At 37.7% G+C, this 230,686-nt stretch carries 215 protein-coding genes, 2 riboswitches and 1 other annotated feature (1 of these 218 only partly in view); of the genes, 148 read left to right on the top strand and 67 right to left on the bottom strand.

Annotated features, from left to right (window positions below; genetic code table 11):
• From MKZ17_RS18020 to MKZ17_RS18000, 5 genes are all read left to right on the top strand, one after another.
• Positions 1-827 carry the 3' portion of an anti sigma factor C-terminal domain-containing protein gene (locus MKZ17_RS18020; protein ID WP_340725119.1) on the top strand. 184 nt of this gene lie to the left of the window's left edge, so the window shows 827 of its 1,011 coding nt (coding positions 185-1,011); its start codon lies off the left edge, out of view; it ends in the stop codon at positions 825-827.
• A gap of 354 nt (positions 828-1,181) precedes the next feature.
• The gene (locus MKZ17_RS18015; protein WP_340725118.1) at positions 1,182-2,663 is read left to right on the top strand and encodes an aldehyde dehydrogenase family protein; all 1,482 of its coding nucleotides are present in this window, start codon (positions 1,182-1,184) and stop codon (positions 2,661-2,663) included.
• Positions 2,664-2,727: 64 nt separating this feature from the next.
• On the top strand, positions 2,728-3,900 hold the full coding sequence (locus MKZ17_RS18010) for a saccharopine dehydrogenase family protein (protein ID WP_340725117.1): 1,173 nt from the start codon (positions 2,728-2,730) through the stop codon (positions 3,898-3,900).
• Positions 3,901-3,911: 11 nt separating this feature from the next.
• Positions 3,912-5,105, top strand: coding sequence for an acyl-CoA dehydrogenase family protein (locus MKZ17_RS18005; protein WP_340725116.1), 1,194 nt, complete (start codon positions 3,912-3,914; stop codon positions 5,103-5,105).
• Positions 5,106-5,241: 136 nt separating this feature from the next.
• The gene (locus MKZ17_RS18000; RefSeq protein WP_340725115.1) at positions 5,242-7,398 is read left to right on the top strand and encodes a beta-propeller domain-containing protein; all 2,157 of its coding nucleotides are present in this window, start codon (positions 5,242-5,244) and stop codon (positions 7,396-7,398) included.
• 61 nt (positions 7,399-7,459) lie between these two features.
• On the opposite strand, the gene MKZ17_RS17995 is transcribed toward MKZ17_RS18000, so the two are convergent.
• Together MKZ17_RS17995 and pxpB are read right to left on the bottom strand one after the other, a co-directional pair.
• Positions 7,460-8,386 carry a 5-oxoprolinase subunit C family protein gene (locus MKZ17_RS17995; protein WP_340725114.1) on the bottom strand — a complete coding sequence of 309 codons (927 nt, stop codon included), beginning with the start codon at positions 8,384-8,386 and terminating at the stop codon, positions 7,460-7,462.
• Entirely contained in the window at positions 8,383-9,081 is a 699-nt protein-coding gene (gene pxpB / locus MKZ17_RS17990; RefSeq protein ID WP_340725113.1) for a 5-oxoprolinase subunit PxpB, read from the bottom strand. Before pxpB ends, MKZ17_RS17995 begins: the two co-directional genes overlap by 4 nt.
• Before the next feature lie 97 nt (positions 9,082-9,178).
• On the opposite strand from pxpB, the gene MKZ17_RS17985 reads away from it, so the two are divergent.
• A complete protein-coding gene (locus MKZ17_RS17985) occupies positions 9,179-9,937 on the top strand; it encodes a LamB/YcsF family protein (protein WP_340725112.1) in 759 nt (252 codons plus the stop codon).
• A gap of 56 nt (positions 9,938-9,993) precedes the next feature.
• Here the strand turns inward: MKZ17_RS17985 and MKZ17_RS17980 are convergent, their stop codons facing one another.
• A complete protein-coding gene (locus tag MKZ17_RS17980) occupies positions 9,994-11,394 on the bottom strand; it encodes a polysaccharide deacetylase family protein (RefSeq protein ID WP_340725111.1) in 1,401 nt (466 codons plus the stop codon).
• 206 nt (positions 11,395-11,600) lie between these two features.
• On the opposite strand from MKZ17_RS17980, the gene MKZ17_RS17975 reads away from it, so the two are divergent.
• Both MKZ17_RS17975 and MKZ17_RS17970 read left to right on the top strand, forming a co-directional pair.
• Positions 11,601-12,347, top strand: coding sequence for a threonine/serine exporter family protein (locus tag MKZ17_RS17975; RefSeq protein ID WP_340725110.1), 747 nt, complete (start codon positions 11,601-11,603; stop codon positions 12,345-12,347).
• A gap of 15 nt (positions 12,348-12,362) precedes the next feature.
• Positions 12,363-12,854, top strand: coding sequence for a threonine/serine exporter family protein (locus tag MKZ17_RS17970; protein WP_340725109.1), 492 nt, complete (start codon positions 12,363-12,365; stop codon positions 12,852-12,854).
• A 38-nt stretch (positions 12,855-12,892) separates the two neighbouring features.
• Here MKZ17_RS17970 and MKZ17_RS17965 read toward each other — a convergent pair whose 3' ends face one another.
• Positions 12,893-14,896, bottom strand: coding sequence for a sensor domain-containing protein (locus tag MKZ17_RS17965; RefSeq protein ID WP_340725108.1), 2,004 nt, complete (start codon positions 14,894-14,896; stop codon positions 12,893-12,895).
• A gap of 492 nt (positions 14,897-15,388) precedes the next feature.
• Between MKZ17_RS17965 and MKZ17_RS17960 the strand changes: the two genes are divergently transcribed.
• A complete protein-coding gene (locus MKZ17_RS17960) occupies positions 15,389-16,258 on the top strand; it encodes a GNAT family N-acetyltransferase (RefSeq protein WP_340725107.1) in 870 nt (289 codons plus the stop codon).
• A gap of 302 nt (positions 16,259-16,560) precedes the next feature.
• Here the strand turns inward: MKZ17_RS17960 and helD are convergent, their stop codons facing one another.
• Positions 16,561-18,789, bottom strand: coding sequence for an RNA polymerase recycling motor HelD (helD, locus tag MKZ17_RS17955; protein ID WP_340725106.1), 2,229 nt, complete (start codon positions 18,787-18,789; stop codon positions 16,561-16,563).
• A gap of 408 nt (positions 18,790-19,197) precedes the next feature.
• Here helD and MKZ17_RS17950 point away from each other — a divergent pair, with 408 nt between their 5' ends.
• Positions 19,198-20,295: an acyltransferase gene (locus MKZ17_RS17950; protein ID WP_340725105.1), complete on the top strand. Its 1,098-nt coding sequence runs from the start codon at positions 19,198-19,200 to the stop codon at positions 20,293-20,295.
• A gap of 93 nt (positions 20,296-20,388) precedes the next feature.
• Here the strand turns inward: MKZ17_RS17950 and MKZ17_RS17945 are convergent, their stop codons facing one another.
• Positions 20,389-21,411 carry a DUF2804 domain-containing protein gene (locus tag MKZ17_RS17945; RefSeq protein ID WP_340725104.1) on the bottom strand — a complete coding sequence of 341 codons (1,023 nt, stop codon included), beginning with the start codon at positions 21,409-21,411 and terminating at the stop codon, positions 20,389-20,391.
• Positions 21,412-21,578: 167 nt separating this feature from the next.
• Between MKZ17_RS17945 and MKZ17_RS17940 the strand changes: the two genes are divergently transcribed.
• From MKZ17_RS17940 to MKZ17_RS17930, 3 genes are all read left to right on the top strand, one after another.
• The gene (locus MKZ17_RS17940) at positions 21,579-22,076 is read left to right on the top strand and encodes an amidase domain-containing protein (protein WP_340725103.1); all 498 of its coding nucleotides are present in this window, start codon (positions 21,579-21,581) and stop codon (positions 22,074-22,076) included.
• A gap of 80 nt (positions 22,077-22,156) precedes the next feature.
• Positions 22,157-22,720: a nitroreductase family protein gene (locus MKZ17_RS17935; RefSeq protein WP_340725102.1), complete on the top strand. Its 564-nt coding sequence runs from the start codon at positions 22,157-22,159 to the stop codon at positions 22,718-22,720.
• A 329-nt stretch (positions 22,721-23,049) separates the two neighbouring features.
• Positions 23,050-25,023, top strand: a complete 1,974-nt coding sequence (locus MKZ17_RS17930; RefSeq protein WP_340725101.1) for a methyl-accepting chemotaxis protein — start codon at positions 23,050-23,052, stop codon at positions 25,021-25,023.
• A gap of 97 nt (positions 25,024-25,120) precedes the next feature.
• Here MKZ17_RS17930 and MKZ17_RS17925 read toward each other — a convergent pair whose 3' ends face one another.
• Positions 25,121-25,513, bottom strand: a complete 393-nt coding sequence (locus MKZ17_RS17925; RefSeq protein ID WP_340725100.1) for an MFS transporter permease — start codon at positions 25,511-25,513, stop codon at positions 25,121-25,123.
• Positions 25,514-25,630: 117 nt separating this feature from the next.
• On the opposite strand from MKZ17_RS17925, the gene MKZ17_RS17920 reads away from it, so the two are divergent.
• The 9 genes from MKZ17_RS17920 to MKZ17_RS17880 all read left to right on the top strand — a co-directional run bounded on the left by MKZ17_RS17920 (position 25,631) and on the right by MKZ17_RS17880 (position 34,755).
• Entirely contained in the window at positions 25,631-26,218 is a 588-nt protein-coding gene (locus MKZ17_RS17920) for a TetR/AcrR family transcriptional regulator (protein ID WP_340725099.1), read from the top strand.
• A gap of 75 nt (positions 26,219-26,293) precedes the next feature.
• The gene (locus MKZ17_RS17915; RefSeq protein ID WP_340725098.1) at positions 26,294-26,911 is read left to right on the top strand and encodes a serine/threonine protein kinase; all 618 of its coding nucleotides are present in this window, start codon (positions 26,294-26,296) and stop codon (positions 26,909-26,911) included.
• Between the two features lie 370 nt (positions 26,912-27,281).
• Positions 27,282-27,980, top strand: coding sequence for a CoA transferase subunit A (locus tag MKZ17_RS17910; protein ID WP_340725097.1), 699 nt, complete (start codon positions 27,282-27,284; stop codon positions 27,978-27,980).
• Positions 27,981-28,613 carry a 3-oxoacid CoA-transferase subunit B gene (locus tag MKZ17_RS17905; RefSeq protein WP_340725096.1) on the top strand — a complete coding sequence of 211 codons (633 nt, stop codon included), beginning with the start codon at positions 27,981-27,983 and terminating at the stop codon, positions 28,611-28,613.
• 637 nt (positions 28,614-29,250) lie between these two features.
• The gene (locus MKZ17_RS17900; protein ID WP_340725095.1) at positions 29,251-30,552 is read left to right on the top strand and encodes an aspartate aminotransferase family protein; all 1,302 of its coding nucleotides are present in this window, start codon (positions 29,251-29,253) and stop codon (positions 30,550-30,552) included.
• A gap of 15 nt (positions 30,553-30,567) precedes the next feature.
• On the top strand, positions 30,568-31,362 hold the full coding sequence (locus MKZ17_RS17895) for a transporter substrate-binding domain-containing protein (protein ID WP_340725094.1): 795 nt from the start codon (positions 30,568-30,570) through the stop codon (positions 31,360-31,362).
• A 161-nt stretch (positions 31,363-31,523) separates the two neighbouring features.
• Entirely contained in the window at positions 31,524-32,180 is a 657-nt protein-coding gene (locus MKZ17_RS17890) for an amino acid ABC transporter permease (protein ID WP_340725093.1), read from the top strand.
• Positions 32,173-32,889, top strand: a complete 717-nt coding sequence (locus MKZ17_RS17885) for an amino acid ABC transporter ATP-binding protein (RefSeq protein ID WP_340725092.1) — start codon at positions 32,173-32,175, stop codon at positions 32,887-32,889. Before MKZ17_RS17890 ends, MKZ17_RS17885 begins: the two co-directional genes overlap by 8 nt.
• A gap of 303 nt (positions 32,890-33,192) precedes the next feature.
• Positions 33,193-34,755 (top strand): phytoene desaturase family protein, encoded by a 1,563-nt coding sequence (locus MKZ17_RS17880; RefSeq protein WP_340725091.1) that lies wholly within the window; start codon positions 33,193-33,195, stop codon positions 34,753-34,755.
• 168 nt (positions 34,756-34,923) lie between these two features.
• Here the strand turns inward: MKZ17_RS17880 and MKZ17_RS17875 are convergent, their stop codons facing one another.
• The 12 genes from MKZ17_RS17875 to MKZ17_RS17820 all read right to left on the bottom strand — a co-directional run bounded on the left by MKZ17_RS17875 (position 34,924) and on the right by MKZ17_RS17820 (position 48,646).
• Positions 34,924-35,922 carry a D-2-hydroxyacid dehydrogenase gene (locus MKZ17_RS17875; RefSeq protein WP_340725090.1) on the bottom strand — a complete coding sequence of 333 codons (999 nt, stop codon included), beginning with the start codon at positions 35,920-35,922 and terminating at the stop codon, positions 34,924-34,926.
• 12 nt (positions 35,923-35,934) lie between these two features.
• The gene (locus MKZ17_RS17870) at positions 35,935-37,143 is read right to left on the bottom strand and encodes an aminotransferase-like domain-containing protein (protein WP_340725089.1); all 1,209 of its coding nucleotides are present in this window, start codon (positions 37,141-37,143) and stop codon (positions 35,935-35,937) included.
• Positions 37,144-37,220: 77 nt separating this feature from the next.
• On the bottom strand, positions 37,221-38,066 hold the full coding sequence (dat, locus tag MKZ17_RS17865; protein ID WP_340725088.1) for a D-amino-acid transaminase: 846 nt from the start codon (positions 38,064-38,066) through the stop codon (positions 37,221-37,223).
• Positions 38,067-39,245: an MFS transporter gene (locus MKZ17_RS17860; RefSeq protein WP_340725087.1), complete on the bottom strand. Its 1,179-nt coding sequence runs from the start codon at positions 39,243-39,245 to the stop codon at positions 38,067-38,069.
• A 32-nt stretch (positions 39,246-39,277) separates the two neighbouring features.
• Entirely contained in the window at positions 39,278-40,288 is a 1,011-nt protein-coding gene (locus MKZ17_RS17855) for an ABC transporter ATP-binding protein (RefSeq protein ID WP_340725086.1), read from the bottom strand.
• On the bottom strand, positions 40,272-41,276 hold the full coding sequence (locus MKZ17_RS17850; RefSeq protein WP_340725085.1) for an ABC transporter ATP-binding protein: 1,005 nt from the start codon (positions 41,274-41,276) through the stop codon (positions 40,272-40,274). Before MKZ17_RS17850 ends, MKZ17_RS17855 begins: the two co-directional genes overlap by 17 nt.
• Before the next feature lie 30 nt (positions 41,277-41,306).
• Positions 41,307-42,188, bottom strand: coding sequence for an ABC transporter permease (locus MKZ17_RS17845; protein WP_340725084.1), 882 nt, complete (start codon positions 42,186-42,188; stop codon positions 41,307-41,309).
• A gap of 28 nt (positions 42,189-42,216) precedes the next feature.
• The gene (locus MKZ17_RS17840) at positions 42,217-43,155 is read right to left on the bottom strand and encodes an ABC transporter permease (protein WP_340725083.1); all 939 of its coding nucleotides are present in this window, start codon (positions 43,153-43,155) and stop codon (positions 42,217-42,219) included.
• Positions 43,156-43,244: 89 nt separating this feature from the next.
• A complete protein-coding gene (locus tag MKZ17_RS17835; RefSeq protein WP_340725082.1) occupies positions 43,245-44,891 on the bottom strand; it encodes an ABC transporter substrate-binding protein in 1,647 nt (548 codons plus the stop codon).
• Positions 44,892-45,652: 761 nt separating this feature from the next.
• Complete coding sequence (locus tag MKZ17_RS17830; RefSeq protein WP_340725081.1) at positions 45,653-45,850, bottom strand: YwbE family protein; 198 nt, start codon at positions 45,848-45,850, stop codon at positions 45,653-45,655.
• 86 nt (positions 45,851-45,936) lie between these two features.
• The gene (locus MKZ17_RS17825; RefSeq protein WP_340725080.1) at positions 45,937-46,863 is read right to left on the bottom strand and encodes a dipeptidase; all 927 of its coding nucleotides are present in this window, start codon (positions 46,861-46,863) and stop codon (positions 45,937-45,939) included.
• Between the two features lie 79 nt (positions 46,864-46,942).
• Positions 46,943-48,646: an ABC transporter ATP-binding protein gene (locus MKZ17_RS17820; protein WP_340725079.1), complete on the bottom strand. Its 1,704-nt coding sequence runs from the start codon at positions 48,644-48,646 to the stop codon at positions 46,943-46,945.
• Positions 48,647-49,433: 787 nt separating this feature from the next.
• On the opposite strand from MKZ17_RS17820, the gene MKZ17_RS20645 reads away from it, so the two are divergent.
• A complete protein-coding gene (locus MKZ17_RS20645; protein WP_445326955.1) occupies positions 49,434-49,823 on the top strand; it encodes an HNH endonuclease in 390 nt (129 codons plus the stop codon).
• Between the two features lie 52 nt (positions 49,824-49,875).
• On the opposite strand, the gene MKZ17_RS17810 is transcribed toward MKZ17_RS20645, so the two are convergent.
• Together MKZ17_RS17810 and MKZ17_RS17805 are read right to left on the bottom strand one after the other, a co-directional pair.
• Entirely contained in the window at positions 49,876-52,752 is a 2,877-nt protein-coding gene (locus tag MKZ17_RS17810) for a DEAD/DEAH box helicase (RefSeq protein ID WP_340725077.1), read from the bottom strand.
• A 24-nt stretch (positions 52,753-52,776) separates the two neighbouring features.
• On the bottom strand, positions 52,777-53,163 hold the full coding sequence (locus MKZ17_RS17805; protein ID WP_340725075.1) for a (deoxy)nucleoside triphosphate pyrophosphohydrolase: 387 nt from the start codon (positions 53,161-53,163) through the stop codon (positions 52,777-52,779).
• A 345-nt stretch (positions 53,164-53,508) separates the two neighbouring features.
• Here MKZ17_RS17805 and MKZ17_RS17800 point away from each other — a divergent pair, with 345 nt between their 5' ends.
• The 5 genes from MKZ17_RS17800 (at position 53,509) to cyoE (ending at position 57,613) form a co-directional block, all read left to right on the top strand.
• Positions 53,509-53,799: a 3-isopropylmalate dehydrogenase gene (locus MKZ17_RS17800; protein WP_340725074.1), complete on the top strand. Its 291-nt coding sequence runs from the start codon at positions 53,509-53,511 to the stop codon at positions 53,797-53,799.
• A gap of 124 nt (positions 53,800-53,923) precedes the next feature.
• A complete protein-coding gene (locus tag MKZ17_RS17795; RefSeq protein WP_340725073.1) occupies positions 53,924-54,694 on the top strand; it encodes a cyclase family protein in 771 nt (256 codons plus the stop codon).
• A gap of 4 nt (positions 54,695-54,698) precedes the next feature.
• The gene (locus MKZ17_RS17790) at positions 54,699-55,289 is read left to right on the top strand and encodes a peroxidase-related enzyme (protein ID WP_340725072.1); all 591 of its coding nucleotides are present in this window, start codon (positions 54,699-54,701) and stop codon (positions 55,287-55,289) included.
• A gap of 236 nt (positions 55,290-55,525) precedes the next feature.
• Complete coding sequence (locus MKZ17_RS17785; protein ID WP_340725071.1) at positions 55,526-56,542, top strand: AbrB family transcriptional regulator; 1,017 nt, start codon at positions 55,526-55,528, stop codon at positions 56,540-56,542.
• A gap of 174 nt (positions 56,543-56,716) precedes the next feature.
• Positions 56,717-57,613: a heme o synthase gene (gene cyoE, locus MKZ17_RS17780; protein WP_340725070.1), complete on the top strand. Its 897-nt coding sequence runs from the start codon at positions 56,717-56,719 to the stop codon at positions 57,611-57,613.
• Between the two features lie 393 nt (positions 57,614-58,006).
• On the opposite strand, the gene MKZ17_RS17775 is transcribed toward cyoE, so the two are convergent.
• From MKZ17_RS17775 to MKZ17_RS17765, 3 genes are all read right to left on the bottom strand, one after another.
• The gene (locus MKZ17_RS17775) at positions 58,007-59,392 is read right to left on the bottom strand and encodes a dipeptidase (protein ID WP_340725069.1); all 1,386 of its coding nucleotides are present in this window, start codon (positions 59,390-59,392) and stop codon (positions 58,007-58,009) included.
• Between the two features lie 190 nt (positions 59,393-59,582).
• Entirely contained in the window at positions 59,583-60,338 is a 756-nt protein-coding gene (locus tag MKZ17_RS17770; RefSeq protein ID WP_340725068.1) for an aminoglycoside phosphotransferase family protein, read from the bottom strand.
• A 121-nt stretch (positions 60,339-60,459) separates the two neighbouring features.
• Positions 60,460-61,020, bottom strand: coding sequence for a TVP38/TMEM64 family protein (locus MKZ17_RS17765; protein ID WP_340725067.1), 561 nt, complete (start codon positions 61,018-61,020; stop codon positions 60,460-60,462).
• A gap of 198 nt (positions 61,021-61,218) precedes the next feature.
• Between MKZ17_RS17765 and MKZ17_RS17760 the strand changes: the two genes are divergently transcribed.
• The 3 genes from MKZ17_RS17760 to MKZ17_RS17750 all read left to right on the top strand — a co-directional run bounded on the left by MKZ17_RS17760 (position 61,219) and on the right by MKZ17_RS17750 (position 64,093).
• A complete protein-coding gene (locus MKZ17_RS17760; protein WP_340725066.1) occupies positions 61,219-61,773 on the top strand; it encodes a glycerol-3-phosphate acyltransferase in 555 nt (184 codons plus the stop codon).
• Positions 61,760-63,286, top strand: coding sequence for an aminotransferase class V-fold PLP-dependent enzyme (locus MKZ17_RS17755; protein WP_340725065.1), 1,527 nt, complete (start codon positions 61,760-61,762; stop codon positions 63,284-63,286). Before MKZ17_RS17760 ends, MKZ17_RS17755 begins: the two co-directional genes overlap by 14 nt.
• A 258-nt stretch (positions 63,287-63,544) precedes the next feature.
• Positions 63,545-64,093 (top strand): RNA polymerase sigma factor, encoded by a 549-nt coding sequence (locus MKZ17_RS17750; RefSeq protein ID WP_340725064.1) that lies wholly within the window; start codon positions 63,545-63,547, stop codon positions 64,091-64,093.
• A 389-nt stretch (positions 64,094-64,482) separates the two neighbouring features.
• Here the strand turns inward: MKZ17_RS17750 and MKZ17_RS17745 are convergent, their stop codons facing one another.
• The 5 genes from MKZ17_RS17745 to MKZ17_RS17725 form a co-directional block, all read right to left on the bottom strand.
• Positions 64,483-64,908: a MarR family winged helix-turn-helix transcriptional regulator gene (locus MKZ17_RS17745; protein ID WP_340725063.1), complete on the bottom strand. Its 426-nt coding sequence runs from the start codon at positions 64,906-64,908 to the stop codon at positions 64,483-64,485.
• A gap of 25 nt (positions 64,909-64,933) precedes the next feature.
• The gene (spx, locus tag MKZ17_RS17740; RefSeq protein WP_340725062.1) at positions 64,934-65,335 is read right to left on the bottom strand and encodes a transcriptional regulator Spx; all 402 of its coding nucleotides are present in this window, start codon (positions 65,333-65,335) and stop codon (positions 64,934-64,936) included.
• 296 nt (positions 65,336-65,631) lie between these two features.
• Entirely contained in the window at positions 65,632-67,212 is a 1,581-nt protein-coding gene (locus MKZ17_RS17735; protein ID WP_340725061.1) for an ABC-F family ATP-binding cassette domain-containing protein, read from the bottom strand.
• A gap of 55 nt (positions 67,213-67,267) precedes the next feature.
• A complete protein-coding gene (locus MKZ17_RS17730; protein WP_241367447.1) occupies positions 67,268-67,453 on the bottom strand; it encodes an SE1832 family protein in 186 nt (61 codons plus the stop codon).
• A gap of 68 nt (positions 67,454-67,521) precedes the next feature.
• Positions 67,522-68,556: a PseG/SpsG family protein gene (locus tag MKZ17_RS17725; protein WP_340725060.1), complete on the bottom strand. Its 1,035-nt coding sequence runs from the start codon at positions 68,554-68,556 to the stop codon at positions 67,522-67,524.
• Positions 68,557-68,711: 155 nt separating this feature from the next.
• On the opposite strand from MKZ17_RS17725, the gene MKZ17_RS17720 reads away from it, so the two are divergent.
• Together MKZ17_RS17720 and MKZ17_RS17715 are read left to right on the top strand one after the other, a co-directional pair.
• A complete protein-coding gene (locus MKZ17_RS17720) occupies positions 68,712-69,521 on the top strand; it encodes an NAD(P)H-binding protein (RefSeq protein ID WP_340725059.1) in 810 nt (269 codons plus the stop codon).
• Positions 69,522-69,745: 224 nt separating this feature from the next.
• On the top strand, positions 69,746-70,300 hold the full coding sequence (locus tag MKZ17_RS17715; RefSeq protein WP_340725058.1) for an NADPH-dependent FMN reductase: 555 nt from the start codon (positions 69,746-69,748) through the stop codon (positions 70,298-70,300).
• Between the two features lie 46 nt (positions 70,301-70,346).
• Here MKZ17_RS17715 and MKZ17_RS17710 read toward each other — a convergent pair whose 3' ends face one another.
• Positions 70,347-71,432, bottom strand: a complete 1,086-nt coding sequence (locus MKZ17_RS17710) for a Cj0069 family protein (RefSeq protein WP_340725057.1) — start codon at positions 71,430-71,432, stop codon at positions 70,347-70,349.
• Positions 71,433-72,011: 579 nt separating this feature from the next.
• Here MKZ17_RS17710 and MKZ17_RS17705 point away from each other — a divergent pair.
• The 3 genes from MKZ17_RS17705 (at position 72,012) to MKZ17_RS17695 (ending at position 76,430) form a co-directional block, all read left to right on the top strand.
• Positions 72,012-74,204, top strand: coding sequence for a HelD family protein (locus MKZ17_RS17705; protein ID WP_340725056.1), 2,193 nt, complete (start codon positions 72,012-72,014; stop codon positions 74,202-74,204).
• A gap of 49 nt (positions 74,205-74,253) precedes the next feature.
• Complete coding sequence (locus tag MKZ17_RS17700) at positions 74,254-75,069, top strand: undecaprenyl-diphosphate phosphatase (protein WP_340725055.1); 816 nt, start codon at positions 74,254-74,256, stop codon at positions 75,067-75,069.
• A 194-nt stretch (positions 75,070-75,263) separates the two neighbouring features.
• Complete coding sequence (locus tag MKZ17_RS17695; protein ID WP_340725054.1) at positions 75,264-76,430, top strand: aminotransferase-like domain-containing protein; 1,167 nt, start codon at positions 75,264-75,266, stop codon at positions 76,428-76,430.
• 326 nt (positions 76,431-76,756) lie between these two features.
• On the opposite strand, the gene MKZ17_RS17690 is transcribed toward MKZ17_RS17695, so the two are convergent.
• Positions 76,757-76,957, bottom strand: coding sequence for a cold-shock protein (locus MKZ17_RS17690; RefSeq protein ID WP_340725053.1), 201 nt, complete (start codon positions 76,955-76,957; stop codon positions 76,757-76,759).
• Between the two features lie 515 nt (positions 76,958-77,472).
• Here MKZ17_RS17690 and MKZ17_RS17685 point away from each other — a divergent pair.
• Both MKZ17_RS17685 and MKZ17_RS17680 read left to right on the top strand, forming a co-directional pair.
• Entirely contained in the window at positions 77,473-79,155 is a 1,683-nt protein-coding gene (locus tag MKZ17_RS17685) for a methyl-accepting chemotaxis protein (RefSeq protein WP_340725052.1), read from the top strand.
• 198 nt (positions 79,156-79,353) lie between these two features.
• Positions 79,354-81,543 carry a DNA topoisomerase III gene (locus MKZ17_RS17680; protein ID WP_340725051.1) on the top strand — a complete coding sequence of 730 codons (2,190 nt, stop codon included), beginning with the start codon at positions 79,354-79,356 and terminating at the stop codon, positions 81,541-81,543.
• A gap of 245 nt (positions 81,544-81,788) precedes the next feature.
• On the opposite strand, the gene MKZ17_RS17675 is transcribed toward MKZ17_RS17680, so the two are convergent.
• From MKZ17_RS17675 to MKZ17_RS17655, 5 genes are all read right to left on the bottom strand, one after another.
• Complete coding sequence (locus MKZ17_RS17675) at positions 81,789-82,235, bottom strand: Hsp20/alpha crystallin family protein (RefSeq protein ID WP_340725050.1); 447 nt, start codon at positions 82,233-82,235, stop codon at positions 81,789-81,791.
• Between the two features lie 493 nt (positions 82,236-82,728).
• Positions 82,729-83,823, bottom strand: coding sequence for a Ger(x)C family spore germination protein (locus tag MKZ17_RS17670; protein WP_340725049.1), 1,095 nt, complete (start codon positions 83,821-83,823; stop codon positions 82,729-82,731).
• Positions 83,810-84,940 (bottom strand): GerAB/ArcD/ProY family transporter, encoded by a 1,131-nt coding sequence (locus MKZ17_RS17665; RefSeq protein ID WP_340725048.1) that lies wholly within the window; start codon positions 84,938-84,940, stop codon positions 83,810-83,812. Before MKZ17_RS17665 ends, MKZ17_RS17670 begins: the two co-directional genes overlap by 14 nt.
• Before the next feature lie 4 nt (positions 84,941-84,944).
• The gene (locus MKZ17_RS17660) at positions 84,945-86,432 is read right to left on the bottom strand and encodes a spore germination protein (RefSeq protein ID WP_340725047.1); all 1,488 of its coding nucleotides are present in this window, start codon (positions 86,430-86,432) and stop codon (positions 84,945-84,947) included.
• 693 nt (positions 86,433-87,125) lie between these two features.
• On the bottom strand, positions 87,126-88,340 hold the full coding sequence (locus MKZ17_RS17655; protein WP_340725046.1) for a GGDEF domain-containing protein: 1,215 nt from the start codon (positions 88,338-88,340) through the stop codon (positions 87,126-87,128).
• Between the two features lie 347 nt (positions 88,341-88,687).
• On the opposite strand from MKZ17_RS17655, the gene MKZ17_RS17650 reads away from it, so the two are divergent.
• The 6 genes from MKZ17_RS17650 (at position 88,688) to MKZ17_RS17625 (ending at position 95,669) form a co-directional block, all read left to right on the top strand.
• Entirely contained in the window at positions 88,688-90,127 is a 1,440-nt protein-coding gene (locus MKZ17_RS17650; protein ID WP_340725045.1) for a hypothetical protein, read from the top strand.
• A gap of 300 nt (positions 90,128-90,427) precedes the next feature.
• Positions 90,428-91,141, top strand: coding sequence for a putative metalloprotease CJM1_0395 family protein (locus MKZ17_RS17645; RefSeq protein ID WP_340725044.1), 714 nt, complete (start codon positions 90,428-90,430; stop codon positions 91,139-91,141).
• A gap of 253 nt (positions 91,142-91,394) precedes the next feature.
• Positions 91,395-93,101 (top strand): methyl-accepting chemotaxis protein, encoded by a 1,707-nt coding sequence (locus MKZ17_RS17640; RefSeq protein WP_340725043.1) that lies wholly within the window; start codon positions 91,395-91,397, stop codon positions 93,099-93,101.
• 180 nt (positions 93,102-93,281) lie between these two features.
• Positions 93,282-93,764, top strand: coding sequence for a Cys-tRNA(Pro) deacylase (gene ybaK / locus MKZ17_RS17635; RefSeq protein WP_340725042.1), 483 nt, complete (start codon positions 93,282-93,284; stop codon positions 93,762-93,764).
• A gap of 19 nt (positions 93,765-93,783) precedes the next feature.
• Entirely contained in the window at positions 93,784-94,401 is a 618-nt protein-coding gene (locus tag MKZ17_RS17630; RefSeq protein ID WP_340725041.1) for a YczE/YyaS/YitT family protein, read from the top strand.
• A 77-nt stretch (positions 94,402-94,478) separates the two neighbouring features.
• On the top strand, positions 94,479-95,669 hold the full coding sequence (locus MKZ17_RS17625; RefSeq protein WP_340725040.1) for a glycine C-acetyltransferase: 1,191 nt from the start codon (positions 94,479-94,481) through the stop codon (positions 95,667-95,669).
• A 95-nt stretch (positions 95,670-95,764) separates the two neighbouring features.
• On the opposite strand, the gene MKZ17_RS17620 is transcribed toward MKZ17_RS17625, so the two are convergent.
• On the bottom strand, positions 95,765-96,955 hold the full coding sequence (locus MKZ17_RS17620; protein WP_340725039.1) for a pyridoxal phosphate-dependent aminotransferase: 1,191 nt from the start codon (positions 96,953-96,955) through the stop codon (positions 95,765-95,767).
• A gap of 202 nt (positions 96,956-97,157) precedes the next feature.
• On the opposite strand from MKZ17_RS17620, the gene MKZ17_RS17615 reads away from it, so the two are divergent.
• A complete protein-coding gene (locus tag MKZ17_RS17615; protein ID WP_340725038.1) occupies positions 97,158-97,949 on the top strand; it encodes a carbon-nitrogen family hydrolase in 792 nt (263 codons plus the stop codon).
• Between the two features lie 65 nt (positions 97,950-98,014).
• Here the strand turns inward: MKZ17_RS17615 and MKZ17_RS17610 are convergent, their stop codons facing one another.
• The gene (locus MKZ17_RS17610) at positions 98,015-98,566 is read right to left on the bottom strand and encodes a hypothetical protein (RefSeq protein WP_340725037.1); all 552 of its coding nucleotides are present in this window, start codon (positions 98,564-98,566) and stop codon (positions 98,015-98,017) included.
• 168 nt (positions 98,567-98,734) lie between these two features.
• Here MKZ17_RS17610 and MKZ17_RS17605 point away from each other — a divergent pair, with 168 nt between their 5' ends.
• The 11 genes from MKZ17_RS17605 (at position 98,735) to MKZ17_RS17555 (ending at position 109,757) form a co-directional block, all read left to right on the top strand.
• A complete protein-coding gene (locus MKZ17_RS17605; protein ID WP_340725036.1) occupies positions 98,735-99,988 on the top strand; it encodes a Y-family DNA polymerase in 1,254 nt (417 codons plus the stop codon).
• Between the two features lie 12 nt (positions 99,989-100,000).
• Positions 100,001-100,324 (top strand): YolD-like family protein, encoded by a 324-nt coding sequence (locus MKZ17_RS17600; protein ID WP_340725035.1) that lies wholly within the window; start codon positions 100,001-100,003, stop codon positions 100,322-100,324.
• 307 nt (positions 100,325-100,631) lie between these two features.
• The gene (locus MKZ17_RS17595; RefSeq protein WP_340725034.1) at positions 100,632-101,582 is read left to right on the top strand and encodes an L-threonine 3-dehydrogenase; all 951 of its coding nucleotides are present in this window, start codon (positions 100,632-100,634) and stop codon (positions 101,580-101,582) included.
• A 255-nt stretch (positions 101,583-101,837) separates the two neighbouring features.
• Positions 101,838-103,451: a long-chain fatty acid--CoA ligase gene (locus MKZ17_RS17590; RefSeq protein ID WP_340725580.1), complete on the top strand. Its 1,614-nt coding sequence runs from the start codon at positions 101,838-101,840 to the stop codon at positions 103,449-103,451.
• Between the two features lie 108 nt (positions 103,452-103,559).
• Positions 103,560-104,231 (top strand): response regulator transcription factor, encoded by a 672-nt coding sequence (locus MKZ17_RS17585; protein ID WP_340725033.1) that lies wholly within the window; start codon positions 103,560-103,562, stop codon positions 104,229-104,231.
• Positions 104,231-105,472 carry a sensor histidine kinase gene (locus MKZ17_RS17580; protein ID WP_340725032.1) on the top strand — a complete coding sequence of 414 codons (1,242 nt, stop codon included), beginning with the start codon at positions 104,231-104,233 and terminating at the stop codon, positions 105,470-105,472. The genes MKZ17_RS17585 and MKZ17_RS17580 overlap by 1 nt, the downstream gene beginning before the upstream one ends.
• A 94-nt stretch (positions 105,473-105,566) precedes the next feature.
• The gene (locus tag MKZ17_RS17575) at positions 105,567-107,489 is read left to right on the top strand and encodes a CotH kinase family protein (RefSeq protein WP_340725031.1); all 1,923 of its coding nucleotides are present in this window, start codon (positions 105,567-105,569) and stop codon (positions 107,487-107,489) included.
• 5 nt (positions 107,490-107,494) lie between these two features.
• A complete protein-coding gene (locus MKZ17_RS17570; RefSeq protein WP_340725030.1) occupies positions 107,495-108,196 on the top strand; it encodes a polyphosphate polymerase domain-containing protein in 702 nt (233 codons plus the stop codon).
• A 26-nt stretch (positions 108,197-108,222) separates the two neighbouring features.
• Positions 108,223-108,927, top strand: coding sequence for a DUF4956 domain-containing protein (locus MKZ17_RS17565; protein ID WP_340725029.1), 705 nt, complete (start codon positions 108,223-108,225; stop codon positions 108,925-108,927).
• Positions 108,928-108,943: 16 nt separating this feature from the next.
• Positions 108,944-109,543: a peptidylprolyl isomerase gene (locus MKZ17_RS17560; protein ID WP_340725028.1), complete on the top strand. Its 600-nt coding sequence runs from the start codon at positions 108,944-108,946 to the stop codon at positions 109,541-109,543.
• Positions 109,533-109,757, top strand: coding sequence for a hypothetical protein (locus tag MKZ17_RS17555; protein ID WP_340725027.1), 225 nt, complete (start codon positions 109,533-109,535; stop codon positions 109,755-109,757). The genes MKZ17_RS17560 and MKZ17_RS17555 overlap by 11 nt, the downstream gene beginning before the upstream one ends.
• 42 nt (positions 109,758-109,799) lie before the next feature.
• On the opposite strand, the gene MKZ17_RS17550 is transcribed toward MKZ17_RS17555, so the two are convergent.
• The 8 genes from MKZ17_RS17550 to MKZ17_RS17515 form a co-directional block, all read right to left on the bottom strand.
• Complete coding sequence (locus MKZ17_RS17550) at positions 109,800-110,015, bottom strand: sulfate permease (RefSeq protein ID WP_340725026.1); 216 nt, start codon at positions 110,013-110,015, stop codon at positions 109,800-109,802.
• Positions 110,016-110,077: 62 nt separating this feature from the next.
• Positions 110,078-110,857, bottom strand: a complete 780-nt coding sequence (trpA, locus tag MKZ17_RS17545; RefSeq protein WP_340725025.1) for a tryptophan synthase subunit alpha — start codon at positions 110,855-110,857, stop codon at positions 110,078-110,080.
• Entirely contained in the window at positions 110,854-112,041 is a 1,188-nt protein-coding gene (gene trpB / locus MKZ17_RS17540) for a tryptophan synthase subunit beta (RefSeq protein ID WP_340725024.1), read from the bottom strand. Before trpB ends, trpA begins: the two co-directional genes overlap by 4 nt.
• Complete coding sequence (locus tag MKZ17_RS17535) at positions 112,038-112,655, bottom strand: phosphoribosylanthranilate isomerase (RefSeq protein ID WP_340725023.1); 618 nt, start codon at positions 112,653-112,655, stop codon at positions 112,038-112,040. The genes trpB and MKZ17_RS17535 overlap by 4 nt, the downstream gene beginning before the upstream one ends.
• Positions 112,652-113,446, bottom strand: coding sequence for an indole-3-glycerol phosphate synthase TrpC (gene trpC / locus MKZ17_RS17530; protein ID WP_340725022.1), 795 nt, complete (start codon positions 113,444-113,446; stop codon positions 112,652-112,654). The genes MKZ17_RS17535 and trpC overlap by 4 nt, the downstream gene beginning before the upstream one ends.
• Positions 113,443-114,480, bottom strand: coding sequence for an anthranilate phosphoribosyltransferase (trpD, locus tag MKZ17_RS17525; protein ID WP_340725579.1), 1,038 nt, complete (start codon positions 114,478-114,480; stop codon positions 113,443-113,445). The genes trpC and trpD overlap by 4 nt, the downstream gene beginning before the upstream one ends.
• Before the next feature lie 6 nt (positions 114,481-114,486).
• Positions 114,487-115,473: a metal ABC transporter ATP-binding protein gene (locus MKZ17_RS17520; RefSeq protein ID WP_340725021.1), complete on the bottom strand. Its 987-nt coding sequence runs from the start codon at positions 115,471-115,473 to the stop codon at positions 114,487-114,489.
• 65 nt (positions 115,474-115,538) lie between these two features.
• Positions 115,539-115,746 (bottom strand) — a binding site (T-box leader).
• A 192-nt stretch (positions 115,747-115,938) separates the two neighbouring features.
• Complete coding sequence (locus MKZ17_RS17515) at positions 115,939-116,424, bottom strand: QueT transporter family protein (protein ID WP_340725020.1); 486 nt, start codon at positions 116,422-116,424, stop codon at positions 115,939-115,941.
• A gap of 6 nt (positions 116,425-116,430) precedes the next feature.
• Positions 116,431-116,475, bottom strand: a riboswitch (PreQ1 riboswitch).
• A 412-nt stretch (positions 116,476-116,887) separates the two neighbouring features.
• Here MKZ17_RS17515 and MKZ17_RS17510 point away from each other — a divergent pair.
• The 3 genes from MKZ17_RS17510 (at position 116,888) to MKZ17_RS17500 (ending at position 119,806) form a co-directional block, all read left to right on the top strand.
• Positions 116,888-117,901: an ABC transporter substrate-binding protein gene (locus tag MKZ17_RS17510; protein WP_340725019.1), complete on the top strand. Its 1,014-nt coding sequence runs from the start codon at positions 116,888-116,890 to the stop codon at positions 117,899-117,901.
• A gap of 74 nt (positions 117,902-117,975) precedes the next feature.
• Complete coding sequence (locus tag MKZ17_RS17505) at positions 117,976-119,019, top strand: ABC transporter permease (protein WP_340725018.1); 1,044 nt, start codon at positions 117,976-117,978, stop codon at positions 119,017-119,019.
• Positions 119,012-119,806, top strand: a complete 795-nt coding sequence (locus MKZ17_RS17500; RefSeq protein WP_340725017.1) for an ABC transporter ATP-binding protein — start codon at positions 119,012-119,014, stop codon at positions 119,804-119,806. Before MKZ17_RS17505 ends, MKZ17_RS17500 begins: the two co-directional genes overlap by 8 nt.
• A 213-nt stretch (positions 119,807-120,019) precedes the next feature.
• Here the strand turns inward: MKZ17_RS17500 and ilvA are convergent, their stop codons facing one another.
• From ilvA to thiD, 5 genes are all read right to left on the bottom strand, one after another.
• Entirely contained in the window at positions 120,020-121,282 is a 1,263-nt protein-coding gene (gene ilvA / locus MKZ17_RS17495) for a threonine ammonia-lyase IlvA (protein WP_340725016.1), read from the bottom strand.
• Between the two features lie 191 nt (positions 121,283-121,473).
• Positions 121,474-122,826: a YjiH family protein gene (locus MKZ17_RS17490; RefSeq protein ID WP_340725015.1), complete on the bottom strand. Its 1,353-nt coding sequence runs from the start codon at positions 122,824-122,826 to the stop codon at positions 121,474-121,476.
• Between the two features lie 284 nt (positions 122,827-123,110).
• Positions 123,111-123,788, bottom strand: coding sequence for a bacillithiol biosynthesis deacetylase BshB2 (gene bshB2, locus MKZ17_RS17485; RefSeq protein WP_340725014.1), 678 nt, complete (start codon positions 123,786-123,788; stop codon positions 123,111-123,113).
• Positions 123,789-123,801: 13 nt separating this feature from the next.
• Positions 123,802-124,152 carry a YojF family protein gene (locus tag MKZ17_RS17480; RefSeq protein ID WP_340725013.1) on the bottom strand — a complete coding sequence of 117 codons (351 nt, stop codon included), beginning with the start codon at positions 124,150-124,152 and terminating at the stop codon, positions 123,802-123,804.
• 110 nt (positions 124,153-124,262) lie between these two features.
• Complete coding sequence (thiD, locus tag MKZ17_RS17475; protein ID WP_340725012.1) at positions 124,263-125,111, bottom strand: bifunctional hydroxymethylpyrimidine kinase/phosphomethylpyrimidine kinase; 849 nt, start codon at positions 125,109-125,111, stop codon at positions 124,263-124,265.
• Positions 125,112-125,299: 188 nt separating this feature from the next.
• Here thiD and MKZ17_RS17470 point away from each other — a divergent pair, with 188 nt between their 5' ends.
• The 6 genes from MKZ17_RS17470 (at position 125,300) to MKZ17_RS17445 (ending at position 130,045) form a co-directional block, all read left to right on the top strand.
• Positions 125,300-126,004, top strand: a complete 705-nt coding sequence (locus MKZ17_RS17470) for a uracil-DNA glycosylase (RefSeq protein WP_340725011.1) — start codon at positions 125,300-125,302, stop codon at positions 126,002-126,004.
• A 113-nt stretch (positions 126,005-126,117) separates the two neighbouring features.
• A complete protein-coding gene (locus MKZ17_RS17465; protein ID WP_340725010.1) occupies positions 126,118-126,294 on the top strand; it encodes a uracil-DNA glycosylase in 177 nt (58 codons plus the stop codon).
• Positions 126,291-126,581, top strand: coding sequence for a YwdI family protein (locus MKZ17_RS17460; protein ID WP_340725009.1), 291 nt, complete (start codon positions 126,291-126,293; stop codon positions 126,579-126,581). The genes MKZ17_RS17465 and MKZ17_RS17460 overlap by 4 nt, the downstream gene beginning before the upstream one ends.
• A 21-nt stretch (positions 126,582-126,602) precedes the next feature.
• The gene (locus MKZ17_RS17455; RefSeq protein WP_340725008.1) at positions 126,603-126,980 is read left to right on the top strand and encodes a DUF423 domain-containing protein; all 378 of its coding nucleotides are present in this window, start codon (positions 126,603-126,605) and stop codon (positions 126,978-126,980) included.
• A 144-nt stretch (positions 126,981-127,124) separates the two neighbouring features.
• A complete protein-coding gene (locus MKZ17_RS17450) occupies positions 127,125-128,324 on the top strand; it encodes a M20 family metallopeptidase (RefSeq protein ID WP_340725007.1) in 1,200 nt (399 codons plus the stop codon).
• 29 nt (positions 128,325-128,353) lie between these two features.
• The gene (locus tag MKZ17_RS17445; RefSeq protein ID WP_340725006.1) at positions 128,354-130,045 is read left to right on the top strand and encodes a methyl-accepting chemotaxis protein; all 1,692 of its coding nucleotides are present in this window, start codon (positions 128,354-128,356) and stop codon (positions 130,043-130,045) included.
• 227 nt (positions 130,046-130,272) lie between these two features.
• On the opposite strand, the gene gerQ is transcribed toward MKZ17_RS17445, so the two are convergent.
• Positions 130,273-130,584, bottom strand: a complete 312-nt coding sequence (gerQ, locus tag MKZ17_RS17440) for a spore coat protein GerQ (RefSeq protein ID WP_340725005.1) — start codon at positions 130,582-130,584, stop codon at positions 130,273-130,275.
• Between the two features lie 653 nt (positions 130,585-131,237).
• On the opposite strand from gerQ, the gene MKZ17_RS17435 reads away from it, so the two are divergent.
• Positions 131,238-131,411, top strand: coding sequence for a hypothetical protein (locus MKZ17_RS17435; protein ID WP_340725004.1), 174 nt, complete (start codon positions 131,238-131,240; stop codon positions 131,409-131,411).
• Positions 131,412-131,516: 105 nt separating this feature from the next.
• On the opposite strand, the gene hemQ is transcribed toward MKZ17_RS17435, so the two are convergent.
• Positions 131,517-132,254 carry a hydrogen peroxide-dependent heme synthase gene (gene hemQ / locus MKZ17_RS17430; protein WP_340725003.1) on the bottom strand — a complete coding sequence of 246 codons (738 nt, stop codon included), beginning with the start codon at positions 132,252-132,254 and terminating at the stop codon, positions 131,517-131,519.
• Positions 132,255-132,415: 161 nt separating this feature from the next.
• Here hemQ and MKZ17_RS17425 point away from each other — a divergent pair, with 161 nt between their 5' ends.
• Complete coding sequence (locus MKZ17_RS17425) at positions 132,416-133,240, top strand: lipoate--protein ligase family protein (RefSeq protein ID WP_340725002.1); 825 nt, start codon at positions 132,416-132,418, stop codon at positions 133,238-133,240.
• A 29-nt stretch (positions 133,241-133,269) separates the two neighbouring features.
• Here MKZ17_RS17425 and MKZ17_RS17420 read toward each other — a convergent pair whose 3' ends face one another.
• Positions 133,270-133,914 carry an RsfA family transcriptional regulator gene (locus tag MKZ17_RS17420; protein ID WP_340725001.1) on the bottom strand — a complete coding sequence of 215 codons (645 nt, stop codon included), beginning with the start codon at positions 133,912-133,914 and terminating at the stop codon, positions 133,270-133,272.
• Positions 133,915-134,148: 234 nt separating this feature from the next.
• On the opposite strand from MKZ17_RS17420, the gene MKZ17_RS17415 reads away from it, so the two are divergent.
• Both MKZ17_RS17415 and MKZ17_RS17410 read left to right on the top strand, forming a co-directional pair.
• Positions 134,149-134,373, top strand: coding sequence for a DUF1450 domain-containing protein (locus MKZ17_RS17415; protein ID WP_008404549.1), 225 nt, complete (start codon positions 134,149-134,151; stop codon positions 134,371-134,373).
• A gap of 329 nt (positions 134,374-134,702) precedes the next feature.
• Positions 134,703-135,989, top strand: a complete 1,287-nt coding sequence (locus MKZ17_RS17410) for an HD domain-containing protein (protein WP_340725578.1) — start codon at positions 134,703-134,705, stop codon at positions 135,987-135,989.
• A 94-nt stretch (positions 135,990-136,083) separates the two neighbouring features.
• On the opposite strand, the gene MKZ17_RS17405 is transcribed toward MKZ17_RS17410, so the two are convergent.
• Positions 136,084-136,269 carry a 2-hydroxymuconate tautomerase gene (locus MKZ17_RS17405; protein WP_340725000.1) on the bottom strand — a complete coding sequence of 62 codons (186 nt, stop codon included), beginning with the start codon at positions 136,267-136,269 and terminating at the stop codon, positions 136,084-136,086.
• A gap of 65 nt (positions 136,270-136,334) precedes the next feature.
• Between MKZ17_RS17405 and MKZ17_RS17400 the strand changes: the two genes are divergently transcribed.
• A complete protein-coding gene (locus MKZ17_RS17400; RefSeq protein WP_340724999.1) occupies positions 136,335-136,847 on the top strand; it encodes a YwhD family protein in 513 nt (170 codons plus the stop codon).
• Positions 136,848-137,268: 421 nt separating this feature from the next.
• Here MKZ17_RS17400 and MKZ17_RS17395 read toward each other — a convergent pair whose 3' ends face one another.
• A complete protein-coding gene (locus MKZ17_RS17395; RefSeq protein WP_340724998.1) occupies positions 137,269-139,326 on the bottom strand; it encodes a transglycosylase domain-containing protein in 2,058 nt (685 codons plus the stop codon).
• A 310-nt stretch (positions 139,327-139,636) separates the two neighbouring features.
• On the opposite strand from MKZ17_RS17395, the gene speB reads away from it, so the two are divergent.
• On the top strand, positions 139,637-140,509 hold the full coding sequence (gene speB / locus MKZ17_RS17390) for an agmatinase (protein ID WP_340724997.1): 873 nt from the start codon (positions 139,637-139,639) through the stop codon (positions 140,507-140,509).
• Between the two features lie 47 nt (positions 140,510-140,556).
• Here the strand turns inward: speB and MKZ17_RS17385 are convergent, their stop codons facing one another.
• Positions 140,557-141,741: a site-specific integrase gene (locus MKZ17_RS17385; RefSeq protein ID WP_340724996.1), complete on the bottom strand. Its 1,185-nt coding sequence runs from the start codon at positions 141,739-141,741 to the stop codon at positions 140,557-140,559.
• A 54-nt stretch (positions 141,742-141,795) separates the two neighbouring features.
• Entirely contained in the window at positions 141,796-142,467 is a 672-nt protein-coding gene (locus MKZ17_RS17380; protein WP_340724995.1) for a helix-turn-helix domain-containing protein, read from the bottom strand.
• A 161-nt stretch (positions 142,468-142,628) separates the two neighbouring features.
• On the opposite strand from MKZ17_RS17380, the gene MKZ17_RS17375 reads away from it, so the two are divergent.
• The 12 genes from MKZ17_RS17375 to MKZ17_RS17325 all read left to right on the top strand — a co-directional run bounded on the left by MKZ17_RS17375 (position 142,629) and on the right by MKZ17_RS17325 (position 152,530).
• Positions 142,629-142,856: a helix-turn-helix domain-containing protein gene (locus tag MKZ17_RS17375; protein ID WP_340724994.1), complete on the top strand. Its 228-nt coding sequence runs from the start codon at positions 142,629-142,631 to the stop codon at positions 142,854-142,856.
• Positions 142,853-143,125, top strand: a complete 273-nt coding sequence (locus MKZ17_RS17370) for a hypothetical protein (protein ID WP_340724993.1) — start codon at positions 142,853-142,855, stop codon at positions 143,123-143,125. The genes MKZ17_RS17375 and MKZ17_RS17370 overlap by 4 nt, the downstream gene beginning before the upstream one ends.
• A 74-nt stretch (positions 143,126-143,199) precedes the next feature.
• A complete protein-coding gene (locus tag MKZ17_RS17365; protein ID WP_340724992.1) occupies positions 143,200-145,599 on the top strand; it encodes a phage/plasmid primase, P4 family in 2,400 nt (799 codons plus the stop codon).
• A gap of 373 nt (positions 145,600-145,972) precedes the next feature.
• Positions 145,973-146,191: a YozE family protein gene (locus MKZ17_RS17360; RefSeq protein WP_340724991.1), complete on the top strand. Its 219-nt coding sequence runs from the start codon at positions 145,973-145,975 to the stop codon at positions 146,189-146,191.
• Positions 146,188-146,403 (top strand): hypothetical protein, encoded by a 216-nt coding sequence (locus tag MKZ17_RS17355; protein WP_340724990.1) that lies wholly within the window; start codon positions 146,188-146,190, stop codon positions 146,401-146,403. The genes MKZ17_RS17360 and MKZ17_RS17355 overlap by 4 nt, the downstream gene beginning before the upstream one ends.
• 121 nt (positions 146,404-146,524) lie before the next feature.
• Positions 146,525-146,785: an HNH endonuclease gene (locus tag MKZ17_RS20640; RefSeq protein ID WP_445326954.1), complete on the top strand. Its 261-nt coding sequence runs from the start codon at positions 146,525-146,527 to the stop codon at positions 146,783-146,785.
• A gap of 149 nt (positions 146,786-146,934) precedes the next feature.
• A complete protein-coding gene (locus MKZ17_RS17350; protein ID WP_340724989.1) occupies positions 146,935-147,396 on the top strand; it encodes a phage terminase small subunit P27 family in 462 nt (153 codons plus the stop codon).
• Positions 147,389-149,101 carry a terminase large subunit gene (locus tag MKZ17_RS17345; protein WP_340724988.1) on the top strand — a complete coding sequence of 571 codons (1,713 nt, stop codon included), beginning with the start codon at positions 147,389-147,391 and terminating at the stop codon, positions 149,099-149,101. The genes MKZ17_RS17350 and MKZ17_RS17345 overlap by 8 nt, the downstream gene beginning before the upstream one ends.
• 147 nt (positions 149,102-149,248) lie before the next feature.
• Positions 149,249-150,361: a phage portal protein gene (locus MKZ17_RS17340; protein WP_340724987.1), complete on the top strand. Its 1,113-nt coding sequence runs from the start codon at positions 149,249-149,251 to the stop codon at positions 150,359-150,361.
• The gene (locus MKZ17_RS17335; RefSeq protein WP_340724986.1) at positions 150,358-151,860 is read left to right on the top strand and encodes a phage major capsid protein; all 1,503 of its coding nucleotides are present in this window, start codon (positions 150,358-150,360) and stop codon (positions 151,858-151,860) included. The genes MKZ17_RS17340 and MKZ17_RS17335 overlap by 4 nt, the downstream gene beginning before the upstream one ends.
• Positions 151,861-151,923: 63 nt before the next feature.
• Entirely contained in the window at positions 151,924-152,220 is a 297-nt protein-coding gene (locus tag MKZ17_RS17330) for a head-tail connector protein (RefSeq protein ID WP_340724985.1), read from the top strand.
• A complete protein-coding gene (locus tag MKZ17_RS17325) occupies positions 152,207-152,530 on the top strand; it encodes a phage head closure protein (RefSeq protein ID WP_340724984.1) in 324 nt (107 codons plus the stop codon). Before MKZ17_RS17330 ends, MKZ17_RS17325 begins: the two co-directional genes overlap by 14 nt.
• Before the next feature lie 37 nt (positions 152,531-152,567).
• Here the strand turns inward: MKZ17_RS17325 and MKZ17_RS17320 are convergent, their stop codons facing one another.
• Positions 152,568-152,771 carry a helix-turn-helix domain-containing protein gene (locus tag MKZ17_RS17320; RefSeq protein WP_340724983.1) on the bottom strand — a complete coding sequence of 68 codons (204 nt, stop codon included), beginning with the start codon at positions 152,769-152,771 and terminating at the stop codon, positions 152,568-152,570.
• A gap of 289 nt (positions 152,772-153,060) precedes the next feature.
• Between MKZ17_RS17320 and MKZ17_RS17315 the strand changes: the two genes are divergently transcribed.
• From MKZ17_RS17315 to MKZ17_RS17300, 4 genes are all read left to right on the top strand, one after another.
• A complete protein-coding gene (locus tag MKZ17_RS17315; protein WP_340724982.1) occupies positions 153,061-153,411 on the top strand; it encodes a hypothetical protein in 351 nt (116 codons plus the stop codon).
• A gap of 281 nt (positions 153,412-153,692) precedes the next feature.
• Complete coding sequence (locus tag MKZ17_RS17310; protein WP_340724981.1) at positions 153,693-154,238, top strand: hypothetical protein; 546 nt, start codon at positions 153,693-153,695, stop codon at positions 154,236-154,238.
• Positions 154,239-154,260: 22 nt separating this feature from the next.
• A complete protein-coding gene (locus MKZ17_RS17305) occupies positions 154,261-154,551 on the top strand; it encodes a hypothetical protein (protein WP_340724980.1) in 291 nt (96 codons plus the stop codon).
• A gap of 3 nt (positions 154,552-154,554) precedes the next feature.
• The gene (locus tag MKZ17_RS17300; RefSeq protein WP_340724979.1) at positions 154,555-155,019 is read left to right on the top strand and encodes a protein-export chaperone SecB; all 465 of its coding nucleotides are present in this window, start codon (positions 154,555-154,557) and stop codon (positions 155,017-155,019) included.
• Between the two features lie 409 nt (positions 155,020-155,428).
• Here the strand turns inward: MKZ17_RS17300 and MKZ17_RS17295 are convergent, their stop codons facing one another.
• A complete protein-coding gene (locus MKZ17_RS17295) occupies positions 155,429-156,514 on the bottom strand; it encodes a GGDEF domain-containing protein (protein WP_340724978.1) in 1,086 nt (361 codons plus the stop codon).
• A 196-nt stretch (positions 156,515-156,710) separates the two neighbouring features.
• Between MKZ17_RS17295 and MKZ17_RS17290 the strand changes: the two genes are divergently transcribed.
• The 17 genes from MKZ17_RS17290 (at position 156,711) to MKZ17_RS17210 (ending at position 179,000) form a co-directional block, all read left to right on the top strand.
• Positions 156,711-157,148 (top strand): DUF1934 domain-containing protein, encoded by a 438-nt coding sequence (locus MKZ17_RS17290; protein ID WP_340724977.1) that lies wholly within the window; start codon positions 156,711-156,713, stop codon positions 157,146-157,148.
• Positions 157,148-158,815, top strand: a complete 1,668-nt coding sequence (argS, locus tag MKZ17_RS17285) for an arginine--tRNA ligase (protein WP_340724976.1) — start codon at positions 157,148-157,150, stop codon at positions 158,813-158,815. Before MKZ17_RS17290 ends, argS begins: the two co-directional genes overlap by 1 nt.
• Before the next feature lie 367 nt (positions 158,816-159,182).
• A complete protein-coding gene (locus MKZ17_RS17280; RefSeq protein ID WP_340724975.1) occupies positions 159,183-160,331 on the top strand; it encodes an acyl-CoA dehydrogenase family protein in 1,149 nt (382 codons plus the stop codon).
• Between the two features lie 82 nt (positions 160,332-160,413).
• Positions 160,414-160,605, top strand: a riboswitch (cobalamin riboswitch).
• Positions 160,606-160,706: 101 nt separating this feature from the next.
• A complete protein-coding gene (locus MKZ17_RS17275) occupies positions 160,707-161,666 on the top strand; it encodes an ABC transporter substrate-binding protein (RefSeq protein ID WP_340724974.1) in 960 nt (319 codons plus the stop codon).
• Positions 161,659-162,657: a FecCD family ABC transporter permease gene (locus MKZ17_RS17270; RefSeq protein WP_340724973.1), complete on the top strand. Its 999-nt coding sequence runs from the start codon at positions 161,659-161,661 to the stop codon at positions 162,655-162,657. Before MKZ17_RS17275 ends, MKZ17_RS17270 begins: the two co-directional genes overlap by 8 nt.
• Positions 162,657-164,132, top strand: a complete 1,476-nt coding sequence (locus MKZ17_RS17265; RefSeq protein ID WP_340724972.1) for an adenosylcobinamide amidohydrolase — start codon at positions 162,657-162,659, stop codon at positions 164,130-164,132. The genes MKZ17_RS17270 and MKZ17_RS17265 overlap by 1 nt, the downstream gene beginning before the upstream one ends.
• 42 nt (positions 164,133-164,174) lie before the next feature.
• Positions 164,175-164,735, top strand: coding sequence for a cob(I)yrinic acid a,c-diamide adenosyltransferase (locus MKZ17_RS17260; protein ID WP_340724971.1), 561 nt, complete (start codon positions 164,175-164,177; stop codon positions 164,733-164,735).
• A 249-nt stretch (positions 164,736-164,984) separates the two neighbouring features.
• Positions 164,985-167,450 (top strand): (Fe-S)-binding protein, encoded by a 2,466-nt coding sequence (locus MKZ17_RS17255; protein ID WP_340724970.1) that lies wholly within the window; start codon positions 164,985-164,987, stop codon positions 167,448-167,450.
• A 227-nt stretch (positions 167,451-167,677) separates the two neighbouring features.
• On the top strand, positions 167,678-168,868 hold the full coding sequence (locus MKZ17_RS17250; RefSeq protein ID WP_340724969.1) for an acetyl-CoA C-acetyltransferase: 1,191 nt from the start codon (positions 167,678-167,680) through the stop codon (positions 168,866-168,868).
• Positions 168,869-168,883: 15 nt separating this feature from the next.
• Entirely contained in the window at positions 168,884-169,738 is an 855-nt protein-coding gene (locus tag MKZ17_RS17245) for a 3-hydroxybutyryl-CoA dehydrogenase (protein ID WP_340724968.1), read from the top strand.
• A 9-nt stretch (positions 169,739-169,747) separates the two neighbouring features.
• On the top strand, positions 169,748-170,884 hold the full coding sequence (locus MKZ17_RS17240) for an acyl-CoA dehydrogenase (RefSeq protein ID WP_340724967.1): 1,137 nt from the start codon (positions 169,748-169,750) through the stop codon (positions 170,882-170,884).
• 36 nt (positions 170,885-170,920) lie between these two features.
• Positions 170,921-172,057: an acyl-CoA dehydrogenase gene (locus MKZ17_RS17235; RefSeq protein WP_340724966.1), complete on the top strand. Its 1,137-nt coding sequence runs from the start codon at positions 170,921-170,923 to the stop codon at positions 172,055-172,057.
• Between the two features lie 3 nt (positions 172,058-172,060).
• The gene (locus MKZ17_RS17230) at positions 172,061-172,696 is read left to right on the top strand and encodes a TetR/AcrR family transcriptional regulator (protein WP_340724965.1); all 636 of its coding nucleotides are present in this window, start codon (positions 172,061-172,063) and stop codon (positions 172,694-172,696) included.
• Positions 172,697-172,768: 72 nt separating this feature from the next.
• Complete coding sequence (icmF, locus tag MKZ17_RS17225) at positions 172,769-176,011, top strand: fused isobutyryl-CoA mutase/GTPase IcmF (protein ID WP_340724964.1); 3,243 nt, start codon at positions 172,769-172,771, stop codon at positions 176,009-176,011.
• 194 nt (positions 176,012-176,205) lie between these two features.
• Positions 176,206-176,364, top strand: a complete 159-nt coding sequence (locus tag MKZ17_RS17220; protein WP_340724963.1) for a hypothetical protein — start codon at positions 176,206-176,208, stop codon at positions 176,362-176,364.
• A gap of 75 nt (positions 176,365-176,439) precedes the next feature.
• Positions 176,440-177,015 (top strand): DNA-directed RNA polymerase subunit delta, encoded by a 576-nt coding sequence (rpoE, locus tag MKZ17_RS17215; RefSeq protein ID WP_340724962.1) that lies wholly within the window; start codon positions 176,440-176,442, stop codon positions 177,013-177,015.
• A 380-nt stretch (positions 177,016-177,395) separates the two neighbouring features.
• A complete protein-coding gene (locus MKZ17_RS17210; RefSeq protein WP_340724961.1) occupies positions 177,396-179,000 on the top strand; it encodes a CTP synthase in 1,605 nt (534 codons plus the stop codon).
• Positions 179,001-179,083: 83 nt separating this feature from the next.
• Here the strand turns inward: MKZ17_RS17210 and MKZ17_RS17205 are convergent, their stop codons facing one another.
• On the bottom strand, positions 179,084-179,620 hold the full coding sequence (locus MKZ17_RS17205; protein ID WP_340724960.1) for a DUF2529 family protein: 537 nt from the start codon (positions 179,618-179,620) through the stop codon (positions 179,084-179,086).
• 130 nt (positions 179,621-179,750) lie between these two features.
• On the opposite strand from MKZ17_RS17205, the gene MKZ17_RS17200 reads away from it, so the two are divergent.
• From MKZ17_RS17200 to MKZ17_RS16995, 42 genes are all read left to right on the top strand, one after another.
• Positions 179,751-180,128, top strand: a complete 378-nt coding sequence (locus MKZ17_RS17200; protein ID WP_340724959.1) for a response regulator — start codon at positions 179,751-179,753, stop codon at positions 180,126-180,128.
• Between the two features lie 190 nt (positions 180,129-180,318).
• Positions 180,319-181,173, top strand: a complete 855-nt coding sequence (locus tag MKZ17_RS17195; RefSeq protein WP_340724958.1) for a class II fructose-bisphosphate aldolase — start codon at positions 180,319-180,321, stop codon at positions 181,171-181,173.
• A 120-nt stretch (positions 181,174-181,293) separates the two neighbouring features.
• Positions 181,294-181,944, top strand: a complete 651-nt coding sequence (gene fsa, locus MKZ17_RS17190) for a fructose-6-phosphate aldolase (protein WP_340724957.1) — start codon at positions 181,294-181,296, stop codon at positions 181,942-181,944.
• 53 nt (positions 181,945-181,997) lie between these two features.
• On the top strand, positions 181,998-183,275 hold the full coding sequence (locus tag MKZ17_RS17185; protein ID WP_340724956.1) for a UDP-N-acetylglucosamine 1-carboxyvinyltransferase: 1,278 nt from the start codon (positions 181,998-182,000) through the stop codon (positions 183,273-183,275).
• A 157-nt stretch (positions 183,276-183,432) separates the two neighbouring features.
• Entirely contained in the window at positions 183,433-184,398 is a 966-nt protein-coding gene (glpX, locus tag MKZ17_RS17180; RefSeq protein WP_340724955.1) for a class II fructose-bisphosphatase, read from the top strand.
• A gap of 302 nt (positions 184,399-184,700) precedes the next feature.
• Entirely contained in the window at positions 184,701-185,984 is a 1,284-nt protein-coding gene (gene rho / locus MKZ17_RS17175) for a transcription termination factor Rho (RefSeq protein WP_340724954.1), read from the top strand.
• 198 nt (positions 185,985-186,182) lie between these two features.
• Positions 186,183-186,383: a 50S ribosomal protein L31 gene (rpmE, locus tag MKZ17_RS17170; protein WP_340724953.1), complete on the top strand. Its 201-nt coding sequence runs from the start codon at positions 186,183-186,185 to the stop codon at positions 186,381-186,383.
• Between the two features lie 343 nt (positions 186,384-186,726).
• On the top strand, positions 186,727-187,299 hold the full coding sequence (locus MKZ17_RS17165; RefSeq protein WP_340724952.1) for a thymidine kinase: 573 nt from the start codon (positions 186,727-186,729) through the stop codon (positions 187,297-187,299).
• 151 nt (positions 187,300-187,450) lie between these two features.
• Entirely contained in the window at positions 187,451-188,527 is a 1,077-nt protein-coding gene (gene prfA, locus MKZ17_RS17160; RefSeq protein WP_340724951.1) for a peptide chain release factor 1, read from the top strand.
• Positions 188,514-189,377 carry a peptide chain release factor N(5)-glutamine methyltransferase gene (gene prmC, locus MKZ17_RS17155; RefSeq protein WP_340724950.1) on the top strand — a complete coding sequence of 288 codons (864 nt, stop codon included), beginning with the start codon at positions 188,514-188,516 and terminating at the stop codon, positions 189,375-189,377. Before prfA ends, prmC begins: the two co-directional genes overlap by 14 nt.
• A 44-nt stretch (positions 189,378-189,421) precedes the next feature.
• Positions 189,422-189,985: a stage II sporulation protein R gene (locus tag MKZ17_RS17150; RefSeq protein WP_340724949.1), complete on the top strand. Its 564-nt coding sequence runs from the start codon at positions 189,422-189,424 to the stop codon at positions 189,983-189,985.
• A gap of 84 nt (positions 189,986-190,069) precedes the next feature.
• Entirely contained in the window at positions 190,070-191,101 is a 1,032-nt protein-coding gene (locus tag MKZ17_RS17145) for an L-threonylcarbamoyladenylate synthase (RefSeq protein ID WP_340724948.1), read from the top strand.
• A 194-nt stretch (positions 191,102-191,295) separates the two neighbouring features.
• Entirely contained in the window at positions 191,296-191,793 is a 498-nt protein-coding gene (locus MKZ17_RS17140; protein WP_340724947.1) for a manganese efflux pump, read from the top strand.
• 32 nt (positions 191,794-191,825) lie between these two features.
• Positions 191,826-192,275, top strand: a complete 450-nt coding sequence (locus tag MKZ17_RS17135) for a low molecular weight protein arginine phosphatase (protein WP_340724946.1) — start codon at positions 191,826-191,828, stop codon at positions 192,273-192,275.
• Entirely contained in the window at positions 192,276-193,568 is a 1,293-nt protein-coding gene (locus tag MKZ17_RS17130; protein WP_340724945.1) for a methyl-accepting chemotaxis protein, read from the top strand.
• A 262-nt stretch (positions 193,569-193,830) separates the two neighbouring features.
• Positions 193,831-194,268, top strand: a complete 438-nt coding sequence (rpiB, locus tag MKZ17_RS17125; RefSeq protein ID WP_340724944.1) for a ribose 5-phosphate isomerase B — start codon at positions 193,831-193,833, stop codon at positions 194,266-194,268.
• A gap of 6 nt (positions 194,269-194,274) precedes the next feature.
• Entirely contained in the window at positions 194,275-194,820 is a 546-nt protein-coding gene (locus MKZ17_RS17120; RefSeq protein WP_445326928.1) for a TIGR01440 family protein, read from the top strand.
• A gap of 59 nt (positions 194,821-194,879) precedes the next feature.
• Positions 194,880-196,124, top strand: coding sequence for a serine hydroxymethyltransferase (gene glyA, locus MKZ17_RS17115; protein ID WP_340724943.1), 1,245 nt, complete (start codon positions 194,880-194,882; stop codon positions 196,122-196,124).
• Positions 196,125-196,315: 191 nt separating this feature from the next.
• Positions 196,316-198,457, top strand: coding sequence for a putative bifunctional diguanylate cyclase/phosphodiesterase (locus MKZ17_RS17110; RefSeq protein ID WP_340724942.1), 2,142 nt, complete (start codon positions 196,316-196,318; stop codon positions 198,455-198,457).
• A 130-nt stretch (positions 198,458-198,587) separates the two neighbouring features.
• Positions 198,588-199,217, top strand: coding sequence for a uracil phosphoribosyltransferase (gene upp / locus MKZ17_RS17105; protein ID WP_340724941.1), 630 nt, complete (start codon positions 198,588-198,590; stop codon positions 199,215-199,217).
• 79 nt (positions 199,218-199,296) lie between these two features.
• Complete coding sequence (gene wecB, locus MKZ17_RS17100) at positions 199,297-200,415, top strand: non-hydrolyzing UDP-N-acetylglucosamine 2-epimerase (RefSeq protein ID WP_340724940.1); 1,119 nt, start codon at positions 199,297-199,299, stop codon at positions 200,413-200,415.
• A gap of 614 nt (positions 200,416-201,029) precedes the next feature.
• Positions 201,030-201,401: an ATP synthase subunit I gene (locus tag MKZ17_RS17095; RefSeq protein WP_340724939.1), complete on the top strand. Its 372-nt coding sequence runs from the start codon at positions 201,030-201,032 to the stop codon at positions 201,399-201,401.
• A gap of 31 nt (positions 201,402-201,432) precedes the next feature.
• Positions 201,433-202,158, top strand: a complete 726-nt coding sequence (gene atpB, locus MKZ17_RS17090) for a F0F1 ATP synthase subunit A (RefSeq protein ID WP_340724938.1) — start codon at positions 201,433-201,435, stop codon at positions 202,156-202,158.
• Between the two features lie 74 nt (positions 202,159-202,232).
• Complete coding sequence (gene atpE, locus MKZ17_RS17085) at positions 202,233-202,457, top strand: F0F1 ATP synthase subunit C (RefSeq protein WP_340724937.1); 225 nt, start codon at positions 202,233-202,235, stop codon at positions 202,455-202,457.
• 172 nt (positions 202,458-202,629) lie between these two features.
• Positions 202,630-203,151, top strand: coding sequence for a F0F1 ATP synthase subunit B (gene atpF / locus MKZ17_RS17080; protein WP_340725576.1), 522 nt, complete (start codon positions 202,630-202,632; stop codon positions 203,149-203,151).
• Positions 203,148-203,684 (top strand): F0F1 ATP synthase subunit delta, encoded by a 537-nt coding sequence (locus MKZ17_RS17075; protein ID WP_340724936.1) that lies wholly within the window; start codon positions 203,148-203,150, stop codon positions 203,682-203,684. Before atpF ends, MKZ17_RS17075 begins: the two co-directional genes overlap by 4 nt.
• Before the next feature lie 29 nt (positions 203,685-203,713).
• The gene (atpA, locus tag MKZ17_RS17070; RefSeq protein ID WP_340724935.1) at positions 203,714-205,222 is read left to right on the top strand and encodes a F0F1 ATP synthase subunit alpha; all 1,509 of its coding nucleotides are present in this window, start codon (positions 203,714-203,716) and stop codon (positions 205,220-205,222) included.
• Positions 205,223-205,326: 104 nt separating this feature from the next.
• The gene (gene atpG, locus MKZ17_RS17065; protein WP_340724934.1) at positions 205,327-206,184 is read left to right on the top strand and encodes an ATP synthase F1 subunit gamma; all 858 of its coding nucleotides are present in this window, start codon (positions 205,327-205,329) and stop codon (positions 206,182-206,184) included.
• 51 nt (positions 206,185-206,235) lie between these two features.
• Positions 206,236-207,651, top strand: coding sequence for a F0F1 ATP synthase subunit beta (gene atpD, locus MKZ17_RS17060; protein ID WP_340724933.1), 1,416 nt, complete (start codon positions 206,236-206,238; stop codon positions 207,649-207,651).
• A gap of 23 nt (positions 207,652-207,674) precedes the next feature.
• Positions 207,675-208,082 carry a F0F1 ATP synthase subunit epsilon gene (locus tag MKZ17_RS17055; RefSeq protein WP_340724932.1) on the top strand — a complete coding sequence of 136 codons (408 nt, stop codon included), beginning with the start codon at positions 207,675-207,677 and terminating at the stop codon, positions 208,080-208,082.
• A 57-nt stretch (positions 208,083-208,139) separates the two neighbouring features.
• Complete coding sequence (locus MKZ17_RS17050) at positions 208,140-208,391, top strand: DUF1146 family protein (protein WP_340724931.1); 252 nt, start codon at positions 208,140-208,142, stop codon at positions 208,389-208,391.
• A gap of 364 nt (positions 208,392-208,755) precedes the next feature.
• Positions 208,756-210,057 carry a UDP-N-acetylglucosamine 1-carboxyvinyltransferase gene (murA, locus tag MKZ17_RS17045; RefSeq protein WP_340724930.1) on the top strand — a complete coding sequence of 434 codons (1,302 nt, stop codon included), beginning with the start codon at positions 208,756-208,758 and terminating at the stop codon, positions 210,055-210,057.
• 198 nt (positions 210,058-210,255) lie between these two features.
• Positions 210,256-211,098, top strand: a complete 843-nt coding sequence (gene spoIID / locus MKZ17_RS17040; protein WP_340724929.1) for a stage II sporulation protein D — start codon at positions 210,256-210,258, stop codon at positions 211,096-211,098.
• A 68-nt stretch (positions 211,099-211,166) separates the two neighbouring features.
• On the top strand, positions 211,167-211,814 hold the full coding sequence (locus MKZ17_RS17035; RefSeq protein WP_340724928.1) for a M23 family metallopeptidase: 648 nt from the start codon (positions 211,167-211,169) through the stop codon (positions 211,812-211,814).
• A gap of 164 nt (positions 211,815-211,978) precedes the next feature.
• Positions 211,979-212,245, top strand: a complete 267-nt coding sequence (locus MKZ17_RS17030; protein WP_340724927.1) for a sporulation transcriptional regulator SpoIIID — start codon at positions 211,979-211,981, stop codon at positions 212,243-212,245.
• 277 nt (positions 212,246-212,522) lie between these two features.
• A complete protein-coding gene (locus tag MKZ17_RS17025; protein ID WP_340724925.1) occupies positions 212,523-213,518 on the top strand; it encodes a rod shape-determining protein in 996 nt (331 codons plus the stop codon).
• A gap of 77 nt (positions 213,519-213,595) precedes the next feature.
• Positions 213,596-214,435: a flagellar hook-basal body protein gene (locus MKZ17_RS17020; RefSeq protein ID WP_340724924.1), complete on the top strand. Its 840-nt coding sequence runs from the start codon at positions 213,596-213,598 to the stop codon at positions 214,433-214,435.
• Between the two features lie 92 nt (positions 214,436-214,527).
• Entirely contained in the window at positions 214,528-215,367 is an 840-nt protein-coding gene (locus tag MKZ17_RS17015; protein WP_340724923.1) for a flagellar hook-basal body protein, read from the top strand.
• Between the two features lie 29 nt (positions 215,368-215,396).
• The gene (locus MKZ17_RS17010; RefSeq protein WP_340724922.1) at positions 215,397-215,678 is read left to right on the top strand and encodes a DNA-directed RNA polymerase subunit beta; all 282 of its coding nucleotides are present in this window, start codon (positions 215,397-215,399) and stop codon (positions 215,676-215,678) included.
• Positions 215,679-215,858: 180 nt separating this feature from the next.
• The gene (gene fabZ / locus MKZ17_RS17005) at positions 215,859-216,293 is read left to right on the top strand and encodes a 3-hydroxyacyl-ACP dehydratase FabZ (RefSeq protein ID WP_340724921.1); all 435 of its coding nucleotides are present in this window, start codon (positions 215,859-215,861) and stop codon (positions 216,291-216,293) included.
• A gap of 110 nt (positions 216,294-216,403) precedes the next feature.
• Entirely contained in the window at positions 216,404-216,787 is a 384-nt protein-coding gene (locus MKZ17_RS17000) for a hypothetical protein (protein ID WP_340724920.1), read from the top strand.
• A gap of 102 nt (positions 216,788-216,889) precedes the next feature.
• Positions 216,890-217,258 (top strand): hypothetical protein, encoded by a 369-nt coding sequence (locus MKZ17_RS16995; RefSeq protein WP_340724919.1) that lies wholly within the window; start codon positions 216,890-216,892, stop codon positions 217,256-217,258.
• Between the two features lie 106 nt (positions 217,259-217,364).
• Here MKZ17_RS16995 and MKZ17_RS16990 read toward each other — a convergent pair whose 3' ends face one another.
• The gene (locus MKZ17_RS16990) at positions 217,365-217,832 is read right to left on the bottom strand and encodes a YwpF family protein (RefSeq protein WP_340724918.1); all 468 of its coding nucleotides are present in this window, start codon (positions 217,830-217,832) and stop codon (positions 217,365-217,367) included.
• Between the two features lie 257 nt (positions 217,833-218,089).
• Here MKZ17_RS16990 and MKZ17_RS16985 point away from each other — a divergent pair, with 257 nt between their 5' ends.
• Complete coding sequence (locus MKZ17_RS16985) at positions 218,090-218,503, top strand: single-stranded DNA-binding protein (protein ID WP_340724917.1); 414 nt, start codon at positions 218,090-218,092, stop codon at positions 218,501-218,503.
• 235 nt (positions 218,504-218,738) lie between these two features.
• On the opposite strand, the gene MKZ17_RS16980 is transcribed toward MKZ17_RS16985, so the two are convergent.
• Both MKZ17_RS16980 and MKZ17_RS16975 read right to left on the bottom strand, forming a co-directional pair.
• Positions 218,739-221,492 (bottom strand): DEAD/DEAH box helicase, encoded by a 2,754-nt coding sequence (locus MKZ17_RS16980; protein WP_340724916.1) that lies wholly within the window; start codon positions 221,490-221,492, stop codon positions 218,739-218,741.
• 59 nt (positions 221,493-221,551) lie between these two features.
• Positions 221,552-223,126: an SWIM zinc finger family protein gene (locus MKZ17_RS16975; RefSeq protein WP_340724915.1), complete on the bottom strand. Its 1,575-nt coding sequence runs from the start codon at positions 223,124-223,126 to the stop codon at positions 221,552-221,554.
• Between the two features lie 420 nt (positions 223,127-223,546).
• Here MKZ17_RS16975 and MKZ17_RS16970 point away from each other — a divergent pair, with 420 nt between their 5' ends.
• Entirely contained in the window at positions 223,547-224,026 is a 480-nt protein-coding gene (locus MKZ17_RS16970; RefSeq protein WP_340724914.1) for a transcriptional regulator, read from the top strand.
• 651 nt (positions 224,027-224,677) lie between these two features.
• Here the strand turns inward: MKZ17_RS16970 and csaB are convergent.
• The 3 genes from csaB to MKZ17_RS16955 are packed head-to-tail and all read right to left on the bottom strand — an operon-like array spanning position 224,678 to position 229,986.
• Entirely contained in the window at positions 224,678-225,751 is a 1,074-nt protein-coding gene (gene csaB, locus MKZ17_RS16965; RefSeq protein ID WP_340724913.1) for a polysaccharide pyruvyl transferase CsaB, read from the bottom strand.
• Positions 225,751-229,251, bottom strand: a complete 3,501-nt coding sequence (locus MKZ17_RS16960; protein ID WP_340724912.1) for a DUF5693 family protein — start codon at positions 229,249-229,251, stop codon at positions 225,751-225,753. Before MKZ17_RS16960 ends, csaB begins: the two co-directional genes overlap by 1 nt.
• 3 nt (positions 229,252-229,254) lie before the next feature.
• Positions 229,255-229,986: a WecB/TagA/CpsF family glycosyltransferase gene (locus MKZ17_RS16955; RefSeq protein WP_340724911.1), complete on the bottom strand. Its 732-nt coding sequence runs from the start codon at positions 229,984-229,986 to the stop codon at positions 229,255-229,257.
• Positions 229,987-230,686 lie beyond the last annotated feature (700 nt).

Below are 230,686 nucleotides of genomic sequence, written 5' to 3'. Positions count from 1 at the left end.
TGGATGATATTCGAGTATATAAAGAAATTAGCTCCCCAAATGTTCAAATTAGCAATCAAACGTATGATTATAATTTGTTCGGTGGAAAAATAAATACAACAACATACAAAGTACTTGGAGAAAATCATAGACCGTATATTTGGGAACCTGTTGAGAATGATTACAATTTATTTGGAACGCTTTTTAATTATAGCTCAGGATCCATCCAAATAGAAGGTTCAGACTCATTAGCAAAGCACAATCAAATCGAACGCTTTAATTTACAAACTGGTGATCGAGAAATGTTTTTTTATCATCCAGAAATATCATACGATGTTTATAAAGATAATATGAATGAACTCAATCAATTTGAAAAAAATACTTTAGTGGAATTAGGGCTATCTTTTGACAAAGCCTATCATTTTGAAGAAATCAAAAGTAAGCTACCTTCGGATGTACAAGTAGACTGGTGGTGGGTAGATGCCTATACAGAAGAACGAATGGATTTTCTAAAGCAAGGACAGAATACGATTCCAGCGAATTATCCGTTAATTTTTGGATTTCAGTCCGAGCAGTCAAAACCAAAAGCACAACAATCCGAACTTCTCGAACACAACGAGATTACATCCTTTATTAATAACATTGAAAGTCTCAGAGAAAGTAAGAACTTTAAGTGGGAAACAGACGAAGTGTATAAAGCTTTAGTAGGGAAAGATGGAGTCTTAGATCAAAGTGATGTGAAAATTATTGGGGTCGTAGTAACTGGCACACCGGATCAATTGAAGTCATTACAAGGACAACCATACATTATGGCATCTACGTTTGGGGTAATCTCTAATCGAAAATAAAGATTAATGCAGTTACCGTAATCATTTTGAAGGTAACATACTTATGTAAATTATTTATACTTTGATTGCAAAATTAAATATTCATAAAAGGAACTCCTAATTTCATATGAATTTAGCATATGAAGTTAGGAGTTTTTTTATCCTATAGTAACGGACAGTTATAAAACTTCACGTTATTGCTCGATTTGTGAAGTCTAACAATTTGGGAAGGGGAGAACATCATTGATTGAGTTGATTTATTACGAAAGAATGAATTTATTATAAAAATAATAATATTTATTTTAAGGAAAAAAGGGGATAAAACAGAAAATGTCGAATATTAAAAGATAAATTGAGCATTAGTGAGGTGTTAGGATGGAACTGTTGAATTTTATCGGCGGTGAATGGACGAAGGATACATCACTGCAAGAAATGCCCGTTATCAATCCTGCTAATGGTGAGCAAATCGGAACACTTCCGCTATCGAAGAAGGAGCAAGTCGATTTAGCGGTAGAAAAGGCAAAAGCAGCACAAAAAGCGTGGGCGCTCGTTCCTGCGCCAAAACGTGCAGATTATTTATATGAAATCGCTTTCAAATTAAAAGAAAAAAAGGAACATTTAGCCCAAACATTGACTCGTGAAATGGGCAAGGTTATTGAAGAGGCTCGTGGTGAAGTACAAGAGGGTATCGATATGGCCCTATATATGGCTGCAGAAGGAAGAAGACTGTTTGGGGAAACGGTCCCATCTGAGCTACCAAATAAATTTGCGATGAGTGTGCGAGCGCCAATTGGAGTAGTTGGACTTATTACACCGTGGAATTTTCCAATTGCGATTGCAACTTGGAAGGCATTCCCTGCCCTTGTCGCGGGAAATACAGTGATTTGGAAGCCATCCAACGAGACACCGTTTATGGCCTATGAATTGGCAAAAATATTTGAAGAAGTTGGCTTACCTAATGGGGTAGTGAACGTCGTATTTGGTTCAGGTCCAACGGTTGGAACAGCAATGGTTGAGCATCCTGCGATTCGTGTTATTTCATTTACAGGCTCGACTGTGACAGGTAGTAAAGTTGCTGAGCTTGGTGGGAAGCATTTAAAGAAGGTGTCCCTTGAAATGGGTGGCAAAAATGCCGTAATTGTAATGGATGATGCGAATTTAGAGTTAGCCATTGATGCGATTTTGTGGAGTGCATTTGGTACTGCCGGTCAGCGTTGTACTGCATGTAGTCGTGTCATTGTGCATAAAAATGTAAAACAACAACTCGAAGAAAGCCTTGTCGAAAGGACAAAGCAGCTCACGATTGGTGATGGGCTTGATCCGACAGTGAAGGTAGGACCAGTTATTAATAAAGCCGCATTAGAAAAGATTAATCACTATGTCCAAATTGGCAAGCAAGAAGGAGCGAAGCTTTTAACTGGCGGTGAAATTTTAGTTGAGGGCGACTTAGCACAAGGTTTTTACTATGCACCGACTATTTTTACGGACGTTAAGGCAGATAGTATTTTAGCACAGGAGGAAATTTTTGGTCCTGTCGTTAGCATCATTGAAGTGGAGAGCTTAGAAGAGGCGATAGATGTGAACAATGGGGTGAAGTTTGGTCTATCAAGCTCTATTTTCTCGCAAGATGTAAATACTATTTTCAAAGCACAGCAGATGCTTGATACAGGCATTGTGTACATTAACGCTGGGACGACAGGAGCTGAAATCCACTTACCATTTGGTGGAACGAAGGGTACGGGCAATGGACACCGAGATTCTGGGCAGGCAGCACTTGATGTGTATACAGAATGGAAAAGTATTTATGTAGATTACAGCGGCAAGTTGCAACGAGCTCAAATCGATAACAATGCATGATTTCGTCTTTAGACGATGAATCATAAATTACTTTACTTCACTATAAAACAAAGGGGATGTTTTCATGAAAGTAGTAGTGTTAGGTGCAGGGTTAATGGGGAAAGAAATTGCACGCGATTTAGTAGCAAGTGAGCAAGTCGAAAAGGTGTTTTTAGTGGATGTTGCAGAAGCGCAGGCGAAGGAGTTTGTAGCAACGTTAAATTCAGATAAGATCGAAGCGGTCCGTCATGATGCCCAGTGTGATGTGGATTTACGTGAAGCAATCGTGCGAGGGGACGTTGTAATCAATGCACTATTTTATACATTTAATGAGCGTGTTGCAAAGGCTGCCATTGATGTAGGCGTACATGTTGTTGACTTAGGCGGACATATTGGAGGCATTACGGAAGCTGTTTTTCAATTAAATGAAGAGGCAGAGAAAAAAGGGGTAACGGTTGTTCCAGATTTAGGCGTAGCTCCTGGCATGATTAATATTTTAACAGGCTATGGGGCATCCAAGCTTGATTCAGTTGAAGCAGTTAAATTATTTGTTGGAGGAATTCCAACAGAGCCGAAGCCACCCCTACATTACACACAAGTATTTTCATTAGATGGGATGTTTGATCACTATACAGAGCCATCAAAAATGATTACAAAGGGTACTTTAACCGAAGTGGAATCTTTAACGGGCATTGAACCAATTTATTTTGATGAATTTGGTGTATTAGAGGCGTTTTATACGTCAGGTGGAATTTCAACTTTGCATAAAACATTCCCAGATGTAAAGACGCTGGAATATAAAACAATTCGTTATAAAGGGCATGCAGAAAAGTTCAAGCTATTAGCAGACTTAGGCTTTTTAGATAAGGCAAACACGGTTGAGGCAGGTGGCCACGAAGTCAATGTTCGAGAAGTAACACGTGAAGTGCTGAAAAAAAAGCTAGATTTAGGGAACAAGGTCGATGCTGTTTTATTACGTGCCATTATTTCGGGCGAAAAATCAGAAGAACAAATAACATATGAATATGAAATGGTTGTACGTAAAGATGTCGAGAAAAATGTAACAGCAATGGCTCGAGCAACAGCGAATACAATTTCAGTCGTTGCTCAAATGATTGGTACAGGAATGATTACAGCGCGTGGCGTTCATCCACCAGAATCTGTTGTGCCAGGTCGTGAGTTTATCCAGGAGATGGCCAAACGCGGTGTAGTTATTAGGGAAACCTCTCACCGCTCAGCGATGATTGTTAAGTGGTAGGGGTGATTTAAATGAATTTTGATTTTACAGAGGAGCAAGTGCTTTTACGCAAAACAGTTCGTCAGTTTGTTGACACAGAAATTATGCCTAACATTGCGGAATGGGATGCTCAAGGTGGCTTTGATCAAAGTATTTGGAAACGTCTAGCAGAACTCGGATTTATGGGCGTCTGTGTACCTGAAAAATACGGTGGAGCTGGTATGGATTACAATGCATTAGCGATTGTTTGTGAGGAGCTTGAGCGCGGAGATACTGCCTTTCGTACGGCAGTGTCCGTGCATACTGGGTTAAATAGCATGACACTTATGCAGTGGGGAACAGAAGGACAAAAAGAAAAGTATTTAACTCCGCAAGCAAAGGGTGAAAAAATTGGTGCATTCGGCTTAACAGAGCCTGGTGCAGGATCTGATGTAGCTGCTATGAGCTCGTTTGCTAGACGTGAAGGTGACTATTATATTCTAAACGGGCAAAAAACATGGATTTCCCTCTGTGATGTGGCAGATCACTTTATTGTCTTCGCCTATACGGATAAGGAAAAGCTCCATCATGGAATTTCAGCATTTATTGTGGAGCGCACATGGGAAGGCTTTAGCTCGAAGGCGATTAAGGGCAAGTATGGTATCCGTGCAGGTAATACCGGCGAGCTCTTTTTTGAAGATGTCAAAATTCCTGCTGAAAACTTGCTTGGTGAAGAAGGTGAGGGTTTTAAAATTGCGATGTCTGCCCTTGATAATGGGCGTTTTACAGTGGCAGCGGGTGCAGTCGGTCTCATGCAAGCCTGTATTGAAGCAAGCGTAAAGTACTGTCAGGAACGCGAAACCTTTGGAAAGCCTATTGGGGAGCATCAACTAGTCGGCCAAATGCTTGCGAAGATGGAGGCAGGCTATGAAATGAGTCGCCTACTTGTGTATCGAGTCGGCGAGCTGAAAAATAAGGGTGTCCGCAATACACGTGAGACATCCTTAGCAAAGTGGCAGGCGTGTGATTTTGCGAATAAGGCTGCGGATGATGCGCTACAAATTCATGGGGCATATGGATATTCTGATGACTATCCAGTAGCACGTTATTTACGTAATTCGAAAGCGCCAGTTATTTATGAAGGGACACGAGAAATTCATACAATGATGCAGGCAGATTATGTATTAGGAAAGCGTGCGGACAAGAAACTACGTCGAATGCTACCTAGCTGGCCGTTCGAAGTATAGCTTTAAGTACGAGGGGCAATATTTGCCTCTCGTTTTTTCGCTTGAAAAATATTTACAAAAAATACAAAATACATTGTAACTATTTTCTGAATTGCAAGTCTAATTTGATACATATAACAAAATGGGAGGGATTTTTATGTCTAAAAGCAAATGGTATGGAATTGGCATTATTGCATCATTAATAGCGATATTAATAAGTAGTTATTTTATGTTGGGAGGTCAAGTAGAAGCGGCAACAAAGGCGGTAATTAAAGAAGGGGATGCCTATGTGATTTCCTTTAAGCAAGCTTTGAAAAAGGACAGCCTGACAAATGGCATGATTGTTGTGAAAGATGCTAGCGGAAAAGAGCTAAAACAACAAGCGCTTGTTTTAGATGAAACAAGAAAAACGTTGACTGTAAGTGGGCTACCAGTAGGTACGTATACAATTACAGTGAAGAAAGATGCTTACGAAAAGACTTCAAAGCTACTGGGTAATGAGGAATTTACAGTGCAACTTGTAGGGAAGATAGATAAAATTTCATCGGAAAAGGATTTAAAGACATATTTTGAAAACTATTTAGCAACAGAGCAAGCCGCTTCTAGCATTGAGCGAGAAGGTATGGCAACAACAGAAGATTCTAAATCAGAATCTATGGCAGATAATAGTGCAATGGGCTCTGGAGGTGGGGAATTTTCTTCAACGAATAACCAAGTAGAAGGAATTGAAGAAGGTGATATTACAGTTACAGATGGTCAATACATTTATACTCTTGTTGATAATCGAATTATTATTGTAGATGCGAAAGATTTGAAAGTTGTGAAGCGACTCGTCGTGAAAAAGGACGTTTATCCAACGCAATTGATGTTACATGATCAAACATTAATTGTGGCATACGCAGAATATGTGCAAACACAAAAAGAGCCTTATTATGACGGAAAGTCTGTTACAAAGGTCGCTTTTTATGATGTAAGTGATGCGAAAAATCCTGCACTCATTCGTGAGGTAGGCCATGATGGAGATATTGTAAACATTCGTAAATCAGGGAATTATTTATATGTTGTATCTAGTCGTACACCAAGCTACTGGATTTTACCTGAAAATCCGAATGTAGAGCTTCGTCCATCTACTTATGATGGGGATGGTGAGCAGCTACTACCATTTGATAAAATTCGAGTACTTCCAGAAAATCCTGCACCAAATTATTTAATCGTGTCGGCTATTGATGTGAGCAAGGCAAAAACAGCAAAGTGGAATACACAAAGCTTTTTAGGAAATCGTGGTCAACTCTATATGTCACCAAAAGCAATTTATATTGCGTCGATGAATTATAATTGGTTGCCATTTACATCTGGCGCTATTGAGGAAAGATCATTAGTGGATAGTACGACAAATATTGTATTGCCAAAACAGGAAAATGAAACGACGATTTACAAAATTACGATTGATAAAACATCAATTTCAATGGATGCACAAGGAAAAGTAAAGGGTTCGGTATTAAATCAATTTTCAATGGATGAGCATAATGGTTACTTACGTATTGCAACAACAGAGGGGAGTGCGTGGGGAACAGAGGCAAATTCGAAAAATCACTTAATTATTTTAGACAGCAAGCTTAAGCAGGTCGGTGCTGTGAATGATTTAGCAAAGGGTGAACGTATTTATTCGGCTCGTTTTATGGGCGATAAAGCGTACTTAGTAACATTTAAAGAAACAGATCCATTATTCGTCATTGATACGAAAAATCCAAAAGCACCAAAAGTATTAGGGGAATTAAAAATACCAGGATTCAGTAATTATTTACATCCAATTGGTGAAAATCATCTTTTAGGCATTGGATATGATACGGAATTGCGGATGGATGAAAATTCAAAAGAGCCATTTGTTGTGACAAAAGGCATGAAACTGAGCTTGTTTAATGTAACAAACTTAAATAAACCAGTGGAGCAACAGGCGGTTATAATTGGTGGATTGGGGACGTATTCAAGTGTCAACTATGATCATAAAGCGTTGTTTAGAGATTCACGTAATGACCTATTCGGATTCCCGATAACAGTATATAAAGAAACGGATGAGGAAGGTCGCCTGAAATATGAAGGTACAGGGGCACATATTTATAAAGTTACTTCTTCAGGTATTACACTTACAGGAGAATTAATGGAGCTAGCAAGACCAGGTGAGCAATATGAGGATTCATACAATACAGTTCAGCGACTTTTATATATCGATAACGAGCTGTACACTGTATCTCGCTCGAAGATTACGAGCTATGACGGCAAAACATTTAAAAAACAGCAAATGGTTGGATTTTAACTAGACTTAAAAGGAACCACAAGCACGCATTATGAGGGCATGCTTGTGGTTTTATTTGGTGTCAGCAGCGTATTAGTTCAAGTAACTGTAAGTGTTTTTCCAATCGCGCATATGCTGCCTCTGCTTGTTCGAGTGTGACAACTTGAAATTGTATCGTCTGTGTTGGTGGAAGCTGTGCAAGGCGGGGGAGATCAGCTGTAATCACTTGACCAATTTTCGGATACCCTCCTGTTGTTTGACAGTCTGCCATTAAAATGATGGGCTGTCCGCTTGGCGGTAGTTGAATGGTCCCAAACGTTACTGCTTCTGATAACAACTCAATGGGTTTTTCAAAAAAAGTGGGTCTGGGTGTATGTAAACGATAGCCCATACGATCAGCTTCTAAAGAAATTGTGTACGTTTGCTCGAGAAAAAGTCTTTGATCGGTCACACTTAGTTCGTTCCATTCAGTGCCTGTTAATATACGAATAGGCTGTTTTTGATAAAGTACATTTGGTGTGTAGTATTGCTTGGTAAAGTGCGTTGTTGAATCATTGTATGGAACTTCATCTGTTACTTTTAATGCACGGCCTTCTAAACCCCCGAGTTTTGCCTTTAAATAAGTACTCTTACTTCCCAATACAGTAGCTACATTAAATCCACCTACAATACATAAATAGCTACGTGCCCCATTACGTATGGCACCACAAGTTAACAAATCACCCGCATGAATGGTAATCGGTTTATACATTGGAATGCTTTTGTTATTAAGTGTTGCATAGATAGTTCCCCCAGTTAGAACGATTGTCGTTTGCTTTGTAAACTGAAAAGTTCCTCCAATTAGTGTCATTTCTATTGCAGCTTTATTTGTTTGGTTTAATAAGGCATTGCCAATTCGAAAGGCGACTTGGTCCATAACTCCACTAACAATAATTCCATATTGCTGATAGCCGGTGCGCCCAGCATCTTGAATAGTAGAAGAAAAACCGGGTTTAAGTACTTTTATCAAGAGGATACCTCCTTTACTGCTATAAATTTGATGCGGTCTCCAGCACGTAGTAATGTCGGTGGTGTTTCATTTGGTAAAAATAGTGGCAACGTAGTACGTCCAATAATTTGCCAGCCCCCTGGTGTGGCAAGGGGATAAATCCCGGTTTGTTCACCTGCAATGCCGACAGAACCTGCTACAATTTCAAGACGTGGCGATGTACGTCTAGGGGTAGTGATGCGCTTGTCGAGTCCTCCTAAAAATGGGAAGCCTGGTGCGAAGCCAAGCATGTATACGATATATTCTTTCGATGTATGTATAGCAATGACTTCTTCCGGTGTTAGACCATTTACTTCGGCAACATATTGTAAATCAGGGCCTTCTACTCCACCATAATGAACGGGAATTTCTATGACACGAGTGTTGTGATCTGTTGTAATGTCGACCGTTGTTAGCAACTCCTCAATATATTGTTTCACTTTTTCTGCACTTGTTTTTGTAAAGGGGGTTTTTAATGACTTTGTTACTAAAATGGGATCATAGTAGACGCAGAAATTTGTATAACTCGGCACAATTTCAAGTAAACCAGGAAAAGGCTTTTGCTTCAGTTGCACTATGTAATGTTGAATTAGTTGCTGTGCTTGTTCGTTTATCGTATCACTGACCACAACGAATACGGCACCCTCACTTAGTTGTTTAAACTGTAATTTTATCATTGGCTTACCTCGAAAATTGGATAGGTGAACTTTCATAAATATGGCATAATAGTAGCATAATGAATCGGAAAATTCCAAAAATAGGAGAGTGTGAAACATGCGTGTGGATTTGAATTGTGATTTAGGGGAAAGCTTTGGTCGGTATAACTTAGGCGAGCAAGAGGAAATATTAAAATATGTGACATCGGCTAATATTGCGTGTGGGTTTCATGCAGGAGATCCCACAGTTATGCGTGAAACCGTAGAGCTTGCCATCAAGAACAATGTACAAATCGGTGCACATCCAGGACTTCCAGATTTAAATGGCTTTGGTCGTCGTGAAATGAATATTACTTCACAAGAGGCATATGATATGGTCGTCTACCAAATTGGTGCATTGCAAGGGTTTTTAACGGCAAAGGGCATCAAAATGCAGCATGTGAAGCCACATGGTGCGCTCTATAATATGGCGTCGGTAAATCGTGAGCTTGCACAGGCCATTGCAAGCGCAGTATATGATTGTTCCCCACACTTACTATTATATGGCTTAGCATCGAGTGAATTAACAAAGGCTGGTGAACGAATTGGCTTATCAACCGTTCATGAAGTATTTGCGGATCGTACCTATCAGCAAGACGGGAAATTAACATCCCGTAAACAACCAAATGCGCTTATTACAGATGAACAGCAAGCCATTGCACAAATCATTCAAATGGTGAAGGAAGGACAAGTTACAACGGTTCAAAAAAACATTGTCCCATTAAGGGCAGACAGCATTTGCATACATGGAGATAGCAAACATGCCGTAGCTTTTGCAAAGCGTACAAAAGAAAGCTTGCTAATGCAGGGGGTTGAAGTGATGGCATTTATAAAATAAGGGGCTGGATAAAAAAAGGGTTTTGTAATGAAATCATTACAAAACACCTCTTTAAGTTACTTCTCATGTAGTTGTAAAATCTCCGATACGGTCACAAATTCATAACCTTCGCTTTGTAAATATTTTAGCACCGGTTCAAGTCCGTCTGCTGTTGATTGATGAATGTCATGCATTAACACAATTGCGTTGTTATGTAGCGATTTTTGTATCATCGGTAATAAACTAGATGGATCACGGTGCTTCCAATCGAGCGTATCAATTGTCCAGTTAATGGATTGGCGCGGAATAATGGCGCGTACTGAGTCATCGATGGCGCCATACGGTGGACGGAACAGAGTTGAATTTTCGCCAATGGCATTTACAATTGCTTGCTCTGTTGATTCAAATTCCTTTTTAATGTCCGCAGCCGACATTTTTGTTAAGACGGGATGCGTCCAAGAATGGTTGCCAATTTCATGACCTGATTGGCGTATTTCAACTACTAAATGAGGGTAGTATTGGACGCGGCTCCCAAGCATGAAGAAAGTCGCTTTTGCGTCGTATTTTGCAAGCAATGATAAAATTTGTTTCGTAACTTGTGGATGTGGACCGTCATCAAATGTTAGCGCGATATGCTTTTTTGTTGGATCCAATTCCTTTGGTGGCTGAATTGTTTCACCAGCTTGCATGCCAATTTGGAAATCAGCAGAAAGTAATGGATTGATAAAAGATAACGATATTTCAACCGTTGGTAGCCCAGCTTGTGACTTAGTAATTTCACCTTCATCGAAATAAATGACAAGCGACTCCTCTTGTAATGAAAAACGTTGGAATAACTCCCACTTTGGCTCAGTAGCTTTCTTTAATTGTTGCTCTAAAATTTGCCCCTCAAACTTCGGGTTTTTCTCAATGTCGGATTGAATATGCGTTGCTAATGTTTCTAAGCTTTTTAAGTCATCATTTAACAATGTTTGCATATTAAAGAGCTCACCCGTTTCGTGATCGATTAAAAAAGTTTGAACTGTCGTTTGGTGTTCCTCGTTATTTAAAACAGTTTTATTTGTTAATACGAATGAATAGTAGTGATCATGCTCATATGTTTCAAAACTGATGTTGAGCTCGCCGGTGTGCTCTTTCACATCTTGTAATCGCATCGTACTTATGTAATAGTCTTTAGAAGCTTCAATGTAAGCTAAAATTACTTCATTGAATGATTCAAACTTAGTAAGTGGATATTGAATAGCAAATGGCATTTTTTCGTCATTAGAAATATCTGTTACGATGCGTACTCCTGGAAAGCTTGATTCTTCTTCAGAAATATTTGAGGTGGCCTCCGTAAAAGTATCTTCTTTCATTGAGAAGATAGGTTCTTCACTTAACACGGTTAAGTAAACGATGGCAGTCCCAAGAATAAAAATAGTACTAATGAGTAGTAAATCAATCCAAGGTCCGCGTCTTTTCCGAGGTGTTTTGTTCATGCTGTATGCGCCCCTTTCTTTGAAAAAAGTATTATAACACCATAAAGGTGTTTGGTAAAATATGTGATTTTTACTTTTATATAGTACGTAAGGAAAATCAAGAAAATGAACGTATCCACGTAGCACAAAACGTCTGAAAAAAGGCTGTCTTTTTCATGGAACATCAAGTAATATGGGCTAATAAGTGGAAGGAGGTCCGAAGTGTAATGAATTCTGAGCATAATGAATTGGCGATTGACTGCTTTTTACTGGCGGGTCGCATCATGATGGAAAGTGGTGCGGAGACATATCGTGTAGAAGATACAATGTTACGAATGGCCCGCTCACAAAATATGATGGACGCACAAAGCTATGTCACACCGACGGGAATTATTTTTTCACTCGGTCGGACTCAGCCTACAAGAATTACATCGATTTCGACGAGAATTACTGATTTACATCGAATTGTCCTCGTTAATAATGTTTCGCGTAAGCTTACATCTCAAATAATAACACTAGAGCAGGCGTATGACGAGCTAAAGAAGATAGAAAAGACAAATTATTTTTTACCAATTATTTTACAAGTTTTGGCAGCTAGTATAGCGAGTAGTAGCTTCCTTTTAATGTTTAAAGGGATGTTAAGTGACATTCCGGCGGCATTTATTGCAGGAGGCCTTGGACTTTACATTGTTACGATTATTCATAATGTTACTCGGGTAAAATTTTTCTCGGAATTTTTAGCAGCGGTTGGTGTTGGTGTAGTCGCTTCGATTGCTGTACATTTCGGATTTGGAACGGAAGTTGACAAAATTATTATTGGCTCCGTTATGCCGCTTGTACCGGGATTGCTCATTACAAATGCTGTGCGGGACCTCATGGCTGGGCATTTTACATCAGGTATGGGAAAGGGAGCGGAAGCTTTTTTAACAGCATTTGCTATTGGCTCAGGTATTGCACTTGTGCTGTCATTTTAAAGGAGGGCAATGAGAATGGTAATCGACAATGTCTACTTGCAAGTACTAATTAGTTTTGTAGCAACCGCTTGCTTCGGTGTCGTTTTTAATGCCCCGACGAAAGCGATACCTGCCTGCGGATTTGTAGGGGCTGTTGGCTGGGCTATTTATTATTTATTAGTGGAGTATGGACTCGACGAAGTACGAGCTTCCTTTATCGGAGCTTTTGTCGTGTCACTTGTAGCACATATTTTTGCTCGTAGGTTCCGAATGCCGATGATCATTTTTAGTGTTTCAGGTATTATTCCGTTAGTACCAGGTGGAATTGCGTACAATACGATGCGCAATGTCATGGAATATGATTATATTATGGGTTTACAAAACGGTATGCGCGCGTTTATGATTTCAGGTGCAATTGCGATGGGACTTGTATTTGCAGAAGTAATAATGCAAGTACTATTGAAATCAAAAAATAAAGGAAAAACGTCGATTCAATCATTTATGAAAGCCAAAAAAAGAAGCTCGTAAACTACACTTAAAAGTAGTTTTACGAGCTTTTTTATATGCTAGAAAAGATGAGTTACTTCAGAACTCGAAATCGGCTTACTAATATGATAGCCTTGCAATGCATTGCACCCATACTCTGTTAGAAGTTGTTGTTGTTCTTCGGTTTCAACACCTTCTGCAATGACTGTTAAATTCATTGATTTTCCTAATTGAACCATACCGTTAACAAGCTGTTGGGCCTTGTCAGATTTGAGTAGGGCATCAATGAAAGTTTTATCAATTTTTAAAGAAGAAATTGGTAGAAGCTGCAAGTAACGGAATGACCCGTATCCTGTTCCGAAATCGTCTAAAACAAAGTCAATACCTGCGTTCTCAAGGGTACGCATTTGATGAATAATACTTGTTTCTGATTCTGCTTCTAGGGCAAATTTTTCAGTAATTTCAATTTGAATTAATTCCGCTGCACAACCTGTACGATCAAGCGTTTCTAATATGGAGTTGGCCATGTTTTTATCGCGGAATTCACGTACAGAGACATTAATGCTTACTTTCATATTGTGACCAGCTTGCTTCCAAGCAATTGCTTGCTCACATGCTTTTTCAAGCATAAACGAACCAATGTTATTAATTAATCCTGTTTCCTCGGCGATTGGAATTAATTCGTCTGGAGAAACAACGCCAATCTCCTCATCTTCCCAACGTACAAGTGCTTCTACTGCCGAAATTTTGCCCGTTTTTATGTCGAGTTGAGGTTGATAAAGCGCATGTAAATTTTTTTGGTCAAGCGCTAATAATAAACGCTTTTCAACGATTGACTTACGATTTAACGCAGCATGGGATGATTTAGATAATGAAACGATACTATTACCACCAGCTTCACGTACAGAGGCAATCGTAGCTAACGAAGCTTTCATTAATTGAGAAAACGACGATTGATCTTCCGGATAACGTGTAATACCACCACTAATTGAAAGAGGCACAGCAGCACTGCCATTATAAATTGGGTGTTGCTGTAAATAAGTTAAAAAGCCTTGTGTAAACCATTCTGGAAGTGGTGTAATAACAACAAATTCATTTTCGTTAATGCGTGCCATCGTGCTATCTTGGAAGTACATTTTCATACGCTTTGTAAATTCAATAATGAGCGAATTCCCTGCCACATCATCGTGGATGTCTTTAATCGTATAAAACTTATCGATGCTTAAATAAACAAATGAGAAATGTCGATTTTCTTCAATCATTTTCGACGTAATTTGAGCAAGGCGATGGACATTCATCATGTTTGTTTCAGGATCTATATAGGCAATTTTCTCTAGCTGGAACTGAACCGTTTTGTCCTTCGTAATATCATGTTCGACTAACACATATTGATTCGTTTGAGGTGTTTTACCGAACAACGGAATAGCTGTTAAGTGTACCCAGTAGGGCTGCTCGTCCTTTGTTATTTTTTGAACTTCACCTTGCCAAACTTGTCCATTTTGGATAGTTTTCCAAATTGCTTGCGCTTCCTTTGATGCTTCTGAGGTATTTGGGAAAAGTTGCCAAAATGTTTTTCCAATAACACGCTTCGGTGTCCAATGGCTTGTTTTTAAAAAGGCTTGATTCGTTTGAATAATAAAACCATCGTAATCAAGTGTAATCGTCATAAAGGATTGATGAATACCCTTTTTGAGGTCCTTTAATTGTTGCTGTTCTTCATCAAGAGAACGTATATTATCTGTAGGAACACAGAGCACATAAACCGCTTCTTTATTTTCAAAATCAGTTGGCTTTGTATACAATGTCACGTTCACCGTGCCTTGATTTTTTGTCGTAATAGGCACGTCATTTAGTCGAAGAGGCTGGGTGCACGACAAAATTGATTCAATGATGTCTTCGCTAATCGCTGCGAATAGTGTTGTATGCACCGTCTCTGTCTGTAAATCCTCTATCTCTTTACCAGTATAGTCAAAATGTGTAAGATGCGCACTTACTACTTTTCCTGTAGGAAGAAGAAGAAAAGATGGGAAAGGAGTAACATGCAACGTTTCGTTATCCAGGGAATAAGTTTGTTCATTTGTCATGAGCTAGGTCTCCTTCATTCGTAAATTTATACTATAATTATAATAAAATAACAGCCATTAGTCACTCTCTAATAGAAAATCATTATAAGATAAAGTGGAATTATAGGATTTATGTCTTATTATTAGAATGAATGACTCGTTAATACAAATTTCTTACATTGTTATTTTTTGATTATGGAAGTTATTTCATTTATTCTAGTTCCTTATAAATAATTGCATAAGTAGTATAATAAACAAATAGTATTAAAGTCTATTGTACTATATTTTACCAAATGAGTATTTAAACATACAAATGAATTATACTTATACATCTAGTACCCAATTATTGAAAAAATAATAGAGATAATTACATAATTTAAGCGAAATTAGGTTTTATGTAATTGTAAATTCATAATAATGAATGGAGTTCGGAAAATTTTCGGCTTTCTAATTGCTAATCTGAGCGAGCTTTACTAAAATAAGAGCATTATAGTTTGAATTGGAGTAGAAGCAATGAATTTATCGGCAATTACGGTGTCGTTTCCTTTAGATAATGAAACTTATGAAGAGCTTCAAGGGCTATGTAAAGTAGCTTCGGCTTGTGATGGACAGGTTTATCATAATGTGATGAATTTGCCGATTGCAAAAAGCGAAGCGTCGCGAGGATTTTATGTACTCGTGTACAATGATGATAATAATGAGCTAGTTAGCGCTGGTACAGCTGTGGATTTAATGGGCTTAAATACGTACGAATGGTCAATAGTAGTAGCGCCAATGTATCGTCAGCTCGGCATTGGTACAGCAATACTAAATGTATTGCGTGATGGGATGGAAATGCGCAGTAGTGAAGGTGAGCTTGCAATAATGATGGAGGGCTCACATTTTGGAAAGGATTTTTTGCAGCGTAATGGTTACTTGTATAGCTTTTCAGAGGCCACATTAGAAGCACGTGCAGAGGTATTCATTGGGAATATGGATGTGTCTCTACGTGAGTTTATGCAAAAGGATACAGAAGCATTAGTAGCGATTTTTAGTGAAGCTTTTGGTGATACGCGTAGTGAATCATTAGAGCTTATTGAATTTAATACGACAACAGAAGGCTTGAAAATCTGGACAGCAGAGTTAAATGGGGATGTCGTAGGCACTGTGACGACACGAAAAGAGGGCGAAGTGCAGTGGGTTACGGCCTTTGCAGTTGCACCTAGTATGCAGGGACGCGGTATCGGAACGCAAATCCTAAGATGGGTAAAGGATTATGCGGTACGTAATGGAGAGAAGACGATTATACTTGATGTAGAAATCGAAAATAGTTGCGCACTACATGTTTATGAAAAGGCTGGATTTATGAAATCTTCACAGTTGGATTATTTTGTTCGACTGTAAAATTAATAGAACTTAGTCAGTAGCTCACTATTACTTTATAAAGTGTTAAAGGGAATAGTTCAAATGGATAAATAATTCTCTAATAAATTGCATATATTATTGTACGAAAGTGAGGAGGGGATCGATCATGCGCTTACCGGCCTTACCGAAAAGTTCAAATCAAGAAAAACCATCTCGCCTCAAACGATTAAGGCAATTTTTTTTAGAAAAAATGAAATGGCAAAGGCCATATATCAAAGTGCCAAAGCGAAAGTGATGAAAGGGAGCTCCTTCTAATAATTGAGGGAGCTCCCTTTTATTTACTATGCTAACAAAAACGTTTCCTTCGATGGTCCGATTAAATAAAGCTCATGCATTGCCCGCGTTAAGGCAACGTATAATAGCTTCCTGTCAATGGCATGGTCATAGTACGGTGTGTCAAAGGCAACAATCATCACCGCGTCAAACTCGAGTCCCTTTGCTAAGTGGCTCGGCACAACAAGTAGTCTATTCTGATCAATCGATGAATTTTCATCAAGCAGCTGTGCAGGGAAGTTTACCTGCTCGAGTTCTTTCACAATATACTTTGCTTCTTCAACAGTTTTGCAAATAAGAGCGATAGATCGATGGTTGCTCGCCTTAATATTTTCAAAGGTTTGTTTAATAATTTGTGTGTTGAATACCTCTTGCTGAATAAATGAGGGTGCCTTGCCATGACGTACTACTGGCTCAACAAGCGGTAAGTCCTCTTCCATCTGCATTAAAATTTCGTTTGCCACTTCCATTATTTCAATCGTTGTTCGGTAGCTTTTTTGCAATGTCGCATAAGTTGCACGAGGAAATAGCTCCAGCACTGGTGACCATTCGTTTAATGCACGATAGCTATGAATTCCTTGGGCTAAATCGCCAACCATCGTGAACATATCGGTTTCTAACCCTGTCTTTAATGCGGCTAGTTGGAAATAGCTATAATCTTGCACTTCATCGATAAAGACTACACGCATTTTCCACTGCTCGTCGATGCCCTTTATTTTCGCTTGTAAATAATAAAGGGCAGCGAGATCTTCTAGTACCCACTTTTCTTTTTTATGCGCCTGGATAAATTGCTCGACCTCAGCAAGTGTCCATTCTGGTGCAATGTCATTTAATAATTCGCGATTTGTCACAATGTCTCGATAAGCTTGTTTAATTTTTGCTTTTTGGAATTTTTTCATATAAACAGAGGCAGTTGTTTTCGCTTCCTGTTTAATTTTTGGAATACGTTCATCTCGTTCATCAATAAATTTAGTGACCACACGGCGACGCTTCACATCATCACGTATGCCATTGAGTGAGCGACCAATTGCTTCCTCGTAGCGTGCATTTAATGTCGAAAGCACTGTTGTCGATTTACGTTTTACTTCCGTTTGAATGACCTTTTTAATGCGTTCCAATCGTTTTTCAATCGGCATATAATGAAATTCGATTAAAAACAGCTTACGTAAATGCTCACCTTTCATAATGCGATATTTTTCTATATAGACATCGTCAAATAGTACAGCAAGCTGCTCTTCGTAGTGTTCTAAATACCGATCCATCATGAGCTGATAAAAGGGACTACCTTTAATTTTTGAAATCATAAAGTTTTCTTCTACTTCACATTTTTTTGCAATAAGTTGCTCTAGCTGCTCATTTGGATTTTGTAATTTCAGTTTAATTTTCGTAGCATTTTGTACATAATCCGCATAGGTCGTTTGGCAAATTTTATCGACACCAAGCTCTGGTAAAACATCGCCAATATAGTCGATGAATAATTGGTTCGGCGCTAAAATCATGAGCTGTTCAGGTTTAAAATGTTCTCCCATCGTGTAAAGGAAATAAGAAATACGGTGTAGCGCAATCGTTGTTTTACCTGAGCCAGCAGCCCCTTGTACGAGAATAGGCTGGCGTAAATGAGCGCGAATGATTTCATTTTGCTCTTTTTGAATAGTCGAAACGATTTCAGTTAAGCGTACGTCCGCTTTTCCTTCGAGTGCTTCTTGGAGGAGCTCATCATTGGTTGTTAAATCAACATCACGGTAATCAAGCAACTCAGCATTATCTATTTTATATTGACGTTTCGCAAAGAGGTGTCCATTTAATTCTTCACCGCGTACGTTGTATGTTAAATCACCAAGACGTCCGTCATAATAGACGTTTGCAACAGGAGAACGCCAATCGACGATGATAGGTTCATGTGTTTCACTATGGAAAAGTGAGGTTTTTCCAATATAAAGTAGCTCCTCAGCTTCGCCCTCACGTTGAAAGTGAATGCGTGCAAAATAAGGCTTTTGGCGAATCGCTTCAAGCCCTTCCTTTTGATTGCGGGCCATTTCGAAAAACCGTGTGTTCGTTAGGATATTTAAAAAACTGTCACTCGAATCGATGTATTCTAGATTGGCCATGGCGCTTCGAATATTGTCCTGTGCTGCTTGAATGTTTTGTTTCGAGCTTTGCAAAATTTGGTCCATATAATGCACTGTGTCAGTTAGGCGTTTATGCTCGATTTCGAATTCTTTTTGTTCCATCGTCATTGTCATTCCCCCAATCGTTTTCTAAAGTCAGATACTAATCTTATCAAACTATTTGTAACGGTTTCAAGATGACGAGGAAAAAATTGACTGTCAGTTTTCACTAATAAATGTAAAGTATGAAACAGAGCCTTACATGAATGTAATGTAAAGAACGATATCCTAAAAAGCAGAAAAATATCTTTTTATAGGTAAATTAAACTGTTGTTTCGAGCATTTGAAACGTTGTTATTATAAGGGAATTGTAATAATCATATGTTAAAGTTAAAAATTTCTTGTTAAAAATATGATTCTCTCTTATACTGCATGCATGAGGTCGGCTTTGGAAGAAGGTATTAACTATAGTAACGATAGATTCTGATATAAAAAGTAACTTCTATTATTTTTTTATTAAAAAGAGGCGAGAACAACATGAATAAACGGCTAAACGAAATCCAATTTGCCAGGGCTTTTGCGATGTTTGCAGTGCTATTTGTGCACTTTAGTTCGACTGGTTTAGGCACAGTATTGCCTGAATCAGGGACGTTTTATGTCTATTCGACATTTAATACTCTTGGTAAAATTGGTGTTCCAGTTTTCTTTTTCTTAAGTGGACTTGTATTGTTTTATAGCTATAATAAACGTCCATTTACAAAAGATACGATTATTAGTTTTTACAAAAAACGATTGAAATATATAATTGTTCCATACATTTTTATTTCAATTTTATATTTTGCCTGTAAGGTATATCTTTACTACGATTTCACATCGCTATCAGTAATGTTACAGCGGTTCTTCGATGAACTATTGCATGGTAAGGCTTATACTCATTTATACTTTTTATTTGTATTAATCCAATTTTATTTAGTTTTCCCACTGCTTTTATATATGTTCAAAAAGGTAAAGGTGCATGTACTTACGGTATTAGTTATTTCGTTGCTACTACAATTTGCATGGTTTTATGTGAATAAAAACTATGTTCAATTAGAGGCAAGAGGCTCCATTTTCCTTTCGTATTTGTCATTTTTCTTATTTGGGGCAGCTGTAGGGGTCAACTACTTAAAGCTTGACGAATGGTGGAGTGCAAATAAAAAGAAATGTGGATTCTTTGCGGTAGTACTGTTTTCAATTGCGGCAGGTAGCCTAATTTTTGTTGATATATCGATTCGTATCGGTACGATTGCGGAGTGGCTCCCTTCAACCCCATATCGTTCTTATATTTTTGACGGACTTTGGGTACTTCTAGGGTTAGCGGGCTGTATGATGACTTTGTGGTTAGGGAAAATGGTCATTGCGCTAGATAATGAGCCATTGAGTCGCTTTTTAAATCGCTTAGCGAGTCTGTCATTCGGCATCTACTTGCTACACCCATTTTTCTTAATCTTTTTCCGAGACGCATTACCAGCAAATACGCCGCTTGTCTTTCATAGTTGGCAGCTTTTCACTGCGATTGCGATTACCGCGATTTGTTGGGTACTGACCCATTATATTAGTAAAATGAAATACGGCTGGTTATTAATCGGCAAGTAAAAAGAGCGCCATAAATGATAGATGAAATACCTATCATTTATGGCGTTTAAATTGTATAAAAAGAAGATTAGAAACAGACAATTAAGAGTGAAATCACCATTTTGCGACATGCTCCTCAATGCAACCGAGCATTTGCTGAATGTTTAACGTTTCGCCGCTTTCAAGCTGGATGATCCCGTCGTAATAACCGACCATTTGATGCACTGATGAAGAGATGACCTTTACATTCGTTTCGGCGACGCGTTGGAAAAAGGGAACAAAGGTTAAATTCACCTGGTTACTAAATTTTGATTTAACACGCCAAGGCTTCATAAAATCAGTAGGGTCGTATTCAAAAATGACGTCTTCTGAAATTTTCGTCATAGCTCCATCTATGAAAATCGCATTTTCCGTCATACCGGTACCATCCGTCCATTGTCCGCCAAAGTTTAAGCCAATACGTTTGTCACGAACCCGTTGTGACGCCATGCCCCAGTTCCATGTTGCTTCACGAGGCCAAACACCACGTCCATAATCGAGCACTGCAAAGCTTTCATCTGGAGAAAATGTAAAACGACGATTCCCGATTTTTACGATCCCTGATGTTGGCAATGTATGATGCTTCGCTGTAAATTGGAACGTTTGGCGATTCCATGGTATGACAACGTTTAAGGATTCATCTTCCTTTGGATGTTCAATCGTTAGTTCTGCATGTAAGTGCTCTCCATCAAAATCAGGTGAAATGACCGTCAAATGGGTATCACCATTGAAATACATTAGTTGAATCGACATTTCATTGTTTGCAAATTTTACGGTTTCAAGTACTTGTGTAGGCATTTTAACTCGTGCGCCGAGTGGTATCGTAATGGTTTTTTCAAAATAACGCTGTGTTTCATATTCGAGGAAATAAACGAAGCACACAGCAGCATAATCTAAATGGCTAATTGTCGCAGAAAATAAAATTTCCTCGCCGTAAACGCACCAATAGTTCCATTTTTTCTTACGCATAAAATGACCTGACAAATTGCAATCAATAATCGGTTTACGCGCAAAACCGATTGCCTCAGGGTTTAAATTCCCTTTTTTATCGCAAAGTGAAGTCGGTTGTGTAATTTCTCTTTCTGCGTGTTGCCTCATTTTAAATCCCCCTAAACTGTATCGAAGTATTATTAAAAATATTGTATCAGACATTTCAAAAAACAGGTTGTTTTCGCGCTCTTTTTCATATAAATATTCCCTCTAACTACATAAAACATAAATTTTCGACATACGATGAGGAAAGCTTGTGAAATGGAGGAAATGTTTTGGCTGCTGTATATAATCGCGCCGAGGCTGTTGCTTATGCGAATCGTTGGTGGGATGGTTATAATCCGCAATTTCCAGTGTTTCAGGATGACTGTACAAATTTTATTTCGCAATGTTTATATGCAGGGGGAGCACCGATGCGGGGTATGCCCAACCGGGAGCAAGGATGGTGGATGATCGGTTTAAATGAACGTTGGAGCTATAGCTGGACGGTCGCGCATTCACTTCGCTGGTATTTAGAAACATCTAAGTATGGATTAAGAGCAACACGCGTGTATTCCCCTTCTGAGCTGCAGCTTGGGGACGTTATATTTTATGATTTTGAAGGCAACGGAAGAATTGATCATAGTACGATTGTGACACGAATAGAGGATGGTATTCCTTATGTAAATGCGCATACGATGAATAGTGCAAATCGCCTGTATAACTATGAAAATTCGACCGCGTACACACCACAAATGCGCTATTACTATTACCATATTGCTGATGAATTTTAACCGTGAAATGAATCTCGGAAGATGTTAACTTAACACAATTTATGATAAGGTGATAGTAGTGAATGAAGGAGGTTTTATCGATGACTTTAACAGTAAAAGATGCAATTAAACAACGTCGTTCGATTAAGAAATTTAACGGGCAAATTGTTGAAAAAGAGTCTGTCCTAGAAATTTTAGATGATGCCAAATGGGCCCCAAATCATGGTAACCGTCAACCTTGGCGTGTCGTAGTAGGGGCTGGTGAGCAATTAGCCAATGTCCATGAACTATTACGTGATTTAGCGATTCCAAAATGGCAGGAGCTTTCCGAGGATACACTTGCAACGCAAATGCAGAAATTTACGCTAGCGGGAGCATATGCCTTCGTATTAGTAACAGAAGATATGCGTCAAAAAGAACGTTTAGAAGACTATGCTGCAACGTCTTGCTACTTACAAAACGCTCAGCTGCTTGCATGGGAAAAAGGGATTGGTACGTGCTGGAAAACACCAGGCTTCTTAGATCACCCAAAATTCCGTGAAGCATTAAACGCGCAGTCCAATGAGCGTGTCATTGCCATGCTTCAATTTGGTCATTACGACGAAGCGCCAAATGCAAAAGAACGTAAGGAAGTTGCGGACTTTGTGACAGAATTCGGTAAATAATCAAAAATGAAAAAACGAAGGTCCTAAAATGAACTGCCTACTAATTGTTAGACGCGGGAAAGTTCAAAAGGGGTCTTCGTTTTTAATTTTAAATGGAAAAAAGGTAAATGAAGGATAAAGAATTTGTTATTTTATAATAATTTTTAAAAATAGCGAACTGAGTATAGGTATAAGAGAATAGATAATAGGGTGCAATTAAATACTAAATATTTGAAAATGTATTCAAATTACATCTTTGTTGTGAAATAATAATATTTGTTAGTTAAATATTATTTTCTTCTTTGGATGAATTAATAGAACTAAATAAAAAGTGGATTAAAGGAGTAGTTATGCGTTACAAAAGTTTAAAGACACGTTTGATTGTCATCTTACTATTAGTTGGTATTCTTCCAGTAGCAACGACTATAACTTATAATTTTTTCGCAACATCGAATAGCTTTAATGAAGTGCAGCAGGAGGAGCAACAGCATCTTGAGCAGGCGGTATCAACCCATTTTGCAAAAACGGCAGCCGATTTACAGTACATAGCAGAAATTTATGCAAAAGATGAACGTGTACAACAATTATTAAACGGATCAAGTAACGAAATACAAATTCAAGAAGGGGTAGCACTTTTCAAACAATTAGAAAAAGAGCATGGTCTAACAGTTTTTGAAGTTGGTGATGCAAATGGCGTTGTAGCATTGCGCGGTCATAATCCTGAAAAATCAGGAGATGATAAGTCTGATATCGAAGCCATTCAACAAGCTTTAAGTGGGAAATCGTTAAGTGGCTTTGAATATGGGGCAAGTGGACTTTCGGTTCGTGCCTTTGCTCCAATTGAACAAAATGGTCGTGTTCTAGGAACGTTACAAATAGGACTAGGGAATGAATTTATTAATGAAATCCAAGCGCTTTTCCCAAGTACGATCATACATATTTTAAATGAATCAGGCGAGGTTGTTCGTTCCTCTGATGAGACGTTTGTTGGACAGAAATTTGCTAATACTGGCGTAACAAAGGCGATTGGTGGGAAACAAACGCGAATAAAAGGTGAAGAAAACAATGCTATTGAAAGTTTCTTACCGATTTTAGAGCCAACTGCTACGACAGCTGTTGGGGTATTAATGCTTGTACAAGACATTGAAGCGACAGAAGCAACAATGAATAGCATTATTAATATGGGAGCGTTTATTTTAATAACGACAATTCTTGTAGCGGTAGTTGTAGCCATTTTTTATGGGCAAACATTAACAAAACCAATTGTAAAAACAGCGGCTATGATGAATGTGTTAAGTGCTGGAGACTTAACAAAACGTATAGAAAAAGCAGAGCGTCGAGATGAAATCGGGCAGTTAATGAATGATATGAAGGTAATGCAGGAGCATTTACATACAACCATTTCGGAGGTAGCCGAAGCATCTCATACCGTTTCGCTGGAAAGTACATTGCTTGCTCAATCTACGAGTGACGTATCCAGTGGTTCAGAGGCAATTGCCGAAACGATGGAAAGCTTATCGCGCGGTGTAGAAAAGCAAACCCATGAAATTGCTGAAGTATCTGAAATCATGACAGAGTTCTCTCAAAATCTACAGGAAACTTCTCAGCAAGGCAGTCATCTTGAAGTGCTCTCTAAAAATGTGCTGACGCTGTCAATGGATGGTTCGGAACGAATTCATCGTTCAAATGGTCAAATGCAGGAAATCCATCAAATGATGGAGCAATCGATTGGGAAAATGGAAGATTTGGACAATCAAGTTGGACAAATTACTTCATTTGTTTCCATTATTGAAGATGTGGCAAACCAAACGAATTTACTCGCACTCAATGCCTCGATTGAAGCGGCACGCGCTGGAGAGCATGGAAAAGGCTTTGCAGTAGTGGCAGAAGAAGTTCGCGCATTAGCAGAGCAAGTGAGAGGTTCTGTTTCGGAAATTACGAACATTGTAACAACAATCCAAGGTGGTTCACGTGAAGTGAGTCAGTCATTGAAAAATGGCTTTAGTCAGGTAGAGAATGGTACGAATCAACTTGCAATAACAGCAGGGACATTTACGGAAATTGAGCAATCGGTTTCACAAATGGCGATGTTTATTCAACAAGTTATAGCACATTTAGGGGAAATGAGTCGCGAAGGGCAAGTAATCAACCAATCGCTACAGGAAATTTCAGCTATTACAGAGGAAACTGCCGCCAGTGTGGAAGAAACGACCGCGACGATTGTGCAAACTAGCGTTACAATGGCAGATGTGGCAAGCGCTACAGGGGAATTATCGAAGTTAGCAGAACAGTTAAACCAGGTCGTGAAAACTTACAAAATTTAAATGACAAAAGCTACGCAGGGAGAAAAAATCTCTCATGCGTAGCTTTTTTTAAAAGAGTTCATCAGCAAGAACCTAGTTTATAAATCACCATTTCCCGTTACTTCTGCTCTAAATATGGAACACGCTTACGCTCGTAAATGACACCATATATTACCGTCATCATTATGACACTCGCAACGGTCATAATAATACACGGCATTAAATAATCACGGCTCATCGCCAATAAAATGTCTGTTCTGAACCAGTTTTGGAACGGAATCCCGAAGCTAAGCAAGGCCGTGAAAAATAGGAGCTTTACCCCAATATGCTTCCCTTTCATCTTCTTCATCATGCCGTTGACAAATAATCGGAGCATCGCAAGTCCGAGCCCAACAAAAAAGAAAATAATTAAATACAGTTTAACTGTTTCATCTAATATAAACGCTTTACCAATTAAAAAAGCAACGATGGCAAGCGAAATAGCTAACATAATTTTTGCTTTATTCTTCATAATATAATGCCTCCTAAAAGTATTGAACACTTTGTTGATTACAGTTATTAGTTTAAAATTATAGCTAAATGAAAGCAATCGACACTATTTTTTGAACTGTTGAGTGGAGGGGTTATGATGTCGGTATATGACCAAATGAACGAACAAACGAAACAACGCATTGAAGAAACTTTTTTAGCATTGATGTCGAAAAGCGCGTTTAGCAAAATTTCTGTTCGAGATATTACAACAACTGCAGCTATTAATCGCGGTACATTTTACTTACATTTTACAGACAAGTATGAGCTACTTGAAAAAATTGAGTGCAAGCTACTTAAAGGTCTTGCTAAAGCATGCGCTGACATACAGCCAGAGAAAGTATTACAGGAGGCAAGAAGTGGTACACTGTCACAATTCTCAATGCAGGTGTTTCATTATATTGATCGGCATGCCTTAAAATTTCGAGTTTTACTATCAAGTCACAATCAATCTGGCTTTGTAAAGCGATTACAGCGTTTTTTTATCGAGCAGTTTTCACAAAAATATTCAAACCATCGTCTAACAGTAAGTGATCCACAGCTCCCGGTTCATTATTTAGCGGCTTTTGCGGCATCGGCTTTTTTAGGGGTCATCGAAGAATGGTTAATGACGGAGGCACATGAATCACCAGAACAAATCGCAGAATATTTTGTCCGCATTATTTTAACGATTCAAAATTATAATTAGTCATGTTAATTTGAAAAGTGTTTTCATATAGTTTAAAAGGGAAAGAGGGTTATAGAAAATTTTGGAGGGATGCAAATGTTGAGTAATGAGGAAAAACGTACAATTGATGTCGCGTATACAAAACATGAAATGCTAGAAAAACTCCAGGAACTACGAAAGTCACCCGAAATTGTCGATCAAAATAAAATTTATATTTTAACAAAACATGTAAATGAATTTCATGCGCTAAGCCGTGATCATCAAATCGAACTTGTCACAACACATGGTATTCGAAGTTTTATGAAATCGCTTATTTTTAAGGAGACACCGATTGAAAGAGCACTACGTCGCATGAATTTATCACCAACTGAACGGAGTGAATATGAAGCAGTCATAAAGGCTGGTGGTATATTGCTTATATCTGGGCGTGACCCTTTTAATGAACAGGAATGGACAGGTCATACGTTAAACAAATGGATAACGAATCAATTTAATACTTCCAATTTAATTAATCGTAATGTAAAGGAAATTCGTCAAGTGCCATATCAAAGGGAGTCACAAATATATGTTACAACAGTCACTGGGGTATCGGGAGATTACGGACTTAACAATGCACCTATAGATGATGATGTCATCCCGTTAAAGGATAATCAGCGCTATGTCCGTCATCCGAAAACAAAGGTACTTAGCATTTATCAAGGACCACACGAATAAATCAGGGCGAGGCTGGGACAAAACCAAAACATCATTTTTCTCGAGTGAGAAAAATGATGTTTTTTTTTATTGGTTTCCGTTGCGGGGACGCTTTCCGGGGACGTGGCCTGAGCCTGTAGTCTCAGGCATCACGCTATTCCCCAGGAGTCGCCCCTCCACTACAACCAATTTTTAATACTGTATTTTACCGTAAATAGAGAAATTTTTACTTCTGTCCCAGACTCGTTTCTTTTTATTCTTATTACATTCGACAATGTGTAATGAGAAAAAGGTTTTCTTCTCATAATTGAAGAAATTAAACAGTAGCTTCATCCAATAAGCTAACAAAGGGGATAGAACATCAAGTAAACGAAGGGGGCGTATATTAGGGATGGATAAGGTAGTTACAACAATCGAGCAAGCGATCGCACATATACAGAACGGTGCGACTGTACTCGTCGGGGGCTTTGGACTGTGTGGAATCCCGGAAAACTTAATCAAGGCTGTACGAGATAAGGGAATAAAAGAGCTCACCGTTGTAAGTAATAACTGTGGGGTTGATGATTTTGGTCTTGGACTATTATTACAACATAATCAAATTAAAAAGATGATTGCATCCTATGTAGGAGAAAATAAAACCTTTGAGCAGCAATTTTTGCGAGGGGAGCTAGAGGTCGAGCTAACACCTCAAGGAACACTTGCAGAGCGTATTCGCGCAGGTGGAGCCGGTATTCCTGCGTTTTATACAGCTACAGGTGTTGGTACACCCATAGCTGAAGGGAAGGAAGAAAAGATCTTTGACGGCAAAACCTATATTTTGGAGCAAGCGATTACCGGAGATTTTGCACTTGTCAAAGCATGGAAAGCGGATCGTTCTGGAAACTTGGTGTTCCGCAAAACATCTCGCAACTTCAATCCACTTGTCGCAACAGCAGGAAAAATAACGATTGTCGAAGTAGAGGAACTTGTCGAAGTCGGTGAGTTAGATCCGGACGGCATACATTTACCAGGCATTTATGTGCAACATATCGTCCATGATTTGTCTTATGAAAAACGGATCGAACGCCGTACAGTAAGGGAGGACGACTAAATGGAGACACGTATGAAAATTATTCGTCGGGCCGTTAAGGAAATTAAGGATGGGATGTATGTCAATTTAGGAATCGGTATGCCGACACTTATCGCTAATGAATTTCCATCTGACTACAATGTTTTTTTACAGTCGGAAAATGGCATGCTTGGCATTGGTCCGTATCCAACGGAAAGTGAAGTGGATGCCGACTTAATTAATGCTGGAAAGGAAACAGTGACAGCGAAAGCAGGTGCCGCCTATTTTGATAGCGCGGAAAGCTTTGCGATGATCCGTGGAGGCCATATTGATGTAGCAATTTTAGGTGGAATGGAAGTGTCTAAAGCTGGCGACCTTGCCAATTGGATGATTCCAGGGAAGGTCGTGAAGGGGATGGGCGGTGCAATGGATTTAGTCGTTGGTGCAAAAAAAGTTATTGTTATTATGGAGCATACGAATAAGCATGGGGAATCCAAAGTTAAGAATACATGTACGTTGCCGCTTACTGGGAAGGGTGTTGTTCATCGACTCATCACAGAACTTGCAGTATTTGATTTCGTAGATGGGCAGATGTATTTGACAGAGCTTCAAGATGGCGTGACGCTTGAGGAAGTGAAGGAGAATACAGAAGCCACATTTGAAGTAAGGATTTAAAAAAGGGTGTCACGGAAGGATAGCATATCGACCTTTCGTGACACCTTTTTTAGTTGGAATAACGTTATGAGTTTAAACATAATAAAAATGTTTAATTTTTTATTTATATTCAATTAGTTGGGAATCTGTTTTATCAAGTGGAAACTGTAATATAGGCAAACGGAATGAATGAAAAACTGTATGGTAGTCCGTACATATGTAGGTGCATTTTTGAGCTGAAAAAGTGTATTCAGCAGCTTATATCGTTTGATAGTGAGTGGAGTAGGAAAAATCTGAAATGTATCGAATAAAAAATAATGTAAAAAATATTAATGAACAAAAAAATCATTTGTATTAATATACAACTTTATAAAAGTCAGAAAATTGTTTTGTTTAAGTTGTTTATTATGACAATGTATTTAATTGCAATGCAGTGGATAATTGTAGTTTAATATGCAAAAATAATGAATAAAACGACCAAAATCTACCTATTTAACTGTCTGATAATTTTAACATATAAAATTAATGCAAATTGTTGTTGCATATTTATACACACCAGAGTAGAATGAAGTAGCACTTATTTGAGGTGCATTTTATTGTAAATAACATCGTAAAGATTATGAAATCCAGATAAATTATTATTGTGAGGTCCTAAATTATGTCGGATTGGTTAGATTTATATAAAGAAATGGGCGATTATTTAGCGCCAAGTATGGCAAAGGATCACCCAAATCTTCCAGTAGTAAAAGAAGAAGGTTGTTATTATTATGGCGCGGATGGTAAGAAATATTTAGATTTTACATCTGGCATCGCTGTAACAAATACAGGTCACCGTCATCCAAAAATTGTGCAAAGCATTAAGGATGCAGCCGACCAATTAGTACATGGTCCATCAGGTGTTATTATGTACGAATCCATTTTAAAGCTTTCTGAGAAGTTAGGTGAGGTGTTACCTGGTGATTTAGGTTGTTTCTTTTTCGCAAATAGCGGGACTGAAGCAATTGAAGGCTCACTGAAATTAGCGAAGTTCGTGACAGAGCGTCCTTATGTTATTTCATTTACAGGTTGCTTCCACGGTCGTTCAATGGGTGCTCTAGGTGTTACGACGTCAAAAAGCAAATACCGTAAATTTTTACAGCCTTCGCATCTTTCATACCAAATACCGTATGCAGATGTAAAAGCTGTACCAGCTGGCGAAGACCCAGAAGTGTACTGCGTTGAACAGCTTGAAAAAGATTTCAAAAAGCTATTCAAACACCAAGTAACACCTGAAGAAGTTGCCGCAGTGATTTTAGAGCCAGTGCTAGGTGAGGGTGGCTACATCATTCCTCCGAAAGCTTGGGTAAAGAAAATTCGTGAAATTTGTGACGAGCATGGTATTTTATTAATTTTCGATGAAGTACAAACAGGCTTTGGCCGTACAGGTGAATGGTTCGCAGCCCAATACTTCGACGTAACGCCGGACATTATGGCAATTGCAAAAGGGATTGCATCAGGCTTACCACTAAGCGCGACAGTTGCTTCAAAGGAATTAATGAAAAAATGGCCAATTGGCTCACATGGTACAACATTCGGTGGAAACCCAATCGCCTGTTCAGTAGCGTTAACAACGCTAGAAATTTTACATGAAGAAAATTTAATCGAAAATTCTCGCCTTGTCGGTGCATATGCTCGTGACCAACTACTTAAAATGAAAGAGAAATACCCAATTATTAGCGATGTGCGTTCTGCTGGGTTAATGATCGGTATTGAGCTATCAAACCCTGAAACAGGTGAAGTGGATGGACAAGCAGTAGGTGAAGTACTAGATTACGCTCTTGAAGAAGGTGTACTCTTCTACTTATGTGGCAATGAAGGTGAAGTTATCCGAATGATTCCACCACTTACGGTGACAAAAGAACAAATTGACGAGGGCTTACACATGTTAGAAAAAGCTATTCAAACATATTTATCAAAATAATAGGAGATGAAACAAATGAACAAAAAGTGGTTACTAGCAGTTTTAACAACACTTGTCATCGCTGTACTAGCAGCATGTGGCACATCAGAAGAAAAAGATTCTACTTCAGGCTCAGAAACTAAAGGTGAAGAGAAAAAAGTTTTAGTAATGGGTACTTCAGCAGACTATGCACCATTCGAATATGTCGACACTGCAAAAAGTGATGAAATTATTGGTTTTGATATCGACCTTGCAAAAATGATCGGTGAAAAATTAGGCTATGAAATCAAAGTAGAAAACATGGACTTCAACAGCTTAATCCCAGCTTTACAGGCAAATAAATTCGACATCGTTTTAGCTGGTATGACACCAACTCCAGAACGTGAAGAAGTTGTAGATTTCTCAATTCCTTACTATGAAACAGAGCAATACTTAGTTTTCAAAAAGGAAAAATCATACAAAGAAATGGCTGATGTAGCTGGCGGTGTAGTAGGAGCACAAATTTCTTCAATCCAAGAAGAATTAGCGAAGGAGTTCGGTGAAGAACACGGATTCAAAGTAGAAAGCCGTAACTTAATTCCAGAGTTAATCCAAGAATTAAAAACAGGTCGTTTTGATGCAACGGTTATTGAAAACATCGTTTCTGAAAACTACTTAGCTTCTAATGACGATTTAGCAGCATTCCCAATCGTTGTTGAAGAACCAGACTTCAAAGCTGCAGTATTCCAAAAGGGTAGCGATTTAAAAGTAGGATTTGATAAAGCGATTGAAGAATTAATCGCAGACGGTACAATCGAAGAACTTAAGAAAAAATGGTTCGTAGTAGAATAATCAAGGGTTAAAACCAACGTCATCCAGCATTATTTAGGCTGGGTGACGTTTCTGCCGTTATATTGAACGATAAAAAATTGTGATGTGCAAGTTAGATAGCGTCAGCAAATAATAATTAAAAGATTCAACAATTAAAACTTACGAAAGAAAGGAGGGCTACGATGTTCAACTTTGAAAAGGTCGTGCCCTCTATTCCTTACATTTTAGAAGGAATAGGCGTTACATTACAAATCGTTGTCGGGGCGACAATAATTGGATTAATTTTGGGGATATTATTAGCGCTATGTAAAATCGGCACTATTAAACCACTGCGTTGGTTTGCAGCTTTTTATACATCGATTTTCCGTGGTACACCACTTGTTCTACAATTAATGATAATCTACTATGCCGTACCACAAGTATTAGATATTCAAATTGATCCAATCCCGGCTGCTATCATTGCATTCGGTTTAAATTCAGGGGCATATATTTCTGAGATTATCCGTGCTGGAATTAATGCGGTAGACAAGGGGCAAATGGAAGCGGCCAAAGCATTAGGAATTCCATATGCAAAAATGATGAAGGACATCATTTTACCGCAAGCAATGAAAAACATTTTACCATCATTAATGAATGAATTTATTACATTAAATAAAGAATCAGCAATCGTAACAGTTATTGGTGCCCTTGATATTATGCGCCGTGCATACGTTGTTGGTGGTGCGACATTCACATATTTAGAGCCGCTGTTAATTGCAGGGTTAATCTACTATGTAATGACGCTTGTTTTATCATTCCTTGGCCAAATGTTAGAAAAGAGGATGAGACGCAGTGATTAAAATTGACAATCTAAAAAAATCATATGGTAAAAATGAAGTATTAAAGGGTATTTCAACAGAGATTAAGGAAAAAGAGGTCATCGCGATTATTGGCCCTTCAGGCTCTGGTAAATCAACATTTTTGCGATGTATTAACCGTTTAGAGGAACCATCAGCGGGTATCATATCAGTTGGTGGGGAGACAATTACAGAGAAAAATGTGATGAAGGTGCGTGAAAATTTAGGAATGGTGTTCCAGCATTTCTACCTATTTCCGCACAAAACCGTTTTAGAAAATTTAACGTATGCACCAATTAATGTAAAAGGTGTAGCAAAGGGTGAAGCTGTAAAGTTAGCAGAAGAGTTACTAAGAAAAGTAGGGCTTTACGACAAACGCAATGACTATCCAAACCGTTTATCAGGAGGTCAAAAGCAACGAGTTGCCATTGCTCGTGCTCTAGCAATGAATCCGACAGCGATTTTATTTGACGAACCAACATCAGCTCTTGATCCGGAAATGGTAAAAGAAGTTTTAGAAGTAATGAAATCTCTTGCCGAATCAGGAATGACGATGTTGATTGTAACCCATGAAATGGGGTTTGCACGTGAAGTAGCAGACCGTATTTTGTTCTTAGATGGTGGACTTTTAGTAGAGGATTCTTCTCCAGAGGAATTCTTCACAGCCCCAAAATCAGCTCGTGCGAAAGAGTTTTTAGATAAGGTTTTATAGTAGGCCAATGTGAAGTAGAAAGTGAAAGTGCATCCGATAGTGGATGCGCTTTTTTTGTTTATCTTTAATTCTTTTCATTAAATCCTCTTTTTTAACATTCTACAAAAATAATGTACTTGTCAAACATTGTACAACTTATGTATAATCTTTTGTACAACATATAATATGTGTATAACATTTTTACGGTTATTTAGGCTTTTTATTAACTATTTTACAGGATTAAACTTATTTATTATACAAAAACAATTAACGTTATACATTGATTGTACAATTTTTAACTACTTAATGGAGGAGGAGCAAGAGATGAAGAAGATTGTTATTGTTGGAGCTGGACCAGGAGGATTAGCTGCAGCTATGCTACTCGCAAATAAAGGTTACAAGGTAGAAGTGTATGAGAAGCAACCTTATATTGGAGGGCGTACAAGTGAAATTCGTTTAGGTGATTACAAATTTGATATGGGCCCAACTTTCTTAAATATGCTATATATAGCAGAAGAAATTTTTGAATTAACAGGACGACGGTTACAAGATTATGTCGAGCTTTATGATTTAGACCCTATGTATGAACTTATTTTTCATGATAAAAAAATTAAAATGACACGGAATGAAAAAGAGATGGTACGTCAGATTAATGAGGTATTTGTAGGAAATGAAGGTGGCTATGAGAAATATATTCAGCAAACACAAAAGAAACTTGAACGATTAGCGCCAGTATTACAATCCCCAATGAATCGTTTTACAGATATGCTAAAGCCGAATGTGATAAAGGCAGTCGGTGAGCTGGAAATCGGCAAATCACTTGTTGACACCTTATCCCAATTCTTTAAAGATGAAGAATTGCAGTTAGCCTTCACATTTCAATCAAAATACTTAGGTATGTCACCATGGGAGAGCCCAGGTGCATTTTCGATACTTTCTTATATTGAGCATGCATACGGTGTATATCATATAAAAGGTGGGCTTAATCGCTTAACGCAGGCAATGGGTAAAGTAGCCGAGGAAATGGGGGTAACCATTCATACAAACTGTGGTATTAAAAAGCTTGTTACATCTGGTCGCCAAGTAACGGGTGTAGCGCTGGAAAATGGCGATTATGTGCAGGCAGATGAAGTGATTGTGAATGGGGACTTTGGTCATGTCATGACCAAAATGGTAGAGCCAGGAATCTTAAAAAAATACACACCAGAAAAATTAGAAAAGAAGCAATTATCATGTTCTACATTTATGTTATATTTCGGTGTAAATAAGCGATTTGATCAACTATCCCACCATACGATTTGGTTTGCAAAGGATTACCGAAAAAATGTAGAAGAAATTACGAAAACAAAAATGATATCTGATGATCCATCAATTTATATTCAAAATGCTGTTGTAACGGATCCCGCTGTAGCACCAGCAGGGAAATCAACACTCTATATTTTAGTGCCAGTACCAAATAATACGAGCGGCATTGATTGGGAGCGTGTAAAAAAACCTTTCCGCAAAATGGTATTAGAAATGGTAGCAGAGAAATTAGGTGAACCGAATCTGGAAGAGTTTATTGAGGAAGAACGTATGATTACACCTGCTGATTGGGAAAATGATATTAGTGTATATAAAGGAGCAACGTTTAATCTTGGACACCAATTGACACAAATGTTAGCATTCCGTCCCCGTAATAAATTTGAAGAACTAGATAGATGCTGGTTAGTCGGAGGTGGAACACATCCTGGAAGTGGTTTGCCAATTATTTTGGAATCAGCACGTATAACAGTAAATAGTATTTTAGCACAAGATAAAAAGGTACTACACCCGGTAAAACCTTTACCAAAAGTTAATGTCCATTCAAAAGTAAAAAATATGTCAAAACCTATTGTACAAATTTAATTAATACAAAAAAGCGGCGGAACTATAGTAACATAGAATCAATTAAAAATAGAAGACATAATTAAGGCCATTATTTCTCATTATGGAAATAATGGCTTTTGTGATGTAATGTTCGTTGAATTTATTTGTTTTATAATTGATGGTGATTTCTTGAGACAATTGGAGCTGTTAATAGCCGAGTTGCTTATCGACAATATTTTTTAATGGCATGTTTTTTACATACAGTTCAAAGTTATCGATAAATAACTGCATATTATGCTTCATATGATCAGGTGAATAATAGGCGTTGTGTGGGGAAACGATGACATTGTCCATTTCCCAAAAATCATGTTCTTCTGGCAGTGGCTCTACTTCAAAAACGTCTAAAGATGCGCCGGCGAGATGTTTGTTTTCTAATACGGTAATTAAGTCAGATTCAACAATTGTATTCCCGCGTCCTACATTGATTAAGTAGCTACCTTGCTTCATTTTCTCCATTCGTACCTTATCAAAAAAGTATTTTGTTTCATTTGTAGAGGGGAGGGCTAAAACAGTAAAATCAGCATTGGCCAATACTTCATCGATTTGATTCATACCAACAATTTGATCTACATAACATTCGTCGCCAGTTAATTTATTAGGGTCACGTTTGCAGCCGATGACCTTCATTCCAAGTGCTTTTGCTCGTTTGGCAATGGCGATACCGATTTCTCCGTATCCTATAATGGCTAATGTAGAAGAGCTTAGTTCAATTGTTGGAATTAACCCCCACGTGCGACTTGGCTTATTATAAATCATTGAAGGAATCCCTCGGGCGAAAGTTAAAATCATGGCAATCGTGTGTTCTGCAATTGGTATCGCTGTACAACCTTTTGAATTTGTTACAATGACATTGCTCTTTTGAAATTTGCTCTTTAGCATTGCTTCAATTCCTACACTAAAGGAATGAACCCATTTAACGTGGGGAGCATGGGATAAAATCGATAAATCGTCGCGAATTCCGAGCGTTAAAATAATATCGCAGTCGGTTAAATCAACTTGTGGCTTCGGCTCAAGCTGATTCCATTCCCAATGTTCTACAACGACTTTTGCCCCTAGTGCTCGAAGTTTTTCTACGTATTCAGCTGGAATATCTCTCCGGATATAAATGAACGGTGCTTTCACAGCGCTCTCTAGTGCATAAACCATTATAAAACCTCCCTATACAATACTTTTTATTGGATACTTTTCGAAATATGCGCTTGCAATGCGTTTGATTGCTTCTCGACACTGTACTTCATCGCAATAGGAAAAGCAAAGGCGTATATGATTTTGTTGACTATGATCAGCGAAGCAGTGTTCACCAACAATGTAGCTCACACCATATTCTAAAGCGAGCTCCTCAAAATCAGCAGTATTAACTGTTTCCTTGAACGAGATCCAGATGAAAAAGCCACCCTCTGGTATAATATAAGAAATTTCATTTCCTAAATATTCATCCAGAGCCTCCACCATCACGTCTCGTCGTGATTGATAAATCGCTGAAATATCCGCTACGTGCTGATCAAAATCAATAAAGTTTAAGTAAGTCGCAACGATTTCTTGCACCATGACACTTGTTGAGCCGTCTGATTTGAGCATGCGTAATTTAGGTGCAAGCTCTGGACTGACAATAACCCAACCTAGACGAATAGCAGGGGCGATTGTTTTAGAAAAAGTACTCATATAAATGACACGCTCAGGTGCGAAACTGTAAATTGCTGGTAGAATTGTGTCGGTAAAGTTTAATTCCGCATAGGCATCATCTTCTATAATGTAAAAGTTGTAAGTTAATGCAAGCTGCGCTAGCTTAATTCGACGCTCAAGAGAAAGGGTAATACCGCCAGGGTTATGAAAATTCGGAATAACATAAAGGAATTTTGGCATCGGTTTACCGAGTTCGGCAGCTTCCATTAATGCCGCCTCAACTAAATCAACCTTTAGCCCACTTTCATCCATTTCAAACCCACGAATCGTAAGGCCGGCTAAAGAAAAGGAGCGTAACGCACCGAAAAATGTAGGTGCTTCTACCCAAATTTCATCTTCTTCATTGGTAAGTGTACGTGCAACAATATCCATTGCCTGACCAGAGCCGGTTGTAACAAATATATTTTTTTCGTTTACGTGAATTTCTCGAATAGTGGAACGCTCTTTAATCCAAGTAGCAATTTTGGATGGGCCTTCACCGCCACTGTACTCTAAGCATTTATATCCGCCGTCTTCAATACCTTTTGCTGCACATTGCGCCATTAATGATACATTATATGCCTCCTTTGCAGGAAAGCCGTAAGATAAGGGGATTAAATCGGTTGGAATTTTTGCAGCTGCAGCACTAAGTAATTTAATACCGTCAAATTTACTCGCCATTTTAAATGGTTGTAACGTTTTCATGGATATCTCCTCCTGTTAGTTAAATCGAAATAAAGTATTTAAAGGGGGGATGGGAAGCCTCTGTTTGAAAACAGCTATTACACCTTTATTTTAGGTGAAAGTAGCTCGCTAAAGGCTTTCATTAAGCTAGCGGTAATTACGCCACAGCTCCCATTGCCAATTTGAGTGGCATCGATTTCTGTAACAGGACAAACATTCACGCCTGTATTTGTAATAAATACTTCATCCATCAAGTACAGCGCTTCCTTTGTGAATGCTTCTTCAATTACAGGTAAATTAAGCTGAGATGCAAGTCGAAGAACTACCTGTCGTGTAATTCCGTTCAAAATTAAATGATTTAATGGATGGGTATATAATTTCCCGTTTTTAACACCGAATAAATTGGAGCTACTAGCTTCAGTTACAACTTGATCTCGGATAAAAATCGCCTCATGCACACCAGCCTCTATCGCCTTTTGTTTTGCCATACAATTTGGTAACAAATTTAAGCTTTTAATATCGACACGCAACCACCGAATATCCTCTGTCGTGATGGCCTTCATCGATGAAGGCGGAGGGTTCGTTGTATCTTTCTTTTTAACTAAACCAGTTAACACAGGAGGAACTGCTTCAGCGGGATAAGCATGAAATCGTGGCGCAGTGCCTCTTGTTAATTGAAAATAGACGTAGCCATCTTCTACACTGTTTTCTTCTATTAATGTATGAATATTTGATTTAAGTTTTTCAATAATATGTTGGGTAGAGATAGAAAGCGCTGCAGCACTACGTAAAAATCGCTCATAATGTGCCTCCCATTCAAAAAGTTCACCATTGTAAATTGCTACAACTTCATATATACCATCTCCAAATTGATATCCACGGTCTTCAGGATCGATTATGATAGATTCTTTCGCAACGATTTGATCATTCCATAAAATATTCACTCACGACACCTCTTTACTTGTAATTGTGACACGATAAGTTTTTCGTTGTTCAAAGGAAACAAACATGAATAATAATCCACAAATGATAAATGACATAATGAAAGGGGCTACAGGATCGAATAAAAACAACGAGCCGGCTAGTAAAGGACCGATACTGCGACCTAAACTATCGTAAGCACCGTGTAAACTCATCACCATTCCGTGTCCTAGCTCATTTTTCTTCGATAGTAGGGCAAGTAGTGTAGGTTTAATAAGTGCTTGCCCTGCACCAATTAATAACACGCCAATAAAGACAAAACTAATATGATAGGTGATTATAAAGCACGCAAAGCCAATGGTCGTAATTAATATGCCGTATTTTGTAATCGTATCCTCACTGAAGTACTTATAAAGTAAAGACAATACTGTTAATTGAATGATCACTGCAGCAGCAGACTGAATCGTAAATGCCCATCCAGTTTCTGTTGCCCCTGCCTGGAATTGCTCAATTAAAAAATAACCAAGAATGCCAAGAATGCTAGAGGTAGCGAGCGCTAGCGCGAATGTGATTAAAAATAATAACAAGTAGCCGGGTTTAATTGAATGTCCAATTGATTGGAAAAGAGGGGAGGTATGTTTGATCTCTCCTCTTTCTGCTGGCTCTTTTACGAATAGAAGGGCAAAAGGGACAGTAATTAAGCTAAGGAACCCAGCAAAGATAAATGGAATTGATAAGCCGAACGGAACGAAAGCACTTCCTAATACAGGACCTAATAAAAATCCAAGTCCATTCGCTGCTGCCAAATGGGCCATCGCCTTTCCTCGTTCCCGTGGCTCACTCGTATCCGCAATAATCGCAAAAACAGCAGGCTGTGTTCCACTAGAAAGGATGGCACCAATAATTCGAATGAACAGTAATTGAATGTAATTTTGGGCAATGTTCATGAGTAAAAATGCAAACCCGAAACCTACGAGCCCGAAAACAAGTACTGGCTTCCGTCCAAATTTATCAATGCACTTGCCCCAAAATGGGAGCACCAAAAATTGAGTAAAGGCCCACCCAGTAATTAGACTCGACATTTGAAATGAGCTTAATCCAAGCTCGTCAGCAAAAAAGGGGAGAACCGGTAAGACAATTCCGTAGCCAGTCATCGATAAAAACATAATGAAAACTAACAGTATGAACGTTTTCTTAGGCACCGTGCAGCACGTCCTTTTATTGTTGTTAAAAGCTAAGAATGATTAGTTAAAAAACAAGCTACATTATGATTACTTTCAATCGATTTCAAACTTGGCTCCTCCATCATGCATCGTTCCATTTTGTATGGGCATCTCGTATTAAACCGACAACCTTTTGGTGGATTAAGTGGAGTTGGTATTTCTCCTTCAAGAACAATTCGCTCGCCTTGTTGCTTGGCATCAATGACAGGGCGAGCTGATAATAATGCCTGTGTATAAGGATGTCTTGGATTTGTGAATAAAGTTTCTGTATCGGCAATTTCAACCAGTTTGCCTAAGTACATAACCCCTACACGATTGGAGATGTTTTTAACGACCCCTAAATCATGAGAGATGAACAAGTAAGTTAGGTTGAATTCTTGCTGTAAATCTTTTAACAGATTAATAATATTTGCTTGAACGGATACATCGAGTGCAGATACAGCTTCGTCACATACAATAATTTTAGGCTGCAGTGCGAGCGCTTTAGCAATTCCGATACGTTGACGTTGCCCACCAGAAAATTCATGAGGGTAGCGATTTTTCATTTTTGTAGAAAGTCCTACCACTTCCATTAAGTAATCGACGCGTTTTTCGCGTATGTCTGGTGTACCATATTTATGGATAAGGAAAGGTTCCATAATAATTTCCTTTACCGTCATGCGTGGATGTAACGATGCGTATGGGTCCTGAAAGACTATTTGTAAGTCGCGTCGTAATCGTTTTACTTCGACTGGTGGTAGTGAAAGGATATTTTCTCCTTTGTAAATGACTTGACCGTCCGTTGGTTCGATTAATCGAAGAATGGATCTTCCTGTTGTACTTTTACCACAACCCGATTCACCTACTAGCGCCAATGTTTCACCTTGATAAATGCTAAAAGAAACATCATCTACTGCCTTAACTGCTAATGGGGTTTTATCCTTTAGTTTTTCGAAAAAGCCTTTCTTAATAGGGAAGTGCTTCTTCAAGCCCTGGATCTCTAATAAAGGCTGGATGTCGTTTGCTTCAAATAACTGATTCATAATTCGCTACCCCCTCCGGAATATCTTTGTAGTTCCAGCAACTTACTTTCCGTAGATTATCTGTAACGACAAGCGGTGGCTCTTGCTGACTGCAAATATCAGAAGCATACGGACATCGTTCTGTAAATACGCAGCCTTTAATTATTTCCCCTGGAAGAGGCACCATACCTGGAATAGATGAAATACGGTCACTATTTTCTTCGATGGAATTAACTGCTTGAATTAATCCGCGCGTATAAGGGTGAAGTGGTTTTTCGAATAAATCATTAGTTAAAGATTCCTCCATGACTTTTCCTGAATACATGACAAGCACACGTTGGCAGTAATTCGCGATTACCCCTAAATCGTGAGTAATTAAAATCATCGAACGGTTCGATTCACTTACTAATCGGGCAAGTAAATCTAAAATTTGGGCTTGAATTGTAACATCCAGTGCAGTAGTGGGCTCGTCTGCTATGAGTAGCTCCGGTTCGCAACAAATCGCCATTGCGATCATGACGCGTTGCCTCATACCACCTGACATCTCATGTGGGTATACTTTCATACGTGAAGTAGGTGAGGGGATGCCCACTTTTTCTAGCATTTGAATGGCGAGTGCTTCCGCCTCTTTCTTAGAAATCTTTTTATGTGCCCGAATTTGCTCTACGATTTGTGTACCAATCGTTAACATTGGATTTAGTGCAGTCATTGGCTCTTGGAAAATCATCGCGATCTCATTGCCAAGCATGTTTTTCCAACTTTTTTCTGACAGTGTTAATAAATTATCGCCATTCCAACGAATCTCACCATTCGAAATTGCTAATCCTTTATGCTTTAATAAGCCCATTATGGCAAGGGAGGTCATACTTTTACCGCAACCTGATTCACCAACAATGCCTAAATTTTCCCCCTTCTTAATCGAAAAATTAATCCCTTTAATGACCTGGACAAATTCATTGTTTTTTTCAAAGCCAACTTTTAAATCACAAACCTCTAATAATGCACCCATCCTGTCGCCTCCTTTTTGCACTTGAACCAACTACATTTTCGGATCGAAGTAATCGCGAATCTTGTCGCCTATTAAATTAATACCTAAAATGGTCATAAACATTGCAGCACCAGGTGCGAATAAATACCAAGGTGCTTGATACAAGTAGTCCTTTCCTGAATTCACCATAGAACCCCAACTTGCGTTTGGTGGTTGAATACCTAAACCAAGAAAACTTAAGCTTGCTTCAGCTAAAATCGTTGAAGCAATTCCTAATGTAGCAATTACGACAATATTCCCGTAACAATTCGGTAAAATATATTTGAATAAAATACGGAAGTTGCTTGCACCGAGAGCGTGCCCGCCTTCGACGAATTCACGCTCTTTTAGGGCGAGAGCTTGTGAGCGTACAAGACGACACATTTCCGGCCAGCTTACTAAACTTAAAGCGAGAATTAAATTGAAAAAGCTTGTGCCGAGTGCAGCCATTATCGCAATAGCGAATAGAATTCCTGGGAAGCTGAAAATAATGTTCGTTATCGCCATAATGAACTTATCTGTTTTTCCACCAACATAACCAGCGAGCAATCCTAACAGTACTCCGATGAAAATTGAAATAGATTGTACGACAAATGCAATGATTAGAGATTTTTGTCCGCCATATAAAATTCGTGTGAAAATATCTCGACCAAGATGGTCTGTTCCTAAAAAATGATTAACTGATGGCGCTTGTAAAACGGCTGTTAAATCATTCGTATTGGGTTCGTATTTTGTGACAAAGGGAGCAAGAATGATTAATACAAAAATGATTAAAGTTAATCCTATGAAGAGATTAGAAAGTGAAATTGCTGTTTTAAATTTCCTTTTGATTTTCTTCGCTTGTTGCGTACTGTCCATTGGGATATTTCCGCTTGATGTTTCTAGCTTCACCATTTAGAAAACTCCTTTCGCGGTTTAGTCATTACGTATTACTTCGAATGCGCGGGTCAATTAATCGGCAACTAATATCCGTTAATAAATTAACAAGTAAAAATACAGTCGCAATAAAAATTACACATCCTTGAACAATTGGTAAATCGCGCTGTAAAATACTATCGATTAATAATCGTCCAACACCAGGTAATCCAAAAATTGTTTCGGTAATGACCGCTCCAGAAAGAAGTAATCCGAGTTGAACACCGATAATTGTCAAAATAGGAGGGAGGGCATTTTTCATTGCATGCACAGAAATGATGCGATATTTTGAAAGGCCCTTTGCATAGGACGTAATCATATAATCCATTTTTAATACATCAATCATAGATGAACGAGTAATTCGAGCAATAACACCGCTAACTGAAAGACCTAGGGTGATAGCTGGTAAAATTAAAAACTTAAGCTCTCCTGGCTTGTAACCAGATGCAGGTAACCAGTTAAGTTTTACTGCGAAAATATACATTAACATTAAGCCTAAGAAGAAGGCGGGGATAGATACACCGGCAATGGAAGCGGAACTAACGGCAGTATCTAACCAGCTACCTCGTCGCATTGCACTAATGATTCCTGCTGTAATTCCAACAACTATCGCAATGGCTAAACCGAGCATTGTAATTTGTACCGTTATAGGTATTCGTTCGGCGAGGATAGTCGTTACCTCCATTCGTGATTGATAGGAAGTACCTAAATCACCTTGCACGACATTTTGCAGGAATCCTAAATACTGCATATGCAATGGTTCGTTTAGTCCCCATTCTTCGCGAATTTGCTCAATAATTGCTTCATCCATTGCGCCGGAACGTGCATCCATTAGCTGCATAACAGGATCACCTGGGATGAAATTCATTAATAAAAAGACAATTAGAGTAATGGCTATCCAGATCGGGATGGCTTCAGCTAATCGTTTAATGGAATATTGAAACATTGAATCACGCTCCATTCAAAAGTTGTAGAGAAAATGCGCTAGCGAATTGAAGCTACTCGCGCATTTTCTGCTATTAAGGGATGGGAGAATTATTTTGCAGATTCATCAATCCATACTTTCGTTAAGTCTTGGAAGTCGATATCAGTCGGGACAGCTTGTAAACCCTTGACCCATGGTTGGTGCACAATAACGGCTTTGTTGTAGTTGAAGAACCACATTGGTGCCTCATCGACAATGATTTCCTCTGCTTGCTGGGCTAAATCAATCATTTCTTTCTCATCTGTCGTAATTAATGCAGCATCTAGTAGACGATCTACTTCATCGTTTTTGTAGTAACCCGTATTACCAGTAGAGCCGAAGTTATCGCTATGGTAGTATTTTGATAAAAATTCAACTGGGTTTGTCATTCCGCCATTTGAGAACATCGCGGTTTTAAATTTGCCGGAGCCTACACGATCAGAAAGTGTTGCCATATCTACTTGTTCGATGTTAACTTGTATGCCAACTTCCTCTAAGTAGCCGTTCATTGCCTCAACCGCTGTCACACCGAATGCCGAATGCGAAGTAGCTAAAATTGGTAATGTAAAGCCATCTGCATAGCCTGCTTCAGTCAATAATGATTTTGCCTTTTCGGGATCATAAGGATAACTAAAGACATCTTCGTTATAGCCTTGGATACTTGTTGGCAATGGACCGTTCGCTGAGTAAGCTTTGCCACCTAAAACGGATGCGATAATTGTTTCGCGATCGATAGCGTAGTTAATTGCCTGTCGTACGCGAACATCTTGCCAAGGTCCTTTTTCTTGTAGGTTGAACCGTAAGTTACGAATGAATAATTCTGGTACTTCTACGATGTAGTCTTTAAAGTTAGGGTTGCTATTGTATTGTGCGTATTGTGCGTCACCAATTGTCATTACATCAATTTGCTCAGATGTAAAGGACGTATCGCGTGCAGCTTGGTCAATTAATATTTTATAAACAACAGAATCTAAGTACGGGGCACCAGCATGGTAGTCCTCGAATTTATCAAGCACAATTTCACTGTCTCGAATCCAGCTCGCAAATTTGAATGGACCAGCACCGACTGGCTGTGCACCGAATTTGTCGCCTAATTCCTCAACAGCTTCCTTTGGTACAGCTGATGTAAAGGGTAAAGACATAATAGAAAGGAATGTATTGTTTGGATTAGAAAGAGTAATTTCTAACGTGTATTCATCGATTACTTTGACACCTGAAAGCTCTGATGTAGAACCTTCTGTGAATTCTTTGTAGCCTACAACCATTTGTAAGTTGCCGGCATTAGGAGAAGCTGTTTTTGGATTGACTAATCGTTCTAAAGAATATTTGAAATCCTGTGCTTTTACTTCGCGACCATTATGGAATTTGACATCTTCTTTTAATTTGAATGTATAAACAGTACCTTCTGGATTGATCTCCCAAGATTCTGCGTTTGCTGGAAGGAATTCGCCTTTAGTAGCCTCGTAGCGGACAAGTGGTTCAAAAATATTCCATGTTACCATCGATGTTGCTGTACCGTGAGAACGAATAACTGGATCCAAGTTTTGTGGATCTCCATAAATTAATGCTCTAGTTAATATCCCGCCTGATACAGGTTCACCAGTGGAGCCTCCAGGACCTGAGGCAGTTGAAGAGTCATTGTCTCCTCCTCCACATGCTACTAATACGAGTGAAATCAATATGAAACAAAAATACAAAGATAATTTACTAAGTCTCATTTTTAATTGCCTCCTTTTGTATGTGTCAATAAGTAAATCGAATAATACAAAACCACCTTTCAAAAATGAATAAATATATAGTAGAGACATTGCTCTTACTAACGAATAAGTTATTTTAATAAACTATTAAGTTGACGTTAAAGGATGAAATATTATATCTTATAAAGTTTATAGGGGTTTATTATATGTTAGGAATTATTACATGTTATCCGAGATATTAAATTTAATGTTAAGAAAAATAACGTGAAACTTAATTTGAAAACAGTATATATTACGGAATTGGACATGTAAACAACTATTTTTTGTATTTTTTGAATTTTCAGTAAATGAAAACGTTTCAAATGTTGATGTGTTTGGATTTTACCAAAAAATTAAATGTTATATTTCTTAACATAAAGAAATGTTGTGATTGATTCATATTAATATAATTATTTATTGAATATTTTAAATAAAATATTGCATAAAAATCGGATTTATATGTATTTTTCAGGGAATTATAGCTAGAAAAGGTTTTCACAATGTTAACTAATGCTTTTTATTATTTATTGTCCGAGAAGAATGGGCGGTTGGGGTGAAGCAATGCGGGGTCAGTAATTTAGTTAGTATAAAGCATGTTTTTAAGACTAAGTTGTTTCTATTAATAGAAGAAACTCCAGTTAAATGAGTTAACATTACTATGGTGGATAGGGAAATCAAAAAGAGCAACTTCTGTCTCGAATCATTAAATGAATCGATAAAAGAAAGTTACTCTACTGTCAAGATTATTTCGGATACGTCTGACAGACACGTCCAACTTGACCATCCGTCAATCGAACTTTTATGCCGTGTGGATGAAAGCTGCTATTTGTCAGTAAATCCTTTACAATACCACGAGTGGTTGTGCCTGTTCGTTGATCTTTCTTTAACACGATGTCGACTTCTAGTCCTGGATATACATCGCTCCTATTTTTTCCGTTCATGCTGAAAACTCCTTTAACATAACATTATTAAAGTATAGCATGGCAAATCAGGAAACTCCTCTATAGTGTGTAAAGCTGGGCAGAAATTAACGTGGTCTGTTTTTTAAGAAATTTTCATAAGCAAAGCCGCGAACATCCGCCACACTATAATGTTTCAATAATTCATTGATCAATTGTTGGTGTTGTCCTGCATGTTCCAAGCCGGTAATTTTATGGCTGATACCGTCAAAATCAGAGCCAACTCCAATTAAATGTTTTCCACCAAGCGCACAAATATGATCAACATGCTTTATTAAATCGCACAACTTCGCTTCATTTGTTCCAGTCGTAAACTCGGGAAAGTAGACAATGTGAATCGGTGCATTTTTCGTAATCATTGCTCGAATCTGCGCATCAGATAAATTTCGCTTATGGTTGCAAACTGCCTTTGCATTTGAATGGGTTGCAATGACATAATCGGCATACTCCATACAGTGCCAAAAACTATGTTCGCTCAAATGGGTAACATCGGTTAAAATTTTATGTGCATTATTGAGTGTAATAATTTCCCGACCAAATGCTGTTACTCCTCGTCGAAGCATACTATCTAAGCCATCCGCTGCTTCATTCGGGAAATTCCAAGCAAGACCGATGGCAAGCACTCCAAAGGACTTGAAAAGATGCCACATCTTAATATCCCCTTCAAAAAAATCGACGCCCTCAATCGTTAAAAATACACCAATTTCGTTTGGTTGCAGGTAGTCAAAATCTGACCATTCCTTTATATGTACAACATTTTCTAATTTATTCACAACATGATTTTGGAAATAATACACTTGATGTAATGCAGATTTTAATTTCTTTTCTGCTGACCAATTGGGCATAACAAAAATAGCAAACGCTTGCGCGCGCACATGCCCTGTCCTAAGTCTAGGTAAATTGACATCAAGTTCATCGGCATGACGAAAATCATAGCCGTGCTCATACATCCGTAGTAATGCATCACAATGTAAATCAATAATTGGAAGTGCCATTTAAAAACCTCCCTCTATAAAATTTTAAAAAAGGATGAATGAAAAAATCATCCATCCTACAATGTATTCCATCCGAACCTTACGCATGATGCAAGCCAGCAAAAATGCCGTTCTTTTTAAGAAGCTCTTCATACGTACCTTGCTCTTCGATTCCGTTTGGAGTGACTACGAAAATATAATCCGCATCCCGAATCGTTGCTAAGCGGTGCGCGATAATAAGCGTAGTGCGATTTTTTGCTAAATCATTTAATGACTGCTGAATAATGCGTTCTGTTGCCGTATCAAGTGCCGATGTTGCTTCGTCTAAAATTAAAATTGGCGGATTTTTTAGGAACATACGTGCGATCGCAAGACGCTGCTTTTGACCACCCGATAATTTTAGTCCTCGTTCCCCGATTTCTGTTTCAAAGCCATTCGGTAATTGTTCAATAAACTCCAGTAAATTTGCCTGTTTTGCTGCCTCAACAATTTCCTCGAAGGTCGCATCAAGCCTACCGTATGCAATGTTTTCACGAACTGTACCTGTAAATAGGAACACATCCTGCTGCACGGTACCAATTTGCTTGCGCAATGATTCTTGGGTAATATTTCGAATGTCATTGCCATCGATTGTAATTGTACCATCCGTTACATCATAGAAACGGGGTATCAATGAACTAATAGTTGTCTTTCCTGAACCAGATGGTCCAACGAAAGCGACTGTTTTCCCAGCAGGGACGTGGAACGAAATATTGTTCAACACTCGTTTACTATCCGAATAGTTAAAGCTTACATTATGGAAGGCAATGTCTCCGTTTAATTGATCTACTGCTTTTGCATTTGAGCGATCGACAATCGTTGGCTCCTGATCGAGTAAATCGCAGAATCGCTTAAAACCTGCCATTCCCTTTGGATACAATTCAAGTAACGCACTAATCTTATCAATTGGCTTAATGAGTACGTTTGTAAATAAAATAAAGCTCGCAAATTCTCCGTAGCTAAGCTGGCCATTGAAAGAAAGCCAAGCACCGACAACAAGTACAAGAAGTGTTAATAGGCGAGTTAAAATATAAATACTTGAATGTGTCCCCGCCATTACTTTGTAGGCATAAATTTTTGCCTTACGGAACAGTGCGTTTTGCTTCTTAAAAAGCTTCTTTTCATGTTCCTCATTTGTAAAAGATTTCACAACGCGTATCCCAGAAAAGCTATCTTCAACGCGACCATTTACATTAGCGATCTCTGTATACATCACGCTCCAACCCTTTTTCATGCGTTTATTACTCCAATACATAACCGCAATTAAAAACGGTACAAAGACTAAAATAATCGTGGCTAATGTCGCATTAATATTGAACATAATCGTAAATGCCCCGATAAAGGTCATCATCGCAATAAATAAATCCTCAGGCCCATGGTGTGCAAACTCGCCAATATCAAATAAATCGTTCGTAATCCGACTCATTAAATGCCCAGTTTTCATATTATCGAAAAACGTATATGGCTGACGCTGTACATGGTTGAATAATTGCTGACGCATATCGGTTTCAATATTGACCCCGAGCTTATGCCCTAAATAGTTGACGATAAAGTTCATCGCAGTACTTAAAATGTACGTTAATAATAGAAGGGCACTGATTTTCGTAATCATTTCCCAGTCATTTGTCGGCAGCAGGTCGTCAATAAACCATTGTACAGCCAGCGGGAATAAAAGCTCTAAAACAGCCACAAATACCGCACTCGAAAAGTCGATAATGAAGAGCCTCTTATGCGGCTTATAGTACGTAAAAAATCTAGCTAGCATAATTTGTCCTTTCTGTTAGAGCGAATTTCATATAGCAAGATGCTGCTCTAACATTCGTAATTTCTCCAGTACAAACTCCGACGCTAATATACGTCAGAATTTTACAAATGTCATCTTTTGTATTATAGCATTCAAAGAGGGGGTTTTTCGAGAGGCGAAATTTAATGCGGAAATAGAATCCAATCTGTACAACCCCTTGCAAGAAAAATGATAAAATAACTAAAACAACGAAAATAAGGGTGTACTTATGAATTTTTTTATTGTAATGCAAGGAAAAACCTATGAAGAAGCGAAGTTGGCGAATATTGTTTGGTGTTCGATTTATGATAATAGTGGGCAAACACCACATTCTTGGGAACGTATGAATGAAGTAAGGAAAGGGGATGTCCTATTTCATTATGTAAAAGGGGACATTATTGCAATTAGTGTTGCACAGGAGGATGCCTATGAAGGTGAAAATCCAGCAATTAGTTCTGAAGAAATCGGCCATATGTTTCAGTCAGCGTATGAAGAGCTATCAGTACCTTTAAATATTAAGAATCACTTTGAAAGCATCCAGCCATTACTGCCAATTAAATATTCTGCGTTTCAGCAAAATGGAGACGGTAACCAAGGCTATTTATACCCTTGTAATGAAATGCTCGCATTAAAATTATTAGAACTTATTGGTGATGACAATATTTACGAAGAAAATGAAGAGCAGCTAGAGTTCGCAATTGGAATGATTGCTCAAAAGGAGCGTAACACGTTAGCACCTGTTCTCATCGAAACAGAAGCCGAAGCAAAAGTGAAAATTCGTAAAGGACAACAAAAGTTTAAAAAACAACTTGCTCCATTATGGAACAATCAATGTGCATTATGTGGTATTGAATTACCAGCTTTGCTAAGAGCTAGCCATGCTAAGCCATGGAAGGATGCAACAGATGAAGAACGATTAGATCCATATAACGGAATCTTGCTATGTAGCAATCATGATGTATTATACGACCAAGGTTATATTACATTTGATGGAACAGGAAAAATTCATATTTCATCTGAAATTGAATCAATAGATTATGTGAAATTTAGTATTCATGATAAGATGCGCGTTAGTCGTGTAGAAGAAAATAAAAAGTATTTTAAATGGCATAAGCGAAATATTTTTAAAGATAATAAAAATAAACGAGAGCAGGACTAATTAGAGAGAGCCACAGTGAAAGTGAGTTTACTTTTTAATGTGGCTCATTTGATTATTCTTCTACTAAATAATGATAGATATCGGATTGAATTGGTTGTTCTAATACCATTTCCATCGTGACAACAGGATAGTATTTACCTTTATCTAAAAGCTTATCTGGTTTGGCACTAGTGGGATTTACTGCACTTGATCCAAGATAATAAAAATCTTTTCCTTCTCCATTATCTTTTTTTACAAATAATAAAACATTAGTACCTTCTTCTACAGAGTTAATGAGAATTTGCATCTCTTTTGAATGCATATACCGGTTTTTTGTAGAACACCATTTGAATGTATCTGAAGATAAAAATTCATCCATATATTTTGTTTCTGAGGTACCGTCAACATCTTTATGATAGTTTACAAATATCGGAAAGTCCCCGTTTTTTGGTCTTCCACCATTCAACGTACCTTCCTCATTCTTGTCCCAATTTAGGATACGGCACACTTCTCGTCGAGAATACTTTTCATATAGCTTGAAAGGATCCGCATTATTGTACTTTTTATTTTTTATAAAGGCACATTCTAAGAGATCTACGAAATATTGTTTAAAATTTTCATCTCGTAGTGATATTTGAAGTTCATCATTGAAAGTATAGCTATTATTAGATTTTATAATTAGAGGCTTTCCACCAAACTTTTTGCGGTCGACCTCTACGAAAAAGTTTAAAGAAAAAACATTTTCAATTCCACGAAGCGTCTCGTCATCGACATAAGCGTTTAGTTCTCGTAATTGATTTACGAAATCTTGTTCAAAAATGGAATCATTTTTTAAAATTAACTCCAATAGTAATAGCTCATGAATTCGTTTTCCTGATAAAAAATCTTTTCCGATGAGAGAAAGTATTGCTTTTTCATAGTCAGTTAATGGGGCAATGTCTTCTCCAACTTTTATTAAAAAGTGATAATAAGTAGGAGTATCTTTATAGCTGATTATTACTTCTGGATCAAGAGAATGTTGCTGAATAAAATCTTTTAAAAAGGGGATTCTCCCGATTCGATTCTTTACTTCAAAATAGCTTTCTTTTAATGTTTTAAAAGTAGATAACTTTGTATTTTTAATTGCCTCAAAAATTTGCTTTTTGGCAACCTCTTCAAAGTTAATTGTTGAAACGCCTTGAATATAATTGGTGTTTACCGTATTACGTCGAACATTATCTTTATTCATTGTTTTATCACCAGAAAGAGCGATTGGGATCAAATAGTTATTTTTGTAGTTTCCGATGAAATCAATGATTGTAACATATTCTTTATCATCATGTTTCCGTAAACCACGGCCAAGCTGCTGAATAAATATAATGCTTGATTGGGTTTGACGTAACATGACAATTTGATTTAAAAATGGAATATCTATACCCTCGTTAAAAATATCAACAGTTAAAATATAATCCAATTCTCCGGTACGGAGCTTTTCAATAGCTGATTCACGTAGATCCTGTGGATCTTCACCAGTTAAAGCGCATGTTTTAAAACCTCGAGTATTTAAAATGTTGGATAGTTCCCGTGCCTCAGTCTTAGAGCTACAGAACATTAACCCTTTAACTAGTTTTCCAGAAAAGCCATAGTATGAAATTTTATCAATGATATGATCTATCCGTTCTTTAACAATTAGTTTCTGTAAGTCTGAAGTTTCATTGATGAGCTCTCCATCTAACACATAATCGGTTACACCGAAATAATGAAAGGGACAAAGCATATCTTCTGCTAGTGCTTCCTGCAAACGAATTTCATAGGCAATATTATAATCAAATAGCTCGTAAATATTGAAATTATCAGTACGTTCAGGTGTGGCTGTCATACCTAATAAAAAATGCGGTTCAAAATAATTAATGATCTTTAAATAGGACTCGGCACCTGCTCTATGAACCTCATCAATTAGTACATAATCAAAATGGTCCTTATTAAAGTACGTTAAGTATTTATCACTCGAGATCGTTTGTATAGTAGCAAATAAATAGCGTGCTTCCATATTCTTTGAAGTGCCAGATAAAATTCCATAATCTTTTTCGTTACCTAATAAAATTTTTCGATAATCAGCCATCGCTTTTTTTAAGATTTGCTCACGATGTACAATGAATAACATACGTTTTGGTGCGGCATTTCGTACATCAAAGGCAGATAAATAAGTCTTTCCTGTTCCTGTTGCCGAAACAATTAGCCCTTTTTTGGCACCAGATTGTCGTAATAATGCAATCTGTTCCAACGCAGTCGATTGCATTTTATTAGGCTGAATCAGTAAGCTCTCCTTTAGGGGATTTGTCATATATAAAGGAGGAGCAGCAACTTTTGATGGTTGCTGTATACTTGCTTCATATTGGATTTTATATTGCCTAATCCAGTCCGGATTTAATAAGGTCGCAGTATCCCAAGCTTGATCGAATTGGTTTTTAAAGTGTTGTATCACTTCACCGTTTTCAAGGGAATTTAAATAAACATTCCATTCGAAATTTGCTTTTAATGCACTATCCGTTAAATTTGAGCTTCCCACAATTAATGAATAATAATCTTCGTGTTCAAAAATATAACCCTTTGAATGGAACCCTTTAATATCAGTAATTCGAACTTCTACATTCGTTATTTTAAGTAGTTCTTTAAACATTTTCGGCTGATTAAAATTCAAGAAAGTCGAAGTCAAAATTCGTCCGCTTATTCCTTTTTTCTGAAGATCATAAAGCATTGTTTTTAAGGTAGCGAGGCCACCCTCAGTTATAAAAGCGACAGAGAAGGTGAATGTTTTACATGTTTTTAGCTCTTGAAGTAATGTTGTTAAGACATTCTCGTGAGCTTTATTTGATAATAATTTGGGCTTGAAATGAGAGGAAACGGCTTTATGTTGATCGATAAATCCCTTATGTAAGGAGTTTTCTAGTTTCTGAATTAACTGCTCCATTAATTTCCCACCTTAAATAAATTGTTACATTATTTTTTTTACTGCTGGAATATCTGCAGGTGCAAAATTTAACGTATGTAATAATTCACGTTTTACCCATTTTGCTTCGGCATGTTCTAAAGCAATAGGTGCCCCGCTTTTAATAATAGACATGTAAGTTTCTAGACGAACAATAAAATTCCCGTAATCATAAGTCGTATCTTCTACTTTTTCACCAACTAATATTTCACAAGCAAATTCCTCTAATATTTCTCTATATAATGCCTGCTGTGGAGTTTCACCATGCTCGATCTTCCCACCTGGAAATTCCCAATAGTTAGGCAAAGACATTTGCGGACTACGAAGTGCACAATAAATGTCGCCTACCTCGTTTTCAATGATTGCGCCAACTACGTGTACTTGCTTCTTCAATTTTCATCATTCCAATCTAAAATATTGTATTAATTATAGCTGTAAATGGGAGTAATGATAAAAACTAATAAATTACATTTCAGAAATTTGGTAAGAAATACTTAAAATAATTATACTAAAAATTTCTTATATGGTTTCACCTAATTTCTATGAAACTATATATTGAAGGATAATTGCAGCTGCTATTTGCACAAACACAACATAGCAATTTTAAATTTCATCCAAACAGTCGTGTAAGTAATTGTTTCAGCATATAAATTATTAGAGAGAGCTATGGGCAGTAATTTGGATTTTAAAACTATTATTAAGATAAAAACTTTAATAAGTTTGAAAAGAGGAAGTAAAATGACTGATTTATTCTTAATACTTACCGGCTTGTTTATCCTTATGGCCAATATTATTGGGTTCATAATCTATAAGAAAAACAAAAATTTATATTATGCGGCTCTTTCAATATTTTTACTAGCAATAGTATTTTGTGCAATTGGTGGCGCATTAGCCGTATTTATTGTTCGGGATCCTTTTGCCATGTTTTATGGCACGCAACTAGGGAAGTATTTAATAGTAAATAGTGCAATTGTTTTGATTATAGCGATGTTGACGACTATAGTGATACGATTCCGTACTAACAATTGATTGTTTTATTTTTTTACAAGTTTAATTATTCGCGCTGGTAGCAATAAAACCAACCAAATAGATTTGTATAATAAGGTAAAATAATTTATAATTTCTGTTAATTCAGAAATTAAGGGGTGGAGATATGGAGAATTCAACAATTGATTTATCGTTATGGCATCAATTAGAAGAACTGAAGTCACCAAAGTATAAGTGGGTGGATTTAACGCATAGCTTTGGGGAGGACACGCCACGCTGGCCAGGATTTGAGTCGTTAAAAAATACGGTCCTTTTCGATTTTGATCAAGCGCCAATGAAGGTCAATCATTATGAGTTTCCAGGTCAATATGGCACGCATGTTGATGCACCAGGGCATTTTGTGCCGCACGGACGTCTAGTAGAGGATATTGCGGTAAAAGAGTTTGCCTATCCATTAGTGGTGATTGATGTGCATGAAAAAGTAGTAGAAAATCATGATTATGCCCTAAAAGTGGAGGACATAGAATTATTCGAAGCAACATATGGGCAAATTCCAGAGGGTGCTTTTGTTGCGATGCGTAGTGATTGGTCAAAACGTTGGCCAAATCAAGAGGCAATGCTGAATAAAGATGAAAATGGTATTTCCCGTTATCCAGGATGGTCTATTGATGCACTTGTATTTTTATTTGAAGTACGTAATGTGGGGGCTGTTGGCCACGAGCCATTTGATACGGACCCACCAATATTGCAGCAGGAAATTGGCTTCGCAGGGGAAGACTATGTGTTACAACAAGATAAGTTCCAAATAGAAGTCATGGCAAACCTTGACCAAGTACCACCAGTAGGTGCAATTCTTTTTGCAACTTTCCCAAAAGCAAAAAATGCATCAGGTTTTCCAGCGCGCTGCTTTGCAATTGTTCCGGTAGGGGGGAGATAGGCAAATGACACGTTACACGGAACAGCTGTCGCATTTACAAACGCCACGGGAAGAAGATATTCCAGCAGAGATTCAGGAAGAATTTGATCAATATACCGATGCTCAGCAACAGGCAAATGGTTTCATTAATAATTTATTCAAAGTTTTACCACTGAACGCCAAACAATTTAAAGGCTTTTTAGATTTCAAGCATTCGCTGTTCAATGAGGAAACAAATTATTTAAGCTTGGCGGATAAAGAGATGATAGGACTTGTCGTTTCGTCGACGAATAACTGTAGCTATTGCTTAACGACCCATAGTGATGTACTACGTGGCATTTCAAAAGATCCAAGCTGGGTGGATCAGCTGACGTACAATTATCGCTCGGCTAAACTGACAGAAAAACAACGTGCCTTATGTGATTACGCTTACCGTGCAACACGCTATCCAAACGAATTGACGACAAAGGAAGTTGATTTATTACGTGAGGCAGGCTTTAACGATCATGAAGTGCTAGAGGCTGCTTTTATAGTCGGATTCTTCAACTATACAAATCGCTGGGTAAGTACAATCGGTGCTATAGCTAATAAAGGGCATTACGATCATAATCGATAATAGAAAGGAAGGGGCGTACTTACTTGAAGTTCGCTCTTTTTGTATGGAAAAATGAAAAATATCTTATAGCCTAATAAAGCTTGAGCCAATACTTATGATGAAAAATGAAATCAATAAAGTAAAATTACCACCCACGTGCAATTAATAAGTGCTTGAAGCTTAAAACTCTTCGCATTCCTAAATAAATTTCGCTACAATAAATTTAAACATAAAAAATCGAGGGGATTGGGATTCACATGTTACTCGTATTTATTATTGCACTTATTGGGGCACTTATTTTTTCCGCGCTATCCTTACCAATACCGTGGCTCATTGGTCCGATTTTTTCCGTGCTTATTGCGCAATTTTTCATTAAAGACCGTGCGCACCTACGCTGGCCAGCGATTTTACGCAACATTGGGCTTGTAATCGTCGGTGTCGCCATCGGACAGCAGTTTGATTTAGGGCTGTTTCAAAATTTTCAATCGCTCTTATTGTTCATGGTCATTGTCAATCTCGTGCTTTTTGGTTTTTGCTTAGGTATCGCATGGGGTGTATCACGCATGACAGGTCTGACTTTCAAAACATCAGTCGCTGCAAATGTACCAGGAGGGTTATCCCAGCTCGTATTATTTGCTGAGGAAGAGGGGGATGTCAATTTAACGGCAGTTACATATTTTCATATTGTGCGTGTGCTTGGAGTTGTGTTACTCATTCCATTTCTCGTATCAGGGCATGTCGTAAGTGGGAGTTCAATCCCTATTACAGCTGAATCGTGGCAAGTGGTCGCACTAATTTTACTCGCTGCAGCACTTGTACCGATTGGAAGGAAAATAAAGCTTCCTGTCGCACACTTTTTAACACCAATCATTGTCGTCATTTTGTTAAAGCTCTTTTCTATTGAAACACCGGAAATGCCAAGTGACGTGCTCCATGTTGCGCAAATATTAATTGGTGCCTACATTGGACTTTTATTGAAGCCTGAAACACTACGCTTACCACTTAAAGTGTTAGGCGCTGGTCTACTTAGTACGATTACGATGATTGCGCTTACTTATGGCACGAGTCTATTAATCGCTCATTATCTTGACTTAAGCTTTGCGACGAGCTTTTTAAGTACTGCACCAGGTGGTCTAGATCAGATGGGCTTATTAGCGGCAGCTGTGAAGGCAGATATTTCGGTCGTAACCGTTTTTCAGTTATTTCGTTTGCTCTTTATTTTCCTTTGTATACTTCCACTTATTAAGTGGTATTACCAAAAGAAAATAGTTTAATTGTGTCAAAATTTTGACCTGTAGAACAATGTAGAAATATCCACATTTTCATTCGAGTATTGAACGGGGAACGACATGAAAATATTAGAAAAAAAGCTTGTATACTAACCCAATCGCAGTAGTTTAGGTTATACTAGAGAAAGTGACTAATTGAGGAAGTAGGATAGAGGGAACATGCAAACGCAATCAAATAGACAGTTGTGGGCGCAGGCTGTGAAAACCGGCATTATTAAGTCAAACTTAATTCCAATGATCGCAGCACTTATGCTCGCACTTTACACATATGAACTAAATTTTGTTGAATATATTCCAGCCATCATTTATTCGATTCTTGGTTCTGCGGCTGTCATAGCTGCAGCGGGTGCTTACAATAACGTTTACGACCGCGATATCGATCAAATTATGCCACGTACGAAATCTCGTCCGACAGTAACTGGGGAATTGTCGGCGAAGCAAGTGTTGGTAGTAGCTACGTTATTATTAGTTCTGGGCTGTATACTGTTATACTTAGCATCACCACTTGCTGCTTTACTTGGCTTTTTAGGCGTATTTTTCTATGTTGTTCCTTACACAATGTGGACGAAGCGCCGCACCATTTGGAACACAGAGGTTGGGAGTATTTCTGGCGCGATGCCACCGTTAATTGGCTGGGCAGCTGTTGCACCAGATATTTGGCATCCAGCCGCATGGGCACTGTTTTTAATCATGGTTATTTGGCAAATGCCGCATTTTTATGCGATTGCCATTCGTAAAAAAGAGGATTATGCTGCAGCAAATATCCCGATGCTTCCAGTAGCAAAAGGGGAAAAGCGTACGTACATCCAATCGAATATTTATTTAGTATTATTAATTTTATCGAGCTTCTTATTTTTACCGTTAAGCTTAGGATTAACAATTGTGTCGCTGATTTTAGGCATTATTTGGCTATGCATGAGTATTATGGCTTCGAAGCAAAAGGAAGAGAAAAAATGGGCTAACAAAATGTTTGCTTACTCACTTTTCCATATGATGGCAATATTTGGGACGGTCATCATTTATGCATCAGTCGGTATGATTTTAAATGCGCTTTAAAGAATAGCTGTACAGCATGAATAGTTGTTCATTTTCTGTACAGCTTTTTGTATGCAGTAATTTAGTACTTCTAAAAGATATTCTAATAAAATAGAAATATTCTGTCTTTTCGAGAAAAAGTTGTGAAATTGTGAACGAAAGTTGTGAGCATCCTATGACAATTGGGGATGTTCTATTTTTTTGTATAGGGCACGGTGCTAATATAAAGTTATCAAGCGTAGCATCTTGCTCGCATGAATAATTTCACACTTTTTTGATATGTAGATGTTACTCAAAACATTTCGTATGTGACTCGACAACATATAAAACCCCCTATTTTTATATGGTCCAATACGAAGAACGTAAAAAACTCCGATGCATTAGTGGGCATCGGAGTTTTTTGTTATTTGGAAATTATACTAATTTAATTTGTGCTACTTCAAACATGTAATCACCAAGTACGCGAAGGCCTTGGTCGAAGTTTTCTAGGTGGAAGTGCTCGTTTGGTGCATGGAAGTTTTCACTTGAAAGACCGAAGCCCATTAGCACGACCGGTAAGCCTAAAATTTCGTCAAAGGCTGCTACTATTGGAATCGAGCCACCACCACGCGTATATGCAGTTGGCACTTTATACACCTTTTCATACGAGCGACCTGCCGCTTGAATAACCGGATGATCGAATGGAGTTAAATAAGGCTTCCCTTTGTCGAACTCGGAAATGGACACTTCAACGCCAATAGGCTTATGCTTTTCAATATGTGCTTTTAATAAGGCTACGATCTCTTCAGGATCTTGATCTGGTACGAGACGGCATGTAATTTTTGCACCTGCTTCGGCAGGTAGTACTGTTTTAATGCCTTCACCAGAGAAGCCACCAAATACGCCATTGATTTCTAATGTAGGGCGTGCCCATGTTTGCTCTAAGTAAGAGTAACCAGCTTCACCAAATAGCTCTTTCACGCCAACCTCTTCCTTCAATGCTTCTTCATCAAAGTTTAAGTCACGATATGCTTGACGCTCTTCTTCCGATAATGGACGAACATTATCATAGAAGCCCTCTACTTGAATTGTCCCGTGTTCATCACGGAATGACGCTAAAATGTTTGTTAATGCATGAATCGCATTTTGAACTCCACCGCCATATAAACCAGAGTGAAGGTCACCCTTTGCACCACGCACATCAATTTGTACGCCTGTTAAACCGCGTAAGCCGTAGCATACTGCTGGTTTCCCTTTTGCATATAGACCTGTATCTGAAATAACGATTAAGTCCGCTGCTAATTTTTCTTTGTTGTCCTCTGTATATTGAGGAAGAGAAGGGCTACCGATTTCCTCTTCACCTTCATAAATGAATTTTACATTTACAGGTAAAGTACCCTCTGTTGCAAATAACGCCTCAATCATTTTTAAGTGCATGAACACTTGTCCTTTATCGTCTGACGAACCACGTGCAAATAATTTATTGTCACGGATCGCAGGCTCAAAAGGAGGTGTTTCCCATAAGTTTAGAGGATCTACAGGTTGTACATCGTAGTGCCCGTAGAAAAGAATTGTCGGTTTACCCTCAGCATGTAGCCATTCACCATACACAACTGGATGACCAGCCGTAGTTTCTACCGCAACATTTTCAATGTTTAATGATCTTAAATGATCTGCTAACCAGTTCGCAGCTGTTTGCATATCCGCCTTATGCTCAGATAAAGCAGAAATACTTGGAATACGTAAAAATTCGTTTAACTCTGCTAAATGACGCTCACGATGTTCCGTAAAATAAGCATCTATTTTTTCTAAATGACTCATAAAAAAGAGCCTCCTTTTATCCCGTATAATCCGATGGTGAAGTGTAACATCCAATAAATAAAAATTCATTGAGGATGGTTCACTTTATTTCGGTATTGGAAATAGTATAGCATATTCTTACTTGTCTTTTTCATTTCAACACTAACAATTCCTTGCAATTTCAAATGATGTGGGAAGTATACTTTTAACCTCATTCGTTAATAGATTTATTTACAATTTCTAATAAGAGATCTTTGTTTTCTGAAGGTACATTTTCTGCTAGTCTTGCTCCAGCAATAATAGGTGCCCACTGAAGCACTTCCTCTCGTGAAAGCTTAGCAATTTGGCAATAGATGTTTAAATACAACTCAGCAAAATCAAGGGATAACTGGGAAATCAACAAATAGGATCGATAGACATCTGCACGAATATCGCCTGCACTCGCATCAACCCAATCAATAATTGTCACTTTATCTTTATTCATTAATAAGTTGAAAGGATGAAAATCACCGTGACATAGCCGTGGCTCAAATGTGATTGTATTTAATCTTTTTAATAATACATGCTTTTGCTGTTCACTTAAAATTTCAACCAAGTTAATTTGGCGCTTTAATTTTTGGGTCATTAGCTCAAGGGAACCCGACTCAACAATAGTATTATGCATATTTATTTGGGCATTAACACAAATAGTAAAATAATGCTCTACTAATTGTGGATCATTTAATAGTAGTTCACCTATTGGCTGCCCCTCTATATACTCCATGACGATTGCCTGTCTACCATTAACCTCTGTAATGTCATGTATTTTCGGAACATCTAGCCCGTTGGAATAAGCAAAATGTTGTTTCTTTGCTTCGTATAAAGATTCTGTACGGGGTAAATATTCCTTAAATAGTTTTACAATTTTAGCATCAACTATGTATATCTCTGCTGTATTACCCTTTGAAAATGGATTACTTAAGTTCAAGTTGTTCCTCCATAAAATTTAATCAGTTTAATCTTTTATAAATTCGTTGAAAGTATAATATTACCCTTTTTTAACAGAAATAATGCTGAAAAAAATAGTAGACCGTGCATTAAAAAGACCATTATACATTGGAAGTCCATTTATTTTTCACCTTTCTCGCGATGAGCATGAGTACGAGAAAATATAGGGTAACAAGAATGAGTGTATTTAAGTTGCCGGATGTAAATCCAGTCCCTGCAAATGAAAAGGCTAAAATGGTTGGGAATTTTCCAAGTAATGTAGCTAATAAGAACGAGCTTAGCTTTACCCCTGAAACCCCTGAAATGAGGCTAACCCCGGCGGAAGGGAGGACCGGAACAAGTCGCCCGATTAAAACAGCCAAAAAGCCATTAGATTGAATTAAATCCAAAAATGCATGAAAACCTTTATAACGCGTTACCATTTTTTGCGCCATCCTCTTTAATAAATTTTTACTTAGCAAATATAAAAGGAACGAGCCTACTAACGTACCGCCCATATTAATAATAAATCCAACGATAAGGCCTTGTGTTGACGCAATAAAAAGGGCGATTACTGGAATCGGCGCAAGTGGGATCATCGATACAATCACCATTACTAAAAGCTGAATCATTCCAACCAAAATTGACTCTTCATTCATCCATTGAAGAAAAAATTGCTCCATTATATACCTCAAAATTTCTATTTGATTCTTCGAGCATAACGGATTGCATCCACATACGTAAAATATTTGCTACATAAGCTTCAAACAGGAAGCTCAAGTAATCTAACAAACTATTGAAATTTTTCAATTTTAAATGATTTCTACTAAAAAATACGCTACGATTATGTTATAAAAAGCGAAAGCAAAGGAGCGGAAGCAATGCTCTTTATTTTTTTAAGTTATTTACTGGGTACGCTGTTGGCTGCCGCAATGGTTTCAAAAATAAAGGGAGTAAATTTGCAAAACACAAATAGCGGCAATCTCGGTGCACGCAATGCAGGGCGTACTCTTGGTAAATGGGCGTTTGTGCTTGTTGCCGTTTTAGATGGCTTAAAGGGTTTACTCATAGTCATTTTAGGCCGAATGTTTGAGTTACCTGAGCAGACGATAGCGCTTGCGGTCGTTGCCGTAATTTTAGGGCATGTCTATCCGTTTTGGAACAAAGGAATCGGTGGTAAAGGAGTAGCGACAATGGTAGGAGCAATGGTTGCCTCTTCACCGCTTTACTTCCTATTATTTTTAGCTATTTTTTTACTAAGCATGCTTCTAACGAAAAGTGCGACATTAAGCATGGTTGTTGGATTTATTCTTTATGGAATCATCATTAGCGTGAAGCTTGAAGCAGGGCTTATTGTAAACATTGCGCTTGCTATCGTTTTATGGAAACAACGAAAAAGTATAGTAGAAAGAGTGAAGCCAAATGTACTGGAGTAAAATCGCTACGACAGAAAAAGAGTTTGATCAAATTGCCCAGCTAAATTATGAAACATTCGTTGAGGAAATTCCACAGCATGGAGAAAATACGACTAGACGATTAATTGATAAATTTCACGCAGAAAATGTATATCTCGTTGTTTATAAAAATACAGAACTTGTTGGGATGGTTGCATTTCGTGACCACCGCCCATTTTCCATTGATCAAAAAATAGGGGAGGTGGAGCAGCATCTTGATGCAAGGCTATGTGAATCTTTATGTGAGCTTCGTCTCCTCGCAGTGAAAAAGGAGCATCGTAACGGTCGAGTTTTTTCTAAATTGGCGACCGCAATTTACCGCCATTTTTATGACAAGGGGTATACTGCCTGCGTTATTTCAGGTACTGTACGAGAAGAAAAAATGTATACCCAAATGGGCTTTAAACAATTTGCACCACCAGTTGGCACGAAAGAGGCACTTTATTTACCAATGGTGCTAACGCGTGAGGCAAGTCACGTATTTCGTGAAAGATTACGTGAGCAAAATAATATTTTCTATCCAGGACCAGTGTCTATCGAAACGCCGTTCCTGCACTCGACGCTATCCCACCGCTCAGAAAAATTTCAGCAGGATCTTACATGGATGAAAGATCAGCTATGTCAGCTCGCTGGTGCGAATGGAATCACTCCACTTGTTGGTACAGGTACGCTTGCTAATGATGCAATGCTCGGTCAGCTGAAAAGTGAATTTAAGACAGAGCCGGGATTACTATTATGCAATGGCGAATTTGGTGCTCGTTTAATTAAGCAAGCACAGCAATGGGGACTTCAATTTGATACGTTAAATTTTGGCTTCGGGCATGTATTCCGAGCGGACGAAATTGAGCAAAAGTTAAAGGAAGGCAATTATCACTACATCGTATTCGTACATGGTGAAACATCAAACAGTACGTTGAATCCATTAGAGGCAATCGTTTTATTAGGAGAGAAATATAACGTAAAAGTATGCGCGGATTGCATTAGCTCATTTGGGGCGCTACCATTTTCAATGGCGGGTTTACACTATGCAACGGCTGTTAGTGGCAAAGCACTTGGCACTGTAGCTGGCCTTTCCTTTGTTTTTTGGCAGGAAGCACCAACTGAGAGTCAGGCACCGATGTATATGAATTTGTCGCATTACTATGACAAACAAATCCCTTATACATTGCCGCATACATTTGTTCAAGCGGTAAATAATGCACTCACTGCATATCCAGAGCGATTTACTTTATTACAAAAAAGAATGGAGCTTGTAAGGCATTCCGCATTAAAAGAAATGTTAGTAGGGGAGACATATCCTATGATTGCGACAATCCAGCATAAAAAAATCGCAGAAATAGTAGAAGCATGTGAATTAAACGGCTATTTATTGCACGGAGCAAGTGGCTATTTAAAAGAACGAAGCCTTGCACAAATTAGCACAATCCAGCCGAACTTTGAAAAAGACTTCCAAAAGGTGAATAGGTTGATTGGCTATTTACTGGAAGTGGTGTAAGGTGGGAATTGATGGAAAAATGCGCGCTATATAGAGTAGCGACGCCTTTTAAAATACAAACAATTACTCCCAAACTTACAGCATTGTAAGGTAATTGAAAGCCAATCCGATAGAGTGTAAGCATTGAATTTGGCAAAATAGAGTCAAGAAGTACAAAACTTCATGAATTTAAACATACATTGACTTTATATAAAAGCGAAATGTTTGGCGGCAACCATTCTTTCGCAATTCAAATTCAACGTTATCGGAGGAAGTATAATGAACGAGTTATTAACAACTATTTATGATGAATACAATCGCTACATTTATCACTTATGCTTAAAATTAACACGCAACCAAGGTGAAGCAGAAGATTTAATGCAAGAAGTTTGGGTAAAGGTCGTGCGCTATGAAGCAAACGTCGCTGAAGTAGACCACGTGAAAGCATGGCTAACAACAATTACGATGAACACATTCCGCGACCGCTATCGCAAAAATGTGCGCCGTAGCAAATATATGATGAATCAACCTGAACAATTAGACGTACCGATTTTAGATTTGGTTCCCAACAATGATATTTCACCAGAAGAAATGATTGAAAAAACGGAAATCACAAAAATTGTCCAAGAAAAAATGAGCCAACTAGAGGGCATTTATCAAAAAACACTATGGTACTTCTACGTGGATCAATTTTCATTGGCAGAAATTTCAGAGCTAATGAAAGTATCCATCGGAACAGTTAAATCCCGTCTATTCCGCGCCAAAGCACGCTTAAAAGAAATTCTATTATCTGATGCCGGCGTAGCAGATACACTATTACCAGCATAAAAAATGACCATTGAAACAATAATGGAGTTTAAGAAACGTCATTCGATGAGAATGGCGTTTTTCGTTTGAGGAATTTGATTTTGAGGGGGGTGATTAAAGAGGGATAGTTAGAAGATGGTACAGTAGTAAAAGGGCTTATTGGCTCTGCTCCCAGAGCAACTCGTTGCTAGCATCTATCCACAGTACCTGACATGCCCCTTACGCCGGGCCATCAGCTCACATTCTCTATACAACACTATCTTCTCCCTAAAACGCCACCAAAGGCTCCCACAGCGCACAGCCTGCACATACACATGTCTTATCCTCCATAACACAATACTACCTTCCACGCTGTAAAATGGGGATTCAACTCAAAAAAAAATCGCTAGCCTTATTAGCTAGCGAGGGTTTTACAATTTCATGCATTTATCAAAAATGTATTGTAACGTTTGAATTTCATCTTCAGTTAACATCCCGAACAGATGGTCGAATAAGTTTTCAACCTGCTGGCGTGAACGATCTAATAACTCGATACCTGCTTCAGTAATATGAATTTGTGAAGCGCGGCGATCGGTTTCGTTTTGAGTTTTTTCAATTAAGCCGGCCTTCGCAAGCTTTGTAGTTAAAACGGTAACGCCACCTGTTGTAACTTTCAACTTTTCAGCGATAGCAGAAGGTCTTTTTGGTCCTTCTGAATAAAGATAGGCTAAAATTAAAATATGTGATTTTGAAAAGCCTAGCTCATTGTGACTATTCCATTCATTGGCCATTTTGCGTTCTAAAGAAGCAAAGGTTTCAAAAAGTGCTGTTAGTTGCTCGCGTTTAAGCTCGTTCATAAATTGTCAACTCCAAAAGTATTCACTATTCAACGGCAAGCCTTTGTAAAGCATTCAATTCAAATGCACGTACTTTACGTGGAATGAAGCGTCGAATGTCCATTTCGTTGTAGCCAATTTGGATACGCTTTTCATCAAGCAAAATCGGGCTACGTAACATACGAGGATGCTGCTGAATTAAGTTGTATAGTTCCTGGATTGATAACTGATCGATATCAACCTGTAAATTTTTAAAGTCATTTGAGTTTGTTGCGATGATCTCGTCTGTACCATCTTCCGTCATACTTAAAATATGTTTAAATTCTGCTAATGTTAAAGGTTGAGAAGTTGTTCTTTTTTCCGTATAAGCAATGTTGTTTTCGTTTAACCATCTTAATGCTTTTCGTGATGAGGAACAGCTTGATTGTGTATAAATTGTTACTGTCATATTATTTTTCCTCGCTTTCCCATAATCATTTGGTGATAGCTTAGTTGTAAGACAATTGTTTATAAATATATCTTACAACTAAGCTACTTATAATGCAATATCTTTTTGTAATTTGTTTTCCACTATTTTGTATACCCACTATTCTAATAAATTATACGTATTTCAAATAAAAAAGTTTCGATTATTAATATTACAATTTTGTAAATTACGAGTCAGAAAGCAGATTTTGTCTAGTTTTCACTATTAAATTCATATAAAAAAGCCACGCAAAAAAAATTGCGTAGCTTTACTATAACTTACTTAAATTCTTCTAATTCCTTCGTTTCACGTGTCGTAAACCAGTCTTGTACGTTCCAAACTTTCGTCACTAATCCGTCATAAAATTCAGGCTCGTGGGATACTAGAACGATTGTACCCTTGAAATCCTTCATTGCGCGTTTTAATTCTTCTTTTGCATCGATATCTAAATGGTTTGTCGGCTCGTCAAAGATTAACCAGTTTGTCTGGTCCATCATTAATTTACATAGGCGTACTTTTGCCTGCTCACCTCCGGAAAGGGAGTTAAGAGGGCGGGTAATATGATCTGTTTTTAAACCAGCACGTGCTAATGCTGCACGAACTTGCGCTTGCTCCATAGAAGGGAAGGCATTCCACACATCATCAATCGGTGTAATTTTATCTGCCTTTACTTCCTGCTCGAAGTATGAAGGTTCTAAATAGTCACCTAAAATTACTTTTCCATCAAGTGGTTGGATTTTACCTAGCATTGTTTTCAGAAGCGTTGATTTACCGACACCGTTCATTCCGACAAGTGCGATTTTTTCACCGCGCTCAATTTGGAAAGTTAGTGGGGGTAATAACGGTTTTTCTTTGTCATAACCAATGACTAAGTTTTCTGCCTCTACTACGTAGCGACCTGGTGTACGTGCTTCTTTAAAACTAAACTCTGGTTTCACGGCAGTTTCCGGGCGATCAATACGCTCTAAACGGTCAAGCTGTTTCGCACGTGATTTCGCACGCCCAGTTGTTGAATAACGCGCTTTGTTTTTGGCAATGAAATCTTCTTGCTTCTTAATGAATTCCTGCTGCTTTTCGTATGCTTCAATATGTTGGCGCTTATTAATTTCCGCTAGCTCGATGAATTTCTCATAAGTTGCTGTGTAGCGTGTCATTTTCGTGAATTCTAAATGTAAAATAACATCAACTACGTCATTCATAAATTCCGTATCATGAGAAATTAATAGGAATGCGTGTGGATAGTTTTTTAAATAGCTTTTAAGCCAAGTTACATGCTCTTCGTCTAAATAGTTCGTCGGCTCATCTAGTAATAATACTTTTGGTTTTTCTAATAAAAGCTTAGCTAGTAATACTTTCGTACGTTGACCACCAGAAAGGGCAGCTACATCACGCTCAAGACCGATTGCATCTAGACCTAGACCACGTGCTATCTCATCAATTTTCATATCTAAACTATAGAAATCACCCGCATCAAGAGCGTCTTGAATTTCAGACATTTCTTCTAAAAGGGTATCGTAATCTGCATCTGGCTCCCCTAGCTGTACCGAAATTTCATTTAAGCGCTCTTCTTTTTTATATAGTGGTAAAAACGCATCACGCAGAGCATCACGCATTGTACGCCCAGCTGTTAATACGGTGTGCTGGTCTAGATAGCCGTAGTGCGTGCCAGGAAGCCATTCAACTTTACCTTGATCATGAATTACTTGTCCTGTTAAAATTCCCATCAGTGTTGATTTACCAACGCCATTTGCGCCAACTAAACCGATGTGATCGCCTTCTACTAAGCGAAATGATACGTCTTTAAATAACGTACGGTCACCAAATGAATGACCTAAATTTTCAACTGTTAAAATTGCCATATATATTCCTCCGAAAATTTATGTTTGTTTTATCTCATAAAAAAACTCGCGAGCGTTATAGTGCTGCGAGCTGTTTGTTTAGTTCTGCAAGCCTTGCTTCCATATTTTCAAGACGTGTAAGTGCTTGTTTTACTGAGTCTGCATGGCCTAGTGATTCTAGCTTTTCCATATCACCTTGTAGATTAATGTAGTCCATCTTTAATTCGGCGATTTGTTGTTGAAGCTGGTCCTTTGTTAGCATGATGATAGCTCCTTTGATTACGAAAATTAATCTTTTCATATTGTATCACATCGCACGAATTTTTTTCACTATATGTGTGCAATATTATGACGAGAATAAGCTAAATCTAAAAGTAATGTTTGTAAAATTTCATTGTTCGTAATAATTTCGAGCGAGCGCTGCTTTCTAACTGCACGTTCACGGCGTTGCTCGTGTAGTAATAGCTCCATCACAGCATTTTGAAGAATTGACTGCTTCATTTTGCGGCCGAGACCGATATTGATAAAACCATTATCCTCCCGTGAGAAGGCATAATTTAATTCATTTTCATGTTGAGCTGTTGTAATGCAAGGAATGCCAGCTGCAGCAATTTTATAAGGTGTATAGTTTCCATTGCAAATGATTAAATCAGCTTGCGGCATAAGGTGTAGTAGGGCTTCTGGACGGCGAACAATTTCAGTATTGCGTCTACTTAATGCCATCAGTTGTAAACTATCTACATCGTGCTGATAGTCATCATCAATTGCAACCGAGATTTTAAGTGGAATTTGCAACTGTGTTAAATGGCGCAGTGTCCTGTATGTTAAATTATTGGCATCCCCATCTTCAAAGGCAACAACGATATGAGGTAGTGTGTCTTTTATTGAACAATCTGGTGTTTCGAGGATTTGTTTTGCGACTTTTTCTAGGTTTGGTGGTACGGCAAATGCATAGCTTCCAGCAAGCTCTTGGACAAATGGTTGTTCGTATGACTCTGCAAATAATGAAATAAGATGACAATCGACAAGCTTAGCGCCCATTCCAAAGTCGTCAAAATGAACAATGGTTGGGCAGAATGGACGAATAAGTTCTATATGTTCAAGCAATGTATCTTTACCATCATGGACGATTAAATCTGGCTGCATTTCCCGAACTTTCTTTTTAACCTCTTCAAATTTATCGAAAAGAATTATATTTAAACCCGTTTTGGCTAATTCGCTTATAATGCGTGCATTATCTGTTCGCACAAAGATAAACACGCTTTCCTCCTGCAAAAGCTTGGCCAAAGTTACGGCTCGCTCAAAAATGTAACTCCCTTTAATATCACAATGCTCGACGATCCATATAATTTTCTTTTTTTGCAATACAATCCCTTCCTTTCCACTATCCCTATAAAATATGGTAAAAAGACCGAAAGTATGTATAGATAGTAAGTATTGATATGGGAAGCTAATTCCGGAAGTAGGTTAGCTGAAGCGTAATAAATATAGAAGATACCTAAGATGAAAGAGTGATGTGTATGACAGGAATGCGTTCTGCATTAGTTGTTGGCGCAACAGGATTAGTTGGCTCGGCGCTCGTTAAATTATTGTGCGAAAGTGAACAATACGTGGCGGTGAATGTAATTTCACGTAGACCACTTGATTTTACCCACAAAAAATTAGTCGTGACATTGCGTGAATTTGATGAAATTGCTGAACAAGATATTGAATTTGCCCATGAAGTGTATTGCTGCTTAGGCACGACAATAAAAAAAGCTGGCTCTCGACCAACATTTGAAAAAGTCGATTTTGAGTATCCGATGACAATTGCAGCACTTGCCAAAAATCGAGGAATTGGACACTTTATCGTCATTTCTGCAATGGGAGCCGACGAAAAGGCATTTGCATATTATAGTCGTGTAAAGGGAAAACTTGAATCAGAGCTCATTAAAATCGATTTTCCACAACTATCGATTGTGCGACCTTCACTTATTGTAGGTGAGCGTAAGGAATTTCGTTTAGGGGAAACAGTAGGGGCGAAAGTTTTAGCAATAATGAATCCATTACTAGTTGGACCAATGAAAAAAATTCGTTCGATTCCAGCGGAGCAAATTGCTATAGCGATGATGAGCATTGCGTTATACGGTAAAAAGGAAAAGGTTGCGATTTATCAATCGGATGAACTTTTAGCAATGCAATTACCTGTAATGGCAACTGGCGAAGTAGCGACGAATGAAGAGCTGTCCTTTAATTGGGGAAAATTAGAAAAAGACGAGCTTCCACCCGTGGATGAAGAGGTAGTATTTGATCGAAGCAAAATTAAAACGGTTGATCGTGTAGAAAAATAAGATGATAAAAAGAAGTGCAATGGTCAACGTGAAACCTTACATGGACTACGATGCATTAGCTTTTCTTGTACAGAGTAACTCCTACTGATTACAATTTTACTTTATTCCACCATAATAATTTCCGTCGAAAGACTGAACTTTACGAATTTGAAGTAACTACCTGTCACTGACTCCGAAGCATCTGCTACAATAGGATAAGAAATTCGTTTTTTGGAGGAACATACATGAAAATCTTACTTGTCGATGGTACTATTTTTGGTCGCAAAACCGGCGTCGTATTAGAGCAGGTTCAAAAATATATTGAAGCGTTCAATCCTGAACTAGAACTAGAAATTTTGTATTTCTCAAAGCTACAGCATCAAATTTTAGACGGTAGCCCGTTAAATGATGATATGAAAATGATGATTCAAAAATTTGAGGAAGCAGATGGCTACATTTTTGCTTCACCAATTTTCCAAGCATCGATTCCAGGCGTATTAAAAAACGCCTTTGATATGCTACCACCAAAGGCACTGCGCTACAAGCCAGCTGCAATTGTTGGTAACGGTGGTACGTACCAGCATCATTTAGTATTAGAAAATCAATTACGTCCGATTTTAGACTACTTCCGATGCCTAGTAACACCAAACTATGTCTACACACATGCTGATCATTTTGATAAAGAAAATCGTCTGATTGACGAAGATGTACACAACCGCCTACGCGAGTTAGCTCGTGTATTCGTGCATTATTGTGAAATGACAAAAACATTATCGAAGCAAGCTGTTGATATCCAGTAATGAATGGGTGCTATGTAAGAGTTTAACTTACATAGCACCTATTTTTTTACCCTAAAACAGTAGCTTTTTCATGTAAACAATCAATAATTTCTTGTGCTACATTATGCGCTAACTCAAGCTCTGAAGTAAAGCCTACACAAGAGCAATTTATTTCGCCTAATATATACGTATCATTGCCAAAGTCATCTGTATCTAAAATGAAGTCGGCTGTCCAAATTAGCGGTAAATCATAGCCCCCAAGTAGTGTTGTTATTTCATGTAGCTGCCCTAAGAAGCTCTGGACCAGTGCCCCCCATTCCTCAGGCTTGTCATACCGATACTGTGCACCAGAAAATAATGTCGCGCTAAATGCATCCGCACCTTCTGCAGGCTTTTTATGAACTACATTAATCGCTTTATCACGCAACATGAATAAACGAATTTCACCTTCTTTGATGCGCGGTAGGAAGGTCATATCAACGAGCATTCCATTTGTCCCAACGATGTATTGCTCGCAAAATGTCATAAAGCTATCTAAACGATGGTACTCGACGTGATTATCTTTTGCTTCCGTACACTTAATTTGTGCATCTAGCGGTACTTCTGTTACCCCATCAGCAAGCTTTTCGACTAATTGTACGCGCCAAATGCCTTCCCCAGTTGAACCTCTATTTTGCTTTAATACTCGTTCCCCCTTAGCTAATGACTTAGGGAACGTCGATTTGAATTGATTAATTGTATAGTAAGCATACGTATCTTCTGGAACAAGTGACGTATGACGTAATTTGACTAATGCATCCTTTGCGCCGTAACTAATCATCGCGTCTGGATGAGGCATCCCAATAATCCCTTCTACACATAACTCTCGTAACATATCAAAATATTCCGCCTCGTGTTTTAAGTTCCCAGGATTAATACGAGAAACATACGCTACGGCATGGTCTTTTACATAATTAAAAATTTGTTCACGCTTTTCGATTTCAAAGAAAATAACCTCGGCATCTTGTGCGCACTCCTTTAATGCCTCGACCATTGGCATTGTGTCGGGGCGATATCCATCTGGCCCTTTATCGCTTCCCCCTTGTACTTCAAAAAAGATAACTTTTTTTATAATAACCGACTCCTTTTGACTAATATATTTCCTCCACATCATAACTTGTGAATGTAGAGTTTGTGTTAATAAAATGTAGCGAAATTGTTACAAAATACTATGTTAAAATAAAATAATGCTCGTTTGAACCATATTGTTCCAATGGGGGTTTTTACGAAATATAAGATAATTACATATTTATAGCTTGTTCGAACTGTATATGTTTTTAAGGAAGATTGTAGCTTTTTGCATAAATCGGGTATTAGAATGGTAGCTCAAAATTAAGACAAAATGTGACGAAACTCAGGTAATTTCTCGCTTAATATTTTGGGAAGTAGGGAATACATTATTTTATGTGCAAAAACGCAATCCCTTAAATTTATTTGCATAAAAAAGTCTGAAGAGAGAACAAATATTGAATCCTATATCATTTTGATGTAGCATTAATTTTTACGTGAAATTTGATAATAGGTAATAAATGAGTTTTTATGTAAAAAAAGGATATCCCTTTTGTGATTGAGGTGAGTGATGTCCTTATAAATCTTATGACTAGCTTACCTAAAAAATAAAAGTAGGGACATGAACATATATTTTTTCACGCAAAGAAAGATGTCTATGCATAGTTGGAGGCGGACTCAGAAGATGGAACAAACGATTTGGCAACAGGAGCAAGCTCATTTAAAGGAAATTAACGGGTTATTAAATAGGCAGGTTGAAGCACTTACTATTCAATTAAAGAAACAAAAAGGGGAAATTGTTGAAGAGCGAACGCAAGTATCTTCAGAATTTAATGATGTGTCAGGAGAGAATGCGATTCAGTTTTCCCAAATGCTTCAAACGATGCAGCTACGTGAGCGTGAATATTTAAATGTCAGTGAACAATTAGCAAAAACAAAAATTTTGTATAAAAGTCCATACTTCGGTCGCATTTCAATACAAAATGAGCAAGGGGAGTCTGAACACTTATATATTGGACTTTCTACATTTCGCGAGCCAACAACTGATGATGTATTAATTTTTGACTGGCGGGCACCTATTTCGAGTCTATTTTATGAAAATAAAGTCGGTCCATCTCATTATCAAATACCAGATGGCGAATTTATCGATGTGATGATTGAAGGTAGGCGTCAATATAAAGTGAAATACGACGAGCTATTGCAGTTGTTTGATGCGGATATTTATGTTGGTGATGAGGTGCTCCAGGGGCTTCTCGCTGATACGGCTAAAGAGAAAATGAAGTCTATTGTTGCGACGATTCAAAGCGATCAAAACATCGTCATTCGTTCATCGAATAAGGATAATTTAATCGTCCTTGGTCCCCCAGGTAGTGGGAAAACATCCGTGGCGATGCAGCGAATTGCGTTTCTACTATATGAATATCGTCAAACAATGAATGCACGTAGTATTTTACTTATTTCACCGTCGGATTTATTTAATGACTATATTTCAAATGTCTTACCAGAGCTTGGTGAAGAGAATGTACAACATACGACGTATTATCGACTACTTAAGGATTTAAAATTAACACGCTACCAATGTGAGACGAATTATGAGAATATTGAACGTTTGCAAAATGCAGATAACGAAGCACGTGAGCATTATGCTTATAAGGGTTCGCATAGTTACGTTAAACAATTAATAAATTATATTGAAGACACAAAAACAGCTGGCATGCCGTTTTATAATTTAAAAATGGGCGATGAGCTTATCGTTTCAGCGAAAAAACTATCCCAGCTCTTTTATGAAAAATTTGGTGGCCTCGATATCGATTTTCGTTTGAAAAAAATGCGCACTTTACTACTCTCGAATATACAAACACGTAAAAGTAAAGAGCTTACAAAGCGCATGAAGGAACTGCGCGCAGTAAATGCCTATATTGGAACCGACAAAGAGCTCGAGCAGCAAGCCCATATGGAATTACAAAAGAAGTACGGCAAAATGGAGACAACAATTGAACAACTTGGCTTCGTGAATTTAAATAAAATGTATGTGCATTCCTTAACGTATGGAAATGACAATTTATTTACCCAACAACTTCAAGCTAAAACTGCGGAAAGCTTGAAGAAACGCATATTATTTTACGAAGACTTAGCACCGATGATGTATTTACAAGCTGTTGTGAAGGGGTTATATACAAACAATACAATTAAACATATAGTCATTGATGAAATTCAAGATTACTCGTATTTACAGCTATTAACGATTAAAGCAATGCACCCAAAAGCGCACTACACATTGCTTGGGGATCGCAATCAAATGGTGCATCCACAAATGAAGGATTCTCTTGCCGGCCCTTTATCAAAGCACTTTAAAGTAGTGGAATTAAATAAATCCTACCGTTCTACAAATGAAATTACTGATTTTATGAGTGCGATTTTGCATAACACAACGACCTTATCCCTTGGCGTAGCAGGGGAGAAACCGCAAGTTATTCAAACAAATAAGCTACTAACAACAATCGAACAGCTTGTAACCCAACACTTCGAGCCACAAGATAGCTTTGTGATTTTATGTAAAAATAAACAGGCATGTAAGCAGCTTTATCAAGAATTAAAGCCACACATTCCGGAAATTCAGCTCGTAACAGAAGAACAAAAGGTGTATATGAAAGGGATTTTAATCATGCCGGGTTATATGGCGAAAGGCTTCGAGTTTACGACGGTTGTATTAGCGGATGCAGATGCCCATGTTTATCATGAAGAAATGGATGCGTATCTTCTGTATACAATTGCTTCTCGTGCGACGCGAAAATTATTTCTACTATCAGGTGGAGCCCTTCCAAAAGCTCTTGCGCACATTGAAGAACAGTATTATCGTAAAGAAGTGAACATTTAATGGCGTTATGACGTCATATAAAACATAATTTAAATTGTAGGAGATAGTAATGGAAAACTTTGATTTGATTTTAATTTTAAAGCATCTCATCATTGGCCTTGTGCAAGGCTTTACGGAACCAATCCCTGTTTCGTCTAGTGGGCACGTTATGATCGCCAGCGAAATTTTAGGGATGGGCGAGCAAGGTTTTACGTTCGCTATTTTAACAAATACTGCGTCATTAATCGCAATTATGTTTATTTATCGTGAGGACATTATTCGTTTAATTACAGGTTTTTTAATGTTTATTAAAACCCGAAACAGACGTTATCGTGCGGATTTTAACTTTGCACTATATGTTATTATCGGTTCGATTCCAGCAGGGATTTTAGGGGTTTTATTAAGTGATGTGATTGCAGAGAGTGTAAGTATGACGACAATTGCGCTCATGTTATTTGTAACGGGTATTGCTTTATGGTTAATTCGTAATATGCGAGGAACGAAGCGAGACGGTGATTTAACAGCGAAAGATGCTTTTTTAGTAGGTCTTGGGCAAGCGGTTGCGTTAACACCAGGAATTAGCCGTTCAGGTGCTACAATTATTTCGGCGATCGCTGTTGGCATGAATCAGGAAACGGCATTACGTTTCTCATTCATGCTATATATTCCGGTTAGCCTTGGTGGTGTCGTATTAGGAATTACTGATTTCTTAGACGAACCAAACAAAATGGACTTAGCCTTACCATATGCGGTGACATTCTTTGCAACGTTATTTATGACATACTTTGCTATGCGATGGTTCATGGGAATTATGAAAAATGGGAAGTTACACTACTTCACATACTATTGTTTCTTAGTCGGAATTTTACTTTTAATTTTCTTCTAAGTGGTAAAGAATCACTCTTTTGATGCTAATCAGGAGAGTGATTTTTAATGGAGAGAAAAAAATTACCTCACGCATTCATGTCATAAATCTACTTGCAATTCGCATATATCTACTTAAATGTAACATCGCTATTGTATAGTAGACTAAAAAGTGATAAAATTTTGAAAATTAAAAATAAGGGAAGAGAATTAACTATGCAATACTCTGATAGCATTTTAAACACACCGTCATCATTTATCCGCAATATTTTAAAAGTAACGGATGCAGAGGACGTCATTTCATTCGCTGGGGGCTTACCAAACCCAATTTCATTTCCAATTGACGCATTAAAAGCATCTGTCACTCATGCAATTGATGAAAGTGGTGCAAAATTATTTCAATATTCAACGACGCAAGGCTATTTACCATTACGTCAATATATTGCAGAAAAATATAATACAAAACAACCAGGTCTTGATTTCAAGCCAGAAGATGTATTTATTACAACTGGTTCTCAACAAGCATTAGAACTAATTTCAAAAGTACTTATTAATAAAGGGGACGGCATTGTAATTGAAGAGCCGGGTTATCTTGGAGCGATTCAAGCGTTCACATTACGTGAACCAACTTTCCACGGAGTTACACTTGAAACAGAGGGAATAAACGTTGACGAATTAAAGCAAGCGGTAAAGCAGCCAAATGTAAAAATGGTTTATACTGTGCCGAACTTTCAAAATCCAACGGGATTAACTTATACAAAAGAACGCCGTGAAGAGGTGTATGAAGCCATTAAGGATGAGGATATCATTTTCATCGAGGATGATCCTTATGGCGAATTACGCTTTACAGGTGAGCACTTACCATATATTGCTGCAGGTAAAATGAAAAACAGCGTAGTGCTTGGTTCGTTCTCAAAAACGGTAACACCAGGTATGCGTTTAGGCTATATTTTAACGAAAAATCATGAATTACTTGGTCATATTGAAACAGCGAAGCAAGCATCAGATTTACACACAAATATTTTTGCTCAGTATGTTTTATATGATTATTTAGCGAATAATGATTACGATAAGCACGTTGAAAAAATTATTGCATTATATAAAGAACAATCCAATGCGATGTTAGCTGCAATGGAAAAATACTTCCCACCACATGTAAAGTATACAAAGCCTGAAGGCGGGATGTTTATTTGGGTGACAATGGAGGACGGCGCAAATGCTCTTGAAAAATTCCATGAAGCGATGGAACAAAAAGTTGCATTTGTTCCAGGTAATCCATTTTACACAAATAAAACCGAAGTTAACACAATGCGCTTAAATTACACGAATGCGACACCAGAAGTTATTGAAGAAGGTATTAAGCGTTTAGGAGAAATTTTATAACAACTTTGGTGAATGTTTAATTTTATTTAAATTGTCACCCACAAAAATAGACAAAGTCGAAAGAAGACTTTGTCTATTTTTTATATGTAGTGAATTAATGTCTATAGAAGGTGCTGTACCGGTTTTGTTGGAATAATAATCGAGCTAAGCAGCCTCATTTACTGAAGCATGTTTAATTAGCTTATTAACATTAGTTCATTCTTGTATTTTCTTATTATTAATACAGTAAGTTGTTCAAATCCATAACTGTTACACCATATAAAAGAACCACTCTCTATTTGAGAGTGGTTCTTTTGCGACTAACTATATGACTTAATTCGTTAAAATTAAAGTTTTACTACGTTAGTAGCTTGTGGTCCACGGTTGCCTTCTTCTACGTCGAATTCAACTTTTTGACCTTCGTCTAAAGATTTGAAACCTTCACCTTGGATAGCTGAGAAGTGTACGAATACATCGTTACCGCCTTCAACTTCGATGAAACCGAAACCTTTTTCTGAGTTAAACCATTTTACTGTACCTTGTTGCATGAGAGAAAACCTCCAAAAAATTATAATTAATTGAATTGCTAAATGTATAAAAAAAATTCACACATTAAAAAAGCGAGCGTACACGTTCACTTTTTTAATATGTGAATTGATCGTCAACCTGCTTAAGCAATTTAATTATTCTTATTGTATAACAACTTTATCCAACTGTCTAGTAAAATTTGTGGGAAATACGAGAAAATTTTTGATTTTTCGTACAAATGAAGGAACGTTACTAAAAATAACAATCCAAATAAAGTGTCATATTGTTAGTATACCACTATTCTTAATGTTTAAACCTGTAACACTTTTTTTTGAAAATTTTAAGCAACTTTCAAAACTAAAAAGCGCGTAATTATCATCATGTATTATCAATTATCTGAAAATTATTTTCTTTTTCGTAATAATGAATAAAAAGATTTAAAATATTTAATAAAATTGTGATGACTTATTGCCCAAAAAATGTATATAATTTATATTGGATTAGTATTTTAATATTAAATTGAGGAGGAATATAGTTGAAATTTTCCATTTCAAAGAAATTATGGCTTGCTTTTTCGGTGACAATTGTACTTATTATGGTTGTTAATACTGTTGCTTCAGTAGCATTAGAAAAAGTTAAAGACCAATATAATGAAATAATTGAGCGTGATGTTCAGCGTATTAGCTATGCACGTGATTTAGAGGTAGCTCAAAAAGATTTAGCCACACGATTATTAGAGTTTGTCGCCTTTAATAAAAGTACTTCGAAACAGGGAATCCAAGAAGAGATTGAAAATGGAACTGTTGCAGCAAAAGGTTTAATTGAACTAAGTAAAGATGAAGCATCACTTCAGTTATTAGATCAGTTAAAAGAGAAATCGTTATTATTATTCGAATCAAATAACCTTATTATCGAATTAAAAGAAAGCAACCGTGATTTATCGACTGCACAATTAACGTCGATGAAATTAAATAGTGAAATTTTAGATATCCTTTCTAAGCTTATAGAAGTTCAAGAACAAAACATTGCAAATACACGTAATGATATTGATGCATACCAGCTAACTATGGTTACTTTAATGATAATTATTACAATCGTTTCAATTTTATTAGCAATTGTGATTTCATATGTATTAAGCCGCAATATTTCAAAGCCAGTTGGTCAAATGACGGATGCACTTGAAGAAATTGCACAAGGGAACTTATCAATGGAGCCACTTAACATTAAAAATAGAGATGAAATTGGTAAGATGGCAAATAGCTTCAATACAATGCTCGAAGATTTACGTGGTATTGTATCAAGTGTAAGTGATTCTTCAATGCAGGTTGCAGCAAATGCACAAGAGCTTTCTGCAAGCTCAGAGCAAAGCTTAGCATCATCACAAATGGTTGCAAAGTCTGCAGAAAACCAATTACATACGAGTACGGAGCAGTCTCATTTCATGAATACATCCATTGATTCAATGAATGAATTGCGCACAAGTATTGATCAAATATCTGGTGACAATGAGCAAATGCTACATGCAACAAACGACGTAAAAGTACTAATTGATCAAGGGGCAACATCAATTAAAAATGTTGTAAATCAAATGGAGACAATCCATGAAACGTTTAAAGATACGACTGCAATGATGCATACAATGGAGCAGCATTCAAATAGCATCCAAAATATTACGTCATTAATTACAGATATCGCTGATCAAACGAACTTACTTGCCTTAAATGCAGCGATAGAAGCAGCACGTGCTGGAGAGCACGGAAAAGGCTTCGCCGTGGTAGCGGAGGAAGTACGTAAATTAGCGGAGCAATCGAAAAACTCAGCTACTGAAATTGGCAGCATGGTTGAACAAATTCAACAAACTTCTAGTGATGCAACAAAAACGATTGTCGCTGGTGGTACAAAGGTAGATGAAGGGATGGAGAAAACATCCGAATCTTTACATGTCTTCCGAAATATCGAATCAGGTATTGGAGAGGTTGTTTACCGCGTAGAGTCTGTTTCTGCAGCAGTTGAAGAAATTCAAGCGATGACTGGCTCTGTCATCGAAAGTGTTCAGCACGTGCAACAGTTAGCAGCACAAACAGCTGACACAGCAAGTGATACGAGTGCAGCTACAGAAGAGCAATTAGCGGCAACAGAAGAAATCTCAAGCAATGCCCAATCGCTTTCTGATCTTGCTGAAAAATTACAATATGAAGTAAACCATTTCAAACTATAAAAAATTCCCCCAGTAGTATGTGCTGGGGGGATTTTCTTTTGCTTCTTACAAAAAAATCGAGTTACGATACGTGAAAAGATATTGTAAGTGATTAGCATGATGGATGAAGTTTCGTTTTTATATGCGCAGATACAGAAATTTTTAAAAGTTATACTCTATGCTATATTTAACACAAGGAAGTACGAAAGGATGTTTAATATGGCTAAAAGTTTAGTACTAGCAGAAAAACCTTCAGTAGCACGCGATATCGCGAATGTGCTGAAGTGTCATAAAAAAGGAAATGGTTTTTTAGAAGGCGACAAATATATCGTTACGTGGGCACTAGGACATTTAGTAACATTGGCTGATCCTGAAAGCTATGATGAAAAATATAAAAAATGGAATTTGGAAGATTTACCGATGCTACCAGAGCGTCTGAAATTAACAACAATCAAGCAAACAAGCAAGCAATATAATGCAGTCAAATCTCAGCTTACACGTAATGATGTAAATGAGATTATTATTGCAACGGATGCTGGGCGTGAAGGGGAGTTAGTGGCGCGTTGGATTATTGACCGTGCAAAAGTTAGTAAACCAATGAAACGCTTATGGATTTCATCTGTTACAGATAAAGCAATTAAAGATGGTTTTGCAAACTTAAAACCTGGCAAAAATTATGATAACTTGTATCATGCAGCAGTTGCTCGTAGTGAAGCAGATTGGTATTTAGGATTAAATTCGAGTCGAGCGTTATCAACAAAGCATAATGCCCAATTAAACACAGGACGAGTTCAGACGCCTGTTGTAGCAATGGTAGCGGCTCGTGAAGATGAGATTAAAAACTTCAAAGCTCAAACATATTATGGGATTGAAGCACAAACAAAAGATTTAAAATTAACATGGCAAGATGCAAATGGCAATTCACGCAGTTTTAATAAAGAAAAAATTGATGCTGTAGTTCATTTGTTAGATAAGCAAGATGCAAAAGTGATTGATATCGAACGCAAGCCGAAAAAATCGTTCTCCCCAGGATTATATGATTTAACGGAATTGCAACGGGATGCAAACAAAATGTTTGGATATTCAGCGAAAGAAACGTTAAATATTATGCAAAAACTGTATGAGTCACATAAAGTACTTACGTATCCTCGTACAGATTCTCGATTTATATCTTCAGACATCGTTAGCACACTTCCGGAACGTATTAAGGCATGCGGTGTAGGAGAGTATCGTTCTTTAGCAAACAAAGTTCTTGCAAAACCAATTAAAGCGAATAAATCGTTTGTAGATGACAGTAAAGTATCAGATCACCACGCAATTATTCCAACTGAGGAATACGTGAACTTTGCAAATTTTACCGATAAGGAACGTAAAGTTTATGATTTAGTTGTAAAACGATTTTTAGCAGTGCTTTTCCCAGCTTATGAATATGAGCAGTTAACAGTGCAAGCACAAATTGGCGATGAAAAATTTATTGCACGTGGAAAAACAGTACTTTCAGCTGGATGGAAAGAAGTGTATTCAAACCGTTTTGATGAAGAAGAATCGACGGAGGATGTAAAGGAACAATTATTACCTCGTCTTGAGAAAGGTCAAGTACTAAAAGTAAATTTAATTGCTCAAACTTCCGGACAAACGAAGCCACCAGCACGTTTTACAGAGGCTACGCTTTTATCAGCTATGGAAAATCCGACAAAGTACATGAATAGCCAAAATAAGCAGCTTGCGGATACACTGAAATCGACAGGTGGATTAGGGACCGTTGCAACACGTGCTGATATTATTGATAAGTTATTCAATTCATTCCTAATTGAAAAACGTGGGAAGGATATTCATATTACATCTAAGGGTCGCCAATTACTTGATTTAGTTCCAAAAGAATTAAAATCACCTGAAACAACCGCACAATGGGAACAAAAGCTAGAGCTAATTGCTAAAGGGAAATTGAAAAAAGATACATTTATTAACGAAATGAAACAACATACGAAAGATATTGTTGCGGATATTAAAAATAGCGATAAAAAATTCAAGCACGATAATATTTCCACGAAAACATGCCCTGATTGTGGTAAACCAATGTTAGAAGTGAACGGTAAAAAAGGAAAGATGCTTGTTTGCCAAGATCGTGAATGTGGTCACCGTAAAAATGTATCACGTGTCACAAATGCACGCTGCCCACAATGTAAGAAAAAATTAGAATTACATGGCCAGGGCGATGGTCAAATTTTCGTATGCAAATGTGGTTACCGTGAAAAGCTATCAGCGTTTGAAGCCCGCCGTAAAAAAGAAGGCGGCGGTAAAGTGGATAAGCGTAGTGTCCAAAAATACATGAAGCAACAGGAAAAAGAAGCTGAACCAATTAATAATGCGTTTGCGGATTTATTAAAGGGTTTAAAATTAGAAGATTAAGTTTACTGTTTACAATTTAATCCACGGGTTTTCTAAATGAATTTGGTGAGAAGCGAAAAAATTCTTGCCAAGTTCTTTTTGTTGCTCTATTTTGTAAAACATTAGGGGAGAGGTATAGGGATCTTGATCAGATTAGACCACAGTAGGAGCATATTCATATGTATTAAAAAGCTGCCCAGAAAGCGAACACTTTCTAGACAGCCCTCTTTATTGAGCTGCAATATATAATTATGCTAGTTATGGGGTTAGTAAAAATCTATGTCAATATTTTGTACGTTATTTTGTGCCGTTTTTTGCATTCTTACTTTAAGGACACCATTACTATAAGTTGCCTTCACTTCGTCTCGTGAAACAGGACTTGGTAAGGAGATAGAACGTTGGAAGCTACTCGCATATTGTTCTTGTCTAACCCTATTTTCTTCTTTTATTTCTGTTGCTGTATTGATGGTACCCCGAATACTTAACATATTCTGTTCAACATAAATCTGAATATCGTCTTCTTTTTTTAAACCAGGTATATCGCAAGTTGCAATAACTTCTGTTGCTGTTTCATACACATTTATATTCCCGCCATCAAAGTTACCAAGCATATTATCGAAAAAGCTTAAATCAAAAGGAAAAGCTGAAAACATCTGCTCAAAGATATTTGTTTTTGATAATTGTTTAAATGAATCATCAGGTAGTAACGACATCCTATAAGCCTCCTATTTACTTTTGCTTATTGTTATATATTATGTGTATGTATTCTTATATTGGTTGGGCGGATTTTAATCCATTTAGTGCAATTACGATTCAAATGGTTAATATCCGAGACCGTATTTAAATTTGTTATGGTGAACAATTTCATAAGTAAGTGGGGCTACTCTAAAAACAATACAGCACCAGTCCTTTATTGGATTGGTGCTGTATTGAATATAATTAACCTAAAACTTTTAAAATCCCTTGGCTCATTTGATTTATTTGCGCCATCATCGATTGAGTTGATTTAAAAGAATTTGATCTTTTTTCAATTTAGGTATTTCCTTTGTCAAATTCGTTTTTGTGACGACGCATTGAAGTCATTTGTAGGTTCGCTACAAGTGGATTCATTCAATAGTCTGTATGGCCATAATCAGTAAGTTAATTTTCCTTCACTTCTACTCATGTTAGTAAGTTTTGTTTACGTCATGGGTTATTTGAAAGGTTTTAACTTTTTGAATTTGCATCCGTCAAAGGATCGATATTAATATTGTATTTTATTTTAATGTCCATCTTTTCGAACAATTCAAACCATTTTTTTTCTTCCATTGGTTTTGAGAATGGTCTTTTTGTTTGTACACCAAGCTGGAATGGATCAACTTTCAATTCTTGTATCTTTTTAAATAGTTCATGTGTTTGTTTTTCAAGGTAGGTTTCGATATCTTTTTTCATATATTCTAACTCCTTTGGATCAAATAATTGCTTCTCTCCTCGGTATTCCTCAATCCTAGTATCTATATTCACTGTATAGATTATTGTAGAATAGCTGCTATCGATATCTACTATTACCTTAGATCTAACATGACCAAGTACAACTTCAAATTCTGGGATAGGTAATATGTCTAAGTAGTGATCGTTATTTACTAGTTGGAAGATACGATCATCTAAAGATGAAATAACTTCAACTAGCTTGTCATCTTGAAACAAGGCTGTACCTTCATAGTTGACCCCGTCCTCATGTATTTTGAATACAGGCAAGAAGGGGTCTGAATAAGGAGAATAGAGCAACTGCTTAAATTGATGAAGATTAACGACAGTTAATTCTCCTTGGTTTTTTTCTTCATAATGCTTCAGCATACGGTAAAACGAGTAATCGAAGTTTTCATCTTTTTCTAATTGACTTTCCAAGTATTCTTCAAAATTTCCTTTTACGATAACTAAATAAATTCTCAAAGAGATATCTGGATCAGTCAATATTACATTTATAATGGACATAATCCCTTCTTTTGCAAGTTCATCACTAATTATTAACATCCGCATTTGTCCGGTTTTAATTTCTTGGTAGAAGTTAAAGTTGTACTTCTGTACTCCCTCCTTTAATAAGCTGACTTCTTGCGACATAACATTTTTATTTTCTTTACTTAAAGGAGGCATAATAGTACTAACTTTTAATTTCCCTTTATCCCCCTTACTAATTGACAAAAAGGTAATGGGAGAAATTTCTTCAATAAGGTTATTTTCGGTAAAAGGGGAACAACCAGATAACCAAAAAGTCATTAAAAGGAGTATCAATCTTTTACATATCTTTTTATGTAGAATCATGTTTTTTAACCCCCTTTTTTTTCATTACTAAAACAATAACAAGTGGAACAAGAAAATAGGTTATGCTTCCAGCTATAATTTGAAGATTAAGTAAAAAGTTCTGCTTCTCCCAAGACTTCCAAAGTAATTGATTCAAAAGAACCATTCCGATAAAAATAAGGAATACACTGAATAATAATCCTTTTCCGCTGGACGACTTGCTCGTTTTAGCAAATGAAATTTTAAATGCTCCATAAAATAATAGTAGAAATAGAGAAACTGCAAAAACTAGGTTAATTAATTCAAAGGAAAGCATGATCATATCAATTCGTTCAAACACAGGATTTTGAAAATAACGGGCCATATTAATAATTGGATATTGACTTTTACTTAAATAATTGGAACCGAAATAAAGTAGAGATGCTATAAATAGGAATACATACTCTGCAACGGTGAGAGCGTTACCGTAAGACAAATAGCGAAAGGTTTTATTGTTGGTTTTAAGCCATGGTCCTAAAAATACCAGAAATTCCGGACCAGAATAGGAAGACAAAATTAAAAAAAAAGCTTTCCAATTTTCTACTTTCCACTCTATTGGAATAAGGGGATACAAATCACTGAGTTGAGCTATTGGAGGAAAGAAGAAAAAAATGAAAAATGTGATCATCCAAAATGTACAGAAAAAAGAAATCAACACAAACCGAATGGTATGTTCAACGCCCTTACTTGCCACATAAAAACAGAACAACAAAATAAAAAAGACAAGAAAATTTGTATCTGTTGATGGAAGAATAAATGTTTGAACAATTTCGCTGAAACCTAACGTTATGACGGAAAGTTTAAGTAGAATAAAGAACAACCCGATAAAAGATAGAAATCGTACTAATTTTTTTCCAAACAATTGGACAAATCCATTATATCCATTGCTAGATAAATGTGTTAAAAGCCACTTCGATAAAAGAAGAAGGTTTAGTTGGGATAATATTCCGACAGCTATAAGCACCCAAATCATATATGGATAGATCAAGATATTTGGCATAATCAGAAAAAAATATAGCATTTGGAGGCGATTTACCAACAACACGGTATAGAGCCCATTATAGGTTTCATTCTTTTTAAATAATTGATGAATTTCCATTAAGTCATCTCCTACTTTTATATCTCTTCTGTTTTAGAGGTTTAAGATGCTCTGGTCGCTCCAACATTTTGACTAATGGCCCTCGAATGAATAAATCAATCCAATCTTTTCTAAAGAAAGGAGAAACGGGTGAAAAATAAGGTTGTTTGATTGAAGATAAGCTATTAAGATGGGCTAAAATAGCAGTTATTCCTAGTGCAATCCCGATTATCCCAAGTAAAGAAGAAAAAACAAGAAGCATCAATTGCATTAATGAATTTGCTTTTGTCATAAGGTAGTTGGGAATAAGAAAGGAAGCTATCGTCGAGATCCCAACCATGACAATTAATACTTTGCTAGCGAATCCAGCATCAACAGCTGCTTGACCAATCACAATGCCACCAATAACCCCAAGTGTTTGACCTGTTTTTGTAGGCATCCTTAAACTTGCTTCTTTTATAATTTCAATAAATATTAACATGATAAGTGCTTCCCAAAAAGGAGTGAAAGGAAGCTTGCTCCTTGAGTCGACTAAGACCAGAAGTGTTTGTGTAGGAATCATTTGATAGTGATGAGTTGTCAATGCTACATAGAAAGGAATCAATGTAACCGACAGTATAAAACTGACATATCGAAGGATGCGCAAAAAACTGGCAACTACCCATCGGTTAATATAGTCCTCCGGCGATTGGAACAAATGGAAAAAAGTAATGGGTGCAACAAGAGCAAAGGGTGTATTGTCTACCAGAAGGGTGATCTTTCCTAATCCCAGAGAATAAGCAACTACATCTGGCCGGTCAGTTTGCTGAAACTGAGGGAAAATACTGTTTTGATGCTCCTCCAGGAATGCCGCAACTTGGGAGGAGTCAAAGAAGAGATCAAAATTAATTTCAGAAATCTTCTCTTTGACTATTGAAACAAAATCTGGATTAGTCAGCCCCTCTATGTACATTAGAACAATATTTGTTTCACTCATTGAACCGACAGTAAACTTCTCTGCTTTCAGTTCATGTATGGGGAGTCGTCTTCGAATAAGCGTAATATTTTGTTCTACTTGTTCACTAAAGCTGTCTTTTGCTCCGAACAGGATGGTTTCTGTTTCGGAAGTTTCGATTGCACGTCCAATAGAATTTTTTAATGGAACAGCTAACCAAAGATTTGTCGAAGAATCAAATAACAAAATGGACCCTGAAAACAACTGTTTTTTAGCCTCTATAAAAATAGTAATGGGAATAATTGAGGAATTCACAATGCAATCTTGAATAGACGTAGACGGGTTGGAGCAATTAGTTAAAGGCTTTATAATACTTTCATTTAATTTTTCTTGATCGATGAGAGTTCGAATGTAAACAAGATGAATTTTTCGAATATCGGAAATATTAATTTCCACAAATTCTGCATCATCCATTTGAACGAGACTTTTTTTCAGAGATTCTATTGATAATTCTGATTCAGCTATTGATTGAGCAACAGGCTTATTTCCGAGTTGTTTTTTTTTCCAAAACAAGTACATCCCACCTTTTTATTGAGAAAAACATTAGTCGTACTTAAAATTCCATTTTCATACACATTATTAGCAATTTAAAATTAAAATATACAAAACACTTAGAGGTGCATAACGATCCAAGAGGAGATGAATAACAAAGGTATAGCAGAGATTCGAAAACAATTTAAGTCGGATAGGGTTTACTTAAATCGCTGAAGATAGAAAACTAAAATGTGAAGTAGTTTGAGGTGAAGAGTGTCGGACAGAGGAGCAAACGGGCAAAACTCAACTACTTTTATATGAGGGACATCATACATACGATGTAGGTGAATGGAAAGCGGATATGCATCATATTGCCTTAAAGATGGCTAAAGACATTCAATATGAAAAGGTTATGGTTGAATCATGAATTTTTGGATGGAAACGTTCACTGGTCTATGAGTTTGTAAGGAGAGAATTTAAATGGAATTTGCAGGTCAATCCCGTCAGTAATCCGGTTAAATTTAAGATAGAATAAACGTGTTGTATATTCTTTTATGATGTTAACTTATCGAATGTTATTTACTTATTAAAGTATAAAGAGGGCCTACGGGATTTAGGTATTGACCTATTGAAAGATGATGAAATTATTAAGCACCCATGCTTTGTATGAAGTCACTAGCGGGTGGCTTCTGCTAATTGCAGAAGCCTTTTTTGAGAAAAACAAACGTTAATCAGCTATTATTTACTTACACAGTTTCGCCCTTTTTTCTTAGCTCTGTACAGGGCCTTGTCAGCTCCTTTTATTACCTCGTTATGATCTTTATATTTACTGGTTTTTTCACATACGCCAATGCTTATCGTAACAAATAATTGGCTTGGATTTTCGGGCTTTGATTTCGATTTCGAGTTATGTGTTTTCGATGGTTTTCTAGTGTATCCGGTCTTAGATACTTGTTCACGTAAGTTTTCCAAATGTGGTATTACGTCATTTATAGATTTACCTGGAAACAGAATTGTGAATTCTTCCCCACCATAGCGAAAGGCTTTCCCACCACCTGTGACCTGAACTAGATTAGAGGCTACCAATTTTAAAACATCATCTCCAACATCATGCCCGTATTTGTCATTGAACTTTTTGAAAAAATCAATATCAATCATTGCAATGACATATTTATTTCCTAATTTCATCAAGTTCTCCCTAAGGGCGCGGCGTGAAGGGATTCCTGTAAGTTCATCAAGATATGCCATAGAATAGGAGTCTTCAATAATACTGATAATTAATATTAAACCAGCGGCACTTAGAAATATAGAAAATGATAATTTATCATTAATGAAAAAGAGAGCTGTGAAAACAGAAATAATAACACCAACTAAACGAATTTCAAAGACACTTTTTTTCATATAGGCTTTTATTATAAAAAAGAGCAGTGTTAAAAAAAATAGTAACAAAGCTGTTTGATTCATAACCGTTTTATCTAAAGGCAGATTCATGAATGTATAATTCACTACCTTTTGTATGGACGTATTATTAGATTTTGCAATTATGTATAGAACAAAAAGTTCGATCAGTATAAGAGAGATACGTATTTTTCCCCATAAAGAGAATAAGCCTCTTTCCTTTAAGTGCGAGATAATAACGATATTAATAGGGATAAGAAAGCACATTAGAGGATAAAGGAATTGAGAATAAGTTGTACGATCTATTGATAATTGTGAATGATAATTTAAGAACAATTGAGACAGGGTAAGCAGTAAAAGTATTAGGAAAACCCGTCCTTGGTTAAATCGAATACTTAATATCATTCCTAACCCAAAAATAACATATGAAGAATACATAATGACAAGTATAACTGGCGGTGAGAATGATGGGTTTTTCGTAATTAAAAAATAGCATCCAAAAAGGATAAAAATATAAGTAATAGTTGAAAAGACTGTTTTAAAAGTAATTTTCACTTAAGCTGTACTCCTTTAATTATGTGCATATATTATACTATTTGTAGTTTAGAAAACTTATTTGACGATAAAGGCTATACATTAAATTTCGGTTATTCAATTCGAATCTTTAACTTAGGGGAATTGTAGAAGTTAATGTTACATGATTTGGAGGCTATATCTTTTCTCGAAGATGATATAAAATTAACATTTGGTAATAAAAAACTCTTTTTATAAGAATAAGAAATGTTGTATAAACGTAGAAAAATTAAGATTGTTAAATATATAAATTCGACATAAATATAGTGTTGCCAATGAATATGGCTACAGTAGAACGTTCGAAAAGGTGAAGGAGACGTGAAATAGAAATGGGTTTCAAAGAAGAATTAAAACGAGAAATGCGTAACGCAACGAATGATGTAGCAAAAGAAGTGGAGAAGCAATGGTTGCTTGATTTTGAAGGGCATACAATTGAAATTTCAAATAAAATGATGGAAGAAACGGTGAAAGTAGACGGTGAAATCATCGCGCAAAATACGCGGAAATCCATTTGGTCGCATATTGTACCTTATTCTACGTTATCAGGAACGTTTACGGGTAAAAACGGTAAGAAACATAAAGTACATGTGAAAATTGGTGGCTTTGTAAAGTTAAACTTAACGGTCAAAGTGGACGGACAAAAATTATTATCAGACGTGCAAAGTTTTCAATTTTTCCCGTGGAAAAATAAAGATTTTATTGTGCCCTACTTAGAGAACCAATTTGCTGAGCATGGCAAGCTCTTGAACAAAGAATTACCAGATGATGCGTTTTTATATGATGAAAATCATCCGAGACTTGCACCAGGGTTGGCAGATCAACTTGTAAATGAATCTGTGTTGCCAATGTATACAAAAAAGCTAATTAAAAATTTTTTACAGCAAGTTGAAAACCCAACAGACGAAAACCGTAAAGTAACGTATGAAAAAATTAATGACGAAAAAGTTATTAGCTATTTCCATGAATTTTTAGTGTTATTTTCAGAAGCAGAGAAAGATGAAGCGCGTGTGCAAAAGGAAGCACTTTGGTTACTTGAACATGCTGCACACCGAGAAGTCGTGAAATTTGCCCTCCTTGTGCTTGGAACGACGGACTGTGAAAATATAAAAGAGCGGCTGAAAATAATCGCATTACATGAGGAATTTACTGGGGTTGCATTATTTGCCTTATCAAATGGTAGCCGTAATGCCAATAATGCTATTTGGTCGATTGCTAAAAGAGTAACTGATTGGGGTAAGGTAGAGGCTCTTAACTTTTTAGAAGCTGACACAGAAGAGATTCGTTTATGGTTTTTAACGGACGGTGTGGAAGACATGGTTCCAGGAAGCCATGCACCATTAATGTGTGCGGAAAAAGGGAAGTTAGACATTGAACTACATGAAGATACAATTACTGATTCAATATTTGATGGGGTAAGTAAGCTACTTATGGCTCTATTATACGAAGGGGAATACCGTCAAATGGATGATTATGAATATGCTGGTCAAGTGTTAATGCGTTATACGAAGCATGCAAAAACGCACTGTCAAACAATCCATCATTTTTACGTGTTAACTCAAATTTTTGAATACGTTAATGAATCGGACGATATTTGGGAAGAACGCTTCGATGAAAATTGGAAGCCTCATGAAAAGCAAGCTGTAGAGACAAACATTCAGGAAATTAGTCAACAGACACAATGGTTTGAGGAAGCGAAGCGAATCTTTGAAGAAAATCCGGAGAATATCGGAGCGCAGGCGATTATGAACTTTTATGAAAGGAATGCATAGAATTTTAGATCAGGTAATGAACTTTTACTAAAACACACACCCTTGTTAATTTAGAAGTCTGACAGGGGTGTATTTTTTTATACCTACCTACTTGCTCATCTAGTGCATCCCTTTATAATTCGATAGATAATATTTACTAGCTTAAATGAAGTGTGAGATTAATTTTGACTATTTACCCCTAGGGATTAATCGGGTAAAAGGAATTGAATGTGTACAAAAAGTGAAAACAAGGAGGAATTCACCGATAATATATTAAATATAAAGGTATACGTTATATTACTATATTGTGAGGTGAGAAGAATGAAAATTTCTAGCTTATTACATCGTGCTAATCCAGAATTTGAATATAAGAAACGTGCGTTGCAGCGTAAGGAGGTTGGGGAAGCCTACAAGAAAAATGCGAAATATGCAGACCCTACTAAAAATCCAATGCTTCAAGCACTTGAAAATTTACTTTCTGGTAAGATGGAAAAGGATTTACATGAGGCAGATACAGCTGCCCGTAAAGAGTCACAGCAATTTTTAGTTGAGGTAAATGAGCAACAGTTAGAGCGACCCGAAAATAAAAGTGAAAACAATATGAACAGTAATGAACTGTCCATGCAAATACGAAAGATTAGTGATGAGCCAGAACAGACGATAGAGCTATTAGAAAAATTACGCCAAGCAGCATTAGCGCCCGCGCAACCTTCCACGCAGGATTTACGTGTAGCTGCTAGTGCTTCAGCGCAAATTCAGCAAGTTCGTTCGGAACTTACTGGTGACCAGATTGAAGAAAATAATGAAGAAATTGCGCCTTTTGCAGAAGCCAATTTCATGTTTGAGGTGCCAGAGCGCTTCCAAAAAGATTTCGTTCGTAACCCAGAGGAGCAAACTATATTTGGTCAAGAGCTTGAGAAACGTTTATCCCAGCGTACGTTTAATATGGCAACAGAAAAATACAGTTCCCATATTTCAATGGTTAACAATGGCTACCGCTCAATTTTTGAACCAACATTATCTATTAGTGCGTAAAAAAAATGTCTAAGTAAGGCCAGTTACCTTAATCGGTAATTGGTCTTTTTCTCTATAAATTAAATTAGGTAAAAAGTATTAGAAAAAAGATGGAATTAAAGGTATAAATGAACCTTAATGTCTGAAAAATGACAATACTTTATAACCTATTAATTACAAATAATGAGATAATTTATTGTTTTGTTGGAAAATATAGTGTATTTTTAGTAGGTAATTATGAATCCCTTTATTTAGGGAAAAGGTAGGAGTTAAAATGGGTTTTGTTAAAAGTAAAAGTGTAGGAACAAGAATTGGCATTACGCTCTTGTTAATAGTTTTTATTTTGTGTGCATTTATCATTAGTACATTTCTAAGTTTTAGAGATATTGATAAACGGGTAGACGATGCGCTAAACAGTAAAGTTGAACAGGTGAAAATTATTGATCAAATTGGGCTTGGTGTCGCTATGCAAGGCATGTATGCTCGTAGTTTATTAATGACTAATAATCCAGAAAATGAAGACAAGTATATGTATTACCAAAATCATATTGTCGAGAAGATAAGTGAATTGGAAAATCACTCCAAAGATAAAGAATTAAAAGCAATTGTGACAGAGCTAAAGCAACAGAATGAAAATTACAGTGTGATTGCAGGGCAAATGTTACAAAGCTATCGACAAGGTAATACAGATCAAGCTGTTGCAATGGTGAATAACGAATTGGATGAGGCGAACACAGCATTTTTCAATTTAACAAATGAAGTAATGAATTACTTGAATGAGCGTCTAGAGAAAACTGATCGCGAAATTTCGATTATTCTTCTCATAGCGAGAACTGTAGCAATTGTTGTTCTTCTCATTAGCATTATTATTTCTATTACTTCATTATTGTTTATGCGAAAAACAGTGTCAAAACCATTAGTACAATTAACGGACGCAGTTAATTTAATCGCAGACGGTGATTTAACGGGGGAAGATTTAAACTACAAATCTAAAGATGAAATTGAAAAATTATCGACTTCAATTAATATTATGAAGCACAATTTGAAGGATTTAGTTTTTAAGGTGAAGGAAAATTCCAAACAGCTTAATGAGTCCGCAGAGCAGTTATCTGCAAGTACAGAAGAATTAACGGCTACAAGTGAAGAAGTATCAGATCGTGCTTCTACGACTGCTCAACATTCTAAAAACTCTGTTCAATCCTCACTAGAAAGTGCTCAAGCAATGGAAGAAACTGCAATAGGTGTACAACGGATTGCAGAAGCATCCCAAGTATTGCATTCCAGTGCAATTGATACAAGTAACTCGGCTAAACATGGAGGGGATATTATTGATCAAGCGCGCAGCCAAATGCAATTTATTAACGAATCAACAAAGTCATTAAACGAACTTGTGGTAAAACTATCGAAGCAATCGGAAGAAATTGAAAGTATTACGAAGGTCATCACAGAGATCACGGATCAAACAAACTTACTATCGTTAAATGCAGCTATTGAAGCAGCAAGAGCTGGAGAGCACGGCAAAGGCTTTGCGGTTGTAGCAGATGAAGTAAGTAAATTAGCTCAGCAATCGAAAATGTCAGCAAATTCTATCGTTGAATTAACAATGGAAATCAAACAGGATACAGTGAATGTTGAGCGAGCAGTTGCAGATTCATTAATTTCTGTAACAGATGGGGTAAAAATCATTGGTGAAGCAGGGGATTCCTTCTACTCAATTACTCAGGCAGTGGAGCATATGTCAACACAAATTCAAGAAATATCTGCAACTTCAGAACAACTTTCAGCAAGTACTCAAGAAGTCTCTGCTATTGTAATAGATCATTCAAAATCATCAGCTAATGCAGCTGAAAGTACAGAGCTTATCGCTTCTTCAATGAAGGAGCAAACTGCCACAATGGAACAAATTAATGCAGTTGCACTTAGTTTGACTGACAATGCTAATGAACTTCAATTAGAATTACAAAAGTTCAAGGTCGAATAGGCTTGTTCGCATAACCAATATTTAAAGAGAAACACTAAAAGTTGTTAAATTGTTTAAATGCAATTTAACAACTTTTTATATGGAGTTAATTTATTGTTCGATAGGGAGTAAACGACACTTTTCAGAAATGACATTTTTGCTATACTGATTACAAAGCTGATAGAAATGGGAGTGAACGTTTTGGCGAAGAAGCAAGCGAAAACAAATGCCATCCGCTTTATTGAACAACAAAAAATTGCCCACGATGTATTTGAATATACAACGGAGGAAGGTGCTGCAGTAGATGGGGTTACCGTCGCCAACAAAATTGGTCAGCCTGTCGAGTATGTGTATAAAACGTTAGTTGCAACAGCTGGCAAAGGGAAGTTTTTTGTATTTGTTATTCCTGTTGCAGCGGAGCTTAACTTGAAGGCAGCAGCAAAGGCTGTTGGTGAAAAAAAGGTTGAAATGATTCCGGTAAAAGAATTACTAGGATTGACGGGTTATGTGCGCGGTGGTTGTTCGCCTATTGGCATTAAAAAGCCGTTTCCAACATTGATTGAAGCAGCAGCCGAAGCGCTCGATTATATGATTGTGAGCGCAGGCAAAATCGGTTTGCAAATGAAGCTCTCACCGAAAGATTTAGCAAAAGCAGCAAATGCACAATTTGTATCGATTGTGTAATGAAGAAAGAAGGATTGTCGTGTCAAAAAAATTTAAATGGCAATGGGGAAGTTTTTTTGCCGGGCTCATCGTAATGTCTCTTGGGGTTACAATGACGATTAAAGGGAATATCGTTGGGACGAGCCCTTGGGATGTACTTCATATAGGCTTATTTAAGCAATTTGGATTAACGATTGGTACATGGTCGATTTTAATGGGCCTCTTTATTATTTGTGTCACATCGATTTATTTGAAGCGTTGGCCGAAGCTTGCAACGTGGCTAAATATGCTATTAATTGGAACATTTATTGATATTTTCAACTGGCTATTACCAAATGCAACAATCTTTTTCTGGGAGATTGCTTATTTCATCGCTGGATTTTTTGTGATGAGTATTGGTTGTGGACTTTATATTGCAGCAAGTTTGGGCGCTGGTCCCCGGGATACGGTAATGATGATTATTGCCAGCAAAGGTTATTCTGTAAAAACAGGTCGTATGGTGATGGAAGTGGTTGCCGGTATCACTGGGTGGATACTTGGAGGCCCTGTTGGCTTAGGAACAATCCTTTTAGCACTTGGAACAGGCTATGTGATCCAGCCGTCTCTATTTTATTTTAAAGGGAAATTGGAACAAATTATTGGTGAACCTCTTACATAAGCGTTTGGAAAATTTTTTTGCCTACGAAATTGTATGCTACAATGGGGCTAACCTTGAAATTGAAAGGATGAACGAGCATGTCAAACGTATTAAATACCTTTTTAAATGAAAACTTAGATGCATTACGCGCGCAAGGTTTGTACAACGAAATTGATCCAGTAGAAGGCGCAAATGGTCCAATCATTCAAGTTGGAGGCAAGCAACTTGTGAATTTGTCTTCAAACAACTATTTAGGCTTAGCAACGAATGAGGAGCTAAAGCAAATAGCACAAAAAACAATCGAAACTTACGGAGTCGGTGCAGGTGCTGTTCGTACGATTAACGGAACACTAGATTTACACGTAAAATTAGAGCAAACATTAGCGAAATTTAAAGGTACAGAAGCTGCAATCAGCTATCAATCTGGCTTCAATTGTAATATGGCGGCAATTTCAGCCGTGATGGATAAAAATGACGCGATTTTATCGGATGCATTAAATCATGCATCTATCATTGACGGATGCCGTTTATCAAAGGCAAAAATTATTCCTTTCGCGCATGCGGATATGGAGGATTTACGTGCAAAAGCAAAGGAAGCAAAGGAATCTGGACTATATAATAAAGTGATGGTCATAACAGATGGTGTTTTCTCGATGGATGGGGATATCGCAAAGCTCCCTGAAATTGTAGAAATCGCAAAGGAATTCGATTTAATTACGTATGTAGATGATGCCCACGGTTCTGGTGTAACAGGTAAAGGTGCAGGGACAGTGAAGCACTTTGGCCTACAAAACGAAATTGACTTCCAAATTGGTACATTATCAAAAGCCATTGGTGTTGTCGGTGGTTATGTAGCGGGTAAGAAGAATTTAATCGATTGGTTAAAGGTTCGATCTCGTCCATTCCTATTCTCGACAGCGTTACCACCAGGTGATGTTGCTGCGATTACACGCGCGGTTGAAATAATTATGGAATCAACAGAATTACATGATCAATTATGGGAAAACGGCCGTTACTTAAAAGAAGGTCTAGCGAAACTTGGCTTTAATATTGGTGAGTCCGAAACACCAATTACGCCATGTATTATTGGTGATGAGAAGCTGACGCAAACTTTCTCTAAACGTTTAATCGAAGAGGGGGTCTATGCAAAAGCAATTGTCTTCCCAACTGTACCAAAGGGAACAGGTCGTGTGCGCAATATGCCAACAGCGGCACATACAAAGGAAATGCTTGATGACGCATTGGCGATTTATGAAAAAGTTGGGCGCGAATTAGGCGTAATTCAATAATGATAAAAGGCACATCGAATCTTTAGATTGCGATGTGCCTATTTTTATCTACTTTAACGTAAATTTGAAATTCCCACAAAAAGAGAAAATTGCCTTTATTTTATTGATGGCGCAGAGGTCGTTACAAATATGCTTAAATTTTTCACGCGCTGCATCGCCTCGCGTAAGCGTTCTTCTTCCACTAATAAGCCGACGCGAATATAGCCTTCCCCATATTCACCAAAGCCATTTCCTGCTGCTACGGCAATATCGGCTTTCTCTAGTAAAAGATCCGCAAACTGCTCGCTCGTATAGCCGTCGGGAACTCTTAACCACGCAAAAAACGAGCCCTTTGGTGCTTCAATATTCCAGCCAATTTTATGAGCCTCTGTGACGAGTACATTGCGACGACGTTCATAGCGTGCTCGCAATTCCTCCACACAAGTTTGTTCTTCATTTAATGCAGCGGCAGCGGCATGTTGAACAGCAGGGAACTGACTACAAAATAGGTGATCTTGGATGAGATTAATCGCTTCAACCATCTTTGCATTACCTACCGCAAAGCCGATGCGCCAGCCTGCCATGTTGTAAGATTTGGACAGTGTATAAAATTCGATCCCAATATCCTTTGCCCCCGTTGCCTGTAAGAAGCTCACTGGACGCTTACCATCAAAGCCGATTGCACCATAAGCGAAATCATGGGCAACTGCGATATTATTGTCTTTAGCAAATTGAACCGTTTGCTCAAAAAATTCCAACGTTGCAGTACCACCAGTCGGGTTATTTGGGTAGTTTAAATACATCAGTTTCGCACGCTCAATTACTTCTGGAGCGAGTGCATTATAGTCCGGTAAAAATCCTTTTTCTGCAACAAGCGGCATCGTATCAAACTTTACATCGGCCAATGCAGCACCTGATAAATAATCTGGATAACCCGGATCAGGTAATAGCATATAGTCACCTGGATTCAGTACGGCAAGAGGAAGCTCCACTAAGCCAACCTTTGTCCCACCAAGGATAGCCACTTCTGTGTTTGGATCAATATCGACATCGTATTCCCGCTTATAAAAATCCGCTGCTGCTTGACGGAGCTCTGTGATGCCACGAAAAGGCGAATATTTATGTGTTTGGGGATTGATAGCGGCTTGCTGTAGTGCTTCGACAATATGATTGGGAGTGGGCTGGTCCGGGTTACCTTGTCCTAAATTAATGACATCACGTCCTTGCGCAAGTGCTGCGTTCACTTTATTCACAAGTGCTGCAAAAAATTGTGGCGGTAGCTGCTGTAGTTTTTTTGAAAATTCCATGTTGTTCACCTTCTTTATAATATGAAATTAATCTTATTCCTTTTGTAGGTTTAAGTAAAGTGAAAATTATGATAACTTAAGGCGTAATGGATTAGAAAATGTTAGAATAATAACGATGAATGACAAGTTAGACAAAAATAATAGAATAAGAAGACATAATATAGGAAAATAGAGTGGAAAAATGTAAAGGCGGTGTCATTGAATGAAAATCGGTTGTATTCAATTAAATGTAGGCTTTGGCAAAGTAGATGAAAACTACGCGCGTGCAGAAAAATTTATTCGTGAGGCAGTAGCAGGTGGCGCAGAAATTGTTGTACTACCGGAAATGTGGAATACGGGCTATGCATTGGAAAAATTAGAAGAGCTAGCAGATGTAAATGGTGAACGTACGAAAGCGTTCTTAAGCGCATTAGCACAAGAATTGGCAGTTCATATCGTTGGTGGCTCAGTATCTGTTAAGCGTGACGACAAGTTTTACAATACGATGTATACGTATAATCGAGACGGAGAGCTCGTTGGTGAATATAGTAAAGTTCACTTATTCCGCTTAATGGATGAACATCTCTATTTGGAATCAGGCGATACAATGAATCGTTTTACGTTAGATGATCTAGAAGCAGGGGGCGTTATTTGCTATGATATTCGCTTCCCAGAATGGCTTCGCTCGCATGCGTTAGATGGTGCAAAAGTGTTATTCATTCCAGCGCAATGGCCAACACCTCGCATCGATCACTGGAAAACATTATTACAGGCACGTGCGATTGAAAACCAATGCTTTGTTGTTGCCGTAAACCGTATTGCGCGTAAAGTCGAAAACTTCAACGGCCAATCTATGATTATTGGACCGTGGGGTGAGGTGCTTTGGACTGGTGCAGAGGATGAAGAATTAGCGATTATCGATGTTGACTTTTCAAATGTCGATGAAGTTCGAGGTCGCATCCCAGTATACGAAGACCGTCGTCCAAATTTATATGCAACAGTAGTAAAAGATTAAAGCGTTAAAAATGGTAGGCAGAATCAAGATGATTGCCTACCATTTGTTGTATTAGATAGGCTAAATTAAATATCACGCACAGCAACAACAACGACATAAATAATCGGGAATTTTTCATAGGCCTCAATAAAATCGTTTCTCTTTTCAACCGTTAAATGTAATGGGGTAATATAGGTAGTGGCATCCACCTCGGGTACAGAACCATACATTCCGAGACGATATTCGCCCGTTTGAGTAATGACCTTATTTTTCGCTGCCTTAAATATTAATCCCAATTTCGGACTATCGAGAAATCGTTTTTCTGAAAGGATGTTTTTTTTATCTTGAATGGCGCCTATTAAAAATAATTCCGGTGTAAAGTTTTGCCTAAAGAGAGAAAATTGAATGGCACCCTTGCCATTATAGTTATTGCTAAAAGATAAATATTTATTGTCCTTAAATTTTCCATACTCATAAACTTCTACAAACATACTAATTGTTTTTTCATCTTTTAAATCAAAGGATTGCTGAAAGTTAAATTCCGCTACATTCGATAAAATATCGCCAGTCACTTCTTTTTCATTAGAGCACGCCATTAACGTTAAACATAGAACAAGAAACAGTAAGATTCCCCTCATAAAATCCCTCCATTTACCAATTTAACACTGAATTTTTAAATGCCCCTTAAATTACCACTTTATTTCTTGCTAATCCATTCTATTCCCATCACTTTCCACTTGCGGTCTCACATGTCTCATTTTAAAATAAGAACAAATGTTCGATTAATTAAAAGGGAGATGCCAAGAATGTATGAAAAAGCGCCCCAACGTTCAATGATTTGTATTGATATGAGGAGCTTTTATGCAAGCTGTATTGCCTCTGTTGAGAATTTAAATGTGATGGAGGTGCCAATTGCGATTGTCGGTAATTTTCAGCAAAAGGGAAGTGTCGTACTCGCCGCATCCCCACCGATGAAAAAGCGCTTTAATATTCGAACAGGATCGCGGCTTTACGAAATTCCACCGCATCCTGATATTCGCCTGTTTGAACCACGTATGTCACTATTCGTACGCATGTCGATGGAAATTACACGACTGCTAAATGAATTTGTGCCAAAAGAGGCAATCCATGTGTATAGCGTCGATGAAAGTTTTATTGATTTAACAGGTACTGAAAAACTATGGGGTTCACCTGAGCAAACCGCTGCCTATATCCAAGATTGTATTTACCGGCAATTTGAAATTCCAAGCGCAGTAGGCTTCGGACCCAATATGCTCATGGCAAAACTGGCCCTTGATATCGAAGCGAAAAAGACAGGATTTGCGAAATGGACGTACGAGGATGTTCCGACAAAGCTTTGGCCACTGTCGCCATTATCAGATATGTGGGGGATTGGACGCCGCACGGAAAAAACACTCCATCATATGGGGATTTATAGCGTCTATGATTTGGCACATACCGATCTTAAGCTATTAGAGCAACGTTTCGGCGTAATGGGAAACCAGCTTTACTATCATGCATGGGGCGTTGATTATTCAACAATTGGTGCACCCATTTTGCAGGGGCAAATTAGCTTTGGCAAAGGGCAAATGCTGATGCGTGATTATAGAAGTCGACAGGAAATTTTAGTCGTGCTCTTAGAAATGTGTGAGGATGTAGCAAGACGTGCCCGTGAAGCGAAGAAAATTGGGCGTACGATTTCACTTGGCCTTAGTTATAGTAAGGATGCCTTTGGGGGAGGTTTTCACCGCTCACGTACAATTGATGAGCCGACTAACGACACCCTTAAAATTTATAAAGTCTGCACAGAACTGTTAGATGAATTTTATGCTGAACGCCCTGCTCGCAAGCTAACAGTGACATTAAGTAATATTGAAAGTGAGTACTCAATGCAATTAAGTTTTTTTGATGAAACAAGATGGCGTAATCGAAAGCTGGGGGAAACGATGGATCATTTACGTAAACGTTTTGGCTCAACCTCGTTACTACGTGCGGTTTCCTACACGGATGCAGGCACAGCCATTAGCCGAGCGACATTATTAGGTGGACATAAACAGTAAGGAGTGAATAGGATGAATAGAGACCGAGGAACAATTAAATGGACGGCAATGATGCTACCTGAGCATGTGCAACTGTTAAGGGAATGGCAGGGAGAGGATCGTTTTGTCGAGAAGCCGCAATTAGATGAAGCCCAGCTTGAGCAGATGAATGTCCATTTGCAGCGTTCTTATAAAGAACGTTGTATGATTCAGTTGAAAGTTTGGGAACAAACATCTATTTATAATGTATCGGGTATTATTCAAAAAATGAATCCATATGATCAATCCATTCAGCTTGAAAACGGACAAAAATTTTCCTTGGATATGATTTGCGAGACGTCAATTGAAGGAGAATAATGGACTTATAACATCTAAAAAATACCAATTGTAAGAAAAATACCGCTATTCGAATATTTCACGCGTACAAATGTATCACTGAAAAAGAATATTTATAAAATATTGTATTTTATAAAAGAACACCATATAATAAACGACGTCAAAAGCTTTTTAAATGAATGCTTTGTAGGTTTTATCTGTGTTTTTACAGAGGACATTTGTTTCGGTCGATTAGAAGGTGTAACTTTTTATCGACATCGGAAAGGACATCGCTCAGTGCAAAAAAAGCACAAAAATGTATCTTTCGATTGATAGAGGGGGTATTAGTGTGGAAAAAATTATGGTGACCGGTGCTTTAGGTCAGATTGGTTCGGAATTAGTAGAAAAATTACGTCAAACGTATGGCGTGGACAATGTGTTGGCAACAGATATTCGTAAAATTGATCAACATGTAGGACCGTTTGAAGTATTAGATGTGACAGATGGCAAGCGTATGCATGCATTAGCACATGAATTTGGCGCGGACACAATGATTCACATGGCCGCATTACTATCAGCAACAGCAGAAAAAAATCCAGTGTTTGCCTGGAATTTAAATATGGGTGGTTTAATGAACGCACTAGAAGTGGCGCGTGAATTAAACATGCAGTTTTTTACACCGAGCTCAATCGGTGCTTTTGGTCCTTCAACACCAAAGGACAATACGCCTCAAGATACGCTACAACGCCCAACAACAATGTATGGGGTAAATAAAGTAGCCGGTGAATTATTATGTGATTACTATTACACACGCTTTGGCGTTGATACACGCGGCGTGCGTTTCCCAGGCTTAATTTCGTATGTAACGCCTCCTGGTGGTGGTACGACGGATTATGCAGTAGATATTTATTATAAAGCAATTGAAGAAGGTCGCTACACATCGTATATTGCAGAAGGTACGTATATGGATATGATGTATATGCCAGATGCCTTACAAGCAATTGTTGATTTAATGGAGGCAAATCCGGACAAATTAGTGCACCGTAATGCCTTCAACATTTCAGCAATGAGCTTTGAGCCATCTCAAATCGCAGCAGAAATTCAAAAGCATATTCCAACCTTTACGATGGATTACAACGTAGATCCGGTTCGCCAAGCAATTGCCAACAGCTGGCCAAATGCTATCGATTCTTCAGCAGCAATGGAAGAGTGGGGCTTTAAAGCAAGCTATGATTTAGAAAAAATGACAACGGATATGCTAGACAAATTGAAAATCCGATTAGAAAAGAAACTCGTATAGTATATTAAGATAGCGAACAAAACGGTTCTAGTTTTGCTCGCTATTTTTTTAATTACTATAATTTATTGAGGGAAAAATAAGAAATCATTACATTAATAAATGAGCAAAAATACGTTTTAAAAACTGAATATTTACAATATTAAGTATATAATATTAAAATGATAGTATGGGAGAAAATGAGAAACGCTTTTTTTAGGGGAATATGGCAAATATGAAAATCAAAAGCGTTCTAATTACAAGGGGGAATTCAGTATGATGATGCAAACACCGTTACTTTTAATTGATATGTTAAAGCGTGCAGAAACGTATTATGCGCATAAGGAAATCATTTCACGTACGAGTGAGACAACAGTACACCGCCTTACTTACGGGGAATGGGGGAAGCGAACACGAAAGCTTGCCCATGCTTTAACAAAATTAGGTATGCAGCCAGGAGATAAAATCGCATCCTTTGCTTGGAATCAGCATCGTCATTTAGAGGCCTATTTTGCAGTACCTTGCTCAGGTGCTGTGTTGCATATGGTAAATATTAGACTATCACCAGAGCATATCGCTTATATTATAAATCACGCAGAAGATAAGATGATTTTAATTGATGAAGATTTAGTACCATTAATGGAAGAAGTGCAAGATCAATTAACGAGCATTGAACATTTTATTATTATGGCAGATGGGGAATTACCGAACACGACATTACGAAATGCTCTTTCTTATGAAGCACTTTTAGCGGAAGCAGATGAAACATTCTCATTCCCAGAGGATTTAGATGAAAATGCCCCAGCGAGTATGTGCTATACGAGTGCAACGACTGGAAATCCAAAGGGTGTAGTATATACGCACCGTGCTTTAGTGCTTCATAGCATGAGCCTTTCAATGGTTGATACAATGGGCATTTCAGAGCGCGATGTAATTCTGCCGATTGTGCCAATGTTCCATGTCAATGCATGGGGCATGCCCTTTGCTGCAGTCAATGTTGGCGCAACACAAGTGTTAATTGGACCACAATTTACACCGAGCTTAATTTTAGATTTCATTGAGCAATACGGTGTTACAAAAACAGCTGGTGTACCAACAATTTGGTTAGGTGCGACAAAGGAAATGGAGAAAAAGCCACGTGATTTATCCACATTACAAGCTATTTTCTGTGGAGGATCGGCATCACCAAAAGGTTTAATAAAAAAATATGAAGAGCTCGGAGTCAACTATGTAGTTGTGTATGGTATGACGGAAACTTCTCCAATTGTTTCCTTATCACGGGATTTGTCATCAATGGATGATTTACCATTAGACCAAAAGTTAGAAACACGCGCGATGCAAGGTTTGACGGTACCTGGTATTGAATCAAGCATTGTTAACGAGTATGGGGAAGTACCATGGGACAATGAAACAATGGGGGAGCTACGCCTACGAGGTCCATGGATTGCATCGGAATATTATAAAGATGAACGTACCGCGGAAGCTTTTAAAGATGGTTGGCTTTATACCGGGGACATTGCGGTCCGTTCAAAAGAAGGCTTCATTAAAATTACGGATCGTACAAAGGATTTAATTAAATCAGGTGGTGAATGGATTTCATCAGTCGACTTGGAAAATGCGTTAATGTCACACGATGCTGTATTTGAAGCGGCAGTTATTGCAATCCCACACGTTAAATGGCAGGAAAGACCACTTGCTTGTGTTGTCCTAAAGGAAGGGATAGACGTAACGAAAGAGGAGCTTATGGAGTTTTTAGCGAGCCAATTTGCCAAATGGTGGCTGCCAGATGACATCATCTTTTTAGAAGAAATTCCAAAGACATCGGTAGGGAAGTTTTTAAAGGCGAAGCTACGTGAAAACATTAATGAAATCTATCCACAGCTACAAATTTAACTTCTTTCAAGGTGTAAATCATTAAAAGAAAAATCTTCTTATTGTTCAATCAGGCAAAATTATGTAAAAATAAGGGCGAGTTTATTTGAACATAAGAAGGTGTAAATTATGCGCATTTTAGTAGCGGATGATGATAAAAAGCTATGTGAGAACATCACCAAAATATTGAATGTCGATCTTTATTCAGTCGATTCGGTGTTTGATGGCAGTGAAGCGAAGGATTTAATCGACTATTATGAATACGATTTGCTAGTGCTTGATTGGATGATGCCCGGTGTTCTTGGGATTGAAGTTTGTCAGTATGCACGATCAACAGGTTTTGATGGCGGAATTTTAATGCTAACAGCAAAGGATACGACAGAAAATATTATTGAAGGCTTAGACAATGGCGCAGACGATTACATGGTGAAGCCATTTAAAATGGAGGAGCTCCGTGCAAGAGTTCGCGCCCTTTTACGACGGAAAAATAAAATTGTCGAGGAAGAAATTACAGTTGGAGCACTAAAATTAAATAAAAATAAGCGTACGGTCTACATCGATAATTTTGAAGTGAGCTTAACGAAAAATGAATTTTTACTGCTGGAATATTTAATTGAAAATAAAGGACAAGTGCTAACCCATGAACAGCTCATTGACTACATTTGGTCGATTGATGATAATGCTAATACGAATACGCTAGCAGCCCTTGTACGATTAGTACGTAAAAAAATTGACATGGAAGATGAGCCTTCTTATATTCAAAGTATGCGCGGAATGGGCTATAAATTGAGGGAAGCATAATGTTTAAAAAAATCAAAATGCGACTCACATGGATGAATGCGATTAGTTATTTCATCTTTCTTGTTTTATTTTTAACAGTATTTTATTTTTCGTTCGCCCAGATTCTAAATCAAGTTCAGCAAAATATGGTTGAAAGCTATGCAGCGAATAATACCGATAAGTTTTTCAATGTATACAACGGGCCACCAAAGCCGCCCAATCGTTTTGAATTAGAAGTAGACAAAGTGAGTTTCTTCTATGTCATTTCAAAGGATTTAGAAATTTTATATGGCGAAGAATTGCATGAGGGGTTTAATAAGGAGCTACAAAAAAACTTACAACCCGTAGAGACGAAGCAATTTGAGCGCTACGACTATGAAGGGGAAACATTGCTTGTCATGACGCAGGCAATTCGGATTCATGGTGAAACACTTGGTTATATTGCAGTCGGCCAAAATGTAACGACATATGAGGAACTGCTTGATAATGTATTACTACTACTCATTGCGTTATTAATTATCTCGAGTATTGGCATCGCGGTACTAAGTTACTTTTTAGCGAAAAAATCCATGCAGCCAATTCAAACATCCTACGAACAACAACGTCAATTTGTGGCGAATGCCTCCCATGAATTACGAACGCCGCTCGCTGTTTTGTATAGCTCACTTGAATTATTCGAAGAACAAATGCAGCAAAACGGAAACGATTATCCGCGTGATACGATGGACGATATGAAAAACGAAGCGAACTATATGAATGAAATGCTCTCGAGCTTACTTTATTTAACACGTTCTGATCAAAATCAAATTGAATTAAATATCACACCTGTAGATATCTCGAACTTATTAATTCAGCGAACACGGCGCTTTGCTAAAACCGTACCTCATTTATCGTTTAGATTGGATGTAGCGGAGGAATTAACGATTGAAGCCGATAAGATTTTAATCGAGGAACTGCTCTATATTTTATTGAAAAACGCAGTGACCTATACGAGTGAAGGTACGATTTCAGTTTATGCAAAAAAAGAAGGATCATTTATCAAAATTGAAGTAGCAGATACAGGGATTGGAATTGCGGAAGACGATTTACCTTATATTTTTGAAAGATTTTACAGAGCGGATAAAATCCGTAACAAATCGGGAACTGGTCTTGGTTTGTCAATTGCTAAAGTAATTTTACACCTACATAATGGGCAAATTACTGTAAACAGTGAACTAGGCAAAGGTACGACCTTTACAATTGAGCTCCCAATTACACATTAAATATAAAACACAGTGAAATTTTTATTTTCACTGTGTTTTTTCATTTTCATTTCATTTTTCTAACGTAAAGTATGCGTTGTAAGGAGGAATGACTTTGAACGTACGCACGAAATCGCTCGTCATACCAATCCTAATCATATTGATTTTAATCATAGCTGCAGTTTATGGCATGAATGCTTTGAACGTTGAAAAATCGACAGCCGGCTATGACTATAAAGCGCAATTATTTATAGAAGATGAAATTGGGATAGTTGACATTACGGTAAGTGAAAATAATTGGAACAAAATTTTAGAAAACCCAACCGCCGAGGAATATGTAGAAGCATCTGTCACAGTAAATGGTTCAACTTATGATAATGTTGGCGTTCGAGCGAAAGGAAATTCATCGTTAACAAGTGTAGCGAACAGTGATTCAGAGCGTTACAGCTTGAAGCTAGATTTTGCACAATATGATACGAACCAAACGTATTACGGGTTAGAAAAAATCAATTTAAACAATAACTTCTCAGATACAACGCAAATGAAGGAATTCGTATCTTATGAATTAATGGAGCAGCTTGGCATTGCAACACCAGCACATTCCTATGTGAAGGTAATGGTCAATGGACAATATTACGCATTAATGTTAGCAGTTGAAGAAGTTGGCGAAGCATTTGCCAAAACAAATTATGGCTCCACAGAAGGATTTATTTTCAAGCCAGAAGGGAATGGTAGCGACCTTGCCTATGTATCCGACGATGTAAATAATTACGACGGTATATTTAGTGAAGTAAAAATGAACAAAAAAACAGCGGAAAATAATTCGGATATCATTACGATGATGAAGGAAATAAGCGAAGGGGATACATCGTCCCTCGACATCGAAAAAATTGCTGCTTATTTTGCGTTAAATACAGCACTCGTTAATATGGATAGTTATCAAGGGTCGTTTAAGCATAATTATTACTTATATGAAAATGAGGACGGTATTTTTTCTGTTATTCCATGGGATTACAATATGTCCTTCGGTGGTTTCTCAGGTGGTGGCGGAGGCCCAGACCAAAATGCTGATGCCAACGAGGCAGCTCAAAGTAATGGAGAGAAAGGAATTGGCGAAGAAGGAAATCAAAATGCACAACAACTAGCTCCACCAGATGCCAATCAACAAAAGACGAATCAAATGCAACAACCAAATCGACAGCAGCAAGATCAAGCGAATGAACAGCAAAAAGCTGAAGCTCAAGGTGAGCAAAACGAACAGCAAAATAACGGACGCGGGATGAACGGCCAACGTGGTGGCGGTGGCGGATTAATGATGGGTCAAAATATGATGACGGATTCTAACATAAATTTCAGCATTATAGAACCGGTATCCGGAACAACAATTGATGCCCGCCCGTTATTAAAAATAATATTAGAAGATGAACAGGCACGCGCAATTTATGATGCGTATTTAGAGCAAATCGCAACAGAAATTTTAACGGAAGAAAATGTACAGGCCATTACAACTAAGCTCGGCGATTTATTAGCACAAGCCGTGGAAGAGGATCCATCAAAATTCGGTACGACTGAGCAGTTTTTAGCAGGCGTTAGTGGTGAGGAGAGCTTAGCAGAGTTTGCGAAACAGCGAAGCGAATCAATATTAAAACAACTTGCTGGTGAAATTGAAGGCGTATCTGGTGCAGGAAGTAGTGGTATGCCAAGCTTTGGCGGGAACGGCGGACAAGAGATGAATGGAGAAATGCCAAACTTCGAAAATATGCCAGAAATGAACGGAGAGCAAGGTGTAGACGGTCCCCCGCAAATGAATGGGGAAATGCCAAACTTTGAAAACATGCCAGAAAGAAACGGTGAACAAGGAGCAGGAGGTCCACCACAAATGCCAGGTGGGGGACAACCTGGAGAGATGAATGTACAACAAGTAAATGAAACCAATCCAACACAAACAGCCATTCTACTTGGTGCGTCAGTTGTTATTATCCTACTAGCCATACTATTCATCGTGTTTCTGAGCAAAAGAAAATACAAAAAGGGGTGAGGTAGATGCCAAAGCAAACGTCGTACAATCCAAATGGGCGTAGCGAAATGAAATTCGGTATTACTTATGTCGATTATCAAGTTCTTCGCATGAAGCTACGTCACATCATGCAGCTTGACCCGCATGCTAAGATGAACGGACGCTATTTAATTCGTTCTTGCTACTTTGACAATGTTGACAACAAAGTAATGAACGAGAAAAAAGAAGGCTTTTTAAATCGCGACAAATACCGTGTCCGTATTTACAACAAAAGCGATGACGTCATTCATTTAGAACGTAAATCAAAGCGCAACAATCAAACATTTAAATCTAAATGTGCATTAACAAAAAGAGAATTTGAACGCATGCGTCATTATGATTTTGATTGGATGAAAGACGATAAGCGATCATTAATACGTGATTTACACAAAGACATTAAGCTATATCAATTAAAGCCGATGACCGTAGTTGACTATGAGCGGGAGGCGTATTTATATGCCCATGGAAACGTCCGCATTACTTTTGATTGTAAAGTCCAAACGAGTCTTCGTAATACCGATATGTTCAATAAAAAATTACCAATGGTTGATGTACTGGAGCCAAATGAAGTCATTTTAGAAGTGAAATATGACGAGTACTTACCAACTGTAATTAAAATGCTACTTCAAGGCATCCATACACGCCATGAAGCTTATTCAAAATACCAACTAAGCCGCATGTATGGCTAATTTTAAATTTTAGGAGGAACTACACTATGTTTACGCTTTTAGCAGCAACGAATGTCACAACCTTTGATGACATTTTTAAATCAAGTTTTTTAGAAAAAACAGCAACGTTTTCTTTAATCGATGCATTAATCGGTTTAGCGAGTGCATTTTTACTCGGTGTCTTTATTTACTTCGTATACAAAAAGACGTTTAACGGAGTTGTCTACTCTCATTCTTTCAACATTTCATTAATGATTATGTCCCTTGCAACAGCACTAGTTATTATGGGGATTAGCCAAAACGTACTATTATCACTAGGTATGGTTGGTGCGTTATCAATCGTTCGTTTCCGTACACCGATTAAAGATCCAATGGATTTAATTTTCTTATTCTGGTCAGTAGTTGTTGGTATTTTATGTGGTGCTGGATTCATTCCATTAGCGGCAATCGGATCAGTTATTATCGGATTGGTAATTATTGTATTCCAAAATAAAATTGTGATCGAAAACCCATATTTAGTCGTTGTGAAATTCGAACAAGAAGAAACAAATGCAGAAATAGAAAAATTACTAAAGGTAGCATCAAAACGCTATTTATTAAAATCAAAATCTGTTATGGCAGATACTGAAATGGAAGCAACCTACGAAGTGCGCTTAAAAGGAGATGACGCAGCATTCGTATCTTCCTTATCAAAGATTATCGGTGTAAGCTCGGCCGTCATGCTAAGCTATGACGGCAACTTTACCGCATAAATTAGGAGAGAAAAAAATGAAAAAAACAGTAGTAGCAGTTACACTTGCTTCCTCATTAATGCTAGCGGCGTGTAATAATGACAAAGATAATATTGTTGCAACAACTGCATACGGGAACATTACACAAGGCGATTTTTACGAGCAAATTAAAGGATTAGCAGGAACGACTTTATTAGAGCAGGTTGTCATTGATCAAATTTTATCTGCCCGTTATGCAGCGGCTGACGACGAAATACAAGAGCAATTTGACAACTATCAAACAATGTACGGTGATGAATTTGAATCCGCACTGGCGGAAAATGGTCTGACAGAAGAAACATTTAAAGATAATATTCGCTTCCAAATTTTACAACAAAAAGCGATGGAAGATGTAGAAATTACTGACGAGGAAATTACGAACTATTACGAACAAGGGAAGTATGAGCTGAGTGCTCGTCAAATTTTAGTGGAAACAGAGCAAGAAGCGCAAGAACTTTATGACAAGCTTCAGGCAGGGGAAGACTTTGCAGCTTTAGCAAAGGAACATTCTCAAGATGCAGCCTCCGCTGAAAATGGGGGAGAATTAGATTGGTTTACAGTTGGTGAAATGACAGGAGCCTTTAACGATGTCATCTGATGATGGCTATTACATTATTCAGCTGATTGATAAAAAAGAAGTCGAGGAATACGCTTCTTTAGAAGATCAAAAAGAACAAATTACGGCTTTATTAAAAGAGAAGAAAGCAGCTGAAACAGATTGGGCAACAGTAGAAGCTCGGCTATTGAAAGAAGAAAATGTCCAAATTAAAGATTCAGATTTAAAAGGGGCATTTGGTGGGACAGAAGAATAATAAGCAAAAAGAGAGCACTCATAATCGAGTGTTCTCTTTTTTTTACGTCGTTTTTCCACCGGTAAAAAAGCGCTTCATTAAGGTGAGCCCTAAATTGAATAGAAAAATGATGAGCGCTACACGGAAAAATGCAACGAAATATTGCCAAAATGTTGTGCTATCAATGAAAAGTTCGGACATCCCTTCAATTAAGGCATACGTAAAATAGCCTGCAATTCCAATGAAAAATAGCCCAGCAAAAAAATCTTTCACCCTCATAGCTCATCCCCCAATTACACATGATAACTTAAATTTACCATAGGAAAGAAAAGGAAAATACTTTAAATTGCCCGTTCTCTTTTCGTTGCTTGAACAAGAGACTCAATCGAAGTCCAGTCCTGCTGCTCTAATGCACTGACAATTTTACTGCCGACAATGACACCATCCGCATATGAACCGAATTCCTTTACATGATCCGGAATAGAAATACCAAAACCAGCTAAGACAGGAATCGTACTAAGCGATTTTAAATGCGCAAAATGAGCTGACAAATCCTTCGTAAAGTCAGAACGCTCACCTGTTATCCCATTGACTGTAACAGCATAAATAAAGCCTTCACTTGCCTTCGCTAGTTTTTTAACACGCTCTGGTGGGCTCGTTAATGATATTAGTTGAACTAAAGCGATGCTATGTGCCTTTAACGCGGGGTGAATAATTTTACTTTCTTCATAAGGCATATCTGGTACGATGATCCCTTTTATGCCAGCAAGTGCCGCATCTTGTGCAAAGTTTTCAATGCCATACGCTAAGATTGGATTTAAATAGGTCATCGCTACGAGAGGTACGTTTATGTCCTCACGAAAACTTTTAAGTTCATCTAAAATTTTGCGTAGTGTGACACCATGAAACAGGGCGCGTTCGCCAGCCTTTTCAATGACTGGTCCATCTGCTACCGGATCTGTAAATGGAATCCCCACTTCGATAGCTGATACGCCAAGTTGCTGTAATTTTAAAATGATTGGCTTTAATGTTTCCAGTCCATTATCACCAGCCATTATATACGGAACAAATGCTTTATCTCCATTTGCTAACACTTGCTCCATTGCTTGTTGTAATGTCATTTCGCTTCACCTCCAAGCTTCTCCATTAACGTATGGACGTCTTTATCCCCTCGGCCAGATAAGCACACGACAATGATTGCATCTTGAGAGCAATTTTTTGCAAACTCCGCCGCATAATAAATGGCATGTGCACTTTCTAACGCAGGTAAAATGCCTTCTGTTTCACATAATAATTTCACACCAATAAGTGCTTGTTCATCCGTCACGGAAGGGTAACTTGCACGTCCACTTTCATGTAAATAGCAATGCTCCGGACCAACGCCAGGATAATCTAGTCCTGCAGAAATCGAATGTGCCTCCTGTACAAAGCCATTTTCATCCTGCAATAAATACATGAACGCACCGTGCAATACGCCGGTTTTTCCAACGTGAATTGCTGCCGCATGCTTGTCTGTATTGACACCAGCACCGGCCGCTTCTACCCCATATAAAGCAACGTCTTCATCCTCTATAAATGGATAAAACATTCCGATTGCATTACTACCTCCACCGATACAAGCGATCACCGTATCCGGCAGACGACCTTCTTGTATTAAAATTTGCTCACGTGTTTCATCCCCAATAATACGCTGAAAATCTCGTACAATCGTAGGGAACGGATGTGGTCCAAGTGCTGACCCCAGAATATAGTGCGTATCTTCAATATGCGTTACCCAATGGCGCAGTGCTTCATTCACTGCGTCCTTTAATGTAGCGGAGCCTTTGTCAACGGCGATTACCTTCGTACCAAGCAGCTCCATTCGAAAAACATTTAACTGTTGGCGGCGTACATCTTCTGCCCCCATATACACGATACATTCCATATCGAGAAGTGCACAGGCTGTGGCAGTTGCTACCCCATGCTGTCCTGCACCTGTTTCTGCAACAATCTTCTTTTTACCCATTCGTTTTGCAAGTAATGCCTGCCCAATCGCATTATTTATTTTATGTGCCCCAGTATGGTTTAAATCCTCTCGCTTTAAATAGATTTTTGCACCGCCCATTTTTTTCGTTAGGCGCTCGGCATAGTAGAGAGGTGTTTCACGACCGACATATTGTTTTAAATAATAATCGAGCTCTTGCTGAAAGCTCGGGTCATTTTTTGCTTGCTCATACGCTTCCTCTAATTCCTGCAACGGTGTCATCAGTGTTTCCGGAACAAATTGTCCACCAAACTGTCCGAATCGTCCTTTTATTGTCTTCATAAAATGAGCTCTCCTTTCACCTTCTCAATGAAGCTTGCAATTAATGTCGAATCCTTACGTCCGGCAATTTCGACACCACTCGAGACATCGACAGCAAACGGTTCGACAAGTACCGTCGCTAAAGCGACATTTGCCTCATTTAAACCTCCTGCTAAAATCACTTTTTCTAATGGAATGTTCAATTCATCAAGCAATGTCCAATCAAACGACTTTCCGCTACCCCCACGATAATCGGTTCCAGGTGCGTCAAATAAATAGTAGTTCACATCATAGCGAGCTGCGTGTTCTACATCCTCTTTTGTTCGAATTGAAAATGCTTTAATTGAAGGGAGTCCGATTTGTTGAATCAATTCCGGTTCTTCATCCCCATGATATTGAATGAAATCAAGCCCAACTTGCTGAGCAATTTGTTTAATCATTTCAGGGTCTTCATTTACAAATACCCCAACTTTTTTTACGTAGCTCGGAATCGTTTGAGCGAGCGTGCTTGCTACCTCTACCGAAATACGGCGTTTACTAGGCGCAAACATAAATCCAATAAAATCAGCGCCAGCCTTAACTGCTGCTTCCACATGTTCAATTTCTTTTAATCCGCAAATTTTTACCTTTGTCATGAATTTTCGCCAACTTTCGTTGTAATGTCGATTTTCAGCGATTGTAGAGAGTTTTTGACATCATCACTACGCATCAAAGATTCGCCAACTAAAACAGCTTTTGCTCTAGCATTCGCCACAAATTGCGCATCTTCTACACTCCAAATACCACTTTCACTAATAAATGCAATCGGCGTAGGAGGGAGTTGAGCGGCAATTTCGACAGTTTTCTGTAGAGATACGTCGAATGTTTTTAAGTTACGGTTATTAACACCGATTATTTTCGCACCGATGAGAAGGGCACGTTGTAATTCTTCGACATCATGCACTTCTACAAGTACTTCTAACTGCTGGGACGTAGCATATGTGTAGAGGGCATGAAGCTGTTCCTCAGATAATGCCGCTACAATAAGTAAAACGACCGAGGCACCAGCAGCCTTTGCATAATCAATTTGTACTTCATGAATAATAAAGTCTTTACAAAGCACAGGAATTTGTACAGCATTTGCTACGGCATTTAAATCTTCAAATGAGCCTTTAAAAAACGCACTTTCTGTTAAAACAGAAATGCATGCTGCGCCAGCTTCTTCATACTTTAACGCCTGTTCTACAGGATCTATATGTGTTGCTATATCGCCCTTGGAAGGGGAGGCACGCTTCATTTCAGATATGATTTGTAATGTAGTAGCTGTCGTTAATGTTTCGTATAAGGACGGTCGAATTTTAACTATTGGTTGAAATGCTGGGTTTTTAGCTAGTAGTCCCGGTAATTCAGATTTTTTTTGAGCAATAATTTTATCCAAAATTGTCATTTCGCTGATTCCTCCTGTAACGCTTTTTGACTATATGCGACAACATTTTCAAGCTTTTCATAGGCGCGTCCAGAGAAGATGCTCTCTTTCGCCATGGCAATACCTTCCTTCATCGTGTCCGCTAACCCGTAAGCAAAGAATGCGATCCCTGCATTTAAAATAACTGTATCGAAGTAGACACTTTGCTTTCCTTTTAATAGATCCCGTAAAATTTGTGCATTTTCTACAGGGCTTCCACCACGGATTGCTGATAGTGGTTGCGGGGTAAGTCCTACATCTTCCGCACGTAATTTGAAGGGGATAATGTCGCCATGGTCAAGTAGTACGAATGTATTTTCATCATCAAGAGAAGCTTCATCCATTCCCTTAGCGCCGGAAACGACAATCGCTCGCTCTCGCCCCAATAAATGCAGTACTTCCGCATAATCGGTTGTAAAATTTGGACGGTTAATGCCAACGAACTGGGTTTTTAATGGCACGGGATTTGTTAACGGTCCAACTAAGTTGAAAATTGTCGGTTTACCAAGTGCTTGTCGAATTTCGCCGATTCGCTTTAATTTTGGATGCATATTTGGCGCATGTAAAAAGGCAATGCCATGTTTTTTAAGTAAATCTGTTGTTTGCGATGTATTGGGTAATAAGGAAATGCCAAGTGCTTCTAGCACATCAGAGCTACCAGAGGCACTTGAAATTTTACGATTGCCATGCTTCGCTACAAATATGCCACCGCCTGCTAAAACAAAGGCGGAAGTCGTACTAATGTTGAAGCTTTGCAAGCCGTCGCCACCTGTCCCGCAGTTGTCGATATATAAACCTTCTGGCACATCTACTGAAACAGCATGAGCTTTCATAATAGACGCAAGGCCAGCTACTTCCTGAGCAGTTTCACCTTTTTGACACATTGCGAGTAAAAATAACGCAATTTCTTCTTTCGGTGTTTGTTCATCAAAAATTAGCTCGGCAGCTTGTTGCATCTCTTGAAATAAAAGATGTTCATTGCTTGTAAGTTTCGTAATATAAGGAGATAAAGTCATCATGTTTCATCCTTTCATAAGTGAGCTGAATGATGGACTGGTGTCACTGTGTAATGTTTGGATATGGGCAACCTGACCAATAATCGTCATCATATTTGTTGGGGCTGTAAAGTCAACCTGACCGTTAAAGCCGATATAACCAATTAATCCATGTGGAGGCTGAAGCTCCTTGACAACATCAATGGCATGGAACGAAGAAGTGAGCTGACCTTGCTGCTGATGTTGTGCTTTTTCAATGGTCTCCTGTTGGCAAAAACGCTCAATATTTATTTCATGATTCATTGTCGAAAGGGCTCCGTCCCGAATTTGTATATAGCTAGAAGGGGACGTTCCAATGAGCGTGCATTCATCAAATTCGACATAATACATATACGCTGAAGCAAATTGGACTCTTAAATTACGATAAAGGGCAAAGGCATCGCCTGAAAATACTGCCGAATAGGTTGAGCCGGATTGCTTTTCAAATGAACTAAGGGTGTAGCTAGTTTCAGCTGGTGTAGGAGTAGAAAAGAGCTCATGAATAAGTTCATCAATATTTGGCTCTACTTGCTCGGCTTCGATATTTGTATGGAAAACGGCAATTTCCTCTGTTAGATGATCGAAAATAATGAGCGTGTCATACACGTGAAACTGTAGGGTAGGTACGGTGTTTGGTAATGCATGCATATAGCCAATTCCACCACCAGTAAACGGATATTCCGTATGCGATGATACACGCGGCATTACCTGCTTTAATAATTGAACGAGCTCCCCTTCATAAAAATATTCCTTCTGTGTTAAATGCGAAAAGTCGCGAAGCTTCTGATCAATGCCACTATAAGTTTTGCGTGGATTGACCCCGATGAAGGAATAGCGCCCGTTTCCTTCATATTTGGCAGAGCTTTCAAGTAAAAACTTTCGTTTGCCTTGTAGGCGTTGAAAAATAGAAATGGGTGTTAATAAATCCCCATTTACTTTTTTCATAGAAGTACGAAATCGTAGTTTTAATGACATGTAAAAAACACTCCTTCATAAGTTTTCGGCAATAAAAAAAGCCCCCAACAAAAGAAAAATCTTTTGTTGAGGACGATGTATACCGCGTTGCCACCTCGATTGAAGCAAAAATTTGCTTCCACTTAAAACCTGATAACGGCAGGGAACCGTCCACTAACTAGTGCTAGTAGCTTTCATAAGGCCCATTCACATTACGGTTTTGACGCATTTTCACCACTCATGCGCTCTCTAAACAAAACAAGCAATGCTACTCTTCTTATTCATCAATTTTACTCAACTAAACTCGGCTCTTCTCAACTTTGCTACAACGGTGGTCACGCTCTCGTAACCTACTACCGCATCACGAACAAATTGAATATCCCTATTTTATACACCGACTCCTTAAAAGTCAAACAATTCTAAAAATAAATTTACAGAAATAAAAAACCAACTAACCGTTGAAGGCTAGTTGGATAAACGATCTATTTAAATTAATTTTTTGAAATCGAGTCGTTTATTTAAAGCATACATAATTGGTGCACTTACTGCTAATACGACAAATTCGCCAAACGCTACAAAAGCCCAAGTTTCCCAGAATGGGAAGTCAAGCACAAGGTTCAATTGTGCTGCAATAATGAACATTGTGAACGTGAATAATAGTGTATTGATCACTAAACGTGCCCAAATATTTTTTACGAATTTACAAATGAAAATAAAAATCCCAAGTGTAATGATTGTATGTCCTACACCGAAAATCAAATCAATTGGACCGACTGACGACATAAGGAAATTCGAAATAAATACACCTAATACAACACCAAGCATATAGCGTGGGTTGAAGGCGATTAAATGGTTGAACAGCTCTGCAATACGGAATTGTACCTGACCAAAGCTAATTGGTGCAACAAGCATAGTCACAGCAATATAAAGAGCTGCAATAATTGCACTCGTTGCTAAAAATTTTACCTTCATATTAAATTCCTCCTAGTTTTTTAACGTGGGATGGTTACGAACCACGTAAAGCAACTGCAATCATAGCAATATTGTGGCGCATTGTAAATAGAATTGAGAGAAAAAAGAAGTGAGTTGAATATTGATTGTACTAATAATGGAGTTAATTGAAGGAGATTCGTGAAAGCACTGGATCATTAAGGGGGACAGTGATTATTTGGTAATGCAAACCTGCATATTACGATTAGCAAACTTTATTCGTGAATTTGTCACAAAGTAATAAATGGTAGTAATACTGATCAAATGATGAATTTTAAGCGTAAAATACTAGATAATTAGAAAATTTTCTAAATATTGAATTCAGAACATTCTAAATGTTATTGACTATCTGAATACGAAGCGGTAATATGTTTTTAATTCACACTTTATCCAAATGAAGTGTGACGCTTTAAATCAACAGAGAGAACCAGGGGGAAATACGTTTATGACACGTAAATTTATGAAGCTATCATTGCTTTTATTTGGGCTTTTGTTCGTTTTAGCAGCTTGTGGGACAGATGAAAATGAATCTTCAGGTGAAACGGCTACAAACGGTTCAGGAGAGTCAGGAAAAACAGAAGAAACAAAAACGTTTAAAATCGGAACAACACAAATTTTAGAGCATCCATCATTAGATGCGGCAAAAGAAGGATTTAAGCAAGCAATTAAAGATGCTGGTATTGAAGCAGAATACGTTGACAAATCAGCTAATAATGATAACAGTGCGAATATGACAATCGCGCAACAATTAGTAAGTGAGCAAGTGGATTTAATCTTTGCTAATTCAACACCTTCAGCCCAAGCAGCAAAAGGGGCAACAGCTGATATTCCAATTATCTTTACTTCTGTAACGGATGCAGTAGGTGCAGAATTAATCGATACAATGGCTGCTCCAGGTGCTAACGTTACAGGGACAATCGATCTACACCCAGAAACAATGCCAAAAACAGTTGCTTTCCTTAAAGAGCTAGGTGCTACAAATGTTGGGATGGTATACAATGCGGGTGAGCAAAACTCAGTAGCACAAATCACTACAGCAAAAGAATTAGCTGAAAAAGAAGGACTTAAAATTGTTGAGGCATCAGCTTCTTCACCAGCTGAAGTAAAGCAAGCAGCAGAATCTTTAATTGGTAAAGTAGATGCGTTTTATATCATTACAGATAATACAGTCGTTTCTGCATTAGAGTCAGTAATTGACGTAGCAAATTCAAACAAACTTCCATTAATCGTTGGTGAATTAGATTCAGTAGAGCGTGGCGGTTTAGCAGCATACGGATTCGATTACTATGATATCGGTTATGAAGCGGGTCAAATGGCAGTACAGATCTTATTGGAAGGGAAGACTCCTTCAGAAATTCCAGCTGCTTACCCAGCTAATTTAAAATTAGTAATTAATAAAGCAACTGCCGAAACATTAGGCTTGGAAATTAAGTCTGAGTGGGGCGCAGAAGTACAATAATGAAAGAGTTCGCGCTAGGTTATACACACTTAGCGCGAATCCTTATTTAAACAACAGGTAGGAGATGATTCGAGATGTTTACAGCTTTGTTTGGTTCAGTGGAGCAAGGAATCATCTATGCAATTATGGCACTTGGTGTATATTTAACATTCCGAGTGTTAGATTTTCCGGATTTAACAGTTGATGGAAGCTTCGTAACGGGTGCGGGCACAGCAGCGATGATGATCGTGCTTGGCTATAATCCGATACTAGCGACAATCGTAGCAACAGTTGCTGGATTTATTGCTGGATGTATGACAGGAATTTTACACACAAAAGGAAAAATTAATCCATTACTTGCAGGGATTTTAATGATGATTGCTTTATATTCGATTAACCTGCGTATTATGGGGATTTCTTCTGATACGGGTGTAACTCGTCCTAATATTCCTCTCTTAAATTCGGATACAGTGTTTTCAATGTTCGCTAGCTTTTGGTCAAATTTAGGTATTGATAAAGTATTATCGAATACATTAACGGCAATCGGCTTAAAGACAATCCCAACAACATGGGGCATTTTAATTCTTATGCTTTTTGTGACATTCATAATTAAAATAATTGTAGATTGGTTCTTAAAGACAGAAGTTGGCTTAGCTATTCGTGCAACGGGAGATAACAAGCGTATGATTCGTAGCTTCTCTGCGAATACAGACTCATTAATTATTTTAGGATTAGGTTTATCAAACGGGATGGTTGCTTTAGCAGGAGCATTAATTGCACAATATACAAAGTTTGCAGATATTGGTCTTGGTATTGGGATGATTGTTGTTGGTCTTGCATCCGTTATTATTGGTGAAGCCATTTTCGGTACAAAATCAATTGTTCGCACAACCTTTGCAGTCATTGCGGGCGCAGTGATTTACCGCTTAATTTATGCGCTAGCATTGCGTGTTGGCTGGTTAGATACGGGAGATATGAAGCTTATTACAGCAATCATTGTTATTTTGGCTTTAATTATTCCACAAGTATTAAATAAGCAAAAAGAAAAAAAACGTAAAGCAAAGCGATTAGAAGAACGTCTTGCGATGCAAAAAACAAAACAATTAGATATGGAGCAAGGGGGGAATGGCCTTGCTTAAATTAGACGGCATTAACAAAGTATTCAACGAAGGTACACCAGACGAAAAAATTGCGTTAGATAATATACACTTACATTTAGCGCCAGGCGATTTTGTCACAATTATTGGGAGTAACGGTGCTGGGAAATCAACAATGATGAACATGATTTCAGGAGCTTTAACGCCGGATTATGGATCAGTATCGATTGACGGAAACGATTTAACCCGTCTACCTGAATATAAACGAGCGGTGCATATCGGGCGCGTTTTCCAAGATCCAATGGCTGGAACAGCGCCAACAATGACGATTGAAGAAAATTTAGCCATCGCGTACTCTCGTAATGCAAAGCGCGGCCTTCGCATTGGTGTCGATAAAAAGCGCCGTGAGTTTTTCAAAACGTCCCTAGAAAAACTACATTTAAATTTAGAAAATCGACTTTCTGCTAAGGTAGGCCTGTTATCTGGTGGAGAACGCCAAGCACTAAGCTTATTAATGGCAACATTCACGAACCCATCGATTTTGCTGCTTGATGAGCATACTGCTGCACTAGACCCATCCCGAGCAGAGTTAATTACGAACTTAACGAAAGAGCTTGTTGAGGAAAGTCAATTAACAACATTAATGGTCACACACAATATGCAGCAGGCACTCGACTTAGGAAATCGTTTAATTATGATGGATAAAGGTCAAATTATTTTAGAAGTCGGCGAGGATCGTAAGCCAGACTTAACAATTCCAGATTTAATGGCCGAATTCGAACACATCCGTGGAGAAAAAATGAACTCAGACCGAACGTTACTAGGATAAATAATTATGGAAAGACTTTGCAAGAGTTGTTGCTTGCAAAGTCTTTTTTTGAGAGTGTGAGGATGATTTTTAGTAGAGTAATGTGTTTTGAGTGAGCAAGGGAATCATGCAGGGATAAGGGGTAAGGTTGTGATTTAATTCTTTAAAGTACAAAACAATAATATGAATCATTAATCGAGTATTACCTATCATTGAAGGGAGTAGATCAATACTTTACACTAATAATGCAAACAGCGTACTATCTTTATTCACTTCTTTATATTCAAAACCATTTGCTCGCATACGTTCTAGCAAGCCTGCGCGATCATCTCGGTGGCCGATTTCGATGCCAACTAATGCTGGACCACTTTCTTTATTGTTTTTCTTTGTATATTCAAAGGTTGTAATGTCATCGTTTGGTCCAAGTACCGATGTTAAAAATTGTCGTAGTGCACCAGAACGTTGTGGGAAGCTGACGATGAAGTAGTGTAGCAAGCCTTCATAAATAAGAGACCGTTCTTTTATTTCTTGCATACGTCCGATGTCGTTATTCCCACCAGAAATAATGATGACGACAGATTTCCCGCGAATTTGCTCCGCGTAAAAATCTAAAGCTGCGACTGACAAAGCTCCGGCAGGCTCTGCAATAATGGCATGCTTATTATATAAATCTAAAATGGTTGTGCATACCTTACCTTCTGGTACTGTCACAATTTCATCTAAATAATTCCGACAAACTTGATACGTATCTTGGCCGACACATTTTACAGCAGCACCGTCGACAAATTTATCAATCCAATCGAGCGCGATAGGGCCATCATTGTTAAAGGCTGATTTCATACTCGATGCACCGGCTGGTTCAACACCGATTACTTGACTTGTAGGCGATAAATTTTTGATATATGCCGAAACACCAGACATTAAACCGCCGCCACCAATACTACCGAATACATAATCAATTGGCTCTTCAATATCATTCATAATTTCTACTGCTACCGTTCCTTGACCAGCCATGACATCATAGTCATCAAATGGGTGAATGAAGATACGGTTTTCTGCCTCGCAATAGTCAAGCGCACTTGCTGCTGAGTCATCAAACGTATCCCCAGCGAGTTGAATTTCGACAAAGTTACGTCCAAACATACGCACTTGATCGATTTTTTGTTTTGGTGTCGTTTTAGGCATGAAAATTGTTGCTTGGATTTCTAGCTTCGCACACGCATATGCGACACCTTGTGCATGGTTGCCAGCACTTGCACAAACAACACCTGATGCACGTGCTTGCTCCTCGATTTTTTTGATTTTATAATAGGCACCACGTAATTTAAATGAACGAACGTGTTGTAAATCCTCGCGTTTAAAATAAATTTTTGCGCCATATTTTTCCGATAAATAATCATTTAATTGAAGCGGTGTATGAACGACCACGTCTTTTAAAAAATGGTGGGCGATTAAAATGTTTTCCACCGCGATTGTTTTCGGTTGTGCAACTTCCATCTCCATGTAACCTCCGTCGTCTATCAAAAGATTAAACTAGTTTACCATAAAAACACCTCTTAATGTTGTAAAAATTCAGTAAATTATGAAAGTTCGTTGAATTGTCAACATGAAACCGATTTCAGATAGTAAAAAGTAACAAAAAAACTCTCCGTTTCCTTAAGAAAAGGGAACGGAGAGCTTACATTAAGTTAAAAGATTAAGTGCGCAATTAACGCGACTACTGGAATTGAAATGATTGTACGGATTAAGAAAATGGCAAATAGATCCCATATTTTTAAAGGAAGTTTCGTACCAAGAATTAATCCACCGACTTCTGACATGTAAATTAACTGAGTAACAGAAACCGTTGCAATGAAGAAACGTGTTAATTCTGATTCAATGCCAGATCCTAGAATTGAAGGGAGTAGCATGTCGGCGAATCCAACGATCATAGTTTGGGCTGCTTCACCCGCTTCAGGAATTTGAAGAAGTGCCAAAATTGGCTCAAATGGCATTCCTAAAATACGGAAGAAGCTTGTAAATTCAGCAAGCACTAAAGCAATCGTCCCGAAAGCCATAATGATAGGTGTAACAGCAAACCACATTTCTAGAACATTTTTAAAGCCATTGCTGACCATTTTCCCTAAATTACGGTTGGCGTCAGCTTTTGTTAAAGCGTTGTGTAGTCCAAAAGAAAAGACGTTAAAGCCTTCTTGAACTTCTTCACGATTTTCAGGCGCTGTTGAACCATCGATTAATGTATCGGCTTTGTGCTTTAATGGATAAATACGTGGCATAATGACTGCTAATAATATACCTGTGAAAATGACAGATGCATAAAACTCAAGGAAGTAATCTTCAATACGGATTGTTTCAACAACTACTAAGCAGAACGTAATTGAAACGACCGAGAATGTTGTCGCAATCGTTGCAGCTTCACGGCCAGTATAGCTTTTTTCTTCGTACTGCTTACTTGTTAATAGAACGCCAATCGTACCATCACCAACCCAAGATGCTAAACAGTCAATGGCAGAACGGCCTGGGATTTTAAAGATTGGACGCATAATTTTTACCATCATTGAACCAAAAAATTCAAGTAAACCGAAGTCTGTTAATAATGGTAAAAGTAATCCAGCAAAAAGGAACAAGACAAACATAAATGTCACTAAACCCGCAGAAGGATCAATTAGTACACCCGTTGTAACGTCACTCGTTAAGCTCTCTGGTCCAACTTGGAAAATATACATACCAGCAAAAATGACTGCAAGTACGCGCATCGTTGTCCAGAACCAATTGACACGGAATAATGAATCAATTAATGTACGTGGGCCTTTTTGTGGTACGAATTGCAACACGACAGACCCAACCGCTGCAATAATAAAAGTAATAAACGCGAACCAATGAATAATTGGTTCCACTTTTCCTGCAAGCATGTTAGCAAGAATGGCGATAGGTACCTTCATTCCATTTTCTGTACTAACTGGAGTAATAAATAAAAATACTCCTAAAGCAGAAAGTATAAGGAAGAGGGACCATGTGTATAAAGAAAATTTTGTTTTCATCTATCGTAACCTCATTATCGTTTTCTTGAATATTTATACACTATAAAACGAAGATTATTCAGTTGTCTACTATTTTAATTAAAGACTAATTTTTCAATTTTTTTGTATGAATAGAAAATGAATAAAGTAGAAAAATATAATAGAAGGAATGCTATTTTAGTTTGAATTTCTGAAGATTTTCAGTCAATAATAGCGAATGAAAATACAGTGAATTGTATTGCATAAAAAAGGATTATTGACGGAAAGTAAACGTCAATAATCTCTCATAAATAATAAATATTCAATTAGTCATTGAACGTAATATTGTAAAATTTCTCGACGTTTAACCAACTATCAGTTAAAGTTTCACCGTCATCAATACGTTTTGCAGTTTCGGCCATCATCCAGGCAGTTTGCGAAGCATGGGCTTGAAGTGCTTTGACTTTGTCATTTTTTACCGCACGAATATCAATAGTTAGATGGGGTTCACCATTTTTTTCAACTGTATCATTTGCAAAGGCGCAAGCTAAAATGCGTGGGCGCTTTTCTTTGTCAATTCTGCGGACTGCTTCGACAACCGCACGCCCAGTTGCTTCATGATCTGGGTGGACAGCAAAGCCAGGAAGGAATGTAAAAATTAATGACGGATTTAGTTCATTAATTAAGTCTGTCACGAGCTGTACCATTTTTTCATCATCTTCAAATTCAATCGTTTTGTCACGTAAGCCCATCATACGTAAATCCTCAATTCCCATTGCTTCACAGGCAGCAATAAGCTCCTTACGTCGAATTTCTGGTAAAGATTCGCGGGTTGCAAATGGGGGATTTCCTAAATTACGTCCCATCTCACCTAATGTTAAGCAAGCATATGTAATAGGCACGCCCATATTGTGGTACATACGTAAAGTACCCGCAACAGAAAAAGCTTCATCATCTGGATGAGGGTAAACAACTAAAACGTGGCGTTCTTCTTGTAAAGTCATTTTCTCGTCCTCCTTAATAAGCAAACGGTGCTTCACTAATTTCAAGTGCGACCGCAAGCTTTCCTGTAAAGTCTAAGCCGGCCATTAATAGTCGACCTTGATCGTCTAATTCAAAATGCGTAATGCCCTGTGCATACACCCAGCCGTGTTCCATCTTTAATCCGACACGGTGAGGTGCATCACCAACGACCTTTCCTAATTCATAGCGTAATTTGACATTCCGAATAAATGCACCTGCATTGAAAAATTGCTCATTATAATGAGTTGCATAAGAACCGTTTGTAGTTTCTAGATGAATATAGACGTCTTTGTTTGCAAAAGAATTCAGTAATTCTTGGAGCACTTGAGTATTAACTTCCTTCATCTCTAATTCTCCTTTCGAATCATATTAATAATAAGTATAGTAAAACTTGTCAAAGGATGAAAAGAAAAAGTCACACAAGATGAATATTTCTTGTGTGACAGGCAAAAAATTTATGCGTTTACATGATTAGGAAGGGTTGTCACAGTTACTTCTGGAGCACCAAATCGAGGTTTGGCACCGTGCATGACAGGGCCGACATGGTCATTTAATGCCCAGCCGTGTTTAATAGCAGCTGAAACAAACTCTTTTGCTTCAATAACTGCTTCTTCAACTGAAAGCCCATTTGCTAAGTTGGCACAAACACTAGCGGCAAATGTACAGCCAGCACCGTGATTATACGTAGAAGCTACTTTTTCAGTAGCTAATAATTTAAATTGTTCACCGTCAAAGAATAAATCTACTGCTTTATCATGCGCTAGTGCTTTACCACCTTTAATGACAACATTTTTCGCGCCTAATGCATGAATTTTTTTTGCGGCAAATTGCATTTCTTCAATTGTTTTGGGTGTACCTGTTCCGGCAAGTTGCCCAGCTTCGAATAAATTTGGTGTTACCACCGTTGCGTAAGGGAGTAAATAATCCACCATAGCAGTTGTATTACCAGGGTTTAATACTTCATCGTCCCCTTTACAAATCATAACCGGATCAATTACTACTTTGTCCGTACCTGACTTTTGAATAGCGTCAGATGCAATTTTAATAATTTCCTCAGTCGACAGCATTCCTGTTTTAATCGCATCTACACCTGTAGAAAGGGCTGTGTCAATTTGTTTTTGTAAAAGCTCAGTTGGTAATGGTGTTACACTATGGCTCCAATTTTTCGGATCCATTGTTACAACAACAGTTAACGCGACCATCCCATATGTTCCATGCTCTTGAAAAGCTTTTAAATCTGCTTGCATTCCAGCACCAGCAGATGTATCAGAACCAGCAATCGTTAATGTCTTTTTTAATGTCATAAAGCATTTCTCCTTAAAGTGAAAATTCGAATAATAGTTTTGTTTAGTATAGCGTGTTACTGACTATATAAAAATAGTCACAAAATAAAAATTCTGTATGGTCAGATTCGATTCCAGGACTAGTTGATACCTTACTTTACACTTGAATTTCCCGGGAAATTTGTCTACGTTTGTAGAGAGGTGAAAATATGATTGAAATGATAACAAATCGTTGGAATGACTTATTAAGACAACAAACAACATATGCTTATTATGAAAAATTGCAGCATTATTTAAACGATCAATATAACACAGAGACAATCTATCCAAAACGGGAACATATTTTACATGCATTGCAATTAACGAATTATGATGATGTGAAGGTCGTGTTGTTAGGGCAAGATCCATATCATGGACCAAATCAAGCGCACGGACTAAGCTTTTCTGTTTTGGCTGGGCAAAAATTACCGCCAAGCTTAAAAAATATGATGAAGGAATTACAAGAGGATATTGGTTGTGCCATACCAGAGGATGGCGATTTAACACATTGGGCAAAACAAGGTGTTCTTCTACTAAATACCGTATTAACGGTACGTGCTGGGGAAGCCAATTCTCATAAGGGACAAGGCTGGGAGCAATTTACCGATGTCATTATAGAAATTTTAGCAAAGCGCGAAAAGCCAGTTGTCTTTTTATTATGGGGAAAACCAGCACAAAGTAAGCGTTCAATCATCAAACGCTATAATAATGCACATATCATTATAGAAGCACCTCATCCGAGTCCGTTAAGTGCCTATCGAGGCTTTTTTGGAAGTAAACCTTATTCAAAGGTAAATGACGCATTGATGTCATTTGGTGAAATACCAATCGATTGGTGTTTACCATCTTACAGTAAAAGTGAACTACTATTATAAAGAAGAAAATGAATCTGAACTGAGATAAGCCAAAGCATAATTGGTTAAGTAAACAGGCTAAACTTTTTGTATAAAGCATGGTAAAGTGATTATTGAAAGAGAGGGAGCAGCTGATGAATGTAGATTGCTTTAAATGTCAATACTTCCGAGTCACTTGGGATCAACATAATCCTCGTGGATGCTCAGCATATGGCTTTAAAACAAAGCAGCTGCCATCTGTTGTAGTAAAACAATCTTCTGGTATGGATTGCTTAAAATTCGTGCAAAAAAATAGGGAGGGGCAAAGGTGATTACATACAATACAATCGTTGAGCAAATTGAAAAGCTTGCAATAGAAGCAAGCAAGTCTACAAATGAGCAATATGTTCGTGAACAGCTTACTGCAATTCGGGCTTTATGTGATGTTGTTTTAGTTCAAAAGAATACACAAGCAACAAAATCTCAAGTAATAACTGGTGCGATGAATGTTGTTAATTCAAATTCAGTAATTGCTTCAACATTTGCACAGCCTTTATTAAATTCGTCGCAAAAGCTTGATGAAGACGATGCCAATGGGGAATCGTTATTTGATTTTTAACAATAAAGTGAGGGATAACAAGTGAAGAGTTCAATTATTTCTGGTGCTATACAAGGCTTTCTAGCAGTAGCACTTGGTGCATTTGCAGCACATGCATTGGAAGACGTATTAGATGATTATAGTGCAACTATTTGGGATACTGCGATTCAATATCAAATGTTCCATGCAGTAGCGATTATTTTAGTAGGTATTTTAATGTCAAAAGCGATTTTCGGAGAAGTTAAGCAATTAAAAATTGCCATGATTTGCTTTAATGTCGGGATAGTCTTCTTTTCAGGAAGCTTAATAGTTTTAGCGTTAACAGGAATTGGCGTATTAGGCGCAATTACTCCAATCGGTGGGGTTCTATTTTTAATAGGTTGGACGATGATTATTTTAACAGCGATTAAAAAAGCATAAATAGTAAAGAAACATATATTTTCTTTTGAAGTATATGTTTTTTTGATTCTTTAAATAGAATTTTCAAAAAAAAGCAAAACTTTTTTCTAAATTATCAAAATTTATTGTATAGTTATAAAGTAATCTAGTGAAGGTGGGAATCAAATGGACCAATTATTAACAAAATTACACCAAAGTTTCGAGGAAATGGTAGTGATTCGCCGTTATTTACATGAGTACCCAGAACTATCTCATGAAGAGGTACTTACACCTGCGTATATTGCAAAGTTTCATCGAGAGCTTGGATTAGAGGTACAAGAACAGGTTGGTGGCCGAGGTGTTGTTGCAACATTACGTGGTGCAAAGCCAGGCAAAACGGTTGCATTACGTGCAGATTTTGACGGATTAGCCATTCAAGAGCTTAATGATGTGCCCTATAAATCAAAAAATGATGGCATTATGCATGCGTGCGGTCATGATGGGCATACAGCTACTTTATTGGTTCTTGCAAAAGTACTAGCGGAAATGCGTGAAGAGGTAACAGGCAATATTGTATTTATCCATCAGCATGCAGAGGAGCTTGCGCCAGGTGGAGCTAAAGCAATGATTGAGGATGGTTGCTTAGATGGAGTTGATGTTATTTTTGGTACGCATTTATGGGCACCTACACCACTTGGAGAAGTACTTGTACGAGAAGGGGCCATTATGGCTGCAGCAGATCGTTTTGAAATTGTCATTCAAGGAAAAGGTGGTCACGGTGCAGAACCACAGCATTCAGTAGATGCCATTGTCGTAGGTGCTCATTTTGTCACACAGCTACAGACACTTGTATCAAGAAGAGTAGCGCCACTGCAATCAGCAGTAGTTACAGTAGGGCATTTTGAAGCAATTAATCCGTTCAATGTTATTGCAGATACGGTGAAAATTCAAGGAACGGTACGTGCATTTGATGAACAAGTTCGTCTGCAAGTAAAAGAAGAAATTGAAACGTTATTAAACGCAACATGTTTAGGGATGCATGCAACTTATGATTTTGCTTATTTTGATGGCTATCCGCCAGTTATAAACCATGACAAGGATACACAATTTGTTGCACAAATCGCTGAGCAAATCCAATCTGTAGAAAAAGTGACAGTTTGCTCACCATTTATGATAGGTGAAGATTTCGGCTACTACATGCAACATGTTCCTGGAACATTTTTCTTTACAGGAGCTAAAAATCCTGAATGGGAACAAGTTTATCCACATCATCACGCAAAATTTAATTTCGATGAGCGAGCGATGTTAATCGCTGCACAACTATTAGGTACAGCTACAGTGCAATATTTGGAGCAATATTCTGAAGAAGCAACGAAATCAACTTAAAAATAGAATTAAAGAAAGGAAGTAATAAAATGAGTGTTGGAGCAAAATTAAATGTAGCCTTTTATTCGATGATAGCATTGCTATTGTTAACAGTAGGTATCAATTTTACAAGTTTGAGCAATATTGAAAGTAAGACAGATGAAGCATTAAATGATCGTGTTGAGCAAATTCGTGCAGTCGATCAAATTCGTTACACGGTGGCGATGCAAGGGTTGTATGCCCGTGCAGTTGTGTTAGATGGAACTGATGAAAGTATTAAAAATTTTGAAGCGTATCAAGCACTTGTAAGCGAAGAAATAGCACAATTAGAGGAACTAGCAAAGAACAATACGATAATGGTTGGTTATATAGAAGAAATACATAAATTTAATAAAGCATTTATTAATGGTTCATTAGACATGATGGATGCATACAATCGTGGAGAAGAGAGATTAGCGAATGGCTTTATTAATACGAAACTACGTGATGCAAATAACGGTATTTTAGATGTAGCATCGCAAATTGTTACATACCAGGAGGAACAATTAGCAAGCATAAAAAATGCAACGAATGGCGCGATTACATTAACAAAAATTATTGCTATTATTTCATTAGTATTAAGTGTCATTATTGCAGTTGTTGTAATTCAATACATCCGAAAAATGATTATTAGCCCATTAAAAATGGTTGTAAGGGAAGCGAATATTATTGCAAATGGGGACTTATCCGAGGATGATATTCATGTGAAAACGAAAGATGAGATTGGTCAATTAGGTGTTGCCTTCAATTTAATGAAGAATAACTTATCTGGTTTAATTAAAAATATTCAATCGAATACAGAGCAGTTAAGTGCATCTGCACAGCAACTTTCAGCAAGTACAGAAGAAATTTCTGCTACAACTGAAGAAGTGACGATGCGAGTTGAGACAACTTCTTTGAATGCAAAAGTTTCAGCGCAGGCTTCAACTGAAAGTGCACGAGCAATGGAGGAGACGGCAGCGGGAGTCCAACGTATTGCAGAGGCAACGCAAATGCTACATTCAAAATCTCTTGATGCATCCCATACTGCAACGAATGGTGGAGACATTATTGTTCAAGCAAAAAATCAAATGAATATTATCAATTCCTCTACAAATTCAGTAAATGCGTTAGTACAAAAGTTAGCTCAGCAAACAGAGGAAATTAACAATATTTCACAAGTGATTACGGGTATTACAGATCAAACAAATTTATTAGCATTAAATGCTGCAATAGAAGCAGCGCGTGCAGGTGAGCATGGAAAAGGGTTTGCCGTTGTAGCAGATGAAGTGAGAAAGCTAGCAGAGGAATCTAAAAACTCTGCGAACTCAATTGTTAACTTAACGATGGAAATAAAAGCAGATACTGAAAATGTTGAACGTGCTGTTTCCGAATCTTTAATGTCTGTACAAGACGGTGTCCAAATAATTACAGAAGCGGGAGACTCATTCACTTCGATTGCTCAAGCAGTTAATTTAATGACAGCACAAATTCAAGAAATTTCAGCAACATCTGAACAACTTTCGGCAAGTGCGGAAGAAGTAACAGCCTCAGTAAATGAAATTGCAAATGGTTCTAGTGAATCAAGTAACAACTTAGAAATGATTGCTGCGACGGTTGAGGAGCAATCTGCAACAATGCAACAGATCAATGCAGTAGCGATTACTTTAAGCTCCAGCGCAAACGAATTACAAAATGAAATTCAACAATTTAAAGTACGCTAGAAGTACGCTAGTAACAAGAAAAATCATCCTTTCAAAAAAAGCGAAAGGATGATTTTTTATGTGTTTGAGAAATAATACTTTGCATTATGGATAGATTGAGAATGTAGTACAGTCTGCGCCCAAACTATACGCCAGCTCCTCGGACATCTCGGCTCATCTTACAAAAGTCCGTCTGGATGATGATTTATTGTCTGTCAGAGCTGAACGTTTTCTTTAGCTTTTTTGTCTTAAGGTGTTTGTGTAAAATAGCTAAGCTCTTCATCAAATTCTGCATAATCAAAATAAATCATTGGGAATAAGAAACGGTGATTGTTTTTTAACTCACGCAAAATAACGTGATCACGACCTGCAGCTTCAACAACGCCTCTTACCGCTCTCGTGTTGCTTCCGGCTACTGCATTATCAAACGAAAAATAAAATGTCCCTGGTTTCCCGCGATTTAATCGTAATATATTTTCAATATAGGATTCTTCACGCGGGATGGCTGCGCCTTGTAAATTTGAAGGAATTGGTACCCCAGAAGGAGTCATTTGTTGCATCGGAGAAGTCCAGTAATAAGTCAAAATTGCATCCTTTCTAAAAGAAAATTATACTTCCAAGCAATTAGATGTAGTTTGCACATGAAAGAATGTGCTTTAAAAAGCTTTTGTTTCCACTGTCCGTAGAACCTGGGTAAGGGCTATATGCCTTTAGGTCAAAAACTAAGGTGACATCGTTGTAGGGTGGAAACACCTCCCTGATACACGCCGTTAAACTTATTCCTTTTGTGGACGTGCTGAAAATAAAAATAGCTTTTGATTGTGGCCTCAAATCCACCTAGTCGCTGAATTACCATTTGCTCAAGATTGCTACTAACATAATCTCAAGGCAATTTACAATTAGACGATTACACCGACATTGCCGATCATCAGCTTGCTTAATTCACCGTCTCATTCAGTTACCGCACGCATGAATCGGGCAAGGAGGGATAAATGCTTATCATTAGTTTGAACGACAGGCGAATGTATAACCTCCTTTAGGTACAGTATATGCATGTGTCGAAAAATGATGATATATTGTAACGTATATTTTCATTGTTAGTGTATATACTTAGCCTAATTATGTAAGAAATATGTAGAATTTTATCATGGAATGTAAAGAGACTAGAGAATCGTTGCCTTGTGTGAATAGAAATCTTGAGGAGTGAAGGAACATGAAATTGGGCGTATGGTTTGGAATAATTTTCAGCGCCATCCTATCATTTGGAGTTGCAGCCTTTTACAAGCAACCACTTCATTGGTTTTTATTTATTATCCTTATCGTCATAGGATTTTTTATTAATACGATAATTTTAATTTTGAAGTTACCGGATGATCATACAAGCTAAGGTGAGTGATTTAAAAAGCTCACCTATTTCTTTTTTAAAAAATAGTAAATAAAAGAAGGCATCATGCACTAATGCACCGAGGCCTTCTTGTAATAAGAGTAAAATTTAAACTGCTAATAATTTTTGTAATTTTTCGTTGTCTAACAAGTTCCCAACTAGGAACTCCCCGAACTCTCCATAACGAGCAGATACTTCATCAAAGCGCATCTCATATACGATTTTCTTGAATTGTAGCATATCATCAGAGAATAATGTTACACCCCACTCATGGTCGTCTAAACCAACAGAGCCCGTAATAATTTGCTTAATTTTGCCTGCATAGCTACGCCCGATTAGACCGTGAGCGTACATTAATTTTTTACGATCTTCCATTGAAAGCATGTACCAGTTATCATTACCCTCACGCTTTTTATCCATTGGATAGAAGCAAACGTATTTTGATTTTGGTAATTCAGGATATAAACGCGCACGTACATGTGGGTTTTGGTATGGGTCTTCATCTGACTGACCTGCTAAATAGTTTGATAATTCTACTACTGAAACATAAGAATAAGTCGGGATTGTGAAGTCTGCAATCGCTAATTTAGCAAATTTTGTTTCCACTTCGTTTAACTCTTCTGGTGTTTCACGTAATGTCATAATCATGAAATCGGCTTTTTGACCGATAATTGAATAAAATGCATTTGAACCTGTTTCTTCATTTAATGCTTCTAAGTATTCGATAAATTCTTTTGTCGCGGCTTCACGCTCTTCAGCTGAAACAAGCTTCCATGATGCCCAGTCAATTGAGCGGAATTCATGTAGCGCATACCAGCCATCTAAAGTAATTGCTGCTTCATTCATTTTTTATACACTCCTTAATTGAAAATGATTCACAATTAGTTTAGCACAAAAGCCTTTAAAAAAATCGAATAGTGTTTGGATAATTCGCGAATTCACGAATTTGACATGACTTTCATTTACGTTATGCTTAATTAAGAAATAGCCGAGTAGGAGTTAAAATTATGAGTGAAATTTTTGAGCAAACAACATGGCGCTTTATTGATCAATCGATTAGTGCGAATAAGCGCTCTCCATTAGAATCATTCGCAATGGATGATACGCTTTGCCATTTAATTGGTCAACATTTAAGTAATGCAACGATTCGTACATGGGTGCACCATGATGCGGTCGTTCTAGGTATTCAAGATCATAGGCTTCCACACATTGACGAAGGGATGGACGCATTAATTGCACATGGTTATCATCCCATTGTACGAAATTCAGGTGGATTAGCGGTCGTATTAGATGCAGGGATTTTAAATATTTCCATTGTGTTAAGCGAGGATCAACCAATAAGTATTAACGCTGCCTTTGATAGAATGGTCGATTTTATTCGGCTTATTTTTCCTGAGATTGCAAGTAAAATCGAAGCTTATGAAATTGTTGGATCGTATTGCCCAGGTTCATATGATTTAAGTATTAATGGCAAAAAATTTGCTGGAATTTCACAGCGTCGGATGAAAAATGGCGTAGCAGTTCAAATATATTTAGGTGTAGAAGGTAGTGGCAGTGAACGAGCAAAGCTTATTCAAAAATTTTATGATGTAGGCTTACAAGGGGAAGAAACAAAATTCAACTATCCAGTCATCGATCCTCAAGTAATGGCGTCACTACAAGAGTTAACAGGACAAGCAATTACTGTCCCACAGGTGAATGAACGTATTCGTCAGCTTCTTAAGAAGTGGAACGGGCGAGTATTTGAATTGCCATTAGAACAGGCTGAGATGGAAATGTATCAATTTTATTTAGAACGTGTCCTGAAGCGCAACCAATCCATGCTACGTTAAACAATTAAAGCAGGAAAAAAGGCGAGGTGCTATAAATGCACTTCGCCTGTTTCATTAGTTGGAATTTGCGTTACAAGATTTCCGTTTTTCTCCATTTTGAATGTTGGCGCGACACGTTCATCTTCTGTTTCAAGTGTTACGAGGCGTCGCGCACGATTCATAATCGAAACGAATTGCTCGTAATCTTCTTTAAGCGCTTTATTTTCCTTTTGGAGTTGGGCAATTTGATGCTCCAATTGTTGTTTTTGATCAGATAAAAGATTTGTTAATTTACGCCATTTTACTGCATCTTGTTCTGCTACGTTCGTATGTTGCAACCTTACTAGATAAGCAATAACAATATCTAGTGAAAGTGCCGATAGTGGAATGGAAGTTGGTTCTTCCTCAGTTGTTGGTAGTAAGTATAATGGATTGTTGCGACGTTTCGTTGCCGCATTTAATACACGCATTCTTTCCTTGCGTTCTTTTTTAGCCTGAGCTAATTCTTGCTCATAAAGGCGACGTACTACCGCATTCCAGCGGAAACCACAAGCCGCAGCTGTACGATTTAATAAATCACTTGCTTCCTCAAAGGCATTTAATTGAGTACTACCTTCCTTTACATGACGAATAACTGCTTCTGCAAGTAATTCATCATTTTCTCTTACCCAAGCATCTTGTCTAACTTTTGTCATAACATTACCTCCTGACATGTTCATAGTTTGGTTGTTCAAATCTATCATGTCCAAGCAAGGAGAAATTTATTCAATGAATCGCAATCTGTTACTAGACTTATGAATATTTTTGTACCTATCAGACATTTGACGGAAATACTAGTATTTTGCTTGAAGGGAGACCTTACTATGCGATACAATATCACGTAGGTTTAAAAAGATAGAATAAATTAAAATAGAAGGGGTGTTGACACTATGGCAAACTTATTCCACGTTTGCGATGAATGTCAGGCCGTTAATTTAAAAACGTTAATTCCAAAATTAAAAGAAATTGATCCAGAAGCAACGATTGAAATTGGCTGTCATTCATATTGTGGTCCTGGCCGCAAAAAAACATTTACATTCGTCAATAATCGTCCAGTAGCCGCATTAACTGAAGAGGAGTTAATGGTAAAGGTACTAGACAAATTAAAAAAGTAACAGATAAGTGAAACTTCAATGATTTTCGGGTACCTCGTCTCGAAGATGATTTAGCTATCACTAATTTGTCCTTTTACAGGAAGTGACTATTTCAGCCTATACATCTAGCTTTCTTTAGCTTTAAATGGAAACAGAGCTGTGTCGCTGGGATTTAGATACTCGTAAATTAATGCTCATTTATGTAAGATAAACTACTAGCTGCATTCATATGTAACTAGTAGTTTTTTTGTCCTTGTTGTTTCCCACTATGTAAAATGTCCTCTATAATAAGAAATAAAGAGCTAGTAGTAAGGAGGTTGATCTAGGTGACTACTTATGCAGAAGCAAAAATGCAGGAAGAAAAAGTGTTTAAAGATCCGGTTCACCGCTACGTACATGTACGTGATCAAGTAATATGGGATTTAGTAAAGACTCGTGAATTTCAGCGGCTACGAAGAATTAAACAGTTAGGTACTACGTATTTAGTGTTTCATGGTGCAGAGCATAGTCGATTCAACCATTCATTAGGTGTATATGAAATTGTCCGACGCATTATTGATGACGTATTTAAAGGAAGACCTGAATGGGATGAAGGGGAGCGCTTATTAGTATTATGTGCAGCGTTACTTCATGATTTAGGACATGGGCCATTTTCACATGCTTTTGAAAATGTATTCCAAACCGATCATGAATATTTTACTCGCCAAATTTTATTAGGGGATACAGAAGTCAATTCTGTACTTCGACGAGTTGCCGATGATTTTCCTGAAAAGGTAGCGCAAGTGATTGAGAAAACGTATCCGAATGAGCTTGTCGTTAGTTTAATATCGAGCCAAATTGATGCAGATCGTATGGACTACTTGCAGCGAGATGCTTATTATACAGGGGTTAGTTACGGTCATTTTGATATGGAGCGTATTATGCGGGTCATGCGACCACGAAAAAATGGCGTCGTTATAAAAGAAAGTGGTATGCATGCTGTAGAGCATTATATTATGTCGCGTTATCAAATGTATTTACAAATATACTTCCATCCCGTGTCACGTAGCGCGGAAGTTGTATTAAATCATATATTAAAACGTGTGAAGGAACTATGGCAGCAAGGTTATCAATTTAAACAGGAGCCAATCTTCTTTGTACCATTTTTTAAAGGCAGTGTGACGATTGAAGATTATTTAGTATTAGATGAAAGCATAATGCTTGCTTATTTCCAATTTTGGATCCATGAGCAGGATGAAATCTTAAGTGATTTAAGCAGAAGGTTTGTCAATCGAAAATTATTTCAATATGTAAGCTTAAATCCATTTGAGCAGCCAGAAATTTATTCAGAGCTTCGCCGATTGTTTAACGAAGCTGGGCTAAACCCAGATTATTATTTAGTTCATGATTCAACGTCTGATTTGCCTTATGATTTTTACCGTCCTGGCATTGAAGGGACGAAAAAGCCAATTTTCCTATTGATGCAGGACGGACAGCAACAGGAGCTTTCAGAGCAAAGTTTAATTGTTGAAGCAATCGCAGGAAGAATTAAAGTCGATCATAAAGTGTATTATCCAGAGGAGCTTTTTGATAACGAAAATATTCCTTTGTCATTACGCAATGAAATCCGTCAATTACTTCAAATTACTGCCTGTTAGTCGCCAAAAATAAAGCAACATCATCTGTAAAAGGACACTCAGTGCCAACTTACATGAGATGTTGCTTTTTCTTTTCCTGAAAAATCAGAAATTATTACTTGTCACTATAGCGTACACCCGCTGTTGCATAGTGGTTTTTAGACATTTCCTCAATAATAATCGATACATTTTCAACTGGTGCGTTTACTGTTGCTGATACTGCTTTTGTAACTTCTTCTACAAGCGCACGTTTTTGCTCATCTGTGCGTCCTTCTATCATTTTAATCGTAACGATTGGCATAAAGTCGCCTCCTGCGTAAAATATAGTGTATAGTAATTATAATAGCGTAATTGGAGGTATTTACAATGGCAAATGAAGAAAAATCAAAACCAAAAATGGGTTTTACAATTATAAAAAACGATCCAACTGATGGACATAAAGGATTTGGCATTGGCTCCTTATCTTTAGAAAATGTGTCTCCTGTTATAATCGATGTTGCTGAAGGAACAGCCATTGTTGACGTTGGTGCAATGCATGCGAAAAGTGCAGTTGAAAAAGGCATCAAATTTACTGTGAATCGTGAAGACTCAGAGGGCGGTAAAGATTACTGGTTAGTTTGGGTGACGATTGATCATAAAGAGACAGGCGCTTATTTTGCAGGTGTCACAGCTTGTGAGATGGTTGTAAATCGTGAAAAACGCCGTGGCTACAAAATTTTAGCAGACCATGTTAATCGAATGGATAAGTCAATGAAACGTAAAATAATGGTTGAACATATGGATGGAAAATCGAAAAAAGTATTAGCGAGCTTCTTAAAAGACCACAATTTAGAAATGTGGAATAATAGTGAAGCACAGCTTCATAATGATTTATCATAAATTGGAAATTACAAAAATGGATAAAAATATAAATTAGTATATTACGATGCAGTCAATTATTTTTTTAGAAAAGTGAATTAATTCAGTGAACAATATGTGACATTTTATAAACATATCGAATACGTGGTTGAAACTGCTTTCAAAAGAAAGTAAACTGAATTTAAAGCTTACAAATAGTAGGCTAGGACACGTGGACAATGAATAGTGATGAGGATTATGCGGCATTTGAACAACCCAAGCCGAATGCCCCATGGTTCTCATCCTTTCATTTACCACAATAGAAAAGCTCTTTCGTTTTACGGACTTGATCCGGAGACGAAAGAGCTTTTTTAATAAAATTTATAGTGAATAATTGGAATTTTATAAGGTGGATTTCAAAAATCAAACACATAATTTTTGGATAATAAAACCATAAAATGTGTTATTCCCAAAAAGAACGGAATGCTTCAAAAGGTAGACTTTCAATAATGTTATTCCACGAATCAGAGTCGAAGAAGTCAAAAGTCGAACAAGGCTCTGTTGGAACATCTTCGGATTTAAAATAAATAACACGCTGTTCAGGACAAGAACTGTTTGCAAGCTTTCCACTATGGATATCTACCGTGACAGGTTCAACACCTTTTGGCATTTCAAAATTTTCTTTTGTTTTCCCATTCAGTGCAGTTTCCATAAACTCAATCCATACTTGTTTTGAAGCAGCCATATCTACTTGCACCGAAAGCGTTTTACCTTGGTCATAGCCATTCCAAACCCCAGCAGTTAAGCTTGGGGTAAAGCCAATCATCCATTGATCACTATTTGTAGTCCCCGATTTTGCTGCATACGTATGCGACATACGTGATCTTAATGAAAGTCCAGTTGCAGGTGAGTAGTCACTAAATACAGGATCAAATAAGCCAGTCATCATTTGTGTTAATACAAATGCGTCCTCTTTTGAAATCACCTGTTCTTTTTTAGGCGGTTTATATTCATATACAACGTTTCCTTTAGCATCCGTAATCGATAAGATTGTTGTGGCCTTGCGCTTCTCACCACCAGCAGCAATAATGTTGTACGCATTTGTTAAATCGTACAGTGAATTTTCCGTCGTACCAAGTGCAATGGATGGGTTATCTTTTTCCGAAAAATTAAGTCCAAAACGTTTTTGTATGTCTCGGAACGAACGATAACCGATATCCTCAAGTGTTTTTACTGCGTATACATTATCCGAAATAGCAAGCGCTTGAGCCATTGATAGCTCATGGTCCGCATATTCCTGATTAATATTTTGTGGAGTGTAAGTTGCGCGACCACTATCATACGTAAAGGTTGTTTTACTTACATCTAAAAACGACATTGGTTGATAGCCTTTTTCAAGTGCAGCTGCATATAGAATCGGTTTGATTGCAGAGCCTGGTTGACGATTACCGAGAGATACACGGTTAAACGAACTTGTGCTATAATCGCGTCCTCCCACAAGTGCTGTTACATAACCAGTATCGACATCCATACTAACAAACCCAACCTGTAATTCACTATTTGGCATATTGTTTTTTACTGCATTTTCAGCTGCGCGCTGATGAGCCTGGTTTAAGGTCGTTTGAATCGTCCAACCGCCTTCACTAATGCTTAAATTTTTTGAAGCTAAAATATCTGTCGCTTCATCCCAAACAACGTCTAAAAAGTATGGGGCAATAGATTTTGTAGCAAGCCATTGATCATTTTTTAATACGATTTGTTCAGACTTTGCACGGGTCATTTCTTCCTCTGTAATTTTGCCTTGGTCATTCATCAAGCGCAAAATAACCTGTTGCCGATTCGTCGCCTTTTCTAAGTTGTTAAGCGGAGAATAATAGCTCGGTCCTTTTGGCACACCTGCAAGCATGGACGCTTCAGATAACGTTAAATCCTTTGCCGATTTCCCATAAAAATATCTACTGGCTGCTTCCACTCCGTACATTCCATGGCCATAATAGACGGTATTTAAATAACCTTCTAAAATTTCATCTTTCGAATAAAACACTTCGATACGATAAGCAAATAGTGCTTCATTTAATTTACGAGTCCATGTTTTTTCGTGGGTTAAGTAAAGATTTCGGGCATATTGTTGCGTTAATGTACTGGCTCCCTGTACTTTACTACCAGCTTTAATATCTGCAAGAACGGCACCAGCAATACGTGAGTAATCGAAGCCACCATGCTCATAAAAATCTTTATCCTCTACTGCGACCGTTGCATCAATTAAATAGGGTGATATATCTTTTAACTCAGTCCAATAACGGCGTTCACCAGTGTAATAATCGCCAATTTGATTATTTTGGTGATCTAAAAAGATAGATGCTTTTGGCACAGTAAGCGGTGGGGCACCGGCAACCTGTGCGTATATGCGTAATGAAAGGAGGGCGACAGCGACAGCACAAATAAAACCAATGGTAAATAAAAAGATTTTTTTACCAAATTTTTTGCGATTCTTTTGTTTTTTATATTGCTGTCTTTTCAACTCTTTCCACCTCGATTTCTAATAATATTGTGCAAAAAATGTATTGATAATGAATGTAAAAAAGTCACGATAAATTTCTTGCACTTTTAATGAAAACAACTATACTTTTGTCATAGCGAAAAAAATGTCGACAATTGTCAGTTGCCTTTAATTATACGAAAATAGCGAACAAAGGTTTCATATCGTAGTTTTAGTATGAGCAATTTCATCGATTCATATGCATGTTTGTTCAATAAATCGGATAAATAACTAATTTGAGGTAATGGATATAAATAAATAACATTAATTAATGAAAGATTGGTGACCATTGATGAGGTTTGATGAAACTTACGCAGGCAATATGTTTATAAAAAGCCATCAAAATTACGAAGAGAGTAAAGCTGTACTATACGGCATGCCAATGGACTGGACAGTAAGTTACCGACCAGGACAACGATTTGGACCAGCTCGTATTCGTGAAGTATCGATAGGTTTAGAGGAATATAGTTTTTATTTAGATCGTGAACTGGGAGAAGTACCATTTTTCGATGCAGGGGATATTCCATTACCTTTTGGAAATCCTGAGAAATCATTAGCTGAAATTAAAGATTTCGTTCGTAAAGTTTTAGCAGATGGTAAAGTACCAGTTGGAATGGGCGGCGAGCATTTAGTATCGCTACCTGTTATGGAAGCTGTTTACGAAAAATATGAAGATTTAGCAGTGATTCATTTTGATGCACATACCGATTTACGTTCGGATTATGAAGGAGAGCCGTATTCGCATGCTACACCTATTCGTAAAATCGCGGATACAATCGGACCAAACAATGTGTACTCATTTGGTATTCGTTCTGGTTTAAAGGAAGAGCTACAATGGGCGAAAGAAAATGGCATGCATATTTCATTATTTGAAGTATTCGAGCCGTTAAAACAAATCCTGCCTTCATTAAAAGGACGTAATGTTTACGTGACAATTGATATTGACGTCCTTGACCCAGCACACGCACCAGGTACAGGTACGGTAGATGCAGGAGGTATTACACCAAAGGAATTGCTGGCATCGATTCATGAAATTGCTCGCTCTGAAGTGAATGTTGTTGGCTTCGACTTAGTAGAGGTAGCGCCAGTGTATGACCATTCAGAAATAACAGTAAACACAGCTGCAAAATTAATTCGCGAAATGATTTTAGGTTGGGTGAAATAGCAGGGGAATAAGGAAGTCAATAATATCAAGGGGTTAAGAGAGGGGAGCTATAAATTAGCCCCACTTTTAGCCCCACTTTGTTGTAAAGACGTACTAAAGACGTTTACAGTTTTATCTTCAAGTTCTTTTAAAACATGCCCATAAACGGTATGGATCATTTCAGGAGTATTCCCTAGACGTTCAGCAATCGCTTTTACAGGAATGCCATTATTTAATAAAATTGTGGCATGGGTATGTCTCAAACCATGTACCGTTGTTTTTGGTAATTTAGCTAATGTAACCATTCGATTAAAATTAGCATTTACTCCAGTAGGCGCTAATGGCTCACCAGTATTAAGTGACAAAAATATAAATGTCGATGGTTCGATTTTTTGTCCGTATTTCAAAAGAACTTGTTTTAAAGCCTTGTGATAAGCTTTCAGTTGGAAGATGACTATTTCATCTACTTTGATTGTCCGTTCACTATTTTGGGTTTTTGTAGAGCCGATTCCATGCGATCCACGATGTTTTATAATCTCAATAGTACGATTATCAAAGTCAATGTTATTCCACTGGAGTCCTAAAGCTTCACCTTTTCGCATACCAGTATAGGCGAGCAAGTGAAAAAGGGTAGAGTGTGTAATATCCTCGTTTTCTTCCACAGTTTTTAAGAACACGTTTAACTGATCAGGGGATAAAAAATTATCGTCACTGATTCCTTCTCTTTTAGTTGGTAGCACAGCTCCAGCTAGTTTATTTCTTAATAAAATTTCTTCTTCAATAGCTGCATTAATGGCTGTTCTCATAATGACATGAAAAGAACGTATTGTGGAAGGTTTATATTTATCCACTAATTTATCTAGAAACAATCTTTGATAAGTAAGTTTATCGAGTTTATTCAGCTTTACATGACCGATAAGTGGCTTTAATTGAAGCCTGATAAAAGACTCTCTTTGAGTGGCAGTAGCTGGCTTCCATTTCTTATGGTTTGTTTCATACCAAGTATCAAGCCATTGTGCTACAGTTAAATTATCATTTTCAATAGATTTCGTTTCACCTCGCAGCGTTTGAGCCTTTACTTCCAGAAGGGCTTTAATAGCTGCTTTTTCTGTTTCAAATCCACTTTTTTTCTTCTCTTTACGCTTTCCAGTAATGCCATCATAGTATTTATGGCGATACATCCAGAGTTTAATACCTTTTACATTTTCGTATGAATATACTTCTTTTTCTTTGTTTGATTTTTTATATTCCATTTGATTACATTCCCTTCAACGCTTGGTGGGCATCTTTATAGGGATGATTGTAAATTAATTATCGAGTAAAGCTTTTATTACTGAAAGTATTTGTTTTTTTTCTAAATTTGTAAGTGTCCTATTCCCAAAAGTAATTGAAATCTCTGAAGATAAAACTTCTAATAAATCAACACTTGTATTGGAGAATTCCAATAGATCTGATATTATTTCCTTCGTTTGCTTTTCTTCTAAACCATTTAAACTAGAGTCTAATTGCATTGTTATACCTATAATTTCATGTTTAAGTTCTTCAATAACAACTTTGAGAGACTTTAATTCATGTTCTGTAAATGCAATCAGTTGACTTATTTCTTGAAGCTTAGTTGTGTCATTTGATTCCTTCATGTATTTGTGGAGATTGGATTTTAAATAGAGCAATTCGTCATTTTTTGCTTTGTATCGTGATAATAGCGATTTTAATTCTTTTTCTCTGCTTTCTAATTTTTTGTACAAATTATCTATATCTTTCTCAGTAATATACCCCGCTAGCCTCATCAAGTAATGATAATTGAGACCTAATCCATCGCTAATTCTTTTTATTATCTTAATTGATGGCTTTTTGCCATTCTCTATTTGAGAAAGGTATGGTTGTGATACACCTGTTTCACTATGAATGTCATGTGTGCTCATTCCTCGTTCTTGTCTGTACGATTTTAAAAAATCACCAAATGATTCTCCCTTTAACATATAGCACCTCCATAAAGAAATAATAATGGTTTCAATTTAAAAAAACAATCAAATAACAATAATAAAACATGAAAAAATAATTTGATTATTGTAATTTGATTGAAAATGAGTTAACTTATAATTAATCTATTGTAGAATGATTGAAAATGTGAGGTGGTTACATGATTAAGTGTAAAGCTAAAAAAAGTGAGATTTTATTGTCTATGGCTTTGAATGGTTATAACCAAAAAATTTTAAGTGATATTGCTAAAGTCAATAAAACGACAATTTCGTTACTTTTAAACAATAAAATTACGCTTACTCCGAAAAGCGCACAAAAGATAGCGAATGCTTTATCTGTTGAAATGAATGAAATATTTGAATTTGTAAATTTAGGAGGGGAATCATGAACCAAATGGCAGCGATCAAAATTGAGGTTGATGAAAAGTTAGTTAAAGAAGAAGTTCAAAAGCAAATTGAACAGTCTTTAGTAAATTCGCTTTGGTATATAGATGTCGCTAAGCTGAGCGAATTGACTTCATTATCTAAAAGAACATTAGAATCTTTTGTATTATGTGATGCCAGGGTTAAAGCAATAGAAATCAAACGAGATCGCAAAAGGCTTTACAAAGTTGAAGCAATTAAAAAAGTACTCGATGAGATTTTCGCAGAGTGGTAGTTAAACAATAAAAAAATAGGCTTGGTGGGCGTATTTATAAAAGATACATCTTAGAACAGGAAGTAGGTGAGCAATTGACTATATCAAATACATCTGAAATTTTAATAGTGAATGAGGAGAGCATTCCAGATGAATTAAAGCATTTAAAACAATGGGTTGTTTGGAAAGCGGAGTTAGATGATGCTACAAAAAAATATACAAAAGTTTTGTATCAAACAAGCGGCATTAATAGAGCCAGTTCGATTGATTCAAAATCATGGGACACCTTCAAAAACGCTTTAGAAGCATATGAAAATGGTATAGGCGAAGGAATAGGCTTTGTTTTAACTGAAAGTGATCCGTATGCATGTATAGATATTGATGGTCTTGAAAGTGTGGATTACCTACCTGAGTTAGCAGAAGAAATTGTGAATCTATCCTATTCGGAAGTATCACCGAGTGGAAAAGGTATTCATGTGTGGGTGAAATTTCAGCATGATAGCGAGAAATATAAAAATAAAAACACAAAATTAGGGTTTGAAATATACAGTAACAAACGCTTTATAACATTCACTGGTGAAGCGATTAATAATTTGCCTATTAGTGAAAGTGAAGAAATTAATGCATTCATCGAAAAAGTATTCAAGCGTGAACAGAGGACTTCCACATTGAAAACAACAGACCAACCAGGCGACAGAGGTAAAGCGGGACTATCAGAGGATAGGCTTATAAAAATTGCTGAAAACAGTAAAAGTGGTGACCGCTTTAAACTATTTATGTATGGTGGCTGGGAAAATAAATATCAATCGGCATCAGATGCTGATATGGCTTTCTGTAATGATTTAGCTTTTTGGACAAAATGCGATTACAGCATGATGGACAGTATTTATCGTAAATCTTCAATTTATGCAGATAGAAAAGGTTCAACAGATCCTTTGAAATGGGATAGGATGCAAAATTCCACAACTTATGGCGATGAAACCCTACTAAAAGCAATAGCTGAATGTACGAGCATCTTTGAACCTAATAAGGATGGTTTTCAAATTTATGTAAGCGAAAAAGATTCTTCGCAAATCGACCTTCAAAAAACATTGAGAGATAGGCGGTTCAAAGAATTGGCGCTTGCAATTGCAGCATGGGAAGAAGCAGGAGGAAAAGGCAAGAAACCAAGTACCATTTCACCTATTCGATGCGCAATCGTATTACAAGAATATATTTCGTTTGTACTATTCGATTTAGAAGAAAATACAAGGCTTGCTATGTATCAACTGTCAGAAGGGACATACACCAATAATGCAACTTTAATAAAGCGTGTAATTAGTTGGTTAGAACCTTCATTAAACGAAGCAAAGGCGAATGAAGTGATTTACCATTTGACCAATCAAGCACAGGTTAAAGAAAGAACAGCAAGCAGATTTTTAATTCCTGTTGAAAATGGTGTATTTAATCTTCAAACGAAAACGTTAGAGCCATTTACACCAGAATATGTTTTTACATCAAAAATAGCGACTCCTTATGTTACAAAACCTACTAATCTAATTATTGATAATTGGGATGTTGAAAGTTGGCTAGACTCCATTGCTTGTGGTGATGCCGAAATTGTCAATTTGTTGTGGCAAGTTATTAATGATTCATTGAATGGCAATTACACTCGTAAAAAATCCATTTTCTTGTTAGGTGAAGGGAACAATGGTAAAGGAACATTTCAAGAACTTATTACAAATTTAATCGGTGTGCAAAATATCGCAACCTTAAAGGTGAACGAATTTGATGAACGATTTAAATTGAGTTTGCTTGAAGGGAAAACGGTAGTAATCGGTGATGATGTACCAGCGAATGTTTACATTGATGATTCATCCAATTTTAACAGTGTTGTTACTGGGGATCGTGTAATCGTTGAGCAGAAGAACAAGCCTATTTATAGTACAATTTTTCGATGCAGTGTTATCCAATCAACTAACGGTATGCCTAAGTTCAAAAATAAGACAACAGGCACAATTAGACGTATCGTAATTGTTCCCTTTAATGCCAATTTTAATGGAGAGATTGAAAACTTCAAAATCAAAGACGAATACATCAAAAATGACCAAGTGTTGCAATACGTTCTCCATAAAGCGATAAATATGGACTTTGAAAAATTTGATATTCCAGCAGCATCGGAAATTGAACTTGAAGAATTCCAACAAGACAATGATCCCGTTGTAGATTTTAAGTCAAACGTATTTGATGAATGGAGATTGAAAGAAATACCGAAAAACATTGTTTATGCCATGTACAAGCATTTCTGTAATGAAAATGGCTATAAATTCATTTCAGATAGAAAGTTCCATAAACAATTTAGAGTTCTTTTATCAGATGAATGGGTAGACGGTAACAAGCGATTCGAGTATACGGATTTAATTGCTATTGGTGATTTAGACAGAATGGGAATCGGTTTCCCAGATAAAAGCAAGCCACAGAAAACATATAAAAACGAAAAGTTGAAAGTCGTGTAGCTGGAATTTGTAACTGTAACTGAAATGTGTAACCGAAAAAAATATTTCAGTTACAGACAATTCCCTTATGGCTGTAAGGCTCAAAACAATTTGTAACCCTGTAACTGAAAATTTATTAACTTTTATAAAAAAGTAGTCATCTTCATTAATAAGGGTTCTATATAAAAATATAAATTAAGTAAAAATTACGGTTACAGTTACAAGAATGATAAAAGCCTTATTGCTCTAAGGTTTGTCCATGTAACTAAAATAAATGGTTCGGTTACAAGTACAGTTAATTTCAGTTACAAAGTCTTTAGTTTTGGAGGTGATGCCATAACAATAAAAAACGTTTGATAAGAGTATGATAACTATACAAATTGGAGGAATTAAAATGACATTCAAATATTGGCTTTTAAATTGTTCAGATTGGGCAGAATACGGATTTTTATCAACAGACGTAGCAGAAGATGAGACATTCCCAGATAGCGATAATTACTTTGAAATCATGTTATATCTAATCAATCAAAATGCTGGGGAATGGTCAAAGCAAATGTTCAATGATGCATGGAATGAATATTTAACAGTACAAGGTAAGGAGCTAGCACAATGAAAAAACTAACGTATTTCGACGGAGAGAAGTTACGCAAAGTTATTGAAGGTCAAAATGATGTGGAACATATCGACTTTAAAGCAGAAAGCAAAATAGCAAAAGTGAATTACGAAGGTGGAACAGTAGTCACAATTACAAGTCCATACATGAAAATGACAGAATCATTCGATGTGGAAGCTAGTATTAAATTTCTAAGTGGAATAGATTTCTAAATTGAAACCAAAACGTCAATGTAAGTATTCTACATGCAGAATATTAGTAGATTACGACCAACATTATTGTAACCAGCATAAACCACGTACGCTGCGTAAACAGGAATCTTATTCCGAGCGTATGGAAAAGGACGGACAATATAGAAAGTTTTATAGAAGCAAGTTATGGCAAAATCTATCCTTTCAGTACCGCTTAACTCATCCAATTTGCGAAGAATGTCTGAAACTTGGATTAGCAGTTAAAGCAGATGTTGTGGATCACGTGATTGAGATTAAAGATGATTGGTCAAAGCGATTAGATGAAAGTAACCTATCTAGTTTATGCCATCATCATCATGCGATTAAAACGAAACGAGAACGAATGAAACGCTCTCCTAAATAAAAGAGGGGGGCGTAATGTGTGGACGGGAGGACCGAGAAGGAGGGCTTTTTGTTCAAAAATTGCCCTTTAAAAAGGTAAAATGAACTAAAAGTAATCAAGTTACAAAAAGTAAGTGTTGTGATAAAATAAGGTTAAATGGAGGTTTTTCGATGGGGAAGAAAATTCAATTAGTCGAGCCTACCAAAGCACATATTTCAAAAGCAGAACGTTTAGAACGTGTAGAAATGCAGAAAGAACTGTTTGAGTATGCAGAATTAAATGTTACACCGCCAAAGCATTTAATTGGTGAAGCATTAAAAGAGTGGGAACGAATTGTTCCGTATATAAAAAATGACGTCCCAGTTTCGGAATTAGATTATTCGTTACTCGCTTCATATTGTGCAGCAGTTGGAACGATTGTAGAGTGTCAAAACGATATAAATAAACGTGGACTTGTGTTAGCAGATGGGAAAGCCAATCCAGCGTACAGAATGCAGTCACAAGCAATTAAAGATATGCGTATGCTGGCTAATGCGCTTGCTATTAGTTTAGATGGTCGAATGAAATTAGCGCTTAATAAAGTAAAAGAAAAGCCTGTTGATCCGTTTGAAAGTTTGATAGGCAATGGCTAATTTCGCACTTGAATATGCAGATAAAATCCTTTCGGGTGAATTATTTGCTGGGGAGAAAATCAAACAGGCATGTGAACGTTTTAAGCGAGATTTAGAGCGTTCGAAAAGTGATGATTTCCCATATTACTTTGATGAAGGACAGGCAAATAAAGCAATAGCATTTATTGAATTATTACCATCCACAGATGGCGCTAAAATCAACATGCTGCTATTCCAGAAATGGATTTTATCTGAACTATATGGATGGCGAGAAAAAGGTACAAATAACAGGCGATACAATCGAGCATTTATTTCAATGGCACGTAAGAATGGTAAAACTTATTTAGTATCTGGTATGGGTGCTAATGCTTTATTAGTAGAAAAACAACCAGCAGAAGGCAGACAAATTTTATTCGTTTCTAACGCGCTCAAGCAAGCAAAATTAGGCTATAACATGATGAAGAATAGTCTTAATAAAATAGTTAAGCAATCCGATTTTATGCGCCAAAAATTAAAGATTTTAAACGCTGAAATACGTGACGTTTCTTCTAATAGTGTGGCAATGGCATTAGCTTCTGACACGTCAACACTTGATGGCTATGCTGGTACGACTGTTATTTTAGATGAATGGCATGAAGCGAAAGACCGCAAAGTTTATAACGTTTTAAAGTCTGGAATGGCACAGGAGAAAAATGGTTTGTTAGCAGTCGTTTCTACTGCAGGATTAAATCCAAACGTACCGATGTATGAAGAATATCAAATGTTATCAGAGGTTTTAAATGGCAAAGAAGAAGCAGACCGTTATTTTATTGCTATATGGGAACTTGATTCAAAAGATTGGTTAGATGATGAAGAAAAATACATTGCTGCTAATCCCATTTTTGAACATGAAGAAATTAAGCAAACGATGTTACCAGCTATTCGTGATGATGTTCAAATCGCACGTAAACAAAACAATTTAAATGCGGTATTGGTCAAAAATTTCAACATGTGGCTTCAAGCAAGTGAGGATTCCTATATCGGTGTGGAAGATTGGAAGGCAGCGGAAGCCAATCCGATTCCAGATATTAAAGGCAAGGATATTTATTTTGGTATCGACCTTTCGAAAACAAATGACTTAACATCGGTTAGCTGGTGTATTCCACTAATTGATACAGGACAAATCTATTGTGATAGTCATTCATGGGTGGGAACGAAATATGGACTTACTCAAAAGATTAAAAGGGATGGCATTAATTACGTAACGTTAGAACAAGAGGGTGAATGTTCTATTACAAAATTAGCAAGTGGCATTATTGATTATGAGGACATTTTCAATTGGATTATGGACTTTATAGATGAAAATGAATTAAATGTACAAGCCATTTGTTACGACAAGTGGAACGCGAATTCATTAGTCACGAAGCTGGAGAAGGAACGACTCCCATTAGTTGAAATTCGGCAAGGTGTATATACGTTAAATACACCGACAAGGACGTTCAGAGAACAGTTATACGATGGGAAAATTGTTCACGCGGGCAATAAGTTGCTCACGTATGCGGTGAATAATGCGTTATTAAAAATTGATAACAATGGTGTAATGATTAATAAAAATCGTAACAGTGAGCGTATTGATCCAATCGCTGCATTAATGAACGCTTATACACAAGCAATGTTCCATTTCGAAGATATAGAGGGGGCGAAAGCGGACAATGAATTTTACCTTTCTGAAGAATTTAGCTTTTAATCATTTGCATACGATTCTATTGTTACTAGGGCTAACAATAATTGTGGTAGCAGTGCGAGTTTTAACAAACGTTGGATACACACTTTTAACTAGTGGCATATTCATTATAATTATTGCTCTCTTAATTGAAAGGGGGTGGAAAAATAAATGAGTTTCTTTAAAGGTTTAAACGCTGTACAAGCACGTTCAGAGCCGTTCCTAGACCATTTAGTTAGTCTTACATCAAATGATACAGCTATCCAATATACAAGCACTAGAGCGTTACGAAACAGCGATATTTTCACAGCCGTAAAGGTCATTGCTGGGGATATTGCTTCAAGTGAATTGATGGGGAAAGGGCAGATTGTTCAATTATTAAATAATAAGCCTAACACATACACAGATAGCTGGCATTTCTTTTTCAGTATGGCAGCGAATGTATTATTAAACGGAAATGCCTTTGCAGAAATAGAACGCGATTCAGATGGGAAAGTTAAAGCAATTCACCAGATAACCAACAGTGTGAGCGTAAAGCAATTAGATAATGGCAGCATTATTTATGAAACGACCAAAGATGATGGCAAGCAGTACACACTCAAAAGTGAACAGGTTCTTCATTTCAAGTATTTCACAACGGATGGATTAGTAGGTTTAAGTCCATTGCACGCTTTGAGTGGTGAATTGAAGTTGCAAGAAAGCGGAAATAAATTGCTTTCAGGATTCTTCAATCGAGGTGTTAACGGTGGCGGTATTCTAAAGGTGAAAAAGTCTGATTTAGATACAAAAGCAAAAGAAGCGATTCGAAAAAAATTCGATGAAGCAAACGGTAGCACAGACAAAGCACTTCAAACAATCGTAATCGATGAAACATTCGAATATGAACCAATTAAGATTAACACCGAAATTTTGAAGTTAGTTAATTCTAACGATTGGACTACTAAACAGATTGCAAAAGTATATGGACTTTCTACAGATCGCTTAGGTGTGGAAGCAAACCACAGTAATACAGAACAATCTAATCGGATGTATTTACAAAACACGCTTACACATTATTTTAAGGCATTTGAAGGTGAACTATATAACAAACTAGAGGTTGATATTACTTTCAACGTTGACCGCTTTAACAGTGACGTTCAAACAACTTTTGAAAATGCAGTGAAAGCAGTGGAAAGTTCCATTATGACCATAAATGAAGCGCGTCATAAAATCGGTCTTGAGCCTATTGAAAATGGCGATAGATTAATACAAAAGAATACGAAAGAAAGCGAGGTTGCGTTATGACAAATGAAGAAAAAGAAAAGCGTTTAACTGAAAATGCAGACCTGGAAGCACCGACCAAAGCACAGACAGGGGAAGCAGATTCAGAAAACGCTCAAGATGATGATACAAAATCAGACGACACAACACAAGACGAAAAGGTTATTAGTGGTTACGCAATTAAATTTGGCACACCTTCAAAAGATTTAGGTGGCTTTGTAGAGGTTATTACACCAGAAGCATTAAAAGAGGTAGACCTATCAAATGTTATTTTGCTACATGGTCATGATTACGGTAAGCCATTAGCAAGTGTGAAGGCTGGCACATTAAAGTTAGAAGTGGATGAAACTGGACTTCGATTCGAAGCTACATTACAAGATACAACCTATGCAAACGATATTTATAAAAATATCCAAGCTGGCATCATTGATTCGATGTCATTCGGTTTCGAAATTGGTGTTGAATCATTTGATGAAAATGAAGATGGGGTTGTTACACGCAGTATTGAAAAAGTAAAAGCGTTACGTGAAATTTCAATCGTAACAGTTCCTGCTTATGACGAAAGCAATGTTCAAGTAAATACACGTTCTTATGAAGCGTGGGTAAATCAAAATACAACTAAAAAGGATGATAACAAAATGGCAAAAACATTATTAAATAACGACAATACAGAAACACGTTCATTTGAACAATACATTCGTTCACAAGGGCAAGTACGAGATGGACTTACAACAGTAAATGCAGATGTAGTTATTCCTAAAGATGTTATCGGTGAAGTATTCGATCTAAAGCGTCAACGCTATAATTTAGCACAATACGCAACAGTGAAAGAAGTATCAAATGGACAAGGTAAATACCCAATTGCAACGAATCAAGAAGCGACGTTAGCAACAAAAGCAGAATTAGCATTAATTGCAGATATTGATGCGGATATGTTCACACAGGTTGAATATGCTGTAGAAACACGAGCTGGTAAAATTGCATTATCGAATGAAGTTGTGGAAGATGCAGCAGTTGACATTGTGGGAGAGGTTAAGGCACAACTTGAAAAGTTAGTGGAAAATACAGACAATGCTAATATCATTACAAAGCTAAAAGCCTTCACAAAGGTAGATGCAACAGGATTAGACGATTTAAAGAAAGTAAACAACGTTACGCTTGATCCTGCACTTGATAAAACGGTGATTGTGAATCAAGATACATTTAATTATTTAGATACATTAAAAGATGCAGATGGACGTTATATCCTTCAACCAGATGTGACAGCTGCAAGTGGTTATTCATTATTCGGAAATCCAGTCGTAGTAATTTCAAATAAGTTACTTCCATCCCTATTAGAAGGCACTTACCCAATGATTATGGGAGATATTAAACAAGCTATTTTCGTGGCTCGTAGAAATCAAGTAACGACACAATGGGAACAATTCGATTACTATTCACAAGGGTTAGCGGTTATCGTTCGCAATGACTACCAAGTAATTGATGCAGACGCAGCACGTTACATCGAAATTACACCAGCTTAATTTGAGTTATTAAGGGGTAGGCACTATGTCTATCCCTATTTTTATAGAAAGGGAGGATTGATTATGAATTTAGTTACAGCAACATTAGAAAACGTTAAATTATCATTGCGTATAGATCATAGCTTTGATGATGGATTAATTACGGCATTACTTGATACAGCTAAAGGATATGTGAAGGATGCAATTGATAGCGATAATACAGATGGCACGATAGAAGGCTATCAACAATACGATTGGGCGGTTAGTTTGCTCACACAGCATTGGTATGAGGGACGCTTCGATACACCGAAGGAACATATCCCTACGACCGTACAAACGCTATTACAGCAAATGAGGGGGAAATACTATGCTTCCGAGTAATTATAGACATCGTATTCGCATTTTAGAGGTCACTATTGAAATAGATGAACTATTACAGGAAATTGAAGTAGAAAAGGAATTAGGCTACTTCTGGGCGGATATTCGAACGTTGAAAGGCGAGGATATTCAAACGGCTGGGATGGAATTTCAAAAGAATACGTTTCGATTTATCATGCGGTACAATCCAGCAATCACAAGCAAAATGATTATTGAATATCAAGGGCGGCGTTATGATATTGATGAAATTGTGAATGATAATTTGCGGAATAAAACACTCACGATTATTGGAAGAACGAAATTGAGTGTATAGAAATTAAGCCCGTACTATTTGGTACAGGGCTTTTTTGTTATTCTTCGATTATTTCTAATAAATCCTCAATCTTGCAATCTAAAGCCTTGCAAACTTTTTCTAGCGTCTCAAATTTAATACCATCAGTTTCTTCTTTGTATAGCTTACTTAATCCGTTTCTGTGCAAGCCAGTAACATTTGATAAGTCCGAAATTTTCATTTTACGTTCGCCAAGTAATTTAGATAAATGTACTTTTATCAACGGTTTCACCTTCCTTTGAATAAAATATACACTGTGGTAGTCATTTTTTCAACTTTAGTGTTGACAATGCACACTATAATGCATATTATAATATATATAAAGCACATTGCAATGTGCATAATATATCAATAGGTGGCGGTGAATTTACAAGAAATAAGCCGCAATTTAAATGAAGGAGTGAGGTAATTGTTTATTACACCAAAAGAATGGAGAGCGTTATCTTTACGTAATCGCATGTTATTACTTGAAGCAGCAGCAAATAAAACAAATAAAAAAGGAGAATGAGAACATGCAGCAAATTTCACAACAGTTATTGAAAAAAGCAGTACAAGAAACTAATCATAGTGTATATGCATTATCGGCACAAATAGTTCAATTAGAGGTTGTACAAGGGGCAGTAGCAAGATTAATGGAACGTATTGACGATATTGTTCACAAAGGTTGGGATAAAGACGCAAGTATGGCATTTCTGTCAATTGCTGAAATTCGTGATACTGTGCGTTTAATTGATATGGGTTTTCTTCCGTTGGTTAAAGAAATGTCAAAGGAAATAAAAGATATTAACATTCATGCGGATGCGGCATTTGATTTGCTTATTAGAAGTAAGTTGGAGCAATCGAACCAGGTAAATACAAATTGAATATACCAATTAGGGTGCAGCTACAACTAAAAAATGTGGCTGCTCGGTTAAATATGAAAGATGTATTGAGAACAATATACCTTTGTAAGTGAGCATATAGGTGGTACGAGAATAAATAATAGGAAGATTTTTAGCAAGTAGATTGGTATTAAGTTAATTTTCGTTCTTAATTAGGGATTTATTTACAAATGAGGTATATTGTATGGACTATAAACGTTAAATCGTATAATATGAAATTAATATCTTTTTAAATATATTTCGGAAGAGTTGAGAGGTTGCAATTGAATAAGTATAAGGGGTATCATGGAACAAATGAAAAGTGTGCCACGTCTATAGAGGTAGATGGGTTTAAAATTAAATCTTACTCATTTAATAAAGCACAATTAGAGCAAGTACCTGGCGATTTAGGTGCTGGAGCATACTTTTATCACGACTCAATTGATAATGCTTTTAATTTTGCTTTAAAGGAAAATAAAAAAGCAGAATCTATTCGTGTACTAGAATGTGAAATAGAAGTTGATGAGTCTAAGATATTAGATTTAAATGATAAAAAAAATAGTGACGTATTTAACCAAATTATGAAAAATGATAAAGCACTAAACACTTTAAAAAGAAGATATTTTAGTGGAATTGGTGGAAAAAGTAGAGATTGTTTAGATGGTGTAATAATTGAAAATTTAATTCATAAATCAGGTCAAGATGTTCATTTAGTAATAAAAGATACATATACTCCTTTTAAGGAGATGCCAAGATTGTCAAATTTCTTTAATGGAACTGAATTATGTGTTAAAAATAAGGGTATTATAAAAACAATTAACATCATTTAATTAAATATTTGAGGTGATTATAATGGGAATTCAATTAGGTGATTTTTTTAAAGACACTTTTAATGTATTTACACTTGAAGAAGCTGAACAGATATACAAATCAGCTGGATACGTTGATATATCTGAACTTTTCCCTGGATTTAGAGAAATAACATTTAAAATGTCTGATCAAGAATTATATAACGGAGAGCATGGTTTGTTTTCACAAACAATTAATGACTATAAATTAAATCAAAGAATGGACACTTCTACTTATGCAAAATTAGGAGGAATGATTCGAGTTAACGAATCATTATTAAAGGGAGTTGCATAAAATATGTTAAGTGATTTAAAGATAGATAGAGTAAGAGTTGATAAATCGGAATTCCGTTTTAATACAAACTTTCATGACAGTCCTGAAACACGCTTAGATCTAAATATTAGTTATGATGTAGATTTCATGGTTAGTGTAGATAACGAAAACTCTGGGATAGTTCTGTTAGAGTGTGGGGTTAATTCAAATGAAGAATTCCAACAAGTTCCATTTGTTATAGAAGTTTCAATAGTGGGTTTCTTTAGCGTAGAAAAAGGAAAGATACAAGAATATTTTGTAAATGCAGTTAGTGTTTTATTCCCTTATTTACGTGCTCATATTTCAACACTTACTTCTATCTCAGGAATACCACCTGTAACATTACCGTCGATTAATGTTATTAAGTTATTAGAATCTATTCAAATTGTTGAAGAAAATAATGCAGCTGAAGAAACAGTTGAAGATAAGAAAATAGATGAAAAGCTATAGGTCAAAATTAAAACAAACTCGTACCCTTTTGATAAGTCATGAGGGTGCGAGTTTGTTTATGTCTTAATTTTATTTTTTATTAGTAGATGTAGAATTAATTCACACATACCTGTACACACGCTTACCGAATTAATTCATCCCTATAAAGATGCCCACCAAAGCGTTTTATAATTAGCCCCAAAATCAGCCCCAATTTAGTTAATTTACATGCATTTTATTGCAAAGTAATAATGTTAACGTTCCTTTTAAAACCTTGATACATCAATACTTTAGGATATAAATACAACCCCTATTGCAACGTGCCCATTTTAGGTTGGGTGAAATAAATATGAAAACGGCTAGCATTTGTTTGAATATGCTAGCCGTTTTGTATTTTGTTGAAAAATTGTTTAGAAAATACTACAGAGTGCTATTTTTTGTGAAGTTGCTTTAGTTGGTTGTAATGGCAAATATGATGATTGCTTAGAATCTTAGCCTGCTTAAGAGCACGATAGGTTTTTTCATAAAGCTCCTCCAACTTAATGGTGTTATATGGGTAAGAACTAATACCAATCGCTAACGATAATTGAATTTCATTATTTGGTTCAAAGACGAATTGCCGGACTTTCTGATCAACCTGATAAGCAAAATGGATGGCGGACGCAGGCTCATGGAATGGTAATACAATATAAAATTGATCACTACCAATCCTTGCGATAAATCCATTATCCGGAAGTTGCTTTTGTAAAATTTCCCCGACTAGAATTATTAATTCATCACCTACTTTATAACGATATTGACAATTTATATTTTGAAAATTTCTAATATCAATATGGAGTAATTCAAATGGTGTTCGGGCATTCATATAAGAAATTATTTTCTGCTCTGCGGCTTTACTGTTAGGAAGTTGTGTTAAAAAATCCATTTTACCAAGTTGATAAATCCGTTTGATTTGACTACTTGTATCCTCCAACTGTGAGAGTAGTGTTCGAATGACATAAAATGCAGCAGTAGAAAAAATTAAATAAATAACTAAATATAAAATACCTTGGCTTGAACATTTATAGTAGATGAGCAACACCAAAATATGCTCAAAAGTTAAAGCGAAGAAGTAAATTGGCATATTTTGATATGTAATCGGTCTTTTATATGCGATAGCGGCAGTAATAAGGGTTACAAATAGTATGTTATACATCATGATATAAGATAAAGTTGAAGTGAAAAGTAGGGCTTCACGGCTAAAGACAATAATAAGACCTATAATAAGAACGGAAACAGGTCCACCGAGTAAACCACCAAACAATAAGAATATTGTACGATTATTAATTAATACCCCGTTGGCAAATGGGGCGGTTAAAACTGTTAAAATAAGTGCACCAACACCGAATGAAATTCCTACAATAACAGACTTATATTTGCTAATAAATGGCTTGTTAGAATATTGAGTAAACAGCCAAAATATTAGTACTGTAAAACAAAATAATATTGAAAAGTTCACAAAAAACTCAGAAAACATAATTTTCCCCACTTTATGAAAGATTGACGGCTTAATTACTTTACCGTAAATTCCTATTCTTTATATCATAATAACAAAATTGATAATAGCCCTTTTGAATAGGTCAGTTGAAAATATACATTACTGTTGAAAAAATAGATACTTTCATCCTATAATAATAAGGTTATATAAGAAAAGAAGGGCGGTCCACTTTACCATGAAAGATGTCGGAAAGAACGTCAAAATTAAGCTCGTTTCTTCCATCATTCCAACTGAGGGCGAGCTTGAAAAATATGAAATGTGGCTTGAAGGCAACCTTCTAGAAAAGGGTGGCAGTCATTATTTACGCTACGAAGAAGTACAGGAAGAATTACAAATTCAAACGACTGTTAAGTTAAACCCAGAGCGATCGTTTATTAACCGTAATGGTGGTGTTACTATGCGGCTACCGCTAAATCCCACAATACGTGAGAACGGGCATTATGAAAGTCCCTTTGGCTCATTACCACTTGTGACACATACAGACCAGCTAGCGATTGAGGTCAATAAGGGAGACAAAGTTTCAGGAAACTTTAAAACACAATATGATCTTATAATTGGCGGCAATTCAGTCGGCAAATACACATTAGAAATTCAATTTTCGGAGGTACAGTAATGAACGCAGTAGAACAATTACAGCAATCGATTAAAGATGCGTTAAAAGCGGCGATCGATAAAGCAGGCTTAGTAGAAGCTGGCACAGAAATAAATATTCATTTAGAAACACCAAAAGATAAAGCAAATGGCGACTTTGCAACAAACGTAGCAATGCAACTAACTAAATTAGCTAAAAAGCCCCCACGTGCTATTGCAGAAGCAATTCTAGAAAATCTTGAAACAGCAGGCACAGATATTGAAAAAATCGACATCGCAGGCCCTGGTTTCATGAACATTACCGTACGTAAAGATTTCTTAGCAGGTGTTGTAAAAGCGGCATTCGAACAAGGACAAAACTACGGTCGGTCAAACGCTGGTAATGCACAAAAAGTACAAGTGGAGTTTGTTTCTGCAAACCCAACAGGTGATTTACACTTAGGACATGCCCGTGGTGCGTCAGTAGGGGATTCTTTATGTAACGTAATGGACTTCGCAGGCTTTAACGTATCTCGTGAATACTATATTAATGACGCAGGTAACCAAATTAACAACTTGGCGTACTCATTAGAAGCGCGTTACAAGCAGGCATTAAATATGGACGCTGAAATGCCAGAAGACGGTTACCATGGGCCAGATATTGTTGAAATTGCTGGGAAATTAGCAGAGCAATTTGGTACTGAAATTTTGGAGAAATCAGAAGAAGAACGTTTTAACTTCTTCCGTGAGCACGGTTTAAAATTAGAATTAGCGAAATTACAAAACGATCTAAAAAACTTCCGAGTTGAATTTGATGTTTGGTATTCCGAAACATCTTTATACAAAAATGGGAAAATTGAGATTGCTTTAGATAAGTTAAAAGCAAATGGTCACGTATTTGAAGAAGAAGGCGCAACTTGGTTCCGTTCAACTACATTTGGTGACGATAAAGACCGCGTATTAATTAAAAACGACGGTTCATTTACTTACTTAACACCAGATATCGCATACCATGAAGATAAATTACATCGTGGCTTTGATAAATTAATTAATATTTGGGGCGCGGACCACCATGGTTATATTCCACGTATGAAAGCAGCAATTGAAGCGTTAGGATATGACCGAGGTACATTAGAAGTAGATATTATCCAAATGGTGCAGCTATACAAAAACGGCGAGAAATTCAAAATGTCGAAACGTACGGGTAACGCAGTTACAATGCGTGAATTAGTAGAAGAAGTGGGCTTAGATGCTGTACGTTACTTCTTTGTAAAAACGGCAGGCGATTCACATATGGACTTTGACTTAGATTTAGCTGTTTCACAATCTAACGAAAACCCAGTGTATTATGCACAATATGCACACGCACGTATTTCGTCAATTTTACGTTCAGCACAAGAGCAAGGATTTACAGCTTCTTTAGAAAATTTAGCGTTATTAACAGCTGAAAAAGAAGAAGACGTACTGAAAAAAGTGGGTGCATTCCCACAAATCGTGGCAGATGCAGCGAAACACCGCACACCACACCGTATCGCCAACTACATTCAAGATTTAGCAGCTGCATTCCACAGCTTCTACAATGCGGAAAAAGTATTAAACCAAGATAACAAAGAGCTAACTGAAGCGCGTCTTGCATTAATTACAGCAGTAAAAACAACATTAGCAAATGCATTGAAATTAATTGGTGTATCAGCACCAGAAAAAATGTAAACAACGAACTTCTGTAAAAATACAATCCCATTCTGTAGCGAAAGGCGAAGCCGACAGCTACAAATGCATTGAAATTAATTGGTGTATCAGCACCAGAAAAAATGTAAACAACAAACTTCTGTAAAAATACAATCCCATTCTGTAGCGAAAGGCGAAGCCGACAGCTACAAATGCATTGAAATTAATTGGTGTATCAGCACCAGAGAAAATGTAAATTACTTTTAAGGGAGCCTTCTTCAAACGAAGAAAGCTCCCTTATTTTTAGCTTGAAATAATTCCTATATAATTGACTCAGGAATTTCCGACATTAATATTGAACTCAATAATAGAGTGGAGAGTAGAATAAATAAAATAGGTGGTGTTTCATTTGAGTAAACAATTATTTATTCATACGGAAGAACAACGTGAATGGTTAAAAAAATTAGAGACATTGGAGGAAAGCTTTAAAGCAAACGCTCGTAAAATAGATGAAGAATCTATTTTTCCATTTGAAAATTTCAAAAAGCTACGTGAAATAGGGTATACAAAAATTACTTTACCAAAACAATATGGCGGTGCTGGTTTATCGGTCTATGATGCAGTATTACTTCATGAAACATTATCAAGTTATTGTGGTAGCACGGGGTTAGCAGCTTCATGGACAATTCAAAACGTCGGTGAAATTTTTGAAAATCGTTATTGGCCTGTAGAAAAAATAGACTGGTTCGCTGAGCAGGTCAATAATGGAGCGACCGTAAACCGGGCAGTAAGCGAATTTGCCATGGGTAGTCCTGTACGAGGGGGAAAACCAGGCACAACAGCTGTAAGAGATGGGGAGTTCTATCTTATTAATGGACGTAAAAATTATACGAGTGGAGCCCCAGATTTAGATTATTTTTTAGTGTCGGCCTGGATTGAAGATGATAACCATTTAGGGTTTTTCCTCGTTCCAAAAACAGCTAAGGGTGTATTAGTAGAAACTACGTGGGATGTTATGTCGATGCGTGGTACAGGAAGCGATGATCTTGTACTTAATCATGTACGTGTGGAGCGCTCTAATTTAGTTGAAATACCAAGTTATTCTACAGGTTTTAAACTGAATGGATGGCTGTTATTAATACCTGCGACATATTTAGGAATTGCTCAAGCAGCAAGGGATTATGCAGTACAGTTTGCTAAAAACCATTCACCAAATAGTATTCAAGGGACGATTGCACAACTACCGAATGTCCAAACGTTAATTGGAGAAATGGATTTAGCTTTAACAAATGCACGTTTTACGATTTATGGAGTTGCGCAGTTATACAATGATGCTACAAAAAAAGCTGAAATCGTCAACGAAATCAATATCGCAAAGCATGTCGTAACGAATACGGCGATCGATGTTGTTGACAAGGCAATGCGACTTGTCGGGGCAAAAAGTTTACAACGTTCAAATCCACTTCAACGCTATTACCGAGATGTGCGTGCGGGTCTTCACAATCCACCAATGGACGATTTAACAATAAAACGCTTAGCGGAAACAGCAATTCTTTAATGATTATAGAGGAATTTTCTGAAAATTTTCCAATCGTTACATACATTAAATTTAATTTCCGCTATAATGTAAGAAGTAAAAAATGAATATTACGTGTGAAGGTTCTTATTTTTATTTGAAAATAAGGAGTAAAAGGGAAATCGGTTCAAATCCGATGCGGTCCCGCCACTGTAAATGCTAGTTTGTATCAAAAGCCACTGATTATGTTTATTGGGAAGGCGATACGAAATGTTCAAGCATAAGCCAGGAGACCTGCCTTTACATTACCCAAATGATACCTACGCGGATAGGATGGGGTGAATAATTTTTATATTATTTACTTTTATCTTAAGTCTCCTAATGTAGGAGGCTTTTCTTTTTGAGGAGGAACTATCAATGAAAAAATGGCAACAATTATCTTCTGTAGGACTTGTATCACTCGTAATTCTTTCAGCATGTGGTGCGGAGGAAGCTACAAATAAGACACCTAATGAAGAACAAACGGATCAAACGACAGAACAAACAAAAGCACTATTTCCAGTGGCGTTAAAAGATGCTTTACAAAAAGAAGTGACAATGGAAAAAGCACCGGAGCGCATCGTATCACTTATCCCATCCAATACTGAAATTTTATTCGAACTAGGGCTAAATGAACAAATAGTCGGAGTTAATGATAACGATAATTATCCAGAAGAAGCGGCTACGAAAGAAAAAGTAGGTGGAATGGAATTCAATATAGAAGCCATTATTGCATTGCAACCGGACTTAGTATTAGCGCACGAATCAGGGCTTTATAGCTTTGGTGAAGAAGCGATAGCACAACTTGAAGCAATAGGTATTCCAGTATTCGTTGTAAAAAATGCCTTAACTTTTGAAGAAACATATACAACGATCGAGCAAATTGGTCAGCTAACGGGGAAAACGTCTGAAGCGACTGAAATAATTGCCTCTATACAGCAAGGGATTACAGAAATCGAAAACAAAGTAACGGACCTTGAAGAGAAATCAGTATTTATCGTTGTTGGAACAGAACCTGATTTATATGCAGCAGGGCAGGATACTTTTATTGATGAGATGTTAGATGTTCTGAATGTTGAAAATGTTGTGCAAGAGCTAGGTTGGCCAATGTATAGTGCTGAGCAATTTGTGAGTAGTAATGCAGATGTGATTTTAGTCACGTATGAGAGTGATATAGATGCTATTTCAAACAATGCAGCATATGCAGAAATGAAGGCAGTGAAGACTGACAATATTAAACTTGTTGATGGCGATACAACAACACGTCAAGGTCCTCGAATTGTAGAAGGTATTGAGTCAATCGCAGAAGCAATTTATCCAGAGGCATTTAATGAATAAAAAATATACAATCGCTTATGTAATATCGATTGTATTACTTTTTAGCAGTGTTTGGATTGGTATTTCATTTGGTTCGGTCGATATTCCCTTTTCGACATTATGGGATAAAACGACGGATCCTGTAGCATACAGCATCCTTTGGAAAATTCGTATGCCTCGTGTCATTTTAGCAGCATTAATCGGGGCATCACTGGCTATTGCGGGTGCAGCATTTCAAGGCTTACTTAAAAATCCATTAGCGGATCCATACACTCTGGGTGTTTCATCAGGGGCTTCCGTTGGTGCAGTTATGACAATTTTTTTAGGCATTTCAATTCCGGTGTTAGGAACGTTTACACTACCGGTATTTAGTATGGCTGGTGCTGCACTTACAATGTTTGTCGTATTAAGCTTTGCGAAGCTAGTAGACCGTACGATGAAAATGGAAACTTTAATTTTAACAGGAATTATTTTTAGTTCTTTTCTTGGCTCATGTATTTCATTGATGGTTGCTTTAACAGGTGAGCAACTCCGAGAAATAATTGGCTGGCTATTGGGTAGTGTGTCGATGCGCGGCTGGCCATATGTAAAAATGGTTGTTCCATTTATGATAATAGGAACGGTCATGCTTTGGTTAAAGCGCCGTGAGCTAAACGCGATGATTTACGGAGAAGAACGTGCGCAATATTTAGGGGTAGATGTAAAACGGAGTAAATATATCATTTTAGCAGGTGGTTCGATTTTAACAGGGGCCGCAGTAGCAGCATCTGGTACGATTGGCTTTGTTGGGTTAGTTGTACCACATATGGTCCGGATTTTAATCGGTGCAGATCATCGACATTTATTAAGTCTTTCTTTTTTAAACGGTGCAAGTTTACTTGTCATTTGTGACTTAGTATCCCGTACAATTATTGCCCCAATAGAGCTTCCAATAGGGGTGATTACATCCTTTATTGGGGCTCCAGTGTTTGCTTATATATTCTTTAAGCAACGAAGAAAGGGGGTAGCGTAATGTTAAAAGTACATCAATTAACAGGTGGCTATGCAGGGGAATCGATTGTTAAAAATATGACGTTTCACGTGAAAAAAGGCAAGATTCTTGGTATTCTCGGTCCAAATGGTAGTGGGAAATCGACATTATTAAAGCTGATTAGTGGAGTAATAAAGCCTACAAACGGAGAAGTTTATATTAATAATAAGTCTATCGAAAGCTATGATGTTAGACAGTTGGCAAAAAAAATGGCAGTGCTTCCACAATTACATGCGAGTACCTTTTCAAATGCTGTTTACGATGCAGTCTCCTTAGGACGATATCCACATCAAAGTGGCTTTTTCTCTTCCTGGTCAAAAGAGGATGAAGAAATTGTACAGCGTGCGATGGAAAGTACAGGTGTATCCCGTTATCAGCAACAATATTTAGAGTTTTTATCCGGTGGTGAACAACAACGTGTTTTTATTGCCCAAGCGCTCGCCCAAAACGCAGAGCTCTTATTATTAGATGAGCCGACGAATCATTTAGACATTGCCCATCAAAAGCAAATTTTGGATATGCTTCGTAGGGAAGTCGAAGAAAATGAACTGACTGTAGTTTCTATTTTTCATGATATTAATTTAGCATCATTATATTGCGATGAGTTATTGTTATTAGAAAACGGGGAACTAAGAGCATACGGATTGCCCCATGAAGTTATTTTAGAAGAGCAAATTGCCGATGTGTATCAAGCACGTGTAGCGACGTATCCCCATCCTGAATTACCAAAACCACAAATTACGATGCTTCCAGCAAATGAAGTAGGGCTTGTTAATTCAAAAGTAAGTGTGAGCGATTTTGTCATTACAAAGGAATATATTGAATACAGATCGAAATCACCATTAAAGGTAATTTCATCTGCCGTTCATAATGCAGGAATAGGCTGGTATGAAACATTTTTAAATCGCGCCATTTCCCCATATTATAATATTGAGCTAGTAAAAGAAGAAACATTGGCGTTTTTAGTACAACGAAAATTTTCTCCGACGAACACAGTTGTGATGTTAACGGCAGTGCCAACTGAATGTGTAGCAATTCAAAGTTTTTCTGCCAATGAACTTGAAATTATTGTTATGGTAACTGCAGGAATTGGTAATAGTGTCGATGTAACGAAAACCTATTTACGAGATGAAGATCCTCATGTCGGTACGATTAATACATGGGTATTCATCAACGGGAAATTAACGGATGAGGCATTTATTCAAGCGATGATTACTGCTACGGAGGCGAAAACGAAAGCTTTAGCTGATCAACAAGTAATAGACCCTTTTACAGGAACAATTGCTACAAGTACAGCTACTGACAGCTTGTTAATTGCAGCAACTCAGTATGGGAAAGTAATGCCTTATGCTGGTCCAATTACTGAAGTAGGAAAGTTAATTGGTCGTGGTGTGTTTGAAGTGACGATTGCAGCAATTAATAAGTATAAGAAAGCACAAAACAACGATACTTTTTAACATTAATTAAGTATTTTATCAAAAAAGAAAGGGTGGAGTATTATGAAATTATATACGAAGCAAGGCGACACGGGTAAGACGAGTATTATTGGAGGCCGCGTTGATAAGGATCATTTACGTGTAGAGGCATACGGAACAATTGACGAGCTAAATTCCTTTATTGGAAAAGCAGTTAGTGAATTAGATTCGGCAAAATTTCAAGATGTCATTAATGATTTAACAGCGATTCAGCATGAGTTATTCGATGGTGGCGGGGACTTAGCAAATGTGATGAAAGAACGTCACAATAAGTTATCAGAAGAGCCGATTGCTATTTTAGAAAAACGTATTGATGCACTGTCAGATGAAGCACCTGCCTTACAACGTTTTATTTTACCAGGGGGTGCACCAGCCGCAGCAACGCTTCATATTGCAAGAACAGTTGCGCGACGTGCTGAGCGTCAAACGGTCTCGTTAATGAAGGAAATTGATGACGTGTCACCGATTGTTCAAAAATATTTAAACCGTTTATCGGATTATTTATTTGCTGCTGCACGAGTAGTAAATCACCGTTTAAGTATAAAAGATGTTGAATATATCCGAAGTGCCAATGTCTTTAAATAGGCTGTAGCTACAATTTGTAGCTATTGTTGTGAATAACTAATGATGAAAAATGCTAGCTAATGACGGTAAAATTGTCTTGCTAGCATTTTTTATTTTTAATTTAATTTTCAGAATAAAAGACGAATTATATTGACTGAATGCTCATTCATAATTAAAATGAACTTATACAATAGTATGGAAATATAGTTTGTTTCACGCAGCTATACGTACAAAGGGGTATGAACATAGCGAAACAGGGGGGAATTGAGGATGAACACGCTATTAATTATTAACTGGATTGCGTTTTTACTAGTATTGTTTTATTCGCTTGGCTTATTTGCTTACTTATTAAAAACGCGCTTTAACTATATTCAGTTAGGTAGAAAAGAAGAATTTGATCAAAATTTATCAAAACGCATAGGTGATATTGTTGAAAAGGTATTCGGACAATCGAAGCTATTAAAAGATAAAAAAATGGGGCTCGTACACGTACTGTTTTTCTATGGCTTCTTAATGGTTCAACTTGGTGCAATTGATTTAATTTGGAAAGGGCTAGCACCAGGTTCACATTTACCACTTGGTGGATTGTATCCAGTGTTTACCTTCACACAAGAAATTGTTGTATTAACGATTCTAATTGCTGTAGCGATTGCATTTTATCGCCGTTATATGGAAAAGCTTGCCCGATTAAAACGTGGGGCAAAAAATGGCCTTGTCTATATTTTCTTGGCGACTTTAATGTTTGCTACATTGATCGGTAATGGGATGTACTTAATTTGGCAGGACCATGGCTTATCCGGTTCAGAGCCAGTTGCATCTGCAATTGCTTGGGCATTCCAATGGTTGTCACCAACTTTTGCAGCTGTAGGGTTTTTCGTTATGTGGTGGGCACATTTATTAGCGTTACTAGCATTCCTTGTATACATTCCACAAGGTAAGCACTTCCACTTAATAACATCCATTATTAACGTCTTTGTGAATCGCCAAGATCGTATCGGAACATTACGTCCAATTGATTTTGCGGCACTTGAGGAAGCGGAAGACGAGGAAAGTATGCCGCCGCTTGGTGTTGGGAAAATACAAGATTTTACACAAAAGCAAATGCTTGATTTATATGCTTGTGTAGAATGTGGTCGCTGTACAAACATGTGTCCAGCAACAGGGACAGGTAAAATGTTGTCTCCAATGGATTTAATCGTCAAATTACGTGACCACTTAACATTCACAGGGGCAGTTGTTACAAAGCAAAAGCCTTGGGTACCTTTCTCATTCTTTACGAATACACAAGGGAATCAATTAGCAATGGCTGCTGGTGCAGAGGGAGCGGTCATTGAAAACATTTACAACCCATCATTAATCGGTGACATTATTACAGAAGAAGAGATTTGGGCGTGTACAACGTGCCGTAACTGTGAAGACCAATGTCCAGTAATGAATGAGCATGTTGATAAAATTATCGATTTACGCCGTTATTTAACGATGACAGAAGGAAAAGTAAATCCAGATGCACAACGCGCAATGACAAATATCGAGCGTCAAGGAAATCCATGGGGCTTAAACCGTAAAGAAAAAGAAAACTGGCGTGAACTAGATGAAACAGTTTATGTACCAACAGTGAAAGAGCTAAAAAAATCAGGCGAAGAAATGGAGTACTTATTCTGGGTTGGCTCGATGGGTTCATTTGACAACCGTTCACAAAAAATTGCTCTTGCCTTTGCCAAGTTAATGAATAAGGCTGGCGTTAAATTCGCGATCTTAGGAAATAAAGAAAAGAACTCTGGAGATACACCACGTCGTTTAGGAAACGAGTTTTTATTCCAAGAGCTTGCGACAGCTAATATTGATGAATTTGAGAAAAATGACGTGAAGAAAATCGTCACGATTGACCCACATGCCTACAATATTTTCAAAAATGAATATCAAGATTTCGGCTGGAAGGGTGAAGTACTTCATCATACGGAATTATTATACGATTTAATTCAACAAGGTCGACTAACGATGGATTACCGTGTGGATGAAACAATCGTCTTCCATGATTCATGTTACTTAGGTCGTTACAATGATGTGTATGATCCACCACGTGAAATTTTAAAAGGCATTCCAGGCGTGAAGCTTGTAGAAATGGCACGTAATCGTGAAGAAGGTATGTGCTGTGGTGCAGGTGGTGGTTTAATGTGGATGGAAGAACACGTTGGAAATCGTGTTAACGTTGCGCGTACGGAGCAAGCATTAGCGACGAATGCTTCAGTTATTTCTTCAGGCTGTCCTTACTGCTTAACGATGTTATCTGATGGTACTAAGGCGAAAGAAGTAGAAGATACTGTCGGCACATACGATATCGCTGAGCTATTGGAACGTGCGGTATTTGGTACACCTGGGGGAGTGGTTGTTGAAGAGCTAGAAGTAGAAGAAGCTGTAGAAAATGTTGTACCAGCAGTTCTAGTTGAAGAAGTGACAGAGCAACCGATTACAGAGGAAGCAGTATCACTTACTGAAGAGAAACAATTAGAGCCAGTTAATGAACAGCCAAAAATTGCCGAAGAGTCAAATGTAGGGGAAGCGGAACATGCGGCTGTATCCACAGAGCATGCAGAAAAGCCGACTACTCAACCACAACAAGAAACAGTGGAAGAAGTTGTCGTTGTAGATCAACAAGCTGCGACAGAGATGTCAGTCAAAGAAGTTACTGGTGAATCGGAAGAAAATATTGATAAAACAGATGAAAAAAAAGATTAATAGAGTAATAAATTTATATTCAGTTTATTCGAATAATTTAATTGCGTAAAAGAATTTGATTTCGTACAATAAGTTTAAGTGAAAAAATGGGAGTGGAAATACTCCCATTTTTTTAAACACCAACATTGAGCGAGCGTTCAGTCAAATTGTAAATGTGGCTCAAATTTAAGTTACAATAAAGTATTTCAAGCAAGCTTTCACGATTATCAAACAAAGGGGTGTGTGGATTGTCGAGAACAGTAATTTTAGAAGGTGCAAGAACGCCATTTGGGAAATTCGGGGGTGCACTTAGCTCATTTACTGCCAGTGATTTAGGTGGTATTGCTATTAAAGAAGCATTGAAAAAAGCAAATATTGAAACGACAGAAGTACAGGAAGTTATTATCGGAACGGTGTTACAAGCTAGTCAGGGACAAATTCCATCTAGACAGGCACAAGCAAAGGCAGGCATTCCATGGGAAGTCAAAACAGAAACAATTAATAAAGTATGTGCATCAGGAATGCGTAGTGTAACGCTTGCTGATCAATTGATTCGTTTAGGGGACGAAGAAGTGATTGTTGCTGGCGGCATGGAGTCAATGTCCAATGCGCCCTACTATATGCCCAAAGGTCGCTTCGGCTTGCGCATGGGGGATGCAAGTTTAGTAGACGGTATGATTTATGATGGGCTTTCATGTGCATTTCATCCAAAGCAGGTGCATATGGGCATTTACGGAAACGAAACCGCCCATTCATTCCAAATTTCCCGGGAACAGCAAGACTTGTGGGCTGTTCGTAGTCATGAACGAGCAATCGCTGCTATGAAATCTGGTAAATTTGCTGAAGAAATTGTTGCAGTGGACATTCCACAGCGAAAAGGTGAGCCAATTCGAATCGTTGAAGATGAAGCACCACGCGTAGGCACATCAATGGAAACGCTTGCAAAATTACGGTCGGCATTTAGTAGTGATGGAACGATTACAGCAGGCAACGCACCGGGAGTGAATGATGGGGCATGTGCACTTGTGTTGATGAATGAGGAACGTGCTATTCGAGAGGACCGTAAGCCATTAGCAACAATTTTAGCGCATGCTGAAGTAGGGGTTGCACCAGAAGACTTTCCCCAAACACCTGGATTAGTCATTAATAAGCTGCTCGAGAAGAGCGGGAAATCATTGGCAGACATCGATTTAATCGAAATTAATGAAGCTTTTGCAGCGGTTGCCCTAGTAAGTAATGAAATTAGTGGGCTTAATCCAGAAAAGGTCAATGTGAACGGGGGGGCAGTTGCACTGGGGCATCCAATTGGTGCAAGTGGTGCACGCATTATTTTAACACTTGCATACGAGCTGAAACGTCGAGGCGGTGGATTAGGTATCGCGGCAATTTGCTCAGGTGGTGGTCAAGGGGATGCAATTTTAATTGAAGTATCGAACTAAGGGGATGAAATACGTATGACAATTCAAACAGTTATGGTCATCGGTGCTGGACAGATGGGTTCTGGCATTGCACAAGTTTGCGCACAAGCAGGTTATAGCGTCATTTTAAATGATATTAAGCAGGAATTTTATGAGCGCGGTCTTCAAACAATCACAAAAAATTTAACACGTGATGTGGAGAAGGAAAGAAAGACGGCCCAAGAAAAAGAAGCGATTCTTTCTCGTATTACAATGTCGTTGTCACTAGAGGATGCAAAGGATGCAGATATTATCATTGAGGCTGCCGTTGAAAATATGGAAATAAAGCAAAATATTTTTAAGCAGTTAGATAAACTTGCACCAGCACAAGCAATTTTGGCAACGAATACTTCAAGTCTTCCGATTACTGAAATCGCTGCGGTAACGAATCGCCCTGAGAAAGTTATTGGAATGCATTTCATGAATCCAGTGCCAGTGATGAAGCTCGTTGAAATTATTCGTGGACTTGCAACAGCGGATGAAGTATACGAAACAGTGGCAATCATGACAAAGCAATTAGGGAAGACAGGGGTAGAGGTAAATGATTTCCCAGGCTTTATCTCGAATCGTATTTTATTGCCAATGATCAATGAGGCCATTTATGCGCTTTATGAAGGGGTGGCGACGAAGGAAGCAATCGATGATGTAATGAAGATGGGCATGAATCATCCTATGGGACCACTAACGCTTGCTGATTTTATTGGTTTAGATACGTGTTTATCGATTATGGAAATTCTTCATGAAGGTCTTGGTGATAGTAAATACCGACCATGTCCGTTATTAAGAAAATATGTGGCTGCAGGCTGGCTCGGGAAAAAATCTGGTCGCGGCTTCTACATATACGAAAACTGAGGTGGTTAGATGAATTTACAATTTACGGACGAACAACTGATGATGCGGAACATGGTCCGTGACTTTGCCGAAGCAGAAATTCAACCTTTCGTCGAGCAAATGGAGGCTGGAGAGTTTCCTCGAGAGATTTTAAAAAAGATGGGAGATCTTGGTTTGTTGGGCATTACTGCTCCAACACAATACGGGGGCTCTGAGATGGATTTTACGTCCTATATTATTGCTATTCATGAGCTTTCAAAGGTCAGTGCAGTAATCGGTGTCATTTTATCTGTCCACACCTCAGTTGGAACAAATCCCATTTTATATTTTGGAAACGAAGAACAAAAGCAAAAGTATATTCCAAAGCTTGCGAGCGGTGAATATATTGGAGCCTTTTGCTTAACGGAGCCAAGTGCAGGCAGTGATGCTGGATCACTAAAAACTCGTGCAATTCGTGACGGGGATGAATATATTTTAGACGGTGCCAAAGTATTTATTACTAACGGTGGAGAGGCAGACGTATATATTGTGTTTGCGTCAACAAATCCCGAGGCAGGTTCCCGAGGCATTTCAGCTTTTATTGTAGAGAAGGGGACACCAGGCTTCATTATCGGCAAGGATGAGCGAAAAATGGGGCTTCATGGCTCACGAACGCTGCAGCTAACTTTTGAAAATATGCATATTCCTGCAAGTAACTTGTTAGGGCAAGAAGGAGACGGCTTTAAAATTGCGCTGGCGAATTTAGATGTAGGACGTATTGGCATTGCCGCTCAAAGTTTAGGAATTGCCGAAGCAGCGCTTGAAGCAGCAACGGGCTATGCAAAGGAACGTGTACAATTCGGAAAACCGATCGCACAGCAACAGGGGGTAGGCTTTAAATTGGCCGACATGGCGACTGCGGTAGAAGCGGCTAAATTACTCGTTTACAATGCGGCGTCATTACGTTCGCAAGGCTTGCCTTGCGGAAAAGAAGCATCAATGGCGAAATTATTTGCTTCACAAACAGCGATGGATACAGCAATCGAAGCGGTCCAAATATTTGGCGGCTATGGCTATACAGAAGACTATCCTGTAGAGCGTTATTTCCGTGATGCGAAAGTGACACAAATATACGAGGGTACAAGTGAAATTCAACGTATTGTCATCGCAAAGCATGTACTCGGATAATCGTACAAAATAGAACAATCAAAGGGGAAATGGGAAATGAACTTTCAATTATCAGAAGAACATCAACAATTACGCGAAATGATTCGTGACTTTGCAGTAAATGAAGTAGCACCTACTGCTGAGCACCGTGATGAACATGAGGAATTCGATCGCACAATTTTCGATAAAATGGCGGAGCTTGGCTTAACAGGTATTCCGTGGCCAGAAGAATATGGTGGTGCAGGTTTTGATTATTTAGCTTACTGTATCGCTGTCGAAGAATTATCCCGCGTGTGTGCATCAACTGGGGTAACATTATCAGCACATACATCACTAGCTGGCTGGCCAATTTTTAAATTCGGTAATGAGGAGCAAAAGCAAAAATATTTACGTCCAATGGCTGAAGGAAAGAAAATTGGCGCATACGGTTTAACTGAGCCGGGTTCAGGAAGTGACGCTGGTGGTATGAAAACGTACGCTGTAAAAGATGGAGAGGATTACATCTTAAATGGCTCTAAAATTTTCATTACAAACGGTGGGGTAGCAGACATTTATGTTGTATTCGCAGTAACAGATCCGGAGTCTAAAAACGGTACATCTGCATTCATCGTAGAAGCGGACTTCCCAGGCTTCTCAGTTGGTAAAAAAGAAAAGAAATTAGGTATTCGTTCATCACCGACAACAGAAATTATTTTCGATAATTGCCGTGTACCAAAAGAAAATTTACTTGGGGCAGAAGGGCAAGGCTTTATAATCGCAATGAAAACATTAGACGGTGGGCGTAACGGGATTGCTGCTCAAGCAGTTGGGATTGCACAAGGTGCATTAGATGCAGCAGTAGAATATGCAAAAGAGCGTGTACAATTCGGTAAGCCAATATCAGCAAACCAGGGTGTATCCTTTAAATTAGCAGATATGGCAACAGAAATTGAAGCATCTCGTTTATTGACGTATCAAGCAGCATGGTTAGAATCGAATGATTTACCATATGGGAAAGCATCCGCTATGGCAAAATTATTAGCTGGGGATACAGCGATGAAAGTAACGACAGAAGCTGTTCAAGTATTCGGAGGTTACGGCTACACGAAGGACTATCCAGTAGAGCGCTATATGCGTGATGCAAAAATTACGCAAATTTATGAGGGCACACAAGAAATTCAACGCCTCGTAATTTCGCGTATGCTGACGAAGTAATGTATGACTAAAATAGATAAGCTGCATGTGGAATCGTCAATAAAAGATGAAAATAAAATTATTGAACGCCGCCAGCAAATTGTTGACGCGGGTGTAAGGCTTTTTAAAGAAAAGGGATTCCACCGTGCAACAACGCGTGAGCTTGCAAAGGCAGCGGGATTTAGTATTGGTACGTTGTATGAATATATTAGAACAAAAGAGGATGTTTTATTTTTAGTTTGTGACAATATTTTTAATGAAGTTACTAAATGTCTATCACAATTTCTATCTGAAACGGGGACAATTGAAGGCTTAAAGGAAGCGATTAAGCAATATTTTTTACTGATTGATTCAATGCCTGAAGAGTTTACAATTATGTATCAGGAAACAAAATCTCTCCCGAAAGATGCGATGCATTACATTTTAGACAAAGAGTTAGAAATGGTCGCTATTTTTGAACGAATGCTACAAGATTGTGTGAAGGCTGGCAATTTGTCACTTTCAGAAGATGCTATTTATTTAGCAGCCAATCATGTCGTCGTGCAAGGGCAAAGCTGGGCATTTCGCAAATGGGCGCTGCAAAAGCGCTTTACAATTGAACAATATATTGAATTGCAAACAACGATGTTTTTACAAGGTATACTGCAGTTTGAGGAATAATAAAAAACGCCGTGTAGAGCAACTGTTGAAAGGTTTGCTTTATGCGGTTTTTTTAACAAAGGGGACTTTAATATGGGAAAAGTAGAAGTGTATCAACCGAAAAATCACGTTCGTTTCGTTACAGCATCTAGTCTTTTTGATGGGCATGATGCATCAATCAACATTATGCGTCGAATTTTACAAGCAAGTGGTGCAGAGGTTATTCATTTAGGGCATAATCGCTCAGTTGAAGAGGTTGTCAATGCAGCGATTCAAGAGGATGCGCAAGGGGTAGCGGTTTCTTCTTATCAAGGTGGACATATGGAGTATTTTAAATATATGTACGATTTACTTCGTGAAAAAGGTGCGCCACATATTAAAATTTTTGGTGGTGGCGGTGGCGTTATTTTGCCACGCGAAATTAAGGAATTGCATGAATACGGGATTGCAGGCATATTTTCACCGGAAGATGGTCGCAAACTTGGACTTCAAGGAATGATTAATCAAAAAATGGAAGGCGCTGATTTCTCTACATTAAAAGGAAATTACAAAGCACTTCTAGAAAAATTAACAACAGACACGCCAGAAATTTTAGCAAAATTAATTACTGCAGCTGAAAATGGAGGTAATACAGAAATTACTGAAATGTTAGCGCTTGCACGTAAAAAGAATAAAAAAACGCCTATAATCGGAATTACGGGAACGGGGGGCGCGGGAAAATCCTCGTTAACGGATGAGTTAATTCGCCGATTTCTACAAGAATTCCCAGATAAAAAGCTTGCCATATTGTCTGTTGATCCAACGAAGCAAAAAACGGGCGGTGCATTATTAGGGGATCGAATTCGTATGAACGCTATTTTCAATAATCGCGTTTACATGCGCAGTTTAGCAACGCGCGGTTCTCGCACAGAGCTCTCAAATTCAATTGGTGACGTATTAGATGTTGTGCGTGCGACAGGCTTTGATTTGATTTTTGTAGAAACAAGTGGAATCGGGCAAGGAGACGCAGAAATTACAAAATATACGGATTTATCCATGTATGTTATGACGAGCGAATTTGGAGCACCTACGCAGCTTGAAAAAATCGATATGATCGATTATGCCGATTTAATTGCAATCAATAAATTTGAACGTAAAGGCTCGGAGGATGCCCTTCGTCAAGTGCAGAAGCAATTCCAACGATCCCGCGAATTGTGGGAGGAGCCACTCGAGAAAATGCCTGTTTATGGAACAATTGCGTCTCAATTTAATGATTTAGGCACAAACTCATTATTTGCAGCGTTAATTACAAAGATTAATGAGAAGTTAGGCTTCGATTGGGTGACTTCCTATGAGCAATTCGTTAAAACACAAAAACAAAATATCGTTATACCAAATGACCGCCGTTATTATTTGCGCGAAATTACGGAAACAGTACGCCATTATCATAAAAAGGCAGAGCAACAAGCTGAACTAGCAACAAAGCTATATCAGTTAGAAGGAACAAAAGCGCAACTAGCCATAAACGAGGATGCATTAATCACCTCTATTGACTCACTTATTACTGGCATTAAGGAATCATTGACAGCAGAATCAAAACGAATTTTAGCCAACTGGCAAGCATTAAAAGAGTCTTATTCAGGCGATGAGTTGATTACGAAAGTACGCGATAAAGAAATTAAAACAATATTAAAAACAGAGTCCTTGTCTGGCTTAAAAATTCCAAAGGTGGCATTACCAAATTTTAAAGACTATGGAGAAATTTTACGCTGGGTATATACAGAAAATGTACCAGGAGAATTTCCATATACAGCAGGTGTTTTCCCATTCAAGCGTGAAGGTGAAGATCCGAAGCGCCAATTTGCTGGGGAAGGGACACCAGAACGTACGAATAAACGATTCCACTATCTATCAAAAGATGATAATGCAAAGCGACTTTCGACAGCTTTCGATTCGGTCACGCTTTACGGTGAGGATCCACATATTCGTCCAGATATTTACGGGAAAATTGGAGAGTCGGGCGTAAGTATTTGTACGCTAGATGATATGAAAAAGCTTTATGCGGGCTTTGATTTATGTGCCCCATCTACATCAGTTTCGATGACGATTAATGGTCCTGCGCCGATCATATTAGCGATGTTTATGAATACAGCAATTGATCAGCAAGTACAAAAGCGTGAGCAAGAGCTTGGTCGAACATTGTCAGTTGAGGAGTTTACAGAAACACGTGAAAAGACATTACAAATCGTCCGAGGAACAGTGCAGGCCGATATTTTAAAAGAAGATCAAGGACAAAATACATGTATTTTTAGTACAGAGTTTGCATTACGAATGATGGGGGATATTCAACAATACTTTATTGACCATCAAGTTCGCAATTATTATTCTGTATCGATTTCGGGTTATCACATTGCAGAAGCGGGTGCCAACCCTATTTCACAACTTGCCTTTACCCTTGCAAACGGCTTTACGTATGTGGAGTATTATTTAAGTCGTGGCATGCATATTGATGATTTCGCACCGAACTTAAGCTTCTTCTTCTCGAACGGTTTAGATCCAGAGTATACAGTTATTGGGCGCGTAGCAAGACGAATTTGGGCTGTTGTAATGCGGGAGAAATATAGAGCAAACGAACGCTCACAAAAATTAAAATATCATATCCAAACATCTGGCCGTAGCTTACATGCCCAGGAAATTGATTTCAATGATATTCGTACGACACTTCAAGCATTAATGGCGTTGCAAGACAACTGCAACTCATTGCATACAAACGCGTACGATGAAGCAATTACGACACCAACGGAGGAATCTGTACGTCGTGCGATGGCGATTCAAATGATTATTACGAAGGAACATGGTCTATCCAAAAATGAAAATCCATTACAAGGGGCATTTATTATTGAGGAGCTTACCGAATTAGTAGAAAATGCGGTGCTTGAAGAGTTTGATCGCATGAATGACCGAGGCGGGGTGCTTGGTGCGATGGAAACCCAATATCAGCGTGGTAAAATACAAGAGGAATCAATGTATTACGAGCACTTAAAGCATTCAGGAGAATTGCCGATTATAGGAGTGAACACTTATTTAAATCCAAATCCACCTTCTGAAGACGCAATCAACAACATGGAAATTGCACGAGCATCTAAGGAAGAGAAAGAATTACAAATCGAGAACTTAGAAAAGTTTAAGCAGGCACATGCTAAAGAGGTGGAAGAAGCCATTCATCGATTAAAAGAAGTTGCAAAAACAGGTGGGAATATATTTAAAGAACTTATGGAAACAGTAAAAGTAGCAAGTCTTGGTCAAATTACGCATGCACTTTATGAAGTTGGTGGACAATATCGCCGAAATATGTAAAAATCGTTTTTCAATGTGTAGAAATTAACTACTTTAATGAGACGAAATTCTTCTAAAGTGAAGTTTTTGCAAAAAATGTAGAAATTGCGACTGAAATTACCACGTAACTCAAAAATTTCGATATACTAACAAGTGAGAACAGATGCATTAAATATAAATATTTCACATTCAAGAAATGAAGGAGGAGCGATACGGTGTTACAAAATATGCATTATATTTTAATTCTAGTTTGCCTAATCGCAACCTTCTTTCTTTATAACAAGCAGTTAGCAGCAATCCCGCTACTTCTTTTATCTGTTATTTTATTTTATGTAGCATATAAAAAAGCAACAAAATTAAAAAACAAGAAATGAAGCTAGCATAGTTATAGTATGTTTGTATATAATGGGTAATATGCTTATGATATGACATGTAATTAAAGAAAGGACGTGCACGATTTGAACTTTCGTGGTATGACAGATGAGCAATTAGCGGAAGAGTCGTTAATCGACTTAGCCTATGCTATTTTAGAAGATAAAAAACAAGCGATGCCTTTAAATGGTTTATTAAAGGAAATCCAAAAATTAAATGGTATTTCAGACGAGGATTTAAAATCTCGCTTAGTACAATTTTATACAGACTTAAATGTTGAAGGTCGTTTCTTATTAAACCATGAGAATGGCTGGGGCCTACGTGAGTGGTACAAAGTTGAAACAATTGAAGAAGAAACTGCACCGACAATTAAGTCTCGTAAAAAGAAAGCAAAAGCGGCAGATGAAGATGACGATTTAATTGATCTTGAAGAAGAAGATGTATTATTTGATGAAGATTATGATGAATTCGTTGACGAAGAGGAAGAAGACGTTGAAGAGGACATCGATTTCGTTGAAGAAGAGATTGAAGAAATCGATTCAGATGATCTCGACGAAGAACTAATCGAAGAAGATGATAGCTTCATTATCGAGGACGATGAAGAGGAAGAAGAGTTAGACGAAGAATTAGAAGAAGAAGAACCTTTAAAATAAGCCTATTTTCAATTCTGAATTGAAAGTACTTGACTTCTTTTTCAGTTCCGTATAATCTTTTACTTGGGCTCCTTTTAAAAGGAGATTGACCGTATAAGCTATACGCTCCCCCTGCAAAACATGCAGGAGGAGCGTTTTTTGTTTTTTAACTTATGTTCAGCAAATCCTTTTAATAAAAAGTGAAAATAAATGCAATTTATAGTAACTTTTAAGTGGATTTGAACACACTGAAAGAAGTTAAAGCCTCCGCGGATGTTACAATTCGAAAATTTTGCGAGGCGTAATTGATAAACATGTTTTGTTCAAATAGGACATCAGGTTGTATTTCACGATACAATTGATGTTTTTCTATTTTTTATAGTAATGAGGAGGAATTGTATATGACAAAGTATATTTTCGTAACAGGTGGGGTAGTTTCTTCACTAGGGAAAGGGATTGTAGCTGCTTCTTTAGGTCGCTTATTAAAAAACCGTGGATTAGAAGTAACAATCCAAAAATTTGACCCATATTTAAACATCGATCCAGGTACGATGAGCCCTTATCAACACGGTGAAGTATTCGTAACAGATGACGGTGCAGAAGCAGATTTAGACTTAGGTCACTATGAGCGCTTCATCGACATCAATTTAGGTAAGCACTCAACGGTAACGTCTGGTAAAGTATATCAATCAGTTTTAAATAAAGAACGTCGTGGTGATTATAACGGCGGAACAGTACAAGTAATTCCTCATGTAACAAATGAAATTAAAGATCGTGTCCAACGTGCTGGACGTGAAACGTCAGCAGATGTTGTTATTACTGAAATCGGTGGTACCGTTGGAGATTTCGAGTCGTTATCATTCCTTGAAGCTATTCGTCAAATGCGTCGTGATTTAGGACATGAAAATGTTATGTATATTCACTGTACATTAATGCCTTACATTAAAGCTGCTGGCGAAATGAAAACAAAACCAACCCAGCACTCTGTAAAAGAGTTACGTTCTTTAGGTATTCAACCAAACATTATCGTTTTACGTACGGAGCAACCTGTACCACAAGATATGAAAGAAAAAATCGCGTTATTCTGTGATGTTCGCCCTACAGATATTATTGAATCTCGTGATGCAGAGCATTTATATGAAGTGCCTTTAAACTTACATGCGCAAGGTTTTGACCAAATCGTACTTGATCACTTTGGCATTAACGCGCCACAAGCGGCTATGGAAGATTGGAAAGAGCTTGTACATTTAGTGAAAAACTTAGAAAACAAAACACGTATCGCGTTAGTTGGTAAATACGTAGAGCTACAAGATGCTTATATTTCTGTAGTTGAAGCATTAAAGCACGCAGGTTATGTATACAACTCAGATATCGAAATTGATTGGGTAAATGCAGAGCATGTAACAGCTGAAAATGTAGAAGAACTATTAGGCCAAGCAGATGGTATTTTAGTACCGGGTGGATTTGGTGACCGTGGAGTAGAAGGGAAAATCGAAGCAATTCGTTATGCTCGTGAAAACGATGTGCCATTCTTCGGTATTTGCCTAGGGATGCAACTTGCAACAGTAGAATTTGCACGAAACGTATTAAATTTAGAAGGTGCTCATTCAACAGAGTTAGATAAAGATACGAAGTACCCAATTATTGACTTCTTACCAGAACAATCAGAGGATGTTGATTTAGGTGGTACATTACGTCTAGGTTTATATCCATGTAAACTAAAAGCAGGCTCAGTAGCACGCGCGGCATACAATGGCGAAGAGCTAGTGTACGAGCGTCACCGTCACCGCTATGAGTTCAACAATGAATTCCGTGAAGCGATGGAAGCAGAAGGTTTAGTATTCTCAGGCGTATCTCCTGACAATAAATTAGTGGAAATCATCGAGTTACCAGAGAAAAAATTCTTCGTTGCTGGTCAATTCCATCCAGAATTAATTTCTCGCCCACAACGCCCACAACCATTATTCCGTGAGTTCGTAGGCGCAGCATTTAATAATCGCAAATAATTATTGTAGATAAAAGGCTGACCTGTAAGCATATATAAACTTACTGGTCAGCCTTTTTTAATGATTTTTAAAGAAATAAATAATTATTCTAGCTCATCGTCATCAGCAATCATTTCATCAAATTCTAATTTGATTGCTTCGTATACGAACAAACCGGCTATTAAATGTGGCATCACGATTCGCTCTCCTAAATTTGTAGGATGCGGTAAAATGCCCCCACGAATTTTTAAAGAAATATACGTATAGGCTAGTTCGCTTAACGCATTGGCCTCGCTCGCAACCTCGCTTGCAACGGCAGTAAATGGGATGAAAGCTTCATTTAGCTTTTTAGCAAGCGTTAGCGCTTCAGCATCTTGACCACTACGTGTAAAAATAATGACACGATCTGCAGGCATAAGTTCTACACTGTCCGTATAACGTGCGAAATTGGAAAATGGATCTGCACCAATTTCAGCATTTATACAAATACCCTCCATTTCGCCGAAACAAGCAAAATAGATCGTTCCTTGTCCAATTGCAGCCTGTGCGAGAAGACGAGCACTTTCTTCAATAGATTCTTCCTCAGATTGCTGGATACGTTGAATCAGTCCAACAAGTTGAGTTGATAAAATTTTAGACATATTTCCACCTCAAGTTTATTATAAAAGTGGGATTACTAAAAAGCAAAATCACAAATTCCTCATTTTTTGAAGGAGTTCTAGCTTTTAAATCGAATTAAATGTTTGAGAATAAATCTAAAGGGGAATGTATTTGAATTCAAAAGAAATTTTAATTGTTGATGATCAGCAAGGTATCCGGCTTCTTCTAAATGAAGTGTTCAAAAAAGAAGGATTCAATACACACCTTGCAGCCAATGGATTTGATGCGTTAAAAATAGCCCAAACGACGGCATTAGATTGTGTGTTATTAGATATGAAAATTCCAGGGATGGATGGGCTAGAGATTTTAACACATCTAAAGAAAGACAATGCAGATTTACCCGTTTTTATGATGACTGCTTATGTGGGGCAAGATATGATTGATCGAGCAAATTCACTGGGCGTTGCTAAGTATTTTACAAAGCCATTTAATATTTTTGAAGTACGTGATGAAGTAAAAAAAATATTGACAGTTCCTGAAAAAATATAAGCGAACAGGTTGGCAGGCAGTAGCGTATACTGTCTGTTTTTGTTATGATTGTTTTGAATGTTTATTGTCAATTTGAAAGTTAGAAAAGAGCGAATTTGACTGTAGAAATGACACTATTTCAAAAGCATAAAAAAATACTATGTTTTTCTAGTAGCAAACTATTAATGTATCTTCGAGGAGGATTTTTATAATGGCATTAGTTTCAATGAAGGAAATGTTAATCAAAGCGAAATCAGAAGGATATGCTGTTGGTCAATTCAACATTAACAATTTAGAGTGGACGCAAGCGATTTTAGCTGCAGCTGAAGAAGAAAAATCACCAGTTATTTTAGGTGTCTCTGAGGGCGCAGGTAAATACATGGGTGGCTTCTATACAGTTGTAAAAATCGTTGAAGGCTTAATGAAGGATATGAACACTACTGTTCCTGTAGCAATCCATTTAGATCATGGATCAAGCTTTGAAAAATGTAAAGCTGCTATCGATGCAGGCTTTACTTCAGTAATGATCGATGCCTCTCACCATTCATTTGATGAAAACATCGAAATTACAAAACAAGTTGTAGACTATGCTCATGCTAAAGGTGTTTCTGTAGAAGCAGAATTAGGTACAGTTGGTGGCGAAGAAGATGGCGTAATTGGCGGTATCATCTATGCAGACCCACAAGAATGTAAAAACCTTGTTGAAGCAACAGGGATTGATTGCCTAGCACCAGCGTTAGGTTCTGTTCACGGCCCATACAAAGGTGAACCAAACTTAGGATTTGCTGAAATGGAAGAAATCTCTACATTAACAGATGTTCCTTTAGTTTTACATGGCGGCACTGGAATTCCAACAAAGGATATTCAGCGTTCAATTTCTTTAGGGACAGCAAAAATTAACGTAAATACAGAAAATCAAATTGCAGCAACAAAAGTAATCCGTGAGTTTTTAGATAATGACAAGAAAACTTACGACCCTCGTAAATACTTAGGACCTGCACGTGAAGCGATTAAAACAACAGTTATCGGAAAAATGCGTGAATTCGGTAGCTCACAAAAAGCATAATAAGATAAATAGGATATAGAGCATCTCGCCTTTTCTAGGGCGAGATGTGTTTTTCTAAGCTATGTAGAGTCAATCCTACATTAAAAGCTTGTATATTAAACAATTTGGAGGCACATACAAATGAAATTTTTTATCGATACAGCAAACTTTGATGAGATTAAAGAAGCATACTCTTGGGGTATCTTATCAGGTGTAACAACGAATCCGTCATTAGTAGCAAAGGAATCTGGCGTAAACTTCCATGATCGTCTACGTGAAATCGCAGAATTAGTAAATGGTTCTGTATCAGGCGAGGTTATTTCTTTAGATGCAGAGGGCATGATTCGTGAAGGGGAAGAGCTTGCAGCCATTCACCCAAACATCACAGTAAAGCTCCCAATGACTCCAGAAGGCTTAAAAGCATGTAAACACTTCTCAGAAAAAGGCATTAAAACGAATGTCACTTTAATTTTCTCTGCCAACCAAGCATTACTTGCGGCTCGCGCAGGTGCAACATACGTATCACCATTTTTAGGTCGTTTAGATGACATTGGTCAAGATGGTGTAGAATTAATTCGTGAAATCGCTGAAATGTTTGCAATCCATGAAATTCCAACAGAAATTATTGCAGCATCAATTCGTCACCCACAACATATTACACAAGCCGCGTTAGCAGGGGCACATATCGCAACAACACCATACAAAGTTTTACAACAATTGTTTAACCATCCATTAACAGACAAAGGAATCGAAGGATTTTTAGCGGATTGGGCGAAGCGTGAAGGGAAATAATAAGTATCACAGCATTTCGTAAAAATTTGTCCAATCGTAAGGGAGAACACAAAATGGATGTATATAAAATTAGAGGAGGCAATCGTCTTCAAGGAAATATAACAGTCAGTGGTGCAAAAAATAGTGCAGTTGCTTTAATTCCTGCATCAATTTTGGCGGATTCTTCTGTAACTATTGGAGGAATTCCAGAAATTTCAGATGCATGGACGTTAAAGGCACTACTTGAAGAAATTGGTGGAGAGGTTTCGTTTGAGAATGGTAAAATGATTATCGACCCATCTAAAATGGTTGCAATGCCTTTACCAAATGGCAATGTAAAAAAACTTCGGGCGTCCTATTACATGATGGGTGCAATGCTTGGTCGTTTTAAACAGGCAGTGATTGGCTTACCAGGCGGTTGCTTCTTAGGCCCTCGCCCAATTGACCAACATATTAAAGGGTTTGAAGCGTTAGGTGCTAAAGTTACAAATGAGCATGGCGCAATTTATTTACGTGCAGACGAATTAATCGGAGCCAAAATTTATTTAGACGTAGCAAGCGTAGGAGCAACAATTAATATTATGCTTGCGGCAGTCCGTGCCAAAGGGAAAACAACAATTGAAAATGCCGCAAAGGAACCTGAAATCATTGATGTTGCTACGTTATTAACGAATATGGGAGCAAATATTAAAGGGGCTGGTACAAGCGTCATTCGAATTGAAGGTGTAGAAGAGCTTCGCGGCACGAAACATACAATTATTCCAGACCGTATTGAAGCTTCTACATTTATGATTATGGCTGCAGCAATTGGCGATGGCGTTGTCATTGATAATGTTATACCACTTCATTTAGAGGCAGTAACAGCTAAGCTTCGTGAAATGGGCGTCGTTGTTGAAGAAAATGAAGAAAGTATTTTCATTCCAAAACAGCACAATCTTCAAGCAGTAGATGTAAAGACACTTGTTTATCCTGGTATCCCAACAGATGTCCAGCAACCATTATCCGTATTATTAACACAGGCTGAAGGAACTTCAAAGGTGACGGATACCATTTATTCTGCTCGATTTAAGCATATTGACGAGCTTCGACGAATGAATGGAAAAGTTCGTGTTGAAGGAAATACAGCCATAATTCAAGGTCCTTCCGTTTTGGAAGGGTCAACAGTAACAGCAACGGATTTACGGGCAGGTGCAGCGCTTGTGTTAGCTGGCTTACTAGCAAAAGGTGAGACAGAAATTCATGATATTTATCATATTGAGCGCGGCTATAGTTCTTTAATAGAGAAGTTATGTGCGCTTGGTGCAGATATTCGTAAAGAATCGATAGTCATTAACACAAATAAAAAGGCATAAAATTACTATAAGAAATAATATAGATGAATGTGTTATAATATATTGGATTTACCTAATTCATTATTATAGAACAGTTTATTATACAAATCATTGCAGCAACTTTATGTAGTATGTTGTAAGTTTCAGCGTTAAGCGAATCACAGGAGGCAAACACAAAATGGAACGTAGTTTATCAATGGAAGTAGTACGTGTAACGGAAGCGGCAGCGATTGCATCAGCAAAATGGATGGGACGCGGACTGAAAAATGAAGCGGACGATGCAGCAACGACAGCAATGCGCGTTATGTTTGACACAATTCCAATGCATGCAACAGTTGTAATTGGTGAAGGGGAAATGGATGAAGCACCGATGCTTTATATTGGTGAAGAACTTGGCCTACGTAACGGCGGACCAGAAGTTGATATCGCAGTAGATCCATTAGAAGGCACAAATATCGTAGCAAAAGGTACGAACGGTGCGATGACAGTACTTGCCATTGCAGATCGAGGAAATTTATTAAATGCGCCAGATATGTACATGGAAAAAATCGCGGTTGGACCAGAAGCAGCTGGTAAGGTAGATATTAATGCATCCGTAACTTACAACTTACTACAGGTTGCCAAAGCAAAAAATAAAGATATTTCTGATGTAGTAGCAACATTATTAGACCGCCCACGTCACCAACATATTGTTGATGAAATTCGTGAGGCGGGTGCTCGAATCAAATTCATTCAAGATGGTGATGTTGGTGCAGCGATTAACACAGCATTTGATGAAACAGGCATCGATATTATGTTTGGTATGGGTGGTGCCCCAGAAGGTGTTATCTCAGCAGTAGCATTAAAATGCTTAGGTGGGGATTTTCAAGCGAAGCTAGTTCCTGAAGATGAGGAACAATTAGCACGTTGTATTAAAATGGGTATTGATGTAGATAAAGTATTATTAATGGATGATTTAGTAAAGGGCGATGACGCTATTTTCGCGGCTACAGCAGTTACTGACTCAGAATTACTTCGTGGTGTTCAATATAAAGGTTCTTATGCATTAACACACTCTGTAGTAATGCGTGCGAAATCAGGAACAGTTCGCTTCATCGAAGGTCGCCACAGTATGGATAAAAAACCAACATATTCTCAAAAATAAAAACTTCCTATATAATGTTAGTAAATAGAAGATAAATATCTTTAAGTTTAAAACATTATATAATCAATGCCCGGTTAATTTACCGGGCATCTTTCAACCTGATTGGTAAAAATTAACTAGCAGTGGGAACTGACTAAAAGCATCACATCCGTGTGACTGCGTCGGCATTAGCACGTCCTGTGCGTCAAATACTCTCTGCAAGATTTCACCAACCCTAACTCTTCTAATTTCAAAATCTATCACTATTCGTTTATTACCCAAAACCCAAGATAGAAAAATATAAGATAGACTGGAGAACACATATGACAGCATTAACAATTGCTCAATTAGAAAGCATGACATTAAAGGAATTATATGCTTTAGCGAAGCAATATAAGTTAACGAATGCCAGCAAGCTTACAAAAAAAGAACTGATTTTTGCGATTTTAAAATCACGTTCTGAACAAGAAGGCTTCTTTTTTATGGAAGGTGTACTTGAGATAATTCCGACAGATGGTTTCGGATTTTTACGTCCTATCAACTATTCGCCTTCAAAAGAAGATATTTATATTTCAGCATCGCAAATTCGCCGATTTGATTTACGTAACGGTGATAAAGTATCTGGTAAAGTACGCCCACCAAAGGAAAATGAGCGTTACTATGGACTTTTACAAGTAGATGCGGTGAATGGTGAAGACCCAGAAGTAGCGAAAGAACGTGTTCACTTCCCGGCATTAACGCCACTATACCCGGATCGTCAAATTAAATTAGAGACAATCTCTACAAAACTTTCAACACGTATTATGGATTTAGTAGCGCCAGTTGGTTTTGGTCAACGTGGTTTAATCGTGGCACCGCCAAAAGCAGGTAAAACATCATTATTAAAAGAAATTGCCAATGCGATCACGACAAATCATCCTGAAGCGGAATTAATCGTCCTATTAATTGATGAGCGTCCGGAAGAAGTAACAGACATTGAACGTTCAGTCAATGCAGATGTTGTATCATCAACATTTGATGAAGTACCAGAAAACCATGTAAAAGTGGCAGAGATGGTATTAGAGCGCGCACGTCGTTTAGTGGAGCATAAGCGTGATGTTATCATTTTAATGGATTCGATTACACGACTTGCTCGTGCTTATAACTTAGTGATTCCACCAAGTGGCCGTACACTTTCAGGTGGTATTGACCCAGCAGCATTCCACCGTCCAAAACGCTTCTTCGGTTCGGCTCGTAACATCGAAGAGGGAGGAAGCTTAACTATTTTAGCAACGGCACTAGTTGATACAGGTAGCCGTATGGATGAAGTAATTTATGAAGAATTTAAAGGGACAGGGAATTTAGAGCTTCATTTAGACCGTAATCTAGCAGAACGCCGCATTTTCCCTGCGCTTGATATTCGTCGTTCAGGAACGCGTAAAGAAGAGCTACTTATTCCAAAAGATCAGCTTGATAAATTATGGGCTATTCGCAAAACATTTAGCGATTCATCTGACTTTGCAGAGAAGTTCTTACGCAAACTGCGCACAACAAAATCAAATGAAGAATTTTTCGAAAAGCTTGATACCGACATGAAAAAAGCTACAAACGGTAAAGGGTTACTATAAAATTTAGTAAAATAGCTTTCCAAATAAAATAGTTGCAACTAGAAAATAATCTTGCTATAATTCTTTAGGTATGTAACGTGCACATATATAGCTGACCTCAAAACATTGCGCTTGCCGCAGTGACATATTCGGGCTATGTAAGGTGCAGTTCGAAATAACTCTGTTCCGGATGGTTCAGGGCGAGAGGAGAAAACGAATATGAAACAAGGTATCCACCCAGATTACAAAACTGCAACAGTAGTGTGCTCATGCGGTAACACTTTCGAAACTGGTTCAGTTAAAGAAAAAATCGTTGTCGAGTTCTGTAACGAATGTCACCCATTCTACACAGGTCGTCAAAAATTCGCGTCTGCTGACGGACGTGTTGATCGTTTCAACAAAAAATACGGTATCAAGTAATACCGCTGCCTACTTCCAAGTTGTTGGAAGTAGGTTTTTTAATTTTACCGTGTACTATATGTTCCACTCTTTATACTTCTCTGTCCAAACTAGTAAACGATTATGCGTGGTAGTAACAACTAAAATAACGAGTAATTAATGTTATTCGGACAAATGTCAACCTAGACGAATTGATTAAAACTAGCTAAGATAAAAGAAGTGTATAAATGGTTAACCTTGAGTCATTCACTCAAGGTTTTTTCTTCGATATTTTACTTTTTTCAAATGAAAGAAGTAAAATTTTTGAAGGATACAATTACGTAGTAGATGTATCGATCAATTGTTAGAAATGAGGAATAAGATAATGGCGCAGTTATTTTATAAGCACGGAGCAATGAATAGTGGAAAATCAATTGAAATTTTAAAAGTTGCCCATAACTATGAAGAACAAAATAAACCTGTATTAATTTTCACATCAGGAGTTGATACGCGGGATGAGGTTGGAATTATTTCAAGTCGTATTGGTTTACGTCGACCAGCTACTGCAATATTTCAAGACACAAATATATTTGAAATTGTTAAACAGCATCCAGAAAAGCTATATTGTGTACTAGTAGATGAAGTACAATTTTTATCAAAGCAGCATGTTCTTCAACTAACTCAAATTGTCGACGAGTTAAATATTCCGGTAATGGGCTTTGGATTAAAAAATGATTTCCAAAATGAATTGTTTGAAGGAAGCCGTTACATGTTGATTTATGCGGACAAAATAGAAGAAATGAAAACGATTTGCTGGTTCTGTCATAAAAAGGCAACGATGAATTTACGCGTCGATGAACATAAAAAGCCTGTTCGAGCAGGGGATCAAATCCAAATTGGAGGTAATGATCATTACTATCCGGTTTGTCGTAAATGCCATAGCAACCCACCGCTTTAAAAGTTCGATTGGATAGTATTGATTTTATTTTAAGAAACTTTTTGCATATATGTAGCAACAGAAGCGTTAATTCTTTATACTAATGTAGGTAGATTTTTGGCATAATACAAAAAATAAATCATATTTGAAAATAAATATAGAGGTGAAATAGATGTTTGATCGTTTACAGGCGGTTGAAGACCGTTATGAAAGATTAAATGAATTACTAAGTGATCCAGAAATCGTTAGTGATTCAAAAAAATTACGTGAGTATTCAAAAGAGCAATCAGATATTCAAGACATGGTTGAAGTATACCGCGAATACAAATCAGTGAAAGAGCAATTAGCAGATACACGCGAATTAATGGAAATAGAAAAAGATGCAGATATGCTTGAAATGATGAAGGAAGAGTTTAATGATTTAAATAAACAAATTCCAGATTTAGAAGAGCGCTTACGCATTTTACTAATACCTAAGGACCCGAACGATTCAAAAAACGTTATTATGGAGATTCGTGGTGCTGCTGGTGGGGACGAAGCGAATATTTTTGCAGGTGACCTATTCCGTATGTACACTCGTTACGCTGAAGCGCAAGGCTGGAAAATTGATGTCATGGAAGCGTCAGCGAACCCAGCTGGGGGCTTTAAAGAAGTAATCTTAATGATTAATGGACAAGGAGCTTACTCGAAGTTTAAATATGAAAACGGTGCTCACCGTGTACAACGTGTCCCTGCGACAGAGTCACAAGGCCGTATTCACACTTCAACAGCAACGGTAGCATGTTTACCAGAAGTACATGTAGAAGAAGTAGAAATTCACGAAAAAGATATCCGTGTTGACACATTCGCATCTTCTGGTGCCGGTGGTCAGTCGGTAAATACAACGATGTCTGCAGTACGTATGACCCACTTACCAACAGGTGTTGTTGTATCGATGCAAGATGAGCGCTCTCAAATTAAAAACCGTGAGAAAGCGATGAAAATTTTAGTAGCTCGTGTAGCAGAAAAACACCGTGAAGAAGCACAAGCAGAAATCGATTCAACACGTAAATCGGCAGTAGGAACAGGCGACCGTTCTGAACGTATCCGTACGTATAACTATCCACAAAACCGTGTAACAGATCACCGTATTGGTTTAACAATTCAAAAATTAGACCAAATCGTAGAAGGTAAGCTGGATGAAATTATCGATGCACTAATTTTAGATGAGCAAGCAACACGACTTGCCAACTTAAATGAAAATGCATAAAACAATTTTTGAGGCCCTTAATGGGGCTTCTTCTTTTTTAGAGGAAAATGGTCGCGAAGGGAATGCTGCAAGATTATTACTTCAGCATATTTTACAGACGAATTATTCCGGGTTAATGATGCGTATGCACGACACATTACCAGAAGATAAAGGTAGAGTGTTCCAATCCTATATACAGCAGCATGTAAAAGGCATACCTGTACAATACATTACAGGGCAGGAAGAATTTTATGGACGAACGTTCCTAGTCGATGAATCCGTATTAATTCCACGACCGGAAACGGAAGAATTAATCGTTGGTGCAATCGAGCGAATGACAAAATTATTCGGTAGTAAAAAGGTGCTAAAGCTTGCAGATATCGGCACGGGAAGTGGAGCAATTGCGATTACGATGAAGCACGAATGGCCAGAAGCAAATGTGACCGCAACAGATTTGTCAGAGGTAGCGCTACAAACTGCGAAGCGTAATGCTGAGCAATTACAAGCAGAAATCACATTTAAATTAGGTGATTTAACAGCTCCAATAAAAGAAGAAACTTGGGATGTTGTATTATCCAACCCACCTTATATTGCATTTGAAGAGATGAAGGAGATGTCTGATGTTGTCGTAGCCCATGAGCCACATAGTGCTTTATTTGCAGATGAGGAGGGCTTGATTTTATATCGTAAGCTTGCCGAGCAGTTACCACCTATGATGAAAACCCCTGCATTAATCGGACTTGAAATCGGCTATACACAAGGCGAAGCGGTGGCAAACTTGTTCAAGCAAAGTTTTCCGAAAGCGAAAATATCAATAGTAAAAGATATTAATGGAAAAGATCGTATTGTTTTTTGTGAAATTAGTGAATAAAATGATTCCCTCTTGCTAACAATAGTTTGCAAGGGGGAATCAATATGTTAAATGATTACGAGATTCAAAAGAAGAATAATTCTCTAGTAATTGCAACTCTTCAATTGTTCGCAAGTTTACTAGTATTATATGGCGCGATTTTATTAGTACCTAATTTTGTAGAGGACGTTCGAACAATGCAAACCGCATCGAACGAGCAAGTAAAAATTCGTGTTATTGCAAATAGCTCTTCTACGAAAGATCAACAATTAAAACATGAAATTGTTGAAAATATTCAGAGCTTTATTTTAACAAACAATGAAAAGCTGGAGGATATCCACAGCTATGAACGGATTTATCAAGATATTCAGAAAAATTATTCACATGTGAACATTAAGATGCAAACAGGGGATAACTTATTCCCACCAAAAATGCAGAATCATCATTTTTATCCGCAAAATAAATACAATTCAGTTGTTTATATTATAGGCAATGGGCGCGGAGAAAATTGGTTTTGTGGCGTGTTCCCAACACTTTGTAACCCGCCAGAAGAATCGAAAAAAGAAAAACCACCATCATTTCTTTATGATTGGTGGAAGAAAAAGAAACAGAAAAAAACCCAAACTTAATATAGAAAATTATACACAGATGCACTAATTCATAATAGATTGTGGATAAACAGGACAAATAATCACAAGAAGGAGGAACCTGAAATGAAGACGATTCAGTTAAAGGTGAATGAAAATGTGGATAATTCTGAAAATTATACACAAGCTGTGGATTATTTGAATAATGGAGAAGTTGTCGCTTTTCCTACTGAAACGGTTTATGGTCTTGGCGCAGTGGCAACAGATGAACAAGCAGTCCAAAAAATCTTTGCTGCAAAACAAAGACCTTCAGACAATCCATTAATTGTACATATCGGAACTGTTGAAGAAGTTACGTTGTATACAGAAGGAATCCCGGAAGTGGCGAAAAAATGTATGGATGCGTTTTGGCCAGGACCATTAACACTTATTTTGGAGGCAAAGCCAAATCTATTAGCACCAAGTGTCACAGCAGGCTTAACAACGGTGGGCGTGCGCATGCCAAATCATGCTGTGGCTTTACAACTATTACAAACAATTCAAAAGCCGATCGCTGCTCCAAGTGCCAATCGAAGTGGCAAGCCAAGTCCAACGAAAGCAAGCCATGTTTATGAAGATTTGGCAGGCAGCATACCGTGTATTTTAGATGGCGGAATGACAGGGATTGGTGTAGAGTCAACAGTTTTAGATGTGACGATAACACCACCTGTAATTTTACGACCTGGTGGGGTTACAAAGGAAATGCTCGAAGAAGTAATTGGGCCTGTTTTAGAACCTAATTTTGAGCAGCAAAAAATCGAGTCAACACCGAAAGCGCCTGGAATGAAATATACGCATTATGCACCAAATGCACCAGTCTACTTAATTGAACCGGAACGAGCGTTGATCGAACGAGCGATTAACCAATTACAACAACAACAGCATAAAGTTGCATTGTTAGCACCCGTGCATTTTAACGATATTGAAGTAGATACTTACTTATCATTTGGTGATGCCAATGATATCGAACAAATGAGCGCGTTACTATATGATGCACTCAGAGCGTGTGATAAAACGGACGCAACCGTTATTTTAGCAACTACAACATCCCAACAAGGAGTTGGACGGGCAGTTATGAATCGTCTAGAAAAAGCGGCAGGCGGTAATTGGTATAAATAAGTTTTTTCTAAAAAAGGGATAATGTTTTTCGAATAAGGCTGAGCTACAGTGAATGTGTAGTTCAGCTTTTTTATGTTTTTTCTAAAAATAGGAACCTATTTTTGCGTTACGAATGAAAAAACAATGATAAGAATGGATAAACGATAATTTTTACGCATAAATTACAACAATGTTCCAGCGAAAAGAGGAGAAGTGTGCAAGAAATTATTACCGGTATTCTAATGTCGTTTGATGTTGTCGCTTTATATTTACTGACATCAAACGTACGAGCAAAATTATTATTAGCACTATGGACAGCCTTACTCCATGCCTTTTTCCCACTCATTGGGTTTCAATTTGGTGAATGGCTATCGGCCATGTTTTCAGGCTGGACAACAGGCATTTCTTCAATTTTATTGTTTTTTGTAGGACTACAATTACTTTTATCCGCAAAAAATACTGAATTTCCAGCATATTCTTTACCAATTATTGCAATATTAGCAAGTATCGACACCTTTTCAGTTAGTCTTTCTTTTGGTATGCTAAATTTACAAAAATCTGTATTTATTATAAGTGCAGGACTTTCGACATTTGTTTTGTCATACTTAGCACTTATAGTGGCACAACGATCAGTTCTTTTAAAAAGTTACATTTTTAAAAGAACTGCAGGAATTGTATTGGTAATAATGAGTATTTTACTATTAAAATGGTAATGGTAAAATGTAATATAGAGGAAGTGGTATTGATGAATATTTATTTTATTTGTACGGGCAATACTTGTAGAAGTCCTATGGCTGAAGCAATTTTAAAAAGTAGGAATTTAAAAAATGTGGAGGTACGTTCAGCAGGAATATATGCCTATGAAGGAAGTGCAATGTCGCTCAATGCAAAGACAGTATTAGACGAACAAAATATTAAACATGATCACGTTTCTTCTACATTTAATCAAGACGATGCAAAATGGGCAGATTTAATTTTAACGATGACAGCTGCCCACAAAGAAATGGTGTTACAAGTAATGGAGGAAGGGCGAGACAAAGTTTTTACATTAAACGAGTATGCTCTATCTAACATACATCAGGATATACAAGATCCCTATGGAGGAAATCTTACTGTATATCAACAAACCTTTGAAGAACTAAATGAAGCAATAACAGAACTAGAAAAGAAATTAAAGATGGAGGATACGAACTAGATGAATTCAGAAAAAAAGTTATTTAATTTACGCAGAAAACTTGTACTGTTTGTTGGGATATTAGCGGCTGTTACTTATACGTGTAGCTATGTGTTTATACAGTATATACAGCCAATGTTTTTCGAAACGATAAGCAGTAGTGTATTTCAGATTATTACATATGCACTTGGGATCTTTTGGTCATGTGCACTAGCAGCTATTTTTAGCTTAATTATTATACGACCATTGCAATTATTGGAGAAGTCAGCCAATGAAGTTGCCCAAGGGAAAATTGGTAAAGATGTTGACATGCCAAAAACGAATGATGAAATTCGTACTGTTGCAGAGGCATTCCAAGCGATGGTTCAGAATTTACGCAAAATGGTCGATGGAATTGAAGACAATTATAAAACGACAGATCATACGATTGTTAAGCTTTCAGATCAAAGTTCGACTGTAACGGAAAATGCAGAGCAAATTACAAGTAATATTTCACATATTTCATTAGGAGCTGAGTCTTCTGCAAAGGCAATTCAAGAAACGGCAGAAGCTATCGAGGAGGTAAGAGTATTAGCTTCGGAAGTAAATAATAAAGCATTAATTTCAGCAAATCGATCAAAAGAGCTTTTAACAAATTTATCATCGACAACGGAAGCAATTAATGGTGTTGTACATAGCATACAAAAAATCGCCCAAGATAATGAGGATGCGTTAGGTAATATCCAAGAACTAGAAAAAAATGCAGAGCAAATTGAACACATTATTGGTTTAGTAGGAGATATTGCTGGGCAAACGAATTTATTAGCATTAAATGCATCAATTGAAGCAGCTCGTGCAGGTGAGCATGGGAAAGGATTTGCTGTTGTCGCAGAGGAAGTAAGAGGTTTAGCGGACGAAAGTGCAAATGCAGTGCAAGGCATTACTAAACTCATTCAAACAATGCAACAAAATGTAGCTGTTGTAGTAAGACAAATGAATGAGCAAGTTGCGTTTGCTGTAAACGAATCTTCACGCGTGTCAGAGACGACAACTGCAGTAGAAGGGATGTCGAAATCTGTTTATGAAATGGCAGATGATGTCGTAAATATTTCACAATTAGTCGACCAGCAAATGAAAAATATTGAGCATACATCTCGTCAATCACAAGAGGTTGCTGCAATTGCAGAGCAAACATCAGCAAGCGCACAAGAAGTAAGTGCAGCTTCATCTCAACAATCGTATGCGATTAAACAAGTAGAAGCATTATCAAGCGATTTAAAACAACAATCAGCTGAGTTATACAAAATGATCCAACAGTTTGACCGAACAAAGTAAAATGCAATGCTAAGCTGCTAAATACAATATACTAAAATACCATTTTTCTGATTAGAAAAATGGTATTTTTTAATGATGAAATCACGTATAATCCTTTACATAAGCTTGTTAAATTTACTTAAAAAACTAACGATTATGTATTTGTAAGCTAGAATATTCGTGTTTTATACATAAAATCAAAAATCGTCGCTTAAAATACGTGTCATTATGGTGAGATAAATGGTACACTGTTGTTGAATATAAATGAAAAGAGGGACCCCACTTGAAAATTGCGATTTCTTCCGATCATGGTGGCAATAATTTACGTAAAGAAATTATGGCGCTATTAGACGAACTATCCATTAGCTATGAAGATTTTGGACCAACAACAAATGATTCTGTGGATTATCCAGATTATGCACGCCCAGTTGCGGAGCGTGTTGCAGCAGGTGAATTTGACCGTGGTATTTTAATTTGTGGTACAGGTATTGGGATTTCTATTGCAGCAAACAAATTTAAAGGCATCCGTTGTGCATTAGTACATGATGTATTTTCAGCAAAAGCAACACGTTGTCATAATGACTCAAACATTTTAGCGATGGGTGAGCGCGTAATTGGTCCAGGACTTGCACGTGAAATTGTTACAACATGGTTAAACACTGAATTCGAAGGCGGACGTCACACACGCCGTGTCGAAAAAATTTCTGAAATCGAAGGGTAACTGAAGATGATGAACTTACATGATGTACAAAAAAACTTGGCGCAAGCGTTACAGGAATTTGAACAGCAAGTGAAGTTTACCGAAAATCAGTTATTTGTAGTCGGCTGCTCTACTTCCGAAGTCATGGGTGAAAAAATCGGAACAGCTGGTGCACTCGATGTAGCGCAAGTTCTATATGAAGAATTTTCAAAATTTGCGCAAAAACATAAGCTTTATTTAGTTTTTCAAGGCTGCGAGCATATAAATCGTGCACTTACGATTGAAGCTGCTGCCGCTAAAAAGTACCATTTAGAGCCCGTATCTGTAGTACCAGTAAATACTGCAGGCGGGTCTATGTCCGCGTATGCTTATACACAGATGAAGGAGCCTGTCGTCGTTGAATCGATTAAAGCCCATGCAGGCATCGATATCGGTCAAACATTAATTGGCATGCATTTAAAAAATGTCGCTGTTCCGATTCGTACATCAATTAAACAATTAGGTAACGCAGTGATTACATTAGCTACAACACGTCCAAAGCTTATCGGCGGCGTACGTGCGCAATATAAGTAAATCATTATTTTGAATAGGAAGCTCCGATAATTCGGAACAATATTTAGGGGGATATGAGAATGGCATTTGAAAAATTAGCAGGTCAAGACAAGGCAATATTAGACGCAATTTTACTAGAGAAAAAACGTCAAAACACAAACATCGAACTTATTGCATCTGAGAACTTTGTATCAGAAGCAGTAATGGAAGCACAAGGTTCATACCTTACAAATAAATATGCTGAAGGTTACCCAGGTAAACGATACTACGGCGGCTGTGAGCATGTAGACGTTGTAGAAGATATCGCGCGTGACCGTGCAAAAGAATTATTCGGTGCAGCTTATGTAAATGTTCAACCTCACTCAGGTGCACAAGCAAATATGGCTGTTTACCACACAATTTTACAACCAGGTGATACAGTTCTTGGGATGAACCTATCTCATGGTGGACACTTAACACACGGTTCACCAGTAAACTTCTCTGGTATTCTTTACAACTTCGTAGAGTACGGTGTAACAGAAGATACAAATGTAATCGATTATGAAGATGTTCGCCAAAAAGCATTAGAAGCAAAACCAAAATTAATCGTTGCAGGTGCTTCAGCTTATCCACGTGCAATTGACTTTGCAAAATTCCGTGAAATTGCAGATGAAGTGGGCGCTTACTTCATGGTCGACATGGCACACATCGCAGGGCTTGTTGCTGCAGGTGAGCATATGAACCCAGTTCCATATGCAGACTTCGTAACAACAACAACACACAAAACATTACGTGGACCACGTGGTGGGATGATTTTAACAAATGACGAAAAATGGGAAAAAGAATTAAATAAATCTGTATTCCCAGGAATTCAAGGTGGTCCATTAATGCACGTGATCGCTGCAAAAGCAGTAGCATTTGGCGAAGCATTACAACCAGAATTCAAAGACTACGCAAAACAAATCAAATTAAATGCAGCAGCATTAGCAGATAGCTTAATTAAAGAAGGCGTGGAAATCGTTTCAGGCGGTACAGACAACCATTTATTACTATTAAACGTCAAATCATTAGGCTTAACAGGTAAAGTAGCAGAGCACTTATTAGATGAAGTAGCAATTACTACGAACAAAAACACAATTCCTTACGATACAGAAAAACCATTCGTTACTTCAGGTGTTCGTGTAGGTACAGCTGCTATCACATCTCGTGGCTTCAAAGAAGAAGATGCAATTGAAGTAGGTAAAATTATTGCATTAGTTCTTAAAAACCCAGAAGATGCAGCGACAAAAGAAGAAGCACGCAAACGTGTAGATGCGTTAACTGCAAAGTATCCTTTATACGCTTAATTCTATAGGTAACTAATCATATCCCCTTGTCAACGAGTTATGGCAAGGGGATATTTTTACATTAAATGTTTATAGAATTTTCTGAATAATATTATATAGTATGTTGAATTATTTCTACTATTTAGATTATGATAGCTATAGTTATATAGTTATAAATACGTAGTCAATTAATCATAGTAGGTGGTAGATAAATGGATGAAAGTATTGTAAAACAAACTGATATATCACGAATTTATAGGATAAAAAATATTGGAATACAGCAACAAAGAAGCTTTGTCATTATTGATTCGACTTTTAAAATATTAGATTATAATATTATCTTTAAAAAAATATTTGAACCGAATCAACTTCCAAATAATTTTTTAGATAGCGTGTACTTACAAGGTAACCAAGAAAAGCATGCGCAATTAATGTCGATTGTAACAAACAACTTTACTGGACCGATTGAAGTAATGCTAAATGGGAGAAGCTTTGTAGTGATTCAAAGTATCGCGCTTGAAAGTAATACTTTCCTTTTAGTAATAGAAAGGTCCCTAAAAACCCAGCTGATTGAATCAGAATTGAATTTTGTTAATAATATTAATGCCATTATCATGCAAGAAGACGGTTGCTTTGAAGGCAAGATGCGAGAAATTTGTAGTGAGATAGATTACTTGCTTCATACTTATACAACCTTTACATATTTAAAAAAACAAGAGATTGTTCTTATTCCTTCTGCCCGTTTTAACATTCAAGGAAATAGGGAACCTCGAGTTCTTTCAGAGGAAGAACGGAATTACCATCAGCAATTATTAACAAGGCGTAAAATGTTAGAATGGTCGTCTTTGTCACAATTAGCCATACATAATGAAACCTTTTTATATGCGGTACAACATCATGCAGCATCCTGTCGATTTATACCGGTCTATTCGTCAAATGATGAACCTATTGGCTATTTTGTTATATATGATGTATTAGCGCGTCAAGGAGATGTGTCTGATTTAGATTTTTATGAAAAACTAAGTCGAATTGTAAAATTAATTTATAAAGTTGAAATGCATGAGCAGCAAATTGAGCGGCTAACATATACAGATCCTTCAACGAATTTGCCAAGTTATATGCAATTTTTAAAAATGATTAAACGATACCGTGAAGAGCGAAAAAATGGTGTAATAAAAATTATAGAACCCGGTGAATTCTCAAAAATTGTTGAGCTATATGGACGGCCAGCTGGGGAAGAATTACTTAAAGAGCTAGGGAAACGTCTCAAAATGGTATCTTCAAGTGAAAATAGTGACATCGCACGCTTTACAAGCTCGGCATTAATTATGTATTCACCAATTGAATTTCAATCGATTATAAAAAATAAAAACTCTATTATTGATCATATTAATGAACCATTTTTAATTGAAGGACAGCAGGTGTATATTACTTTAAAGGCTGGTATTGCACCTCTTGAAGAAACGAGTCAATGCCACGATTCAATTCGCTTTGCAGAAAGTGCACTCACGAAGTCCAAGATAATTCATGGTACGCAAACAACTTATCATTTAAAACGGGCAGACCAAGATATAGAGCGGGAATTAAGTATTTTAAACCATTTTAAACAAGCAATCCGTAAAAATGACATAACAGTATATTTTCAACCGAAATTTGAACTACGGCGAGGACGAATTTTAAGTATGGAAGCTCTCGCCCGCTGGATTTCACCAGAGCTCGGCTTCGTTTCTCCAGCTGAATTTATTCCGATTGCAGAAAATGCGGGCCTTATTCGTGAACTCGAGCTACAAATTTTTGAGAAAGTATTAAAATGGCAACAACAACGCCAATATGAAGGGAAACGAAGCATACCGATTGCAGTCAACATTTCACCAGATCATTTTTATCATCCATTGTTTATTCCGACGCTCAAGGAACTTATTCAAACGTATTACGCCGATCCAAGTTTTATCATTATTGAAATAACGGAAAATATGGGGCTATTTGATTTTGAGCGAGCGCGAGCTATTTTGTATAAGTTACGGGCTTTGGGTATTTCTACAAGTGTTGATGATTTTGGGATTGGCTATTCTTCATTAAGCTATTTACAGAAATTCTCTTTCAATGAAATAAAAATTGATCAAAGTTTCTCACAAAAAATTGATGAACTTGCAACACAAACAATTGTTAAATCGATTATCCAAATTGCGCACATGTTAGATATGATTGTAGTTGCAGAAGGGGTAGAAACGCTCGAACAGGCTATAATATTAAAACAGCTCAAATGCGATGTTGTACAGGGCTACCATTATTCGAGGCCACTGCCAATTGAAGAAGCATCAAACTTATTAGATGAACAAAGGAAAAATCCATAATTTATATGGGGCAATGTAGGTAATAACAATAATTTCTGATATGCGGAGTCAAAACATTTATCCGATAGTTTTCGATAGTACGCTTTTCTGGTATACTAATTTAGATAAACAACAGTTAGGAGATGTCACAGTGAGCAAAGTATATGTATTTGACCACCCATTAATTCAACATAAGTTAACTTATATTCGAGATAAAGAAACAGGTACAAAAGAATTCCGTGAACTAGTTGACGAAGTGGCAACATTAATGGCATTTGAAATTACTCGTGATTTACCATTAGAAGAAATCGAAGTGGAAACACCAGTTACAAAAGCAAAAGCAAAAGTATTATCTGGTAAGAAAATTGCAATCGTTCCAATCTTACGTGCAGGGATCGGTATGGTAGACGGTGTTCTTAAATTAATTCCTGCTGCAAAAGTAGGTCACATCGGTCTTTACCGTGACCCAGAAACATTAAAACCAGTAGAATATTATGCAAAGCTTCCTGCTGATGTAGAAGAGCGTGATTTCATTATTGTGGATCCAATGTTAGCGACTGGTGGTTCAGCAGTAGAGGCAATCAACTCACTGAAAAAGCGCGGTGCTAAAAACATTAAATTCATGTGCTTAATTGCAGCTCCAGAAGGCGTAGAAGAAATTCAAAAACATCACTCAGATGTAGACATTTACATCGCATCTCTTGATGAAAAATTAAATGACCATGGCTATATTGTTCCAGGCTTAGGTGACGCAGGAGACCGTTTATTCGGTACAAAATAATAGAGTATTAACGCCCGTATCATCTAGCTGCGGGCGTTTTTCTTAGAAATGAAATGCTTTATTAGAAAGGACAATTAAAATGACGAAAAAATACAAAGTAATGACGATTTTTGGGACACGCCCGGAAGCCATTAAAATGGCACCACTCGTAATAGAATTGCAAAAGTATACAGATCAAATTGAATCAATCGTGACAGTAACTGCTCAGCATCGCCAAATGCTAGACCAAGTGTTAGAAACATTTAAAATTCAACCTGATTACGACTTAAACATTATGAAGGATCGTCAAACATTGGTGGATGTAGCTACAAATGCATTAATTGGTCTAGATCGTGTCATGAAAGAAGCAAAGCCGGACATCGTTTTAGTACACGGAGATACAGCTACAACATTTATCGGAAGTTTAGCTGCATTTTACAATCAAATCGCAATCGGCCACGTGGAAGCAGGGCTTCGTACTGGTAAAAAATATTCGCCATACCCAGAAGAAATGAACCGCCAGCTTACAGGCGTAATGGCTGACCTTCATTTTGCCCCAACAGAACAGTCTCGTGAAAACCTACTAAAGGAAAATAAATTAGATGAGGCAATTTTTGTTACGGGAAATACGGCGATTGATGCATTAAAAACGACAGTTAGTAAAGAATATACACATTCGGTGCTAGAAAAAATAGGCACAGATCGCATGATTTTGTTAACTGCCCACCGTCGTGAAAATTTAGGTGAACCAATGCGCAACATGTTCCGTGCTATAATGCGCTTGTTAGCAGAGCATGATGATATTCAGGTTGTCTATCCAGTACACATGAATCCAGCTGTTCGTGAAGTCGCAAATGAAATTTTAGGGGACAACCCACGTGTACATTTAATCGAACCATTAGAAGTATTCGATTTCCACAACTTTGCAGCACGTTCATTTATGATTTTAACGGATTCAGGTGGCGTACAAGAAGAAGCACCTTCATTAGGGAAGCCAGTTCTTGTTTTACGTGATACAACTGAGCGACCAGAAGGTATTGCTGCGGGTACTTTAAAGTTAGCTGGTACAGATGAGAATGTTATTTATACAATGGCGAAGGAATTATTAACAGATAAAGCAGCATATGAGGCAATGGCTCATGCATCCAACCCATACGGGGACGGATTCGCCTCTCAACGTATCGTAGAAGCGTTGTTAAAATTTGCAAATAAACAATAACAAATAACGCATCTAAAAGTACCGATTTAGAAATAAGTGGGACGTACTTTACGTTAATAGATGTCAAGATAGAAATTCGCTATTAAAATGCTAAAAAAAATTTTTTTATTAAACCAAATAATGGGAAAACAAGAAATGTGCATGAGATAGCGGATTTTTGTTAATATGAAAAAACTTAGAGTAGATTTAGTGAATATATGTACACAAATTTGTCAACAATTTGACAAGGAAATCAACGCTGTCAAGTTTTTTCTCATTACTAATTGACATCAAAAACCCCCTATTGTATGCTTACAAAGGGTAAGAATGATAAGGGTTTCGTCTAGTCTAAAGACGTTGAAACGCTTGTTATATCAAGTTTCTACTAGATTGACAGTTCAAACAAAACTTGTCAATTTGCAACGTTTTTATGCGTCTGGATTAAAGTCCGTAAAGATTAAGAGTCATTTAGAAGTATGGATTAAATGGTAACTATGGAGTAACTCTATCGTTACTATTATTTAGTACTTGTAACGGCCTCTAATTTTTGTAGTGCATTTACTATGATTAAAATTCACTTAATGGTCGATGAACACTTTCTTTACTCGAAAAATGTTTCAGGAGATTAATTGCCAATGCTAGATTTGCATCACATTTTTGCAATGCAGAAGAAAGCGTTATTTTTTTTGCTTGCTGTTTGTGCGTTAGGCTGGGGATTTTCGCCATATGATTCGATATTTGCTGGTATAGCCCTGGGTGCGTTCTTTGGTACGTATAACTTTTGGATATTGGTTCGACGTATGGAAAAATTTGACCGTTCCATTAGTGAAGGGACAAAAGTAGCATCTATCGGTACAGTACTTCGCTTCGGATCAGGTGTTGCCGCAGTCGCAATCGCAATATCGTTGCCACAATATTTTCACTTAATAAGCACGGTCATTGGGCTTATGATTCCGTACGTCTTTTTAGTAATAGAAAGAATTGTACATTACACAAAAAGCCGTTAAAGTGCAATTTGAAAGAGAGGTGAATGCAAAAATGAATCATACAGCTCCAGAGTTCGATGTGGATTTAGGCTTTATGACGCTTACGTTCAACTTATCTACTGTAATGATGCTTCTTGTCACAGCTATCGTCGTGTTTTTAATCGCTGTTATTTCAACTCGTAAATTAGCATTAAAACCAACTGGTATGCAGAACTTCATGGAATGGATTATGGATTTCGTGAAGAACATCATTAAAAGTAATATGGACTGGAAAACAGGTGGTCGATTCCATATTCTTGGAATCACGCTAATTATGTTCATCGCGGTTGCCAACTTACTTGGTTTACCATTTGGTGGTATCGCTTACGGACATGACTTATGGTGGAAATCACCAACTGCCGATCCAACAGTAACAATGACATTAGCAGCAATGGTTCTTGTATTAACACATTACTATGGTGTGAAAATGCATGGAACTGGAGGGTATACTAAAACATTCTTCCAACCAATGTCATTCATGTTCCCATTAAAGATTATCGAAGAGTTCGCGAATACGTTAACTCTTGGCCTACGTCTTTACGGTAACATTTATGCCGGTGAGATTTTAATCACTTTAATCGCCGGATTAGCAACAACAAGTGCTCTAGGCTTCGTTGGTGCAATCGTACCGATGATGGCATGGCAAGGTTTCTCGATCTTTATCGGGTTAATCCAAGCTTTCATTTTCACTATGTTAACAATGGTTTACATGGCTCACAAAGTGAGTACAGACCATTAATTATAAATTTCCGTATTCATAGCAGTGCGGTAATTTGAACCAAAAAAATACAACAATCCAAGGAGGATATTAAAATGGTAGGTTCAGTAGGTTTATTAGCAGCAGCAATCGCAATCGGTTTAGCAGCATTAGGTGCAGGTATTGGTAACGGTTTAATCGTTTCTAAAACAGTAGAAGGTATCGCTCGTCAACCAGAAGCTCGTGGCGTTCTTCAAACTACAATGTTCATCGGGGTTGCGTTAGTAGAAGCATTACCGATCATCGCAGTAGTAGTAGCATTCATCGTAATGAACCAATAATCGATAAACGATTATTATTTCCAATGGCGAAGTAGACTTCTTAATAAAAGCCTTCGCCATTACTTTTGTATAAATCAAGGTATACCCTTATTTTGCAATTTTTAACATGAAAGTAAAGAGTTACACAATATAGATTATTTAAGATCTCAAAGCTCTTGAAGGGAGTGAAACAATCGTGTTAGATTATCTAGTACTAGGAGCTGGTGCTGAAAAATTCAACACTGGCGACATCATCGCTACACTAGTTATCTTCTTAGTTTTAATGATCCTTCTTAAAAAGTTCGCTTGGGGTCCATTAATGGGCATCATGCAAGAACGTGAAGAATTAGTTGCCAACGGTATTGATGCAGCTGAAAAAGCTAAGAAAGAAACAAAAGCACTATTAGAAGAACAAAAGAGTCTTCTGAAAGAAGCTCGTACAGAAGCACAATCAATTATTGAAGGTGCTAAAAAGCAAGGCGAAGCAACTCGCGAAGAAATCGTTTCAGCTGCTCGCACTGAAGCCAATCGTTTAAAAGAGTCTGCAGTTCGTGATATCGAAGCAGAAAAAGAGAAAGCAATTGCGGCTGTTCGTGAAGAAGTCGTTTCATTATCAGTACTTGCTGCGTCTAAAGTTCTTGGGAAAGAAATTTCTGAAGCAGACAATAGCGCATTAATTAAAGAAACGATTGCGAAGGCAGGCGAAGCGAAATGAGTCAATCGACTGTAGCAAATCGTTATGCACAAGCAATTTTCGAGTCAGCACAACAACAAAACATTCTTGCTGAAGTAGGTTCAGATTTACAAGAGCTTAAAAAGGTATTAGCTTCAAACGATGAGTTTTTTGCATTACTTAGTGCTCCAAAAATCTCTTCTGACCGCAAGAAAGAGCTTGTTGCTCAAATTTTATCTGGCGCTCAACCAATCGTTGTAAACATGATTCAATTCTTAATTGAAAAGAAACGTTTAAATGAATTAACGGCTGTAGCTGATCAGTTCCAAGCATTAGCAGCTGCTGCCCAAGGCACTGCAGATGCAAAAGTATACTCTACTCGCGAATTAACAGCTGAAGAACGTGCAGAAGTTTCTGCCGCATTTGCTAAATTAGTGGGTAAAGAGCAACTTAACATTACAAACATTATCGATGCGTCATTAATTGGTGGCGTACGCGTTCAAATCGGCAACTATATTTTTGACAGCACTGTAGCTTCTAAGCTAGAAGGCTTAAAACGTGTATTAGTCGGCTAAATTTTAAGAAATGTGAGAGGTGAACATACATGGGCATCAAAGCTGAAGAAATCAGCAGTCTGATTAAGCAGCAGATTGAAGGTTATCAATCGGAATTAAAAGTAAGCGAAGTAGGTACAGTTATCACTGTTGGTGACGGTATCGCTCGTGCTCATGGCCTCGACAACGCCATGGCTGGAGAGCTTTTAGAGTTCTCAAACGGTGTTATGGGTATGGCACAAAACCTAGAAGAAGGTAACGTAGGTATCGTTATTTTAGGTGACTACCTAGACATCAAAGAAGGCGATGAGGTTCGTCGTACAGGTCGTATTATGGAAGTACCAGTTGGTGAAGAACTAATTGGTCGTGTTGTAAACCCACTTGGTATGCCAGTGGATGGATTAGGTCCAATCAACACAACAAAATCTCGTCCAATCGAAAGTCCAGCTTTCGGTGTAATGGCACGTAAATCAGTACATGAGCCATTACAAACTGGTATCAAAGCGATCGACGCTTTAGTACCAATCGGTCGTGGTCAACGTGAGTTAATCATCGGTGACCGTCAAGTTGGTAAAACATCGGTAGCAATCGATACAATCTTAAACCAACAAGGCGAAGACATGATTTGTATCTATGTAGCAATCGGACAAAAAGAATCAACTGTACGTAACGTAGTTGAAACTTTCCGTAAGCACGGTGCATTAGATTACACAATCGTAGTGACTGCATCAGCATCACAACCAGCGCCATTATTATTCTTAGCACCATTTGCTGGTGTATCAATGGCAGAGGAATTCATGTTACAAGGTAAACACGTTTTAATCGTGTATGATGACTTAACAAAACAAGCATCAGCTTACCGTGAACTTTCACTTCTTCTACGCCGTCCTCCAGGTCGTGAAGCATACCCTGGTGACGTATTCTACTTACACAGCCGTTTATTAGAGCGTGCTGCGAAGCTAAACGAAACTTACAAAAACGGTTCTATTACGGCGCTTCCATTCGTTGAAACGCAAGCGGGCGATATCTCTGCATATATCCCAACAAACGTAATTTCTATTACAGATGGTCAGATCTTCTTACAATCTGATTTATTCAACTCTGGTGTACGTCCAGCAATTAACGCTGGTTTATCAGTATCACGTGTAGGTGGTTCTGCTCAAATCAAAGCGATGAAAAAAGTAGCTGGTACATTACGTCTTGACTTAGCAGCATTCCGTGAGTTAGAGTCATTCGCTCAATTCGGTTCTGACTTAGACGCTATCACACTTGCTAAATTAGAGCGTGGTAAACGTACAGTTGAAGTTTTAAAACAAGACTTAAACAAACCATTAAAAGTTGAAAAACAAGTTGCGATCCTTTATGCATTAACTAAAGGTCACTTAGATGATATTCCAGTACAAGACATCGTTCGTTTTGAAAACGAATTCTTAAGCTGGTTAGATTCAAACCACACAAACGTTTTAGATCACGTTCGTACTACTAAAGAACTTGCTCCAGACGCAGAGTACGTAGAAGCGATTAACGCATTCAAAAAAACTTTCGCAAAATCTGAGTAAGAATTGAACAGCTTTTCACGTAAAGCCAAGTTTGCGTGAAAGGCTGGACAACTCTTTTTTGGTCGATAAGAACTTGATAAAAATCAAAAGGTGGTGAAATACCAGTGGTAAACTTACGCGAAATTAAAGGTCGTATTAACTCTACAAAGTCAACGAAACAAATTACTAAAGCAATGCAGATGGTTTCTTCTTCAAAGTTACGTCGTGCAGAGCAAAACGCTAAAGCTTATGTTCCTTACATGGAAAAGATCCAAGACGTAGTAGGCGCAATCGCATCAGGTACAAAAGACAGTGGGCATCCTATGCTAACTTCTCGTCCTGTAAAGAAAACAGCTTACTTAGTAATTGGTTCTGACCGTGGTCTAGCAGGTGCATACAACTCAAGTATCCTACGTGAAGTACAACGCACAATTAATGAGCGTCACAAATCGAAGGATGAGTATGTTGTTTTAGCAGTAGGTCGTGTTGTTCGTGATTACTTTGTAAAGCGTGGACACAATGTTATCGCAGATGTAGTTGCTCTACCAGACCAACCGTCATTTGCTGATATTAAAGAAATCGCTCGTAATGCTGTTGGTATGTTCATTGATGGTACGTATGATGAACTTTATATGTACTACAATCACTTCGTATCTGCAATTGCAAACGAAGTGACTGTGAAAAAAGTTCTTCCTTTAACTGATATTGCACCTTCAACAAGCAATGCTTCATATGAATTCGAGCCATCAGGCGAAGCAATTTTAGAAGTATTACTTCCTCAATATGCGGAAAGCTTAATTTACGGCGCGTTATTAGACGGAAAAGCGAGTGAACATTCAGCGCGTATGACAGCAATGAAAAACGCTACAGACAATGCCAACGATCTTATTGCAGATTTATCTCTACAATATAACCGTGCACGTCAAGCGGCGATTACACAAGAAATTACAGAAATCGTTGGTGGAGCTGCTGCCTTAGAATAGGCTGCAACTTTACCAACGTCGTATAAGAATACGATAGGAGGGTACACAGTAATGAACAAAGGACACGTTCTTCAGGTAATGGGTCCAGTAGTAGACGTAAAGTTTGCTAATGGTGAATTACCAGCAATTTATAACGCATTAACAGTTACAATCGAACGTCCTAATGAAGCTCCAACTACTCTTGCATTAGAAGTAGCGCTTCACTTAGGTGACGATTCTGTTCGTACGATTGCCATGTCATCTACTGACGGTTTACAACGTGGAGCAGAAGTAACAAATTCAGGAGCACCAATCTCAGTACCAGTTGGTGAAGCTACATTAGGTCGCGTATTCAACGTACTTGGTGAAGTTATCGACTTAGGCGAAGAGATTCCTGCTGAAGTTCGTCGTGATTCAATTCACCGCGAAGCTCCAACATTCGATCAATTATCAACTACTGTAGAAATCCTTGAAACAGGTATCAAAGTAGTAGACTTATTAGCACCATACATCAAAGGTGGTAAAATCGGTCTATTCGGTGGTGCCGGTGTAGGTAAAACAGTATTAATCCAAGAATTAATTAATAACATCGCACAAGAGCACGCTGGTATTTCAGTATTCGCGGGTGTAGGTGAGCGTACTCGTGAGGGTAACGACTTATTCTTCGAAATGACTGATTCAGGCGTAATCAAACAAACTGCGATGGTATTCGGACAAATGAATGAACCACCAGGTGCACGTATGCGTGTTGCTTTAACTGGTTTAACAATGGCTGAATTCTTCCGTGATGAGCAAGGTGCAGACGTACTTTTATTCATCGACAACATCTTCCGTTTCACACAAGCAGGTTCTGAGGTTTCTGCCTTATTAGGTCGTATGCCTTCAGCAGTAGGTTACCAACCAACACTTGCTACAGAAATGGGTAAATTACAAGAGCGTATTACATCTACAACTAAAGGTTCTGTTACTTCTATTCAAGCGATTTATGTACCAGCCGATGACTATACTGACCCGGCTCCAGCTACAACTTTCGCCCACTTAGATGCAACAACTAACCTTGAGCGTAAATTATCTGAAATGGGTATCTACCCTGCGGTTGACCCATTAGCTTCGACTTCTCGTGCATTATCACCAGAAATCGTTGGTCCAGAACACTACGCAATTGCAACTGGTGTTCAACGTACAATCCAACGTTACCGTGAGTTACAAGATATCATCGCAATCTTAGGTATGGATGAATTATCTGACGAAGATAAACAAACAGTAGAACGTGCTCGTCGTATCCAGTTCTTCTTATCTCAAAACTTCCACGTAGCGGAGCAATTCACTGGTCAAAAAGGTTCTTATGTACCGGTTAAAGAAACTGTTCGTTCATTCAAGGAAATCCTTGATGGCAAATGGGATCACTTACCAGAAGATGCTTTCCGTTTAGTTGGATCTATTGATGAAGTAGTAGCGAAAGCTAAAGAAATGGGCGTACAAGTTTAATTAGCTGACGAGGAGGAAAAAATATGAAGACAGTTACAGTCAATATTGTCACTCCCGACGGCCCAGTATACGATTCAGAGGTATCGATGGTTATCGCTAAAACAACTTCAGGTGAAATTGGTGTCTTAGCTGGCCATATTCCAATGGTTGCTCCACTTGCAATTGGTGCAGTGAAGCTTAAAAAAGCAGATGGCACTACTGAACTTGCAGCAATTAGCGGCGGTTTCATTGAAGTACGTCCTGAGAAAATTTCGATTTTAGCTCCTTCTGCTGAAGTTGCTTCTTCAATCGACGTTGCGCGCGCTAAAGAATCTTTAGCCCGTGCTGAAGGTCGCCTTCAAAAGAAACAAGATGACATCGATTTCAAACGTGCTGATTTAGCATTAAAACGTGCGTTGAATCGTATCAACGTTCATGAGGGTAATATCTAATTTGATTTTAAGCGGGCAGAGCAATCTGCCCGCTTTTTTAATAAGTATGAAGAAGGGATGATGGCATTGGATTTATATGCACAAGCAGCTCAACAGGCAATAATGAACATATCCGCATATATCATATTTATTGGGATATCATTTTATGCCCTACAAGGATTAAGAATTGAACAGTTGTTTAAAAAAGGAAAAACGTTCCAAATTAAATTATTTTATATTATAATGAGTATTGTGCTTGGTTCTACAGTAGCAGATTTTTTTGTTAATTTTTTGACCTGGTCCCAAACTATCCCCTTTATTTTCAATTGACTGCATATTATTGATTACTAATTTAATTTTTATAGGAGGGAACAATGGCTTGTTTTTCTCTATAAAAATTAAAATTTCCTAGGAAATATTATATGTTTGTAAACTTGCTTAATGTGGGTAGTAACCTAGGAAGATATTTTTCTACGAATTTCTATCTATTCACACTAAATTGTTCTGCTGCGTATTATAAATTAATAGCCATTTCTGCGAATTTAGATTAAAATAGTGATTTGGGTGCTTGAATAACTGCCCCATACAATGTAAGATGATTTTTGTGTGTGAAAATTGAAGTCAAATGAAATTTAAAATAAAGTAAACGAACTTATAAATTTGTATATGAGAATCGAATTCGGAGGGACGAATTGTGGAGAGAATTATTGTTACTGGGGGTCAGACGCTAAAAGGAACGGTACGCGTTGAAGGTGCCAAAAATGCTGTATTACCAATTTTAGCTGCTTCTCTATTAGCTTCAAAAGATAAAAATATAATAAAAGATGTACCAAACTTAGCAGATGTAAGTACTATTGGCGAAGTTTTAAAAAGCTTAAATGCAATTGTTGATTATAAAGTAGATCAAAATGAAATGATTATCGATACTTCAATGAAGCTTTCAAGTGAAGCGCAATTTGAGTTTGTAAGCAAAATGCGTGCCTCGATTTTAGTAATGGGTTCACTTTTAGCACGTAATGGGTTTGCTCGCGTAGCATTACCAGGAGGCTGTGCAATTGGATCACGTCCAATCGAGCTACACTTAAAAGGCTTTGAAGCAATGGGAGCGGAGATTTCATTTGGTCATGGCTACGTAGAAGCTAAAGTAAACGGCGATTTAAAAGGTGCAGAGATTTACTTAGATTTCCCAAGTGTAGGTGCTACTGAAAATATTATGACGGCAGCAGCATTAGCAAAAGGAACGACAATTATTGAGAATGCAGCGAAAGAGCCTGAAATAGTAGATTTAGCAAACTTCATTAATGGAATGGGTGGCCGAGTATTTGGTGCAGGTACGGACACAATTCGTATTGAAGGTGTAGAAGAGTTAAAAGGTTGCGAGCATTATATTATTCCAGACCGTATTGAAGCAGGAACGTTCATGGTCGCAGCAGCGATTACTCGTGGGGATGTATTCATTGAAAATGCGGTTCCAGAGCATTTGACAGCCGTAATCGCAAAAATGCGAGAAATGGGTATTGAAGTGACGGAAGAAGAAGAAGGCATTCGTGTGCGCGCAAATGACCCACTAAAAGCTGTGGATATTAAGACAATGCCACACCCTGGTTTCCCGACAGATATGCAATCCCAATTGATGGCTTTAATGTTAACGGCGGAAGGTACGAGTATAATTACAGAAACTGTTTTTGAAAATCGCTTTATGCACGTGGAAGAATTCCGACGTATGAACGCTGATGCGAAAATTGAAGGTCGCTCTGTATTTATTGAAGGCGGTAAATCGTTACAAGGCGCAGAAGTATCGGCTACTGATTTACGCGCCGCAGCTGCACTTATTCTTACTGGTTTAGTTTCAAACGGTGTAACACGTGTTACAAAGCTACACCATTTAGATCGTGGCTATGTGGACTTCCATAAAAAATTAGCTGCACTAGGTGCAAACATCGAACGTGTTGAAACAGAAGATAAAGTTGTAGAAGAAAAAATCGTAACTGCATAATTTGATAGATGAGCATTCGGGGAAGGTTATTTTTCCGAATGCTTTTTTCATTAGTTAATAGATTGCCTGCTATAAGGGAACATTTACTTTTTACTATCATATGCATGTTTAAAAAAATCATACATACATTGTGATATGAAAAAATTGATTATATGTTTACTACTATGTTTATTACTATTTTTGTTGCCACTGTATTTTTTGAGAAGTAATGAAGAACAATCCTCCATCGTTGCTCCTCCAGTTGAAAGTTGTACATTAACGATAAAAGTCAACGGGCAAGAAGTTGAGCTAAATGACTATTTAATTGGTGTACTTGCTGGAGAAATGCCAGTAAGTTTTCATGAGGAAGCTTTGAAGGCACAGGCTATTGCTGCTCGAACATATGCATTAAAGCAAACGGATACTGGTAAGAAAGAAATCCAATCAACTACAGCGCATCAAGTATTTAATACGGCCGAAACACGCCAACAAAAATGGAAAACGGCTTTTGCAGCAAACGAAAATAAATTAGCACAAGCTGTGAAAGAAACGGACAATCAAGTATTAATGTATGAAGGACAACTTATAACAGCAATGTTCCACTCTACCTCTATTAAACAAACAGAATCTGCCGAAAATTATAGCGGAAGTAACATACCGTATCTTCAAGCTGTTTTCTCACCCGAGCAACGCCCTGCAGAACAAGTTTTATTTACTTTTAAAGAACTCAATCAACTTCTAAAGCAAAGCTTTAATTCTAAGCATTATCAAAACGCAAAAATTATTCGTAATGATTCAAATCGCGTAGAAGAAATCGAAATAAATGGAAAGAAGTGGTCTGGAAGAGACTTTAGGGAGCAGTTAAATTTACGCTCTACTAATTTTACTTGGAAATGGTCGACACAAGGGGTGAGTGTGACGACATTGGGCTTTGGGCACGGAGTTGGAATGAGCCAGTACGGAGCAGACACGATGGCCCAAAATGGACAAACAGCAGAACAAATTTTAGCGCATTACTACCCAGGAACAAAGCTAGAAAAAATGAATTTTTGTACAAAATAGAAAAATCTTCTAATGAAGGTGTTTAAATTTTCTCAAACCGGTCTACACTTCCATTTGAGGTGATGAAAATGAGAGAAGATAAACAAAAACCTTCTCAAAAGCCGGTCATGCAGCGACCATGGTTTTGGCCAGTCGTTTATAGTGGCATGGCATTGATGATTGTGGCAGTTATTTTAAGTTTTAATCAAGTATATGAAAGTCAGCAAGAGGAAGCTGTTCCGGAAGAAGCATCTTCACAGGGACAAAACTTAATTTCTACGTCAACGAAGGAAGAATCGTTGAAGTATCCTTTTAAAGAAGAGTTTTTAAATGAAGTTGCGATTTTGCAGGATTATTATGATGTAAGTGCTGACGAAGCATCACGTGAAAATGCATTAGTCGTGTTTAACCAAGTGTATACAATGTCTACAGGCTTATCGATTGCGATTAATAGCGAACCTTTTGAGGTAGTCGCAGCGATGAGTGGAGAAGTCGCAGAAGTGAAAATGGATGATTTCACAGGCAATACGATTACAATTAATCATCCAAACGGTATGCAAACTCGTTATCACTCGGTAGCCGACATTCTTGTTAAAGAAGGCGACCAAGTATCACAAGGTGAGCAAATTGCCACTTCGCAGGAAAATGAGGCAAATCCTGCAGTAGGTATTCACTTACACTTTGAAGTATTAGAACAAGGTGTCGTTGTCAACCCAAGAAAATATTTATCATTTTAAATGATCTCGAAATCCTTCGAATAAACAAAGCAATTGAATCATAAGGTGAAGCATAAAGGGAAACTTCTATCAGTGGGGGATTTAAAATCCCACACAGATAGTGAGATTTCACCTATCGGGCCTTATTGAATTGCTTTTTTATACTCGGTGGAGAGGGAGAGATTGTGCACGAACATATTCGGCATCGTTGCGTTCGATTGGGAGAACTGTTGATAGAGACCGGAGAAACGGTGCGTGCACTTGCTAAAATGACTGGTTTTTCTAAAAGCACAGTACACAAAGATTTGACAGAACGATTAAGACAAGTGAATGAACCACTCGCCTATCAAGTTCAGCAAGTGTTAGCGTACAATAAATCGATTCGCCATTTGCGTGGAGGTGAAGCGACACGAAAGAAGTGGATTTCCAAGCAATTTCAAAAAAGCATTTAGATTGCGCAAATCAGCATTCTAAATGCTTTTTTGAGCTATATGAAAGTAAGAGCTTGCTCGAAAGAATCAAGAAGAGGACTAGCGCATAATGTTATTATTAACTTGTGCTTTTCAATAGACGACATTTCATAAAATTTTTCCAATAAAATACCTATTAAAGGAAATTACTTGCCATAAATTTAGATGTAATTCACTACCCTTTATGATAAAATAAATAAGATAAAGTAGTATAGGATACGTATACATGTTGGAATCGGTGGAAGGAGAATAAACAAACATGTTTTCTAAAGATATTGGAATCGATTTAGGAACTGCAAATGTGTTGATCCACGTTAAAGGAAAAGGCATTGTTCTAAATGAACCGTCAGTAGTGGCAATTGATAAAAAAACAAATAAAGTACTAGCTGTAGGTGAAGAGGCGCGTCAAATGGTGGGACGTACACCAGGCAACATTATCGCGATTCGCCCATTAAAGGATGGGGTAATCGCTGACTTTGACGTTACAGAGGCAATGTTAAAGCATTTCATCAATAAGCTAGATGTAAAAGGCTTTTTATCCAAGCCACGCATTTTAATTTGCTGTCCGACAAATATTACAAGTGTAGAGCAAAAAGCTATTCGTGAAGCAGCTGAAAAATCAGGTGGCAAAAAAGTATACTTAGAAGAAGAGCCAAAAGTGGCAGCAATCGGAGCGGGTATGGACATTTTCCAGCCAAGCGGCAATATGGTAGTAGATATTGGTGGCGGAACAACAGATGTAGCGGTATTGTCAATGGGGGATATTGTAACAAGTGAATCAATCAAGGTCGCAGGTGACGTATTCGATAATGACATCTTGCAATACATAAAGAAAGAATACAAGCTCCTAATTGGTGAGCGTACATCAGAAAGTATTAAAATAACAATCGGCACAGTATTCCCTGGAGGACGTAACGAATCTATGGAGATACGTGGTCGTGATATGGTGACAGGCTTACCTCGTACAATTGAAATCAATTCTGATGAGATTGAGCATGCACTCCGTGAATCAGTTGGCATGATTGTTCAAGCGGCCAAAAATGTATTAGAAAAAACGCCACCTGAATTATCTGCAGATATTATTGACCGAGGGGTAATTATTACAGGTGGCGGTGCATTATTACATGGAATGGATCAGCTTTTAATCGAAGAGTTAAAGGTACCGGTATTTATCGCAGAAAATCCGATGAATTGTGTAGCACTAGGAACTGGTATTATGCTAGATAATATCGACCGTGCTGTAGGGATAAAGTAGTCACTCGTTACAAATAGCTAATATTTGAGTAAAACCTACCGATATTATATAAATATAATTTATTCGAGGTGAAATCGATGTTTAAAGGTTTTTATACGGTTGCAACAGGAATGGTTGCACAGCAACGTAAGACAGAAATTTTAACAAACAACATGGCGAATGCCAAAACACCAGGTTTTAAATCAGATCAAACGACTATTCGTTCATTTCCAGACATGTTAATGTCAGCAGTGAGTTCGACAACGATTCCGACAGAAAACGGCTTTGCTTTAAAAAAGTTAAATACAGTAGGTTCGTTAAATGCGGGTGTATATTTACAAGAAACGCTTCCGAACCAAACTCAAGGGCAAATTTATTCAACAGGGTTAACAACAGACGTAGCGTTAATTGATCGTACATTACCAATTGATGCTGCTTCAGGAAATTCTGGTGCAATTTTCTTCCGTCTTGAAAACGAAAATGGTACAGAAGCGTATACGCGCAATGGTAACTTTACACTTGATGGTCAAGGGAACTTAGTGAATCCACAAGGCTTATATGTACTCGATTCAACTGGAGAGCGTCTACAATTTACAAATGATAATATTCGTATTACTCCAGAAGGTGCGATTTTTGATGAAAACGATGTGCAAGTTGGAACATTAGGGGTAGCATTCTCTGCAAACCCTGACGTACTTGTAAAGCGTGACAATGGTCTTTTCAATACACTTGATGGTGTTGCATTACCATCTGCATACGGACAAGCTGGCGTACAGTTTTCAATGCAGCAGCAATACTTAGAAGGCTCGAATGTTGACTCTGCTAAAGCAATGACAGACTTAATGACTGCGTATCGTGCATTCGAAGCGAATCAAAAAGTATTACAGGCGTATGATAAGAGTATGGACAAGGCTGTAAATGAAATCGGACGTGTCTAAAGCTTAAATTGTTAAGTGCACTATGTATAATCACGTACGTTGCATTCAATTGTTTTCAATAGGCTATTCACCGTATAATAGGAGGTACGAACATGTTACGTACAATGGTTACTGCGACAAATACATTGTCACAAATTCAACACCAACTAGATTCAATTGGTTCAAATATCGCCAATAGCAATACACATGGCTATAAGGCGCAACAAGCAAACTTCACAGAAATGCTGTACCAGCAATTTGAAAACGATAAATATGACAAAACACTACGTCAAACACCAGTAGGAATTCGTTATGGTGTTGGTGCTCAAATCGGTCAAATTCAATCGAACCAAACACAAGGCTCGATTCAAATGACAGAACGTGATTTAGATTTTGCTTTAACAACTAAAAATCAATATTTTAACGTATTAATGCGTGATGAAGCAGGGCAGGAGCGTATGGCATATACGCGTAACGGTAGCTTTTATGTTACACCAACTGAGCCTGGAATTGTTACACTAGTGAACAGTGACGGCTATCAAGTAGCGGACGCAAACGGGCAGCCGATTACATTCCCAGATAATGTACAACAATTTACTATGAGTACAGATGGTACACTTGTAGTGAACTATCCAAACGGTCAAACACAGAACTTCCAATTAGGGATTACGTCATTACAAAAGCCGCAAATTATGGAAAACTTGCAAGGTGGTACATATATTGGCTTACCTGAAAACCTAGAGGAATTAGGCTATACAGAGGCAGAGATTTTAACGAATTTACAAGGGGCAAATCGTCAAGTTGGCATTCAAAAAGGTGCGTTAGAAATGTCGAATGTTGACGTATCAAAAGAAATGACAAACTTAATTCAAGCACAGCGTTCTTACCAATTCAATACGCGTGCAATTTCAATTGCAGATCAAATGCTTGGATTAATTAACGGCATTCGCTAACGAACAGGCTTTAAAAGGGAGAAAGAGTTATGACAAATGAGTCTGATAGACGAGCGGTGCAGCCAGATCCAACACCTGTTAAGAAAAGACGTAGCATAAAGGAAGAGCCGAAAACGGATCAGCCTATTCGCTGGGTCCAGCTTCGTCTCATTCCCATTTGGCTTCGCGTCATTCTCGTTGCCATTTTATTTTTTGTTGTGGCGGCAGTGGGGCTAACTATAGGTTACAGTTTTATTGGTGATGGTGAAGCCGGTGATGCGCTAAAGTGGAGTACATGGCAACATATACTCGATATTATGAGTGGTAAATAAAAAGTAAAGCGTCTTTTTAAAAAAGGCGCTTTTACTAGCTTTATATTTAGTCTAATTAAGCAAATATACATAAAGGGAAATTAAAATAAATACGGATTTCTATATCCTGTAGTTATATTTCACCAATCAGGTAATATCCGTTTAAAACGGGTCAATGCATCAAACAAAGGGGAGATTTTCATGAACGCAGAGCAAATTCAAGGAGTATTACCACATCGCTATCCATTTTTATTCGTTGATCGCATATTAGAGATCGAGGAAGGAAAACGCGCAGTTGGTATAAAAAATGTTTCCATTAATGAAGAATTTTTTAAGGGGCATTTCCCAGGCTATCCTGTAATGCCAGGAGTTTTAATCGTTGAAGCACTTGCACAAGTAGGCGGAGTTGCTTTATTAAATGCACCAGATTATAAAGGACGACTTGTTTTTTTAACGGGTGTTGATAATTGTCGATTTAAACGACAAGTTGTGCCTGGAGATCAGTTAAAGCTTGAAGTTGAGTTTATTAAGCTACGTGGGCAAATGGGAAAAGGACGTGGCTTAGCGACAGTGGATGGCGAGTTAGTTTGTGAATGTGAAATTTTATTTGCAATCGGTCCAGAACAACCAAAATGACCTGATTTGCAATTCTATCGTAAAGATTATAAAATATAAAGGTTGAATAAAATCTTTGTCTAGGAACAATGAGCGAAGTTTGGCTTTAAACGTAGGAGGTTCTAAAATAGATGTATAAACAACTGTCTTCAGGCGTAAAAATTAGTATTACACGATCAATCTCGACATCGTTTGAAGCGTATTTAGCGAGCATTGGTTGGGATGAGACTAAATTCTCTATGGAAGATTTTATGGCGAGCTGGCAAAGTTATTTCAAAGATAATGCTGCTTGGATCGATAAAGTACCTCAAGATGTTTTATTGAGCACTGAGTTCCATGAAGAAATTGCCAAAAAAATTGATGAGGTCATTTCAAAAATTTTAAATGAAGAGCCAACAGAAAAGCAAAAGAAAGAAATCGCAAAGCTGCAAAAAAAGTTAGGTACAAACTACCAATTTGATTGCAAAGCAGAAGCCGCTTATGTTGAACAACTCTTAAAAGATAAATTAAAATAACACATTTTTATTTAGGATAGATCCTTCCTTTCCCGGGCAATCTATGTACGATCACTTTTGGTGATTGACTTTGATCGCATATCTGAAAGGAGGGATTTTTTTATGAAGAAATCAACGCTTTTTGTTGCCATCTTATCACTTTCGTTATTAGCAGGGTGTAACTGGAATGACAACAAAGATAATGCTGCCACACCAGTACGAGATGTAGAAAATGGTGTGAATGATGTCATGGATGACACACGTGATGCAGTCGATGACACAATTGATGCGGTAGATCCGAATGCGCCTCGTAATGGAAATGGTCAAATAAATGAGGGGACAATTAACAACGACCTCAACAGACCAAATGGTACAAGTGGGCCAAATGTTGATAATGGTGTAACCGCTCCAGGTGCTCCGTCCGTTAACACAGAAGACATTATCGAGGACAAAAAAGATCGAAATGATAAAGATAATGTAGATAACCATTAATATGAGAAAAGGAGCAAACACAAAACTTGTTTTGAGTTCGCTCCTTTTTTCTATAAAAGAAAAAGGACAAATTATACAGTGAAAGGGTGAGTTCCATTCCACCGTTTCACGTTAATTTGTCGCTACCTTGTAAATTTTCAAGCTTTTCATTACGTTCTTTTAAGGATGGGCGCTCCCGCATACCCTTTTCAAAAGCTTCAAGCAATTCATCATTACGCAAGCCATTTTTGAGTAAGTTAGATAGCAATTGCTCAGCATATTTTTTACGTTGTGCCTTCAAACGCCCTTTTAAGAGAACCGAAATCTTGTCACCGATATCCGTCAAAGAGTGGACGACAACAGAAAAGGGAGCCGGCTCATTGTCAGGTAAAGAAATGACCGCTCGCGCCTCAAGTAATTCTCCAGAGACAATATAATCATTAAAAACTTCACGGTATTCAGATGCTGTGTAGACTTCTAAAACCCAAGTTTGATGGCTATTTTCCTGATTAATAATAATGCCATCGATTAAAGGGAAATTTTTATTTTCTCCATCTAAAAATAAATCAAAAGAAAGCATTTTAAAGGTTTTCAAATTTATTGCACCCCCGCACCATTCTTATTCTTAAGTATAACATAGTAAAATAGCGAAACTGTTAAAATGCCACAGCAAGTTTTCGACATAAAACCAGCCTTGTTGCATAATTTATACATAAATTGACTTTTATAAAAAATCTGCGGAAAATCATTTTTTAATGCCGAAAAGTCCCGATTAGTCATTTTTCGGCTTTTGCTAAAATAAAACTCCCTCGATTATGATGAAGTCATCTCAAAAAGAAGGGAGGTAGAGCAATGAACCAAGTCGGACTCGTCGGTAGAATTACAAAGGACCCAGTACTGAAGCAGCTGTCAGAGGAACGGCATCATACAAACTTTGTCCTTGCGATTAATCGTAGCTTTAAAAATAGCCAAGGAACCATTGATGCGGATTTCATTTTTTGCGTAGCTAATGGGAAAATGGCAGAGCATATCGTCAAATATTGCGGGAAAGGATCCTTAGTTGGCGTAAATGGTCGAATTCAAACTCGTTCGTACTTAAATCGAGACAACCAAAAGGTATATACAACGGAAATTGTTATAGAGGATGTCCGATTTTATGCATTAAAATCTCCAGGTGTAGTCGATCGCATTGAGCAGGAAAAACCAATACCAGTAGATTTTATGCTACCCGAAGTTGAGGATCCACTGCCACTCGTACAGGTGTAACTGTTTTAGCAAGTAGTCAATTCATACAAAGCAAATCCCCCACTTAACTAATCGAATCCTGGAGGTGAAGTGAAAAATCTGCTGTTTGACCGCGCAGTAGGAACCATTCATTTTCTTTGCTTTACGAATTCGAGCGCGTAAAGCAAACCCAATCCAACACAATTGAATATAGTAGTGATGAAGTAAGCAAAAAGAGTCTACTTCATGGCGTTAAAGTAGACTCTTCTTTTTTACATTATTTGATCTTCGCCGTATCAAGCAGCATCAAATCCATTAGTTCTGTATCATCTAATTCAGTCAACCATTTACTTGATTGAATGAGTTCCTCAGATAATGCAGATTTCAAAGTAATCATTTTATCAATTTTTTCCTCGACCGTTCCAATCGTTATAAACTTATGCACTTGAACAAATTGTGTTTGTCCGATACGATAAGCCCTGTCTGTTGCCTGGTTTTCCACTGCAGGATTCCACCAACGATCGGCATGAAGTACATGGTTGGCTGCCGTTAAATTAAGTCCAGTTCCGCCCGCCTTAAGCGACAAGAGGAATACAGGGAACTCGCCAGCCTGAAAAGCATCGACTAAGCGATCTCGCTGTTGTTTTGGCATACTCCCCGTTAAGAATGGTGCATCCACATCATATAGTTCAGCCAAACAATGCTGAATTAACTTGCCCATTCCGATATACTGTGTGAAAATTAGACATTGTTCACCATTATTAATAATTTCCTTCGTAATTTCAAGAATACGCTTTAATTTTACAGAACGATTCATCATTGATTGCGCATCGTCGAATGGTTCTTTTAAATAAAGCGCCGGATGATTACATAGCTGTTTCAATTTATTGAGCATTTTTAAAATTTTACCCTTTTTCTCGAAGCCGGAAATTTCCTCAAGTTGAGACAACGTATCTTGAATATAGCCTTCATATAATGCGGCCTGCTCGGTCGTAAGTGCACAGTATTCTTGAGACTCTTGTTTATCAGGCAAATTCAGCTGTAATTCCGGATCACGCTTTGAACGACGTAATAAAAACGGACGAATTTTCATACGCAATATACGCTTATGCGATTCGGATTCATCGCGCTCAATCGGAAAAATATACTGCTCTGAAAACTTACCAAAGCTTCCTAAATAGCCTTTATGAATAAAGTCAAAAATCGCCCAAAGCTCGGATAGACGGTTTTCTACCGGGGTCCCGGTTAGCGCGATATGGTGAATACCATTCAGTTTACGAATGGCACGCGACTGCATCGTTTGCATATTTTTAATGTTTTGCGCCTCATCTAGAGCAATGGTTGACCATTCAACCGGTTGTAAATCATCAGCATCCTGTGTTACAGTCCCATAGGTTGATAGCACAATGTGAGGACGTTTTGTTGATAAATAATTAGTTAATTCTTCACCTTTTAAACGACGTGCACCGTAATGCGTGTACACTTCTAAATCGGGAGCGAAGCGCAATAATTCCTTTTGCCAGTTACCGACTACCGATGTTGGGCATACAATAAGTGAAGGCTTCTGTTCTTGTAATGTTTGAACAGTATGCAGTATATACGTAATGAGCTGAATCGTTTTGCCAAGCCCCATATCGTCGGCTAAACAAGCACCAAACTTTTGCTCCCGCATAAATACGAGCCATTCAAAGCCCTCTTGTTGATAAGGGCGTAGCTGGGCATGGAGCTTTGTCGGTACACTTACAGGAGGCAGCCCCTTTTTGTTTTGTAGCTGTTCGACATAAGCAGCAAGAGATTGCTGCATTTCAAAGGCAAATAACGGATCATCACGCTCAGCGTCATCCAAATCATCATCCTCGTAAGGAACCGATAATGTCTCTGGTAGCTCACGGAATAATAGATCACGTACAGTCCAATTTTCTTCATCGGCTTGATCCATGAGCTCACGCATTTCATTTAGCCAATCCGCATCAATTCGGAACCACTCAGCCCCAACACGTACAAATTCACGCTTTTCCTCAACAAGCTTTCGAAATTGCTCTGCAGAAATTTCCTCACCATTCATTGAAAACTGCCATTTGAATGTCAAAATATCATCCATACCTGCCACACTTCGCGAAGATTGATTGTTTGCACTTACGCGTACGCGCATTTTCGACTGCTTTAACTCTTTTAGCCAAGCGGGTAGGATAACGTCGAAGCCCATTGCTTGTAATTTCGCCAAATCTTGACGTAAAAATTCTCGCACTTGTGCGTCTGAAAATTCCACACGAATAAAGTTCGAGGCACTAGCATCTAATTGAATTAAATCCATCATTTGAAGTTGCACTTGCTCAATATCGTGTGCAATCGTAAACCACTTTTTCGGTAATGCTTCTACAATTGGCAATTTTCGTTTATTTGCGGCCGGTGTCCAGTGCTTAACGGACCCTGCACCCGTTAAAACGGTTTCTAATATCCAGTGCTCTTTATCTTCCTCTGGCTCACTTAAACGGAAGGATAGTTTAACACCATCAAATGAATGTGATGTTTGCATAGGCCAGCCACCGTTTTGAAAATACGGTACGAGAGAGAGCGCTTCCTCTATTGTAAGTCCAGCAGCTGCGAGTTTTTGTTCGACGGCATGCTGTAATAGCGGTTGCTCAAAGGTAAAGTGATCTTCTGAAATGTGAGCGTGCTGCCATAAAGAAGAGGAATTCCATGCAGGCAATGCTTGTTGGATCGCATGAAACGCTTGATTTGTCCCAGCATCCATCGCTTCAAAGTCAAGAAATGGATGTTTAAAAGTAGGAGACAGCACGTCCATTAGCTCTGCACTAGAAAGTATTAAATCGCGCTCTTCTAATGACGTCGTCAATCCATAAAAATTTGGCTCATAATTAAAAAATAACGTCGGGGTCCAGCTTGCAGTGGGAATGATTAAATCATTGCTGTTATAAGCTGTTAGGCGATAGTAACCCGGACGTAATTCAGAAATTTTGACGCGAATAATTTTTAAAAAAGGGGATTTTGTATTTAGTAAAGTGTGCATCCTAAAGTTGCGTCAAGTAACGCAATTTCACCTCCATTTGCATGAATGATATTTTTGTATTACACAAATAAATTGCTTTTATTAATTTCTTCCTGTAAGGCACGTAGTCGTTTATATTGCTGCTGTACGGTTTCTATATATGACGTGAAATAGTCCAATTTACCAGCTTTTTTCGAAGCCGACTTCATTGCACGCCAAATACGTACCGCCTGTTTATAATTTTGACGCGACTTTTGCTGTATTTCATCCATCGCATAAAAATGATATAGCGGTAATGTTGCTTCTGGCGCATTTGCCACGACTTCCTTCAATCCACTTTGATCCAAATAGGAGATGGAGGAAGGATGCAACTGGTGTAATGCCACCCAATCTGTATAGCGCTTATTTCGCAGTAAATAGTCAGAAAAGGAATCAATGCCATATTTACCGAAAGACGCATACAGTGCTAGTTCCTCGTCTTCAGATAAGGCAATTTGACCATAAATTTGATTTAGTAGACGCGTAAACTTCTGACGGCGAACCGGTGTTAAATAATTTTGAATATATGGCTGTATGAGAGGTAAAGCCTTCTTTAAAATCAGCTCTCCATAGCTTGTTTTATCCTGATCAAGCGCAAACTGAGCAAGTACTATAAATGCTTCTAAATTGTCTAATTGTATTTCTTCCACTGCTTGTGTCAGCGAAGCTGTTGTATCAAGTAGAATATAAAAAATCATCTTTAATGTCGTTAAATCAATATCTGATTGTAACGAATGAATGGCATCAATAGTTATAAGCTCCTTTGCCATTCGCTTCGTATCCGTAAAAAGCATTGACCAAAACTTTAAGTAAAACATAAATCGATGATGTGGGGCACCTTTTTCCATTATTGCTACTGCCCGAACATTTTCCTGCAATGCATCAAAAAACGGCTCTGCTGCAAAGAGGCGCGGCTTTCCAACAATTTCATCAAGCGCTTGCCACATTCGGTCGAATGTATTGTCTAAATAGAAGCCAAAATAATTATTATCGAGCGACATATTTGTTTCAATAGCATGCTCATAAAGCCGTTTCAGCATAGCCACTTCCATAAATAAATCAAACAAACTTTGCCATTCCCGTTCAAACGGGCGTTGACGCTGAAGTTTTAATCTTGAATTATCGACAAGCGAAGGTAATAAAAAGCTTTCAATGGGACGCTTATCCTTAAATGTATAATTTAATACTTCATCCGCCATTCGTTGCCAGTTTTCAGGACTACGCTGCGCCGCTAATGTTTGTAAGGGAATAGTCTTTTTTGAACGCCATTTCGTTGCCCATTCCTGTAGCGAAATGAAATATTGCGAAAGCTTAAAAATCACCGCCAGCTGATGTCGACAAATATTTTTTTGCGGACAGCTACAGCTAATATGTTTACGTGGGAATTGAATCACCACTTCCGCAATACGTACATCTTGAATTTGACACGTTAACGTTTGATTAAATGCCGAATAATTGTGCAATTTCACCGCTTGATTTCGCACAGAAAACATCGCGCGTGTCACAAGCTCCGAATCCTCTTTAGAAGAAGGATGTAGTTGTTGTTCAAATGTATTTAAAGTATTTCCTATAAATTCCTGGTGGATGCGGCTTACCTCAACAAACGTAAAGCTCATCGTCAGCCCTCCTCATCAAAAAAAGTCGTTCCTTTCATTATAATACGAAACGATATAAAGCGAAACATAATGAGTTTGGATGACAAACAGGAAGTCGTGAAGCTCGCCAGATGAAAGTCATAATTCGACGTTAACACACGGATTATTACCATTATGGGACAGTTAGTTGATTGTACTTCTTGTTCAGAGGGGTTATAGCGTAAATGTGGAAATTCATCCTTATAAAAAGTGGTTTGATTTGGAAGTTTGAAACGGGGAAAGTATGGGGAAACTATAAGCAAATAAGATTTGATGGAATTTGCTCTTGTTCGCATGTTCCACCTGTTCGATGATCAATGAACGTTACTGTCTGAAGGAAACGGGTCTTTTGGGTTGTTAAAGGGGAAGTGCTGAAAAGATTAAATTAGGGGAGGAATTACAATGATTCAAGTGCAATTTATGAAACCATTTTATACAAAAATTTCAGGGACAAAATTACGCTTGGTCTTTGCGTATCAATACTTTTCGATTACGAAGGACGAAGAAATTTTCCACTTCATTCCGATTGAGGGAAAGGAAATGATTGTGGATTTAAATACAATGCAGGTTGAAAACTTATCTGAAGTATTTGTCTTCCAACGTGGCAATCGCTTCGTACGCTTACCATTGTATCAATTATTGCTTGTATCAAACGTCCATGAGCATTTAATGCCAATTATTGAAAACGTCTCGACACATGTAAAGCCAGTGAAGTCAGAGGTGACATACGAGTTCAATGAAGAAGTGGAAGGTCTTGTCCGTGTGTTAGAAGAAGAAAATTTAGCCCGTTTAATCGATAATGCCTTAGCAGAGCGCAACGAAGCATTATTCCATGATTTAATGATCGCAAAAGCAAAATTCACTGGAGGATATGCATCGTGATTGTCTCCCGTCTTAACCAAGACCTGTGCCGACTTTACTCAATACAAATAAAGCCAACACAGTAGCCCCAAACGAATAGACTCGTTTGGGCTGTTTTTTTTTTTACGGGGAAGCGAGTGAAGATTTTGGCGATGTCTGGCTATATTTGCTCACAAAGCAGCCGATTAATTACATTTTGAAAGTTAAAGCTGCAACAAGAGGAAGATAATGGACAAAATATTCAGAGTAAAGGACAAAACAGAGGAGATAATAGCCAAAGAACAAAGGATAATGTCCAAAGTTTAAAAAGAATAGGACAAAAGGGCATTTTTAATCGACAACAGAGGATTTAATCCGACAAAACTCAAGAGTTAAGAGAACAATTACAGCTGTTAATGGACAAAACACAACACCGACATCGGGAACTCTAGATTATTATCAAGCCCCGGTCGTACACCAATCTTTATTTCACAATCCAGCTCCCACCTGAGTCTCAAGTACAATCCCATGATTCAACACATTTCAACACCGAATCCCCATGTCACCCATAACCCCAATTTATTATCGAATCCCATGCGACCATCCCAAATAACACACCATTTCACCAACAAAAAAAACACACGTTGCACTAGCTCAAAAAAGAACTAGCACAAAATGTGTCTTTACTAAAAATTATTTAAACGTGTCAATTGCCATCAGCGCGGTATTTTGTGCGTCCGATTGTAAAGTCATGACTTGCTCGCGTAGCGCTTGCTCAATTGAAGAGCGTTCGGCTAGCATATCGACAGCTTTATCAAACAGCTGCTCGCCGTTCCAGTCGTCCTTTTCCACATGCCCGATGTTTGGTTGGTTGGCAATCGTTGCAAAGGCATCGATTTTTGGGTCATAGGAAATCGCGATGAACGGTGTTGCTTGAATGGCTGAGAAAATTAAAGAGTGTAGGCGCATGCCGATTAATAAATCAGACTGACCAATAACTGTAATCTTTTCCTCAATAGATAAATTGCCTGGTGCGACAAGACTCTTTTCTGACATCATGTTCGCCAATTCAAATGAAGCTTTTTCATCATGCTCATCATGCATTGGGATGAAGACGATGTTATGACCTGAGCGTGCTAGTAAATCTAAGCTTTCTACAATTTTCTGCTTGAAATTTACTTCCGAAGGCCAATCACGAACACTCACAGAAATATACCCGCTTTCAAACGCTTGACGCTCTAGCCATTCGCTACGAAACGCAGAAGCATCTAGACCAATTACTGGATCTGGTACTACGGTCATTGATTTGTTCACACCGATATCAACTAGGAGCTGCTTTGATGCTTCATCACGAATCGTAATTTGCTCAACCTTATTCAAGGTGTTTTTCGTAATGAATTGACTCATTGACTTATGAATTGGCCCCATTCCTTGTGCATAGACAAAGACAGGTTTTTTGTGAAATTTCGCGATACGGATAATGCCGCAGTAGTAGGGGATTGACTTCATCCCCGTTTGATCCTGCAGGAGACTACCGCCGCCGCTAATGAGACCATCTGCTTGCTTTAACACAGCAGAAACCTCTTTTAGCTTCCAACGATTGACTGCTTGTACACCATATGTTTTTGCTGTACTTGCTGGATTATTCGATAGTACAGTAATTTCTACCTCGGGCTTTGCTTTACGGAGCGCGGTAATAATCGACAGTAAAATTGCCTCATCGCCAACATTTTCAAAGCCATAATAGCCTGAAAGAACGATATGCATTATGCCCACCTCGCAATAGCTTTCAATACTAATTTATAAAGTAATTTGAAAATCACGATAAATACTAAACCAACGATGAATCCTAATACAACGCTATATACCGTACGTAATAGAGATACAGCGATTGGAATGTGTAAATGCGTGAATGTATTCATAATCGATAGGAAGCCCATAACTCCTGGAATTAATAAAATGTTACCTAATTTACGGTTAATGCTCATCGCATAAAGTGCCACGATAAATAGTGGGAAACCGATTAAAAATTCCTTTGTACGTGGACGGATATATAAAATATCCTCTAACCATTGACGGAATGATAACTCCATCGTACTAACTGAACCTGAGTTACCTGTACGGCTAATATAGAATAAACCTACCGCCGCCACAAGAACGAATAATACTAAATGCCAGTAGCGTACCTCTTTATTTAATACCTTCACAGAGCGTGAAAGGGCATGCTTATAGCCGTTTTCGAAAATATTATAAATCGACATAATCACTAACACAGTGACACCAGCGATTGGAATAATGTATACAAGCTTTACGCCGCGGAATGCCTCGAAGCCTGTCATAAAGCCATTGCCATTTAAGAGTGCAATCACAATCACAATTCCGACTAAGCTAATTGCTACCGCCTTTACATATTGAACAGCAATTTTACCAATATTATTAGAGCCTTTTGCTGTAGACATAACCGAATAAATTGGTGTTAATACTGCAATGATTAAAGCAAATGCTTGAATAAATAAGATACGATCAAGTAAGAAATAAGCTGCCGCAAGTAACAACATGAATGCAGCTGCTACAATACGCAACGGATTACATTTCAATATGCCGAACATGACATACGTAAAGATGACACCCGCTAATAAAATAAGTGCCTTCGACCAAGCTGGGACATCTACTTTATCAAATGTAGAAGGGGCACCTAACTGATAGGAATCAGGCATACGTTTTTGGACGTCTGTTAAATAATCAACAGCAAGCTCTAAGTTATCTGTCGGATTATCGATTGTTTTAATATGATAGAAGATCGATTTAATGTTACGTTCCTTTACCGCACGTACTGTACGGTCTACCATGATTTGCTTCGTTAAAGTTGTTTCACGATTAATATCCATACTGTGTAAACGAATGGAATCATACGCTGTTTGACGAGCAATCGTTTGTTCACCTTTTAATGCATTTCCTTCAATTGCATAGAAGTAATAGCCGGCAGATGATAGCTTCTGCACAAATTTTCCTTGGGAAGTTTGTCCGAAACCAAGCGCCTCCGTACCTGCACCTAAAAGACCCGCTGTACGATCATTTTTCATTGCAACTAATTGATTTACAATTTTGCCATTCACTTCTTCATTGATCGCATTTGTTACACGGAATACGTGCAATAAATCTTGGCGTGCAATCGCTTCAAGCGCTGTTTCATCATAGCCAATTGGTGTTTCAATGTCATATAACTCATTAGAGCTTGGTAAGAAGTAGAATGGCTCATCCCCAATTGTGATTTCTTCCACTTCGATTGTATCGGTTATAAAGCGTTGGTAATACGCATCCTCAGGCACTGAAATGTAGTACCCAGGCTTACTCACATCTACTGCATCGCGGTATTGTGTAAAGCGAAGCTGTGCAGCTAATTGATCTTCTTCAAAAATTGTAACGATGTTTTGTTTCTCTAAATCTTTTAATTGTAGTGGGTTTAAACTAACTGTCGTTAATCCTGCTTCCTTCAATGTCGCAAGTATTTCATCGACAGTTAAGTCGCTTTCCATTGACGTAGTTAAAATTTCCTCATATGGGATAATAATTTCATAGCGATCATTACTTTGCTCTGCCTTCCAACGGTTAATTAAGCCCGTAGACGAGGCTAGCAAAAGTAGGACAATAATTGCCCAAAGCCAAGATTGTTTGATTTTCATTGGGTTTCTCGTCTCCCTCTCTTTAATTTTCACTTTTTTCCCGATGACAGGGATACGTTTTAAATCATCTGGATGGATTGCACCGCTAAGCCATAGCAGGCCGAAATAAACAGCGCCACCTATGACAATCGCGACAAGGGAATAGCCAAGTGCTAAAAGTCTGCCCCAGTTTGCTACATCCAGCCACAGTGTCGGAAGGCCGACAATTACACCCATTATAATAGAAGAAAGTATTATTTTGAATGTGATTCCATTGAATGCAGAGAAGCGCATTGAACGTAAAATAAAGAAAGTATTCACTAAAAATACGACTGCATACACAATCAATGTCGACCAAGCTGCACCATCTAATCCGAGTCGGTCAATTAAAATAATATTCAATACAATTTTTAGTAGCACCCCACCTACAATAATGAAGGCACCTAAGCGTGCTAAATTCATCCCTTGCAACACACCCGTACTAACAAGGGTAAGAGAGGTAAATACCGCACTCGCGTTAATAATTGCCAGCATCGAGCTACCTTCTAAGTTTGTATAAAGGGCTAAGTTTAATGGCAATGTTAGCGCAAGTAAGCCCATTGCGGCTGGCCATGTAATTAAATGGGTCATGCGGTACGTTTGTTCAATGACAGAGCGTGTACCGTTTTCATCCTTTTGTGCCAGCTTCGACGTAATTAATGGAACGAGCGGCAATATTATCGAAGAGGCAAATACAGTCGTAATTTGAACAAGTGTTACTCCACGACCGTATAAGCCGTATAAATAGTTAATTTCCTGCTGAGCTGTCACACCAATTTGCTTTAATGCATACGTTACGGTGAATGAATCGACAAAGTTGAATAATGCCATCGTCACAGAACCAATCGCAATTGGAATGGAGATTTTTAAAATAGTACCGCTCCAGGATGAAAAATCTTGCTTCGTATATTTTTCACTGGATACGACCTTCAAAGTAGAACGACGATATTTCAAACGCAGGTAAATAAGGGAAGCAAGTGCTCCTAATACGGAGCCAATCATGACGCCCCCTGCGATCATCTCTGTTGATAGCTCCATTTTCACGAGCACATAAGCGGCAACGATAATTAACACTGCACGAATAAGTTGCTCTAATACTTGTGACACAGCAGTTGGTTTCATATCTCCGTAGCCTTGGAAAAAGCCTCGATAAACGGCCATATATGGTGCAACTAATAGTGTCAATGCAACAATGATTAGTGCAAAGCGAGTCGAAGGACCACCAAGCGCTTCTGCCAGTAAATGAGAGAAGCTAAAAATGATCGTAAAGCTAAATAGTCCGAAGCAAATGGCTAATATACTTGCTGTTAAGTAAATTTTCTTTACTTGCTGCGGCGTATTTCGTGTGTTTGCTTCCGCAATGAGTTTCGAAATGGCTAGTGGAATACCTGCCACGGATAAGTAAAGGGCAACCATATAAACCGGGTAAACAAGGCTAAAAATTCCAAGTACTTCATCCCCGGCAATGTTTTGTAGGGGGACGCGGAATATACTACCTAAAATTTTAGAAAGCAATGTAGCAATCGTTAAAATAAGCGTACTTTTTACTAATGTGGATTGACTCATACGCTAATTCCGTCCTTTAAGCTTCATCGCAAAGACTTTTAGCGCAAACTTAGGAAGAACTAACATACGTATAAAGCGGCTCGGCTGATTTAATAGGCGATAAAACCATTCTAAATTCAGCTTTTGCCAAATAGCAGGTGCGCGTTTTACGGTACCAGCGATGACATCAAACGAACCACCGATCCCCATGAACACACCGTATTCGAACTTATCCTTATTTTCGGAAATCCACTTTTCTTGGCGTGGCACACCTAATGCGACAAAGATTAAATCTGGCTTGAGCGCGGCTGCTTCTTCTGCGATAGAGTTGTTGTCCCAATCGAAGAAGCCGTCGTGATGCCCGACAATCTCGACGTTTGGAAAATCGCGCTTAATATTGGCGACGGTCAAATCGAGCGTTTCTTTTTGTGCGCCTAATAAATACACTTTAAAACGTTTTTCCTGTCCAATCTTTAAAAGCTCCATCATCGTATCATAGCCAGTGACGCGTCCTGGTAAATCTTCACCTAAAATCGATGCAGCCTTCACGACTCCGATGCCATCCGCACATATATAGGAAGCTTCATTAATATAGCGCATAAGCTCTGCGTCCTCATTCGCACGCATAACGATTTCTGGATTAGCTGTAATGACAAATGTTTTTTCCTTTTGCACTACTCGATCGACGAGTAGCTTCACAAAGTTTTGCTGATTTATATGTAAGAAGGGAACCCCCATAATCTTGACATGTTTCATAATTTCTTTGACAACCTTTCTATATAAGAGCGTTTTATGCCACCTAATAATACCACAAAAGTATGGATGGAAGTTAATTTCGTAGGGAAAGAAACGGACGACAACTTCTGTTTTGACGAAACGGATGAAAAAAAGTTCTAAGTGGTACAAAAGAAATGGATTTAATGATTGAAATAAAACTGTAATCGAATTGTAAGAAAACTAAAACTATTCAAATATAAATATTCTTGCAAGTTACATAATTAAAACTTAAATTACTAATTTTGTAACTTTTATGCCCTTATTGTGGAATTTTTAAGGGAAAATTATGAAAAAAATTGTGGATAGATAATGCGTATTAATAGTTTAGAAAAAAATATTCGAATTTACAAATGTAACAATATATTGGTTTATTATGTATATAAACTCCACTTTTTGTATGTAAAACGCGATTTTTAGCCTATTATTTTACATAAGTAATAATGAAATAATCGCTTACATACTATATAATTGTTACATGTATCCCATTATAAGGGATTCGAGGGTATATAGGGTTTTTATTTACCTTGGAAAATTCGAATTTAATAATTATTCAAATATATCCTTGTTTTCTAAATTAATAGATGGTATATTATTGAAGTAATTAAATGTGCTAAATTGAAACTGCAATACCAATTAATGTGCATTTAGGAAAAAAACCCTTTTATCAAGATGTTTAAAG

It is taken from the genome of Solibacillus sp. FSL R7-0682, from assembly GCF_038005985.1.
Lineage (GTDB): Bacteria > Bacillota > Bacilli > Bacillales_A > Planococcaceae > Solibacillus.
This window is presented reverse-complemented; position numbering and strand designations above follow the sequence as displayed.

Excerpts from the sequence above, each read along its gene's own strand:
- MKZ17_RS18015 (WP_340725118.1), top strand. The coding sequence starts at position 1,182 with ATGGAACTGTTGAATTTTATCGGCGGTGAATGGACGAAGGATACATCA.
- MKZ17_RS18010 (WP_340725117.1), top strand. The coding sequence starts at position 2,728 with ATGAAAGTAGTAGTGTTAGGTGCAGGGTTAATGGGGAAAGAAATTGCA.
- MKZ17_RS18005 (WP_340725116.1), top strand. The coding sequence starts at position 3,912 with ATGAATTTTGATTTTACAGAGGAGCAAGTGCTTTTACGCAAAACAGTT.
- MKZ17_RS18000 (WP_340725115.1), top strand. The coding sequence starts at position 5,242 with ATGTCTAAAAGCAAATGGTATGGAATTGGCATTATTGCATCATTAATA.
- pxpB (WP_340725113.1), bottom strand. The coding sequence starts at position 9,081 with ATGATAAAATTACAGTTTAAACAACTAAGTGAGGGTGCCGTATTCGTT.
- MKZ17_RS17985 (WP_340725112.1), top strand. The coding sequence starts at position 9,179 with ATGCGTGTGGATTTGAATTGTGATTTAGGGGAAAGCTTTGGTCGGTAT.
- MKZ17_RS17980 (WP_340725111.1), bottom strand. The coding sequence starts at position 11,394 with ATGAACAAAACACCTCGGAAAAGACGCGGACCTTGGATTGATTTACTA.
- MKZ17_RS17975 (WP_340725110.1), top strand. The coding sequence starts at position 11,601 with ATGAATTCTGAGCATAATGAATTGGCGATTGACTGCTTTTTACTGGCG.
- MKZ17_RS17970 (WP_340725109.1), top strand. The coding sequence starts at position 12,363 with ATGGTAATCGACAATGTCTACTTGCAAGTACTAATTAGTTTTGTAGCA.
- MKZ17_RS17965 (WP_340725108.1), bottom strand. The coding sequence starts at position 14,896 with ATGACAAATGAACAAACTTATTCCCTGGATAACGAAACGTTGCATGTT.
- MKZ17_RS17960 (WP_340725107.1), top strand. The coding sequence starts at position 15,389 with ATGAATTTATCGGCAATTACGGTGTCGTTTCCTTTAGATAATGAAACT.
- helD (WP_340725106.1), bottom strand. The coding sequence starts at position 18,789 with ATGACGATGGAACAAAAAGAATTCGAAATCGAGCATAAACGCCTAACT.
- MKZ17_RS17950 (WP_340725105.1), top strand. The coding sequence starts at position 19,198 with ATGAATAAACGGCTAAACGAAATCCAATTTGCCAGGGCTTTTGCGATG.
- MKZ17_RS17945 (WP_340725104.1), bottom strand. The coding sequence starts at position 21,411 with ATGAGGCAACACGCAGAAAGAGAAATTACACAACCGACTTCACTTTGC.
- MKZ17_RS17935 (WP_340725102.1), top strand. The coding sequence starts at position 22,157 with ATGACTTTAACAGTAAAAGATGCAATTAAACAACGTCGTTCGATTAAG.
- MKZ17_RS17930 (WP_340725101.1), top strand. The coding sequence starts at position 23,050 with ATGCGTTACAAAAGTTTAAAGACACGTTTGATTGTCATCTTACTATTA.
- MKZ17_RS17925 (WP_340725100.1), bottom strand. The coding sequence starts at position 25,513 with ATGAAGAATAAAGCAAAAATTATGTTAGCTATTTCGCTTGCCATCGTT.
- MKZ17_RS17920 (WP_340725099.1), top strand. The coding sequence starts at position 25,631 with ATGTCGGTATATGACCAAATGAACGAACAAACGAAACAACGCATTGAA.
- MKZ17_RS17915 (WP_340725098.1), top strand. The coding sequence starts at position 26,294 with ATGTTGAGTAATGAGGAAAAACGTACAATTGATGTCGCGTATACAAAA.
- MKZ17_RS17910 (WP_340725097.1), top strand. The coding sequence starts at position 27,282 with ATGGATAAGGTAGTTACAACAATCGAGCAAGCGATCGCACATATACAG.
- MKZ17_RS17905 (WP_340725096.1), top strand. The coding sequence starts at position 27,981 with ATGGAGACACGTATGAAAATTATTCGTCGGGCCGTTAAGGAAATTAAG.
- MKZ17_RS17900 (WP_340725095.1), top strand. The coding sequence starts at position 29,251 with ATGTCGGATTGGTTAGATTTATATAAAGAAATGGGCGATTATTTAGCG.
- MKZ17_RS17895 (WP_340725094.1), top strand. The coding sequence starts at position 30,568 with ATGAACAAAAAGTGGTTACTAGCAGTTTTAACAACACTTGTCATCGCT.
- MKZ17_RS17890 (WP_340725093.1), top strand. The coding sequence starts at position 31,524 with ATGTTCAACTTTGAAAAGGTCGTGCCCTCTATTCCTTACATTTTAGAA.
- MKZ17_RS17880 (WP_340725091.1), top strand. The coding sequence starts at position 33,193 with ATGAAGAAGATTGTTATTGTTGGAGCTGGACCAGGAGGATTAGCTGCA.
- MKZ17_RS17875 (WP_340725090.1), bottom strand. The coding sequence starts at position 35,922 with ATGGTTTATGCACTAGAGAGCGCTGTGAAAGCACCGTTCATTTATATC.
- MKZ17_RS17870 (WP_340725089.1), bottom strand. The coding sequence starts at position 37,143 with ATGAAAACGTTACAACCATTTAAAATGGCGAGTAAATTTGACGGTATT.
- MKZ17_RS17855 (WP_340725086.1), bottom strand. The coding sequence starts at position 40,288 with ATGAATCAGTTATTTGAAGCAAACGACATCCAGCCTTTATTAGAGATC.
- MKZ17_RS17850 (WP_340725085.1), bottom strand. The coding sequence starts at position 41,276 with ATGGGTGCATTATTAGAGGTTTGTGATTTAAAAGTTGGCTTTGAAAAA.
- MKZ17_RS17845 (WP_340725084.1), bottom strand. The coding sequence starts at position 42,188 with ATGGTGAAGCTAGAAACATCAAGCGGAAATATCCCAATGGACAGTACG.
- MKZ17_RS17840 (WP_340725083.1), bottom strand. The coding sequence starts at position 43,155 with ATGTTTCAATATTCCATTAAACGATTAGCTGAAGCCATCCCGATCTGG.
- MKZ17_RS17835 (WP_340725082.1), bottom strand. The coding sequence starts at position 44,891 with ATGAGACTTAGTAAATTATCTTTGTATTTTTGTTTCATATTGATTTCA.
- MKZ17_RS17830 (WP_340725081.1), bottom strand. The coding sequence starts at position 45,850 with ATGAACGGAAAAAATAGGAGCGATGTATATCCAGGACTAGAAGTCGAC.
- MKZ17_RS17825 (WP_340725080.1), bottom strand. The coding sequence starts at position 46,863 with ATGGCACTTCCAATTATTGATTTACATTGTGATGCATTACTACGGATG.
- MKZ17_RS17820 (WP_340725079.1), bottom strand. The coding sequence starts at position 48,646 with ATGCTAGCTAGATTTTTTACGTACTATAAGCCGCATAAGAGGCTCTTC.
- MKZ17_RS17810 (WP_340725077.1), bottom strand. The coding sequence starts at position 52,752 with ATGGAGCAGTTAATTCAGAAACTAGAAAACTCCTTACATAAGGGATTT.
- MKZ17_RS17800 (WP_340725074.1), top strand. The coding sequence starts at position 53,509 with ATGACTGATTTATTCTTAATACTTACCGGCTTGTTTATCCTTATGGCC.
- MKZ17_RS17795 (WP_340725073.1), top strand. The coding sequence starts at position 53,924 with ATGGAGAATTCAACAATTGATTTATCGTTATGGCATCAATTAGAAGAA.
- MKZ17_RS17790 (WP_340725072.1), top strand. The coding sequence starts at position 54,699 with ATGACACGTTACACGGAACAGCTGTCGCATTTACAAACGCCACGGGAA.
- MKZ17_RS17785 (WP_340725071.1), top strand. The coding sequence starts at position 55,526 with ATGTTACTCGTATTTATTATTGCACTTATTGGGGCACTTATTTTTTCC.
- cyoE (WP_340725070.1), top strand. The coding sequence starts at position 56,717 with ATGCAAACGCAATCAAATAGACAGTTGTGGGCGCAGGCTGTGAAAACC.
- MKZ17_RS17775 (WP_340725069.1), bottom strand. The coding sequence starts at position 59,392 with ATGAGTCATTTAGAAAAAATAGATGCTTATTTTACGGAACATCGTGAG.
- MKZ17_RS17765 (WP_340725067.1), bottom strand. The coding sequence starts at position 61,020 with ATGGAGCAATTTTTTCTTCAATGGATGAATGAAGAGTCAATTTTGGTT.
- MKZ17_RS17760 (WP_340725066.1), top strand. The coding sequence starts at position 61,219 with ATGCTCTTTATTTTTTTAAGTTATTTACTGGGTACGCTGTTGGCTGCC.
- MKZ17_RS17755 (WP_340725065.1), top strand. The coding sequence starts at position 61,760 with ATGTACTGGAGTAAAATCGCTACGACAGAAAAAGAGTTTGATCAAATT.
- MKZ17_RS17750 (WP_340725064.1), top strand. The coding sequence starts at position 63,545 with ATGAACGAGTTATTAACAACTATTTATGATGAATACAATCGCTACATT.
- MKZ17_RS17745 (WP_340725063.1), bottom strand. The coding sequence starts at position 64,908 with ATGAACGAGCTTAAACGCGAGCAACTAACAGCACTTTTTGAAACCTTT.
- spx (WP_340725062.1), bottom strand. The coding sequence starts at position 65,335 with ATGACAGTAACAATTTATACACAATCAAGCTGTTCCTCATCACGAAAA.
- MKZ17_RS17735 (WP_340725061.1), bottom strand. The coding sequence starts at position 67,212 with ATGGCAATTTTAACAGTTGAAAATTTAGGTCATTCATTTGGTGACCGT.
- MKZ17_RS17730 (WP_241367447.1), bottom strand. The coding sequence starts at position 67,453 with ATGCTAACAAAGGACCAGCTTCAACAACAAATCGCCGAATTAAAGATG.
- MKZ17_RS17720 (WP_340725059.1), top strand. The coding sequence starts at position 68,712 with ATGACAGGAATGCGTTCTGCATTAGTTGTTGGCGCAACAGGATTAGTT.
- MKZ17_RS17715 (WP_340725058.1), top strand. The coding sequence starts at position 69,746 with ATGAAAATCTTACTTGTCGATGGTACTATTTTTGGTCGCAAAACCGGC.
- MKZ17_RS17710 (WP_340725057.1), bottom strand. The coding sequence starts at position 71,432 with ATGATGTGGAGGAAATATATTAGTCAAAAGGAGTCGGTTATTATAAAA.
- MKZ17_RS17705 (WP_340725056.1), top strand. The coding sequence starts at position 72,012 with ATGGAACAAACGATTTGGCAACAGGAGCAAGCTCATTTAAAGGAAATT.
- MKZ17_RS17700 (WP_340725055.1), top strand. The coding sequence starts at position 74,254 with ATGGAAAACTTTGATTTGATTTTAATTTTAAAGCATCTCATCATTGGC.
- MKZ17_RS17695 (WP_340725054.1), top strand. The coding sequence starts at position 75,264 with ATGCAATACTCTGATAGCATTTTAAACACACCGTCATCATTTATCCGC.
- MKZ17_RS17690 (WP_340725053.1), bottom strand. The coding sequence starts at position 76,957 with ATGCAACAAGGTACAGTAAAATGGTTTAACTCAGAAAAAGGTTTCGGT.
- MKZ17_RS17680 (WP_340725051.1), top strand. The coding sequence starts at position 79,354 with ATGGCTAAAAGTTTAGTACTAGCAGAAAAACCTTCAGTAGCACGCGAT.
- MKZ17_RS17675 (WP_340725050.1), bottom strand. The coding sequence starts at position 82,235 with ATGTCGTTACTACCTGATGATTCATTTAAACAATTATCAAAAACAAAT.
- MKZ17_RS17670 (WP_340725049.1), bottom strand. The coding sequence starts at position 83,823 with ATGATTCTACATAAAAAGATATGTAAAAGATTGATACTCCTTTTAATG.
- MKZ17_RS17665 (WP_340725048.1), bottom strand. The coding sequence starts at position 84,940 with ATGGAAATTCATCAATTATTTAAAAAGAATGAAACCTATAATGGGCTC.
- MKZ17_RS17660 (WP_340725047.1), bottom strand. The coding sequence starts at position 86,432 with ATGTACTTGTTTTGGAAAAAAAAACAACTCGGAAATAAGCCTGTTGCT.
- MKZ17_RS17650 (WP_340725045.1), top strand. The coding sequence starts at position 88,688 with ATGGGTTTCAAAGAAGAATTAAAACGAGAAATGCGTAACGCAACGAAT.
- MKZ17_RS17645 (WP_340725044.1), top strand. The coding sequence starts at position 90,428 with ATGAAAATTTCTAGCTTATTACATCGTGCTAATCCAGAATTTGAATAT.
- MKZ17_RS17640 (WP_340725043.1), top strand. The coding sequence starts at position 91,395 with ATGGGTTTTGTTAAAAGTAAAAGTGTAGGAACAAGAATTGGCATTACG.
- MKZ17_RS17625 (WP_340725040.1), top strand. The coding sequence starts at position 94,479 with ATGTCAAACGTATTAAATACCTTTTTAAATGAAAACTTAGATGCATTA.
- MKZ17_RS17620 (WP_340725039.1), bottom strand. The coding sequence starts at position 96,955 with ATGGAATTTTCAAAAAAACTACAGCAGCTACCGCCACAATTTTTTGCA.
- MKZ17_RS17615 (WP_340725038.1), top strand. The coding sequence starts at position 97,158 with ATGAAAATCGGTTGTATTCAATTAAATGTAGGCTTTGGCAAAGTAGAT.
- MKZ17_RS17610 (WP_340725037.1), bottom strand. The coding sequence starts at position 98,566 with ATGAGGGGAATCTTACTGTTTCTTGTTCTATGTTTAACGTTAATGGCG.
- MKZ17_RS17605 (WP_340725036.1), top strand. The coding sequence starts at position 98,735 with ATGTATGAAAAAGCGCCCCAACGTTCAATGATTTGTATTGATATGAGG.
- MKZ17_RS17600 (WP_340725035.1), top strand. The coding sequence starts at position 100,001 with ATGAATAGAGACCGAGGAACAATTAAATGGACGGCAATGATGCTACCT.
- MKZ17_RS17590 (WP_340725580.1), top strand. The coding sequence starts at position 101,838 with ATGATGCAAACACCGTTACTTTTAATTGATATGTTAAAGCGTGCAGAA.
- MKZ17_RS17585 (WP_340725033.1), top strand. The coding sequence starts at position 103,560 with ATGCGCATTTTAGTAGCGGATGATGATAAAAAGCTATGTGAGAACATC.
- MKZ17_RS17580 (WP_340725032.1), top strand. The coding sequence starts at position 104,231 with ATGTTTAAAAAAATCAAAATGCGACTCACATGGATGAATGCGATTAGT.
- MKZ17_RS17570 (WP_340725030.1), top strand. The coding sequence starts at position 107,495 with ATGCCAAAGCAAACGTCGTACAATCCAAATGGGCGTAGCGAAATGAAA.
- MKZ17_RS17565 (WP_340725029.1), top strand. The coding sequence starts at position 108,223 with ATGTTTACGCTTTTAGCAGCAACGAATGTCACAACCTTTGATGACATT.
- MKZ17_RS17560 (WP_340725028.1), top strand. The coding sequence starts at position 108,944 with ATGAAAAAAACAGTAGTAGCAGTTACACTTGCTTCCTCATTAATGCTA.
- MKZ17_RS17555 (WP_340725027.1), top strand. The coding sequence starts at position 109,533 with ATGTCATCTGATGATGGCTATTACATTATTCAGCTGATTGATAAAAAA.
- MKZ17_RS17550 (WP_340725026.1), bottom strand. The coding sequence starts at position 110,015 with ATGAGGGTGAAAGATTTTTTTGCTGGGCTATTTTTCATTGGAATTGCA.
- trpA (WP_340725025.1), bottom strand. The coding sequence starts at position 110,857 with ATGACATTACAACAAGCAATGGAGCAAGTGTTAGCAAATGGAGATAAA.
- trpB (WP_340725024.1), bottom strand. The coding sequence starts at position 112,041 with ATGAAGACAATAAAAGGACGATTCGGACAGTTTGGTGGACAATTTGTT.
- MKZ17_RS17535 (WP_340725023.1), bottom strand. The coding sequence starts at position 112,655 with ATGACAAAGGTAAAAATTTGCGGATTAAAAGAAATTGAACATGTGGAA.
- trpC (WP_340725022.1), bottom strand. The coding sequence starts at position 113,446 with ATGACAATTTTGGATAAAATTATTGCTCAAAAAAAATCTGAATTACCG.
- trpD (WP_340725579.1), bottom strand. The coding sequence starts at position 114,480 with ATGACTTTATCTCCTTATATTACGAAACTTACAAGCAATGAACATCTT.
- MKZ17_RS17520 (WP_340725021.1), bottom strand. The coding sequence starts at position 115,473 with ATGTCATTAAAACTACGATTTCGTACTTCTATGAAAAAAGTAAATGGG.
- MKZ17_RS17515 (WP_340725020.1), bottom strand. The coding sequence starts at position 116,424 with ATGAAGGTAAAATTTTTAGCAACGAGTGCAATTATTGCAGCTCTTTAT.
- MKZ17_RS17510 (WP_340725019.1), top strand. The coding sequence starts at position 116,888 with ATGACACGTAAATTTATGAAGCTATCATTGCTTTTATTTGGGCTTTTG.
- MKZ17_RS17505 (WP_340725018.1), top strand. The coding sequence starts at position 117,976 with ATGTTTACAGCTTTGTTTGGTTCAGTGGAGCAAGGAATCATCTATGCA.
- ilvA (WP_340725016.1), bottom strand. The coding sequence starts at position 121,282 with ATGGAAGTTGCACAACCGAAAACAATCGCGGTGGAAAACATTTTAATC.
- MKZ17_RS17490 (WP_340725015.1), bottom strand. The coding sequence starts at position 122,826 with ATGAAAACAAAATTTTCTTTATACACATGGTCCCTCTTCCTTATACTT.
- bshB2 (WP_340725014.1), bottom strand. The coding sequence starts at position 123,788 with ATGACTTTACAAGAAGAACGCCACGTTTTAGTTGTTTACCCTCATCCA.
- MKZ17_RS17480 (WP_340725013.1), bottom strand. The coding sequence starts at position 124,152 with ATGAAGGAAGTTAATACTCAAGTGCTCCAAGAATTACTGAATTCTTTT.
- thiD (WP_340725012.1), bottom strand. The coding sequence starts at position 125,111 with ATGACATTAAAAAAGACATTAACGATTGCTGGTTCTGATACATCTGCT.
- MKZ17_RS17470 (WP_340725011.1), top strand. The coding sequence starts at position 125,300 with ATGATTGAAATGATAACAAATCGTTGGAATGACTTATTAAGACAACAA.
- MKZ17_RS17465 (WP_340725010.1), top strand. The coding sequence starts at position 126,118 with ATGAATGTAGATTGCTTTAAATGTCAATACTTCCGAGTCACTTGGGAT.
- MKZ17_RS17450 (WP_340725007.1), top strand. The coding sequence starts at position 127,125 with ATGGACCAATTATTAACAAAATTACACCAAAGTTTCGAGGAAATGGTA.
- MKZ17_RS17445 (WP_340725006.1), top strand. The coding sequence starts at position 128,354 with ATGAGTGTTGGAGCAAAATTAAATGTAGCCTTTTATTCGATGATAGCA.
- gerQ (WP_340725005.1), bottom strand. The coding sequence starts at position 130,584 with ATGCAACAAATGACTCCTTCTGGGGTACCAATTCCTTCAAATTTACAA.
- MKZ17_RS17435 (WP_340725004.1), top strand. The coding sequence starts at position 131,238 with ATGAAATTGGGCGTATGGTTTGGAATAATTTTCAGCGCCATCCTATCA.
- hemQ (WP_340725003.1), bottom strand. The coding sequence starts at position 132,254 with ATGAATGAAGCAGCAATTACTTTAGATGGCTGGTATGCGCTACATGAA.
- MKZ17_RS17425 (WP_340725002.1), top strand. The coding sequence starts at position 132,416 with ATGAGTGAAATTTTTGAGCAAACAACATGGCGCTTTATTGATCAATCG.
- MKZ17_RS17420 (WP_340725001.1), bottom strand. The coding sequence starts at position 133,914 with ATGACAAAAGTTAGACAAGATGCTTGGGTAAGAGAAAATGATGAATTA.
- MKZ17_RS17415 (WP_008404549.1), top strand. The coding sequence starts at position 134,149 with ATGGCAAACTTATTCCACGTTTGCGATGAATGTCAGGCCGTTAATTTA.
- MKZ17_RS17410 (WP_340725578.1), top strand. The coding sequence starts at position 134,703 with ATGCAGGAAGAAAAAGTGTTTAAAGATCCGGTTCACCGCTACGTACAT.
- MKZ17_RS17405 (WP_340725000.1), bottom strand. The coding sequence starts at position 136,269 with ATGCCAATCGTTACGATTAAAATGATAGAAGGACGCACAGATGAGCAA.
- MKZ17_RS17400 (WP_340724999.1), top strand. The coding sequence starts at position 136,335 with ATGGCAAATGAAGAAAAATCAAAACCAAAAATGGGTTTTACAATTATA.
- speB (WP_340724997.1), top strand. The coding sequence starts at position 139,637 with ATGAGGTTTGATGAAACTTACGCAGGCAATATGTTTATAAAAAGCCAT.
- MKZ17_RS17385 (WP_340724996.1), bottom strand. The coding sequence starts at position 141,741 with ATGGAATATAAAAAATCAAACAAAGAAAAAGAAGTATATTCATACGAA.
- MKZ17_RS17380 (WP_340724995.1), bottom strand. The coding sequence starts at position 142,467 with ATGTTAAAGGGAGAATCATTTGGTGATTTTTTAAAATCGTACAGACAA.
- MKZ17_RS17375 (WP_340724994.1), top strand. The coding sequence starts at position 142,629 with ATGATTAAGTGTAAAGCTAAAAAAAGTGAGATTTTATTGTCTATGGCT.
- MKZ17_RS17370 (WP_340724993.1), top strand. The coding sequence starts at position 142,853 with ATGAACCAAATGGCAGCGATCAAAATTGAGGTTGATGAAAAGTTAGTT.
- MKZ17_RS17360 (WP_340724991.1), top strand. The coding sequence starts at position 145,973 with ATGACATTCAAATATTGGCTTTTAAATTGTTCAGATTGGGCAGAATAC.
- MKZ17_RS17355 (WP_340724990.1), top strand. The coding sequence starts at position 146,188 with ATGAAAAAACTAACGTATTTCGACGGAGAGAAGTTACGCAAAGTTATT.
- MKZ17_RS20640 (WP_445326954.1), top strand. The coding sequence starts at position 146,525 with ATGGAAAAGGACGGACAATATAGAAAGTTTTATAGAAGCAAGTTATGG.
- MKZ17_RS17350 (WP_340724989.1), top strand. The coding sequence starts at position 146,935 with ATGGGGAAGAAAATTCAATTAGTCGAGCCTACCAAAGCACATATTTCA.
- MKZ17_RS17345 (WP_340724988.1), top strand. The coding sequence starts at position 147,389 with ATGGCTAATTTCGCACTTGAATATGCAGATAAAATCCTTTCGGGTGAA.
- MKZ17_RS17340 (WP_340724987.1), top strand. The coding sequence starts at position 149,249 with ATGAGTTTCTTTAAAGGTTTAAACGCTGTACAAGCACGTTCAGAGCCG.
- MKZ17_RS17335 (WP_340724986.1), top strand. The coding sequence starts at position 150,358 with ATGACAAATGAAGAAAAAGAAAAGCGTTTAACTGAAAATGCAGACCTG.
- MKZ17_RS17330 (WP_340724985.1), top strand. The coding sequence starts at position 151,924 with ATGAATTTAGTTACAGCAACATTAGAAAACGTTAAATTATCATTGCGT.
- MKZ17_RS17325 (WP_340724984.1), top strand. The coding sequence starts at position 152,207 with ATGCTTCCGAGTAATTATAGACATCGTATTCGCATTTTAGAGGTCACT.
- MKZ17_RS17315 (WP_340724982.1), top strand. The coding sequence starts at position 153,061 with ATGCAGCAAATTTCACAACAGTTATTGAAAAAAGCAGTACAAGAAACT.
- MKZ17_RS17305 (WP_340724980.1), top strand. The coding sequence starts at position 154,261 with ATGGGAATTCAATTAGGTGATTTTTTTAAAGACACTTTTAATGTATTT.
- MKZ17_RS17300 (WP_340724979.1), top strand. The coding sequence starts at position 154,555 with ATGTTAAGTGATTTAAAGATAGATAGAGTAAGAGTTGATAAATCGGAA.
- MKZ17_RS17295 (WP_340724978.1), bottom strand. The coding sequence starts at position 156,514 with ATGTTTTCTGAGTTTTTTGTGAACTTTTCAATATTATTTTGTTTTACA.
- MKZ17_RS17290 (WP_340724977.1), top strand. The coding sequence starts at position 156,711 with ATGAAAGATGTCGGAAAGAACGTCAAAATTAAGCTCGTTTCTTCCATC.
- argS (WP_340724976.1), top strand. The coding sequence starts at position 157,148 with ATGAACGCAGTAGAACAATTACAGCAATCGATTAAAGATGCGTTAAAA.
- MKZ17_RS17275 (WP_340724974.1), top strand. The coding sequence starts at position 160,707 with ATGAAAAAATGGCAACAATTATCTTCTGTAGGACTTGTATCACTCGTA.
- MKZ17_RS17270 (WP_340724973.1), top strand. The coding sequence starts at position 161,659 with ATGAATAAAAAATATACAATCGCTTATGTAATATCGATTGTATTACTT.
- MKZ17_RS17265 (WP_340724972.1), top strand. The coding sequence starts at position 162,657 with ATGTTAAAAGTACATCAATTAACAGGTGGCTATGCAGGGGAATCGATT.
- MKZ17_RS17260 (WP_340724971.1), top strand. The coding sequence starts at position 164,175 with ATGAAATTATATACGAAGCAAGGCGACACGGGTAAGACGAGTATTATT.
- MKZ17_RS17255 (WP_340724970.1), top strand. The coding sequence starts at position 164,985 with ATGAACACGCTATTAATTATTAACTGGATTGCGTTTTTACTAGTATTG.
- MKZ17_RS17245 (WP_340724968.1), top strand. The coding sequence starts at position 168,884 with ATGACAATTCAAACAGTTATGGTCATCGGTGCTGGACAGATGGGTTCT.
- MKZ17_RS17240 (WP_340724967.1), top strand. The coding sequence starts at position 169,748 with ATGAATTTACAATTTACGGACGAACAACTGATGATGCGGAACATGGTC.
- MKZ17_RS17235 (WP_340724966.1), top strand. The coding sequence starts at position 170,921 with ATGAACTTTCAATTATCAGAAGAACATCAACAATTACGCGAAATGATT.
- MKZ17_RS17230 (WP_340724965.1), top strand. The coding sequence starts at position 172,061 with ATGACTAAAATAGATAAGCTGCATGTGGAATCGTCAATAAAAGATGAA.
- icmF (WP_340724964.1), top strand. The coding sequence starts at position 172,769 with ATGGGAAAAGTAGAAGTGTATCAACCGAAAAATCACGTTCGTTTCGTT.
- MKZ17_RS17210 (WP_340724961.1), top strand. The coding sequence starts at position 177,396 with ATGACAAAGTATATTTTCGTAACAGGTGGGGTAGTTTCTTCACTAGGG.
- MKZ17_RS17205 (WP_340724960.1), bottom strand. The coding sequence starts at position 179,620 with ATGTCTAAAATTTTATCAACTCAACTTGTTGGACTGATTCAACGTATC.
- MKZ17_RS17195 (WP_340724958.1), top strand. The coding sequence starts at position 180,319 with ATGGCATTAGTTTCAATGAAGGAAATGTTAATCAAAGCGAAATCAGAA.
- fsa (WP_340724957.1), top strand. The coding sequence starts at position 181,294 with ATGAAATTTTTTATCGATACAGCAAACTTTGATGAGATTAAAGAAGCA.
- MKZ17_RS17185 (WP_340724956.1), top strand. The coding sequence starts at position 181,998 with ATGGATGTATATAAAATTAGAGGAGGCAATCGTCTTCAAGGAAATATA.
- glpX (WP_340724955.1), top strand. The coding sequence starts at position 183,433 with ATGGAACGTAGTTTATCAATGGAAGTAGTACGTGTAACGGAAGCGGCA.
- rho (WP_340724954.1), top strand. The coding sequence starts at position 184,701 with ATGACAGCATTAACAATTGCTCAATTAGAAAGCATGACATTAAAGGAA.
- rpmE (WP_340724953.1), top strand. The coding sequence starts at position 186,183 with ATGAAACAAGGTATCCACCCAGATTACAAAACTGCAACAGTAGTGTGC.
- MKZ17_RS17165 (WP_340724952.1), top strand. The coding sequence starts at position 186,727 with ATGGCGCAGTTATTTTATAAGCACGGAGCAATGAATAGTGGAAAATCA.
- prfA (WP_340724951.1), top strand. The coding sequence starts at position 187,451 with ATGTTTGATCGTTTACAGGCGGTTGAAGACCGTTATGAAAGATTAAAT.
- prmC (WP_340724950.1), top strand. The coding sequence starts at position 188,514 with ATGAAAATGCATAAAACAATTTTTGAGGCCCTTAATGGGGCTTCTTCT.
- MKZ17_RS17150 (WP_340724949.1), top strand. The coding sequence starts at position 189,422 with ATGTTAAATGATTACGAGATTCAAAAGAAGAATAATTCTCTAGTAATT.
- MKZ17_RS17145 (WP_340724948.1), top strand. The coding sequence starts at position 190,070 with ATGAAGACGATTCAGTTAAAGGTGAATGAAAATGTGGATAATTCTGAA.
- MKZ17_RS17135 (WP_340724946.1), top strand. The coding sequence starts at position 191,826 with ATGAATATTTATTTTATTTGTACGGGCAATACTTGTAGAAGTCCTATG.
- MKZ17_RS17130 (WP_340724945.1), top strand. The coding sequence starts at position 192,276 with ATGAATTCAGAAAAAAAGTTATTTAATTTACGCAGAAAACTTGTACTG.
- MKZ17_RS17120 (WP_445326928.1), top strand. The coding sequence starts at position 194,275 with ATGATGAACTTACATGATGTACAAAAAAACTTGGCGCAAGCGTTACAG.
- glyA (WP_340724943.1), top strand. The coding sequence starts at position 194,880 with ATGGCATTTGAAAAATTAGCAGGTCAAGACAAGGCAATATTAGACGCA.
- MKZ17_RS17110 (WP_340724942.1), top strand. The coding sequence starts at position 196,316 with ATGGATGAAAGTATTGTAAAACAAACTGATATATCACGAATTTATAGG.
- wecB (WP_340724940.1), top strand. The coding sequence starts at position 199,297 with ATGACGAAAAAATACAAAGTAATGACGATTTTTGGGACACGCCCGGAA.
- MKZ17_RS17095 (WP_340724939.1), top strand. The coding sequence starts at position 201,030 with ATGCTAGATTTGCATCACATTTTTGCAATGCAGAAGAAAGCGTTATTT.
- atpB (WP_340724938.1), top strand. The coding sequence starts at position 201,433 with ATGAATCATACAGCTCCAGAGTTCGATGTGGATTTAGGCTTTATGACG.
- atpE (WP_340724937.1), top strand. The coding sequence starts at position 202,233 with ATGGTAGGTTCAGTAGGTTTATTAGCAGCAGCAATCGCAATCGGTTTA.
- MKZ17_RS17075 (WP_340724936.1), top strand. The coding sequence starts at position 203,148 with ATGAGTCAATCGACTGTAGCAAATCGTTATGCACAAGCAATTTTCGAG.
- atpA (WP_340724935.1), top strand. The coding sequence starts at position 203,714 with ATGGGCATCAAAGCTGAAGAAATCAGCAGTCTGATTAAGCAGCAGATT.
- atpD (WP_340724933.1), top strand. The coding sequence starts at position 206,236 with ATGAACAAAGGACACGTTCTTCAGGTAATGGGTCCAGTAGTAGACGTA.
- MKZ17_RS17055 (WP_340724932.1), top strand. The coding sequence starts at position 207,675 with ATGAAGACAGTTACAGTCAATATTGTCACTCCCGACGGCCCAGTATAC.
- MKZ17_RS17050 (WP_340724931.1), top strand. The coding sequence starts at position 208,140 with ATGATGGCATTGGATTTATATGCACAAGCAGCTCAACAGGCAATAATG.
- MKZ17_RS17035 (WP_340724928.1), top strand. The coding sequence starts at position 211,167 with ATGAGAGAAGATAAACAAAAACCTTCTCAAAAGCCGGTCATGCAGCGA.
- MKZ17_RS17025 (WP_340724925.1), top strand. The coding sequence starts at position 212,523 with ATGTTTTCTAAAGATATTGGAATCGATTTAGGAACTGCAAATGTGTTG.
- MKZ17_RS17020 (WP_340724924.1), top strand. The coding sequence starts at position 213,596 with ATGTTTAAAGGTTTTTATACGGTTGCAACAGGAATGGTTGCACAGCAA.
- MKZ17_RS17015 (WP_340724923.1), top strand. The coding sequence starts at position 214,528 with ATGTTACGTACAATGGTTACTGCGACAAATACATTGTCACAAATTCAA.
- MKZ17_RS17010 (WP_340724922.1), top strand. The coding sequence starts at position 215,397 with ATGACAAATGAGTCTGATAGACGAGCGGTGCAGCCAGATCCAACACCT.
- fabZ (WP_340724921.1), top strand. The coding sequence starts at position 215,859 with ATGAACGCAGAGCAAATTCAAGGAGTATTACCACATCGCTATCCATTT.
- MKZ17_RS17000 (WP_340724920.1), top strand. The coding sequence starts at position 216,404 with ATGTATAAACAACTGTCTTCAGGCGTAAAAATTAGTATTACACGATCA.
- MKZ17_RS16995 (WP_340724919.1), top strand. The coding sequence starts at position 216,890 with ATGAAGAAATCAACGCTTTTTGTTGCCATCTTATCACTTTCGTTATTA.
- MKZ17_RS16985 (WP_340724917.1), top strand. The coding sequence starts at position 218,090 with ATGAACCAAGTCGGACTCGTCGGTAGAATTACAAAGGACCCAGTACTG.
- MKZ17_RS16980 (WP_340724916.1), bottom strand. The coding sequence starts at position 221,492 with ATGCACACTTTACTAAATACAAAATCCCCTTTTTTAAAAATTATTCGC.
- MKZ17_RS16975 (WP_340724915.1), bottom strand. The coding sequence starts at position 223,126 with ATGAGCTTTACGTTTGTTGAGGTAAGCCGCATCCACCAGGAATTTATA.
- MKZ17_RS16970 (WP_340724914.1), top strand. The coding sequence starts at position 223,547 with ATGATTCAAGTGCAATTTATGAAACCATTTTATACAAAAATTTCAGGG.
- csaB (WP_340724913.1), bottom strand. The coding sequence starts at position 225,751 with ATGCATATCGTTCTTTCAGGCTATTATGGCTTTGAAAATGTTGGCGAT.
- MKZ17_RS16960 (WP_340724912.1), bottom strand. The coding sequence starts at position 229,251 with ATGAGTCAATCCACATTAGTAAAAAGTACGCTTATTTTAACGATTGCT.
- MKZ17_RS16955 (WP_340724911.1), bottom strand. The coding sequence starts at position 229,986 with ATGAAACATGTCAAGATTATGGGGGTTCCCTTCTTACATATAAATCAG.